Source organism: Galbibacter sp. (assembly GCF_048266365.1).
Classification (GTDB): Bacteria; Bacteroidota; Bacteroidia; order Flavobacteriales; family Flavobacteriaceae; genus Galbibacter.
This window is the reverse complement of record NZ_JBLWZP010000003.1, coordinates 1-230,686: the sequence shown is the minus strand read 5'-3', so window position 1 is coordinate 230,686 and position 230,686 is coordinate 1. Positions and strand designations below refer to the sequence as shown.

Here is a 230,686-nt window from a genome sequence, read left to right as displayed (position 1 = left end):
AAATGTACTCATTGAATATTCCACCCTCAATAGTGGGGATGATTGCTTTACGATGAAAGCTGGAAGAGGGTTAGATGGTATACGTGTAAATCAACCTACAGAAAATGTAGTGATACGTTATTGTCTGGCGCAACAGGGCCATGGGGGGATGACTATAGGCAGTGAAACTGCCGGAGAAATCCGAAATATTTATATGCGCGATTGCGTTTTTGACAATACTACTGTGGGCATTCGTTTCAAAACCCGAAGACCACGGGGGGGTGGCGGTGAAAATTTCTATTATGAGCGGATTCGGATGAATTTAAAGGGGACAGCTTTTAAATGGGATATGTTGGGACAGGAAATCTATGTGGGAGCGCTGGCGAGTAGATTGCCGGTTCGGGCGGTGGATAAGCTTACTCCCAAGTTTAAAAAGGTGTATATGGATTCAATCTTGGTGGAGAAGGCGGAAACCTTCGTAAAGATTTATGGAATTCCGGAGTCTCCCCTCGAAGATGTGACTTTTGAAAACATTCAGGTAGATCAAACAAATTCATTTTTTACGGCTTCTGATGCGCATGCGCTTCGTTTTAAAAACGTAAGTGTTCAGAGCAGAGATTCAGTATTGTTCTTACAGCAAATACAGGATGTGGTTTTTGAAAATGTAGATTTTAGGGTTGGAAAGGGTAGCGTTTATGTAGAGGTTAAGGGAGATTCGGTTAATAATATCAGCTTTAAGCATTCAAGACCGGCGAAACCCATAAATTGGTCTGACAATCACTATAAGCTGCCGTAATGAGCAAACTTTTATTATTATTTGTTGCACTTTTTTTTGGAATACAAGGTATTGCTCAACAAAAGCCACTTATCGATTATCCACTACCAGATCCCTTAGAAACTCCCAAAGGTGATAGGATTACCAGTGTAAAGGAGTGGGAAGACGAGCAACGACCATGGCTTCTGTCACAGCTCGAAAAATTAATGTATGGCTATAGTCCTGAGGCTCCTAAAAATTTAAAATTTGTGGTATTTGAGCAGGATAGCATGGCATTAGACGGAACTGCTGTTCGAAAACAAGTGGCCATTTATTTGGAAAATGATCAGCATTTGCTTGATCTTCTAATTTACCTTCCTAGGGAATCTAAAAAACCCGCACCCGTATTTCTAGGGCTTAATTTTGAAGGGAATCATACCATACATAATGATCCTGCAATACGGTTGTCCGCAGAGTGGGTGTGGATAGGTGCAGCCGGTTCACTTAAGAATCACCCCACAGAACATTCAAGAGGGACACAATCGAGTCGCTGGCCTGTTGAACTCATTTTAGCAAACGGTTTTGGAGTGGCTACGGTTTATGCAGGAGATTTGGATCCTGATTATCACGATGATTTTAAAAATGGAATTCACCGTCTGTATCCGGAACTGCAGGGAAGAGGAGATAATTTCAGTACAATGGGAGCTTGGGCTTGGGGACTGAGCAGATGCATGGATTATTTTGTAACAGATCCCGGTATTGATGCTGAACAAATAGCTGTAATTGGTTTTTCCAGAATGGGAAAGGCAGCGATATGGGCTGGTGTTAAGGACAAGCGTTTTGCCATGGTAGTGAGCAACGAATCCGGTGGTGGTGGCGCTGCATTATCCAAAAGAATGGTAGGGGAGACGATCGCCAAACTTAACAATGGGAATCCACATTGGTTTTGTGAAAATTTCAAAAGATTTAATGAAAATGAAATAGCTCTTCCATTTGATCAGCATACGGTACTTTCACTTATCGCTCCCAGACTTATATATGTTGCAAGTGCAGAAGAAGATCTCGGTGCCGACCCTCTGGGGGAGTTCTTGGGACTTAAATACACCTCTGATGTATTTGCGCTTTATGGGAAAGAGGGGCTTTTAGATCAGGAATTTCCAAAGATCAATCAACCGATTACAACTGGGGTAATGGGATATCATATTCGTTTCGGAAATCATGATATTACCGAATTTGATTGGCAACAGTATTTAAATTTTGCTCGGGAGAATTTAAAATAAAGGCTTGGATCTTATTTTGCGATAATATTGCCTTAAGAATTCTGAATAGTTTTATTTTTTTAACTTTTTTTTTAGGATATGCGGAGTATATAAAATCTTTTTTATAAAGATAATAATCTATAATAGAATAGTCGTTTAAGATGGACAGTGATTATAGGATTTTGATTCCGAATTCAATTCTTGTAATAGATACTTATCAGGGGATTTAAAATGGCTTAATGTTGTTTTATGCTCTCTAAATAGTGTAGTTGTATTTAATGTTTTTTACACACTTATTTCAATTCTTTTTGGCTATTATCTTGTAGATTATAATTAGAACGTTTGGAACGCTCTAGTCAAAATATTAAATAAATAGCAGCATAGTACAGGACACTTAGAGTATTGTTTCTTAATAAGTTTGTTAAAGTTATGTTATAAAATAGGCTTGGAGCCGAAGGATTTGTGGGTGCGACCGTTTTTGTACTACAACGATTGCGTTGATCTGATTTATAACATGGATTATTAAACTAGACTAATTTATAAATCAAAAACTAAAATTTAAATGAATCAATTAACTTCAAAAAAATGGACTGTACTGTTTTTGGTATTACTCTATGCGGCTATTGGATATTCGCAAGAGGATTACAAGACAGTAACAGGAACTATAATCGATGAAAACGGTATTGGGATTCCCGGCGTTAACGTGATTATAAAAGAAAAGAGCCGAGGTGTGGTTACAGATTTTGACGGTAATTATACTGTAGAAGTTCGCCCGGGTGAAGTACTCCATTTCTCATTTATCGGAATGGAAACCAGGGAAATCACCTTCAACGGATCTAATGTAGTTGTAGATGTTACTTTAAATCAGACTAGCGAAAGACTCGATGATGTAGTGGTCATAGGTTACGGGAGTCAGATAAGGGAAGATTTAACGGGGGCAATCGCCACTATTGATCTTGATGACATTCAAGACTTACCCGTGTCTAATTTATCCGCTTCTTTGGTCGGTCAGATTCCAGGTCTATCTGTCTCTGATGGTTCAGGGCGCCCTGGAGATGGTGGAGCTATTAAAATTCGTCAAACCTTTGGTTTTTCCAAGGATGGCAATACCACACTTCCGCTTATAGTAATTGATGATATGATTCAGGTGGATCCTATAACTGGATTGCCAACCCTAGATACATTTAATCAATTAGATCCTTCCGAAATAGAAAGTATAACAGTTTTAAAAGATGCCTCAGCAGCCATTTATGGTGCCCGTGCCTCTCAAGGGGCGGTTGTTGTAAAGACCAAACGAGGGAAGCCGGGGAAAATGAAATTCACCTATTACAATCAATCTTCTATTAACGATGCTATTAGCCATAGTAAAACCTTAGATGCATATGAGTTTGGGGTGTGGCATAATAGATTTTTAAAAGCTGATAATAGGGATAATGACGGAGCCAACTTGTTTTCTACCGATGAATTACAAGAGATGAGAAGTCTCGATTATAATTGGTTGGATAATGCCTGGCATGTTGCGGTTCAGCAGCGACATTCTCTTAATGTGAGTGGAGGAAGTGATAATGTGACTTATTTCGCAGGGGCTACTTATTTTACACAAGGCGCCAACCTCGGTGATCAGGATTATAACAAATGGAACTTTCGAACTGGGGTTAATGCAAAAATTGCTGATGCTTTTGACTTGTCTGTTTCATTATCAGGTATCTCAGGGGAAGTTGAGAAGTCATTTACCAAAGCAGCTGCTAATATTAATGATAGCAGTTATGGTTCTAAGGCTAAAAGCTCTGGAGAACAAGCCGATTACGGTTATTTATTGCATATGCCCAGATATATCCCATGGCAGACTACTGTAGGTGATCAGCAGTATTGGATGTCACCATTCCCTCGAACGGACCGTAATTTACAAAGTGCAAATTCTAATCGTACAATTGCAGGTTGGAACTATTTTGCTACTCTAAATAACGGGTCTAAACAAATTGAGGAAGAGAACTCCTTTAATGTGAATGCGTCTTTGAATTATAATGTGCCGTTTGTTAAAGGCTTGTCTATAAAAGGAACCTTTTCTAGAAATGAAGCAAATTCCTATACAGAACAAATTCAGCTGCCTTATGAACTCGCTCGAATCAAAAACTATAACAGCGAAGGACGCCATCTTGCGAGTGCCGCAGAGGACTCTGATTACAAGATAGAGATGAATCGACGAAACTCAAGGGTGTATTACAGTAACTTTAAAAGTAAGAGTACACAAGCCAATCTCTTTGCTGTTTATTCCAATACTTTTGGCGATCACGACATTGATGCAATGGCCTCAGTAGAGCGTTCAGAATCTAGTTACAAAAGTACGCGATTAGCCTATGAGAACACCTCAGAAGATTATTTAGGGACTAATCAAACTGCCGGAGAGTTATCTGATAATTCTACGGCTTATAAGGGAGAGTCTGGAACGCTTTCGTATTTAGGAAGGGTAAGTTACAGCTATAAATCAAAGTATTTACTACAACTTTTGTTTCGTAGCGACGCCTCTACAAAGTTCGCTCCTGAAAACTATTGGGGCTTTTTTCCTTCGCTCCAATTGGGTTGGATAGTGACCAAAGAGGATTGGTTTAATTCTTCTTGGTTAGATTTCTTAAAGATCCGTTATTCCGTTGGTAAAACCGGAAAAGATAACATCCAGCCTTGGCGTTGGGTACAATACTATGATATTTATACCGATAAAGGGTTTCAGTTTGGAGAAAACGGAGGTGAACTCGGCGGTGGTTTATCACCTAAGGTAAATCCCAATAGAAATGTGGGATGGGATACTACTATTAAATACAATACCGGTATAGATCTGGCTGTATTAGACAGCAGGCTTCAATTGACTACAGATTTTTATTATGACAGCACAACGGACATGTTGACCAATATGGCCAGTACTGTTGATGTGCCGATTTCTGTTGGAGGTGGATTTGCGGAAGAAAATTATGCTTCTATTGATGCTTGGGGAGCAGAATTTAGTGTGAATTGGAGAGATAATATAAAAGATGGCTTTAGTTATAACGTAGGCGTAAACTTTGGTTTTTCGGATAATAAAGTTAAAAAATATCCAGAGCAAGAACTCAAACATCCATCTTATAATATTACCCAGCAAGGTTCTTCCTTGATATTCCCAGCTTGGGGATTTGAAACCTGGAAAGGAACCTCTTCCGGCGATGGCATTCTTCGTACGGATAGTGACCTTCAAAACTATTGGAATTATTTAAGTGATCGTGCGGCTCAGGCAGGTGTTGAGCCGATGTATTTTGATATCAATTCTATTGACGGACTGCAGAAAGGAATGTTGGCTTACAATGACGTGGGCGGTCAATTTGATAGTGAAACAGGAGATCAGGCAGGGCCGGACGGTCAAATTGCTGAAAATTTGGATTATGTAAAATTAGTGGACAGAAACAAATCTTATGGTTTTACCACTAATTTGGGAATGAATTACAAGGGGGTTTATTTTAAAACTCAAATCTCATCTTCTTGGGGTGGAGTGCGAATGATTGATATTGTTAAACAAGGAACTTCTTCTTCTCACAATATGTGGTCACATGAAAGTTATTGGTCTGACATGTATGACCCTGATGATAATGTAGATGGTAGATACCCGAATCTGGCCTATTATGATCAAATTGGCAGGCCATCAGATTTTTGGATGTTGGATACTTTTCGCGCTTCAGTCAAAAGTATGTCCATCGGCTATAGCTTTTCTGATGAGGTTTTATCTCAGTTGAACATTCAAAATGCATCGATAGGTATCACGGGATATAATCTTTGGGATTTTTATAACCCTTATCCTGATCAATACCGAAACATGTATGATAATTCTTATGTGGGCTATCCTACACTTAGAAGTTGGTCAATTAATTTAAATGTATCATTCTAACTTAAATTCAATGTCGATTATGAAAATGAGGTTTAACATATTTTACGGAATTCTAGTGCTATTGGGTATTAGTGTTTCCTGTAGCGATGACTTTTTAGAAGAAAAAACAAACTATGGCCAGTATGATGATACGTTTTATCAAAGCGAGGAACGTGTTGACTGGTATTTAAATAATTTATATTACGATTACTTCCAAGGATATACTTCTCCTTTGTCTAATTTAGTCGGAAACTATACCAGCGACTATTCAAGGATGACTCAAGAAATCGGGGGTATGACAGATTTAATCAATCCTACGCTTAATTTGGTAAATGCCGAAGATGCTTCCGGTTATTACGGTACCAAACTCGAAAATAAGATTAAAAACGAGCCCTATGGAAGAATTAGAGATTGTAATTCTTTGATTGAAGAAATCGATGTGAAGGGAGCGGAACTTGATGAGGAGTACAGAAATCACGCCAAAGGTCAGGCTTACTATTTACGCGCAATTCAATATTTTGATTTGATGCGCGTCTACGGAGGTGTTCCCTTGGTAACTGAGATTCAGAAACCATCTCTTGAAGATGAATCTATTCGATTGCCTCGAGCAAGTGTTTCTGAGGTTGTGAATCAGATCGTTGAGGATTTGGATATGGCGGCAAGTTTATTACCCGGGAATTGGGAGGGCCAATACGGTCGTTTTACAAGAGGAGCTGCACTTGCTCAAAAAGCAAGGGTTCTATTGACCTATGCAAGCCCACTGTTTAATAAGAGTTGGGAGAGTAATGAGCGCTGGCAGCTAGCCTTGCAAGCAGGGTTAGAAGCAGAAAATCAATTGATGGTTGATGGTTACGGCTTGTATGGAAATTCTGCGAGTGACTGGGAAGAAATGTTTACCATTGATAACTCATTTTGCTCTGAGGCCATTACTGTTCAACTTTTAGGAGATGGAGATACCGGGAGTTATTTGCATAATTCGTGGGAAGGAAATATACGTTTAAGCAGCCAGAACGGCGGAGGGGGACAAGAAGCTCCTAAAGAGATGATTGATTTATTTCCGATGGCTGATGGTTCAAGACCTACGGCTGCAAACGGCTATGATGATTTTCTATTCTTTCTAAATCGCGATCCTCGCTTTTACAGAACATTTGCATTTTCCGGCAGCCATTGGGGCTATAGTGAAGATCCGGAGTCTACTGTTTGGACTTACCGTTGGTTGGATAGCAGCGGTGAAATCCAATACAGTGACAACAATCAGGTATCAAGCCCTGCCTTTGTTCGTAAGATGACAAATACTGAAATCACTAGTGAAAGTAGTTACGAATATTCAGGCACCGATATTTTTGAATACCGATATGCAGAGTTATTGTTGACTATCGCGGAAGCCTATGCAGGTGTAGGGGATATTTCAAGCTGTCAAGCTTATATCGGTAAAGTGAGAAGTAGGGTAGGGATACCATCAGCAAATAATTATGGTGTAGGCACCCTGTCTGATAAATTTGATGCTTTTGAGGCATGTTTGTATGAGCGTAGTGTTGAATTGGCTTATGAAGGAAAACGTTTTTGGGACATTCAACGTTGGATGCTTTTTAATGATGATCCTGCTCAAGGAAATACGACATGTGCGAAACTTGGTTTAACTCCTCTTAATGGGACTCAACGTACCGGGCATTACTTACAATATACCGAGGTAGTGGATAGTGAGGATCCGTTGGCGGATAGTCGCGAAGGAATCGTTGTTGATCCGGATAGAGATGATTTTCAAACGCAATTACAGAGCTTAGCGGCACTTTATAGTTCTAATTTTGAATTGGAAGAATTGCCAACGCCTATGGATAACGTTAATGGGGAACCCGCTCAAATTGATTGGAAACAGCATTATTATATTATGGGCTTAAATGCTAGTGTTTTAACTCAGAACACTTGGTTAAAACAAACCATTGGATGGTTAGATGCCAGTGGAGGCCAAGGTACTTTTGATTATCGAGAATAATTGAATTACGAATTCAGAATATGCTTAACACCTGCTCTTAGATTTTCTAATTGTGGGTGTTTGTTTTGTGTTGTCAGTGTGCGTATAAATGCTCGTTACCGAAGTTTAAAATACTACCCCTTTATGTTGTAGTTAGCTTGGTAAGACCTGCTTTAATGTTTATAAAATGTGGAATTTTAAAATATTTTTTTGACTTGACAATGCTCATTTAAAGCTTTGAATTAAAGATGTGTCTCCCAATGATTTGATTACGAGTTGGGTATGGGCTTAAAGGCCTTTTAGGCCTTTAGTTTTCTTTCTTTTTTCTATAACTTTCATTAGCATCCAAGTAAGTACAGGACGGCGGTAATGGGAAGTTGCATTAAATTGCACTACAAGTAAAACAGTTTGTAATTGCTTTGATATGATACGCTTAATTTCTAAACTAAAATGAAAATTATACCATACTATATTCTGCAGATTTCCCTTGTGGTTTTATTGGCTTGTTGCGCTAAAACACCAGATAAGAAACAGCTAGTTAAGCGAGATATTACCCCCGAGGTTATGGAAGAAATTTATCAGGAAATTAAAACGCCTCATAAATATGGGTTGGTTATGGTTCCGGAGGACAACTCTTACAAATTAGATTGCCCAAGTGTTTTTAAACACGGTGATAGCTGGTATATGACCTATTTGATTTTTGATGGTAGGGGATATGAAACTTGGTTAGCCAAAAGTTCTAATCTATTGGATTGGGAATATTTAGGAAAGTTAATGTCTTTTTCAGAGGATAGCACGCTTTGGGATCGAAATCAAAAGGCAGGTTATATTGCATTGCAAGATCCCACCTGGGGTGGTAGTTATGAGTGGACTACTTATGATAATAAGTATTGGATGAGTTATTTTGGGGGTGATAGCAAAGGCTATGAAGCCGGGGTACTTTCAATAGGGATGGCATATTCGGATAGTTTGCCGATCTATCCTCATGAGCTTGTGCGTTTGGATAAACCTGTGTTAACGCCCAAGGATGATGATGTGGCATGGTATGATAATAGTACCATGTATAAAGAAACGGTGATTCGAGATTTTCAAGGCGAAACAGGTCATGAATTTATTATGTATTACAATGCAAGAGGGGACAGTATTAACCCTGGTCGCGGAGCAGAGCGTATCGCCATGGCGGTATCTGATGATATGAAAAATTGGAAGCGTTATGGCGATGATGCTTTATTAAATCACCATACCGGCATTACCGGGGATCCTTATATTCAGCGTATTAATGATACCTGGGTTATGTTTTATTTTGGGGCATTCTGGAAAGATGGAGCTTTTAACCGATTTGCAGTATCGAATGATTTAATTCATTGGACGGATTGGGAAGGTGAAGATTTGATTGCACCTTCTGAGCCCTATGATGAAGTATTTGCACATAAGTCTTTTGTGGTGAAACACGATGGTGTGGTTTATCATTTTTACTGTGCTGTTAATGAGGAGTTCCAAAGAGGGATTGCCGTGGCCACTTCTAAGGATCTCGGTAAAAGTAAATTAGATTTTGTAGCACCCGATGAAAAGAAAGAAGAGAATTGATTTTTTATTGTTAGTTTTAGTAGGTTGTTGTTTAAGTATGCCAATAAGCGGGCAAACCGTTACCGGGGAGCCTGCCGGCATACCTAAACTACCAGAAATCTACCAGGCTAACCCTTGGGAAGATCCCTTGGTAAATAGTATAAATAGAGAGCCTGCAAGGGTGACCTCGTATTCCTACAAAAACATTGAAGATGCCCTGGAAGGGGATCGTTCCAAAAGCCGTATTAAAATGCTTAACGGCCAATGGGATTTTAAGTATAGCGTGAACTTAAGTTCGGCTCCAAAAAATTTCTTTAAACAAGCGGTTAAAAACTGGGATAAAATTGAAGTACCTTCCAATTGGGAATTAAAGGGCTATGATATTCCGATTTATAAAAGCGCAGTATACCCTTTTAGACCTGTCAATCCTCCCCTAGTGCCAAAAGATACTAACGGTGTGGGTTCGTATCAACGAAAATTTGAAGTTCCAAAGGACTGGGACAATCAGATTGTAACCTTGCATTTTGGAGCGGTAAGCTCGGCTTTTAAAGTGTGGTTGAATGGTGAGTTCTTAGGCTATAGTGAAGATAGTTATCTTCCGGCTGAATTTAATATTACACCATATTTAAAGCCAGGTGAAAATTTACTTTCTGTGCAAGTGATGCGTTGGAGTGATGGTTCTTATTTGGAAGATCAGGATCAATGGAGGCTCAGCGGTATTCAGCGTGAGGTTTTTATAATGGCAGAGCCCAAACTTCATATTGAAGATTACTTCTATCAAGCCAAATTAGATGACAAGTATAAAGATGCGTTGTTTCAGCTTCGACCGGAGGTGGAAAACCTCACCGGTGATACCATAAGTGGTTATCAGTTGGAGGTACAGCTGTACGATAAATACAACAAACCTTTGTTTGAGAAAGCCATGGACACCGCAGTTGCGGAGATTATTAACGAGGATTATCCCAGATTGGATAATGTGCGTTTCGGGTTTTTTGAAAAAGACATTTCCAATCCTGAAAAATGGAGTGCGGAAACGCCTAATCTATATACAATGGTGTTGGTACTCAAAGATCCTCAAGGTGACATTACCGAGGTGAAATCTTCCAAAATTGGTTTTCGGAATATTGAGTTTTCCAAAGAGAATGGAAAACTGTTAATTAACGGTAAAGAGACCTATGTCTATGGGGTGAACAGACATGATCATCATCCAAGAAAAGGAAAAGCTTTAAGTAGAGCGGATATAGAGGAAGATGTAAAAACCATAAAAAAATTTAATTTCAATTTAATACGTACGAGTCATTATCCTAATGATCCTTATTTTTATGAGCTTTGTGATCAGTACGGACTCATGGTCATGGATGAGGCCAATCTCGAAACGCATGGTTTGGGAGGTAAACTAGCAAATGATTCCAGATGGGTTCATGCGCATATGCAGCGTTTTACGCGAATGATTGAGCGCGATAAGAATCACCCTAGTATTGTGTTTTGGAGTATGGGCAATGAGGCTGGAAATGGTCCTGCATTTGCCGCTATGGCAGGTTGGGGACATCGTTTTGATATTACACGACCTATTCATTATGAACCTGCACAGGGGAATCCGAGGTTGGATGGATATTTAGATCCATTAGACAAGGGTTATCCAAAGACTGTAGATCATGCGCACCGTTTTGAAAATCCACAAGACGAACCTTATGTCGATATGGTGAGTCGGTTTTATCCCGGGGTATTTACTCCTAAATTTTTAGTGGATCAAAAAGCCGATACCAGACCCATTATTTTTGTGGAATATTCCCATTCTATGGGGAACTCTACTGGAAACCTCAAGGAGCTCTGGGATGAGTTCAGGAGTTTAGATCGCGTTATAGGTGGTTGTATCTGGGATTTTAAGGATCAGGCATTCTATAAAACGGACCTTAAAACCGGACAGGAGTTTTTGGCTTATGGCGGTGATTTTGGAGAGAAACGACATGATGGCAATTTTAGTATAAATGGAATAGTGGCTGCCGATGGCAGACCTAAATCAGCCATCTATGAGAATAAATGGGTGTATCAACCGGCATTAAGTACATTGATTTCCGGTGAACGACTGCAGATTAAAAACCGAAATAGTGTACAATCCTTGGCAGTCTATGATGCGTTTTTGGTCTTGTTAGAAGATGGAATAGTGGTCAAGGAAAAAAAGATAGCACCTGTGGAGGTTGCTCCGGGAGCGGAAACAGAGATTTCTTTTTCATCTTTTTTACCTAAATTTAAATCAGATGCTGAATATCTTTTAAATATTGAATTTAGACTCTCAGAAGATAAACCATGGGCTAAAAAGGCTTATGTGATAGCCATGGATCAGTTTGTGTTGCAGCAAAAACCCCAAATCATTCACGATGCAGCTAAATCTAAAGATCTGAAGTTGGAAAAAACCAATCAAGCTCTGGTGGTTCACGGAAAAGATTTTGAAGTTTCTTTTGATCAAAAAAGCGGGGTGTTGATCTCGTATAAATTTAAAGGCGACGAACAAATATTTGCGCCTCTAAAACTTAATTTTACCAGGCCTCTAACCGATAATGACCAAAAGGGTTGGAAGCCTCATGAAAAATTAAAGCCGTGGTATACTGCTGATCCTAAGTTGTTGAATTTTAAGCACATTCAAACCCCGAAAGGAATTGAGATTACCTCCAGCTATGAAGTGATTAAAGACAGTGCAACGGTGGATGTGAATTATCGTATTTATTCGGATGCCGTTGTTCAGGTTAATTATAGCCTTGTCGCTGATAAAGGACTTCCCAATATTCCAAAAGTCGGTATGCAATTGGGGGTTAATGAGCAGTATGACTATATCAATTGGTATGGAAAGGGACTTTTAGAGAACTATGTGGATAAAAATCATGGTTTCCCTATTGGGACGTATTCTTTAGCCATCCAAGATTTTATAGAGCCTTATGCCATGCCTCAGGAAAACGGGAACCGTACCCAGGTACGGTGGATGGCCTTGACAGATCAGAAGAAGGCTAATGGGTTAGCGGTGGTAAGTGCTCAAAAACCGCTCAGTATGAGTGCCTGGCCATATACTGAAGAAAACCTGAATCAGGCCAAGCATACTTATGATTTAAAGAATCCAGGTTTTATTACCTTGAATATTGATCTAATTCAAATGGGTGTTGGCGGAAACGATAGCTGGTCTGATGTGAGCCAACCTTTAGAAAAATATCAAATTCCTGCAGGGGATTATAATTATAGTTTTTACTTGATCCCCTATTTAAAGACGGATCTTCAAAAGACGCTTAAAAAAATTGGTTATTGATGTTTAAAAAGGTGTTGCAGTTATTCATAATAACCCTGATGTTGGGTTCCCAGTGCTTGTTTTCTCAACAGACAGAGTCCGAGGCTTATGAAAATTCTAAACCATGGGTGTACTGGTATTGGATGCATTCCGCGTATTCTAAAGAGGGCATTACTGCTGATTTGGAGGCCATGAAAAAAGTAGGTATTGCGGGTGCGTATCTCATGTCCGTAAAAGGACCGACGGATCCACCGCTGATTGATCCTCCAATTCTCCAACTCAGTGATCAGTGGTGGGAACTGGTGGATTTTGCTATTGCAGAAGCTGATCGATTAGGACTGAAAATTGCCATGCATGCCGCAGATGGTTTTGCAGTGGCAGGAGGTCCCTGGATTAAGCCTGAACAATCCATGCAAAAGTTAGTGTGGTCAGATACGCTGGTTGAGGGTGGAGCGTCATTAAAAATGCCCCTTGTTCAACCTGAAAGTTTGGAGGGCTATTACAAAGATATTGCGGTATTTGCCATTCCACAAAAAAATATGGAACTGACGACCCAGAACAAAACACCCATAGTAACAACTTCAAAAGATACTATTGATGCCTCCTTTTTGGCAGGCGCAAATCATGATGATGAATTTAAATTATCAGAAAAGGGTTGGGTTCAGTATGAATTCCGGGAGCCATTTCTGTGTAAATCGATTTCAATAGCGTCCAAAGGCGTTAACTACCAGGCACAGCGACTGCGAATTTTGGTCAGCGATGATGGGAAGAATTTTAAAGACCTTGGTCGTCTGACAGCACCTCGACATGGTTGGCAGGACTCAGGAATTGCTTATGCTCATAGTATGACGCCTGTTCGTGCTAAATTTTTTCGTTTTGAATATGATCCCGAGGGAAGTGAACCCGGTGCTGAGGATTTGGATGCGGCTAAATGGAAGCAGTCTTTAAAGGTAAGTAACATTATACTTTCCAATCAGGCCATTATTGATAACTACCAGGGCAAATCCGGTAGAGTATGGCGGATTAGTCCACAGACTTCCGGTATAGTGCCGCAGGATATTATTTCAAAGGAGTCAATAGTGAATCTTAGTTCGTTTATGGATCAAAATGGTGTTTTGCATTGGAATGCTCCTAATGGGAATTGGAGAATCATGCGCTTTGGACATACCTCAACCGGACAGGAAAATGAAACCGGCGGTGGGGGAAAGGGATTAGAGGTGGATAAGTTTGATCCTGAACTGGTAAAATACCAGTTTGAACAGTGGTTTGGAAAATCTGTAGAGGTGGCTGGAGCTAACCGCGTACCGGAAGTACTTCGCATTCTTCATATCGACAGCTGGGAGGCTGGTAGCCAAAATTGGAGCTCGGTATTCCCTTTAGAATTTAAAAATAGAAGAGGCTATGATCTCATAGACTACTTGCCCGTAATGGCAGGAGTTCCGCTGGAGAGTGTAAAGGCATCTGAGCAAATTTTGCACGATGTGCGCCAAACGATCTCTGAATTAATCGTGGACAATTTTTTTGGTACCATGGCAGCGGAGGCTGGTAAGCTCGGGGTGAAATTTAGTTCTGAAAATGTGGCGCCTACAATGGTTAGTGATGCGCTTATGCATTTTAAATATGTTGATTTTCCGGGTGGTGAATTTTGGTTTCGAAGTCCTACCCATGATAAACCAAACGATATGTTGGACGCCATCTCCGGCGGACATATTTACGGAAAAAATATAATTCAGGCGGAGGCCTTTACAGCACTTCGAATGGATTGGGATGAAGATCCGGAATTGCTGAAACCCATGGCGGACAGAAATTACGCCTTGGGTATTAATCGATTCTTTTACCACGTATTTGTTCACAATCCATGGCTGGATCGAAAACCAGGCATGACCCTGGATGGTATAGGAACCTATTTTCAACGAGATCAAACCTGGTGGGAGCCAGGGGAGGCCTGGGTGGAATACGGTAGAAGAGTACAGGAGCAATTGCAACGCGGAAACCCGGTGATTGATTTGGCTGTTTTTAGTGGAGAAGAAGTACCTTCCAGATCTGTTTTGCCAGATCGTTTACTGCCCTTTATTCCCAATGTTTTCGGGGAGGTGCGTATCGCATCAGAAAAAAAACGCCTGGAAAATAGTGGACAACCTACCGCTAGAATGCCAAAGGAAGTGCGGTATTCCAAAAACCTAACAGATTTAAATCATTGGATCAACAGCTTAAACGGTTATAAATATGATTCTTTCAACACTGATGTTTTGCTCGATCATGCTAAAGTTGTAGATGGTGCTGTTGAATTTAAAGGTAATATCCGTTATAAGGCGTTGTTGTTTCCCGGGAGTCGTAAAATGTCTCCCAATGCCATGGTATCCACTGAGGTAGCGCAGAAGATGTTAGAGCTTATAAAAGACGGTGCTACAGTTTTTGTAGCGGAAAAACCCAGTAGAAGCACTGGTTTTACAATTGCTGAGGATAAGAGACAATGGCAAAATATCATAGATGAAATTTGGAAAGGTTATTCAGCCAATACTCATTCTAGGAATTCAAATTCCTGGACTATTGGGAAGGGAAGCGTAATTCAGCTGCCCTATATGAAGGAGAGCTTCAGGGAAATAGGAATTCAACCGGATGTATTGTTTCCAGAACTGGATCGCCAGGGCGCAGAAGAATTTGCTTGGACACATCGGACCAGTGGTGAAGAAGATATTTATTTTATCAGCAATCAAAGTAATGAAGAACAAGTGATTGAGGTATCGCTGAGAATCAGTGAAAAGCAGCCTTATTTGTACAATCCTGTTACCGATGAATTTTTCAGTGTAAAACAATGGAAAGTCAAAGATAATCGACTTCAAATTCCATTGAAGTTTGCTAAAAATCAGGCACTGTTTATCATCTTAAAAGGAACTATTCAATATACAAAGGGTACCTCCGGGAATAACTGGCTTTCTTATACATCAGAAAAAGTCTTGGATTCTCATTGGGAACTTCAATTTGATCCCGAATTTAAGGGACCCAAGGAAACTTTTAAAATTAATGCTCTTTTTGATTGGAGTATTCACAAGGATGATCGTATTAAATATTATTCCGGAACGGCGACCTATGCAAAGACCTTTAAACATCGTGGGAGCACACGGGGGGTATGGTTGAACTTAGGGGACTTTTCTGATATTGCTGAGGTGTTTTTAAATGGTGAAAAAGTTGGTGTGGTGTGGACTTTTCCGCATAGGATCAATATCACTAAGGCCTTGAAAAGAGGTAAAAACACTTTGGAGATTAAAATCACAAACACCTGGAGAAATCGACTTATTGGGGATCAAAAGTTACCTGAGGAAGAAAGATCTACCTGGACGACGGCTCCTTATCGATTGGAGGGCGAAGAATTGTTACCCGCAGGTCTTTTAGGACCCGTTGTATTAGAAAAAGCAGAGTAGTCCATGCAAGAGCAGGATAGCTTTTATGTACTAATGCTTGAACTTCGCATCAGAAGCCTAAATATTTTGCTATGGAGAGAATTATTGCACATTACCTGATCGAAACGCCATACGATCTTGACAAAGCTACAGCCATATTGGCTGGTGAACAATCTAGTGGAACTTTTGTTGACATTCCAGGGGAAACCCAAGCACTGAAAGATCGTTTTTCGGCCAGGGTTGAAAATATAGAACTTCTTGAACAAGCCCAGCAACCGAGTTTGCCTGGAGATTCCAGTCCACATGCCTCCTACAAAAGAGCTAGAGTGAGTGTGTCTTGGTCTGTGGAGAACTTTCAGGATAATATTCCTACCTTAATAGCCACTTTACAAGGCAATTTATATGAATTAAGACAATTTACAGGATTAAAATTGGACGATTTCGATCTTCCCGATTATTACAAGTCTAAATTTAAGGGACCTGTTTTTGGGGCTAAAGCCACTAAGGAATTAGCGGGCGTCATCCCTCAAAAACCTATGATCGGGACCATTATCAAACCTAGTATTGGCTTTACGCCGCAGCAAACGGCCGACTTAGTCAAGGTTTTAGTAGAAGGCGGTATCGATTTTATCAAGGATGATGAACTCATGGCATCTAGTGCTAATTCACCTTTTGAGGAAAGAGTTTGCCAGGTGATGAAAGTGATTAAGAACCATCAACAAAAAACCGGTAAAAAGGTCATGTATGCCTTTAATATCTCTGGTGATTTGGAAACCATGAAACGAAATTATGATGTGGTGGTTCAGCATGGAGGAAGTTGCGCAATGTTAAGTATCAATAGTGTAGGATGGGTTGGTGTAAAGGCGATAGCAGATCTGGGCGGCTTATCCATTCATGGGCACAGAAATGGTTGGGGGATGTTAAACCGCCATCCATTGCTTGGGATTAACTTCCCTGCATATGCGAAGTTATGGCGATTGGCAGGTGTTGATCAATTGCATGTCAATGGAATACGAAATAAATTTTGGGAATCTGATGCCTCTGTCATCCGTTCCATAAAGGCCTGTAGCGAGCCATTTTTGGGAATCAGAAAATTACTTCCGGTAGTTTCTTCCGGACAGTGGGGAGCTCAGGCATTTGACACCTATAAACACACCAAAACCACCGAACTTTTATATATGGCCGGTGGAGGAATTATGTCGCATCCCTTTGGTCCTGCTGCCGGTGTTCGAGCTTTGCAACAAGCATGGTCAGGTGCGGTACAGGGTAAAACCATTGAGGAAACGGAACATGAATGTGCCGAATTTGCAGCCCTGGTTGCTAAATTTGGAAAGCTAAAAACAAGTTAGAGCGGTTTATGGAACCAAAGTTGGTATTCTACGGAGATGATTTTACAGGAGCAACAGATGCCTTGGAGTTTATGACTCGGGCTGGAGCCAAGACTGTGCTCTTTCTAGAAGCACCTACTCCCGAGGCCTTGGAGGCTTTTGGAGTTCTTGATGCTATTGGAATCGCGGGTAAGACAAGAGCGATGCCACCTGAGGAAATGCAGCAAACTCTGGAAAAAGATTTTGCTAAAATAGCTGCTATACGTCCAAAGCATATACACTATAAGGTGTGTTCAACCTTTGACAGCTCTCCGGAGATCGGTAATATTGGCGTTGCCATAACAGAAGGGCTTAAGAAATTTGAAAATAGCTTTGTCCCTATAGTAGTGGCAGCACCTGATCTGGGACGCTATGTGATCTTTGGGCAACTTTTTGCCCAAATGGGTATTGGGAGCAAAGGTGATGTATATCGCATTGATCAGCATCCCTCTATGTCCAAACATCCGGTAACGCCTGCTAAGGAAGCCGATTTAAGAAATCACCTGGCTTTACAAGCGGATTTTTCAATGGGACTTATTGATATTCGTGATCTTGAAGATTCATTGCCTGAGCTTCTAAATAAGCTTCAGGAGCTATCTAAGGAAAGTGAGGTTGTTTTTTTTGATGGCATATATTCCTGGCAAATGAAGAAAATAGGGGCTGTATTGGAAAATTGTATGGATGGTAAAAAGCCATTGTTTTCAGTAGGATCTTCTGGAGTGGAACAGGCATTGGGAGATTATTGGCAGAAAGAAAATATACTAGGGGAAACCCCAATTTGGTCTGTAGTGCAGCAAGCTAAGCCCATGTTGGTGCTTTGTGGTAGCGTCAGTCCCATTACGGCCGGACAGATCGATTATGCCCTTGAACAAGGATTTGAAGAAGTGGCTATTGCCCCTGAATTTTTGTCGGATGATCTTTTGGCTTCGGCCTTAAGTTATGCGGGCAAAGTCCTCAAGTTTCTAGAACTAGGCAAAAGTGTGATTGTTCATACCGCTCGCGGTCCGGAGGATCCAAGGCTCGAACAGATTCAGCTCATCACCCAAAATTTAGGCTGGGATGCTGTACGATGTAAAAGCGAACTTCCAAAAAGGTTTGGACAGTTGTTAGGACAGACCGCTGATGAGGTGCTCAGGCAAATGCCTTTAAAACGTTTGATTATAGCGGGAGGGGATACCTCTAGCTATACGGCCAGGGCTCTGGGTATTCAGGCAGTTCAAATGATAGCACCTTTGGTCAAGGGCGCTCCACTCTGCAGGGTTTATGCAAAAGGCGCTGCTGTAGATGGAATGGAAATAAATCTCAAAGGAGGGCAGCTTGGCGAAAAGGATTATTTCGTGGCGCTCCAACAAGGAATTTTAAGTAAATAGTAAATACATATCGTATGCGAACAAAATTAGGATTAATCCATACCTCAGCAACATTGGTACCCATTTTTCAAGAATTGGTAACGAGGTATTTAGGGGATAAGGATATTGAAATTTTTAATATCGTAGATGACAGTTTGATTAAAAATACAATTAAACAAAATAAATTAACCCCTGATACGGCAAGAAGAGTATCTGATTATATCGGTTCTGCAGAACAGGCCGGTGCAGACTTTATCATGGTCACCTGTTCTTCTATAGGACCTGCGGTGGAGGCCTCAGAATTATTGACTTCCATACCGGTACTCCGAGTGGATCGACCGATGGCGGATAAGGCGGTTAAAATAGGTACAAAGATAGGGGTTATTGCAACCTTGGAAACGACCCTTGAACCTACCAGTGACTTGGTGTCTCGTCGTGCTAAGGCAGTGGGGAAAGACATTGAGATTTTCTCTGTATGTTGCCAGGGCGCCTTTGAGGCTTTGATGGGAGGAGATGCTGCTATTCATGATCAGATTGTGGCTGAAGCCTTGAAGGGTTTGTCCGATAAGGTAGATGTTATTCTTCTGGCTCAGGCTTCCATGGCAAGGGTCGTAGACCAGTTGGGAGCAAGTGATAAAAGGGTGCCAATCCTGGCGAGCCCACCCATAGCTATGGAGTACCTTGCTGAAATCTTATAGTATGGGAAAGGGCTATCGGATTATTTTATACTTAGGGATCACTACGCTACTGATCACAGTGGTTTGTTGGCTTGTTGGCTTTAACGAGTTCTTAGCGTCGCTTTCTGTTTTGTGCGCTGTATGTATCGCTCTTGGTTTGGGGGGCGTACCCTCGCTAAAAACCTTTGCGTATACGGCTTGGATCATTGTTGCAATTGTTTGCGGAATGCTTTATCCTAAAGCTTTTTTACAATGGGGAGAGCTTGATCTTCAAAGTCCCTGGTTGATTTTAATCGTTGTACAAATCGTCATGTTTGGAATGGGTACTCAAATGAGTATTCAGGATTTTAAGAGAATTCGAAGCCTAGGAAAAGGTGTTGTTGTCGGAATCTTGTGTCAATTTACCCTGATGCCGATTTTTGGATATCTGTTGACGGTTTTCTTTTCTTTTACTCCAGAGATTGCAGCAGGGGTTGTGCTTATCGGTTCGTGCTCCAGCGGTCTGGCATCCAATGTGATGTCCTATCTGGCAAAGGCAAATTTAACCCTTTCCATTACCCTTACCGCAGTAGCTACTTTGTTTGCCCCTATAATGACTCCGTTCTGGATGAAAATGTTAGCGGGAACCTACGTGGAAATTGATTTTATGGCCATGTGTATTCAGATTATAAAAATTGTCATAGTTCCCATTGGAGCCGCATTGTTGTTTGACGCCTTGAATAAGGGGTCCATTGGATTTAGAAATGGTATGAAATTTATAGCCCTTGGAGCGACAGTTTGGTTGTTTGGTGCCAGTTGGTTTTGGAGTTTTCTATCCTTAAGTTTAGCGGAGACTCCATTAGAACTGCTCGTTCTTGCTAATTTTCTTGTAGGCGCAGTACTGTTTGGTTATTTGTTTTATCACCTTAACAAATGGTTGCCGACCGTATTGAAATGGATGCCTTTCATGTCTATGGTGGGCATTGTTTACTTTACAGTGGTGACAACGGCGGCTAGCCGAGATAACCTTATGAATATTGGAATTTTCTTGCTGGCGGCTGCAATACTCCACAATACCCTGGGGTATACTTTTGGATATTGGATTAGTCGTTTGCTTGGATTGGATAAGAACTCATCCAGGACAGTTGCTTTGGAGGTTGGAATGCAAAATGGAGGTATGGCCTCGGGATTAGCAGGAGTGATGGGCAAACTGTCCACTCTTGGTTTGGCCGCAGCAGTCTTTAGCCCATGGATGAACATCTCAGGTTCTATCTTAGCAAATTATTGGCGAAAGCGACCGATGAAACCAAATAAAAATTAAAGCCGGCTGGAAGGTGCAGGATGGAAGCCGAAAACCATATAGATATCTTTAATGCCAACAAATTTAAAATTTATGAAGTTATTCAAACGGATACTTTTCTTACTGACTTTTGTTTTTAGTATCACACTAAATGCCCAGTTAAAGCTACCTGCCTTATTTTCAGATCATATGGTGCTTCAACAAAATATTCAGGCTCCTGTTTGGGGTTGGGGTGATCCTAATTCAGAACTTCAGTTGACCACTTCATGGGACGGTAAAGTCTATAGGGTCAAGTCAGATCGATCTGGAAAATGGCAACTTAAAGTGAGTACTCCGGTTGCTGGAGGACCCTATAATATTTCCATTGTTCAGAACAATCAAAAACTTCTTGTGGAGAACGTACTTGTGGGCGAGGTTTGGCTATGTTCGGGTCAATCGAATATGGAAATGCCCTTAAAAGGATTTCCGGGTCAGCCGGTAGCCGGGGGTAACGAGACTATTGTAGTTTCTAAAAATGATCAAATCAGATTAATCACCATCCCTAGAGATGCTAGGGTAAAGCCTAATGATGATTTTCAGGGGCAGTGGAAAGAGGCTGTACCTGAGGTGACCTCGAACTTTAGTGCCACGGCATGGTATTTTGGAAGTTTACTTCAGGAGGTACTCGATATACCGGTCGGATTGATTCATGTTTCTTATGGAGGGTCTAACGTAGAGGCTTGGATGAGCGCTGAAATGCTACAGGATTTTAAAAAAATTGAAGTACCTAAAAAACAAAAGGATATCGGTGAACCTAATCGCACGGCTACTGCCTTGTACAATGGGATGTTGGCGCCGGTTATCGGTTATGGAATAAAAGGCGCAATTTGGTACCAGGGAGAATCGAATTACGATCGTCCTTTTCAATACCTTGATTTGTTTAAAACTATGGTTACTCAGTGGAGAAGCGAGTGGGAACTTGGTGAATTTCCTTTTTATTTTGCGCAAATTGCACCTTTTGATTACCGTGTATTTACACCGGATACCGTTGTGGAAAAATACAATTCCGCTTACCTGAGGGAAGCACAATTAAAGGCTTCACACGAGATTCCAAATTCAGGTATTGCAGTGCTGATGGATATTGGAGAGCAATACAATATACATCCCAAACAAAAGAAAGTGGGTGGACAGCGTTTGGGGTATTTAGCATTGGCAAAAACGTATGGTATAATGGGCTTTGAATTTCAGAGTCCTGAATTTAAAGCAATGGAGGTGAAAGGGAGTTCATTGACGCTATCTTTCGATAATGTGCCTAATGGCTTAATTTCAACGGTGGAAAATATCAAAGGTTTTGAAATTGCGGGGGAAAACCAGGTGTTTTATCCCGCCAATGCTTTTTTAAGACGTAAGTCTGTAATACTATCCTCACCTAGAGTGGAGAAACCGGTAGCGGTGCGGTACTTGTTTAAAGATTTTGTAAAAGCTGAACTGTTCAGCACAGGAGGATTACCGCTTTCTTCCTTTAGAACAGATAATTGGTAATTAAAATAATGTTGAAAACACTTCTTTTTGCCATAGTATTTTTGATAGGTAATCTTATGCATGGGCAATTGCCAGGCTTGAAAGATTACAATCAGCAATGGACAACTCAGAGTAAAAACAGTGGGGAATCCATGCCTGTTGGCGGCGGCGATATCGGTATGAATGTATGGGTGGAAGAAGGCAATGTTTATGCTTATTTTTCTAAAAGTGGGACTTTTGATGAACACAATACCTTTTTGAAATTAGGACGGTTAAAGTTGGAATTGAGCCCTAATCCGTTTGTAGGTAATGATGGATTTAAGCAGGAATTGGTTCTGGAAGACGGCTATATAAAAATCAAGCAAAATGGGGTGCAGGTCAATGTTTGGGTAGATGTATTTCATCCGGTAATTCATGTTGAAGTATCGAGTAAAGAAAAAATAGAAGCTAAGTTTTCTTATGAAAATTGGCGTTATAAAGATAAACAGGTCAAGGGGCGAGCAAACAATGCGAATTCTTATAAATGGGCACCACAGGGCGATATTATCAGCTATGCGGATACCATTAAGTTTGAAAAGGACGGAATTCTGTTCTATCACCGCAACCGAGATCATACCGTATTTGATGTAGTTGTTAAACAACAAGGGTTAGAAGCTTATAAGGATACTATGCTGAATCCTTTAAAACAGCTAACCTTCGGAGGCTATATTCACGCATCTAATTTTTCTCCATCGGGATCCTATACAGGTGTCTATAGGGATACTGATTTTAAAGGGTATTCTCTGGAGAGTAAAAAACCTTCTAAGTCACATAAGATTAATGTCCGGCTCTATACCAGCCAGCCTGAGGAGTTGCTTAGTTGGAAGCATGATTTAATGGCTGAAGTAAAAGAATATAATGGATCCTCTGAAGACAATCAGAAAAAGTCGGTGGATTGGTGGAATTCTTTTTGGAACCGCAGTTTCATTTACACTAAAAAAACGGGGTCTAACGTTAAAGATACTATATATCAGTTGGGACAAAATTATCAGCTATTTCGTTATATGCTGGGTGCAAATGCTTATGGGGAGTATCCGACCAAGTTTAATGGGGGGCTTTTTACCTATGATCCTTACTATGTAGATTCCACCTATACTTTCACCCCTGATTTTCGGAATTGGGGTGGGGGAACTATGACCGCTCAGAATCAGCGTTTGGTGTATTATCCTATGCTTAAGAGCGGAGATTTTGATATGATGAAATCTCAGTTTAAGTTTTATATGCGGATGCTTGAAACCGCAGAATTACGTTCCAAAGTATATTGGGGTCACCAAGGGGCTTCATTTACAGAACAAATTGAAAATTACGGATTGCCCAATCCTTCAGAATACAGTTGGGATCGTCCAAAGGATTACGATCGGGGGATGCAACATAATGCCTGGTTGGAATACCAATGGGATACTGTGTTGGAGTTTTGTAAAATGATGTTGGATCAATATTATTACGCTGGGCAAGACGTACAAGACTATATCGATTTTGTCATGAGTTCGTTGCGTTTCTTTGATGAGCATTACCAATATCTTGCTAATAAAAGGGGGGCTAGAACCTTCGATGCGCAGAAAAACCTAGTTCTTTATCCCGGTTCTGCAGCGGAAACTTATAAAATGACAACCAATGCCAATGCGACTATTGCTGCTCTTGATGTGATTATTCAAAAGGTATTGGATCTTCCAAAACAGATGGTTTCTGAGGAAAAACGGACATATTTATTGGAATTTAAAGATCGAATACCTCCGCTGAGTTACCGTCAAATTAAAGGGCATAAGGTACTCTCACCCGCGAAGAGTTGGGAGCGGATCAATAATACAGAAGTCCCACAACTTTATCCCGTGTATCCCTGGGGGATATACGGACTGGGAAAACCTGATCTTGAAATTGCACAGAACACGTGGAAGTATGATCCGGATGCACAGAAATTTAGAAGTCATGTAGGCTGGAAACAGTCTAATATTTTCGCCGCCAGAATGGGAATGACCGAGCAGGCTGCCAAATATGTAAAGTTAAAATTAGCGAATTCCAATCGCCGTTTTCCCAGCTTTTGGGGACCTGGTTTTGACTGGGTTCCGGATCACAACTGGGGCGGATCGGGAATGATTGGTTTACAGGAGATGCTATTGCAGGAGTCTGGTGGAAAGCTACTAATATTTCCGGCCTGGCCCAAAGATTGGGATGTGCATTTTAAGCTTCATGCCAAGGCAAATACAGTAGTGGAGGTTAAAGTTGAAAATGGAAAAGTTAAGATGCTTAGGGTTGAGCCTAAGCATAGAAAAGGTGATATAATTAATCTTCTTGATATGTCGATGGAAGATAAACTGGAATTAAATTTTGAAAAATGAACTTTAAAGTTGTATTGAATTATTTAACAATTGGAGTCGGACTGCTATTTTTGCTGTCTGCCACCGGGTGTAAATCACCTGAATCCGAACCTCAGTTTGAAACCCTTAAGGTTGATCTTGATTTTTCCGGTAGGCGTATGGCAGAGGTTAATGATCCTCTGTATACTTCTTGGGTCGCTGAACAGGGAGATAAATTGGAAAAATCCTTTGACGACATCACTATTGGGTTTGCGGGAACCATTGAGTCTGGATGGTATAAGACCGGCGTACAGGCACCGTTTTATGCAAGGCTTGTCAATGATGGTTTGATTAGTCAAGGACCATTGCAGATGACAATATCCGGTTTGAAGCCCGGAAAGCACAGCCTTCTGACCTTCCACAATACCTTTGATAACCCGGAGACAAAATCGTTCGCTCCTGTGGCAATATATGTAAATGATGCGAAGGTTAAAACCGTGGAACCTTCTAATAGAACGGATGCTACTATTAATTCAGCCATGGCTTATTTTAAGTTCGAGGTAGAGCAAGGTGATGAAGTTCAAATTCGATTTGAAGCGGATCCGTCAAGCGGAATCTCTAATAGCAAAGTGGTTTTAAACGGTTTTGAATTGGATGGTGAAAATATGTTAAACCAGGCGCATAGCCCGCAACCCGAAAATGGGGATGAGCACGTGGTAATCGAAGATAATTATATGCTCCGTTGGGAATCAACGAAGAACATGAAAGAACAATATTTGTATTTCGGTACTGATAAATCTGATGTTGCTGCTGCTGATAAGACGTCTGATATTTTTAAAGGAATGCAACAAGGAAATCAATTCGAGGTTTCTGATTTGTATTCGGGCAGTACGTACTATTGGAGGGTAGATCAGGTGGACCAATCGGGAGAACTCACCAGAGGTAAAGTTTGGTCGTTTAAGCCTGCACAATTGGCTTTTCCCGGGGCAGAAGGTTACGGGAGATTTGCTATTGGAGGCCGAGGTGGCCGGGTGGTGGAAGTAACCAATTTAAAAGATAGTGGTCCCGGGAGTCTTCGCTATGCTGTAGAGCAGGTCAAAGGGCCGCGTACTATTGTATTTAATGTTTCCGGAAATATTGATTTAAAATCCAGACTTGTAGTGGGTGATAAATATGTGACTATTGCCGGTCAAACAGCCCCCGGAAAAGGAATTACGGTATCGCGTGCTCCGATTGGACTTACCGGTGATGATGGAATTATTCGGTTTTTAAGGGTTCGTATTGGTGCCGGCAGAACCTATGATGGTATGGGACTAACCGGTGCGAATTACAGTATTATTGATCACTGTTCTATCAGCTGGACCATTGATGAATCCTTTAGCTCCAGAGGAGCTCACCATATTACCCTGCAAAATACTTTGATTTCCGAGGCGCTCAATGTGGCAGGTCATACAAAGTATCAGGATGGTAAAATGCATGGGTATGCCGCTACCATTGGTGGGGATATCGGAAGCTTTCATCATAACTTATTGGCACATAATTTTGGTAGAAACTGGAGCATGGGCGGAGGATTAAACGGCAATGGTTATTATACCGGAAAGTTGGATATTCGAAATAATGTAGTCTACAACTGGGGACATCGCGCCACCGACGGTGGAGCAAATCAGGTTAATTTTGTCAATAATTATTACAAACCCGGTGCAGCGACCACCTTCTTCTATGCATTAAATGCACAACACGAAGGAGTGGGACTTGGGAAACAACAGTATTATTTTCACGGTAATGTTATGGGCGGTTATTTTGATCAGACCAATCAACAGGATGGTAGAAAAAGAACCATTTCCAATAATGAAAAGGTCGATTATGAAACCTTTGTGGATCAGCCATTTTTTCCTTCTCATATTCAAACACAATCTGCCAGGGAAGCCTATAAAAGGGTACTTTCAAATGTGGGTTCCAATCGGCCACTTGATGAGCATGATCAAAGGATTATTCAGGAAACTTTAGATAGCACCTTTACCTATACTGGAAAACTTAGTAAACTTGGGGGTATGATTGATACCGAAAAGGATGTCGGTGGTTGGGAAGAATATCCTGAAGAGCATCGCGCTGAAGACTGGGATACTGATCACGATGGCCTTCCGAATTGGTGGGAAGAAGCCAAAGGGTTTAATGTGAATTCTAAATCAGGTGATTTCTCGGATTCCAATGCTGATAAGGACAAAGATGGGTTCACTGCCCTGGAGGATTATCTGAACTGGTTGGCTGAGCCTCATTATATTTTGAGGGTTGGTGATCGGCTAAACATCCCTGCTGAGGAGCTCTTTAAGGGCTTTACCCAGGATGTGAGCTATCAAATCGAAAAAGGACAAGCGGTTCTCAGTCAGGAAAATTTTGAATTTAAAGCGATCGAAAAAGGTTTTCATTCCTTTGAGGTTAGTGTAAAGGACGGCGAGGATGACAGTATGAAGCGCTTGGTTAATATTTATGTATACGAATAAAATTATAAAGAATATGGCAAGGTATAAATTGGGTGTTTTACTGTTTATTGGATGCACCACTTTGGGTTTAGCACAGGATGAAGGATTAGTTGGCAACGCGAACAGTCCCTATTCGAAGTTGCGTAGTTTAGCTTTGGATGATGTGCGGTGGACAGCTGGGTTTTGGTATACTCAGTTTGAAGTTGAGAAGCAAACTACGCTGCCATTTATGTGGGGGCTTTATCACGATGCGGAGGTGACTCATGCCTATCGCAATTTTGAAATTGCGGCCGGAAATATGAAGGGGACTCATGATGGACCTTCATTTCACGATGGGGATTTTTATAAAATAATGGAGGGCATGGCCTCGGTGTATGCGACCACCAAAGATAAAAAGCTGGATAAACAGATGGATGAAGCTATTGCAATGATAGCCAAAACACAAAGAGATGACGGTTATATCCATACACCTGTTTTGATAGAGGAACGTTGGGGAACATTAGGTCCAGAGGAACTTAAAAAGCAATTGGGGTTTGAAAAATACAACATGGGTCATCTGATGACTGCTGCAAGTATTCACCACAGAGCCACGGCTAAGGATAACTTTTTAAACGTCGCTATTGGAGTGGCGGATTATCTATACGATTTTTACCAAAAGGCTTCTCCGGATCTGGCCAGAAACGCGATTTGCCCCTCACATTACATGGGAGTAGTGGAGATGTACAGAACTACCGGGGATCCTAAGTATTTGGAACTTGCAAATCATTTAATTGATATCAGAGGAACTACTGCTGACGGAACCGATGACAATCAGGATCGAATCCCTTTTCGCGATCAAACCACCGCCATGGGACATGCCGTACGTGCAAATTACCTCTATGCCGGTATAGCAGATCTTTATGCGGAAACTGGAGAGGATAAGTTGCTCCAGAATTTAGAATCGATTTGGGAAGATGTGGTTTATCGTAAAATGTATATCACCGGTGGGTGTGGATCGCTCTATGACGGGGTTTCCCCGGATGGTACTTCCTATGATCCTTCGGTAGTGCAAAAAATTCATCAGGCCTATGGAAGACCTTATCAACTTCCCAATGCCACTGCGCACACGGAAACCTGTGCCAATATTGGAAATGTTCTTTGGAACTGGAGAATGTTGCAAATCTCCGGCGATGCCAAATATGCTGATGTCTTAGAATTAACCCTATACAATAGTGTACTCTCCGGAATGAATTTAGAAGGAAATAAGTTTTTGTACAACAACCCCCTGAACGTATCGGAATATTTACCTTTTGAGCAGCGATGGGGGCATCAAAGAAAAGGCTATATCGCCTTGTCAAATTGTTGTCCGCCGAATGTTACTCGTACCCTGGCGCAGGTTCAAAATTATGCCTACAGCCTTTCAGATGATGGTTTATATGTGAACCTTTACGGAAGCAATGCCCTGGAAACAAAAATGGCTGACGGCAAAACCATAAAGCTTCATCAAGTAAGCAATTATCCTTGGGACGGAGCTGTTAAGATAATTATCGACAAGGCGCCAAAGAATACCTTTGAGATGTTTCTAAGAATACCTGGTTGGAGTCAAAGTTCAAGTGTTTCGGTCAATGGTAAGCAGGTTAGTACCTCGGGTAAGCCAGGCACCTACCTAGCTCTGGAGCGCTTATGGAAAAAGGGTGATGTGATAACCTTGGATCTTCCAATGCCAGTTGAACTTATGCAAGCCAATCCCTTGGTTGAGGCAACGAAAAATCAGGTTACCGTAAAACGCGGTCCGCTGGTGTATTGTTTGGAGTCGGAATCTTTACCTGAAGATGTGAGTATCAATGAGGTGGTTTTAGATGTGGAAGCCGGTTTTACACCAGAAACCCTCACCATCAAAGGTAGAACACTCACTGCACTAAGGGCAAATGTTAAAGTTAAAAATAGTTCCTCATGGGAGCATCAATTATACCGACCGCTAAACACAGGCTCAACAAAGAACTACCAGGTTGATCTTATCCCTTATTTTGCCTGGGGTAACAGGGATGCCAAAGAAATGTCAGTTTGGTTATCCTTTTAGGATTTACATAAAAAATCTCTAAAATATCGCATCAATTATTGTTTTCTTAACTTAAAATTAAACAAAGTGGTATAGTACAGGATAGAAGCATTATTGGATATAGATATATTTGGCCTGATACCTATTTGAACATAGCGAACAATTTAATTTGCTGGGTAAACTAATGATTTCATGGAATGGCGTTTCTTTTTAACGAAATCGATTGAAATAAGGGGTTTGCAAGTTATTGGGTATCAATGAATCAAAATGAAATGAACTAATTATTAATTAAAGTCAAAATACCTATGAGAACAATTAAAAAGGTATGTACATTATTTTTGGCTGTATTTGTATCAGTTACAACTTATGCACAAGACCTCACGGATCAAAGAACGATCACTGGGGTAGTAGTTGATGAGCAGGGGATACCAATTCCGGGAGTTAATGTGATTGTGAAAGGAAGTAACAACGGGGTAGCCACTGATTTAGAAGGAAGGTATTCTATCAGAGCTTATGGAAAAGATACCCTGGTGCTGTCCTTTATTGGTTTTAAGACTGAGGAACGTTATGTAGGCGGTGAGTCTAATATTGACCTTACCTTGGTGATGGATAGCCAACAGTTAGAGGATGTAGTGGTTGTAGGCTATGGAACACAAAAACGAGAGCATCTTACTGCAGCGGTGGAAACCGTAGATATGGAAGAGATTGACCAGTTGCCGGTAGGTGATTTGGGGACGGCTATGGCCGGGAGAGTTTTGGGGTTGAATGTCTCTGGTGGTAACACCAGACCGGGCTCTAAAGCACAATTGACCATTCGTAACCCCATGACACTATCAAAAGATGGGGGAAACCTTCAGCCACTCTACGTTATAGACGGTGTGGTTCAGTTGGATGCTCAAGGTAAAAATGACAGTCAATATTTTAACAGTCTTGACGCCTCTGAGGTTAAAAGCATTTCTATCTTAAAAGATGCTGCTGCTGCCATTTACGGTTCCAGAGCATCTAACGGTGTGGTTGTGGTAACCACCAAAAGAGGTAGGGTCGGTAAACCAGTATTCAGGTTTTCCGGAACCTCAGGTATAAATGATGAGCAGTATCGCGTTGAAATGATGGATGCTTTTGAGTATGCACAATACTACAACATCATGAACGGTCCCAATGGTTATAGGGAAGACATTAGTGACAAAGAACGATTCTTTTCGCAGGATGAGTTAAATTATTTTAGAAATAACTCCTATGACTGGTTAGATCAGGCATGGTCAAGTTCGACCACACAGCGTTATACCTTAAATGTCAGTGGAGGTACAGATCGTGTCACCTATTTTAGTGGGGTGTCCTATTATACACAAGATGGAAACCTTGGGCCTATAGATTATGATAAATTCACCTTTAGAGCAGGTACAGACGTGGAAGTTGCAAAAGGACTTAAAGTAGGTTTGCAACTCTCGGGTAACTTCACCGAGCAAGATAAGGTGTTTAGTAAAATTGGTGGGGAAAATGAAGAAAATGATTATAAAAAATTACTCATGGCTCCACCGTACCTCCCTCCATATGTGGATGGATATCCGGTCAAGCTTCCAAATGCCGGAAACAACCAGGCCTACCATTTCTTTGAAATCCAACGTTTAGCCAATAAATCCAGCACACGGTCTAACGATATGCGAGTCAATATTAATACTGAATACGAACTGCCTTTTGTTAAGGGCTTAAAATTAAGCGGAAGTTATGCGCGTAGTATGGGGCATTCCAGAAATCACCGTTTAGGAACTTTTTACGACTTGTATAATATTATCAACAGAGGCGGTGATAATGAACACATTTATGCCGAGGGAACTGTAGGAGAGCCGCGCAGCTTTGAAAATGGGAATGAGATTAGAAAATCAAATGTTACCTCGATGCTGCAGCAGCTCAATGGAACCATGTCATACTCAAATCAATTTGGGAAGCATGGTGTGAGTGCACTTTTTACGGTTGAAAAATCGGAATCGGAAAGTTTTCAGGAAGATGCTGCCGTTGATGATCCATTACAGGATTCTAACGGTACCTTCAGAACAGCATTTGGAGAAGCCAGCGTAAGGGATTTTACTAATGAAGCCGGTTCTTTGTCCTATGTAGGTCGTATGAACTACCATTATGATGATAAGTATCTTTTTGAATTTTTATACCGTTCAGATGCTTCAACTAAATTTGCCCCTGAAAATTATTGGGGAGATTTCTATTCCTTCTCCGCTGGTTGGGTAGTTTCAAAAGAAAATTTCTTTAATGCCGACTGGATAGACTTTTTGAAAATTCGTTATTCCCTAGGATTATTAGGTAAGGATGATACTAGGCCATGGCTGTGGAGACAGCGCTATACGTATCAATACGGTAATGGAGTGGTCTTTGGAGGAAATGCGCCTGTATCCATTGGGGTTAAGGCGGAATCTTCTCCTAACAGAGCGGCGACCTGGAGTGATGATTTTAAAAACAACCTGGGTATTGATGCTCGGTTTTTGAATGATCGCCTATCCACAACCGTGGAAGGTTTCTATAACAAAGGGACTGGCATTTTGTTGGAGCGTATAGGTAATGTACCCTTTACAGTTGGTGGGACTTTGGCTGCGGAAAACTTTGCAGAAATAGACTTCTTCGGTTATGAGGTTGCTGTTGGATGGAATGACAATATCGGGAAGGATTTTAGCTATGGAATCGATGCCCGTTTCTCCTGGTATGATAACAAGGTCAAAGTTTCTAACTTTAACGATGAAGATATCTTAAAGCCATGGTTTGCAAAACCTGGAGGATCCAGCGATTTTGGAGTTTATGGTTATGATTATATGGGAATGTTTAAGTCTCAGGAAGATATTAATAATTACGTTGAACAATACAATATCCAACAGGTATTTGGTACTCCGGTTGATGAATTACGACCAGGGACATTATACTATCGCGATGTGCGTGGTGAGTATCTCGGAAATGGTGAATTTGCTGCTCCGGATGGAATTATTGATGAGAATGACCAAATTCAACTTGCCGATAAAGAGGCCAATCACTATGGTTTTGGAACGACCTTGAAATTTGGTTGGAAAGGATTGAGTTTTAGTGCCGTAATCGCAGGTTCTTTTGGAGGATGGAGTGAATACTCTGCTAAATACGACTTGGATGGGAATATCGCTAGTAATTTTGAAAACTTACCCCGCGATTGGAATGATATCTATGAGCCGACAATTAACCCTGGTGGCAGTATGCCAAACCCGGCTTTTGGTGATATCAATTTTGTAAGATCGAAATACTGGGAACAGAATTCCTTTAGTATGGCAGTTCGTAACTTTACCCTAGCGTATAGTTTACCTAGTGAGGTCAGTGAAAAAATTGGTTTTGAAAACCTCAATTTGACATTTACAGGTGTAAATCCGTTGAATCTTTACAATCCTAATGATTACATAAATTCATTGGGTGCCTGGGATGCTTATCCGGTATTGAGAACCTTCTCTTTAGGTCTAAATGTTACTTTTTAATTCAAAAAAACAGAACATGAAAATAATTGTAAGAACGAAAATTGTTTTATGTGCAGTACTCTCACTCGCGGTACTTAGCTGTAGTGACGATTTTCTCGAAGAAAAGAAGGATTTTTCCGGAATGAATGAAGAAACCTTTGAAAATATGCAAACAGCCCAGGCATACGTAGATTATATCTACCGCCAGTTTTTCCCGGGTGGGGGAAATGCTCCTGCCTGGTGGGATCTTGCCAGAGCTAATGATCTCGTGAAGACTAGTGATGAGGCTCCTGGAAGAACCCGATGGAACCAGGAGTGGGCGCAAATTTCTCCCACTCAAAATCACGCTATGGAGTATATTGGAGAACGATTGAGTACCAGTAATAGAAATTATACATATACCCGCCTAAAGTCCATCAATATGTTCTTGGAGAATATTGAACTGCATGATGGAATCAGTGATCAGGACAAAGCACTTCTTAAAGGACAGATGTTTTTTTGGAGAGGTTGGCAGTATATGGATCTTATGCGTTTTTACGGTGGGGTTCCAATTGCTCTAAAGGCGTTGAATCCTATTGTGGGAGGAACCGATACTCAGATTCCAAGAAGTACTTCTGCGGAGACTTTGGCTCAGGCATTGTCTGATTTTGATAAGGCCATAGAACTTTTACCGGGGCGTTGGCCGGATGATCAGTGGGGACGAGTTACCAGTGGAGCTGCTGCAGCCTTTAAAGGCCAGGCACTTCTGTTGTGGGCGAGTCCGCAATTTAATCGCAGTGATGATCAGGCTCGTTGGCAATTGGCCTATGATGCGAACGTAGAGGCTAGAGAAATTTTAGAACAAAACGGATTTGGAATGTGGACAGGTCCATGGGATGAAATGTGGCTTACAGAGGTCGGAAATCCTGAGGCTGTTTTTGTCTACGGTTATAACTCAGTAACTACTGAGGATTTGGATTTTTATAATGGTATGGAGCCAAACTCTCGATCTGCGGATGCAGGTGGAAGTCCAAACTTAATACCGACCAAAAATACCATGGATTTATTTCCAATGGCCGATGGTAAACCAATAGGAGAGTCTACCACCTACGATTATGATTTACAAACTTTTTACAAAAACAGAGATCCTAGATTTTATGCCACCTTTGTGTACAATGGTGCTAAATGGCCTTTTGCTGAGGACGAAGATTTTGTACAATGGGAGTACAGATGGTATTCCGACGCTGGAAATACCGGTGCGAATATCCCTGAAGAAGTTACAGGTGAAAATAATAAGCCTGCAGGGATTTATATTAAGAAATGGACAGATCCAAATGCTTCCAGCGATGATAATTTTTCCAGAAGCGGTACGGATTGGATGGAGCTTAGATTTACTGAGGTTCTGATGAATATTGCGGAAGCTGCCACAGGAATTGGTCAAATGGGAGAAGCCAAGCAAATTTTGATTCAAATTCGCGAAAGAGCCGGTGTTGAAAACACGGATGGTAGTTATGGTCTTGGGGATGTCAATGGAAGGGATGCCATGTTTGGGGCCATTCTAAATGAAAGAGCTGTGGAGTTCGCCTATGAAGGAAAACGCCATGATGATCTTAGACGATGGATGTTGTTTAACGATGATTACGGTACAGTGAGTCGCCTTGGATTGGAACCTATAAGCGGGACACGAAGACAGGGAATTGTTTATGTGGCCTTAGACGAAACAGGCCAACCTTATGTCGGTGATCAAGACCCTTTTTTGAATAGCGGCGAACAAGCACCAATTATTGATAGAGAACCAGAAACCTATCCCGAAGGTATTACTACCCATGAGGAGTACGTAGATTACCTTTATGAAAACTATTTTGAAATCAGAGTTAAAGATGATTTGGATCCTGAAGATTTTCAGTTTCAATGGTATAATGAGTACTATTTCTACGGGTTCCCACAAGATGTTATGGATAGTGCACCATATTTAGAACAAACCGAAGGTTGGGGTGGAAGTTATAACCCGTTATCCGGAGAACTAGATTATAATAATTAACGCAAATGGTGAGCTGTGATCTTTTATAGTCTACGGCTCATTTAAATTTTTTAACGTATAGTACAATGAATCATAAAGTATTAATATTTTTTATTTTAACACTAGTAAGTGTTCATTCTTACGGACAGTACCCGAAGCTTACAGATGCCGATAAGGCAAAAGAAAAGGCTATAATCCAGGGTGCTGAAAGGCATTCAGACAGCGTATGGCAGCATGCCGTAAAGATTGTTCGCAAAGAGGCAAGAGAAGGAAAACCTTATGTGCCATGGGCTTTTAGACCCATAGATTTACCTCAAGCTGAAATTCCATCTTTTCCCGGTGCTCAGGGTGGCGGTATGTATAGCTTTGGCGGTCGTGGCGGTAAAGTAATTACGGTGACCAGCTTGGCAGATAAAGGACCCGGAACCCTAAGAGAGGCACTAGAAACAGGCGGAGCCAGAATTGTTGTTTTCAACGTTGCCGGAAAAATAGAATTGAAATCTCCGCTGATTATCAGAGCACCTTATGTAACTATTGCGGGGCAAACTGCACCTGGTGATGGTGTTGTCGTAGGTGGTGAAACCGTATGGATCAACACCCATGATGTGGTGATTCGTCATATGCGTTTTCGAAGAGGAGAGACATTTGTAGGAAGACGGGATGATGCTATTGGAGGAAACCCGGTTGGAAACATCATGATTGACCACGTCTCAGCCAGTTGGGGTTTGGATGAAAATATGTCGATTTACCGACATATGTACAGCCCCGGTGGTGATTATAAAGAAGAAAAATTAGGAACGGTTAATGTTACCATTCAAAATAGTATTTTTTCTGAGGATTTGGATACCTATAACCACTCTTTAGGAAGTACACTGGGTGGCGAAAATTGTTCCTTTATGAGGAATCTGTGGGCTAGTAATGCCGGACGTAATCCATCCATTGGATGGAATGGCATTTTCAACTTTGCCAATAATGTTGTCTTTAACTGGAGTCATAGAACCACTGATGGTGGAGATTATAAGGCGAAGTTTAATATAATCAACAATTATTACAAACCCGGACCAATTACTTCCAAAGATCGACCGGTAGCTCATCGTATTTTAAAGCCGGAGGCCGGGCTTAGCGATTTAGATACTTTAATTTTTGGAAGGGCTTACGTAAAGGGAAATATTGTTGAAGGATTTCCGAAAGTAAGCTCAGATAACTGGAATGGAGGTGTTCAGATTGAAGGTAAGGATGGCGAACTTATGACCTATGAAGAGGCTAAAGTTTATTTTCCGTATATCAAAGCAACTGATGAATTTCCAAGACCTTGGTTTAAAATCATGCCAACAAAACAGGCCTATAATTTTGTGTTGGAAAACGCTGGCGCAACACTCCCAAAGAGAGACCCTGTTGATGTTAGAATTATTAAAACAGTGAAAACGGGAAAAGCTATTTATGAAAAAGGACTGGATCCGGATTCTTTTTACCAATTTAAACACAGACGTCTAGCACCTGATTCATATAAGCGCGGTATTATCACCGACATTTCTCAGGTGGGCGGATATCCGGAGTATAAAGGAAAACCTTATACAGATTCTGATGGTGATGGTATGCCAGATGGTTATGAGAAGAAATTCAACCTCGACCCTAACGATCCAACAGATGCACATTCTTACCCTCACGGTAAGGATGGTTATACTCAAATTGAGTATTACATCAATGGTATAGATCCGAATAAGAAAGTCGACTGGAGCGATTTGAAAAACAATGAAGATACCTTGGCTAAACAGTCAAAGGGTTTGAATACGTATAAAAAATAAGAAAAAGTTATTTTCAAATTCTGGACTTTTGAGCAATCAAGAGCCGGAATTTGGATTTTTAAAATAAATAACAATGAGAATAATTAAAAATATGTTGTTACTACTCTCTATAGTAGCTGTAGGTTGTGGAAGTGCAACTAAAAGTTTTGATCCCGAATATGTAAAAGTTACCAACGAGAGAGCACAAAAAATAGTCAATGATTTAAATATCGCAGACGCTGATAAGCAACTCACGGTTCGCGATATTATCGCTGAGCAGTATCGCAATCTAAGTTGGGTTCAGGATGGAAGAGATGCGAAAATAGATGCGCTTGATCAGATGAATCTCTCAGAGACGGAAAAGGATAAAGTGATTGAAAAAATAGAAACCAAGGCTCAAAAAGATATCGACAAACTCCATAAGAAGTATATTAATAGACTTGAGGATCAACTTAATGAACAGCAAGTTGTTCAGGTTAAAGATGGCATGACTTATGGGGTTGTTCCCCTTACCTATAATGGGTATTTGGATATGTTGCCTGAACTTACAGAGCCACAAAAAGAGGTGATTTATGAGCATTTGGTGGAGGCAAGAGAATATGCTATGGATGCAGGATCTTCTGATCAAAAACATTGGTGGTTTGGAAAGTATAAAGGAAAAATAAACAATTACCTTTCTTCTCAAGGTTATGACTTAGGCAAGGCCAGTAAGGAGTGGCAAGCGAGGCTCAAAGCAGAGAAGAATCAGTAGAACCGGTATTAGGAAAAAGAAAGTTCAAAATTTATTCACCTATGATGTTTGAAGTATTAAAAAGAAGCATTTTTGTAGCGGTAATCATTAGTAGCAGCTGTGCATACAGTCAATATCCTGAGATTCCGCCGGAGCTTCAAGCCAAAACGGACGATCGAATGGCAAAGGAGGAGGCCCGATTGGAAGACCTTTGGGATTCTAAGGTCTATCCTATTGTACAAAAGCAAGCTGAAGAAGGTCGTCCCTATATCCCATGGGGATCAAATCCCGGTGATTTTATGCAGGCTGATATTCCTGCCTTTCCGGGTGCAGAAGGCGGAGGAGCCTTTACCCCCGGAGGTAGGGGCGGAAAGGTTTATGTGGTCAGTAGTTTGGCTGACAGTGGCCCCGGTACCCTAAGGGCTGCGTGCGAGGCCGGAGGCGCCAGAATTATTGTTTTTAATGTAGCCGGAATTATAAAGCTTAAGACTCCTATTAGTATTCGCGCGCCTTATGTGACTATAGCAGGACAGACCGCTCCTGGAGATGGTGTATGTGTGGCAGGGGAAAGTTTTAAGGTGGACACCCATGATGTGATCATACGTCATATGCGTTTTCGCAGGGGAGCGACGGATGTCACCAGAAGGGATGACGCCTTAGGCGGATCACCTATGGGGAATGTGATTATTGATCATGTTTCTGCGAGCTGGGGTCTTGATGAAAACATGTCTTTATACCGTAATATGTTTAAGGAGCATGATAAGGCGGATGTGCGTAAATTACCCACCTCTAATTTAACGATTCAAAATAGTATTTCTTCTGAAGGACTTGACACTTACAATCATGCATTCGGGAGTACTATAGGGGGATTGAACAGTACATTTGTCAGAAATTTATGGGCCAATAATATCTCCAGAAACCCTTCTGTGGGTATGTATGGCAGCTTTAACTTTATCAATAATGTAATCTTTAACTGGTGGAATCGATCCATAGACGGTGGGGATTATCGCTCGATGTTTAATATTGTGAATAATTATTTTAAACCGGGACCAATAACTCCTAAGGATAAACCTATTCGTTACAGAATTCTAAAGCCGGAATCGGGTTATTTACAGCCTAAAACTTTTGGAAGAGCATATGTCACCGGGAACTTCATAGCCGGTAATCCCCAGGTGAGTAACGATAACTGGAATGGCGGAGTGCAGCTGGAAGATTTTTCTGAAGAGGTGACTGATAAACACCTAAGGTATATTCAACAATCAAAGATGTTCCCTATTGAAAATGTGGAAATTAAACCTGCCCAGGAAGCCTATGAGTTTGTGCTTGAAAATGCAGGAGCAACACTTCCAAAACGCGATGATGTTGATAAGCGTATTGTAAAACAAGTGCGCAGCGGTAAAATCAATTACCCCGACGGTTTAGAATCTTCTATAGGTTCTGAATTTATCAACCGAAGATTGCCCGCGGACTCTTACAAAAAAGGAATAATAACCAGTATTGAACAAGTCGGAGGTTATCCGGAGTATTCAGGAAAACCTTATCAGGATTCGGACAAGGACGGTATGCCGGATAAGTGGGAGCGCAAATACAATCTTAATCCGAATGATCCTTCTGATGCCAATGGCGATTTGAATGGTGATGGGTATACCAATATCGAAAAGTATATCAACGGAATTGACCCGACTAAAAAAATGAACTGGAAAGATTTGGCGAATAATCATGATACACTGGCTAGGTTAAAAAATGGGCTGAATCCATATACCAAATAATTCTAAAGCCTGTATCTAATCAATATTGACAATTTTAACACGTAGGCACAGGATGCTTTATGGCTACCTTATTGCTAAACTGCGGCGTAATTAAAAAAGTTTTCAAACGTAACTTTAATGTAATGAACAAAGCTGTACTACCTATTGCCGGTTTTCTTGTGATACTATTGGGTATTCAAGATATTCGGGCACAGTATCCAACAATAACCAAGGAGGTGAAAGCTGACACGGATCAGTTTATGGAAAGGGTAAAAGAACGATCAGATGAGGCCTGGGCTCGTGCATTACCCATTATTAATGCCGAGGCTGCAAAAGGAAAACCATATATTCCCTGGGCATCTTACCCGGAGGATCTTCCTCAGGCTAAAATTCCTGCATTTCCTGGAGCAGAGGGTGGTGGAATGTATAGTTTTGGTGGAAGAGCAGGACAAGTCTTTGTAGTTGACAATCTTGAAGACAGTGGGCCTGGTAGCCTGAGAGAGGCCTGTACGGCTGGTGGTGCCCGCATTATCGTGTTTAACGTGGCAGGTATTATCCGTTTGAAAACCCCTATTATCTTAAGGGCTCCATATGTAACCATCGCAGGACAAACTGCTCCTGGAGATGGGATTTGTATAGCAGGGGAATCTTTCTTAATTGATACCCACGATGTGGTGATTAGACATATGCGTTTTCGAAGAGGAGAAACTTATGTCGGAAGGAGAGATGATGCTATAGGCGGAAATCCAATCGGAAATATCATGATTGATCACGTATCTGCAAGCTGGGGACTGGATGAGAATATGTCTATGTACCGACACATGTACATTCATCCAAATGGTAGGATGGAAAAATTACCAACGGTAAATATTACCATTCAAAATTCCATTTTTTCAGAGGGTCTGAACACCTATAATCATGCCTTTGGAAGTACTATTGGGGGAATAAATAGTACCTTTATGAGAAATTTATGGGCACATAATATTTCTAGAAATGCATCGGTTGGTATGTATGGTGATTTCGGTTTTGTGAACAATGTAATCTTCAATTGGTATAATAGGAGTATAGACGGTGGAGATCATCGTTCCAGATATAATATTATAAATAATTATTACAAGCCCGGACCCATTACACCATTGGATAAACCGATAGCCTATCGCATTATTAAACCAGAAGGTCATCGTGGGGAAAAGGACAGTCTTATCTTAGGCCGCGCTTTCGTGGACGGAAATATTGTTGACGGATTTCCAAAGGTGACTATGGATAATTGGAATGGAGGCGTTCAAGTGGACGGAGATCCTGAGGCAACAAAGGCGTACTGGCCGAATCTTAGAATGGAGGCACCGTTTCCCTTAGCACCGATCACCATACTTCCGGCACAAGAAGCTTATGCATTTGTGCTTGAAAATGCGGGAGCTACCCTACCAGTAAGGGATGCAGTAGATAAACGTATCGTAAAAGAAGTTAAAACCGGTAAGCTGGAAGATCGCCCAAGTGGCGAGACTGCTGAAGGAGAAAAGTACAATACCAATAAGATTCTTGGAGATGATTCTTATAAAAAAGGAATTATAACTCATATTAGTCAAGTCGGTGGTTATCCTGAATACAAAGGAAAACCATATAAGGATACCGATAAAGATGGTATGCCGGATAAATGGGAGCGCACATACAATCTCAATCCAAATGATCCATCGGATGCCAATGGTGATTTGAACGGTGACGGGTATACCAATATTGAAAAGTATATCAATGGAATCGATCCTACCAAAAAAGTGAACTGGGAAGATGTATCCAATAACAAAAACACCTTGACAAGAGCTTTACTGCAATAAAAATAAATACCGCATATAATGCCATTTTGTATAAAAAGAAGTTTTTTACTTTATACCACTTTACTGATTTTTTCAGCGGGTTACAGTCAGATTGCATATCCCGACTTGGAGAAAAATAAGGATGGACAAATTGTATATATTCCTGATGCTATGGGGAACACCATCCCGGATTTTTCCTATAGTGGTTATGAATTATCGGCTAAGGTTATCCCTGATGTACCTGCTAAAATCAAAGTTTCTCCAGTACATGGAGATGCTACCGCTCGTATTCAACAGGCCATAGATTATGTTTGCGGTTTAAAACCGGATGCTAACGGATTTAGGGGAGCGGTATTACTAGAAAAGGGAGTTTTTAAACTTCAGGGAAGCTTGTATTTAAAGAAATCAGGAGTAGTACTCAGAGGTTCAGGTTCCACTGATGACGGAACAGTACTATTAGGTACGGGTATTCGTCGGGAAGCAATTATTCGCATACTGGGAACTGACGATAGAGCAGTTGAGGATACAATTCAAATTGCAGATCATTATATTGCTTTGGGAAGTTCTACAATCAGCCTCAGAGGAAAAAAAACAGAAAATGGCGATCAGCTTATTCTACGTAAATATTTAACCCAGGGGTGGTTGGACTCCTTAAAAATGAACAACTTTGGTGGAGATACGGGTTGGATTGGTTGGAAAACAGTAGATTGGACCATTGATTGGGACAGAGAGGTGGTGGGAGTTTCCTCTAATGGGATTACACTGGATGCTCCTTTGACCATGGGGCTTTCACCAAAAAAAGACAGTCTTCAACTTCTGCGCTATACATGGCCGGGAAGAATTGAGCAGTTGGGGATTGAGCAGTTAAAAATTAGCTCTACTTACCAAAAGGATAATCCCAAAGATGAACTTCATCGTTGGCTTGGGGTTTCTGTAGAAAATGCCAAAAATATTTGGGTGCGGCAGGTAAATTTTGAGCATTTGGCCGGAGGCGCTGTACATATTCAAAAAACAGCTAGTCAGGTTACTGTAGAAGATTGTATCTCCTTAAACCCTGTTTCTGAAGTTGCTGCATTTCGAAGACACAGTTTTTATACTGAAGGTCAAAAGAATTTATTTCAACGTTGTTATTCCGAATATGGCTATCATGATTTTGCTGTCGGAGGCTATGGGACTACAGGACCCAATGCCTTTGTGCAATGTAAGGCCTTTATGCCTCATAGTTTTAGTGGTGCCATTGGTAGTTGGGCCACAGGGATACTTTTAGATATTGTCAACATTGACGGTCAGGCATTAAGTCTTCGCAATCAGGGGCAGTTATCCAGAGGTTCAGGTTGGACCGCAGCCAATAGTGTGGTTTGGGAAAGTTCTGCTTCCATGATGGAAGTATCCAGTCCACCCACGGCACAAAATTGGGCATTTGGTGTTTGGGGGCAATTTTCCGGGAATGGTCACTGGAAGGAAGTGAGCAGTCATATCAGTCCGCGAAGCCTTTTTTATGCACAGCTTCAAAAAAGATTGAACAAATTGGAAATTGATCCGCAAATTCTCGATATAGGATCAGAACCGTCCTCTAGTCCAACCTTGGAAGTTGCACAGCAGCTCACCCAAGAGGCCAGTGTACCCATGAAAGGGTTAAAGCAGTGGATTCTAGAGGCTCCAATCAGAAATCCAATCGCTGTAAATTCTAAGGAAGTTCCTACAATGGAAAAACGCATCAAGAGTAGTACCAAAGCAAAAACAAAACTACAATACGATAAGATTGAATTGCAGAATGGAAAACTGCAGTATAAAAATACACTCTTAAGCGGTAAACGTTCCAATGTAATGTGGTGGAGAGGGAGTCTGAGAGATCGTGATATCCATAGGGCAACACCTCATGTAACCCGTTTTGTGCCCGGACAAAGAGGGCTGGGTCGTACGGATAATCTTCCAGAGGTAGTTGCGTATTTTAAAAAGGAAAATATTATCAGTTTAAATCATAACTACGGTCTGTGGTATGACAGACGTATGGATGATCATCAAAGGGTGCGAAGGATTGATTCTGATACCTGGCCTCCCTTTTATGAACAACCCTTCGCCAGAAGCGGAAAGGGGTTAGCTTGGGATCATTTGAGTAAGTATGATTTGACAAAATACAACAGCTGGTACTGGACCAGACTTTTAGAATTTTCTCAACTGGCTGAACCTCATGGACAGCTGCTATTGCATCAGCAATACTTTCAACATAATATCTTAGAGGCCGGAGCGCACTGGTCGAGTTCACCTTGGAGGTCGATTAATAATATCAATAGTAGTGATTTTCCGGAACCGCCTCCATATGCTGGAGATAAACGAATTTTCATGGCTGAACAATTTTATGATATTACACATACAGCAAGAAAAAAACTACACACCTCTTATATTCAAAAATCACTGGACAATTTTAAAGACCAATCTAATGTCATTCAATTTACCAGTGAGGAGTTTACAGGTCCACTACACTTTATGGAGTTCTGGGTAGATGTGATAATGGATTGGGAGAGAACCCATGAAAATCAGGCGCTAATTGGACTTTCGGCTACAAAGGATGTTCAGGATGCCATACTTGCCAATACACAGCGAAGTGAGGTCATTGATGTGATTGATATTAAATATTGGTATTACAAGGAAAATGGCCAGACTTATGCGCCTGAAGGTGGTAAAAATCTAGCTCCGCGTCAGCATGCACGAAAAATGAAAACGGGAAAGGAGTCCGGTCGTTCTGTCTATAGGGCGGTAAAAGAGTATCGCGTGCGTTTTCCGCAAAAAGCGGTACTTTATTCTACTCACGGTGCTCCTCGATTTGGATGGGCGCAGCTTATGGGAGGTGCTTCCTTACCAATGATTCCAAAAGTAAATCTAGAGGCATTTTACATGGCACTACCCAAGATGTCCTATGGTGAAAAAGAGGACTTTGAAAGTTCTGTTTGGAGTCTTCAAAATACGGGAAATAGTTACCTGTTTTACCTGAATATTGTTGAAGACTTTCAGCTTGATTTGAGTACGTTTAGAGGAAGATTCCAGGTGTATAGTATCGACCCTGAGACAGGTGAAGCCAGTCCTCGAAATAAAATCCGTGGAGGATCAATAGTTACAATAAAACCCTTAGAAAACGATAGAATTTTCTTTATTGAAAAATTATAATTATGAAAATGAAAACCTTTCTTATCAACTCAAGTTTTGCCCTTTTGGCAAGTTGCTTATTGGGTTGCAAGCAAAACAATAAAAAGACAACAGAATCAGAAAATACAGTAATATCAGCTCCCGACACAGGATTGAGCCGTCTGGAGATTTCTGAGAATCATCGGTATTTTGTCCATGAGAACGGGGATCCATTTTTTTGGCTTGGTGACACAGGTTGGCTTATGTTTAACCGTTTGGACCGAAATGAAATTAAGGCGTATATAGAGGATAGAGAATCTAAAGGGTTTAATGTTATACAGGCGATGGTGTTGCATTCTCTTGATGCCGTCAATGTTTACAAGGATACTGCTTTGGTTGCTCAGAATGTTTCTAAACCTATAGCTACTGAAGGGGCCAAAGTAAGCGACTCTGCGCAGTATGATTTTTGGGATCATATCGATTATGCTGTAAAAACAGCAGAAGAGCACGGGATCTATATGGCGCTAGTTCCGGTGTGGGGAAACAATGTTAAAGATGGCAAAGTTACCGCAGAGCAAGGAAAAGCCTATGCTAAGTTTTTAGCCCAAAGATATAAAGATACCAAGAACATTATCTGGCTTAATGGCGGCGATACTTTTGGAAATGAATATACCGACGTTTGGCAGGCTATTGGAGAAACATTGGATCAGTATAATCCACAAACCCTTATCACCTTTCATCCCCGAGGCAGACATGATTCCTCGGATTGGTTTCACAATGAAAACTGGTTGGATTTCAATATGTTTCAATCGGGACACAGACGCTACGATCAGGATGATACCGATAGGGCTTATGGTGAAGATAATTGGCGTTTCGTTCAAGCGGATTATGCGTTGAAACCTACAAAACCTACCCTGGATGGTGAACCGTCGTATGAGGGTATCCCACAAGGTTTACACGACACACTTCAACCTTTTTGGAAAGCCAAAGATGTTAGGAGATATGCGTATTGGTCCGTTTTCCAAGGAGCGGCTGGTTTTACCTACGGACATAGTGCAGTGATGCAGATGCATCCGGAGGGTCCGGAAACCGGTGCTTACGGGAATAAAATGCCATGGGATGTCGCACTCGATGATCCGGGAGCCAAGCAGATGCAGCATTTGAAAAAACTACTGACGTCCTACCCATTTTTAAGCGGACAGCCTGATAGTACCTTGGTAATCAACCAAGGGGAACGTTATCAGTACATGCCGGCAACTGTTGGCCAAGGCTACGTCATGGTGTATACCTATGACGGTCGAACTATTGAAATTAAGGCGGATGCCCTTGCTTTTGACTCCTTTACAGCGAGTTGGTATAATCCTAGAAACGGGGAGAAGTCTGCATTGGAGTTATCGGATAAAAAAGGAGATCGATATAGTTTTCAGCCCCCCGGAGAACAAGCTGATGGAAATGATTGGGTACTCATTATTGAAGCAAAATAAAATTCAAGAAAAAATAGAATACCAGAACAAATACAAACGAAATAAGAACTGAATAAGAACCAATAATGATATCTAAATTTTACAACTTTCGCTGGGCACTTGCCGGACTACTTTTTATGTTACCGCTTTTGATGCACTCTCAAAATCAATGGATTAACATAGGGGAACTAAAAAAAGGAGGTGCGGATGAGTTGCTTACCAAGACGATTCAACAAGCCATTGATCAGGCAGCCGAAAAAGGGGGAGGAACGATATATTTCCCTGCAGGGGATTATTTAACCGGAGCCATTCATTTTAAAACTAACATCACCCTGCATCTTGATGCGGGAGCCGTGTTGCGGTTTTCGGACGATTTTGATAATTATCTGCCCTTTGTTCAGACGCGATGGGAAGGCACAGTGATGAATAATTTTTCACCGCTGATCTACGCAAAGAATGTGAAAAATATTGCCATCACCGGTAGGGGAGTTATCGATGGTCAAGGAAAAAAATGGTGGAATGCCATGTATGATATTGAATTGGCCAAAGAAAAGCGGCCATTAAATAAATACCAAAAAATGTGGCAAGAGGCTAATCCAAATTTGGAAACATCCGATTACTACCAACGTACGATGAATTTGAAATTTTTCAGACCGCCATTGTTTCAGGCATTTCAATCGGAGAATATTCTAATCGAAGGGGTGACCATTAAAAACAGCCCTTTCTGGACTATTAATCCTGCTTTTTGTAATAATATTAGAATCACGGGGGTTACCATCTATAATCCACCGTCCCCCAATACCGATGGTATCAATCCGACTTCCTGTAAAAATGTACATATTTCTGATTGCCATATTAGTGTTGGTGATGATTGTATTACCATTAAATCCGGTCGTGATGCCGATGGACGTAAATGGGCTACACCAACAGAAAATGTAACCATTACCAATTGCACAATGCTTAACGGGCATGGCGGAGTGGTCATTGGAAGCGAGGTTTCCGGAGGGATAAAAAAAGTAACTATTTCCAACTGTGTCTTTGATGGCACAGATCGTGGAATTCGGTTGAAGACCGCTAGAGGTAGAGGTGGTTATGTGGAAGATATTCGTGTATCCAACGTTGTGATGAACAACATCCAAAAGGAAGCCATTATGATGAATATGTATTATGATAAAAATACCAAGGTGGCTCCCGTAACGGAAGAAACGCCTGTATTTAAAAATATTCATTTCTCCGGTATCACCGGTAGGAACATCAATACGGCGACCAAAGTTTTAGGTATCGAAGAAATGCCGGTTTCCAATATTCGATTTTCTGATATTCAGATGGATGCCAAAGAAGGTTTTTATATTTCAAAAGCTTCCGGAGTTGAATTGCATGATGTTACGGTGACCACAGAACTAGGTGCTTCCTTTGAATTGATCGATTCTGATATGGTGGTACTGGATAATATCAAAACATTGAAACCATTAGAGAATACCCCAGTGGTGAAACTAGAAAATGTTCAGCAATTGCTGCTTTCCAATACTTCATTATTTTCGCCTATGGATCAATTCTTATCGGTTTCCGGGGAGAAAAATAAGGAAATTTACCTATTGAATAATTTGACGCCTCATGCTGAAAAGCCACTTGTAAAAAGTGATCAGGTAAAGAAAAACGCAATCATTCAAAAATAATACAAATGCAAAAGGGATTGTTATTTTTAATTTTGATGCTCTCAATTTCCTGTAAAGATAAATCCGTTGAGCAATCAAAGGATGGAATAGATCCATCTTCGGATCGTATAGCGCAAAAGGCCAATGATTCACTTTATTTGTTCACAAGCTTTAGAGAGCCTGCCGATAAAGGTTTATTTCTGGCTTATAGTTCGGATGGTTATCAGTGGGAGGATTTAAAAGGGCCATATCTGGAGCCTAAAGTGGGTAAAAGTGGTATTATGAGAGATCCTTCTGTAGTTAAGGGACCTGACGGCACCTACCATATGGTGTGGACTACGGATTGGCGAGGCGGAAACGGTTTTGGTTATGCCAGTACAAAGGATTTTATTCATTGGACTCAGCAACGTTTTATACCGGTGATGGAACATGAGCCGGAGGTGGTCAATGTTTGGGCTCCCGAACTATTTTATGATCAGGATCGTGATCGGTTCATCATCATTTGGGCATCTACCATTCCTTTTCGTTTTGAAAAGGGAGAAGAAGAGGAAAAGAATAATCACCGTATGTATTTTACGACCACTTCAGATTTTGAGGAATTCACTTCCACAGAATTGTTGATGGATGCCGGGTTTAGTATGATTGATTGTGTGATTGTCAAAAGAGCAAAGGATGATTACGTGCTTGTTATGAAGGATAATACACGTCCTAACAGGCATCTTTTAGCCGGATTTGCATCCGATCCTTTGGGGCCTTATACGCATTTTACCAAACCTTTCAGCGGGTTTTTATCCGAAGGGCCAACGGTGATAGAAGAGGATGGGAAATTCATCATATATTACGATAATTACGGTGAGAAAAATTATGCCGCCGTAGCAACTGAAGACTTTCATGAGTTTGAAGATATCAGTGATCAAATAAAATTACCTGAGGGACATAAACACGGTACCATTACCAAAATTTCAAAAGCAGCACTTCAGGGATTAGTAACCAAAAGCAAAATGTTTCAATAGCAGTTGTTGATTAATACTTTACTTATGCGAATACTTTCAAAGAATTTACCCAAACTTGTCTTAGGCCTGTGCCTAGGGTTGTTTTGTAATACAGCTGCTAGTCAGCAAGCGGATACTGCACGTTATGTGGGGTCTACACTTTCCAATATCGATTATCACCACGGCCAGTTAAGACCTGCAGTGGGAACCCACGCTACGCAAATAATGCGAGCTAGCAGGGAACATCCCGAGTTGGCTGATGATATGGGATGGACTTATAATCATGCCCCCAATATAGCCTATTGGAACGATACCTTTTTTGTTCAATATTTGAATGACTCCATCAGCGAACATGTACCGCCGAGTACAACCTTGTTGATTACCTCAAAAGATGGCTCCAATTGGTCCAAACCCGAGGTTATTTTTCCCAGGTATAAAATTCCGGATGGATGGACAAAAGAGGGCGTGGAAGGCGTAGCCAAAGATATTACAGCGGTGATGCACCAACGTATGGGATTTTATGTGGCCACTAATGGCCGTATGCTGACGCTGGCCTATTACGGAATTGCTTTAAACGAAAAGGATGACCCCAACGATGGTAAAGGAATCGGTCGGGTGGTCAGAGAAATATATAAGGATGGAAGCTTAGGGCCTATTTATTTTATTCGGTACAATAAAACCTGGGACAAGTCGCTATCTGAATTTCCATTTTATAAAAAGAGTAAAGATCGCGGATTCAAAAAGGCATGTGAAGAATTACTGGACACGCCACTGATGATGCAACAATGGGTGGAGGAACAAGACAGAGATGATCCGCTGATTCCCTTAAAAGATCAATTTAAAGCATTCAGTTATTACCATTTGGAAGATGGAAGAGTAGTCGGCTGGTGGAAACATGCCTTGACCTCCATGAGTCTTGACCATGGCAAAACCTGGGAATACCACCCACTAAGAGCACCAGGATTTGTGAATAGCAATGCTAAAATTTGGGGACAAAGAACATCAGATGGAAATTATGCAACGGTGTACAATCCCTCTGAGTATAGATGGCCACTGGCGATTTCTACCAGTGAAGATGGCCTGAACTATACTAACTTATTCTTGGTTCATGGGGAGATCAGTCCGATGCGCTATGGCGGAAATTACAAATCATACGGTCCTCAGTATGTAAGAGGTATTCTGGAAGGTAACGGTGCTCCTGATTCCGGTGATCTGTGGGTTACCTATAGTGTGAACAAAGAAGATATATGGGTAGCCAAAATTCCAGTGCCTGTAACAGCCACTGCGGATTCACATGCCAATGAGGTGTTCAATGAACTTCCTGACGGGAAGGAACTTGATAAATGGAACTACTACGATTTAAAATGGGCAACGGTGGATATTGAACATTTAAACGGTGAGAAATATCTGGCATTAAAAGATAAAGATGCTTTTGATTACGCGCTTGCACAACGCATCATTCCTACTACTGAAAATTTACATGCCAATTTCACAGTGGTGCCCGAACAAAATGATCACGGTATCTTGCAAATTGAGTTTCAAAACGCCAAAGGTTCTCCGGCGGCAAGGCTCATTTTCAACGACAATGGTGAATTGATCGCAAAAGCAGGTGCTCGTTATAAAAAAATACTGGACTATACGGCCGGTGAGGCTTACGAAATTGATATCAAGCTGGAAAGCAGTACACGTTCCTATACATTAACCGTCAATGGAGAAAACGAAATGTATAGAATCCTTTATGCCCCAGTACATGAATTTGAACGAATTATGTTCCGAACCGGCGAGCAGCGCTATTTTCCAAACCCGGATACCCCTGCGGATAATTATAGCGATTTAAAGGATACCGGAAAACAAATACCACAGGCGGCTTATTATATTAAATCTCTAAAAACCAATAGCTTTTAGACATATGCGGTTTACTCACTATTTTTTATTCGTTTTCGGAATTCTATTGCTTTGTTCCTGTCAAGGTGAATCTTCTCAGACAAAGGGAGCCGTTTCGGTTACAAATATGCAACTGGGCTTTAACAATCAGGCTGTAGGCGTGGCAACATCAGATGTGAAATTCGGATGGCAACTGCTATCTTCACTTTCTGATGTCCGACAGCAGGCATATCAAATTGTAATCTCCGAATCTGAGGATTTTGAAAAGGATAAACTATGGGACAGCGGTAAAATAGATTCTGATCAAAGCAGACTAGTGGCATACAAGGGTCCGGAATTAGTGAATGCAAATGACTACTACTGGAGAGTCAAGGTTTGGACCTCAAAGACACCGGAAGGTCATTGGAGCGAGTCTGCTCATTTTTATACTGCTCCTAATACCAAGCAATTAAATGGGCAATGGATTGGAGCCATTCGTAGGGAGCACAGTCATTTGCCTAAAGGGCGAAAAATGCACACAGCAACCTTTAAAAAATCAAAAAGAGATTCAATTGTCGCTGCGGTAGATCCTCTGGCTTGGCGAAGTATTATGCTGCGCAAAGAATTTAAATCAGAAAAGAAACTTACATCTGCTAAAGTTTATGTTTCCGGACTTGGGCATTATAAACTAAGCATAAATAGCGAGCCTATAGGACAAAGTGAATTTGCACCCTTATGGTCAGATTACGACAAAACTGTATACTATAATATATATGATGTTACCCGGCAGTTAAAACAGGGTGATAATGCCATTGGGGTGTTGCTTGGCAATGGAATGTATAATGTCATAGGAGGAAGATATTCTAAGTTTTTTGTAAGCTTCGGGCCACCGACTCTGTATTTCCAATTGGAATTGCAATATGAAGACGGAAGCACCCAAACTATTCATTCTGACAGCAGTTGGAAGTATGCGAAAAGCCCTATTGTGTTTAATACCCTTTTTGGGGGTGAGGACTACGATGCCCGCTTGGAACAAAGCGGATGGGATGCTCCCGGTTTTGACCAGATGCAATGGAATGAAGTGGTGGTTCAAGATGCGCCAAAAGGAAAACTGACAGCGCAATCGGCTCCTTCGGTAAAGGTTATTGATACCTTTGGGGTAAAGGAAGTTAAAACGATTAATGATTCAACATATGTGTTGGATATGGGGCAAAATCTTTCTGGTTTTCCTGAGTTTAAGGCTAAGGGTAAAAAAGGTCAAAAGATACGGATCTGGGCTGGTGAAAAGTTAAAAGACGATGGTCAAATTTCACAAGGAGGATCCGGAAAACCGTATTATTTTGAATACACATTTAAAGGAGATAGTGTAGTGTATTGGAAGCCGAATTTTAGTTATTACGGATACCAGTATTTACAAATAGAAAATGCTAATTACAAGGAAGATAAAATTAAGGATCTGCCTACAGTGTTGGAGATTAATTCTTTATTTGTCAGTAACAGTACAGCGGTAGCCGGAACTTTTTCTTGTTCCAATGAAATCTTCAACAAGGCACATCATCTTATCAATGCAGCGGTAAAAAGCAATTTTCATGCTGTTTTTACGGATTGTCCGCATCGTGAGAAATTAGGCTGGCTGGAAGAAACGCACCTGAACGGACCCGGACTTGTTTACAATTACCATTTGGAAGGATTTATCCCCAAAGTGATGAAAGATATTTCAGATGCCCAACGAGACAGTGGACTTATTCCAAACATTGCTCCGGAATACATTAGTTTCGGCGGAGATTTTACTGATTCGCCTGAATGGGGAATGGCAGGGGTGATGCTACCTTGGATGTATTACAACAATTACGGGGATAGTTCTCTTATAACCCAATACTATTCGGTGATGAAGGATTATGTAGATTACCTTTCCACCACAGCTGAGGATAACATTGTTTCTCATGGTTTGGGTGATTGGTATGATTATGGAGAACATGCGGCCGGATATTCTAAGAACAGCCCCATTGCACTCTCTGCCACCAGTCATTATTTTTATGGTGTAACCTTGGTTGCCAGGGCGGCTAAATTGTTAGAAAAGTCTGAAGATGCACAAAAATATGAAAAGCTTGCAGAACAAATACGGACTTCATTTAATAAAAAGTTTTACCATTCAGATAAGGGGTTCTATGGTACCGGAAGTCAATTTAGTAATGCTGTGCCTTTATTTATGGACATTGTAGAGCCACAAGAAAAAGAACGGGTTCTGCAAAGTTTAATTGATACCATCGCAGGTAATAATTACCGTCTTACGACTGGAGACGTTGGGAATCGTTATTTATTTCAGGCCTTGGCACAAAATGGAAAAAATGAGGTGATGTATAAAATGCAAAATCATTATGATACTCCCGGTTATGGTTTTCAGATTCAATTTGGATTGACCACTTTAACCGAGCAATGGGATCCTCGTAAAGGGAATTCCCTCAATCATTTTATGATGGGACAAATAGAGGAATGGTTTTATAAAAGCCTGGCAGGGATTACTTATGATCCCGAAAATCCAGGATATAAGCATTTCTTTTTACAACCTGAATTAGTAGGAGATATGGAGTTTGTCAATGCCTCATATGAGTCCATTTACGGCACCATTGTCTCGAGCTGGCAGCGCAATGATAATCGGGTGATTTTTGAATTCAGCATTCCTGCCAATAGTAGTGCCACTGTTAAACTACCGCTTGTTAATTTTTCTAAACTCAAGGTGAATGACAAACAATGGACGCGTTATAAAGCTGATGAAGCCAAAACGATTTTGGAATTAGGATCGGGAAATTACAAGGTGGAGGTAACGCTTTAATATAATCACAAATGAAGATTTTTAAAATTAAATATTGTACAAATGTTGCTTTCTCTCTGGTGCTTTTGTGCTGCGCAAGTCAAATGAGTGCTCAAAATTCGGATACCAAATATCGCGTGCCCATAAAGCAAAGCATGGAAAAGATTGAACGTATTTACGGTGTAGAAATTCTTGATAAGGATCAACTCTTGGATGGAAAGTCTCTGAATTATGGGGATTGGCGCATCTCAAAATATCAACTGGAGGTTTCGCTTACGGCCTTACTTTCTCCCTTCGATTTGATGTATTGGAAGGTTTCAGATTCTGTTTATGAGATCAAAAAATTTGATTATCCCAGAAGAACACCGGATATAGGGGCGCAGCGCCTGGAATACCTCAAGGGGCTGTATACCAATAGCGCAGAATGGGAGCAAAGAAAAGGTGTATTAAAAAGTTGTATGGTGGAAGCCTTGTGGTTAAATAAGACACCTGAGCTGGATAAGCCCAAACTTATTTTAACTGATAAAAGAATTTATAAAAGGCAGGGGTATAGCGTTGAAAACATTGCTTTGGAAGTGTTGCCCGGGGTATATACCACGGGTTCTATATACAAGCCTTATCCTTTGAAAAAAAATCACGCGGTAATCTTATCTCCCAATGGACACTTTGGAGACGGTCGCTATAGAGAGAGTGAGCAAATTCGTTGTGCCAACCTTGCTAAAATGGGAGCTGTTACAGTGAGCTATGATCTGTTTGGATGGGGGGAATCTGCACTTCAGTTTCCATCGAACTACCACCGGACCAGTATAGCGCAAACCATGCAAGTTTTAAACGGCATAAAATTATTGGACTACCTTCTCGGACTTCCCTTTGTGGATCCCTCTAGGGTAGGTATTACCGGAGGTTCCGGAGGGGGGTCTCAAAGTCTGTTTCTCACGGCAATAGATGATCGTATTCAGGTATCAGTACCTGTGGTAATGGTCTCTTCATATTTCTCCGGAGGCTGTCCCTGTGAGAGTGGACAACCCATTCACCTGTGTGGTGATGGAACCAATAATGCGGAAATTGCTGCAATGGCAGCTCCGCGGCCACAATTGATTATTTCAGACGGTGGGGATTGGACGCAGCATGTTCCGGACTTAGAATTTCCATTTATCCAATCTGTCTATGGGTTTTACCATACTAAGGACAGGGTGGAGAACAGCCACTTCGCCGATGAAGGTCATGACTACAAGATTTCTAAACGAATGGCCATGTATCCATTTATGGCAAAGTATCTCAAACTTGATTTACAGATTATCCAAGACAAAAAAGGAAGTATTGAGGAGAAAATACACCTGGAGACGGAACAACAAATGAAGGTGTTCGGTGCTAAAGGTGAAAAACTGCCAAAGGATGCTTTGAAAGAAATTGATAAGCTCTACAGCTTTTTTGGACGAACCCATTCATAAAACACAAACCGATGAATAAATCTATAATCTCCATATATCTATTACTGCTGTTTACGATAGTATTTCAAGCGGAGGCACAACAACAAAGTGATTTAAAACTATGGTACGATGCCCCATCGGAAAATTGGAACCAGGCACTTCCCATAGGTAATGGAAGACTAGGGGCTATGGTTTTTGGAAATCCTGCTGTTGAAAGATTGCAAATTAATGAAGAAACTATTTGGGCAGGATCGCCAAATAGTATTGCTCATGAAAAGGCCTTGGTGGCCTTGCCAAAGGTGAGACAGCTCATATTTGAAGGAAAATATAAAGAGGCACAGGATCTTGCCACTTCTGATATTCGGTCTCAGACTAACAATGGAATGCCTTACCAGACCTTTGGTGATGTATTTATAAATTTTCCGGGTCACGGAGTTTATAGCGATTATTACAGAGATTTAGATATTCAAAAGGCCACTGCTTCGGTAGCCTATACCGTGGATGGGGTGCGTTATAAAAGGGAGATCATTACAGCTTTTAAAGACGATGTTATTGCGGTACTATTAACGGCAGACAGTCCTGGGAGTATCAATTGTAACATCGCTATGAGCAGTCCTTTCGATAAGACAGATGCCGTAAGTAGAGGTGATATCATTATGTTAAATGGCACCTCGAGCAATCATGAAGGACTTCGCGGGGAAGTGGATTTTGAAGGAAGACTTGGAGTCCGTACTCAAGGGGGAACTGCTATTTCAGAAAATGGTTATATCACCATTAAGGATGCTGATCAGGTGACGATCTATATCTCAGTTGCTACTAATTTTGTAAATTATAAAGATCTTTCTGCTGATCCCAGAAAGATAGCAACGGATAAGCTACAGAACGTATTAAAAAGAGATTTTGATGCCGTAAAAAAAGACCATATTTCATATTATGAACAATTCTTTAATCGGGTGAGTCTTGATCTGGGATCCACAAAAGCAGCTGATGCTCCTACAGATAGTCGTATTCGGAATTTTTCAAAACAAAAAGACCCACAGCTTTTGGAGTTGTATTTCCAATTTGGGAGGTATTTGCTAATTTCAAGTTCTCAGCCCGGGGGTCAACCGGCCAACTTGCAAGGGATATGGAATGATATGTTATTCCCACCATGGGAAAGTAAATACACCATGAATATCAATGCGGAGATGAATTATTGGCCGGCAGAGCTTACCAATCTGTCTGAAATGCATGAACCCTTTATACAACTGGCTAAGGAGGTAAGTGAAACAGGAGCTGAAACGGCCAGAATCATGTATGATGCCGATGGTTGGGTGCTTCATCATAACACCGACATTTGGAGAATTACAGGCCCTATTGACAATGCTCATTCAGGAATGTGGCCTGCTGGAGGTGCTTGGTTAATGCAAGATCTATGGGAGGCCTACTTGTATCGTGGGGATAAGGAGTATCTGGCGGATATTTATCCACTTATGAAAGGATCAGCGGAATTTTTCCTCGATTTTATGATTCCCCATCCTGAATTTGGCTGGATGGTAGTGGTTCCTTCAAATTCTCCTGAAAATTCTCATGGGGGAGGTGAAGGTAATGCATCAATAACTGCTGGAGCTACCATGGAGAATCAACTGTTATTTGATTTATTCAGCAATACTGCAAAGGCAGCTGAACTGCTCTTTAAAGATGCAGTCTTTGTGGAAAAACTTCGACAAGCAAAAGAAAAATTGGCGCCGATGCAAATAGGGCGTTACGGACAATTACAAGAATGGTTAAAAGACTGGGACGATCCCAATGATCATCACCGTCATGTTTCTCATTTATACGGACTTTTTCCGAGTAATCAAATTTCACCTTTTCGAAATCCTGGGCTTTTTGAAGCTTCTAAGGTTGTATTGGCACATCGTGGTGATGAGTCTACCGGATGGTCCATGGGGTGGAAGGTGAATTTATGGGCTCGGCTTCTCGATGGCAACAGAGCTTATGATCTGCTCAATGAGCAACTTAGTTTGGTTACTGAAAAGAAAGATGGTGGGGGAAGTTATCCCAATATGTTGGATGCCCATCCGCCCTTTCAGATCGACGGTAATTTTGGAGTAACGGCGGGTATAGCCGAATTGCTTATGCAGAGTCATGAAGCTGCCATTCATTTGTTACCAGCATTGCCGGATGCCTTGGATGAAGGTCAAGTAAAAGGGATTAAAGCTCGAGGAGGATTCACCATTGATGAATTGCTCTGGAAGAATAATGCTTTGGTACGGGTAACCATTACCTCTAATTTAGGTGGTGCTTTAAGACTTAGAACCGCAACCAAACTTCAGACAACGAACTTGAAAAAAGCCAAAGGAGAAAATCCAAATCACTTTTATGCGATAAACCCGATTAAGGAGCCGTTGGTTGCAGATGGGGTTAAACTTAAAAAACCGGATTTACCAAAATACTATGAATATGATATTAATACTGAAAAGGGTATAACATATACATTTTATGCAAAATAAAATCAATTTTTCAACGCTTTATTCTCGGATAATTCCAAGTGCCGTTATGGCTTTTTTGGTAATGAGTTCATGTACCACAGTGGAGAATTCAAAAGAAGATTCCACGGTTTTAAAAGCAGAGGACTTTCGCTTCCATGTGGATAAATTTAATGCCATGGAAGACGAGAATATAATTCAGGCCATACCTAATGATAGTTCATGGAGCTGGATGAAGGAGAATATACCGCTTTTTGAAAGTTCGCAAAAGAATTTTGAAGAGATGTATTATTACCGCTGGTGGACCGCAAGAAAACATATTAAGGAAACGCCTCAAGGCTATGGAATTACTGAATTCTTGGTGGAACGTTCCTATGCTGATAAATACAATCTTATTAGTTGTGCACTCGGCCATCATATCCATGAATTTCGATGGTTACACGACAAGGAATATATCAATCAAAATGTGCATTTGTGGTTTCGGGGCAACGATGGCGAGCCGATGGAAAAGCTCAGAAAATTTAGCAGCTGGACCGCATCGAGTTTGTATCAAAAATATTTAGTGGATTCGGATAAGGAGTACCTATTGGACATGCTACCCGATCTTGTGAAAGAATATAAAGCATGGGAGGGTGATCGAAAAAGAGCAGATGGCCTTTTTTGGCAATACGATGTCAAAGATGGTATGGAGGAATCCCTCAGTGGTGGACGACATGTCCAAAATGCAAGGCCTACCATTAATAGCTATATGTATGCCAATGCCGTTGCCATTGCTAAAATAGCCAATGTCAAGGGAGATAGTGAGCTCGCAAAAACCTTTAAAGCAAAGGCCGATACGCTCAAAGAATTAATTGAAGAAAAATTGTGGAATTCTAAAGATCAATTTTTTGAAACCTTTACAGAAAAAGATACCTCGTCCAATGTTCGTGAAGCCATTGGTTTTATACCCTGGTATTTTAACCTTCCACAGGATAACGCTAAATACAATGCTGCCTGGAATCAACTTATGAATGAGGAAAGCTTTTTAGCGCCATTTGGATTAACCACAGCGGAGCGCAGCGATCCTCTCTTTCGTTCTCATGGCACAGGAACCTGTGAATGGGACGGTGCTGTATGGCCATTTGCAAGTTCGCAAACCATGACCGCGATGGCTAATTTTATGAACAATTACCGACAGGATGTAGTGGACAAAAAAGATTACTATCAGTTAATGAATCTTTATGTGGAATCTCAACACCATAGAGGTCGACCTTATATTGGGGAATATCTTGACGAAACTACGGGGTATTGGCTTATGGGAGATCGCGAGCGAAGTAGATATTACAATCACTCTACTTTTAACGATCTGATTATTACAGGTCTTGTGGGGCTTCGCCCAAGGGCAGATGACAAGATAGAGGTAAACCCTTTACTGCCAGAGGAGGAGTGGGACTACTTTTGTTTGGATAATCTCTTATACCATGGTGATATTATTACAATTCTCTGGGATAAAACAGGTGAAAAATACGGGAAGGGGAAAGGGCTAAAAATCTTTAGAAACGGCAAGCAGGTTGCAGCCTCAGGGAATCTTGGACATTTAATTTCCGAAGACTGATCGGAATGATCCGGTATCGGCTAATTGAACACATGGCCATTATTATAAAAACCACGATGGAAATCGATTGTTGAATCGAAGGGTTTAGGGACAGCACAGGACGCTAATTTTTAAGATTCAGCTTAATTTTCCCCTTGGTTATAAACTAATAAATCAGGAATATGAAAGCTGACTTTTCCCCTATCAATCACAGAAGAAATTTTATCAAGAAAACTGCTCTGGGGTCTCTGGGGGTATATCTGGGATCTTCCTTTGTTACTGCCAATGCCTTGGAATTGGCATCCCTAAGAGCAAACCGCTATAAAATTGCTGTTTGCGATTGGATGATACTCAAAAGACAAAAGCTTAGTGCTTTTGAATTTGCCGAACAAATTAATGCCGACGGTATTGAAATGGATATGGGCGGACTTGGAGATCGTATAACCTTTGACAGCAAACTTGGGGATCCGGAAATAAGAGGAGCATTTCTTCAAAAATCTAAAGAAACTGGTGTCGAAATTAGTTCGGTGGCCATGTCAGGTTTTTATGCCCAATCTTTTGCCACGCGTCCAACGGTGCATTTAATGGTTAAGGATTGTATTGACGTAATGGAGCAGATGAAGGTTAAAAACGCTTTTTTACCTCTTGGTGTTCAGGGGGATATGGTTAAAAATCCGGAACTTCGCCCCGAAATCGTTAAGCGTTTAAAATGGGCTGGTGAAGAAGTGGGTGAGATCGGCGGTGTGATCGCTGTGGAGACCTCCTTTGATGCTGCGGCTGAAAAGGAATTTTTGGAGGAGATCGGCTCTCCACATATTAAAAGCTCATTTAACTTTGCCAATGCTATAAGCAACGGTAAGGATATATCTTCAGAATTGGAAATCCTTGGTAGAAAACATATCGCACAAATTCATGCCAGTAATACCGATGGAGAATTGATTGAAAACGACCCTGCTTTGGATATGCCAAAAATCAAAAAGACGTTGGATAAAATGAATTGGAAGGGTTGGCTAATTGTTGAGCGCTCTCGAGATACAGACGATGTTCATAATCGCAAAGCAAACTACGGAGGTAATGTAGCTTATCTGAAGTCAATTTTTCAACAATAGTAAAGGGGATTTATGATTCACTTAAAATCAATTTTGGCTATTTTTAGCTGTTCAGTGTTTATGATAGCCTGTAACTCTAAAGATAACAGTAAGGAATATACCACGGTCGGAGAAATTACAAAGCCCAGGGATTCAGTGCAATTAAATACGCGGTGGAAAACCGCTCTTGAAGGATCAGATATGCTTTCTGATACTACCGGGATTGTCGGGGATGATTTTGATGATTCAAGATGGCAACAGATTGATGTGCCGCATAATTGGGATCAGTACTACGGGTATCGAAGAAACAAACATGGTAATCTTCACGGCACCGCCTGGTACAGTAAGCGTATCGAAATTACTTCAGAAAACAGTTCTAAGCGACATTTTCTTTTTTTTGAAGGAGTAGGCTCTTATGCTACAGTTTGGGTTAATGGAAACCGGGTAGGTCAGCACAAAGGTGGACGAACTACCTTTACATTGGATATCACGGATGCCATAGCTTTTGACCGTCCTAATCGTATTGTAGTTAAGTCTGAACATCCACCGTTTATTGCAGATCTGCCATGGGTATGTGGGGGATGTTCAGGGGAATGGGGATTTTCTGAAGGATCTCAGCCTTTGGGTATTTTCAGGCCTGTTTCTTTAATTGTAACCAATGCTATTAAAATTGAACCTTTTGGTGTGCATATATGGAATACAGCGGCTATTTCAGAACAAAAGGCGAAGCTTTCTGTAGAAACAGCATTACAAAATTACAGCGAATCCGGTGAGGAAGTTGTGGTGCAAAATACCTTATTAGACAGTTTAGGGAATAGTGTAGCCACTGTTAAAAGTAAGCTTGTATTACAAAACACTGCCGGCAGTACAAAAGTGAAGCAGGAACTTCCTATAGTGAATAATCCAAAATTGTGGTCTCCGGAGAATCCTTATCGGTATACGCTTCAAACGCTTATAAAAAAGGATGGAGAAATTATAGACCAGGTTGAAACTCCTTATGGGATCCGATGGATTAGTTATGCCATGCACCGAGATGATGGAGATCCTCGTTTTTATCTCAACGGAAAGCCTTATTTTATAAACGGAACCTGTGAATATGAGCATTCCATGGGTCGAAGTCATTCCTTTACAAGCACCATGATTGGCGCCAGAGCTGATCAAATTATCGCAGGCGGATTTAATGCCTTTAGAGAGGCACATCAGCCTCATAACCTAAGGTATCAGGAACATTGGGATCGGGAAGGAATCTTGTTTTGGAGCCAGTTTTCTGCTCATATTTGGTATGATACCCCTGAATTTAAAAAGAATTTTAAAACACTGTTGCGTCAGTGGATCAAAGAGCGTAGAAATAGTCCTTCTGTCATTATGTGGGGGCTGCAGAACGAAAGTACCATACCAAAGGCTTTTGCTGTGGAAGCTCTTGAAATTATCAAAGAAATGGACCCGACTGCGTCCTCCCAGCGATTGGTTACCACCTGTAATGGTGGTGAAGGTACCGATTGGAATGTCATACAAAATTGGTCAGGAACTTATGGAGGAAATCCTTATAATTATGCCAATGAACTTAAAAAAGATTTGTTGAATGGAGAATATGGAGCCTGGCGAACTGCGGATCTCCATACCGAGGGTGATTTTGATCAACAAGGTTCTTATAGTGAGGAGCGATTTACGCAACTCATGGAAATTAAGGTCCGGGAAGCCGAAAAAGTAAGAGACAGCGTTGTTGGTCAATACCAATGGTTGTTTAACTCCCATGAGAATCCTGGAAGGATTCAAAACGGCGAAGGTTATCGCGATATTGATAGAGTAGGACCGGTGAATTACAAAGGGCTATTTACTGCCTGGGGTGAACCTTTAGACGCCTATTATATGTACCGAGCCAACTACAGTTCTAAAGAGACGGATCCAATGGTGTATATCGTTTCTCACAGTTGGCCATATCGCTGGGAGAATACAGGATCCAAAAATGGGATTGTGGTGTATTCCAATTGCGATACGGTAGAGTTATTCAATGATGTGGATGGAACTTCGCTGGGCGTTAAAAGTAACCCAGGAATTGGAGAGCATTTTCAATGGGATAATGTACAAATAGATTACAATGTTTTAAGAGCAGTAGGTTATGTGGACGGCAAACAGGTAGCCTCGGATATCATACTGGTTCATTCACTTGAAGAATCTCCTAATTTTGATCAGCTAATTACAACATCTAAAGAGGTGCTAAAACCTCAGGAGGATGCGAATTATATTTATAGAGTGAATGCCGGAGGACCTTCATTTACGGATAGTTTCGGGAATGTTTGGGATGCCGATGTTCACAAAACACAGCAAAACAGTTGGGGCTCCTTGTCCTGGACGGATCAGTTTGAGGATTTGCCTGCCTTTTATGGAAGTCAGCGTAGGATCTGGGATCCTATCGAGCATACAGAAAACTGGGAACTGTTTCAAACCTTTAGGTATGGGATCGATCAGCTGGCTTTTGAGTTCCCCGTGGAAAACGGGAATTACGAGGTAGAGCTTTATTTTGTGGAACCTTGGTATGGAACTGGTGGCGGACTTAACTGTACGAATTGGAGAAATTTTGATGTCGCCATTAATGGTAAGGTGGAGCTGGATAATTTGGATATTTGGAAAGAAGTCGGACATGATGTCGCCCTTAAAAAAAGCGTGAATGTGGAGGTAGAGGATGGTATGATTCGGATTGATTTTCCTGAAGTAGCTTCTTCTCAGGCGGTGATTTCCGCTATTGCAATTAAAGGAAAAGAACAAGAGCCGGCAATAGCTTCCCCCGGTACTATAATCGATCTAAAATCTTCTAACAGTGCCATAGCACATTGGATGGATATTGGACAAAAACAATACAGCGATGTCATTAGCGAAGTTCGTTGGCGTAAATTACCGTATCAGCTTTTTGGAGCGGATTGGATTAGTTTTCACGAGAATAGGGAGGTTTCTGGGAGCTTTGCAGTGAATAAGAAATCGTTTGTGTATGTATTGAGTACAGCCGACTCCCTTGATAGACCAAGTTGGATGGCTGATTTTACTAAAATCAAAGGTACTGCTTCAAATACTAAAAATATGAACTATCATGTTTATCTGGATACTTTAAGTCAGGGAGATAAACTTGAGTTTGGTAATATTTCTTCATCTGAAGCCAGTATTGCAGTTGTCCCTTATTATGAAATGGGAGAAGGCGAAGCCAGTAGACCCTCCGTTTTATTTGAGGCCGAGCAGACCACCTATGAGGCCGAGAAAACTGCATTTTTCAGAAAGGAAACCTATGTGGATTTTGGAAGTACAAGTCCAGCTAATATTCAGTGGGAAGTCAGTACGGGTCTTGCAGGAATTCACCTACTTCGATTTAAATATATGAATGTTTCAAATAAGCCTATAAAGGTTAACTTTGAAATTATTGCGGACAATGGGAATAGCATCAGATCGGATCAATTGACCTTTCCGATAAAGAATGAAAAATGGAAAATCCTTAATACCACTACCGGAGGGTTTATCAATGCAGGAACGTATACTATAAAAATATCCGGAAATGATTTACAAGGACTGCGATTAGAATCTTTTGAATTTCAATAAACTATGAAAATTAACTATTTAAATACAGCATATTTTTGTTTTGCTTTGGTTTCTTTTGTCATGATCTTAGGTTGTGAACCAGAAGTCCAAGTAAAACAGGCCAGAATCGTTCAAAATTTTAATAAAGATTGGAAGTTTAAATTAGGAGATCATCCGGAGGCTATAAATCACTCTGTCGATCTCTCTGATTGGCGTAGCTTGGAACTACCTCACGATTGGAGTATAGAGGGGGAATTTGATGAAAGTCACCCGACTAAACCAGAAGGTGGAGCACTTCCGGCAGGGATAGGTTGGTATCAAAAATCTTTTGAGATTCCGGCAGACTGGAACGAGCGCAAAGTATTTATTTCCTTTGATGGGGTGTATAGAAACTCTGAGGTATGGATCAACGGAAATTACCTGGGTATTCGCCCATTTGGCTATATTTCATTTCAATACGATTTGACACCATATTTGAAGTTTGGGCAAGAAAACAGCATAGCGGTTAAGGTAGATAATTCTCCACAACCAAATTCCAGATGGTATACAGGTTCCGGGATTTACAGAAATGTAAAATTAATTGCCACGAATACCGTCTATGTTGATCATTGGGGAACGTTTGTGACAACCCCTGTTGTATCTGAAAAAACTGCGGAGGTTGATTTGGCCATAGTGTTAAAAAATGAAGCTGCTGATCTCGACCAAATTAAGGTGGTCAGTAGTATTGTCAATGCCGATAATCAACCCGTGGAAACCAAGGAACAGCTGCTGAAGCTCGCAGGACAAAAGAATGTGAATGTAAAAATGAATTTTAGCCTGGAGTCTCCAAAATTATGGAGTCCGGAGCGTCCTAATATGTATAGTATACAAACAAAGATTTATCAGGGCTCAAGACTATTAGATACTTATGAAACCCCTTTGGGGATACGTAAGTTTCGTTTTGATGCTCAAGAGGGCTTCTTTCTCAATGGAGAGCATATGAAACTTTACGGCGTTTGTCTTCATCATGATTTAGGTGCACTGGGTGCTGCGATTAACATCCATGCCATAGAGCGACGCTTAAGGATTTTAAAAGAGATGGGAGTCAATGCGATTAGAACCGCGCATAATCCACCATCTCCCGAGCTATTGCAATTAACAGATCGTATGGGCTTTATTGTACAGGATGAAGCCTTTGATGTGTGGAAAAAGAAAAAAGTTGAATACGATTACCATTTGAATTGGGACCAGTGGCATGAGCGGGATTTAAGCGATATGATTTTAAGAGATAGAAATCATCCTTCGATAATGATGTGGAGCATCGGGAATGAAATTAGAGAACAATTTGACAGTACAGGCATCGCCATGACTAAAGAATTGGTGGCACTAGTGAAAGAGCTCGATACCACAAGACCGGTAACTATTGCCCTTACCGAGAATATTCCGGAGAAAAATTATATTTATCAATCAGGGGTCTTGGATGTTCTCGGGTTTAATTATAAACACGAGGCTTACAAGGATTTTCCGGAGCGATTTAAAGGAGAAAAAGTACTTTCTTCTGAAAGTATATCCGGCTTGATGACAAGGGGGCATTACGACATGCCTTCAGACAGCCTTATGTACTGGCCACCTTCTCATAAAGGCGAATTTGACGGGAACGAGGATTTAACAGTCTCTGCTTATGATCATATTTCTGCCTATTGGGGTTCTACTCATGAACAGACCTGGAAAGAGGTTAAAAGACTTGATTTTATGGCAGGAATGTTCGTTTGGACAGGTTTTGATTATTTAGGAGAACCAATTCCTTATCCGTATCCGGCAAGAAGCTCCTATTTCGGAATTATTGATTTAGCAGGTTTTCCAAAGGATATTTATTATATGTATCAAAGTGAGTGGACCAAGGAAGATGTATTGCATATTTTTCCACATTGGAATTGGTCCAAAGGAGCCATGGTAGATGTGTGGGCGTATTATAATAATGCTGATGAGGTGGAATTGTTTTTAAATGGAAAATCTTTAGGAATAAAATCCAAGCAAGGAGATGATTTGCATATTTCCTGGAAGGTACCTTTTGAACCAGGGAAACTAAAAGCGGTTTCTCGAAAGGACGGGGAAATTGTTTTACAGCGAGAGATAGTAACCGCAGCTGCTCCTGCAAAAATTGAATTAATTGGTGATAAGGAAGCAGTAAAAGCTGATGGTAATGATCTTATATTTGTCACTGTAAATATACAGGATGACAATGGGGTGCTTGCTCCAAGAGCTGATAATTTGGTGAAATTTGACATCTCAGGCGGTGGCAAAATTGTCGGAGTGGATAATGGATATCAGGCGAGCTTAGAGCCTTTTAAGGCAAACCAGCGCAAGGCTTTTAATGGTAAATGCCTGGTGATCATCCAATCTAATTACAAAAATGAACCTATAACTTTAAAGGCAAGCTCTGAAGGATTGACCTCTGAGACGTTGACCATTACGATAGCCAAATAAAGTATTTCGAATGATTGTTCAAAAAAATTGAATTTACGATAACAATAAATACCGAATCAATGAAGTATATAGTGTGCCAAGAACCTACTAATTTTGAGATAAAAGAAAAAGAGGTTCCTGTTAAAAACCATGGGGAGGCTTTGCTCAAGATTCACAGAGTTGGTATTTGTGGAACGGATTTACATGCTTATGCAGGGAATCAGGCTTTTTTTAAATACCCCAGAATTCTTGGACATGAATTGGCAGCAGAGATTCTCGACATTGACCGGAATGACCAAGGCTTAAAGACGGGGGATATGGTAATTGTAATGCCTTATGTCAGTTGTGGTAGTTGCATTGCGTGTAAGAGGGGCAAAACCAATTGCTGTGCTAATATTCAGGTGCTGGGTGTTCACGCCGATGGAGGCATGCAAGAAGTGATTTCAGTTCGTACGGATTTACTGCTGCCAGCAAATGATCTGAGCTATAATGAAATGGCTATTGTTGAACCTTTAGCCATTGGTGCTCATGCTCTTAGAAGATCTAACATTCAACCGGGAGATTATATTGTAGTTATCGGTTGTGGCCCAATCGGCATAGGCTTGATGAAACTTGCTCAAATAACCGGGGCAAATGTAATTGCCCTGGATGTTAATAAAGATCGTTTGCATTACGTTCAAGACCAGATTGGCGTACAATATGCGTTTAATGTCCTGGAAGATCCTGTGAGCAAAATATCCCGACTCACCAATACAGATATGGCAACAGCAGTTTTCGACGCTACAGGGAGTAAAAAAGCTCTGGAAAGCGGAATTGATTATATGGCACATGGGGGCGAATTTATTCTAGTTGGACTTTCTAAGGAGGAATTGTGTTATTCGCATCCTAAAATTCATGCGAAAGAAACTACCCTAAAATGCAGCCGAAATGCAACCTTGGAAGATTTTCAGTTTGTGATAAGGCATATAAAAGAATTTCCGACGAAATCATTTGTAACGCATCAAGTTCATTTTACGGATATGATTTCACATTTTGATTCTTGGTTAATTCCTAAAACGGGGGTGATCAAGGCTATGGTTAATTTTGATTGAATGCGGGTAAAACTTTATTGGGTTGCCGCTAAATTATCTTTTATTATGGTAATAAACTTACGAAAGTTAAAAAGCAAAAAAATCTAAAAATGAAAAAATTAGGACTCTGTATTTTAGTAGTGTTTTTTATAGGGGTGATGACTGCCCAGGAAATGACAATGGAAGAAGTATATGAAGGTGTGGAATTTGATATGCCCAAAGTACCGGAGCCTCAATTTCCAAATTATTCGGTAAGTATCATTGACTTTGGAGCAGAAGACGGCGGCCTTACCAAGAACACAGAAGCCATATCAGCTGCTATTGCAGCGGTTCACGAGAAGGGAGGCGGGAAAGTGATTATTCCTCGAGGAATTTGGTTAACAGGACCTATTGAGCTAAAGAGCAATATAAATCTCCATCTCGAATTAGGAGCACTGTTGCTTTTTAGTCGTGATTTTGATGATTACAAGCTTGTTAAAACGAGCTTTGAAGGCTTGAATACCATTAGAAATCAATCTCCGATTTCTATAAAGGGGGTGGAAAACGTTGCTATTACCGGTAAAGGAACCATAGACGGAAACGGTGACGCCTGGAGACCCGTTAAAAGAGGAAAAATGACCTCCAGTCAGTGGAATAATCTTATGAAATCAGGTGGGGTACTTTCCGATGACGATAAAATGTGGTTTCCGTCAGAAAAATCTAAATTGGGTTATAACAGCAGTAGTAATTTCAACGTTCCGGATTTAATTGACGAAGATCAATTGGCTAGGGTAAAGGATTTTTTGCGGCCTGTAATGGTCAGCATTCTGAAAAGTAAAACAGTACTTTTGGATGGACCGACTTTTCAAAATTCACCGGCCTGGAATATTCATCCTTTAATGAGTGAAAATATTATCATTCGAAACCTGGATGTAAAGAATCCGTGGTATTCTCAAAATGGGGATGGCCTTGATTTAGAGTCTTGTAAAAATGTCTTGATATACAACAATACTTTTGATGTTGGAGACGATGCGATTTGCTTTAAATCCGGAAAAAATAAGGATGGACGCGACCGTGGTATGCCGACAGAGAATGTCATTGTAAAAAATAATATTGTTTATCACGGTCATGGCGGTTTTGTTATAGGGAGTGAGATGTCAGGTGGCGTTAAAAATATACATGTCTCTAAATGCACCTTTATCGGGACTGATGTCGGTTTGCGTTTTAAAAGCACTCGTGGTCGTGGTGGAATTGTTGAAAATATTTACATAAGTGACATTGATATGATCAATATTCCTACAGAGACCATACGCTTTAATTTATTCTACGGTGGAAATTCACCAATTTTAGAAGAAGATCAAAGTGCTGAGGATGAGTCCAGAGATGAAAAGCCTCAACCCGTAACGGAAGAAACTCCTTCTTTTAAGAATATTTCGATAAAAAATATACGTGCGATTGCTTCGAAAAAAGCAGCATTTTTTATGGGTTTGCCTGAAATGAACCTAAAAAACGTTAGTCTTGAAAATGCGGTATTTCAAACTCAGCAAGGTATTACGGCGATTGATGCCGATGGCTTAACCCTAGTCAATGTAAAGGTGATTTCACAAGATGAGGCTCTTACCTTATATAATTGTAAAAATGTAAATGTAAAGGGTTTAAGCTTTAAAGAAACCAATAGTGCTGCTATTCGCATACTGGGAAGTGGGTCAAAGAATTTGAACTTCAGTAAAAATGATTTTACGGATATTAAAAATCAGGTCAGACAGGGTAAGACAGTCTCTAAATCTTCGGTTAAAATTAGGTAAGAGTAGACGATATTGTTAATCTAGTGAATATAGATAGGGTCGGTTTTGTAAGTTTTTTCATCAAATTATCCAGCGGATTCTCGCCTACATGGTTAAATCACAATGACCTTTGTCAGTATACCTCGAAAAAAAATGAGATATTTTCTTATAATTTTAATCTGTATTGTCTATAGTTAGTATATAAATTATTTCATTTCCTCTTTTTAAAGGTAGAGGTGCTTTTATACTGGAGTAATCACGTATTGCTGACTTTAGTCAGTTTTAAAAACCTATGGCAATCTTTTTAAATGCTCATCATTTTGATAGACGAGATTATTAGAAAATCCTGTATAAGCTCGTTTTTATTCATTGTAAGAATATCGTTATTTCCCCCTTATATTTTCCTTCAAAAAATAAAAAACCCTGTAAATCAACTGATTACAGGGTTTGTGATATGGATTGTTGTCCAAAAAGTGGAGTCGGGGAGAATCGAACTCCCGTCCAAACAAGCAATTAAAATGCTTTCTACATGCTTAGTCCTCGTTTAATTGTCGACTATTAGCTGACCGAAAACCGCCCACTAATAGCTTAGCTTCTTTAGTTTTGAAACTTTGTCGAAGCTACAAAGTCTCTATGTTGACTTTTATGGTGCCTCATGATGAGCCGCCATCAACAAGGGCTGCTCAGAGACATCTCGCCTTTCCGCCTTGCGGAAACATGGCCAAATCCTACTATGAATTCAGATTAGGCAGCAAGAGCGTAGTTATTCTCGCCATTTAAAAAGGTTGAAATATGATATTTAAGAGCTGTATCTCAGCGCTCTGCATGCTTACAAGTCAATTAGACTCGCTGTCAAAACCAGTCGACCCCAATATGTTGTTAAAGAACGTTGCTCTTTAGAATTCGTATTCTGATTAATTCTAAAAGGGTTGCAAATGTAATACATTTTATCGGAAACTTGCACATCTACAACCAAGCATGTATTTTAGAACAAATTTTATACCAAGTTATTTATGAAGATTGGAATTATAAGAGAACGCAAGAATCCGCCGGATCGCAGGGTGGTATTGGGTCCGAAGGCCTGTCAAATTGTCAAAGAAAAATTTCCTGAAGCAGAAATTTTAATAGAACCTTCACCAATACGGGTATTTAGTGATCAAGCATACGTAGATGCGGGATTTGAGCTTACTGATAACATGCAGCAATGTGACGTATTGTTAGGGGTAAAAGAAGTGCCTATTGAAGCTTTAATTCCGAATAAAAAATATTTTTTCTTCTCTCATACCATTAAAAAACAATCTTATAATCGTAAGCTTCTTCAAGCAGTGCTAGATTTGAATATTGAACTGTACGATCATGAAGTAATTACAAATAAGGAAGGGCAGCGCCTGGTAGCCTTTGGTCGCTACGCCGGAATAGTAGGAGCTTATAATGGTATCCGTACCTATGGATTAAAGTTTGATCTTTTTGATTTGCCAAAAGCAGAGACCTTATCTGGTATAGATGGTTTGATTAGTGAACTACAGTATATAAAACTTCCAAATATAAAGATCGTCGTCAGTGGTAAAGGACGCGTTAGTGGTGGTGTAAAAGAAATTTTAGATGCCATGGGGATAATAGAAGTCGAAGTCTCCGATTACATTAATAAGTCCTTCGATCAATCCGTGTACTGTCAAATCGAAGTTTTGGACTACAATAAAAGAATCGATGGGGAAGAACCGAGTATTCCTGATTTTTATAAAAATCCGCAGTATTATCAGTCCGATTTTATGCGCTTCGCACAATGCAGTGATATGTATATTGCAGGGCATTTTTATGGTGATGGAGCACCATACTTGTACACTAGAGAGGATGTAAAGTCAGCTGATTTTAATGTTAAAGTAGTTGCGGACATCAGTTGTGATATCGACGGACCTGTAGCCACGACCATTCGGCCATCAACCATAGCAGATCCTATTTATGGATATGATCCTACCACAGCGCGGGAGACAGATTTTAAAAACCCGGAAGCTATAGCAGTTATGGCCGTAGATAACTTACCGTGCGAAATCCCTGCGGATGCTAGTGAAGAATTTGGAGCGAGCTTTATTAACCACGTAATTCCTGCATTGTTTAACAAGGATAACGACGGGGTACTCCAACGCGCAAAAATGACCTCTGGTGGAAAATTAACCGAACTGTATAACTATCTACAAGATTATGTAGAAGAAAAGTAGTGTTTTAAAGGTTTTGGTATTTAACTATATGTTAATTATATGTAACTTGCAGGGCTGATTTGTTTAATTTTCGCAACTAAATAGATTCTATTTTTAAATTATTAAAGCACACAATACATGTACAATTCAAAAATTTCAGGATTAGGCTATTATGTGCCTTCACATGTGGTATCCAATGATGATTTATCCAAGGTGATGGATACTAATGATGCTTGGATTCAAGAAAGAACAGGAATAAAAGAACGTCGTCACGTTGTTAATGGTGATGGGGATACGACTACCAGTATGGGAGTTAAAGCGGCTGAAATTGCCATCGAGCGTTCTGGCTTGCAAAAAGATGAAATTGATTTTGTGGTCTTTGCCACACTAAGTCCGGACTATTATTTTCCAGGTCCCGGAGTCTTGGTACAACGCGATTTAGGATTACGTACCGTAGGTGCATTGGATGTAAGAAACCAGTGTTCTGGTTTTGTTTATGCACTCTCAGTAGCCGATCAATATATTAAAACCGGAATGTATAAAAACATTCTAGTTATAGGCTCTGAACTTCATTCAAAAGGATTGGATATGACTACTCGAGGGAGAGGTGTTTCCGTGATCTTTGGGGATGGCGCAGGAGCCGCTGTATTGTGTAGGGAAGAAGATACCTCCAAAGGTATACTTTCCACACACTTGCACTCAGAAGGAGAACATGCTGAGCAACTTGCTCTTACTGCTCCGGGAATGGGGAAACGTTGGGTGACCGACATATTGGAAGAAGAAGATTCTGAGAATCCATCTTATTATCCATACATGAACGGACAATTTGTGTTTAAACACGCAGTAGCACGTTTTAGCGAGGTAATTACAGAAGGTTTGGAGGCTAACAACCTCACTAAAGAAGATATAGACCTATTAGTGCCTCATCAAGCCAACCTTAGAATTTCTCAATTTATACAGCACAAGTTTAAGCTTTCCGATGACAAGGTGTATAACAATATCATGAAGTACGGTAATACAACAGCTGCATCTATTCCGATTGCCTTGACTGAAGCTTGGGAATTAGGGAAGGTCAAGGAAGGCGACACCGTGGTTCTAGCAGCTTTTGGTAGTGGATTTACTTGGGCAAGTGCTATTATCAAATGGTAGACAAAAGCCTTTAAAAAATTCGGGTGCCCCCAATATTTAAACATATATAAAGCAATGATCCATCAGTTAAATGAGGTTCATCGCTTTTTTCTTTTATTATTATTAGGTATTAAATCCTTTATGGAGTCGCAAGTTGGTCATCCTTTTTAGTGCGTATAAGGATTAAGAAAACTATGGTGATCAGTGCGTTTATAAAGATATTCATAAAGCCGAGATCAAATTTAAAATAATAAAGCAATAGCTCGCTTGTAGCGTAGGTTAAAATTGGAGCCAATATACAAATGATAGGCGTGAATTTGTCCTTGATGTTAATTTTTGAGAAAATTCCTAGAAGGAAAAGACCAAGGAGAGGCCCATAAGTATAACCTGCGACTTTGAAAATACTTGTGATGATATCTCCTGTACTATTTGAAAACCCTATCATGATAGCAAATACAACCACATTAAATCCAAATAAAACAATGTTTTTGGTTTTTCTCTTTTCTTCTGGCGATTTATTTTCCATATCTAAGAAGTCATATGAGAACGAGGTCGTCAGTGCAGTTAGGGAAGAATCCACACTGGAAAATGCCGCTGCTGTGATTCCCAAAATAAAGGTGATCGCTGCCGCCATTCCAAATTTATTTAGTGCGAGCATTGGAAAAAGATCGTCCGTATTGAGGAAGTTACCATTTTCGTCAACGGCTAGAGATATTCCGTTGTTCTCCGCATAGATATAAAGTAAGACACCTAAACATAGAAATAGGAACTGTGTAAGAGCCAAAATAAAACTAAATACCAAGGCGTTTTTTTGTGCGTCAGCCGGGGACTTACAGGTGAGTGTCTTCTGCATCATATTTTGATCCAATCCCATCATGGCGATCGCAATGAGAACACCTGAGATGATCTGTTTAAAGAAATTGTTTCCTGATTTAGGATCCCAATCAAAAACTTGAAAGTACTTATGGGAAGTCATGGTGTCAATGGTCTGTGATAGACTTAGATCCATGGCATCCTGAATCGCAAATATGGAAACAAACGCGGCAGAAATTAAAAATGTGGTTTGTAAGGCATCTGTCCATACAATGGTTTTTATACCTGATTTATTGGTGTAAAGCCAAATGATGATAAGAACGATAATAACCGCTATAGGAAACGGAATTCCCAAAGGATCAAAAAGTGCATAATCTAAAACCTTTGCCGCTAAAAGTAATCTTAAAGCAGCACCAAAGGATTGAGAAATGATAAAGAAAAGTGAGCCTGTCTTATAAGAATAGAATCCAAACCTATTGGATAGATAGGTGTAAATGGATACCAATTTTAGCTTGTAGTAAATAGGGATTAAAACAAAAACGATAAAACTATACCCAATCATATTTCCTAAGACAAATTGAAAGTAATACAGAAAGTTGTTCGAAACCATTCCCGGTATAGAAATAAAAGTAACCCCTGACATGGCCGCCCCAATCATTCCGTAAGCCACTAGGGGCCATGGTGATTCACGATCACCTGTATAGTAAGCATCTGTTCCTGATTTTCTGGAAACTAAGCGAGAGATTCCTGCAAGAACTAAGAAATAGGCTATAAATACGGCTAGAAATAAGGTGGTATTCATGAAAAATGTCGTTTTATTAGAGTTCAAAGTGCACTGGCCCATTGGGCGTAAAACCTCATGGTTTGAAATTAATTCAGCCTAATATTGCGAGGGTAAGATACATTTATTTCATTAATCTGTCATCTAAAATGATTAAAAATGCAATATTTATGCATTAATAAATAAAAAAATGCCTTAATTTTACGTGTTAACGGAATCGAATATTGGATTTTAAGTAAAATTACCGAAAACATGCAAAAGAGAGATAGACAAGATATCATTGTGGAAGAGGTGCGGATTAACCGTAATGTATCTTCAAATTTTTTAGCGAGAAAATTAAAGGTTTCAGAGGATACCATACGCAGGGATCTCAATGAGCTCGATAAAAAAGGGCTGATTTTGAAAGTTCATGGAGGTGCGGTGTCTACCATTCAGAAACTGTATCATTATAATGAAGACATGATTTTCAATAGGGATGCGAAAAATGCCATTTCTAAAAAAGCTGCTAAGCTGATGAAAGACGGTATGGTGATCATCATTAGCGGTGGAACGACCAATCTCATGCTTGCCAAGCAATTTCCAAAAGATTTAAATGCTACGGTCTATACCTATAGTTTGCCTATTGCAATGCAACTTTCAGAACACCCTTCTATTGAAGTGATATTCATCGGTGGAAAGATCAATAAAAAGTCTATGGTAACGGTAGGAATAGATGTGGTCCAACTGCTCTCCGGTATCGCTGCAGATATATGTTTTATCGGGGTCAGTAGTATCAATATTACCAATGGGATCACCGATGAGGGCTATGAGGTTTCTCTAGTTAAAAAAGCAATGATTGCAGCTTCGGATAGAACAATAGCTTTAGCCGATTCTAATAAGCTGAATGTTCGTCAAAATTATGGCGTTTGTGGCCTGAGTGAAATAGACACCTTAATCACTGAATTGGATCCTAAAGATCATAAGCTACGTACTTATCGATCAAAAGATCTGGAGACTTTGTAATATACTGTTAGGATAGTGCTAACTTTTCAATTAAGGTTGTTAGTTGTTCAAGAATGTCATAACTTTAGTAAAATAGCTTTAACATATACTGTTTATGGAACACTTAATTGAGAATAAATCAATAGCATACGAGAAAGCGGGATCGCATGAAGACAACCGTTACGAGAAAATTCACAATGTCGTTTTTGAAAGTTCTTCAGAGGCTTCTCTTTTGGTAGCTAAAGAAATTGCTGAACTGATTGTTGAGAAGAATGAAAAAGGAGAAACCTGTGTTTTAGGGCTCGCCACCGGTTCTTCTCCAATTCGGGTTTATGATGAACTGGTGAAAATGCATAGGGAGGGAGGCTTGAGTTTTAAAAATGTGGTGAGTTTTAATTTGGATGAGTACTTTCCGATGAATCCTGAGAGTATCCACAGTTACCACCATTTTATGAATGAGCATCTGTTCAATCACATTGATATTCCCAAAGAAAATATTAACATTCCTGATGGCACAATTGCCCAAGAAGATATTAAAGAATATTGTCAAGAATATGAGAAAAGAATAAAATCTTATGGCGGTATTGATTTCCAATTATTAGGTATTGGTAGAACAGGACATATTGGATTTAACGAACCTGGTTCTCACTACAATTCCATTACAAGAAGTATTACTCTAGATCAATTAACTAGAGAAGATGCCTCATCAGGTTTCCACGGTATTGAAAACGTGCCTAAAAAGGCAATTACAATGGGTGTGGGTACGGTGTTCTTATCAAAGCGAATCGTACTACTGGCCTGGGGGCATAAAAAGGCTGAAGTAGTCAAAGAAACTATTGAGGGAGAAATTCTACCTCAGATTCCTGCGACCTATTTGCAGGAACATCTCAATACAACCATGGTACTTAATACAGAAGCTGCTTCGATGTTAACGCGATACGAATCACCATGGCTGGTAGGTGAGGTGCAATGGACTGAACCCTTGATGAAGCGAGCAGTCGTTTGGCTGTGTAGTAAGGTAGAGAAGTCAATTCTTAGATTAACCGATAAGGATTATAACGAAAACGGTTTGGCTTCGCTAATCGCGGAAAAAGGCTCCAGTTATCAGTTAAACATTGATATGTTTAATAAATTACAACATACGATTTCTGGTTGGCCGGGAGGCAAACCAAATGCCGATGATAGCAACCGACCAGAGCGAAAATCTCCGGAGCGAAAACGTGTTATTATATTCAGTCCGCATCCTGATGATGATGTCATCTCCATGGGAGGAACATTTGATCGGCTTGTAGAACAAGGACATGAGGTGCACATTGCATATCAGACCTCAGGAAATATTGCGGTTTCCAATGCTGACGCACTTAAATTTGCTGAAGTAGCCATGGATTTCTTGCCAAATGGTGGGGGTGTGGATAAATTACTAAAAGCAGCTCAGGGAATTAGGAATCAACAAGAGAATGAAATTGATCCTATTGAAGTCCGTGAATTAAAAGGATTAATTAGAAAAAGAGAATCTATAGCTGCAACACGTTATCTGGAGGTGCCAGACGCTCAAGTTCATTTTTTAACTCTTCCTTTTTACGAAACGGGTACCATTAAAAAGAACCCCTTATCCAAAGAGGATATTTTAATTGTCAAAAATTTAATTAGTGAAATCAAGCCTCATCAGGTATATGCTGCCGGGGATCTGGCAGATCCTCACGGTACCCATAAGGTGTGTTTAGACGCTGTGTTTAAAGCCTTGGCGGAACTGAAATCTCAACCTTATATGAAGGATTGTTGGTTGTGGCTCTACAGGGGAGCTTGGCATGAGTGGGATATCCACGAAATAGATATGGCTGTACCAATGAGCCCGGATCAAGTGCTCAGAAAACGAAGAGCAATTTTCTTCCATCAAAGTCAAAAAGACGGCGTGTTGTTTCAAGGAGAGGATCTAAGGGAATTTTGGGTTCGCGCTGAGGAGCGCAATAAAGAAACCGCACAACGCTACCGAGAACTAGGACTGGCAGATTATGCAGCCATTGAGGCCTTCAAGCGTTTTGATTATTAAATTTTAATATGTGATAGCTATAAAATTTAAAACCCGGGGGAAGTCCCGGGTTTTATGTTTACAGCAAATAACACTAACCATCAACTTTAATGAGAAAATTGCAGTAAACATTCTTTTACATAAAACCACCGCTGGATTGCTTGGTGTTGGATTCTCGTGATTTGCGATCCACTCTTCTGTTTTTACCACCACCAAATCTATAGGTGAGGCCAGCATATATGGTTCTACTTTCCCAATGGAAAGATCCGTTTTGTTTGTATGGACGTTCGCCTTCAAAACTAAATTTCATCGTATTGAACACATCGTTAAAATTTAAACTGAAACTTCCTTTTCCTCCGGCGAAGCTATAGCGTGCACCCGTGTTAACGAAATACATAGGTTCTGAAGTCAGCTGCAAGCTTTCGTTTTCGCCTCTATAGAAGCCAAATAGGGATAAGCTGAGGTTTTTAGTGATGGTGAAATTATTATTCAATCTTGCATTGAATGCGACATTATCTACTTCCACTTCTTGGGTTATGATATCATCAACGCTGAGGTCATTGTCACTAGGTCTTAAGATCTCAGTCAGACCACGTTGTGTCTGGGTATACATGTCAACACTGGCGTTGATGTTCCACCAACTTAGTGGTTTGTAATTGGATGAGATCTCAAATCCGTAAGCGTTGGTATTGTCAAAATTGTCAAAAGTGAGTATCTGCTTAGTTAGGTCTATTCGGTCCACATAGAGAACTTGGTTGATTTCATCTTCTATGGTTCTGTAGTACAGCCCGAAGGTGAGGCTTCCATGCTCCAATCTTCTAGTATAATTGAGCTCATAGGAGTTGGTGAATTGTGGTAAAAGTTCATCATTACCATAGGAGGATATTTTAGGGGTACTCCACTCTCTAATTGGATTCACTTGACCTAGACCGGGACGGTCAACCCTACGGCTGAAGCTTAATTGAAATTGATTTTTTTCACTAAGTGAATAAGTAACAAATGCGGAAGGGTAAATTTGTAAATAATCATCGGTGAAGCTCCGCACAGTGTTGGTGTCTGCAGTAACCCCTACATCTTCCATGCGCGCTCCTACTTGATAGCTCCATTTCTCAAAGCTTTGGCTAAAAGTCGCATAGGCAGAATAGATATCCATGGCGTAGATGAAATCAGTGTCCGGGGTTGGAATTAAGTCACCTTGTTCATTAAAACTAAAGCCGGTTGAGCTATAATCTACATCCGTCTCATAGGTGCGGTATTCGAGACCAAGTTCTACTTTGGCTGTCTCTGAAAGTGGATTGACATAATCTAAATTTGCAACGGTTTGTTGTCTTTTAGTGTCTACAAAATCCAGATAATCAGGTTGACTTGAAGTCCCCAAAAATCTAAAATCAGCATCTTCGTTATTTTCATAATTACTATAATCGATCTCGAATTCTATATTATGACCGTCCTTTTCAAAATCTCTTTTATAATCAAAATTGTATTGTTCATTGTGATTATTGCTTTTTTGTATAAATACCTGTTTCATATCTGAGACACTGGGGTCCATATTTATAATATCCGTTTGACCGTCAAACTTACCGTCGTATAAATTTTGATTGGTGAAAACAGAAACAGTATTTTTTTCATTGATGTAATAATCAACACCAAGTTTATAAAGATGGGATTTGCTATTGTCAAGGAAGTCCAGTAGCTGTAATTGGTTTTCATTGAACTCTGTCGATCCGGGATCATCAAATCTTTCAATCTTACCACCATTGGCCCCCTTCCTGATGGTATTTCCATAACTTCCATAGAAGTTGAACTTTCCACTTCGGTAATTCAGATCTATAGCACTATTGAATTTAGCCTCATCCTGATAGGCTAGTCCAAGACTTAAGTTCCCATTAAAACCGTTCATAGCATTTTTACGAAGGATAATGTTGATAATACCACTCATTCCTTCTGGATTATATTTTGCAGAAGGGTTGGTGATCAATTCAATTTGTTTGATTGAAGTTGATGGTATTTGTTTTAAAAGCTGAGCCACAGGTACGTTAGAAAGCTTTCCGTCCACCATAACCCTTACATTGGAGTTTCCACGCATACTCAATTCACCAGTTTGTTGATCCACATTAACCGATGGTAGGTTATTCATGATGTCTGATGCTGATGCGCCTTGAGTAGTCAGATCCTTACCGACATTAATCACTTTTCGATCAATTTTTTGTTCGATAGTTGATCGCTCGGCTACGACATCTACGCCTTCGAGCTCAGTGATATTTTCAGCTAAACTAATTGTGCCGATATCGACTTTAGGGTTTTTGGCTGTGATGTCAAAGGTTTTGTGGTAGGTTTGATATCCTATAAACTGGACTTCAAGTGTGTAGGTGCCCTGGCCGATATTACTAAGTTGAAAACTTCCATCTTCTTTTGTAATACTCCCTTGGATGACAACCTGATTTGATTTTATGGTCACTGTGGCGTACGGGATCGGTTGATTTAGGGATTGGTCGATTACTATTCCGTTAATTGTTCCTATTTTTGGTAAAACATCGGATTGGGCGTTGTTTTGTCCAAATGAAAAAAAGGAAATTAATAACGTGCAGAATAAGATTGCATGTTTCATTGATTGATCGTTTTTTGATTGTTAATTGATATTAACTAATGGACGACCGATTTTTAAAACTGTTACAATATTTAACGAATTTTAACATGAAAAAAACTTTAGTCATAGGTGCATCTCTTAATCCAAGTCGCTACAGTTATCTTGCTCTTAAGCGCTTATCAGCCAACAGTATAGAGACCGTTGCTATTGGTCTGAAAGCGGGAAATGTGTCTGGGATTTCGATATCAACCGAGCGGGAAGATTTTAAAAACATTGACACCGTCAGCCTATACCTGAACCCTAAAAGGCAGGAGGACTATTATCAATATATTGTTGGTTTACAGCCCAGACGTGTACTTTTTAATCCAGGAACTGAAAATCCTCAATTTTACGAGATTTTAAAATCCGCAGGGATAACGGTAGAAGAAGCCTGTACTTTGGTGTTACTTTCTACCGGGCAGTACTGATTCGTATTTTTTGCCAGACTTGAAATCACTAAAAATTAAAAGTCCGAGAAAGGTCAATGTGCCATTTAGGATCAGCACAAAAAAGCCGAAATCAAATCCAAACCAACGATTGGTGTACAGGCTAATGAAATAAGCAAGTACGGGAGAACACACTGCAATATATGGGATGAGTTTGTCTTTGGTCATCAGTGAAGTGAATAATCCAAAACTATACATGCCCAGCAATGGGCCGTAAGTATAACCGGTAAAGACAAATAGTTTGGCAATGACACTTTCATCTTTGATGAGGTATTTAAAGCTTATAATTACAAAAATTAAAAGCAATGAGAATAGGATATGTACCCGTTTTCGGATCCTCACCTGATCTTGAGTAGGATGCTTTTTGTCAATCTCCAATATGTCAACGCTAAAGCTGGTCGTTAAGGAAGTTAACGCACTGTCTGCACTACTGTATGCGGCTGCGATGAGTCCGATAATAAAGGATAGAAATACTATAGGGCCTAAATAGTTTTTAGCCAATATGGGGAACAATTCGTCTTTGTGTGCATCAATACCATGTTGTCGCGCATATAGCGTTAATAGTACTCCTAGGCACATAAATGCTAGGTTTACCACAGTTAGAATTATCGTGAACCAAAACATATTTTTTTGAGAATCCTTAAGGGTGCGGCAACTCAGGTTTTTCTGCATCATATCTTGATCTAGTCCTGTCATTACGACGGCAATGAAGGCGCCGGATAAAAATTGTTTCCAGAAGTAATCTACACTATTGATGTCATCAAAAAAGAATGTTTTTGAAAGTGAACTGTCAGAGATGTAGGCAACAATGCCTTGGGTAATATTCATTTCATTATAGAGGGTAACCACAGTTACGCCTAAGGCGATTAACATAAAGAGCGTCTGCAGGGTATCTGTCCAAACAACAGTCTTTATGCCGCTTTTAAAGGTGTATAACCAAATAAGTATAATGGTAATAGTGACGGTTAACCAGTAAGGGATACCCATGGCGTCAAAGGCAAGGGTCTGTAAGACATTAGCAACAAGGAATAACCGAAAACTAGAACCTACTACCCTTGAGAGTATGAAAAAAGAAGCTCCGGTTTTATAGCTGTATTTGCCGAATCGCTGCTCCAAATAGGTGTATATGGAAGTGAGGTTTAACCGGTAATATAGTGGGAGTAAAATTGTACCTATGATCACATATCCCAAGAGGTAGCCCAAGACGACCTGCATATAGCTAAATTGTGAAGCTTCTACCCAGCCGGGAACTGAAATAAAGGTCACCCCACTAAGCGAAGCGCCTATCATGCCGAAGGCAACCACAAACCACGGGGATTGTCTTTTAGCCTTGAAGAAGTTTTCGTTGTCTTCTTCTTTGTCGCTGGTTATTAGAGAAATAACCATCAGCACTATAAAATATAAAGCTAGAATTAATAGGATATAGGTAGGTTTCATCACCAAATTTTCAATATCGAACTGCAAATCTATTGGATATTATTCAGATTTGTGCCTTAAAATCGTAATTTCGCAGCAATGGAATTTTCATCGAAATTATTGGAAAACGCAGTGAATGAAGTTTCACAATTGCCGGGTATCGGAAAACGTACCGCGTTGCGATTGGTATTGCATTTGCTCAGACAACCCGAGCAACATACTTTGGAATTAGCCGAGGCTTTACAGATGTTGCGAACTCGCGTGAGTTACTGTAAAAATTGCAACAATATCTCAGATCGAGACCTGTGCGAGATATGTTCGAGCACAAAAAGGGATAAAAGCTTGGTTTGTGTAGTAGAGGACATTCGAGATGTAATGGCCATTGAAAACACAGGTCAGTACATGGGGGTGTATCACGTTCTAGGAGGGAAGATTTCTCCTATGGATGGTGTTGGCCCCTCTGATTTGAACATCGTAAGTTTAGTAGAAAAAGTAAAATTGGGGGAGATTGAAGAAATTATCTTCGCCTTAAGTTCGACCATGGAGGGAGATACAACCAATTTTTATATCTTTAAACAGTTGGAGCAGTATTCCATAAAAACCTCTACCATTGCTAGAGGTATTGCAGTGGGAGATGAATTGGAATATGCGGACGAGGTCACCTTGGGAAGAAGTATTCTAAATCGAATTCCATTTGAGAATTCGTTGAAGGATCAATAAGCGAATATTTTAAGTTTTAATAAATTATAGTGAGTAAAAAAGCTTATTTTTTATTATTTTCGCAATTATAACATCATTTAAAAGCGTTAGATTATTGATATGGCAAAAATAGAATTAAAACTTCCTCAAATGGGGGAAAGTGTTGCGGAAGCGACAATAACTTCTTGGTTAAAAGAAGTTGGCGATACCATTGAAGCTGATGAAGCCGTTCTGGAAATTGCAACCGATAAGGTTGATTCCGAGGTTCCAAGTGAGGTGGATGGAGTTTTGGTTGAGAAATTCTTTAATGTTGATGATGTAGCCAATGTAGGAGATGTTTTGGCAATCATAGAAACTGATGGTGATCATGTAGTAATTGAGGTGGAGGAATCAGCATCACAGGAGCCACAAGAAGCACAAGAGGCCTACGCCAAGGATTTGGAGGCAGAGATAAATGTTATTAAACAAGGTTTAGAACCCGTCCCGGACTTTACGACTTCTGAGCGTTTTTATTCGCCCTTGGTTAAAAATATTGCAAAGCAAGAAAACATTACACTTCAAGAGTTAGAAGGTATAAAAGGGACTGGTAAAGATGGGCGTGTCACTAAAAATGACATTCTCCAGTACCTGGATGGTAAAGATACATCACCACCGAAAAAATCGGTAGAAGCAGTACAAAAGGTGCAACAACCTGAGGTAAAATCAGCAGTTGTTGAGGCTAAAAGTGCTCCGGTGTCAGTCAACGGCCAAGACGAAATTATTGAAATGAGTCGTATGGGTAAATTAATTGCCCAACACATGACTGATAGCATTAAAACATCTGCACATGTTCAGAGTTTTATCGAGGTGGACGTGACCAATGTGTGGAATTGGAGAAATAAGGTTAAGGACGAATTTTTAAAGCGCGAAGGAGAGAAGTTAACCTTTACGCCAATCTTTATGCAAATCGTAGCCAAGACCATTAAAGATTTCCCAATGATCAACATTTCTGTTCAAGGGGATAAAGTTATCAAGAAAAAAGACATTAACTTGGGAATGGCAGCTGCTCTGGATGACGGAAATTTAATTGTCCCTGTAATTAAAAATGCAGACCAATTGAATTTAGTCGGTATGGCTAAGCGCGTGAACGACCTAGCTTCTAGAGCGAGAGCTAATAAGCTTAAACCGGACGAAATCACACAAGGCACCTATACCGTAACCAATGTAGGAGCATTTGGAAGTGTGATGGGAACTCCAATTATCAATCAACCCCAAGTGGCTATCCTAGCTTTGGGTGCGATTCGAAAAGTCCCAGCAGTAATAGAAACCCCGGAGGGTGACTTTATCGGAATTCGTCACAAGATGTTCCTGTCACACAGTTATGACCATCGCGTGGTTAACGGAGCTCTCGGAGGCCAATTTATCCAAAGAATGGCTCAGTATCTCGAGGCATGGGATCTCAATAAAAAAATATAATCACAAAATTAAAACCCTGAATTCAACAGGGTTTTAATTTGTTTTGTCCTAAATTTAGGGTTTGAATCATAAGTACATGGAATTAAAATTAACAAGACCCATTTGTTTTTTTGACCTCGAAACAACTGGAATCGATGTTGCCAAAGATCGCGTTGTGGAGATCTCAATTTTGAAAGTATTTCCAAACGGAAACAAAGAAAGTAAGACCTGGCTGGTCAATCCTCAGATGCCAATACCAGCAGAATCCTCAGCGATTCACGGTATCACAGACGAAAGGGTTAAAGACGAACCGACCTTTAAAGAGCTCTCCAAAACCATTTATACGATGATTAAGGATAGTGATTTGGCAGGCTTTAACTCAGATCGTTTTGATATCCCTGTTCTTGCAGAGGAGATGCTTCGATCTGATATTGACTTTGATATGGGAAGCAGAGTAAGTGTGGATGTGCAAACCATTTTTCACAAAATGGAACAGCGTACCCTTTCGGCTGCTTACAAATTCTATTGTGGTAAAAGCTTGGTAGATGCGCACAGCGCTGCAGCAGATACCAACGCTACCTATGAGGTGTTGAAGTCCCAATTGGATCGTTATGATGAACTTGAGAATGATATGAAATCTCTAGCTGAATTTACTACTCGAAGAGTAACAGCAGATTTTGCGGGCTTTATTGCCTTTGATGACGATGGTGTTGAGGTTTTTGCCTTTGGTAAACATAAGGGGAAGAAAGTAGAGGACGTTTTGGAGCAAGAGCCGGGTTATTTTGGTTGGATATTGAATGCAGACTTTCCAAGATACACTAAAAAGGTGCTTACCGCGATTAAACTTAGGAAACTGAATACCAAACTCGGTTAATGCTTAAGCGCGCCCAAGTCATAATCTGTACAGGGGTTTTTATAGTCGGTGGGTTTTGTCAGGCTCAAAAGTCAATATTGATAGGAGACTTAAAGGACAAGCAAACAACACAGCCGATTCCATATGCTCATATTATTTTTACAGGAACAAAATACGGAACCACAGCCAATGATAAGGGGAGGTTTTTGTTAGAGGTAGACAGCACACTCTTAGATGAGAATGTTCGCATTTCCTGTATAGGGTATCAAAGTAAGGTGTTGCCTTCCAACGAGCTTTCGAATAGCGTTATTTACCTCACCCCTATGGTGGAGAAATTAGAACAGGTGGTGCTTTATGATCATAAAGATAAAGAGCATAGCCGTACCTTGAATCCATTTAGCGGTAAACAATGGGTTGGCCTAGGAAACTTTAGTGGTGGTGCATATCCTTCTGTGTTGGCCAGATATTATCCCAATGACTTTAAAACCGATGAAAATGTCTATTTGGATGAGGTGACTGTTTATCTCAATGCCCCATATAAATGGGAAACAAAGTTTAAATTGAGAGTTTTTAGTGCGAATAATGATTTAAGTCCTGCTGAGGATTTATTGCGTAGTAATTTGGTTATTCAGACTCATAAATCACAGAGAAAAATCAAGATTTCTTTGGCTGAATACGGCATAAAAGTCCCGGAAAACGGTTTTTTTATTGCCGTAGAGCATTTGTTTATTTTAGAAAATCAATATGAGGAACAGCTAGATCTTCGGGTAGGGGATAGCTTGTATCATGATGTTAAAACCATGCGATATGGGCCTATTTTTAGAGGAGTCCAAGAAAAACCGGATGCTTCAAATGCTTATTATCGATCTAACCAGGGCTGGAAATCTATGAACAAGCTCAAGCTCTCCGGTCAGGGGAATACCTTTAAAAATGGAAAATCAGTATCGCCGGCCTTTAAAGTGAAAGTTGTTTACTAATTTGCAATTATAAAAAATTAAATTACCATGAAGATTATCTGTGTAGGCAGAAATTATACAGAACATATTGCTGAGCTTCAGAATGAAAAACCTGATGCTCCTGTTATTTTTATGAAACCTGATACGGCGTTATTAAAAAATGGTTTAGACTTCTATCTTCCTGAATTTTCATCAGAAATCCATCACGAGGTAGAGCTGGTTGTGAAAATAAGTAAAGTTGGAAAATACATCGCGGAGAAGTTTGCACCCAATTATTACGAACAACTCACTTTGGGGATCGATTTCACGGCTAGAGATATACAACGCTCATTGAAAGAAAAGGGTTTGCCTTGGGAGAAAGCGAAAGCTTTTGATAATTCTGCCTATGTAGGGCAGTGGGTGTCCAAAAAATCTTTAGGAGATCTGAACGATATTCATTTCAGTCTGAATAAGAATCAAGAAAAGGTGCAGCTTGGACATAGTGCAAAAATGTTGTGGAAAATTGATGAATTAATTGCCTATGTTTCCAAATTCTTTACCTTGAAGACCGGAGATTTAATTTTTACAGGAACGCCTGCCGGGGTTTCTGAAATACAACGAGGTGACTTTTTAGAAGGTCACATCAATAATCAAGAAATATTTAACCTATCAATCAAATAACACCTAAAACTATGAAGTACAATTTAGATAAACTCAACGAATTATCTGGAGGGGATAAGGAGTTTAATCAAACCATAATATCCACGTTTTTACAAGAAACTCCTGAGGACTTTAAAGGGCTGGAAAGCGCTGTTGTGGCTCAAGATTTCAGTGCTATTTATCAATATGCACATAAAATAAAACCCAATGCTGATTTATTGGGGATTGACAAATTGAAAGATCAGATGTTGACCATTGAGAGTCATGCGAGAGGGGATATGGATATCGAATCTATAAGAGCATTGTCCTCAGGGGCTACTACTGAATTAGAAGAAGCGTACAAAGAATTAAACAATTATATAAAATAGCTGCAATGTTAGCAGAGATTATTACTATTGGGGATGAAATTCTCATAGGTCAAGTCGTAGATACGAATTCTGCGTTTATTGCAAAGAGACTTAATTCTATTGGTATTTCAGTGTTTCAGATGAGTTCAGTTCAAGATGAACGAAATCATATTTTGAAAGCCATGGAGGAGGCAGAATCCAGAGTTGATATTGTGATCATCACCGGGGGTCTTGGGCCGACCAAAGATGATATTACCAAACACACGATTTGCACTTATTTTGAGGACAAGCTGGTTGAAAATAAGGCAGTGCTACAAAATATAGAAAGATTATTTAAAAACTATTCCAATAGTCCGATTTCTGATTTAAATAAGTGGCAGGCATTAGTGCCCTCAAAGGCAGAGGTGTTGATGAACCAATTTGGTACGGCGCCTGGTATGTGGCTCGAAAAAAACGGAAAGGTGTTTATCTCCCTTCCTGGAGTTCCATTTGAAATGGAAGCGCTAATTGTCGATTCAATACTTCCGAAGCTGCAAAAGCAGTTTAAACACCCTTATATTATTCATAAAACCATACTTACCTATGGGCTTGGGGAGAGTGCTTTGGCAGAACGTCTTGAGTACTGGGAGGATCACCTTCCGGCATCCATAAAACTGGCATACCTGCCCAATCTGGGGAAAGTGCGATTAAGACTAACGGCTAAGGGAGATGATAAGCAGGTGTTGGAGCGTGAAATCCAGGAGCAGATGGAGGGTCTTATGCCACTTATACAAGATTTGTATTTTGGACTAGAGGAGGAAAACGCATTAGAAGTGACCTTAGCTAAATTGTTGACAGGTAGTAAGCAAAGTCTTTCGGTTGCCGAAAGTTGTACTGGAGGGAAACTTGCGGAAATCTTTACAGCTATTCCTGGGGCATCTGCCTTTTTTAATGGAGGTGTAGTGAGTTATGCTACTCAAGCGAAAGTAGATGTTCTAAACATTGAAGAATCTTTAATAAAAGCGCACAGTGTTGTAAGTGCTGCTGTTGCAGAAGCCATGGCATTGTCCGCTAAAAAGTTATTTAAAACTGATTTTGCGTTATCTACAACAGGAAATGCAGGGCCTTTAAAAGGAGATTCTGATGCAGAAATTGGGACAGTATTTATCGCATTAGCGACTCCAAATGGTGTTTTTTCTCAGCAATTTAACTTGGGAAATCACCGGGACAAGGTCGTTAACAAGGCGGTAAATAAAGCTTTAGAAATGCTTTTCAAAGAATTTTCAAAAAAATGATTCTTTTATCTTGCTATTAAGGCTAATAATTCGTTATTTTGCACCCTGTTTTTAAATAATACTAAAGTATAGAAGCATGTCAAGAGTTTGTGAACTTACAGGAAAGAAGGCAATGGTGGGAAATAACGTTTCTCACGCTATGAATAGAACAAAGCGTAAATTTGACGCTAACCTAATTAAAAAACGTTTCTTTATTCCAGAAGAAGATCGTTGGGTTACGCTTAAAATTTCTACCGCTGCATTAAAAACTATTAATAAAAAAGGGATTACTGCAGTATTAAAAGAAGCAAAAGCAAAAGGATTTATTAAGTAATTGGTAATCCGATAAATAAGGAATAAAATGGCAAAGAAAGGTAATAGAATACAGGTGATATTAGAGTGTACCGAACACAAAGAATCTGGGCAGCCAGGAACTTCTCGTTACATCACTACAAAAAATAAAAAGAACACTCCGGATCGTATGGAGTTGAAGAAATTCAACCCTATCCTTAAGAAAATGACTGTTCATAAAGAAATAAAATAATTTAGCCATGGCAAAGAAATCAGTAGCATCGTTACAGACGAATTCAAAGAGATTAACCAAAGCGATAAAAATGGTCAGATCTCCTAAATCAGGCGCGTATACTTTTGTTGAAGCTGTAATGGCTCCAGAATTAGTTAACGACTGGATGAATAAAAAATAAAAGTTCACAACTTTTTGATCGCTAAGAGCTACTTTCTATCCGGGAAGTGGCTTTTTTGATTTAGTTAACTTTGGAAAGTTGTAAGTTTAGAAATACCTAAGCGTCCAAATAGTATCACAACTGTTAATTTAGTTGTATGTTTGTATGGTCTGATTCCTGCTTATAGAGTGTCGGTTGTTGAATAAAACACAGAACTTAGACTTGATAAGTATAATCGACTTTAATAACCGATCTTATCGCTAAATAGTGATGAGAGCACCAATGATTTAATCGTAGCAGATGAGTTTTTTTAAAAAAATATTTTCCTCAGAAAAGAAACAAACTTTAGACAAAGGGCTTGAAAAGTCAAAGACTAGTTTTTTTGGCAAACTTAGTAAAGCGGTAGCCGGTAAATCTAAAGTTGACGATCAAGTACTTGATGATCTCGAAGAGGTGTTGGTCAGTAGTGATGTAGGAGTTGATACTACCTTAAAAATTATTCAGCGTATAGAGGCTAGGGTATCCAAGGATAAGTATTTAGGAACCGATGAACTGAATGGTATTTTAAGAGAAGAAATCGCTGCCTTGCTATCAGAGACCAACACTGGTGAACAGGCAGACTTTGTTATACCTACGGATAAAAAGCCCTATGTTTTAATGGTTGTTGGAGTTAATGGTGTTGGGAAAACAACTACCATTGGAAAGCTTGCTTATCAATTTAAAAAGCAAGGTAAGAAGGTTGTATTGGGAGCAGCTGATACCTTTAGGGCTGCTGCTATTGATCAGCTTCAGGTGTGGGCGGATCGTGTTGGTGTGCCTATTGTCAAGCAACAAATGGGAAGTGATCCTGCCTCAGTCGCTTTTGATTCTTTAAAATCTGCAGTGTCTCAGGACGCAGATGTGGTCATCATTGATACCGCCGGAAGACTACACAATAAGGTTAATTTAATGAATGAGCTTACTAAAGTTAAACGTGTAATGCAGAAAGTAGTCCCGGATGCTCCACATGAGGTATTGTTAGTTTTGGATGGCTCTACAGGGCAGAATGCCTTCGAACAAGCTAAACAATTTACCAAAGCCACGGAAGTAAGTTCCTTAGCGGTAACCAAATTGGATGGTACAGCAAAAGGCGGAGTGGTTATCGGTATATCGGACCAGTTTAAGATTCCTGTGAAGTACATTGGTGTTGGTGAGGCTATAGAGGATTTACAGGTATTCAATAAATATGAATTTGTCGACTCCTTCTTCAACTAATGAGTAGTTCAAAATTTCTTGTAACTCTGACGCGAGTACTGGCGTACTTCAGCTTGTTCTATGCTATTTTGAAAGGCATAGCGATCTTTGGTAAACACTTCTTTTGGCCAAACCTTATTCTCGGACTTCTCGGGGCTATCGTAGCCTTTTTACTTTTTAGGGTTATTAAAAATGAGAGCTATAATTGGATTTACGTAATTATCTGTGTGCTTTTATTTTCTGCTATCCGGTATTACGAAGAGCGATTGATGGTTTATTTGGATAATTTCTTTGTATAGGCTCTAAAATCCTTTTTTATTCTCGTTTTATACACTTCCAAGTTGTAATTTTGCCTGTTGATTAATGTAGTCAGTGGGATCACTTTTATGGACTCAAGAATTTGAGCTTATGAAGTTAATATTTATATATAAGGTATGAGAACCAAGTCATTGAAAAAGAATAAAATTAATGTAGTTACCTTAGGGTGTTCAAAAAACGTTTATGACAGTGAGGTGCTTATGGGGCAACTCAAAGCCAGTGGTAAAGAAGTCGTTCATGAGCAAGAAGGTAATGTGGTTGTTATCAATACCTGCGGGTTTATCAACAATGCCAAGGAGGAAAGCGTAAATACCATCTTAGAGTATCTGCAAAAGAAAGAAGAAGGAGAGGTCGATAAGGTTTTTGTAACCGGATGCCTTAGTGAACGCTACAAACCGGATCTTGAAAAAGAAATTCCTGATGTTGATCAGTACTTTGGCACCACAGAATTACCAAGTCTGTTAAAAGCTTTGGGTGCAGATTATCGGCATGAATTAATAGGGGAACGACTCACTACAACTCCTAAGAATTATGCATATCTTAAGATTGCTGAAGGTTGTGATCGTCCTTGTAGTTTTTGTGCCATACCTCTAATGCGTGGTAAGCACAAGAGTACACCGATCGAAGCCTTGGTGATCGAAGCGGAAAAACTTGCCGCCAATGGCGTTAAAGAATTGATTTTAATTGCTCAAGATCTTACTTATTATGGTCTTGATATTTATAAAAAGAGAGCATTAGCTGAACTGTTAAAAGAACTTGTCAAAGTAGATGGAGTAGAATGGATTCGATTGCATTATGCCTTCCCAACTGGTTTCCCGATGGATGTGTTGGAGGTGATCAAACAAGAACCTAAAATCTGTAATTATATCGATATCCCACTGCAACATATCTCTGACTCAATTCTAAAATCAATGCGTCGAGGTACGACTTATGATAAAACAACTCAACTTTTAAAAGATTTTAGAGCAGCTGTTCCTCAAATGGCCATTCGAACCACCCTTATTGTTGGGTATCCCGGTGAGACAGAAGCAGATTTTAACCTCCTAAAGGAATGGGTGAAAGAAATGCGTTTTGAACGTTTAGGCTGTTTTACCTATAGTCATGAGGAAAATACCCATGCTTATCAATTGGAAGATGATGTTCCGGAGGAAGTGAAACAACAACGTGCATCAGAGATTATGGATCTTCAATCCCAAATTTCTTGGGAGCTAAACCAAGAAAAAGTAGGGAAGACGTTTCGTTGTGTAATTGATCGTAAGGAAGGAAACTACTTTATTGGAAGGACAGAGTTTGATTCTCCGGATGTGGATAACGAAGTTCTTATAGACGCTAGTAAGCACTACCTTAAAACCGGCGAATTTGCCACAATTAAAATTTTCGAGGCAGCAGATTTTGACCTTTACGGAGAACCTGTTGTATAACTCTCGCTATCATATATAGACCGGTACAATGGTCTAAAAAAAATGCCATCTAAAATCATTTTAGATGGCATTTTACTTACCAATAATGGGAGGAGTTGGTTTTACTCAATCGTATAGTCGATTTCCATAAAATCCACAACTTCTTTTTCCCAAACATTTTTTACGAATTCCACGTGATCTGGATGGTTGGAATACGTATCATAATCTGCTTGATTTTTAAACTGCATGGTAAGTCCCCAGTCAAAATCATTTTTCTTTCCGATTTCAGTAACTTGGGTCATGTTCATAACGGTATTAATTGATTTTAAAGCCACGGCTTGAGCTAAAAATTCTTTTTCTGCTTCACTGCCTTTTGGGTGCTTTAGTTTAAAGAATACCGTATGGGTAATAATTCCCTTTTCGGCTGAACTGGTGGATGATCCACAAGAGGTCATCGCAAACATTGCTACAGTAACAAGTAGGATAATTGGTCGATAAAATTTCATAGTTGTCTTTATTTGCAACGAATATAGTGATTTCCACCTTAATTCGAAACGAATTTCAGTCCTACAACAGACATGATCAGCGTTGTGATAAAGAAGATTCTCCAAAACGTCGCCGGTTCGTTAAATAATAAAATTCCTACCAGAGCGGTTCCAACGGCACCTATGCCGGTCCACACGGCATATGCAGTACCTACAGGCAGGGTTTGGGTAGCCTTAATTAGAAGCAACATGCTAATGGTCAAACAGACTAAAAAACCTGCATACCACAATATAGCATCATTTCCGGAGGCAGATTTTGCCTTACCAAGACAGCTTGCAAATCCGACTTCAAACAGCCCTGCTATAACTAATATTACCCAATTCATAAATCATTAATTTTGGCCGTAAAGATACAGTAGATTCTTTTACCTAATCTACCGAAATGGTTGTGAAATTGGATGTGCATTAGTTTGGGGTGGCAGTGTACTTATTGTTTTTCTGGACTGCTTAGCAGGTTTTTATACACCAGTCCTGCAATAATTGCTCCTATAATTGGAGCAATCCAAAACAACCAAAGTTGACCTAGAGCCCAATCACCCACAAAAAGTGCTTGACTGGTGCTACGTGCAGGGTTAACAGAGGTGTTGGTCACAGGAATACTGATTAAGTGAATCAAAGTGAGCGTCAATCCAATTGCAATACCGGCAAAGCCTTTTGGTGCATTTTTATGCGTTGAACCCAGGATTACGATTAAAAACATAAAGGTCATTACAATCTCTGAGACTAAAGCAGCTGTCATGTTGTAGCCTCCCGGAGAGTGTTCACCAAAACCATTGGCGGCAAAACTTCCGATACTAGCCCCAGCCTTACCTATTGCGATTAAATAGAGTATACCTGCTCCTGCAATACCTCCTAAAACTTGGGCAATGATATAAGGAATTAAATCCTTAGCATCAAAACGTCCGCCAATCCAAAGTCCGATGGATACTGCGGGATTCAGGTGACAACCTGAAATGTGACCGATAGCGTAAACCATAGTGAGAACACTTAACCCAAAAGCTAAGGCTACACCTAAAAAGCCAATACCAAGTTCTGGAAATCCAGCTGCGAGAACAGCGCTACCACATCCACCAAGTACCAACCATAGGGTGCCGATAAATTCTGCAATTAATTTTTTCATTTTTTTAAGGTTTGATTAGTAAATTCTATAGGTTTGTAATGGGGGTACTGTTAAATGTAGTGAAAAAAATCAAATATTTTGAATTAGTCATCTATTTAATAGCGTATTGACTCAGTTGGGAGATTAAAAACCATCACATTCAAAATCGTCTTCAAATAGTATAGCAAGCCGTGAGGATATGATATATTTGCACTAAACTATTTTAATGATGCAAGAATTGCACACTTTTATTCGGGAAGTCAAAGATTTTCCAAAGCCCGGTGTAGTATTTAAAGATATCACCCCACTTTTAGCAGATCATAATGCTCGTGAAAAAGCCTTACAAGGATTGATGTCTAAGATAGCAGGACAACATATTGATGTTGTGGTTGGAGTGGAAAGCCGCGGCTTTTTCTTTGGGACTTTATTGGCCGCTGCCATAAAGTGCAGTTTCGTTCCAGTTCGCAAACCTGGGAAATTGCCTTTTGATTCCTTGACTCAAGTGTATGATTTAGAATATGGACAAGACAGTCTTCAGATCCATAAAGATGCTATTAAAAAAGGTGATAAAGTGCTCATTCACGATGACGTGTTGGCTACCGGAGGTACTGCCAAGGCTGTATGTGAATTGGTGGAGGCTCTCGGAGGTGAAGTGGTACAGTGTAATTTTCTAATGGAACTTTCTTACTTGAATGGCAGGGATAGGCTTAAAGGATTCAATACCGAGGTCGTAGTGACTTATTAGGAGGTCTGTTCAGAGGCAGTATTTTTGGTCACATACGCTCTCCAGCCAATGATGGCTAACTGTAATTTACTAGCCTTTGCCAAGTCAAGACCTTGCTTGGAGTACGAGGGAAGAATTGCTTTATTTAGTTTTGCTAACAGCTTAAAGATTTGTTTTTTCATTTGGGTTATTTTACGGTAAATATAATAATAATCTCCTATATTCCACGATATTAACTTCTAGAGTGTTCAACTTGCCTAACTATAGAAACCTCTACTCTTATCGATAATTGTCATAATGTAATTCTCTATGTTGATGTATAGTGAAAAAAGGGGCAGATATTTAGCAATTGATAATGTAATTAACTCTTCATTATTCCTTTTTAATTTTTCCTTAATCCTAAGAAACTCGACATAGTTTTATATTTGAACCTCTAGTAGATAAAACTTCTTGAGTATGAGAATTATGACACGTATATCCTTAGGTCGATTTTATATTATCTTACTATTTCTGCTATCCATTAATTACATAAATGCACAAGGATGCGTTGCTATCAGGCATTTTTCCTGTAGCAGCGGGAATAATTTAGAGAGCAATTTACTCGGTAAAGGGAGTTTCCAGTTAGGGATGAAATATCGTTACTTTAAATCTTTTCGACATTTTCGGGGAACTGAGCAGGAGAAAGACCGTGTTTCCAACAATACGGAGGTTATTAATCATTCTCATGCCTGGGATATCAACTTGAATTATGGAATCACCGATAGACTTTTTGCTGGTATTACCATACCCACAGTTATCAATTCCAGATCATCCTTGTATGAACACGGAAGAGAAGAGCGGCATTTGTCGTTTTCTCGTGGTTTGGCAGATATTCGAGTAGGTGTTGGATATTGGCTCTTTGATCCTATTAAAAATCCTAGTGGAAATATGTCTGTCGGTATAGGCTTTAAATTACCAACCGGAAAATACAATGCTTCTGATATTTTTTATAATGTAGGTCCTGATGGAACTCCACAGGTTCGACCAGTGGACCAATCCATACAGCCAGGTGATGGTGGCTTTGGAATTACAGTTGATTTACAATTCTATAGGAGCATTACAGAAAACCTTTTCGTTTATGGAGGTGGATTTTACTTGTTTAACCCTAAGGAAACCAATGAAATCCGTACTTTTCGAGAAACTTTGAGCCCTATCTTGGAGAATGAATCCATTACCTCTGTTCCAGATCAATTTGCAGTACGAGCTGGTATGGGTCTTAGTTTTACTTCAATATTTTCAGCCTCACTTGGGGCCAGATATGAAGGAGTTCCGGTAGAAGATGTTATAGGAGGCAGTTCTGGTTTTAGAAGACCTGGAACAGTGTTATCCATTGATCCTGGAGTCGGTATGAGTCTTAGTAACTTCTCCTTCAATGTTAACGTTCCATTTGCAGTAAGAAGGGAACGACCTCAAAGTGTTACTGATCTTGAAACCCAAGCAATCACCGGGGAATATAGGCATGGTGATGCTGCATTTGCAGATTATTTAATTAATGTAGGGATATCCTATACCTTTAATAATAAACCAGTGGTTCGTGTTAAAGAAGAACATAAGGCCATTTTTGATTAACCTACCTAGCCAACCACTAATTTAAATACGGTTTATGTTTTTTAAAAAGGAACATGCCGTATTTTTTTTGTAAAAGCAATACAGCTATGGAGTTGGCCATAGCCGTATTTTTAAGTTATGATCATCCCGGCTTTTGATCCTTTTACTTTTCTTGAGTTTTGGTAGTTATGATTAAAACACCACCTATGGCTTTTACGCCATAATTTTCAACAGCTTTTTTGCCTTTGAATACTTTCACGGAATCAATCTCATTAGGATCGATAGTGTTATAATCAAAGTCGGTTGGCATCTCCTTACCATCTATATATATTAAAGGATTTTCTTTTGAACCGACTACTGAGAATGTATTAGGCTCTTTGGTCTGAACCGCTCTGAAGGTAGCCTTATTCTTGAGTTCTATGATGATGACTCCATTTTTCCCTTTTTCTCCATATATTTTTTCGCCCGATTGGTCCTTAAGGATATTGATACTTTTAATGTTATCCGTCTGGATGCTGCTTATTTGAAAATCGGGAGCTTGCTGCTTGCCGTTCACAATATATAATGGAGGTAATGTGTCTTGAAGCACTTTACCGCGGGGGTCATTGGCTTCTACTGAAGTTGGTGCTTCAATGGTGGTTGTGTTGCTCGGTAGATAATTAACCTGGGTTTTAAAGCCGAATAACAACATAAAACCTGCTAAAAATGGAAGTACTAAGGCGTATTTCCAACTACTTCTTTTTTGTGATCTTTGTTTTTGTAACATGAGAATTCGTTTTTTGATTAATGAATTAAAAAATGGATTGATGATGGAATTCGAGATTCCGGATAATTGATTGAGTAATAAATATTGATAGTCTTTTTCGGAGGTGCCGGGTTGAGCACAACTTTCAAAATCTGCAATATATTCTAGGTTTTGAGCCAGCCCTTTTTTGTACATCCAGCTGATCGGATTGAACCAAAGTACAATTTTAGTGATGCTGGCCAATATCATATCTAAGGAGTGCTTTTGTGAAATATGAACATGCTCATGCATTAGTATGGTGTCCATTTCATTTCGATCGAGTACCTCCGGATTGTAAACTATGGTGTTGAAGAATGAAAACGGACTTGTTTCTTGTTTGACTTCAATATAGCTAACCCTATCAATCTGTTTGATGAGTTTACCGCTTCGAATAATTCTATGTACCGATAGTAGCTCTATGATAAATTGAATTGCAAAACCGGCACTACCTATTATATAGATGTAGAATAGAAACAACCACCAATCTGTTTGTTCTGCAACTATCGCATCCAATGTTGATCCCTGAACAGCGGTAGCGGGCGTGTCGGGTATTTGCAAATAAACGATGTGATGGAACTCTACTAGAGGTAATAATATTGCGGTTAACATACCGAGTATTAAAAACCAGCGATTGATGTTAAAAAAAGTTTCCCTTTTTAGGAAAAGGGTATAGATACCCCAAAAGATACTCAATAGGAGTGCAGATTTAAACGCATAAGTCAGATAGGCTTCCATTATTACTTGTCTTCAATTTGATTTATGATTTCTTTCAATTCTTCCACGCTGATTTTTTCTTCCTTGGCGAAATAACTCACTAGATTTTTATAGGAGTTGTTAAAGTACTCTCCCATGGCTTTGGTAACAAAGTGGCTGCGATAGCTTTCTTTTTTTACGATGGGATAATACTGATGGGTGTTTCCAAAGGCAGTGTGACCGACGTATCCTTTATCTTCTAAATTTCTAATAATGGTGGACAGGGTGTTGTAGTGTGGTTTCTCTTCTTTGAGTTCGGCCATCACCTCTTTGACAAATGCTTTATCGAGGCGCCATAAAATCTTCATGATCTCTTCCTCTTTGTTGGTTAACTTTTGCATACTGTTTGATTTTGATTTTTGAATGAGTATCAAACCTACAACTAATTTTATAGTTATGCAACTATTTTTGTAGTTTAACAACTAAATTTATAGTAGTCTTAAGTTTAAACCAAAAAAAAGAGGCCGCAAAACGCAGCCTCTAAGGTAATGGTGATGTAGGAGTTTACTGTGCTTCCACAGCTATTTTTACTGTGTTCACGGTTTTTATTATTCTAGATGCTACTTTATATGGATCCGCATTAGATGCAGGTCTTCTATCTTCCAGCCAACCTTTGTATCCTTTTTCTACAGTGATAATAGGAATACGAATAGAGGCTCCCCTGTCAGAAACACCATAACTAAAGTCATTAATAGAAGCAGTCTCGTGTTTACCTGTTAATCTTTCATCATTAAACTCACCGTAAACTTCGATGTGTTCTTTGGTTACTGGTCTAAATGCTTCACATACTTGTTCGTATATTTTTTTTGACCCACAAGTTCTCAGTAGTGTATTGGAAAAGTTTGCGTGCATACCAGAACCATTCCAGTCACCTTTAACTGGTTTTGGATGGTATTCTATATAGTAGTCATATTCTTCACATAAACGATCAAGTAAATACCTGGCTATCCATATTTGATCTCCAGCATTTTTACCTCCCTTAGCGAAGATTTGAAATTCCCATTGACCACAGGCAACTTCTTGATTTATTCCTTCAAAATTAATACCAGCCTCGATACAAAGGTCAGCATGGCGTTCTACAATCTCTCTTCCATGAGTGTTTTTACCTCCGACTGAACAATAGTACAATCCTTGCGGTCCAGGATAGCCACCTACAGGAAAACCAAGAGGCAATTCTGTTTTGGTATCCATGATAAAATACTCCTGTTCAAATCCAAACCAAAAATCTTCGTCATTCTCATCATCAATAGTAGCTCTTGAATTGGTAGGGTGTACTGATCCGTCTGAGTTCAATACCTCCGCCATGACTAAATATCCATTTGTTCTAGCTGGATCAGGGTAAATCGCAACAGGTTTTAGCAAGCAGTCAGAAAAACCACCTAATGCTTGTTTGGTCGAGGAACCATCAAAAGACCATATAGGGCAGTCTTCTAATTTTCCACTAAAATTGTCTTCAACTTTAGTTTTACTTCTCATATTTTGGGTGGGAAAATAGCCATCCAACCAAATGTATTCAAGTTTTGCTTTACTCATTTTTTTATAGTTTTAATTGAACTTTACAGGGACAAAAGTAGTTTTTTTGAAAATACCATGATAAAATGAGGGGTATTTTTTTAAATATATGCTTGATTTTTATTGATGCCCTATTTTTTTGGGGGGTATTTTTTTAATTGAACAATTTGAGCGAATTTTGTTGACAAATAATTAAAAAATATTGTCTGAATATTTCCTACAATGTGAAATAATTAGGTAATTTGTTAATTCGTAATAAGAACTGAAGTAATAATTCATTTTATACCAATAATGTGTATGTCCACAATTAGATTTGAAGCATTAAAGCAAACCTTTGAGCGCGTTCCCGTTCATGTAGAAACTCCTGAACATCGTTCTGATCTTTTCGGTACCAATGTCTTTAATGCGGTTGTCATGAGACAGGTAATGTCCAGAGAAGCCTATAATAGTGTCATGGATGCAATAGAAGGCGGAGGAAAGATAAATAGAAAATTGGCCGACGAGATCGCTACCTATATGAAGATATGGGCTATATCTAAGGGAGCTACGCATTATACTCACTGGTTTCAACCTCTAACCGGAACTACTGCGGAGAAGCACGATGCGTTTTTTGAACCCATTAGTACTACTGATGCAGTAGATAGATTTGGTGGTGCGCAATTGGTCCAGCAAGAACCTGATGCTTCAAGTTTTCCTAATGGGGGTATTCGAAATACTTTCGAAGCCAGAGGATACACGGCTTGGGATCCAACCTCTCCGGCATTCATTCATGGGACAACACTTTGTATTCCTACCGTTTTTGTGTCCTATACAGGAGAATCACTGGACAATAAAGCACCTTTACTAAGATCATTACTAGCTATGGATCAGGCTGCGACAGAGGTTGCACGGTACTTTGATAAAAGTGTTACTAAGGTCAATGTTTCTTTAGGTTGGGAACAAGAATATTTTTTAATTGATAAAGCCCTTATGCTTTCAAGACCTGACCTCTTATTGGCAGGGAGAACCTTACTAGGGCATTCACCGGCAAAAGGACAGCAGCTGGACGATCATTATTTTGGATCAATTCCGGATCGCGTGCTAAATTATATGAGAGAATTGGAGAATGAGTGTGTTCGACTTGGGATTCCTGTAAAGACCAGACATAATGAGGTTGCTCCTAATCAATTTGAATTGGCTCCTATTTATGAGGAAGCGAATCTAGCGGTGGATCACAATTCATTATTGATGGACTTGATGGATAAAATGGCGGATAAGCATAATTTTAAAGTGCTATTTCACGAAAAGCCATTTGCCGGGATCAACGGTTCGGGTAAACACAATAACTGGTCATTGGCAACTAACACTGGTGTAAACTTGCTAAGTCCAGGTAGTACGCCGACAAAGAACCTACAATTCTTAACATTTTTCATAAATACAATTAAGGCTGTTCATGACAATGAAGAGTTACTTCGTGCCTCGGTTGCCTCTGCGACAAATGATCATAGGCTTGGAGCTAATGAGGCACCTCCGGCGATTGTATCCGTATTTATAGGTAGCCAACTCAACAAGGTTTTGGATGAATTGGAAGATGTGTCTAAAGGGAAGTTGTCTCCAGAGGAGAAAACGGATCTAAAACTCAATGTCGTTGGTAAGATTCCTGAAATCTTATTAGATAACACCGATAGAAATCGTACTTCTAGTTTTGCGTTCACCGGAAACAAATTTGAATTTAGAGCGGTAGGTTCTAAAGCAAATTGTGCCAAACCGATGATGATTTTGAATACTATCGTTGCTAAACAACTCCAGGCATTCAAAGTAGAGGTGGACGCTTTAATTGACAAAAAGGGGCTTAAAAAGGATGAGGCCATATTTAATGTGCTTAGAGAGTATATTAAGGCATCAAAGAAAATCAGGTTTGAAGGTGATGGCTATAGTCCGGAGTGGGAAAAAGAAGCTGTTAAACGCGGATTGAGTAATAACAAAAACACTCCACAGGCGCTTAAAGTCTACTTGAAGAAAAATACCATTGATTTGTTTGAGCAAATGAATGTAATGAGTGAAACCGAGATTAGAGCTCGACACGAAATAGAATTGGAGGAATATGTACACAAGGTACAAATAGAGAGTAGGGTATTAGGTGATATTGCAAGAAACCATGTCATTCCGACCGCAATTCGGTATCAAAATGTTTTGATCACCAATGTCAAAGGAATCAAAGATGTCTTTGGTAGCGATTTTAAAAAGCTGGCTCCCGAACAATTGGATTTGATCGAAGAAATCTCAAATCATATTTCTGAGATTAATTCTAATGTTAGTAAGATGATTGATGCCAGAAAATACGCAAATAAATTGGATAAGCCTCAGCTTAAAGCAGAAGCTTATTGTGAGCGTGTATTACCGTTTTTTGATGATATTCGTTACCATTGTGATAAATTGGAAATAATGGTTGAAGATAATTTATGGCCATTGACCAAATATAGAGAACTGTTGTTTACAAAATAAACCGTTCAGATTCAAGATCCTTATTTGTTCTTAGACCGATTTATGATGGGCTTTGTCGAAAAAAGCTAAGTATCTCTAAGTTAGGGGGTTTTTCCTGTTTTTTCGATGAAATGTTTCCTTATATTTGGTATGCTATTAATCAATTTAATGATGTAGTTCTTTAGTTTTTGTAATAAAAGCTTTAGAATTACTGAAGGATAGAAGGATACAACCAACCTTCTAAAGTACAAGCACACAAACTTTTGTTTGTGTGCTTTTTATTTATGGCTATTTTTGTCTAAAATTTCATACGATGAGTTCTCAGATTAGTAAAAGATATTCGCAAAGAGGAGTTTCAGCTTCCAAAGAAGATGTGCATGCCGCAATTAAAAATGTGGACAAGGGTTTATTTCCAAAAGCGTTTTGTAAAATTATTCCGGATCATTTGACCGGTAGCGAGGATCATTGTCTGATCATGCATGCCGATGGCGCGGGAACAAAATCGTCTTTAGCTTATATGTATTGGAAAGAGACCGGGGATGTCTCTGTATGGAAAGGTATTGCACAGGATGCCTTAATTATGAATATCGATGATCTTCTTTGTGTTGGTGCTACGAGTAATATCTTGTTATCCTCTACCATAGGAAGAAACAAAAATCTGATAACAGCTGAGGTGATTGCTGCTATTATCAACGGAACAGAAGAGCTGATTGCTGAGATGAAACAGTACGGAGTGAACATCCATTCTACAGGAGGTGAAACTGCAGATGTAGGTGATTTGGTGCGTACAATTATTGTGGATTCCACGGTTACTGCTCGAATCAAACGCTCTGATGTTATTGACAATGCTAATATTAAAGCCGGAAATGTCATTGTAGGATTGGCCTCTTATGGACAAGCCTCTTATGAAAAGCAATACAATGGAGGGATGGGTAGTAATGGATTGACCTCTGCCCGACATGATGTGTTTGGAAAATACTTAGCTGAAAAATACCCGGAAAGTTTTGATCACAGCGTACCCGACGAATTGGTATACTCGGGAGGTACTAATCTTACCGATGCAGTTGAGGGATCTCCTTTGGATGCAGGTCAATTAGTATTATCTCCGACAAGAACTTATGCGCCAATTATTCAAGAAATCCTACAGAAAATAGGAGCGTCCAAGATTGATGGTATGATCCATTGTAGTGGTGGGGCACAGACCAAAATCTTGCATTTTATAGATAATTTGCACATTGTCAAAGACAATATGTTTGAAGTGCCACCACTATTTAAACTTATTCAAGAGCAGTCTAAAACCTCTTGGAAAGAAATGTACCAGGTATTTAACTGTGGACACCGTATGGAGTTGTATGTGGATCCAAGCATCGCTGAAGATATTATTGCAATTTCAAAATCATTTGATGTGGACGCTCAAATCGTTGGTAGAGTCGAGGCTTCAAAAACGAAGAAACTCAGTATTGTTTCTGATAAAGGAACTTTTGAATATCAATAAAGTCACTACCCACAACTAAGGACATTTTTAAGGGAGTGGATTGAAGTGTGTTTATGACAATCGACTGCCCCTTATCGACCTAAAGCGGATAGCTCAGCAGGAGCGTACCGCCTAAAAAGGATACAAAATTCACATGGGATAGTTATACTAAGGCTGGCAAATATCATATTCCATCAAAATAATCGTAAATTTGCCCAGCCAATATTAAGTAGTTATGTTAGATAAATTAAATGTAGTTAAGCAACGCTTTGATGAGATTTCAGATTTGATCATTCAACCGGATGTCATAGCTGATCAGAAGCGTTATGTGCAACTTAATAAAGAATATAAAGAACTCAAAGATCTTGTAGACAAGAGAGTTGAGTACAAGGAGGTTTTGGATAATATCGCAGAGGCCGAAGAAATCATTGCTGATGCTAGTGATGCGGAGATGGTCGAGATGGCAAAGATGCAGTTGGATGAAGCCAAGGATAAACTTCCTGGATTGGAGGAGCAAATTAAATTTTTGCTGATCCCTAAAGATCCGGAAGATGCCAAGAATGTTATGATGGAAATCAGGGCAGGAACCGGAGGAGATGAAGCCAGTATTTTCGCTGGGGACCTACAACGTATGTATACCAAATATTGCGAGAGTAAAGGATGGAAGGTCGGTGTAGTCGACTTTAACGAAGGGACCTCCGGTGGTTATAAAGAAATTATTTTTGAAGTCAGTGGTAATAATGTTTATGGAACTTTAAAGTTTGAAGCCGGTGTGCACCGAGTACAACGTGTTCCACAGACAGAAACTCAAGGACGCGTGCATACTTCAGCAGCCACGGTAATGGTTTTACCTGAGGCTGAGGAGTTTGATGTTGAACTTGATATGGGAGATGTAAAGATTATAAGGACGACCTCTACTGGTCCCGGAGGACAATCGGTAAATACCACTTACTCTGCAATTCAATTGCAACACATTCCAACAGGAATTGAAGTGCGTTGTCAGGATGAGAAATCCCAACATAAGAACTTAGAAAAAGCAATCAAGGTACTACGTTCAAGATTGTACGAAAGAGAATTGGCGAAGAAACAGGAGGCTGACGCTGCCAGACGTAAAAGTATGGTGTCCAGCGGGGACCGAAGTGCTAAAATTAGAACCTATAATTATCCTCAGGGAAGGGTAACTGATCACCGTATTGGTCTTACGCTTTACGACCTTTCTAATATTGTGAACGGGGATATAGATAAAATTATAGAGGAGCTGAAATTGGCGGAAAATACGGAGAAACTTAAAGAGGCCAGCGAAATCATATAATCCAACTCAACATGGATAGTAGCGGCTTATAAAGCAAATGCAATCAACACTATGGAATTAACCCGGCTGGTAGAGCAGATACGAAAGAAAAAATCATTTTTGTGCATTGGTTTGGATGTCGATTTAGAAAAGATTCCGACCCATTTATTAAAGGATGACGATCCCGTTTTTGCTTTTAACAAGGCAATTATTGATGCTACGAATCATTTGGCAGTTGCTTTAAAACCCAATATAGCATTTTACGAGGCCCTTGGGATTAAAGGGTGGGAGAGTTTGAAAAAAACCATTGAGTACATAAATGAAAACTATCCGGAGTTATTTACCATCGCTGACGCCAAAAGAGGCGATATTGGAAATACCGCAAGCATGTATGCCAAGGCGTTTTTCGAAGATCTAAACTTTGATGCAGTAACAGTAGCGCCTTATATGGGAAAAGATTCTGTGGAACCATTTTTAGCCTTTAAGGAAAAGCATACTATTTTGTTGGCGCTTACTTCAAATCCCGGGGCGTTCGATTTTCAGACCAAGGAATTAGAAGGTAAACCGCTTTATCAAAATGTATTGGAAACTTCAAAGACCTATGTGAATTCTGAAAATTTGATGTATGTCATAGGAGCGACTAAAGCAGAGTACCTCAAGGATATCAGGGAGATAATTCCGGAATCATTCTTGTTAGTCCCTGGAGTAGGAGCGCAAGGTGGGAGTCTTGAAGAGGTATGTAAATATGGTATGAATGACAATGTTGGACTTTTGGTAAACTCCTCTAGAGGGATTCTATATGCATCTAAAGGAGAAGATTTTGCACAAAAGGCAGCAGAGAAAGCTTTTGAACTCCAATCACAAATGACCAAATTCCTTTAATTTTCTTGATTGATCAGCTAGGAAGACATATAGATACGACTGCTGCTTTTAAACGGATAGTTTGTCTTGTCCCTTCCCAAACGGAACTCTTATGCGATCTGGGTTTGCAAGATTCATTAGTTGGCATTACGAAGTTTTGCGTTCACCCGAACAATCTCAACAAGACAGTTACTTTGGTGGGAGGAACCAAGAATGTACATTGGGAGACTCTAAAGTCTCTTAAGGCTGATATTGTACTTTGCAATAAGGAAGAAAATAGTTTGGAAATAGTTCAAGAGTTAGAAACCTTTACCCAAGTCCATGTTGCGGATATTTATACCTTAGAAGATTGCTATCAGTTAATGGAGGATTATGGCACACTCTTTAAGGTAACGGAGCAAAGTCATAACATCATTGAGCAAATCCAAAGGCAGGCCAAGAGTTATGCTAATTTCATGATTGGTCGCCCACGTCCAAAAGTAGCCTATTTGATTTGGAAAAAACCGTGGATGTTGGCCGCAGGAGACACTTTTGTCAATCATTTGTTGGAGGTCGCGGGTTATGACAATGCATTTAAGCATCTTCTTCGATATCCTCAGGTTGAATTGTCGGATTTGAAAAACGCGGCAATAGACATACTGTTCTTGTCCTCAGAACCTTATCCGTTCTCTGAAAAGCATAAGAAAGAATTGGAAACACTACTCCCGGGTATTCAAATCGTACTTGTGGATGGTGAATTTTTCTCTTGGTATGGCTCTAGACTGCGTCTGGCCTTCAATTATTTTAGAGCGCTTAGCTTAAGTTTATAGCCAAAAAAAGCCGAGAGATATCGGCTTTTAAAACTAAACTAACTAACTAATCTGTCTTGCTAACTCAAAACATTTCAAATTCTTCAAATGCTCTTTTGATACTTCAAAGATCAGCATATAGAAGCTAGTTCGTGTTAAGGGTAAATTACCAAACTATTAAATCGAAGTTTTGCAGTCAAATAAATATGACCAAGCTCCAATAATGGCGCCTTAATGGATGCTAATACAAAAAGTTTTCATTTTCCAATCTGCATGCTTTTTTAAAAGACCTTATCGCTGTTTTTGTAGTTTTTAGTATTGGTGACAATTTTGAAGTAAGGGTTGGTTTGGATGCTTACTTGAGTATTATACTTCTTCGGATAGTGATTCTTGTGCGAAAAAAATAGCTTATAGTGTTTTGAATAGCTTTTGGTTAGGTCACTTTTGAGTTTTTTTCAGCTAAATATAATGGTCTTATTATTATACACCATTGTCTTTCTGTCAACATGCAGTTTGATGCCTCTGGCAAGAACGATTTTCTCGAGGTCCCTTCCTTTTGCAACCATATCTTCGATGGAGTGTGCGTGGGTTACTCGGGTGACATCTTGTTCAATGATCGGGCCGGCATCTAACTCCTCAGTGACGTAATGACTTGTCGCACCAATAATTTTCACCCCTCTTTTATAGGCCGAATGATATGGTTTTGCACCGACAAAGGCTGGTAAGAACGAATGGTGAATATTGATGATTTTATTTTGATAGCGTTCGATGAGTGTATTTGGTACAATCTGCATATATCTAGCAAGTACTATAAAATCGATTTGGTGTTCTTCTAATAGTTCCAGTTGCTTTTTCTGTGCCGCTTCACTTATTTCTTTGGTATAAGCAATGTGATGGAAAGGGATTTTAAATGCATCAGCAATGGGTTTTAAATCCGGGTGGTTACTTAGAATAAAAGGAATGTCCACCTTTAATTCACCTGAATTGTATCTTCCTAATATATCGTATAAGCAGTGGTCGTATTTAGAAACGAAGATTGCCATTTTTGGACGATAATCATCCGAGTGCATATGCCACTTCATTTTATAGATCTGGGCAATACTACTTTTAAATTCAGACTTGAATTTGACGAGTTCAAAATTGTCCCCTGAGAATTCACTTTCGGATCTCATGAAAAATATGCCGTTTTGCCGGTCCACATGTTGGTCAATATAAACGATATTCCCATGGTTTTTATGAATGAAGCTCGTTACCGAAGCGATGATTCCTGAAGTATCCTTACAATGAATAAGGGTGGTTATTTTGGTCATATGAATTGTTGTTTTCAATCATAAAATTACGGTATTTTGATGATCAAAAAAGTTTACTTTGTTGAAATTGTAAATATTTAACAGCGGTATTTTAAAACAAAATTCCTTATTGATTGCAAATTCTTTAAATTGCAGCTATCAAAATCACATATTTTTAAAAATGAATCAAACAAAACCATATATTCCTAAGAATAAAATAAGAATTGTCACTGCGGCATCTCTTTTTGATGGTCATGATGCAGCCATCAATATTATGCGTAGAATTATTCAATCTTCGGGTGTTGAGGTCATACATTTAGGCCATGACAGAAGTGTGGATGAGGTCGTAAATACGGCTATTGAAGAAGATGTCAACGCTATAGCAATGACTTCTTATCAAGGTGGGCACAATGAGTATTTTAAATATATGTATGATTTGCTGAAGCAACGAGGAGCAACACATATAAAGGTTTTCGGTGGTGGGGGCGGTGTTATACTGCCTGAAGAAATCAAGGAATTGATGGATTACGGGATTACCAAGATTTATTCGCCTGATGATGGTAGAGCGATGGGGCTTCAAGGTATGATAAATCATCTAGTGGAGCTTTCGGATTTTGCGATTGATGCTATAGATCGTACTACCATTGCATCCGGTCTCGCTGAAAAAGACAGTGGTGTTATTGCCAGGTTAATTAGCTTGACTGAGAACCAGCACGATTTGTTTCAGGAGATTTATTCTAAAATAAATAAGTCGAATTCTGCTAAAGTCCCGGTTCTGGGTATTACGGGTACCGGTGGTTCGGGTAAGAGTAGTTTGGTCGATGAGATTGTGAGGCGGTTTTTAACTGATTTTGAAGATAAAACACTGGGGATTATTTCTGTGGACCCTTCAAAGCGGAAAACCGGAGGTGCTTTACTTGGGGATAGGATTCGAATGAATGCCATTAATGATCCCAGGGTATATATGAGAAGTCTCGCCACTCGTCAGTCTAATTTAGCGCTTTCAAAAAACGTTGCTGAGGCTGTTGCGGTGTTAAAAGCGGCTAACTTTGATTTGATAATACTAGAGACCTCCGGAATTGGTCAGAGCGATACAGAAATTTTGGATCACTCTAACGTATCCTTATATGTAATGACCCCTGAGTTTGGAGCTGCCACCCAATTGGAAAAAATTGACATGTTGGATTTTGCGGATCTGGTAGCCATTAATAAGTTTGACAAAAGAGGAGCCTTGGATGCCCTTAGGGATGTAAAGAAACAATATCAGCGCAATCACTTATTGTGGGATGTAGATCCGGAGGAAATGCCTGTTTACGGCACCATTGCCTCACAGTTTAACGATCCTGGTATGAATCGCCTTTATATGGCGATAATGGAGGTTTTAAAGCAGAAGACCGATTCGTCACTCAATTCTCAGTTTCATGTGACAATGGAGAAAAGTGAGAAAACTTATGTGATACCTCCAAATAGGACACGGTACCTTTCTGAAATCTCTGAAAATAACCGTAATTATGACTCTAGAGTTGAACAACAGGTTGAAATTGCTCAGAATCTTTACGGAATTTTCAGATCGCTTATTAGTCTGATCACTGTCGGTAAAAAAAATATTGAAACCACTTATTTAACTCCATTTGGACTTGATGAATCGTTGATTTTGGATTCAGTTGCGGATGAAAATAATTTGTCATTAGTTCAATTATTACTTGATCAGTTCAACCGCGTTAAAAAAGACTTAGATCCGCACCACTGGGATATACTTATTCAGTGGGAAGACAAAAAGGCGCTTTATAAGAATCCCGTATATGAGTTTAAAGTACGTGATAAACAAATACGTATTCCAACTCATTCAACCACCTTATCAAAAAGTGAGATTCCAAAGGTAGCATTACCTAAATACAAAGCGTGGGGTGATCTACTGCGTTGGGTGTTACAAGAAAATGTTCCAGGTGAATTTCCTTTTACTTCAGGATTATATCCTTTTAAACGTACCGAAGAAGACCCGACTAGAATGTTTGCAGGAGAAGGAGGACCCGAGCGTACCAATAGAAGATTTCATTACGTAAGTTTAGGCATGGAAGCTAAGCGTCTATCCACTGCATTTGATTCCGTAACCCTATATGGAAACGATCCGGACTTAAGGCCCGACATCTACGGTAAGATTGGTAATGCAGGGGTGTCGATTTGTTGTTTGGACGACGCCAAAAAACTCTATAGTGGATTCAATCTTGCCAGTCCTATGACTTCGGTTAGTATGACCATTAATGGGCCGGCTCCCATGTTATTAGGTTTCTTTATGAATGCTGCCATAGATCAACAATGCGAGATCTATATCAAAGAAAATGGTCTAGAAAAGGCGGTGTCGGCTAAAATTGAGGCTATTTATAAAGAAAGAGGTCAAAATCCTCCACGATATCACGGATTTTCAGTAGATGGCCATAAGAATGCAGACAGCCAGTTACCTGAGGGTAATGACGGGCTGGGGCTGATGCTCCTCGGTGTAACCGGGGATATGGTATTGGATCCGAAGGTTTACAACGACATTAAGGCTAAAACTATGACGCAAGTGCGCGGAACGGTTCAGGCAGATATATTAAAAGAAGATCAAGCACAAAATACCTGTATATTTTCAACAGAATTTGCTTTAAAATTGATGGGGGATGTCCAAGGGTATTTTATAGCCAATGAAGTTCGAAACTTTTATTCTGTTTCAATTTCAGGATATCATATCGCTGAGGCAGGGGCCAACCCTATTACGCAGTTAGCTTTTACCTTAGCAAATGGATTTACCTATGTGGAGTACTATTTGAGTAGGGGTATGGATATCAATAAATTTGGTCCAAACCTTTCCTTTTTCTTCTCCAATGGTGTGGATGCGGAATATGCAGTCATTGGGCGTGTAGCCCGAAAAATATGGGCTAAAGCCATGCGAGATAAATACGGTGCAAACCCACGATCTCAGATGTTGAAATATCACATTCAAACCTCCGGAAGATCCTTACATGCTCAAGAAATAGACTTTAATGATATCCGTACTACCTTACAGGCACTTTATGCCATATACGATAATTGTAATTCATTGCATACCAATGCTTATGATGAAGCCATTACCACTCCCACTGAAGAGTCTGTTCGTCGGGCCATGGCCATTCAGCTTATTATTAATAAAGAACTGGGTCTTGCTAAAAATGAAAACCCCATTCAAGGTAGTTTTATCATAGAAGAACTAACGGATTTGGTTGAACAAGCCGTTCTTTTAGAATTCGATAGAATTACAGAGCGTGGAGGAGTACTAGGGGCTATGGAAACTATGTATCAGCGATCAAAAATTCAGGAAGAAAGCCTGTATTACGAAACCCTTAAACACAAAGGAGAATATCCGATTATAGGAGTTAATACGTTTCTCAGCAGCAAAGGTTCTTTGACTGTTATTCCAAAAGAAGTCATTCGGGCAACCGAAGCTGAAAAACAACTGCAATTAACAACCTTATCTACTTTGCATAAAGCCTATGCAAAGGAAGCTGAGCAGGCTTTGCAGGAGGTTAAACAAGCTGCTATTGAAAACAGCAATATATTCGAAGCCCTCATGGAGGCGAGTAAGTACTGTTCGCTAGGACAAATTACTACAGCCTTGTTTGAGGTAGGAGGTCAGTATAGAAGAAATATGTAACTCTTAGGACCAACATAATTGCTGTTGGTCTTAAGATTTTTGATTACTTTCGATTCTTATTAGAATATAGTGCAATATGGTTTCTGATTACCCAATGGTGAGCCTTGAAAAGGCCTCACTTTCATATAAAAATACCCCGGTATTAAAGGATATTACATTTCAACTTAAGGCTGGAAAATCATTAGCCATTATTGGATCCTCCGGCAGTGGAAAGACTTCACTGGCCAAGCTCATCTGTAAGGAAGTACACCCTACATCCGGCGAGGTTGAAAATTCCTTTCGTACAATTTTTGTTTCTCAACAAGATCACTTTAGTGAAATAGCAGGATTAGGGAGTACCTACTATAGTAAGCGTTATGAGTTTCATGATTACGAAAATCCAATGACTGTTCCCGAGTTCCTACAACAGTTGTTTAAGCGGTTGGGTCGAGAAGATCTGACAATAGAGGATTTGGAGCTGTTGGACACCTTTAAGATACGATACTTATTGGATAGAAATCTTATGCAACTCAGCAATGGGGAGCGCAAGCGACTGCAATTAATAGGTGCTATTTTAGAGCAACCGGAACTTCTGATAATGGATCAGCCTTTTACAGGGTTGGATGTACAAGCCAGGGCACAGTTAGCAGAGTTACTTGAAAAGTTGACCATCCAGGGGCTTAGTTTTGTGTTGATTTGCGGAAAAAGTGAAATTCCTGACTTTGTTGAAAATGTATTGGTGTTAAAAGAAGGGCAAATAACCTTTCAAGGATCTCCGCAGCATATTGGAACACAAGAGTATAGTGGATCAATCATAAATACCGAGGTTAAAGTCGATACACTATTAAGTCGAGATACAGAACAATTCGAGACTATCATCAAAATGAAGCATGTTAATGTGCAAATGAAGGGTAAACCAATTCTTGTTGACATTAATTGGGAAGTTAAGCAGGGAGAATGTTGGGCGCTATTAGGACATAATGGTGCCGGAAAGTCGACCCTTCTAAGTATGGTGACTGCAGACAACCCTCAAGGGTATACCAATGATTTGATCCTTTTTGATCTAAAAAGAGGTAGTGGTGAAAGTATTTGGGATATTAAAAATCGCATTGGTTTCCTATCCCCGGAACTCCATTTGTATTTTATGAGGGGAAATGGTGTACTCAGTAGTGTGCCGGGTATAAGCAGCGATGCTAAACCATATAGTACTTTGAGTTGTACCGATGTAATTATTTCAGGATATCGCGATGAAATAGGGACAGCGTCTCCGGTAACACCGCATCAGCGAACGATTGCTCATTCATGGCTGGAACTTGTAAACCTGACAAAACTTGCAGATACGCTTTTTCTAAATGCCTCTCTTGGAGAACAACGTGTGATTTTGTTGCTTAGAGCTCTTGTCAAGGCTCCTGCACTACTAATATTAGATGAACCCTGCCAGGGCATGGATGCTGATCAAATCCAATACTTTAAAAGCTTATTGGATCACATATGTACCTCTAGACATATAACCATGGTCTATGTGTCTCACCACAAAAATGAAATACCGGATAGTGTTCAAAAGGTATTGGTTCTTGAAAAAGGAAAGGTTATTGAAAACGGCTCGAGAACTGATAATTAGTTTTGGTTGTGTATTGAGATGGCCCATTTATCGTGTAAGTGTCCAAATTTAGTAACCTCTGTACGCAGTAAGCTCAAAAACTCACTACTGTGTTTATGAGAACTTTCTAGTTTTTCACAGTAATGCAAAATTGCAGCGGTGGTACGTTCAATTGAAGAAATGGATGCATGCTTAACTGTAGGATCCGGAGAACTTTCAGCTATGGCAATCTTTGGTGCTAAACCAAGAGTAGCCAAGATGAGTTTCTCGGAAAACTGATCCGAAGTACAGCTGGATCGGTGTAAATCTAAGATTGATTTATCACCACGAAGAAAATCCACAACTTGACGGCTGAGCTTAAAAATATGCAGTGCCTTCCGGTATACCGGTAACTTGGTGACATGACGTCTTTTATAATATGAATAGTGTTTCTTCATCACATTGCTTTATATCCCAAAAATACTACAGATTTACCGATTATTAGTTTTGATTTTAAAGTGAAATAGTTAATTTGCATTAACTATTAAGGTAAAACACGAAATTTCATTTAAAATGAAAAATGACGATTTAAACTGGTCTATTCTAAGACTTTTACAGGAGAATGCACGCTACACCAATGCTGAAATTGGACGTAAAGTTGGACTGTCTTCACCGGCGGTTGCAGAGCGGATAAAAAAAATGGAGGATTTTGGGATTATTACCGGATATAAGGTAGCCTTAAATCATATTCAATCGGGTTATCAGCTGAAGGCTTTTGTTACTCTGAAAGCGTTTATGGGAAAACTTAAACCATTTATGGAACAAGTGAAAACATACACGGAGGTTCGCAATTGTTATCGTATCACGGGTAATGAAAACTTATTGATGGAGGTGGTCCTGTCTGATCAATTCCATTTGGAAGAATTTATTGATCGTTTGATTACCTATGGTGAGGTACGTACTTCTATTGTGCTCTCTAAAGTCGTTGAAAGTAATCCTATTGGACACAATCGCAGGTCAACTGGATTATTCGGCAAAGTACGATGAGTATACTTATTTCATAATCTTATAGATTATTAATTTTAAGGTAACCAATGTGGAGTTCATCTTCCAATTGCTCTGAAGATTTTGTATAACTTAGTTGGTACATTTGTTTCACAGATGTCGGTAGGATCTCTTCTATTGTATAAATGTCATCTACATCCACACCATACTTATCATCAATATGGGAGGGCGCACCTTCAAAGCCGCAGTGTTTGTAAAATGCTGATTCCTTAGAATTTTTGATCGCATCTGCCTTTGATTTCGTGACAGTCAGAATTTTGTAATGGTATTCCTCAAATTCATTTTCCTTGTACCCGCCAAGATTGATAAAAAACAACTGATGTGGATCAGGCACATGTCGGCGTTCTTCAATTGTTATTGAATAGCCATCAACATGACGTACTTCTCTCCAAGCATCAATGTGAATTTGCCCCTTGGCTTCAGGCCAAAATTCATTCATTTGAGGTAAGAGCTCTTTGAGGGACTCACCGATACCAAAAAAAATATCATGCTGTTCTGTGTACCTTCCTTCGGGTTTACAGCCCAACATAACCATAAATAATTTTAAATCCTTTGCCATAATAGTTTTGCCAAAACACAAAGGTATTGTATTTTAACATCAGATATAGCGTAGTTATCTATATTTTGAAGTTACGCCAACCCCTATAGTTATTAAAGATGAAAAAAATAACGCTGATCCTGTGTTTGTTAGGAGCCTATTTCGCAAATGCACAAATTTTGGAAGCTTTAACCATACCGAATTCCGATGATACCTACACTGTTTATCTTCCTGAGCAGTATAGAGAAGATAAAAAATGGCCGGTAATCATGGTGTTTTCTCCAACTGGAGATGGGGCAGAAGCGGTTGAGACTTTTGAAGAGTCAGCAGATCGTTATGGTTATGTAATTGCTGCATCCAATGGAATCAAAAACGGAAACTATCAGGAGAATTTACGTAGATCAAGAACATTTTACACAGAGGTGATAAACCGTTTTTCAATTGATAAAAATGCCATTTATATGGCGGGTTTTTCCGGTGGAGCTCGTTTAGCTATGAGCATCGCAGTGATGTCCTCACAAATAAAAGGTGTTATTGCATGCGGTGCATCTTTTTCTAATGTACCTGCTTACATTCCTACAGAAAACAAGTTTTTTTACATCGGTATAGTCGGTGATCAGGATTTCAACTACAACGAAATGCTACAAGCAATGAATTATCTTGAACAAAAGAAGTTTGATGCTAATTTATTGGTGTTTTCAGGGGGTCACCAGTGGCCACCAAGCCAATATATTGATAAGGCAGTCCGATTGGTTACTGTGAAATCGATCAATAAAAATACACGTCCTGAGGCACAAGATAAAATAGGGGAATATTTTAAAATGGATCTAGCATTTAATCAAGATCTAATCGCGGATAATTTAGTTTATAGAGCTTATAATGACATGAATGTTAATGTGTCTAACTACAGATTTACCATCGACAAGGATAGTTTAAAATCCTTGCAAAAAGAAATTCGAAAAAATAAAGATTATCGCAAACAAAGAAATGCATGGAACGAAGTCCGAAGAATCGAAACTTATAAATACATTGATTATTTAACCTTTTTACCACAGGATGTAGCTAGGGCTGATTTAGAATCAATGACGTATTGGCAACAACAAGTCGATAGTATAAAAAACAATTTTCTATCTTCTCCGATAAGGGAAAAGAAGAATTTGGGAGCTCGATTGCTTGGTTTCTTGGATGTTGCAGCCAGTGAGCTGACATCCTCATACAGTGGAACAGACCAACTTGATAATAAATTGTATATAGCTATTTTGCAAACCTTGATAGATGCGAAAAATTATGATGCATACCTAAAGGTGCTAAGTTATACCGTTCAAAAGAGCGAGTACGGAATGGCACTATACTATCTGGATAAAATGCTTAAAAATGGATTCAAGGACACCCAATTGTTAGATAAACAACAAGGCATTGCATTGTTGAGAATCCAGCCCGAATACAATGAACTTTTAGAGTCCTACGGACTGGAAGCACGCTATTGAATTATTCCTTAAATCAGAAGTTTAGTTGTAACTTTGGGGCTAAATTTCAATATTATGAGAGTTTGGATAGTTTGTATTTCGATTCTAATGGTGAGTTACGGATGCAAGGATGGTAAAAAGTACCATGACGAGAAAACCGATACACAGGAAAAAATAGAAGCTGCTGTGACGGCTGACAACCCATTTGATCAGGCTGTACTGTTCCAAAAAAAAATGAATCAGGAATTCTCTGATCCAAAGAGTTCTCCGCTAAAGAAAAAGGATCTTGCCAGCTTTAAAGAACTGGACTTTTTTCCAATAGACACAAGCTTTAGCGTTACAGCTGAATTTAGACGTACCCCTAATGAGCAGCCTTTTTTTATGCCAACAACTACAGAAAGAATGAGTCAAGAAGTACTCTTTGGAGTTGTTAGTTTCGAGCTCCACGGAGAAAGATTTGAACTTAATGTATATCAAAACCTGCAATTAAGGGAGACAGAAGAATTTGAGAACTATTTGTTTTTACCTTTTTCTGATCTGACAAATGGAGAGGAAACTTATGGAGGAGGACGGTATCTTGATTTGTCTATTCCAAAGGGTGATAGTATTGTCATCAACTTCAATAAAGCCTACAACCCTTATTGCGCTTATAACGAGATATTTTCTTGTCCAATCGTTCCAAAGGAAAATAACTTGGACTATGCCATTAAAGCCGGTGTAAAAAAGTTTGACGAGCCAAAAGCGTAATTGCTACAATACAAAACACCCTCCATGAGTTCTTTGCCTATGGAGGGTGTTTCTATATAACTTGATTCTATTATTGACAACTACAACCCGGGGCTGTAAAGCTGTGAGTACTTTGGTGCCATGGGAATGCAGCATTGCTCTTTGAGTTTTCCCAGTAAAACTCACCTCTTTCTTTGGGGTGATTACCAAGTTCATTCATGTTTTCTGCATCATACAACCTACCGTTGACCATAGTATATATGATGGTGTTTGAATTTGAGATATCCTCCAGTGGATCTTTATCTAATACTAGAAGATCGGCAAGTTTACCTTTTTCTAAGGAACCTATTTCTTCACCCATTCCTATATACTCGGCACCATTTATAGTAGCCGCCTGAAGGGCTTCAAAATTACTCAAACCTCCCATTTGCAAGAGCCACAATTCCCAGTGTGCACCTAAACCATGTAATTGACCATGGGCACCCAAGTTTACTTTTACTCCTGCATCTGATAGTTTCTTAACGGTTTTAGAAACTAAAACAGGACCATTTTCATACTCTTCATCTGGAATTTTAGTACGATGTCTCGATCTAGAGTCTATCAGTTCTCTTGGTGTGAAAGTTAACAGTTTTTCATCTTCCCATACATTGGTCTTGTCATACCAATAATTCTCTCCGTTAATACCGCCGTAATTTACAATAAGGGTTGGCGTATACCCGGTGTTGCTTTCGCTCCATAAGGTTAATACATCCTTGTATACTGGCGCTACTGGAATATTATGCTCTATTCCGGTGTGACCATCCATGATCATGGTCATGTTGTGATAGAAAGTACTTCCTCCTTCAGGAACCACATTGATTCCATATTCCTTGGCAGCCTGCATGATTTGCTGACGTTGCTCTCTTCGAGGTTGATTATAGCTTTTAACAGAAGTGGCTCCAAATGCCTTGGTTCTGCGTATGGCAGATTTAGCATCTTCAAGGCTGTTGACTTCAGCTTTGAAATCGCCTTCTGCGCCATAAAGTATAATACCGGTTGAAAATATACGTGGCCCTACCATATCACCGCTCTTAACCAATTCAGCCATGCTAAAAATAGTTTCACTTAAAGCAGAAGGATCATGTACCGTAGTTACTCCATATGCTAGATTGGCCAGTGAAGGCCAGTGTTGTTGTGGTGTAAGTCCGTATCTAAATGCTCCAATATGCGCATGCGCATCTACCATACCCGGCATGATGGTTTTACCTTGCACATCGTATACCTTGGCATCCGTTGGTAGAGTTACTTCAGCCGAAGGACCTATTTGTTCAATTTTATTTTCGCGAATAACAATCGTTCCATTGTCAATTATTTTGTCACCATCCATGGTGATAATATGTGCATTAGTAAATGCAATCGCTCCGCTAGGAACATCTGTGGTTACTTTAAGATCTATGGTAATACCTTTTTCTGTAATAGGACCGACGGTCTTTGGTGAATCTTTCAAGAAGGTAAAGCGTTGTGATACTTCATTGGTATAGTACTTATCTCCCAAGGTCCAATGAATGTTTTGGCTGTTATTTGACCAATGCAAATTCAGTCCTGCATCTTTTGTGATTTGAGAAACGGGAACGGCTTTTGTGTTTGGGTCTATTACGATAGTTTTGCCCGTGGTAACAAGAGGAGCAATGTATGCTTTGTGTAAATTAGTAAAAGCAATCCATTTGTTGTCTGGGCTAGGCACTAATCGGTTAGCGTATTTTGAACTCACAAGGACACGCTCATCTTCTCCATGAAGATCTATACTCTTCAAGGTCTTTGTTAAACCGCCCATCATGGATCCACCGGTTTGAATAAAAATGCGACTATCATCAACATTGAAGATTGGGAAATCTCCTTGATTGTATATCCTTCTGATTTTATCTCCAGAGGCAGTCATCAAATAAATTCCTGATTCTTTACTAAAACTGTGGCCCAAATCATTGTTTCCGCTCTTTTTAGCGAAGACGATCATTTTACCATCATTGGAAAATGAAGGGTTTCTGTAGATCCCTTTTTCAGTAGTTAATTGTGTGACCGAACCATTAGCCAAGGATATCTTGCGTATAGAAGACATGTTTTTATCACTCCAGGTGACATAAACAACCTGCTGTCCGTCAGGAGAAAATTTAGGTTCAAATTCAAATTCTTCACCTTGGGTTAGCCGTACAGGTTTACCCTTAGGAAGGTTTTTCTTCCACAGATATCCCACAGCGTTAAATACAAGTGTTTTTCCATCAGGTGAGGTCGTTGCGTTTCTGATGACTTTAGCTTTGAAGCTGTCTTCGAAAACAGGGTGTTGGACTAATTGGGTCTCAGCAATTTTTATGGTATTCTCTATTTCGAATGGAATGTCATTAACGCTTAAATCGTCAATGTTAACTTTTTTAATTTTTCCTTCGCTCCAAAAAACGAGATCTTTATTGTTAGGCATCCAGTCAAATCCCGGGTACACTCCAAAAATAGCCCAAGCTTCTTGTTGATCTTTACTAAGTTGATCGTAAACAGGCCACTCTTCTCCGGTATCTAAATTATGGATGAACAATACAGATTTGGTTCTTACACGCTTAACAAAGGCGAGAAGATTTCCGTCAGGAGAAACCTGAGGTCTTGCTGCTCCACCTGGCCCACCGGTTACGGTTATCGTTTTTCCTGTTTTGAAGTCATAACGTTTGATGACATAAATTTGTTTGTTAGGGTCTTTGTTGTATTGGAAATAGCCACCGGGATACATGTCTTCACTGTAGTACAAATAACGTCCATCACTAGAAGTACTTGGTTCATTCACATCCTGTTGATCGTTTTTCCTTTCGGTCAGTTGAAAACCACCTTCACCGGCAATATGATACTGCCACATCTCACCCGCACCTAATGAACGTGTGGAGGTAAAGTGCTTACGAGCGATGATCGAATTTCCATCTGCTGTCCATACTGCGTTGTTCAGTAATCTGAATTTCTCTTTGGTCAGTTGCTCGGCTTGGCTGCCATCTGCATTCATGATCCATATATTATCTCCCCCGCCAGCATCACTTGTGAAAGCTATTGTTTTTCCATCAGGACTAAATCTGGGTTGTATTTCAAAAGCCATACCTGAGCGTAAAGCTTTGGCCTTACCTCCAGTTATAGGCATTTTATAAATATCACCTAGAAGGTCAAAAACGATGAATTTTCCATCAGGACTAACGTCGAGGTTCATCCAGGTGCCCTCATCGGTTTTAAGTGGAACTTCTTTTATATTCCATTGATCTGTATAGGGATCGGAAACATTCCATTGCTCTTCTTTTTGCTTTTTATCTTGAGCAATAAGATACATGGGAGCTGTGCACACTAGCAGCATCCAGAGAAATTTTCTTAGCATAATGTATGATTTAAAACCACCAAATATACAGCTTCTTTCTCTGGGATAAAAAGTACTTTTAAACACAAAACGATATTTAATTGGAATTTTCTTAGAACAAGCGTTAATTGGATAAACCAATTATTGAATACTAAGAAAGAACAGCTGATTTAAGCTTGTTCTATATCTTTTTCCGATAGTTCTTTTAGGTTGGGTAAAAAGTAGGCAACAAGACCTAAAAGTAGCATGAATGAACAAAGGTAATAGACAAAGTAGATGTCCTTATAATCCGCTAATACTCCTAATAAAGCAGCCATGATTCCACCAATACCAAAGGACAAGCCATAGAACAACCCTGAAATCATTCCGATTTTACCAGGCATAAGTTCCTGTGCATAAACAATAATTGCCGGGAATGCTGAAGATAGTATAAAACCAATAATAATGCTGAAGACAGACGTCAAGAATAGACTATCAAGATAAGGCATTAATAAGGCAAATGGTGCCGCTCCCAATATTGAGAACCAAATGACATACTTTCTTCCATATTTATCACCTAAAGGCCCACCGAAGAAGGTTCCTACTGCTGCAGCTGCAAGAAACCCAAATAAAAACAATTGGGAGTTTGCTACAGATACATCAAATTTATCAATTAAATAGAAGGTGAAATAACTGGTTATACTGGCCATATAAATATACTTGGAAAATATAAGGATAAATAGAACCCCCACTGACCTGTAGACCATCTTCTTGGATAGGTGCGTATTGAAGTCTTCCGAAAGTGTGTTTTTCTTTGAATTTTTGAATTCTGCTAATCTGTTCTTTGTCCATCTTCCCGTATAAATAAGAACTACAATAGCAAGCACTGCAAAGATGGCGAAATAAGCTGCGTAATTTCTTCCGTAAGCTACCACGATTGCTGCTGCAATGATTGGGCCTATGGCGCTTCCTGTATTTCCGCCGACCTGAAAAATAGATTGGGCCAGGCCTCGTTTACCTCCTGAGGCCATGTTTGCTAATTTAGAAGATTCAGGGTGGAAAACAGATGAACCGGCACCTATGAGTGCAGAAGAAACTAGTATTCCGGTATAATCTGTTGCGAAAGCTATATACACCAAACCTGTGAGTGATAAAAACATCCCAAAGGCAATGGAGTAGGGCTGTGGGTGTTTATCGGTATAAGCTCCCACAAAAGGCTGTAGGATACTAGCTGTAAATTGAAAAGTGAGTTGAATCAGACCAATCTGAGCAAATGAAAGTGTAAATTCATCCTTTAAAAGTGGATAGATGGCGGGTATTAAAGATTGTATAGAATCGTTGAGTAGGTGGGCAAAACTGATACCTATTAATATTCCGTACGCCGTTACCTGATTTGCTTGTTTTTGGACCTTCATAAGAACTAGAAAAAGGTTAAATAAAAACAACAAAATTAAGCCATGTAATCGAATAAATGGAATAGAATTGGCAGTTTGTTTTTAAGAAAATAATAAACTCCCGAAGATCTGAGAATACTAAGTATGTTATAATCCTGGTTTTAAAAGCCTTTGAATATGGAGTATTTGGAATACTGCCATTGATTGAACTCAAAAGTTTTAGATAAAAAACTTTCTCCGCCCCCAGCACCTAGTATGTAAAAGCCCTTTTGAAATATACAAGTGAACTATATAGCTTGTTCTAATTAGAAACTCGTCGCTAGATTTTATTCTGGAATTTTATCGTTTTGTTATTAATTTATTCTTTATTGTCTAAGTGTCATTGTATAGGTTTTTTTTCATAAAAAAATCCATGTTAAATTTCTTAACGTATATTAAGTGTAATGTAAATCTTTTAAGACTATGATAACAAAACAAGTAGCGGTAGTGCTAACGGCAATTACTTTGTCATTAGTAACCATATCATGTAAAGATGATAAAAAGGAACAACAAATTTTAGATCAAAAAATAGAAGCCATTGAGGCCACCGAAGCCGTAATAGATTCTACAGTTCAACAGGTCGACGAAAAAGCCGATGAAGTTGAAGCTATTTTAAAGGATATAGATAGTTTATAAACCTAAAAAGAACAATACGATGAAAACAGTATTTCAATTTATAGTGGCTGCAATGCTTACCTTTGCTTTTGTACCCAATGTCCAGGCTCAGGGTAAATCCCAAGAGAAAATGAATGCCAAGGATAAAATAGAAAAGGTGAATAAGGCCAATGAAAAAGCCGAAAATCAGCTAGAAGATATTCAAGATAAAGCTGATCAGACTAAAGATCAGGTTAAAGATAAGGCTAAAGATAAGGCTGATCAAATGAAGGATAAAGCCAAAGAGGTTAAAGAAAAAGGAAAGGAAGCCTCTGAAGATATTGAAAAACGCGCCCATAAAAAGATGGAAGACGCCAAACAAAGCCGTGACAAAGCTACCAAAGGAGCTGCTTACGGAAGAAATAAAGGCGACATGACCGCTAAAGAATTTGGTCAATATAGAGCGTCTATGGCAAAGGATAAACTGAAGGAATCCAAAGATAAATTGGATGAGAATCAAAGAACACTGGAAAGAGGAAGACGTTCAGTGAGCGAGGCTAAAGATCGTTTGGAGACAGCTAAAGAAGAAAAAACTTTGGAAGAAGAGGTCATCTTAGAAAGAGAAAGACGAATTAATAGAGCTTCAGAGAAATTAGACGAATTGGATACCTCGATAAGACGAGGTCACGAAGTCTTAAATAATAAAGCTGAAGAAATTAGAAATTTAGGGAAGTTAGAGGTAGAAGAATAGAAACTTACTATCTCTTCTTAATACCTTAAAATGACACTATCCCAAAAACTGTGTAGAGGGTGTTTTTTGAACTCTGTCTGAGAATTTTTATATTAATCTCAAACAGAAATTACAATGACACAAGAAGAATTAGACAACATTGAACAGAAAGCCTTAGAACAATTTACTACCGGAAAAAACCTTTTTGGCAAAGGAGGAGCCTTCGCCCCTTTACTTCAACGCTTTTTAAATAAAGCCCTTGAAGCTGAAATGGAAGCTCATTTAGATGACTCACAGCGCTTAAACGGGAATAAGCGCAATGGTAAAGGCAGTAAACGAGTTAAGACCTCAATTGGCAGCTTTGATATAGAAACACCACAGGATCGGCAAAGTAGCTTTGAGCCTGAAATTATAAAGAAACGTCAGACTATTTTAGCGGATACCCTCTCGGAGAAGATCATAGGCCTCTATGGGCTTGGAATGAGTTATAGAGACATCTGTAGCCACATCAAACAGATGTACGACACAGAGATCTCTCCTAGCGTGTTAACGGAGATTACAGACCGTATCATCCCTGACATAAAAGCATGGCAAAGTCGTCCCTTAGACCCTCTTTACACCATTGTGTGGCTTGATGCTATGTTCTATAAGGTTAGGGTTGACGGACAAATCAAAAATAGAGCTCTTTACAATGTGCTGGGTATTAACAAAGATGGCCTTAAAGATCACTTAGGAATGTATATCTCAGAGAGTGAAGGATCTAAATTCTGGCTACAAGTACTTACCGATCTTCAGAATAGAGGAGTAAAGGATATTCTAATTGCTTGCACTGATGCTCTTCCAGGGTTTACAGAAGCTATACTGAGTATTTATCCGAAAACTGAGGTTCAGTTATGCGTAGTACATCAAATACGCAACTCATTGAAATATATAGCTTCTAAGGATCAGAAGGAGTTTATGCAAGATTTAAGGCTGGTATATAAAGCCACGAGTAAAGCGATTGCGGAAGAAGAACTGTCAAACTTAGAAAAGAAATGGGGTGAAAAATATCTTGTTGTTATTCAAAGCTGGAGGCGCAACTGGGAGAACTTATCACAGTACTTTAGTTATACTCCAGCCATACGTACACTCATTTATACCACTAATGCAGTTGAAGGTTACAATAGACAAGTGCGCAAAGTAACCAAGACTAAAGGTGCATTCCCTAATGATATGGCACTGCTTAAGCTGGTATACTTGGCCACTATGAATATCCAGAAAAAATGGACAACCCCACTCCATAATTGGAGCTTGAATATTCAACAATTATATATTAGATTTGGAGACCGGGTTAAGCTCGATTTGGCGACCACCCCTTCGGGGGTACCCCCGAAGGGGTGAAACAGCGGACAGAGTTTAAAATACACTCCCGCTGTGAAACTAAAATATCGAGGGTTGGATTCTTATTTAGATTCTGACCCTTTTTTCATAGATCGTCAGGAACTGATTTAAAGGGAGTATCCCGTTTCATTAATTCTGAGAATTGAAAAGTCAGCCATTTCCAGTTCTCATTTAATTAAGTTAGCAAAAGGTAATACATCAAATTGTTTTATGTATTGGCTCAATAATTGTTTTTCAATATCTCGGGGGTCGTTATTTGGGGTGGGCTTCCAACAAAAAATTAACTCGCTGTGATTTTTAAGTTGCCAAATTAATCTACCGCCCCAATGTCCAACATTTTTGGTTTCTCCAAACCTCAAATATTGGCCAAGTCTTGAGTTTAACGTAGCTTTCCCATTAAGATTTCCTGCCTTTCCAATGTAAACTACTTGTGAATTATCCACGTGGTTGGTTTTAAGATCCTCTATTGATAAATTTGGATCCTTTCCTTTGAAAAATCCACCTACTCCTGGATTAATAAATTCAGTTTTTTTAAAAGTTGGATTTATTACAATATAAACTCCTTTAGTTTTAGGAATACTAGATCGGTCAGTCCATAGTTCACTAACTAGTTTAAAGCCTGTAAATCCGTTTTTCTTTATGTCATCAAGGTTATTGAAATTGATGGTCATCTTTTTTAATTTTCTGACTTGTTAAGCAAGGGATTGGTGTGATTGTCTGTATATTTCAATAAATGAGCCCTAGGATTTTACATATGGTTCTTATGGAACTATGCATACGATTTGTCCCAGCTGCCATGTCTTGTTTCCCCTATTTTATGGGAAAATATTGTCCTACGGATAATTTAGAAAGTTCGTACAGTCTGCTAATCAAATTACCGCCAAAATAAGATCAATAATCTAAAATTGAAAGGGGAAAACCGTAAAGTGATTAATTAAATAGGGAATTCAATATAGGATAAATTTTATGGAAGCTTTACGCCTTTGTAAACCTCTACCAATAACCTTCCTTGATCCTCATGAATATCTAGAGAGTTAGAGAAATCAACCACAACTAAACTACTCCACATTTATATGCCAGTTTAAATAAATATATATCTAAATTATCTATGATGCAATTCTTTTAGTTTTTAACTCTATTGAATGACTTTCAAGTGGGGATATTCCGTCGACTTCGCCTTAGTATTGCTTTGAGAATTATTCAATATCCCTCTAAGTCTGTTCATGTCCGTACTGATTTTCTTTTCTACGACCCTGGCGTACCTCTGCGTTGTGGATAATTTGGTGTGTCCTAATAATTTGGAGACCGTTTCCAACGGAACATTGTTGAGTAGTGTTATAGTTGTGGCGAATGTGTGCCGGGCAACATGAAAGGTCAAATGTTTTTTGATTTGTTTTTAGTTTCACTTCCGAATTGATATGTTATTGATGATTTCATGATAAACTGGTTTTGATTTACTTCCCATAGAGCCGTATAGCTGTTATCCTTTTTTGATGCTTACACGATTTTCAATATTTTGGATTGAAAAGGACTTATAAAAAGTGCGACGTAGGAGCCTGGTTATGCAGTCCGGTCAAGTCTAAAATGTTGGTGTTTTGCGGTCAAAAAAAGAATAACAGTTACGGCGGGGAGGATATAAAAACCCTATTATGAAGAATCGGTAACTATCAGGAAGGGAACTAATACATATGAATTCAAAGTATTGAGAATTGTTTCGAAATAAGTTTTGTCCCTATTATTCCACATATTGGAAACTGAATTAGTCTCTCAAATAGTTGCATATCGCATATCGCAATATGAAATGCAATTAAATAAAATATTGTTTTACAACATTTTAATTCTTAATATTGCATATCGCAATATGAAATATCATGCTAAAAACTAAAAATAATTTAAAGCCTCAAGACATTGTAATACTCCTGAAAATAATAGCTTTAGGTAAGCAATCATGGTTTCATCATACAGTCGCCGAAGAATTAGGAATAAGCCAATCGGAAGTAAGCCAATCATTAAATCGTTCCAAATATGCAGGATTGATTGATGCTACAAGAAAAAAAGTAAATAAATTGGCATTTAAAGAATTCTTGATACATGGTGTAGCCTATGCATTTCCACAACAACCAGGCCCCATTGTAAGAGGCATGTTAACAGCACATTCAGCAGAGCCATTAAATAATATAATCCACGCCAATGACAAATATGTTTGGCCCTATGCTAAAGGTCAAGAAAGAGGTCAGGCAATAGAACCATTATACAACACTGTTGTTGAAGCTTCATTGAAGGATAAAGAGCTTTATGAATTACTAACATTGGTAGATGCTATTAGAGTGGGAAGAGTTAGAGAAAAAGAAATAGCAAAAAAAGAACTGGAAAAAAGAATACAAAATGCATAATAAAGTCATCAATCTTGCATTAGTAGCTCAAGTTGCGAAAGGGCTAGAAGAATTGAACGAAAAAATGGTTTTTATTGGTGGAGCAGTCATCAGTTTATATACCGATGACCCAGCAGCTGAGGAAATTCGTCCAACTACTGACATTGACATGACCATCAATTTGGCAAATTATTCTGAATGGGCTCAAATGCAAGAAAGACTTTCTGAACTTGGGTTTTCTCCTGACCCAGAGGGTCACTCCATTTGCTCCTATAAATTCCAAGACATTGCCATTGACATCATGCCAGCAGAAGACAGTAGTATTGGTGTTTCAAATATATGGTACAAACCAGGTTTCAAATTTACACAACAAGTAGAATTACCAGACGGAATAACCATAAGTATACTGCCCTCACCTTATTTCCTAGCTACCAAATTGGAAGCCTTTAAAGACCGGGGTAAAAATGATTTTTATGGCAGCCACGATTTCGAGGACATAATCTATTTATTGGATAACAGAACTACAATCGTGGAGGAAATACTAGCAAGTGAAGAAAACGTACAACTGTACATTAAAGAGGAATTAAAAACTATTAAAAACCATCCACAGGCAGATGAAATTTTAGCCATGCACATCCATCCATTAATTCGCGAAGAACGCTTTAAAATGTTGATGGAGAAAATAGATATTATTATTAATTAAACAAATCTTTATGTCGGTAGGAAGTAGGTCATGCAATTATTTATTCTACCATGAATCGGTGTAAACTAAAATTTCAGGATTGTTCATAACATAAATTATGGAAATTAAATCAAAGATTCCTTCAAAAAGATTACTACAATTAGTTGACCAATAAATAAAAGTTGATAACTTAGTTCATTAGCCTCCTTTCAAAAAGAAATTAATTATCGATATTTGTAGGAATTAAAAGCAGATTTATGTCCGAAACCATATTACAGACTTACCTTGACAACCAATTCATCAAAACTGCTGATTCAGGGAACATTGATAGTCTTAAAAAAGCCGTCACAGAAGTAGTTAAAAGGCTAAACAAAAAGAAAGAAAAAATTATTCCTTTTACACTTGTTGCTATTGATCCTTTCATTTCAGAAAATGACCCTGTTGTTTCCGAGGTTGAAAGAATTATTATAAGTAAATGGCCTGCCTTTAAAAACAGTGTTACTGCTACAAACGATAAGAGCATAACTTATATACGAGCTGTAATTCTTCAGGCACTGAGTCAAATTGCTAAAGACGAAAAATCTGCCGCAATTATATGGTTATCTGCACGTAACTCTATCCGATACTACAAATTATCTAACCAAGAAAATACTGTTCTTTCGGGATTCTTATTGGAATTAGGGAATAAGATAGAAATATCCGCTCAAAAATCTTGGAGTAGCATTATTGACGTTAAATTACCTGATTTTTCATTACCTGAACGTAAAGTAACTAGCAAAATCCTTAATTCGGATAACTTAGTCCAAAGGCTTAGGGCAGCGGCAGGAGCATCTACCGTAGACAATGACGGAGTGAATCGCAGTTTGGAAGACTCCAATAGATACTGGCCGAATAGCAATCAAAATTGGACATCTGATTTTGGCAAAATTGCTGGTAAAGCAATTGCATCTGCCATTAATAATGTCCTAACTCATCAAACGAAATCAATAGAAGAAATACAGAGGTCTATCAATGAAAATATGCAATTGATTGCTGCTTATATCGAAAATATAGGTAGCGAGGTTTCCTCTGGGATAGCTGCCTCTAATCTAAGAAGCAAACTACTTTGGTGGAAGGAGTCTTTATTCTCCAATAGCATTAAAACCTCATATAGGGAATTGAGTCCAGTTTCTGCAGCGATTATTATGGCTATCGATTTAGCCAAAATGGTGAATCCTATATATCCAATCAGTGTAGATTACCTACTAAAAGAAACACTCAAAGGTCTTTATCCTGATGAAGTGGATAAAGAAGTGGATTTAGATAAATTTATTAAGGAGTCCAAACAAATTCCCAACGCTTTCATGTGGTTATTAACCAAATTAAACAACGACACAGATAAGCGAAAACAATTGCTTGTTGGTATCTCCAATAATGTTTCAAATGATTCTTATGATATTTATTCAGAAACTGGCCTGAGTAAGGATAACAAAATTAATCTAGGCGATTTTGCTGTATGGCTTTTACACGATCTACAAGCTATTAAAATAGCCAATGCGAAATAACGTGATATGCAAAATAGATGTTCAAATAAAGAATGTACTGCACCTAAAGGCCTTTGTGCCAATCATGGCACTTTAGAGTATGATAGTTGTTCTAACTGGAAACAAACTAACAATCAAAGTTCAACCGATAATAAAAAAAAGACAATTTCAAAGTCTAAGACATTATCTTGGTCTGGATTAGAACTTCATCCCGAAAATCTCGTTATAGTTTCACACAGGGGAGAACCTTCAATAATAGGTATAATCGGAGCTGCAAATGCTGGAAAGACATCCTACTTAGGAATGCTGTACACACTTTTGTATAATGGAAAAAGATTTAAAAACTGGAATTTTGTTGGAAGCTATACTCTTGTTGGATGGGAAAAGCTTGCAATGTACTTACGTTTAAAATCTGATGGCACAGTTGATTTTCCTGAGCCAACGCCAAGTAACCCAGATTTTTATAGTCTTTTGCACTTAGCCCTACGAAAAGAAAACCATTTTTATGATTTGATCTTTGCTGACTCTTCGGGCGAAGTATTTACCCAGTGGTCAACAAATGTGAATGATAGTAATGTCAAAAATGCTCGATGGATTTATGAAAACTCTGTTGCTTTCATTTTTTTCATTGATTGTGAGGCACTTATTAAAAAAAGAGGTAGAGAAAAACAGCGAATAGCACAATTAGCTGCTCAGGTTGCCGCAAACTTAAATGGAAGACCAATAACAATAGTATGGTCTAAATCAGATCTCATTGACAATATTCGCGAGAATATTAAACAAGCTGTAGAAAAGTCACTCAAAGAGTCATTTCCAGATGCCAATATTATAGAGATTAGTAATTATTCTAAAAAAGACCCTGACAAGCTTTGTCATGAGAATAATCTACAGGTAACAGAATATTTATTAGACAAACTAAACACTCCGAAAAAGTTCACTTTAACTCCTGAAATAGGAGATACTGAAGACTATTTTTTTAAATATACGGGCAGCTATGGAAACCAGTAACTCAATCCTAATTATAGGGCCTCCTAAATCTGGAAAAACTACATTTCAAGCACAATTATGGGCTAGGTTTCTAGACAAGTCTGGAAAGGTTAAATTACGGAAAATGCCTGATAACATTACTGGGATAAAAAACGCATACGACCGATTAGCATCAGGAGAAGAGACAAATGCTACTCCTGCTGAAGAAAATCTAAGTGTAGTGATTCCTGTTATACTTGATGACAAAGAATTTGACCTAGAATTCAAGGATTATGGTGGTGAGCAAGTTCGCAGAATAACTCAATTGATGGAGTTTGATAAGAATTGGGCAGATAGAGCAAAATCTAATGATCGTTGGATATTGTTTATTCGACCAGGGGAGATTTATCCCATTTATGATCTAAGTCAGGCTGGCTCTCCAAATATTGATAGCTCACCGAACAGAGATAATGTTGATACAAAGTTATCCGAGCAATATCATTTTATTGAGTTATTACAAGCATTATTGCACGCCAGAAACACTGGTGTTAAATCTAGAATTAGCACACCTAAACTACTAGTTGTCATGACATGTTGGGATGAATTAAATACTGATCTTTCTCCGCTTGAAATTCTCAAAGAGAAGGTGCCTCTATTTAACCACTTTGTAGAATCCATATGGGATAATGAAAGTTATAAAATCATTGGTCTTTCGGCTCAAGAATTCCCTCTAGACAATCAAGAAGCTAAGGACAAATACTTAGATGAAATGCCAGAATCATTTGGCTACATTGTTCTTGATGACAACCCTAGACAACCCGATTTAACACGATTAATTGAAATAGCATTAGATTTATGATTGAAATACATCAGGTGATATGTGGTGATGACAACGGCTCATATTCTTTATTAAAATCTTCTTATACTGATGCAACAACTCCAATTCGTTTTGCTAGTTCTACAGATTTAATTGATCGTCCGCCTAATGGTGAACTCGAAAATCCAATAATAAGAGGGTTTTGGAAAGACAACCATTTTATACTAATAAAAACATTTCCAGACACATCGAAAGGGGTGAGAAAAGGTCGTGTTTTTTCTCATGCTCTTATAATTAAAGAGAAAGACTTATTGCTAATAAAGGACATAACTCAAATTTTAAAACACCATTTAACCTCAATTGATAAATCTATTGCTCTAAATCCCATCAATTTTAAAAATAATGACGGTGATGACATATCTAAAAAAGAAGACAACCGTATGTCCTATGCTATAAATAACGTCATTGAACATCATTCCAGTAATAATACTATTGTTTGGATAGGCAAAGAGGGATACCTAAATTGGATTAGTAATATCTGGCCAGCTATCCCTAAGGAAATTAAAAAAAGTATTAAAATTGGTGCTGCATTCGACCCTCAAAAAATAGATAAAAACCTTCTAAATTTAGTCTACATACCAGATAGCATAAAACCAAACTGGACAAATACAGATTTTAAGCTAATAGACTATAACGATTCAGCGAGTTTGAAAACTCAAACGGCTCATTATCTAGCTGGTTATACTTTTAAAGCGAAGGAATTATCACAGCTACTTTCAGATTTCTCAATTGTCCCAAAGGATATAGACGATATATCTCAATTTGAAAAAATGATTCCTACATACAAAGGAATCGAAACTGATGTTACCTTAAAGAAACTAATCATATTTGCTGATCTAGTCTCTAAGTACACCACTAAAACTCAATCTTCATTACAACCCAAGGAAAAATTGTTTAATGTGATATTAAACAAATTGCCTACAGCGGGCATTGCAGAAATTAATATAATCACAAATGCCGATTGGTCTGGTTTTGAAAACGCCGAAAAAAGGATTGTTGAACCACTAAACACTTGGCTAGAGAAAAATATTTTTGAGGAAAAAAGTAGCAAAACTATTCCTGCTCTAATCAATAAAGCATTTGAAGATACTAAATCTGCTTGGTGGAGCAATCCTGTGAAAAAGTATATCTCGGTTGGTTTGAAAAGATGGAAAAAAAATTATGCTGAACTATTCTGGGATTGGATTAAGGTAGAACCAAAACTTATTGAAAAACTTGGCTCTTTATTACCAAAAAATGCGGAAAAGGACATTGTATCATCCATTCCAAGGCTCAAAAAAGAAGTCGAAAAAAAGATATTACAATTCGCATATGAAAATAGATGGATATTTCTGCATAGCACTATAGTATTAATAAATCACTCTATTAATGATGCCCTAAAAAAACAATTAAGTATCGACAATACTCCAAATGAATTTGGAGCATTAAGAATAATGGCTAAAAAAACACTTCCCGAAAAATTTCTATTATCTTCTCTGAATTTTGATGATGAAAGGCTTTATGTATTATCTGGAGAGATTTGCAGCAAAAATCCGAAATTACTTAGTAAGAATATCGTACTCGATAGCTCAGGGTGGCATAAAATATGGCTAGAGTTTACTAATCAAGGAAATAATGTCTGGGATGGTTTTAGTCACCCTAATAAAATCTTAAACGAAATATTAGATAACTTGATTGATGGTAAGTTATTTGATGATTATCTGTTAGAAAAAATAAGCTCTTCTTCAAATGATGATTTAAGTAATTACCCACGCAGAAAAGACATTTGGTTAATATTATCTGGTCAAACTAAAAACAACTTTCTAAAGAAAACGGCTCATACCTGCCTTATATCAATAGCTAAAGGAACATTATCACTTGCTGAATTAGAACCAACATTAAGACAAGAAATACAAAAAGATGAAACCATAAATGGCTTTATCATAAGTCCAACGGTCGATACAACTTCCAAAATTAAGATATTGGAAGTATTTCCAAATATTGATAAGAAACTTGTTATATCCTTAATTGATAACAATAGATTTTCAAATTCTGAAGCTATAATTCTTGGTGAAAGAATAAGAAATAGACAATGGAAATCAATAGCTTCACACATCAGTAGTGTTATATCGTGGCGATCAGATTTAAAGCTAGCTATTCAGCAATGTGAAGAGTTATTTAATGTATTTCAGCGCTTTTCACTATCATTTTCTGGAGTTCTCTCCAGCACTATTAGTACTGACGATTGGTGGGAAATTTTCACAAACCAAGCAATTAAATTATACCCTAAAGGTGCTGACCAAAATGGTATCTGGAGTAATGCTGGTGGACATGATAGTGATTTACCCCTAAAAATAACTGGTAGGGAAATCTGGAATCATGCCGTTTATATTATGAGAAATGGCGGTGATCCAAAAGTGTTACTTCTAATAAATAAGATGTTAGAAGAATTTCCGAACGATGAAATATTAAAAAAATTAAGACAAACAATATGAAATACCCGATAGTAATACTTACAGCTCTTGAAGTAGAACGTAAAGCAGTTGAATTACATCTAAAAAATAAAACAGTTGAAACACACCCTAATACAGGAACCGACTACGTTAAAGGGACTTTTTCTAAGGGTGATATTGAAATTGACATAATTGTAGGTCGAACTGACCAAACTAATGTAAATGCTGCGTTGGAAACAGAAAGAGCATTAGAATATTTTAATCCAGAATATGTTTTTTATGTTGGTGTTGCAGGTGGTTTAAAGGATGTTTCGGTAGGAGACATTGTCATTGGCACAGACGTTATTGGATACGAGCGCGGCAAAGCAGAAGGGCTAAATTTCAAACCTAGACCACAGTTTGGAGCATCATCCTATGATTTAGAAAGACTAGCTAGCACTTATTCAAATTCTATTAACTGGAAAAACATTCTTCAAGAATTAACAGAATCCAAATTTTCTTCAGAAATTAAAACTTTTACTGGGACAATTGCTTCTGGCGAAAAAGTAGATTCTTCATATCAATCAGATTTGCACAAACATATTAAACAAAACGCAAGTCATGCATTAGCCATTGAAATGGAAGGGTTAGGCTTTTTAAGAGTTTGCCAAACTAGACCGTCTGTAAAAAGCTTACTATTACGAGGTATTTCAGATTTGGTTAATGACAAAGGGGAAATGGATAATATTGGATCTCAACCCTATGCTTCTAAAAATGTCTCTGCTTTTCTTTTCGGTATAATTAACCAATTAGAATTCAATACGCAAAGTTCTAACATCCAAACACTTGAAAATAAATTGTTTGAAATTCTTTGTAAACTTTATCCAAGGGGCATAGAAGATAAAGGAATCTGGTTACGTGCAGGAGGGGACTTGTCACTTGTTCCTAATGGTATAACTGGAAAAGGTCAATGGATTGAAGCAACTCGCTTACTCCAATTAGGAGGAGGGGGGATGATTACTAAAGATTCTTTAAAACAAAGTATTTTAGAGGACTTTCCAAATAACAAAGACGTAGCAAAAATATAGTCTATTGAATATATTTAGTTAACTTATTTTGACTGTATAATTTGAATTTCTTAAAACAGTGGTGATGGTTATAGAATATATGCAGGAATAGGTATTGATCCTGATATTGATAATAAAGTTAGAGCCTATCCACTTATAATGATGGATTTAAGTATTTCATCAATAATATTTCTTGCAACAAAATAATAGTATTTGTAATCAAGAGAAATGTCAAAACAAAAAATATAACGATTCTGTACTTACTCTGTATTATGTGATATAAAAAAGGCTCCACAATTCTGTAAAATCTTGTCTTTACTAGTAGCGGGAACTGGCCTCGAACCAGAAACCTTAGGGCTATGAGCTTAAACTATTACTTTTTCTTTGAATTTGGAGTTTGGTTTTTAATGCTTTCATATCCTCACTAACCTTTCGTTCTAAGACCTTTGCATAGATTTGTGTAGTGGATATTTTAGAGTGACCCAACAACTTTGAAACCGTTTCAATGGGGATACCATTACTTAGTGTAACCGTTGTTGCAAAGGTATGCCTGGCTATATGAAAGGTCAGATTTTTTTTGATGCCACATACATCGGCAATTTCCTTTAAATAGGAATTCAATTTCTGGTTTGATATTTTAGGGAATATGCTTCCTTGGGCTTTCGATTTGTGGTTGTTTTTATATATCTCCATAATTTGCTCAGCTTTCGGTAATAAGGGAATTCTAATGGCCTTGGTTGTTTTTTCCCTTCTATAATGGATCCACAATTCACCGTCAATTCCAATATTGATATTGTCTTCTGTTAAATTAATCACATCAATATAGCTTAAACTAGTATAACAACTGAATACAAATAAATCCTTTACCAGTTGCAACCGCTCAATTGTAAATTGTTTCTCCTCTATCGTATTCAATTCATCTGAACTCAAAAAACCCCTTTCAGTTTTTATAATACGGGCCTTAAAGTTTATAAACGGGTCTTTTTCAATCCATCCCAATTTCAGCGCTAGATTAATAAGTTTTCGAAACCGTTCTATGTGTTTCATCACAGTATTATTACCCATTTTCCTTTGGTGATCCGTTGGAACATATCCCCTTAGGTATTTCTCAAACTTGAGTATGAAATTATAATCGAGTTCACGTAAATACATATCGGTCGTCTTAAAACGCTTCAATAGAAATTTTGATAGATACTTTTCCGTAGTGTAGTAGTTTTTTTGAGTGCCCCACTTAAGTTTGCCCTCCATATCCTCGTGATGGTACCTGATAATGTCCATAATGGAATGGTTCTCTTCATCCTCCCCAAGATATCTTGCCTTGATGGCTTTAGAGGTTATTAGCTTACGTTCTGCCTTCAATTCTTGGTAACACGTAAAAAGGTCGCTATTAACCTGTTCTAGATAGTTATTAAGCTTCCTGACTTTTTGGTTTGTTCCACGTGCCCGGCCCCTATGGGCATCCCAATCTGATACGGAAACTTTATGTTTTAAACTCAGCGTTGCTCGTTTACCATTCACCGTAATTCTTGCATAAATGGAGGCTTGATTGTCTTTAGTTCTGTTCAAATCTGCCCAGAGCAGAATACCTAAAGTGTTTGAGGATCTCATGATTTTCGTCTTTTGTTAATACTTTTTTATTACCAGACGAAAGCCAAATCACTTTAAAGATACATTTATTATTCCAATCAACCGTTGGGTTTTAACAATTCGGTCAACACGATTCAAAAATCAATTTTGTTATCCGATTTGTTGACTTTTTTAACAGGATTGTTTATGTTTTTTTAATATGTCAAAAAACACAAAAACCTGTAAATCATACGATTAACAGGTTTTTGATTTAGATTGATATACTTATTTGTCGGGATGACTGGATTCGAACCAGCGACCACACGCACCCCATGCGTGTACGCTACCAGACTGCGCCACATCCCGTGAAATGTGTTTGCAAAAATATAAAGTTTAGTGGATTATTGAAGTAAAAAGGTGAAAATATTATACACTGCTAAATTGTCTGACAGCATTAAGAGTTAAGAGTTTAAAAATGAGTGATTTGTTTTTGAGTTATCAAAGCTCGCCATTGTGGAGTCTTTAATTCAAAGGAACTGAAGTTATGTTTTTAATCAGTAACTTTCCCTATAAAACCACAATTATGAAAATGAAACTATTTCTACCGATAACTTTTATATTTCTAGCGGCTTTATCTTGTTCTTCTCAAGATTCATCCCCAATAAAAAAGGGTGCAAGCCTAGAATTGGTTGCAGATGGATTTAAATTTACAGAAGGACCTGCTGAAGATAAATACGGAAATGTATATTTCACAGATCAACCCAATAATAAGATCCTAAAATGGGATCACAAGCAGGATACTGTGGTTGTCTATATGGATGATGCTGGTCGCTCGAATGGACTATTTGTAGGAAATGACGAAGCATTATATGCATGTGCTGATGAGAGTTTTCAACTTTGGAAAATTGAATCACCCGATAAAATCACGGTTTTAGCTGATGGGTTTGACAGTACAAACTTTAATGGACCGAATGATCTATGGATCGATGAAAAAGGTGGCATCTATTTTACAGACCCTTATTATCAACGTCCTTACTGGGATCGTAAAGCACCTGAAATGGACACTGCTAGGGTTTATTACCTCTCTCCAGATTATAAAACACTAAAACCTGTAGCAGAAGGTTTTGGCCATCCCAATGGATTAATTGGTTCAATTGAAGACAAGATTCTTTATGTTACTGATGCAAGTGGCTCAAAAACTTTTGTTTATGACATTATGGAAAACGGAGACCTAGCCAATCGAAGACTATTTGTAGAAATGGGATCAGACGGAATGACATTGGATAATCAAGGTAATGTTTACCTTACTGGCAATGGCGTTCATATCTACGATAAGGACGCAAATTTACTGGATCATATAGTTATTGATAAAGGTTGGACATCCAACATTACTTTTGCAGGTGAGGATTTCAAATGGTTGTTTATAACTGCATTAGATGCGGTGTATAAAATAGAAATGAAAACGCAAGGAATTCGTAACTGGGAGTAGGTACCTACTTGATCAGTAGGTACCTAGAGCTTTATTTTTTTGGTAAGGATACTACCTATGGATTAGTGCCTAAATTATAGATTGCCGGAAGTTGTTTAGTGCGAGAATCTTCACCACTAGGATACTCGAAAACTTCCAATGAAAACAGAGGAACAACGGCAAACAAATGGTCAAAAATATCTCCTTTCTGAGGTTCTATATCCATAAAATTAACATATTTCGAGAAGGCATAGACTTCTAGTGGAATACCTTGTGGTGTTGAAGGTAGTTGTCTACAGATAAGTATGAAGTTTTCTTGATGTACATCTGTTCTTTGTTTAAGATAAAGGTTGATATACGTACGGTAAACACCAATGTTAGTTAGATTTCTCTCATTGGCAAAAAAGGATTTTTTTGAAGCATCCTCGACTCTTTTTTTACCGACATTTTCTTTCCATTGCTGAATGTACTCCCTAAGGATTGTTATTTTTTCAAGCTCGTCAATTTCCTCAGTAGTTAAAAAGCGAACCGTCGAAGCTCTAATATATACTGCTCTTTTTATCCTACGACCTCCAGAATCTTCCATTCCTCTCCAGTTTGTAAATGGCTCTGTATTAAGGTAATATGTCGGTATTGAAGTGATCGTTTTATCCCAGTTTTGGACCAATACTGTATTTAAATTGATCTTTTGAACAAAACCATCTGTATTGAACTTTTGCATTGTTATCCAATCTCCAATACGAATAGTGTCATTGGCTGCAACTTGAATGCTTGCAACAAAACCTAAGATAGAATCTTTAAAGACCAGAAGTATAATTGCCGAAAGTGCACCTAACGCGGTTAAAAATTCCCACGGTGTTTCTCCTGTTAGGATAGAAAAAATAAGGACAAATCCAATGATCCAGGTAATTATCATAAACACTTGGATATAGCTATCTATTGGTTTGTCTTTATAACTTTCAACCGTTTTTAAGTAGCTATTAATAGTTCTAAATAGACTACGTATCGTCCGGATGGTAACTACTATGATTAGGATGTCCATAAAAGTTTCCATATTTGGAAAATAATCAGAGAAGCTTATAAAAATTACAGGAATAAAAACCTTGATTACAAACAGGAGTAGGAGGTATGATAAATTAGCAAAGAAATTGTGCTTCAGTAAGTAATCATCAAATTGAGTTTTAGTGCGTTTAGATATTGCTCTCAGCGAATTTATAAGGACCAAACGAAATAATTTACTTAATGCGTAAGTTACTATTAGCAAGATCGTTAAGCTTATAACAAGGTGAAGGGATATTGCCAGACCATCGTTCATTCCCATTCCCTTGAAGTAATCATAAAAATAATTTGTAATATTTTTTGTTATCATAAGAAATTGAAAATAGCGTTTATATTATTCGTATTTGCACAAAAATAAGGCTATTAACTAAGGCTTTCAAACCTATTAGTGGCTATTTTCCCTTTCTTATATGATACTTCCAATGAGTATGAGTGAAAAATCAATCTTACTGCATTTAGGCATTGAAATTTTCAGATATCATTACGTGCAGGACTTATAAATATTCGGTTCTGGGGATGCTTGCCTTTAGAGAAAATGCGCTGAACTTTTTTGTTTCATAGCTTATTCAAGAAATCTTACAAATCAAATTTATAAATCTACAACAGTTGGTAGGTTAATTATGGCCAACTTTGTAACTGTTTATTAATGCAATTGAACTATGGCAACAAATAAAGAAATAATTTATCTTCCTCTTGAAGATGTGGATAGCGAGCACTGTGCGTTAATTGTTGAAAAAGGGCTTTCACAGGTTAAGGGTATTGAAAGTAATAATGTAGAGACCAATAATCGTAGAGCGGCTATCACTGTTAGAGATAACGAAGCGGTAACCGAAGCAGTGAAAACAGTAAGGGATCTTGGATATGGTGTAACCACCGCCAATGGAACCTTCCCTGTACTGGAGATGACTTGTGCCTCATGCGCCGGAAGTGCTGAAAGTATTGTAAAACTCCAACCAGGTGTGGTAAGTGCCTCTGTAAACTACGGTACCGGAAATCTTGTTGTCGAATACCTTCCTAATATGACGGATCCTTATAAGCTGCAAAAAGCTGTACAGGGTGCGGGTTACGACTTGTTGATTGAGGAGGAAAGTACACAATATGAAACTCTAGAAGAGATTCATGAAAAGAAATTTAAAAAATTAAAATTCAAAACCACCTGGGCTGTGATATTATCGCTTCCTGTGTTTTTGATTGGGATGTTCTTTATGGACATACCTTTCGGTAATGAAATTATGTGGGCATTCTCGACACCTGTAGTATTGTGGCTAGGAAGAGACTTTTTTATTAATGCATGGAAGCAAGCAAAACATCGATCTGCTAACATGGACACATTGGTCGCTTTAAGTACAGGTATTGCCTATATTTTTAGTGTGTTCAATATGTTATTCGCTGATTTCTGGATCCAAAGAGGGCTTGAAGCACACGTGTACTTTGAAGCTGCTTCCGTTATTATTGCCTTTATTTTATTGGGGAAATTACTGGAAGAAAAGGCTAAAGGAAACACCTCTAGTGCAATAAAAAAATTAATGGGTTTGCAGCCAAAGACTGTAATGGTACTCCAAGCTGACGGATCTGAGTTACAAACCTCTATTGATGATGTACGTGTAGGAGATGTAGTTCTGGTAAAGCCGGGTGAAAAGATAGCTGTAGATGGAATGGTGATTTCTGGAAATTCTTATGTGGACGAAAGTATGTTAAGCGGTGAGCCGGTACCTGTATTGAAGAAGGAGAATGAAAAAGTTTATGCCGGAACCATTAACCAAAAAGGAGGCTTTCAGTTTAAGGCTGAAAGGGTCGGTAAAGAAACCATGCTTGCCCAGATCATTAAGATGGTTCAGGATGCCCAGGGAAGTAAAGCTCCTGTTCAGAAGCTCGTGGACAAAATCGCGGGTATTTTCGTGCCAATAGTAATAGGTATTGCTATTCTTACGCTTATATTTTGGATCATATTGGGTGGTGAAAGCGGTCTTGTTCATGGATTGTTGGCTGCGGTTACGGTACTGGTTATTGCATGTCCTTGTGCCTTAGGATTGGCTACACCAACCGCTATCATGGTTGGGGTTGGTAAGGGAGCCGAGAATGGAATTTTAATTAAAGATGCTGAAAGCTTGGAATTGGCCAAAAATGTCGATGCCATTATATTGGATAAAACAGGTACCATTACCCAGGGAAGGCCAGAAGTTACGGGCATACAATGGCTCAATGATGATGATACAGCAAGCAGTATCTTAATGAGTATTGAGAAGCAATCAGAACATCCATTGGCAGATGCAGTGGTAAAACACCTTGCAGATATTTCTACAACGAAGTTGTCAAATTTTGTAAGTATTACAGGTAAAGGTGTACAAGCGGAACATAATAATGAAACCTATTACATCGGAAACAAAAAACTGTTAGCTGAAAATAATATTAACATTGCTGAAGCATTGCAACAGCACGCTGAACAGTGGAGTAAGCTGTCCAAAACCGTGATTTGGTTTTCAAATAGTAAGCACGCACTAGCTGTGGTAGCGATCTCTGATCAGATTAAAGAAACTTCGGTACAGGCGATAAAAGATCTACAAGAAATGAATATAGATTTATATATGCTTACAGGAGATAATGAAGCCACGGCCAAAGCCATTGCCAATCAAACAGGGATCAAGCATTACAAAGCAGAAGTTTTACCGCAACAAAAGGCTGAATTTGTTAAAGAATTGCAAAGCCAAGGGAAGGTAGTTGCCATGGTGGGAGACGGTATTAATGATAGTACGGCACTCGCTACTGCTGATGTAAGTATAGCCATGGGTAAAGGCAGTGATATTGCAATGGATGTGGCTAAAATGACCATTATTTCATCGGACTTGACCAAGATTGGGCAGGCCATCCGTTTATCTAAACAGACCGTGTCTACCATTAAGCAAAACCTGTTCTGGGCATTTATTTATAATGTGATAGGTATTCCAATTGCTGCAGGTATTTTGTACCCGATCAACGGATTCTTACTGAATCCAATGATTGCCGGAGCTGCGATGGCACTGAGTAGTGTGAGCGTGGTAAGTAACAGTTTAAGATTGAAGTGGAGAAAATAAAGATAGAGTTCCGGCCTTACTGACAATAAATCTAGAAATTGTATAACCTTGCATAAGTAAGTTATGCTGAAGTATATAACCATTAAGAATAATTAAAAATTAATATCATGGAAAATAAAGAGCTTAAATTCAAAACAACCCTTAATTGTGGTGGATGTGTATCAAAAGTCGAGTCGGATTTAGATAACTCGCTAGGGATCTCCAAATGGAATGTGGATACAGACAATCCTGATAAAATACTAACCGTAAACTCTAAGGGGATTACGGAGGATGAAGTAATGGCTATCATTAAAAGCAAAGGTTTTAAGGCAGAGCCTGTCGAATAAAGAATGAATTAAAAATATCGGAGTAGTGATGTTATAATTATTATGCGCTGCTTCGATATTTTTAATTTTTAGGAATGATGGAAGTGAAGATTAAGCCTGAGTTTCTACTGTACTTGATATGTACTTATGGATGATTGGAGTTTTAAGAGAATTCGCCGAAGTGTACATTTTTGATGAAGCATTGCACATCCAATTGAACGCCTTTTATATGATTTTAAATGAAATCAAACAAATGCATATAAACAAAAAACACTGAAAATCATACGATTAACAGTGTTTTGATGTGACGTATTTATAATGATCAATTTATTCACAAAATCTTAATTCGTGTTTGTGACCAATTTTTGGTAATGCTCATTTCAACCTATGGTTGTTGACGAAATAATCGATATAGGCAGGAAGTTGCGTGCCCAAATAATAGGGAAGGTTCATCAGTAAATACGGGGTGCCTTCTAGGGTCGTCAAATTTTCTATCTTGAATTCCCCAGCATACATCCTTATCGCATACTGGTGGTTTGTTTTGTCCATAAACAGGTGTAGGGATCTTAACGTGCCCGTTGCACCCGATTTTATCTCAATAGGAACTACCTTATCACCAAAGGTATATACCATATCTACTTCTGAGGAGGACTGTTTCTTTTCACGGATCCAAAAATAAGGTTTAGTATTCGTTATGGTATTTAGCGATATTACTTCTTGGGTTATCAGATGTGGTATCATTGCTCCTTTAAAGGCATTGCTCAAATCGTCCATGCCCAATAACTGGGCCTGTATCCCCAAGGTATAATTTATCAGTCCGGTATCCAGAAACTGTAATCTTGGCGATTTTTTGATATCCGGCTTGATGGGTGGATCTATATCTGTAGTAGGGTAGATGAGCTGTATGATCTTAGCAGCGTCCAAATTGCGCATGGCCTCACCTACCTCTCTGGATCTATAATTGGAATTTCCGAAATTTTGAAATTTAATACGCTGGTCCATATAGAGCGGGGCCGTGTCCATGATGTGTTTGATGACCCTCCTTTCAGTGGAATTGGAAGTATATTTTTCCACATCCTCTTTATAGGTGGCCCAGATGCTTTCATATACTTTGGGAAGATTGGCCAGGTTTTCGCCTTCAATGTCCCTTTTGACCACTTCGGGCATTCCCCCAATGATGGCATACCGATGAAAGAGTTCCAGTAATATTTTATGAGCTACGGGATTCATTGGTATTTTGGTCAGTTGGTTTATGGCGGTACTATGGCCAATAGCTTGGAGATATTCCGCAAAATTCAAGGGGTATAGATAAAGAAACTCGACCCTGCCCACGGGAAAACTTTCTACCTCTTTCATTGCAAATTCGAGCAAGGACCCGGCAGCGATTACATGAAGTTTGGGAACCTCCTCAAAAAAATACCGCAACAATTGTATGGCTTTGGGCAATTCTTGGATCTCGTCTATAAAGAGTAAGGTATTCTCCTGTTGGTCGGGGGTGAGATTATTTGACAGGAATAACGACTCTACAATGGTATTCACGTCGTCGTAGACATCAAAAAAGGCCTTGTCCGCAGCTTTTTCAAGATTCAATGAAATAAAAAAGTCATACGTTTTAGCAAATTCGTTCACAAGGGTAGTCTTACCCACCTGCCTAGCGCCACGCAGTATCAATGGTTTCCTATGTTTACTGGCTTTCCAGTCCACCAAATAAGCAGTTACATGTCGTTCAAAATTCATACTTCTATATCTATTGTAACAAAGTAAGGGTAAATTTATCAAAATTATGTAACAAAGTAAGGGTAAATTTTTGGGATTATTTGTGACAGAGTAAAGGTAAATCTCCTAATTTCGATAAATTTTGCTCCTATGAGTGCATCCACTTCAGTTTAACGGCAAGGTTTATTATTTTTTTAAACCGTTCCAAGTGCTTCATAACGCCATTGTTGCCTAACATGAGTTGTTTCTTGGAGTTACTGTAATTACGAAGATAATGTTCAAAATCGGTCACAAATTCGTAGTTCAATTGTTTTAGGTAGATGTCCCTTAACCTTCTTTAGTTCCCGCAAGGTCTTACTGTTATCGTCTTCTCCCAGATATCTTCCCCCAAGAGTTCCCCTAATTGCACACCTTTTATATGGTTTTAAATGAAATCAAACAAATGCATAAAAAACAAAAAAACACTGAAAATCAAAAGATTAACAGTGTTTTTTGTTGACCTATTTCTAGGTTAGTCGGGGTGGCAGGATTCGAACCTGCGACCTCCGCGTCCCAAACGCGGCGCGATAACCGGGCTACGCTACACCCCGAATGTAAAAGTTCAATATGTTCCTATTATGGGAATAGGTTTTGCTATTAAGCGGGCACAAAAGTATTATTCTTTTTTTAAATAAACCAACATTCGGAGAAGCATTTTTTAGGTTTTTTTAATTTAACATATTTTTAAGATGCCACTTCTCTTAGTTGTGGTAAATTTTAGTCTAATTTACCGTCTTTAAATCAAAAAAAAATAAATAATGAAAAAGTATTTCGCCTTACTCGTGCTGGTTGCAGCGCAAGCGTCTTGTGCACAGGATGATAAGACAATAAAAACTCCAGATAAAATCACTTATGATGTCGAGACCGTAGTAGAAGGGATTAATATTCCATGGGGCATGGCATTTTTACCCAGCGGAGATTTACTGGTTACTGAGAAGTCCGGGAAACTATACTTAGTTCATGAAGGAAAAAAAACAGAGATTTTCATGGACTTGCAAATCTACAACAGGGGGCAAGGTGGTCTTATGGATGTCAAATTGCACCCCAACTATAAAGAAAATGGATGGATCTATTTTTCTTACGCCAGTGATGAGGGAGAAGGAGAAGGGGGACACACTGCAATAGCTAGGGCTAAACTCAATGGTAATAGTTTGACAGATACACAACAACTCTACAAAGCATCACCTAACTCAACAAAAGGACAGCACTTTGGGTCTCGTATAGCCTTTGATAATGAAGGTTTCCTGTATTTCTCAATAGGAGAACGTGGTGAGAGAGATGTGAATCCGCAAGATATAACCAGAGATGGTGGAAAGGTTTATCGTTTATACGACGATGGTCGTGTACCGCAGTCCAATCCATTCTATAATACTCCTAACGCTGTTAAGGCTATTTATTCCTACGGACATAGAAACCCTCAAGGGATGTTGAAGCATTACAAAACAGGTGAAATCTGGGTTCATGAGCACGGCCCTCAAGGTGGGGATGAAATTAACAAAGTTAAAAAGGGTGCTAATTATGGGTGGCCAGTTATTAGCTACGGAGAGAATTATGATGGTACTACTTTAACAGAAACCACCAAAAAAGAAGGAATGGAGCAGCCATTATACTATTGGGTACCTTCTATAGCCCCTAGTGGGATGACCTTTGTTACTTCCGATGTCTATCCAAATTGGAAAGGAAGCCTTATGGTAGGGTCTTTAAAATTTGGTTATGTGGAAAGACTTGTGATTGAAAACAACAAAGTGACACAACGAGAAAAATTAGTAGAAGGTCTGGGCAGAATCCGAAGTGTAATACAAGGTCCTGATGGCTATATCTATGTTGGTGTGGAGGGTACCGGAGTTGTAAAGTTGGTGCCTAAATCTGAATAATACTTAATCCTTGTTTTTTAGATTAGAATAGAAGCGTTTGTTTTGGTTATAATTTCACATAAACTTGACAATTAAGCACAAGTGTTTGCAATATATTTGACGTATTTTTGCCCATTGAAATTTTGGGAAATATATGACAATTACAAACAAAAAAGCATTATTAGCTCTAGCCATTGGAGGATTTGGTATTGGGATGACCGAATTTGTCATCATGGGTATCCTTCCGGATGTTGCCGGAGCACTTGGCATAAGTATTCCACAAGCTGGGCACTTTATATCTGCTTATGCTCTTGGGGTTGTTGTAGGAGCGCCGTTATTGACCGTCATAGGAAATAAAATAGCTCCGCATAAAATGCTGTTGTATTTAATGGTTTGGTTCACCATATTTAACACTTTATCGGCCTTTGCAAACAATTATAGTTTATTGCTAGTAGCTCGATTTTTGTCCGGATTACCACACGGAGCATTTTTCGGAATAGGTGCTGTTGTAGCCGGGAAATTAGCCAGAGAAGGGAAGTCAGCTAAGGCCATAGCCACGATGTTCACAGGATTAACACTTGCCAATGTTATTGGGGTTCCAATCGGAACTTATGTAGGTCATCATTTTCATTGGAGTATTTCATTTTTGATTGTTGGTGTAATTGGGATCTTGACCATGTTGAGCATTCATTTTTGGATGCCCGCTATGGAGAGAAGTAAAAATCAAAATATCAAAAGTGAATTTAAGGTCTTTAAAAATTTAGATTTTTTGGGAATCGTACTTCTAACAACCGTTGGGACAGGTGGTTTCTTTGCTTGGTATAGTTATATTGCACCGTTAATCACAGAAGAAGCAGGTTTAAGCCCAAATATGGTTAGTTACGGTATGATCATCGCAGGTACCGGCATGGTGATCGGTAATTTTATTGGAGCGAAGCTAGCAGAGGTGTTTTCTCCTTTAAAAGCAGTTATTATTAGCTTGGTTATCATGGTATTAATGTTGTTACTTAATGTAGTTATAGCCCCAACAGGTGTGGCAGTTTTAGTCATGACTTTTATTGTTGGAATGATTGCATTTACAGTATCAACACCGATACAGATGGCGGTCATCAACAGTGCTAAAGGTTCAGAAATGTTAGGTTCATCTGCCAATCAAAGTGCCTTTAATATGGGAAATGCATCAGGAGCCTATCTTGCAGGTTTACCCATTGCATTTGGGTATGGATTTACTTCGGCGAGTGTAGTCGGTGCTGGACTTGCAGCTTCTGGGGTTATACTTGCACTTGTAATTCTGTACTTCAGAAACCAAAAAGTAGCTAAACAAAAAATGGTCCTTCAGGACTGTAAATAATAATTAGAACAGAACCGATCCATGGAGTCGTAATTTACTTCAATTTTAGTTACCTTCGCTTTCAAAGAAATGTAATAGTGGAAAGGAAGCGAATTTTAATTACTGGTGCAGCTGGATTTTTAGGTTCACACTTATGTGATCGGTTTATTAAAGAAGGCATGTACGTTATCGGGATGGATAATCTTATCACCGGTAGTTTAAAAAATATTGAACATCTTAGATCAAATGAGAACTTTGAATTTAGGCATCATGATGTGACTACTTTTGTAGATATCTCCGGTCCTCTAGATTATGTTTTACACTTTGCTTCACCGGCAAGCCCAATTGATTATTTAAAGATTCCAATTCAAACCCTTAAAGTGGGTGCCATCGGTACTCATAATTTACTGGGTTTGTCTAAGGATAAAAACGCTCGAATTCTCGTAGCCTCTACTTCTGAGGTGTACGGAGATCCGTTGGTACACCCGCAAACCGAAGAATACTACGGAAACGTTAGCCCTGTTGGGCCTAGAGGAGTTTATGATGAAGCCAAACGCTTTATGGAGTCCATTACCATGGCGTATCACAGATTTCATCAACTAGATACTCGTATTGCCCGTATATTCAACACCTATGGTCCCAGAATGCGTCTTAACGATGGACGTGTTATTCCTGCTTTTATTGGACAAGCACTCAGAGGAGAGGATTTGACCGTCTTTGGAGATGGAAGTCAAACACGATCCTTCTGTTATGTAGATGACCAAGTCGAAGGAATCTACCGTTTATTAATGAGTGATTATCACTATCCGATTAATATTGGTAACCCTACTGAAATTTCAATAAAAGATTTTGCGGAAGAAATCGTGAAATTAACAGGTGCTGATCAAAAAATAGTCTACAAACCTTTACCTAAGGATGATCCACAACAAAGAAGGCCGGATATTTCTAAGGCAAAAGAAATTTTGCAATGGGAACCCAAAGTGGGTAGAAAAATTGGAATGCGTCTAACGTACGAGTATTTCAAAAGCTTACCGACAGACGAATTGTATAAAAAAGAGCATCGCGATTTTACGGATCACAACAAAAAGTAGTCTAAGGGTGTTTTAACACTATGTGAATTAGATTTTAAAGGTAAATCCGTCTTCTACTTTTTTATGATACTTCTCCTTGTCAAATTCATACAAGAATGAACCTTTTCTAGAAGAGGACATATCCTTTTCGTCTAGTTTGATTAAGATATCGAGGTTGTTGATTTTATTGATAAAATTACGCTTATCTAATTTTTCGTCTAAAATAGCCTCATAGAGCTTTTGAAGTTGTCTCATGGTAAATTTCTCAGGAAGGAGCTCAAATCCTATAGGTTTGGTTGAGGTTCTGTACTGAAGTCGTCTAATGGCATGATTTACCATGTCATTATGGTCAAAGATCAATTCAGGAGCCTCTTTTATATTAAACCAACGTGCTGAGTATTTTTCAATGAGCTCTTCATTGTGATCTTCAATATTAATCAGTGCATAATAGGCAACAGAAATTGTACGTTCCACCGGATCCCGATCAACTTTACTGAACCCGTAAAGTTGCTCCATGTAAATATTGTTGATACCGGTAAGTGTCTGAAGTATCCTATTCCCCGCATCATCTAAGGTTTCAGCTCGTTGCAAGAAACCGCCCATAAGTGACCATTTTCCTTTCTCCGGCTCAAAATCCCTCTTAATTAAAAGTATCTTGAGTTCTTCTTTGTCAAAGCCGAAAATGATACAATCAACTGCTAATAAAACTTTATCCTCTTTACTGTAACTGTTTAACATGTGGGTAGATTTAATCAAAACAGGTGTAAAATTACGTTTTTTTTTGACAAGCTCAACTTCTTTATTTTTATTCAAACCAGTGGCAATCGGAGCTCATTGCGTTATAAGTAGTTATATAACAATATTTTAATGAATCACTTAATATTTTATTTGTTTTTGTGAATAATTATTAATTAATTTGGAAATGTAAAAACAACACTTATAATTTAAACTAGCTAATCATGATTTTAAGTAAACATTTAAAGTATCGTATCGGTACTTTATTTATGGGAGGGATTCCGTATTTAGTTGCCGCAATGATGTTTTTGCCGTTTGGGCTTTGCGCTCAGGGTAAGACCATCACTGGAACAGTAGTAGCTGCTCAAGGGGGAGAACCACTTCCCGGAGTTAATGTTCTTGTCAAAGGGACAAACACTGGTGTGGCTACTGATTTTTATGGGAATTACAGTATTGAAGCTTCTACCTCGGATGTACTGGTATTTTCTTATATCGGGTTTAAAAGCCAAGAAATTACCGTAGGGGGCGGTAGCACTATCAACGCTTCGCTCGAACTTGATAATACTTCCCTAGAAGAGGTTGTGGTTATTGGTTACGGTACCCAGAAAAAAGCAGATCTTACAGGTTCTGTTTCCGTAATTCAGGCAAGTGAAGCTCAAAAGGTATCCAACAGTGATATCTCTCAGCTACTTCAAGGACGTGCTGCCGGGGTGATGGTTACCTCTGATGGGCAACCGGGTGCCTCACCTAATATCCGTATTCGCGGTGTAGGAACTTTTGGGAACAACCAGCCTTTATATATTGTGGATGGTGTCCCGGTAGGGACATCAATTCGGGATTTTAATCCAAATGACATCGCAACAGTTCAGGTGCTAAAAGATGCCTCTGCTGGCGCTATTTACGGTTCGAGAGCTGCGAATGGGGTGGTTATTATCACAACTAAAAAAGGGAGAAACAACACACCTTTAAAAATTCAGTACAGTGGTTATTATGGGATTGATCAGGTGAATCAAATCATGCCTGTACTTAAGCGTGAGGATTATCAGATGATCGTCAACGAAAAACGAGTTAATGCAGGAATGCCATTGATTGCCGGTAACGATCCTAATTCACCGTTATTTATTGATAATATTGATACAGACTGGCAAAAAGCCGGTATTAAAAGTGGTAGCAGGGTGAATCACAATTTTAATTTTTCAGGTGGTGGAGAATCCGTTACCTATAACGCCTCAGTTGACTATTATAGCAACGAAGGTTTTTTAGTCGGAAAGGGTCCCACTTATGAACGCTATTCCGGTAGAATTAATACCACCCTGGAAAAAGGAATATTTAAAATTTCACCGTCCTTGTATTATTCGCATTCCTTTGAGAACTCTTTAACCTTCAGAGGAGACGTGCTTACCGGTGGTAGACCTCCATTAATTAATGATTTGGTGATTGCCATTCCAACGATGGGCGTATATGATTCTAATAATAAAGGAGGCTTTGCAGGAACTAGTTCAGAGTTACATCAGACCATAGCGTTAAATGTTCCTGGAATTAATAGTTTGTTCACCAACTGGGTAGAGGTGGATCGCACATTTGCCATTATTAATCCGGAACTTAAACTATGGAATAAAGGAGGGAATGAGCTTACATATAAAATGAACTTAAGTTATGATAAAACCCAAGCTAGAGACTTCTCTTTTGTTCCTGCTTTTGAAATGGGTTATTTCTTCAATTCAGGAAAATCACTCTTGGATGACAATTCCAGAATATACACAGTGAGTTTGGTTGAAAACACATTGAATTATAAAAAGACTTTTGGAAAGCATACCTTAGACTTGCTACTTGGACAAACCTTTCAAAAGAACGAAGCAGTGACGCGTACAGGTCACTCGGAAAACCTTCCTGAGCCGTATCTTCCCGTACTTTCTAATGGAGAAAATCATACCTCTGGAGGAGGAGAATCAACTAGTACGTTGGCTTCAATTTTCGGTAGAGTGAATTATAATTTTGACGACCGTTATCTGATAACCGGTACCATACGTAGGGATGGCTCATCAAGATTTTCATCCAGCAATATGTATGGAACCTACCCTTCCGTGGCAGTAGGTTGGAGAATTTCCAATGAAGACTTCTTTAAGATACCAAAAGCGATTATCAGCGATTTAAAATTTCGTGCAAGTTATGGCGAACTCGGGAATCAAAACATTGGCGATTATTTATACCAACCCGTCGTCAACCGAAATATTTTATACAACTTTGGAGGACAGACCGTCATCGGAGGACTGCAAGCTAATATCGTAGCAGAGGATATCAAATGGGAAACCTCTTCTTCACTGAATATTGGAATGGATGCTTCGTTATTTAATAATGCTCTGGATCTTACCGTGGAGTATTATAACAAAGAAACAACAGATGTCCTAGTTGGAGTGCCGATTCCAGCCTCTGTAGGTTCTATCAATAAAAGACCTATCGTGAATGCGGGGAGTTTGAAAAATACCGGTGTGGATGTTGCTTTGACGTATCATTACACAAACGGTAGTGACTTTAACTTCGATATCTCTGCTAACCTCAGTACCCTCAAAAATGAAGTTTTAGCTTTAGGGGGAAACGATGAGCCCGTTTATGGTGTTGGATCAAAGACACAAGTTGGAGGTGAAGTCGGAGCACATTTTGGCTATGTTTACGATGGGATTTTTCAAACGACAGATGAAATTACTTCGCATGCATTTCAGACTTCTGCAACTTCTCCAGGAGACGTGAAATTTAAAGACTTAAATGATGACGGAGTCATCAATGCTGATGATAGAACGTTTTTAGGTAGTGCAATTCCCGGCATTACCTATGGCTTGAATTTTTCAGCTAACTACAAAAACTTTGATTTTACCGTATTTGCTTCTGGGGCTGCTGATTATTATATCAACAGTAGAATATACAGAACCCTGATGTGGTCTACAGACTATATAAATTCTCATGAGGATATTTTAAATCGATGGACTCCTGAGAATACCGACACGACAATACCAAGGGTAGTGGCCAATGACCCTAATGGTAATGCACGCGACTCTGACCGACCAGGTTGGTTGCAAAAAGGAGATTATTTGAGGTTGAACACCATTTCTGTGGGATATAAAATTCCGGAAAGTGCTCTGGGAACACTTTTAAGCTCTGCAAGAGTATATGGGACGCTACAGAATGTGTACACTTTTCAATCCTATAAAGGCTACAATCCTGATTTTAATTCGGGCGTTTTTGAACCTGGTTTTGATAATGGAACTTATCCAAGACCAAGAACCTATATGTTAGGGGTGCAATTAACTTTTTAACGACCACAATAGAATCGACATGAAAACATATAAATATATATTACTGACACTCACAATCCTAGTCTTGGGAAGTTGTGAAAAAGATCTGAATTTATTAAATCCTAATAGTCAGACCACTGATACCTATTGGTTGACTGAACAGCACGCTCTAGAGGGGGTGAATGCCATATACAATTCCTTTTTAATTGACGGGTACTATATGCGTATGACACCAGGACTTACCGATGGTCGTGGAGATGATTTCACCGGTGATAGTCCTTGGCTGGACTTGGTACAAGTTGGACAATTTGTTTTGATGCCCACATCAGGACCTATTGAATGGGCATGGTCCGCTTACTATCAGGCCGTGTATCGTTCTAATCAGGTTTTGGCAAGGGTTCCGGAAATTGAAATGGATTCTAAGGTAAAGGAACGATGCCTAGGGCAGGCTGCATTTTTAAGAGCCATTGCGTACTTTCATTTAAAGACTAACTTTCAGAAGGTTCCGCTTGTTTTAACTCCTGCTCAAACTCAGGAAGATTATTATGCGCCAACCGCTACGGAGCAAGAAATATGGGATCAAATCGTTGCAGATTTGAAATTTGCTCAAAGTAATCTCCCCGTGGATTACAACAATGTGAGCGGAGCTGATCAAGGACAAGTAGGGAGAGCAACCAAAGGTGCAGCTACTGCATTCTTAGGTAAAGCATATCTGTATATGAAGCAGTGGGATTTATCGGCTACAGAATTTAAAAAGCTAATTGATGGTCCTTTGAGCGGGTATAGTTTAATGGCAAATTATAGAGATAACTTTAGTCCCCACACCGAGAACAATGCTGAATCTATCTTTGAAGTGCAATTTGCTACTCCGGATGAGGTTGGTGGAACAGTTAAAAATTACGGTGGAGAGCCTTCTTCTGCATGGATGCAAGTATCTTCCGTTGGACACACTTATGCAATGGACGGTTTTGGATATTCTGACTTTTTACCTACCCGTTGGATTTACGAGGAATACAAGGAAGAAAAAACGGTTGATGGCGGATTAGATCCAAGACTCTTGGCTACTATTGCTTCATACGAGCCTACGGAAAATTCAACTACAGTTTATGCAGGGGTGCCATGGCCCCATGCAGAAACTGCCATATATCCAAGAAAGTATACCCATGACGGTTTAGGTTTTGAATCTGAAAGTCAGGGGTCGGTAGAGCTATCTGAAATAAACTATCGTTTAATGCGATATGCTGATGTATTATTAATGTATGCAGAGGCTCTAAATGAACTTGACAGAACCCAAGAGGCTTATCCTTATATTCAAATGGTTCGTGATCGTGCTAAATTGCCGGATTTAGCCGATGTAAAGCCCAATATGAACAAACAACAAATGCGAGATCAATTGGGGCATGAAAGGGCACTTGAATTCGCTATTGAAAGTATCCGAATTCACGATATCGTACGGTGGGGTTGGCTATATGATGATGCAAAATTGAGTATATTGAAGTCTCACGATCCGGATTTCAATACCTGGACACCTGGGAAGGAATATCTACCAATACCGCAGACAGAGTTGGATGTCAATCCAAATTTAGAACCCAACTCAGCAAATTAAATCTAACTATAAATTATACAATCATGAAATTTAAAAATTTAATGCTGGCAGGCGCCCTAGTTGTTAGTGGTTTCGCTACCGCTCAATCCACGGTCTTGGTGCAAGAAGAAGAGGATGCGCCACTAATTAGCAGACACATTTACGGGCATTTTGCCGAACACCTTGGAAGATGTATTTACGGAGGTTTTTACGTGGGTGAGGACAGTGAGATTCCCAATACTGCAGGAGTTCGTACTGATATTATAGAAGCTTTGAAAGACATGAAGATTCCAAATCTTCGTTGGCCAGGTGGATGTTTTGCGGACACCTATCACTGGAAGGACGGTATTGGACCAAAACAAGACAGACCTACAATCGTCAATCAATGGTGGGGGGGCGTTACTGAAGATAACAGCTTTGGAACCCATGATTTTCTTGATCTTTGTGAGACTTTGGGAGCGGAACCATATTTAGCTGCCAATATTGGTAGTGGAACTGTACGAGAATTTACAGACTGGATTCAATATGTCAATCACGATGGTGAAAGTCCAATGGCTAATCTTAGACGTGAAAACGGAAAAGAAAAATCTTGGGGTGTAAAATATTGGGGAGTCGGAAATGAAATGTGGGGATGTGGAGGAAACATGACTCCTGAATACTATGCTAACTTATACCGTCAGTACGCAACTTTTATGAGTAGCTGGGATAATGATAAAGGAATTTACAGAATTGCCTCTGGTGCTAATGTAGATGATTATCACTGGACTGAGGTATTGATGAGAGATGTTCCAAAACAACTTATCGAAGGGGTTGCACTACATTCTTATTCATTCGTAGAATGGGAATCTAAAGGGCCTGCTGTTGACTTTAATGAGCTTCAATATTTCAAAACTATTGAACGTGCATTAAATATGGAAACTTTGATTGTCAACCATACTGCTATTATGGATAAGTATGATCCTGAAGGGAAAATCGATTTGATCGTTGACGAATGGGGCGGTTGGTATAATGTTGAAGAAGGGACAAATCCAGGCTTCCTATATCAACAAAACACCATGAGAGATGCTATGATTGCCGGTGCAACGCTCAATATTTTCAATAATCACAGTGATCGTGTAAAAATGGCAAATCTTGCACAGACAGTAAACGTGCTTCAAGCCGTGATCCTTACTGATGATGAAAAAATGATATTAACACCAACCTATCATGTAATGAAGATGTATGCTGCGCATCAAGATGCTACTCGTTTAGATCTAGATTTAAATACGGAATCTTATGAGTACGAAGGGAAAAAAGTTCCGGCAATTTCAGTATCCGCCTCTAAAGATGCTCAAGGGAAGGTTCATATATCAGTGGTCAATGTGGATATGAATAAAGCGCATGATTTAGAGTTGGATCTTGCGAGTTTGAATTTGAAAAAAGCAGCTGCAAGTATCTTGGCATCTGATGATGTACATGATCACAATAGCTTTGAAAACCCTGATAAAATTAAGGTTAATGAATTCAAAGATTTTAAATTTAAAAAAGGAAAATTAACTGTGGAAATGGCACCATTTTCCGTAGTGATGTTTGAATTGAATTAGGATGAAAATATTAGCAGCACTAATTTTTATTTGGGGTATCAATGGCCTGAGGGCACAGGATATTATAGTTCATGATCCTGTGGCTATAGAGCATGATGGGCAGTATTATTTGTTCTCTACAGGTCATGGTATTTCATGGTTTAGTTCTAAGGACATGAAGAATTGGAAAAAAGAAGAGCCTGTTTTTAAACAGGCTCCTTTATGGACAAACACTGTGGTTCCGGGATTTAAGAATCATATTTGGGCTCCGGATATTTCCTTTCACAATGGAATGTATTATTTGTATTATTCAGTCTCTAGTTTTGGTAAGAACACTTCTGCCATAGGATTGGTGACCAACAAAACACTTGATTCAGCCTCAGAAGATTTTCAATGGGAGGATCAAGGAATTGTCATTCAATCTGTCCCAAATAGGGACCTTTGGAATGCGATTGATCCCAATTTAATTTTCGATGATCAAAATACACCTTGGCTTGCCTTTGGCTCTTTCTGGAATGGCCTAAAGTTAGTCCAGCTTAATTCCGATTTAAAGACACTCGCGCAGCCTGAACGTTGGCATACTATTGCCAGGCGCAAGCGGGATTTTAAGTACCCTGATTCAGATGCAGGAAATGCTGCTCTTGAGGCGCCATTTATCTTTAAGAAAAATGGATATTATTATTTGTTTCTGTCCTGGGATTATTGCTGTAGGGCGGAAGAAAGTACTTATAAAATAGTCGTCGGAAGATCCAAAACAGTTTCTGGACCCTATTTAGACAAGCAAGGGAAAGCCTTGTTTGATGGTGGAGGAACCGTATTACTTGAGGGTAATGCGAACTGGTATGGTTTAGGCCATAATAGTGTTTACACTTTTGACCAGAAAGACTATATGTTTTTTCATGCCTATGATGCCCATGATGGTGGCAAACCAAAGCTTGGGATTCTTACTTTAGACTGGGATTCAGAAAAATGGCCCATTTTTTTAAAGAAGGAATTGAATAAATTATAACAGGAAGTTGTTTTTTAATTTTTAAAATGTAAATTGCACACTTATTTAATTAATCTGCCAAAACTCGATAAGATGAAACGTTTGAATCAAAAGCTGTATTTTTTTGCAGTACCGGTATTATGTCTCTTGCTATTTCTAATAGGATGTAATTCTAAGCCTACTGCTGAGGTCGCTACAGCGGAATCAGAGATCAATCAGGGATACCCTATTGAAGCTGTGGATATAAAACACGTAAAGTTAAAGGATGAATTTTGGCTTCCTGTAATTGAGCGAGTTCAAAATAAAACCATAGAATTTGCCTTGGAAAAATGTGAGGAAGAAGGACGATTTGAAAACTTTTTGATCGCAGGGGGAGAGATGGAAGGAAAAGCCCGAGGAGTGATGCCTTTTGATGATACTGATGTTTATAAAATCATAGAAGGTGCTTCTTATTCGCTAATCAGCGCACCCAATCCTCAGTTAGAGCAGTTGTTAGATTCACTTATAGGTATCGTAAAAACTGGGCAAGAAAAGGATGGTTATTTAACTACTTGGAGGACTATTGATCCCGATAATCCAACTGCAAATTGGGTAAATGTCATTGATGGTAAACGCTGGGAATCAATCGAGGCGAGCCATGAACTATACAATGCCGGGCATCTTTACGAAGCTGCAGCGGCACATTATAGAGCTACCGGAAAGAAAAACTTCCTAAATATTGCTTTAAAAAATGCAGACCTTTTGGTGAAAACCTTTGGTCGTGGGGAAGGAAAACTTGAAAAAGTTCCTGGGCACCAAATTGTTGAAACTGGACTTGTAAAGTTATATAGAATTACAAAAAACGAAGATTATTTGGATTTGGCACGATTCTTTTTAGATGAAAGGGGTCATCATGAGAACAGACCAAATCTTGGAGAATACTCGCAAGATCATGTCCCCATTACCCAGCAAGATGAAGTTGTAGGACACGCAGTTAGAGCGGTCTATATGTATGCCGGCATGACCGATATCGCTGCAATAGATAAGGACACTTCTTATCTTGATGCGGTGAACAATCTTTGGGAAAATATGGTGAATAAAAAAATGTACATCACTGGGGGGATAGGAGCAAAACACGATGGGGAGGCTTTTGGAGTCAACTATGAACTTCCTAATCTAACCGCATACAGCGAAACCTGTGCTGCCATCGGCGATGTGCATTGGAATCACAGACTACACAACCTAACTGGAGATGTGAAATACATGGATGTTTTGGAACGTAGCCTATATAACGGTCTACTTTCGGGAATCTCATTAAGTGGAACTGAGTTCTTCTATCCTAACGCTTTGGAATCAGACGGCACTTATAAGTTTAACAGAGGTGCATGTACACGACAAGAATGGTTTGATTGTTCTTGTTGTCCTACAAATATGATTCGTTTTTTACCTTCTTTACCAGGCTTGGTATACTCTAAATCTGATAATACGGTTTATGTAAATCTTTATGTGGCTAACCAAGCTCAAATAGATTTACCGGCTACTAGTTTGGCAATTGAGCAACAAACAAATTACCCATGGAGCGGGCAGGTAAACTTTACAGTAACTCCAGAAAAGGAAGCTAATTTTACTTTAAAATTAAGAATACCGGGTTGGCTAAGAAACGAAGTGCTTCCAGGAACACTTTACCAATATAAAGATGAAGTTAGTTCAGCTATTGAACTAAAAGTTAATGGTGAAGTAGTCGATGCTCAAGTAACTGACGGTTATGTTACTATTACTAAAGAGTGGAAAAAAGGAGAGACTTTGAGCTTGAATTTACCAATGGAAACTAGAATGGTGATTACAAACGATAAAGTAGAAGATAACCGAGGTAAACTGGCATTAGAATACGGTCCTATTGTATATGCCATAGAAGAGGCCGACAATAAAGAAAATTTCGATTCCATTGCATTAGAGGTGGATGATGAATTTCATGTGGAATGGAAGCCTGAATTACTTCAAGGTGTAAACGTCATTCAAAATGAAAATCTAACAGCCATTCCTTACTATGCCTGGTCAAACAGAGGCATTGGTAAAATGAAAGTTTGGATACCTAGCAAATAGCACTATTAAAATAAACTAACAAATGAAAACATTGAAATCTAGTCGAATTAAAACTACCCTGCTTAGCGGAATGTTCTGCTGTTTTAGCGGATTTATAACGGCGCAATCTTCAACTACATTAGAGGTAGACGCCTCGAAAACTGTGGCAGAAATAGCGCCCACCATGTACGGGATATTTTTTGAGGATATTAATTTTGCTGCAGATGGTGGTTTGTACGCTGAACTTATAAAAAACAGATCTTTTGAATTTGACAATCCTTTAATGGGTTGGGACCAGCCAAATAGCGATCGCCATTCTTATAACAAAGAATCGGGAATAGCCGTTCCGGTTAAATATTCAAAACAACAGAATAATCATAACTTTATTAGGGTCGAAGTAAAAGACGCTAATGGATATAAGTTGATCAATAAAGGTTATAGAGGAATAGGTATACATAAAGATGAACATTACAGACTTTCATTTTTAGCATCCAAGAAATCAGGAGAAATTAGTCAGATTCACTTTAAACTCCTAGATGAGGCCGGAAAATTAATAGGATCCAGTTCTGTGAGTTTGTCTTCTGGCAATTGGAAAAAGTACCAAACTAAACTTACAGCTAGTACTACTGTAGAAAAAGCGGGTTTAGAAATTACCTTTAGTGGTCAAGGCGAAATCGATTTGGATATGATCTCTATGTTTCCAGAAAATACCTGGAATAACAGAGAAAATGGAATGCGAGAAGATTTGGTTCAACTTTTAGCGGATATGAATCCTGGTTTCTTAAGATTTCCGGGGGGATGTATCGTAGAGGGTAGGACCCTTGCAGAGCGATATCAGTGGAAGAAAACAGTAGGTCCGGTAGTTGGTCGTGAAATACTTATCAATAGATGGAATACCGAGTTTTCACACCGATTAACTCCAGATTATTATCAAAGCTTTGGCATTGGCTTTTTTGAATACTTTCGACTGGCCGAGGATATAGGTGCAACTCCGCTTCCTATACTAAGTTGTGGAATTGCTTGTCAATTTAATACAGGAGAGTTAGTACCTATGGATCAATTAGATCCTTATGTACAAGACGCCCTTGATTTGATTGAATTTGCCAATGGTTCTGTGGATACACCATGGGGAAAAGTGAGAGCTGACATGGGACATCCGGAGTCATTTGATTTAAAATATATTGGTGTTGGAAACGAACAATGGGGACCAGATTACATTGAACGTTACAAAGTATTCAACGATGCCATTAAAAAACAATATCCTGATATTATTATTGTATCAGGTTCCGGACCATTCCCGGAGGGTGATTATTTCGAATATGGAATGGAGCAACTCAATAAACTTGGCGCAGAAATAATTGATGAGCACTATTACAAAAGCCCAGAGTGGTTTAGAGAAAATGCGGATCGCTATGATAGCTATAATAGAAACGGGCCTAAGATATTTGCTGGTGAATATGCAGCACAAAGTGTAGCAATTGCCAGCCCGCAAAATGAAAATAATTGGGAGTGCGCCTTATCTGAAGCTGCATTTATGACTGGCCTGGAACGCAATGCTGATGTGGTACAGCTTACTTCCTATGCACCACTTATGGCGCATACCGAGGCTTGGCAATGGACTCCGGATTTAATTTGGTTTGACAACCTTAGTTCCTATGGAACTCCGAATTATTATGTTCAGAAAATGTTTGCCACAAATCGTGGATCCGATTTGCTGAAAGTAAGTGCAAATGGGGAAAAACTCATTGGTCAAAATGAGTTATATGCCTCTGCAGTTAAAGAAGCTTCTACTTCTGAAATAATTGTAAAGGTTGTCAATACAGCTTCGATTGCTAAAACCATTAATTTTAATATTAAAGGTGTGAACATTGGAAAGAAAGCTGATCAAATTGTATTAACAAGTGATGATTTGGGTGCTGTAAATTCTATTGACAAGCCAAAAAACATCGCTCCAGTAACTAAAAATATTAGTGTGAATAAAGGTGTTGAACTTGCTCCTTATTCTGTGAACGTGATTAAACTGAGAATTGAAAAATAAAATTTTATATTGAAAATGAAAAAATCCTATGTCATCGGACTTGATTACGGTACGGATTCCGTAAGGGCTGTATTGTTAGACGCCCACAGTGGAGAGGAGATTGCAACTGACGTTTCTTATTATGCAAGATGGAAGCAACGGCTCTATTGCGAAGCCACTAAAAATCAATTTCGACAGCATCCTTTGGATCATATTGAAGGATTGGAAAAGACCATCAAAGCGGTGGTCTCTCAAAGTGGCGTAGGTGCTGATGCCATCAAAGGAATATGTATAGACACCACAGGTTCTTCACCATTACCCTTGGATAGTCAAGGAACTCCTATAGCGCTTTTGGATGAATTCAAACAGAACCCTAATGCTATGATGGTTTTGTGGAAAGATCATACCGCTATAAAAGAGGCCAATGAAATTAATGAACTCGCTCGTAATTGGGGTGGAGAGGACTTTACTTCTTTCGAGGGAGGAATCTATTCTTCAGAATGGTTTTGGGCTAAAATACTACATATTGTCAGAGAGGATGAAAAAGTAAAATCTGCAGCCTACACATGGATGGAGCACTGTGATTACATGACATATATGTTGTGTGAAGATCAAGATTTAGATCGTTTTAAACGCAGTAGATGTGCCGCCGGTCATAAGGCAATGTGGCATGAAAGCTGGGGAGGACTTCCGGCAGATGAGTTTTTAGAACAATTGGATCCCTATTTAAAGAAACTAAAAGGTCAATTGTATAGTGAAACCTTTACTTCGGATACCATTGCAGGGAAATTGAATAGCCATTGGGCAGAGAAGTTAGGGCTGAGTACTCAGACCGTTATTGCCGTTGGGACATTTGATGCCCATGCTGGTGCAGTAGGTGCAAAAATTGAAAAACACACCTTGGTTCGCGTGATGGGAACTTCTACCTGTGATATTATGGTGGCTGATAAGGACGTACTCCAAGAACGTATGGTCAAAGGAATTTGTGGCCAAGTTGATGGTTCTGTTATACCTGATATGATTGGACTTGAGGCTGGTCAGTCTGCCTTTGGAGATGTACTAGCTTGGTTTAAAGATGTATTGAATTGGCCTTTACAAAATTTGGTTTATACGGCTAAAAGTCTTGATGAGAAGCAGATTGAAATCCTTAAAAAAGAAGTGGAAGAGGCATTTATTCTTAAATTGTCTGAAGCTGCACAAGGTATTCCAATGGAAGAGAGTATTCCTACAGCCTTGGATTGGGTTAATGGAAGACGAACTCCAGATGCAAACCAAGAACTGAAGGCCGCAGTGATGGGACTTAACTTGGGTAGTAAAGCCCCTCATATTTTTAAAGCTTTAGTAAATGCTATTTGCTTTGGGGCTAAAAAGATAGTGGAGCGTTTTGAAGAGCAGGGTGTTAGGATTGATACTGTTATAGGAATAGGTGGGGTGGCAAGAAAATCTCCACTGATTATGCAAACCTTAGCTAATGTATTAAATAAACCCATTAAAATAGCGGCATCCGATCAGGCGCCGGCCTTGGGTGCGGCAATTTACGCTGCTGTGGCAGCAGGAATATATCCAGATGTTATTAGTGCTAGTAAAGAATTGGGAAGTCCCTTTGAAGCCGAATATCATCCTGAGCCAAATCAAATTCAGTATTATCAAGCACATATGGAATCCTATTCCCAGCTTGCTGAATTTATAGAACATAAAGTTACAACGAAATAAACTAGATCTTATGGATTCTAAATATCGAGATTTAAAACAAGAATGTTACCAGGCCAATATGGAATTAAACGCATTGAATCTGGTGATCTATACCTTCGGAAATGTGAGTGCCGTGGACAGGGGAAATGGTGTTTTTGCGATCAAACCTAGTGGTGTCCCTTATGAGACTCTTAAACCAGAGGATATTGTTATTGTAGATTTTGACAATACTATAGTTGAAGGAAACATGAGGCCTTCTTCTGATACCAAAACCCACGCGTATCTATACAAACACTGGACAGATATAGGAGGAATTGCGCATACCCATGCAACCTATTCTGTGGCTTGGGCGCAAGCCCAAAAGGATATTCCGATTTTTGGAACGACTCATGCGGACCACTTGGTAGCAGATATTCCTTGTGCAGCTCCAATGCACGATGATTTAATTCAAGGAAATTACGAGCACAACACCGGTATTCAGATATTAGATTGTTTCAAGGAAAAGGGTTTGAGCCACCAGGAAGTTCAAATGGTTTTATTAGGAAATCACGGTCCGTTTAGTTGGGGGCCAACGGCAGCAAAGGCTGTGTACAATAGTAAAGTATTGGAAGAGATTGCTAGAATGGCCTTTTTAACCTTGCAAATCAACCCCAATGCACCTAGATTAAAAAATTCATTGATTAAAAAACACTACCAACGTAAGCATGGAAAGGATGCTTATTATGGACAAGAATAAAATAATATATATAATGATTTTAACTGAAAAAGAAATTTGGTTTGTTACAGGAAGTCAACACTTATACGGCCCTGAAACTTTAAAACAAGTAGCGAATAACGCCAAAACTATTGCCACTGAGCTGGGTGCATCTGCACGTATAAATGTTCGGATTGTCTATAAAGACATTGTTACTACATCTGAAGAAATTACGGCACTGTGTATAGCGGCTAATAGTTCTAGAAACTGTATTGGAATCCTTAGCTGGATGCATACTTTTTCACCAGCCAAAATGTGGATTGCCGGCTTAAATCTTTTAAAGAAGCCACTTTGCCATTTACACACACAATTTAACGCTGAAATTCCTTGGAATGCTATTGATATGGATTTTATGAATCTCAATCAATCTGCCCATGGAGATCGTGAATTTGGTTTCATGATGTCCAGGATGCGCAAAAAGAGAAAGGTAGTTGTAGGACACTGGAGATCACAACATGTGCAATCTCAGATAGGCGTATGGTCGCGGGTTGTTCTGGGATGGGACGAACTACAGCACTTGCGTGTTGCCAGGATTGGAGATAATATGAGACAGGTGGCCGTTACCGATGGAGACAAGGTAGAAGCTCAAATCCGTTTTGGTTTCGAAGTGAATGGTTATGACTCCTCTGATGTTGTACAACACATAGAGGCTGTTAGCGATGCAGACCTGAATGAACTCCTTGAAGTCTACGAGCACTCCTATAACCTCACAGAGTCGCTTAGATCCGGAGGAGAACAGCGACAATCGCTTGTTGATGCTGCAAAGATAGAATTGGGACTTCGTCAGTTTTTAGACCAGGGCGGATTCAAAGCATTTACAGACACCTTTGAAAATTTAGGTGCTCTTAAACAACTTCCTGGTCTAGCTGTTCAAAGGTTGATGGCTGACGGTTATGGCTTTGGTGGTGAAGGAGATTGGAAAACCGCTGCCATGCTACGCAGCATGAAAGTGATGGCTTCAGGGCTTGAAGGTGGAACCTCATTTATGGAAGATTACACCTATCACTTCACGGAACAAAAATCCTATGTTTTAGGCTCACATATGCTTGAAATATGTCCATCGATTGCACAAGGAAAACCTTCTTGTGAGGTGCATCCACTTGGAATTGGGGGTAAAGAGGATCCTGTGCGATTGGTTTTTAATTCTCCCGCTGGACCAGCGATTAACGCCTCCTTAGTGGATATGGGAAATCGTTTCCGTTTGGTGGTCAATGAAGTTGAGGCGATTAAGCCTATGGCGGATTTACCTAAGCTTCCGGTAGCAAGAGTACTTTGGGATTGTAAGCCTAATCTGGAAACCGCAACAACAGCATGGATATTAGCCGGTGGTGCACATCATACCGTATATTCTCAGGCATTGCATACAGAATATATGGAGGACTTTGCCGATATTGCGGGTATTGAACTACTGGTAATCGACTCAGATACTCGAATCAGAAGCTTTAAAGACACCTTGAATGCAAATGAGGCTTATTACCATATTTTTCAACATGGAATGTAACCGACAAAACTTAACATTATGAAAACATTAAAAAGCAGCATGAAATTTTTACTGGTTTTTTCAGTGGTATTCTTAACCGTTCAGTGTAAGAATAAAGCCGGAAAAGAAGATGCAAAACAAACAGACAATGCAATGGAAAGTCAAAAAGATAGTCTTGCAATTTTGCAAGAAGATTTCGGACAATTACCCAGTGGTGAATCCATTCAAAAATACACTATGACTAATGCCAACGGAATGGCGATCTCTGTGATCAATTATGGTGGAATTATTACCAACCTTGAAGTTCCGGATAAAGACGGTAAGATTGCCGATGTGGTTTTAGGGTTTAATTCTTTAGAGGGTTATCTGACACCGCCACCGTATTTTGGTGCTATAATTGGTCGATTTGGCAACAGAATCGCCAAAGGAAAATTCAGTCTTGATGGTACAGAATATACACTGGCACAGAATGATGGTCAAAATCACCTGCACGGAGGAAATAAAGGTTTTGACAAAGTGGTTTGGGAGGTTACAAAAATAACCAATGCAGAGAGTGTTGCACTACAATTGCATTATTTGAGTAAGGATATGGAAGAAGGCTATCCTGGAAATTTGAATACTACGGTGACCTACACCTTAACCAATGATAACACCTTAAAGGTTAATTATAAGGCTAATACAGATAAAAAGACTGTTGTGAACCTTACCCAACACTCTTACTTTAATTTGTCCGGTGATTTTTCTAAAGATATATTGGGCCAACAAATCGCAATTAACGCGGATACCTTTTTACCGGTAGATGCAACTTTAATTCCAACAGGAGAATTTAAACCTGTAGCAGGAACACCTTTTGATTTTAAACAGTCCAAAACTATTGGAAAGGAAATCAATCAAGACACGGAGCAGTTGAAACGTGGCCTAGGCTATGATCACTGTTGGGTACTCAATAGAAACTCAGATGGTTTAAGCCTTGCAGCAACTGCTTATGATCCAGGTAGTGGGCGTTTTATGGAAGTGTATACTACAGAACCTGGCATTCAATTTTACTCCGGTAACTTCCTTGACGGCACCCTGAAATCAAAATCAGGAGGTACCTATGCAAAGCGTTCAGGTTTTTGTCTTGAAACTCAACACTATCCAGATTCTCCAAATCAAGAGAATTTTCCATCGGTGGTTCTAAATCCAGAACAGACCTATACAAGCGAAACGACCTTTAAGTTTTCAGTGAAATAAAGCAAACAAAAACAACCTAACAGAATATTTTTATAAGATGAAGACATTAGATACACTGGATTGGATTTGTATCGGACTATACTTTTTGGTATTAGCGGGTATAGCCATATGGATTATTAGAAAAAAACAAAACAACACTGAAGATTACTTTTTGGCTGGACGTAACATCGGCTGGTTTGTAGTAGGTACTTCCATATTTGCATCCAATATCGGTTCTGAGCATGTGGTCGGACTGGCCGGGGCAGGTGCTGGAGATAAACTACCAATGTTAATATATGAAATACAGGCATGGGTAGTCCTAATGCTTGGTTGGATCTTTTTACCGTTTTATGCGCGAAGTGGTGTTTTTACCATGCCGGAATTCCTAGAAAAACGATTTGATTCCCGTTCAAGGTGGGTCTTATCTATATTTTCAATCATCGCTTATGTGCTTACAAAAATCTCCGTGACCATTTACGCTGGAGGAATTGTGGTATCGGCACTTTTAGGAATTGATTTTTGGACAGGCGCATTGTCCACTGTAATTCTGACTGGTATTTATACTGTGATTGGAGGAATGCGGGCCGTGATATATACGGAAGCTCTCCAGGCCATTGTATTGGTATTGGGTGCGGCAGTATTGACTTTTCTTGGACTACAGGAAGTGGGAGGATGGGAAAGTATGAAGGAAACGGTGACTCCGGAATACCTTAATATGTGGCGTTCTGCCTCTGATCCTGAATTTCCGTGGCCTACCTTATTGATAACAAGTACTATTGTTGGTATATGGTATTGGTGTACGGATCAGTATATCGTTCAACGTACCCTTACAGCTAGAAACATAAAAGAAGGTAGAAGAGGAACCATTTTTGGTGCGCTCTTGAAATTATTACCGGTTTTCCTATTCCTAATTCCAGGAGTTATTGCACTTACTTTGAAAATGCGAGGAGAGTTACATTGGGATTCACCAGATGAAGCCTTCCCTGTATTAATGAGTAACTTATTACCATCCGGTTTAAGAGGTTTGGTTGCTGCTGGATTATTAGCAGCGCTTATGAGTTCATTGGCCTCTGTATTTAATTCATGTTCTACATTATTTACTGTAGATATCTACAAGAAACTCAGACCAAATACTCCTGAGAAGAAACTAGTAAGAACAGGTCAGATGGCAACCGTTATAGTTGTTATTATCGGTATCATTTGGATTCCAATTATGGCTAATATCTCTGGTGTATTGTATGAATACCTACAAAAAGTTCAATCCTATATTTCACCTCCAATTACTGCGGTTTTTCTCTTGGGAATTTTCCACAAGCGAATCAATGCCCATGGTGCGTTTGTGACGTTGGTTACCGGGTTTGTGGTAGGAGCCTTTAGAATTATTCTTGAATTGGTTAAAGATAGTCTGGATCCTGACGGATTTTTGTTCGCCCTTGGTGATATGAACTTCTTAACCTTTGGAGCTTGGTTCTTCCTGTTCTGTATCTTACTAGCGATTGTAGTGAGTTTACTTACTAAAAACCCATCAGAAGAAAAGGTTAAAAACCTTACTTTTAGTACGATTACGGAAGAAGAAAAAGAAAAAAATAAAAGTAGTTATAGCTGGGTAGATGTTGCTGTTTCGATCCTAATTATAGTGATCGTAATTGGTGTGATGATACTGTTTAACGGTAAATAAGTCACCACTAATTATTGTTTATAATTTTGAAATCACAAATGGGGCTTGGATAATTAAATTCAGGCCTTGTTTGATTCAAATTGGTTGGGATTGTAGTAACAATTCGTCATAGAGTAACAACAATTTAAAAAAGGGGATGGTATAAAATGTTAACTTTTTTTATAATTTAGCCCCTCCCAAAGAAATAACTCCCTATATTTCATGGCATTCGTAATTACTGATAGCTTAATAATGAGAAAAAAAAGAGTATCTATAAAAGATATTGCAGCGGATTTAAACATCTCTGTGACTACTGTTTCTTTTGTCTTGAATGGTAAAGCAGAAGAAAAGCATATTTCAAAGCAGCTTACAAAGAAGGTGCTTGAATATGTAGAAAAGGTCAATTATAAACCTAACCAGGTGGCACAAAGTCTGCGGACAGGTGAGTCCAAAATCCTTGTATTTATGGTGGAGGATATTGCCAACTCTTTTTTCGCCAAACTTGCCCGACTTATTGAAGATCTAGCGTATAAGAAGGGATATAAGGTGTTGTTTTGTAGTAATGATAACGATGATAATAAGTCAATGGAATTGATTCATTTATTTAAGAATCGACAGGTTGATGGTTTTATTATCGTGCCGTCTCCAAATATTCAAAGCACCATAAAGAATTTGATAGAGGAGCATATCCCTGTGTTATTATTCGACCGCTATTATCCTGATTTGGATACCAACTATGTGGTGACTAATAATGCCGAGGCAACTCAAAAAGCCATTGAGCACCTTGTGGGTAATGGTTTTGAAAACATAGCCTATATTACTCTTGACACCCAACAGTCCCAGATGGCGGATCGGTTAAATGGGTATCTGGATACCATTTCTAAACATGGCCTTAAAGAAATTTCTCTGAGACTACCATTCTCAAAAACAATTAGTGATCAGGGCGATAAGGAAATCAAGGCTTTTTTAAAAAAGCATCCAGAAATTGATGCCATACTTTTTGCTACGAACTACCTCACAGAAACTGGTCTGGAAGTTATTAAACGCGAATTCCCCGGCTTAATTGATCGAATAGGGTTTATCACCTTTGATGATAGTCATTTATTTAAAACCTACAGTCCTAGCATTACAGCGGTAGCCCAGCCAACTGCAAACATGGCTAAGCAGGCTATGGACACTCTATTGAAATTAATCAAATCTGATAAAGATATTCCCAATAAACAAGTCGTATTGGAATCCTCATTGATTGTTAGAGACTCTTCTAGAAAGCGCTTTTAAGATATAAAATCTGTGAATAACACCATTTAATAAAAGAAAAAGAATAATATATTTGCTAAAACGATTTAGTAATGTATATTTGAAATTATAATTAAATTAATGGACGAACAACCAGAACAGCAATTATTATGAAACGAAGAACTTTTATTCAAAACGCTACTATGGCTTCAAGCCTTGCATTTATAAACCCAATGGAGCTTACGGCTTCTACTAGACTTGATTTCCCAACAGTAAGAACTCCCGAAGGCGAGCGGAATTTCAAAAGTAAAGTAATTGAAAAGGCCATAAAGGAATTCTCCAAAAAGGTCAAAGACCCAAAATTGGTATGGTTGTTTAATAATTGTTTTCCAAATACACTGGACACTACTGTTACATATAAGGAGATAGACGGCAAGCCTGATACCTACGTAATTACTGGAGATATCGATGCCATGTGGCTGCGCGATAGCTCGGCTCAGGTCTGGCCTTATATGGCATTTACAGATCAGGATAAGGATTTAAAAAACTTAATTGCCGGGGTTATCAATCGACAAACGAAATATATAATTAAGGATCCTTATGCTAATGCATTTTATGACGATCCTACTAAAGAAGGGGAGTGGGCTAGTGATTTGACTCAAATGCAACCTGGAGTCCATGAACGAAAATATGAAATAGATTCACTTTGTTACCCGATTCGATTGGCGTATCACTATTGGAAAAATACAGGAGATACCTCGCCTTTTGATCAACAATGGAAAAGTGCTATAGCTTTAATTTTACAGACCTTTATAGACCAACAACAAAAGGATGGTCCAGGTCCATATTCCTTTATGAGGACAACGCCTCATGCTACTGATACAAGGGCGTTAAAAGGTTATGGCTACCCAGTTAAACCAGTCGGACTAATCAGTTCCGCTTTTCGACCAAGCGATGATGCTACGGTGTTTTCATTTTTAATTCCTTCTAATTTCTTTGCAGTTATAAGCCTTAAACAGGCGGCGGAGATGGTTGAAGAGTTACACAATGATACCGCCTTGGCAAAACAACTTTTGGATCTTAGTAAAGAGGTGGCTCTAGCTTTAGAAAAACATGCTATCGTTGAGCACCCTAATTATGGTCCTATATACGCATTTGAAATCGATGGCTATGGAAATCATCTTCTGATGGACGATGCCAATGTGCCAAGTTTGTTATCCTTACCATACCTTGGTGCTGTAGAAGCTGAAGATCCTATTTATAAAAATACCCGAAATTTTGTGTGGTCACTTGATAATCCATTCTTCTTTAAAGGAAAAGCAGGTCAAGGGATCGGTGGACCTCATGTGGGAATGGATATGATATGGCCGATGTCTTTAAGTATTAAGGCACTCACTAGTTCAGATCCAGAAGAAATAAAAGCCTGCATAACAAGTCTTAAAAACACGGATGGTAATACAGGATTTATGCACGAATCTTTTCATAAGGATGATCCTACACAATTTAGTAGATCATGGTTTGCTTGGGCAAACACCTTATTTGGGGAATTGCTTTGGAAAACCTATAACGAAAACCCAAAATTACTATAATGAAATTAGCCTTTACTGCCTTTACGTCAACTACCGTTGTCAACTATTTGTCCAAAATATGTGGAACAATCGGTTTATTTAGTGTGCTCTTAGGTCAATTTAGCTGTCAAGAGCAGCCTAAGTCAGTTACACAAACACCCGAAACAAATGTTTCATACACCGAGTATGTGAATCCATTCATAGGGACGGCTCCCTTAACGGATCCTGAGCAAATAGGATATACACCTCCAAAGGACTGGCGCGTATGGGCAGGTCTAGTTTATCCTGGTTCATCCTTGCCAAATGCAATGGTACAACTGAGTCCAATAACAGCCTATAGTACAGGAGCAGGGTATCAATATGAGGATACTGAAATTCTTGGATTTACACACACTAACAAAGGGCACTGGAATTTTTGTAATATTCCTATACTTCCCATTTCTGGTGAAAAGGCTTCTTATCCCTATAAGTCCTCTTTTAAGCATTCCAATGAAAAGGCTTCAGCGGCATATTATCAAGTTTATCTTGAGGATTATAAGGTGAATGTGGAACTCAGTTCTACACTCAGAGCAGGAATTCATAAATATACCTTTGAAGCTCAAGACAAGCCTAAGATCCTATTTGATTTAGGAACTGCCAACAATCATGTTGATCGTTGGGAACTTGAAAAAATTGGAGATAGTGCTGTGGCTGGTTTTCAGCAAATGGGAAGAGAGCGCATTTATTTTTATGCGAATTTGAATACTCCTATTACAAGCCTTCAGAAAAATAATGAAGGCAAAAGTAAAGGCTATACCCTATTAAATATAGGGGAGTCTACCACCACTGTTGTACTTCGTATCGGCTTATCTTTTGTGAGTATTGAAAATGCTAAAGAAAACTTAGCCAAGGAAATTGGGACACGCACCCTAGAAGAGGTTCGAGAAAGCGGGGAATCCGTATGGAACGATCTACTATCTAAAATCGCCGTTAAGGGAGGATCTAAAAAAGAGAAAACACTTTTTTATACCTCACTTTACAGAACCTTTTTATGGCCTGCATTACGTAGCGATTCTAACGGAGATTTCCGTAATGAAAAAGATTCCATTGTCAATAAAGGACATCGGTATTATACCAATCCTTCCTTTTGGGATACCTATCGCAACAAATTAGTGTTGTTAGAGATTTTGGATCCTGAACTTTGTAACGATATTATCAAGTCTCTGGTGGATCGAGGTAGTCATAGTGGGTTCATACCAACGTTTTTCCACGGAGATCATGCGGCGCCATTTATCAGTGGATCCTATCTTAGGGGAATCAAGGATTTTGATGTTGACAAGGCCTATCAACTATTGCTTAACAATGCCTATAAAGAGGGGGGAACAAGACCATTTATTGAAGAATATATCAGTGAAGGATTTATTGCTGACCCAGATATTGAAAACCCTCATGTAGAGACCAAAGGAAAAGCCGGTGTTTCTAAAACCTTGGAATACGCTTATGATGATTACGCATTGGCTCTACTTGCAAAAGAATTAAAGGACACTACACATTACCAGGATCTAATGAAAAGGTCAAAAAACTATAAAAATGTTTTTGATACAAAGACCAATTTTATGCGAGGGAAATTGGAAGATGGTTCTTGGATAACACCTTTTAATCCTCAATATCCATATTATGAATATATGTACAGGGAGGCCAATGCTTGGCAGTTATCCTTTTATGTTCCACATGATATGGAAGGTTTGAAATCGTTGTATGGTAGTGATCAGAGCTTTGAGGCCAAATTGGACTCCTTGTTTAGTTTGAAATGGAATCCTGACCACATCGCCAGAAATGTATCCAGCTTCATAGGCCAATACTGCCATGGAAATCAGCCGGATCACGAGGCTCCATTTGCCTATTACTTTGTGGATAAGCCTGAAAAGTCTCAAAAAATTATAGATACTATTCTAAGTGATTTTTATGGTATAGGCACTGAAGGATTGGCACTTAGTGGAATGGATGATGCAGGTGAAATGTCAAGCTGGTATGTTTGTAGTGCCATGGGATTGTATCCATTCTCACCGGCGGATACGGAGTATTTAGTAAGCGTTCCAATTTTCGATCAAATTATAGTGCATAAAGGGCAAGAACAAGAGTTGAAGATTTCTAATGATATGAAGTCTAGATCCTTAAAGGGCATACTGGTAAACGATGCGCCCATTGATGGGTACTTTATCCCACATAGCTTGTTTGTAGAAGGCGGTTCAATTTCTATAGAAACAAAATAGATAAAGCAGAAATTAAATCAAACAATAAGCTGTTGTAATACTACAGCAATTCTAAAATTAAGAATAGCATGCCAATAGCCATTGGAGTAGATATAGGAGGAAGTCACATTTCGTGTGCGGCAGTTGAATTAACCACTAGCGAGATTATAGAACAAACGTATTGTCAACAAAGCGTCAATTCTAAAGCAGAAAAGCAGGTCATACTTCAGTGTTGGGCAGACTGTATTAACAAGACACTAAGTCTACTAGAAGACAAAGAGCCTGTTGGGATCGGATTTGCCATGCCAGGACCATTTCGTTACAAAGAGGGGATCGCAATGTTCGAGGTAAACGATAAGTTTGAATCCTTGTATGGTATATCAGTTGTAGCCGAATTACCAAAGTATTTACATGATAAGAATTTACAATTGCGATTCTTCAATGATGCTTCGTCATTTGGAATCGGCAGTATGTTAACTGGAGGATTTGACACCAAAAGCAAGGTTTTAGCACTTACTCTAGGAACAGGTTTTGGTGCCGCATTTTTTGAGGATGAATACCCTTTAATCCACGCGAATCATGTTCCTGAGAACGGTTGTTTATGGGATAAAAAATTTAAAGACAGCATTGCTGATGATTACTTTTCTACACGCTGGTTTATTCAAGAATTTGAAAATGAATTTGGTCAAAGCATCTCGGGCGGCGTCAAAGACTTAGTAGAACTCAACGGACCAGAGGTACAGTGGTTGTTTGACAAATTTACAGAGAATTTTGTAGCCTTTACAACTCCATATTTAAAAGCATTTGATCCCGATCTTTTAATAATTGGTGGAAGTATCGCAAAATCCTCGCAATTGTTTTTGGAAAATCTTGAACATAAATTAGTCGACAATGGTTTGCACATACAGATTAAAATTATAGATCATACGGATCAAGCGAACATTATTGGTGCCAGCCATACTTTTAACCCCAATTTTTGGAATAAGATCAAAGATAAATTACCTAATATTTAATGCATACAATAGATGAACACCAACTTTAAAATACCAGTAGTCGAGAAGAAATTAATAGTCCCCTTTATCTTGATTACATCTTTATTTGCGCTTTGGGGCTTTGCCAATGCTGTGACTGACCCTATGGTTCAGGCTTTTAAAAAAGTTTTGGAACTCACCAATTCACAGGCAGCCTGGGTACAAATGGCCTTCTATGGAGGGTATTTTTGTATGGCCTTACCAGCGGCCTTATTCGTTCGAAAATACAACTATAAATATGGAATCATAGTTGGACTTTCACTTTATGCCTTCGGAGCTTTATTATTTTATCCGGCGACTGTGACTGAAGAATTTTGGTTTTTCTGTTTGGGACTTTATGTGTTGACCTTTGGGTTGGCTTTTCTTGAAACCACGGCTAATCCCTATATTTTGGCTATGGGTCATCCTAAGACTGCAATACGCCGCCTAAATTTGGCCCAAGCTTTTAATCCAGTAGGATTAGTTGTAGGATTGTTAGTTGCTAAGTTCTTTGTCCTAGATCAGCTACAATCGGATGATTACGAGAATTTCGGTGCCTTGGATGAGGCCAAAAAAGTACTAATCCGTACTTCGGATTTGATGGTTATCAGGGATCCTTATGTGATCCTTGGGTTAGTAGTATTGGCAGTGCTTGTGGTTATCTTCATTAGCAAAATGCCCCAAGCAAGAGATCAAGATGGTATTGTGAGTTTGAAAAGTACCTTTGCCTCATTGATAAAAAATAAACGTTATGCCTATGGCGTACTTTCTTTAGTGATGTATATGGGAGCTCAGATCATGAGCTGGACCTATATTTATCAGTATGCGGAAGGTATAGGGATTTCTGCTAGTATCGCTGCAAATTATCAACTATTGGCCTTTATACTTTTCACCATTGGAAGAATTATAGGAACTTATTTATTAAAATTTATGAGCTCTACGAAATTGCTGATGTATTTTGCAATTGCAGGGATGTTATGTGCTTTGGTTACCGTCTTTGTTGCAGGAGTACCAGGATTGTATGCCTTGGTGTGTATTTCATTATTCCTGTCCATTATGTTCCCAACCATTTATGGTATTGCCCTTGATGGATTAAAGGAGGAGGAAGCTAAAATTGGTGCAGCAGGACTTGTCATGGCTATTGTTGGAGGAGCATTACTTCCTCAATTTCAAGGTATGATTATAGATTTGGGGGGTGTCGGCGTTGCTGATATAAAAATTCTTGGTGTTTCTGAGGTGAACTTTTCGTTTGTATTACCTGCGCTGTGCTTCTTAGTGGTGGTCATTTATGCGTGGAATATGGCTAAAGGAATTACTTTGGTTGAAAATCATTCCGAATAATTTTAAAACTTAAGTAAGGCTAAGATTAATTCCTTCAAAAAATCTAACCTTTGGGTATAATGTGATCAAAATTGTTCATAATGGCTGTAAAGGCTGTGTATATTGTGATTTTGAATGATAAAATCGAAACATTGAAACAAAAGGATTGCTACTCTTTAATGTTATTTATTCTCTTTGGAGTTGATATTTGAAAAGGGGCGTCGGTTTTAAGGATAGAATTTGTCATTAATTGATTTCCCGATTTACTAAAATTTAATGCTTTAAATATGATACAGCACACACACCTAAAGAAGTTTGGTGTCATTGTCACAATGCTTCTTACAACCTTGAGTTTTAACGCCCAAAATTGGAAACCTGTAGGGGATAAAATTAAAACCAAATGGGCGGAACAAATTGATGTTAATTCTGTTTTACCAGAGTATCCCAGACCAATCATAGAAAGGGAGCAGTGGAAGAATTTGAACGGGCTTTGGGACTATTCAATACAAGCAGTTGGGCAACAAAAGCCTTCAAAATCGGATGGAAAAATATTAGTGCCTTTTGCTGTGGAATCAAGCTTGTCCGGAGTAGGCAAACGCGTTGGACATGAAAATGAACTTTGGTATGAAACTAATTTTGAGGTACCGGCAGATTGGGATGGAAAGCAAATCATACTGCATTTTGGTGCGGTAGATTGGAAGTCCGAAATTTGGATCAATGATATTAAGGTAGGTTCTCATACCGGGGGATATACACCATTTTCATTTGACATCACTCCTTTCCTGGGAGAGTCCAATCAAAATCTTGTAGTAAAAGTTTGGGATCCAACTAGCGAAGGACCGCAACCTAGAGGAAAACAAGTTAAAAATCCTGAAGGTATTTGGTATACGCCCGTTACTGGCATATGGCAAACTGTTTGGCTAGAACCAGTAAGTGAAAAGCATATCCAAAATCTTAGAACAACTCCAAATATAGATAAGAACTTGGTAACCGTTGATCCTATCTTGGAAAATACCACCTATGGTGATATCGTTGAGGTTACTGTTAAGGATGGTGACAAGGTTATTTCTGTTTCAAAATCAAATGCAACACAGGCATTGGAAATTCCAATAGCTAACCAGAAGCTATGGAGTCCTGAATCACCATTCTTATATCGTATGACTGTTAAACTGATAAGTGAAGGCGTAACGGTAGATCAGGTGGAAAGTTATTTTGCAATGCGTAAAATATCAAAGAAACGTGATGAGCATGGAATCGTTAGAATGCAGTTAAACAATAAAGATTACTTTCAATTTGGTCCTTTAGATCAAGGATGGTGGCCTGATGGCTTATATACAGCTCCAACGGATGAAGCTTTGAAATATGATATTGTAAAAACTAAAGAACTTGGATTTAATATGATCCGTAAACACGTAAAAGTTGAACCTGCTAGATGGTATACTCATTGTGATGAGCTCGGAATTTTAGTATGGCAGGATATGCCTAATGGTGATGATGCTCCAATCTGGCAGATGAGAAAATATTTTGATGCTAACGAGTTAAAAAGATCCGCTGAGTCAGAGGCCATTTATAGAAAGGAATGGAAGGATATTATGGATTATTTATATTCCTATCCTAGTATTGTAGTTTGGGTGCCGTTTAACGAAGCTTGGGGTCAATTTAAGACTGTAGAAATCACCGAGTGGACTCAGAATTACGATCCGTCCAGACTGATCAACTCAGCCAGTGGTGGGAATCATTTCCAGACCGGTGATATTTTAGATCTTCATAATTATCCAGGACCTGAATTGTATTTGTACGATGCCAATCGCGTGAACGTCCTAGGAGAATATGGTGGAATAGGATTACCATTAAAGGGGCATCTTTGGAATACAGAAAATAACTGGGGATATGTGAAGTTCAAAAATTCCAAACAGACCACAGATCAATACATTGCTTATGCCAAAGAATTAATAGAACTTGTAAAATCTGGTTTCTCTGGAGCTATTTACACTCAAACTACCGATGTTGAAGGAGAGGTTAATGGATTTATGACCTATGACAGAAAGGTTGACAAAATGGATATAGAAAAAGTTAGAAGTATTAATCAAAAGGTAATAAATACCATTCAAGATTAATTGACAATTAAAAATATAGATTATAAAAGAGCTCTCAGTTTTGGGAGCTTTTTTTTGGTTCTAGAAGTATTTCTCTTAAAGATATAAGTAGTGATTATTTAAGTGTAGTTAAAGTTTGCCCTTTCATCTCAGCCCTTGAAATCGGACTTTAATTTTTAATCTATACGGGGTAATTACGTTAAATACCTTTAACTTCGGTATAAAAAAAGACATGAAAACATACGTTATTTTGGGAGGTACCGGTAAAACTGGAAAATCCCTTGGTTTGAAATTATTAGAAAGCGGTAATAAAGTTAGAATTGTTTGCCGTGAAGCAGAGAAAGCAGAGGAATTAAAACAAAAAGGTGGAGACATTTTTATAGGGGATAACCTTGATGAGAATTTCTTAAAAGGCGTATTTTCGGGAGCCGATGCGGCCTATGTACTTTTGCCTATAGATTTACAAGCTGAGGATTATACGGCCACTCAAGTTGCCCATGCCACTGCGATCAGGAATGCTATTGTAAGCCAAGGTATTAAATATGCCGTTACACTAAGTAGCGTTGGGGCACATTTAGACAAAGGAACAGGCGTTGTTTTAGGGTTGCATAAAATGGAGGCGCTTTTTAATGCAGTTCCAAATATTAATGTAAGACACCTTAGAGCCACCTATTTCATGGAAAATACCTTGACTCAAATACATTCTATAAAGAACAATGGCTTCATGGCAGGCCCTGAAAATGGTGAAATAAAGTTCGCCATTATAGCAGCCCGAGATATTATAGCTGCTGCATTTAAAAATTTGACATCACTGGATTTTGAAGGAAAAAGCGTGGAATATGTTCTAGGGCAAAGGGATCTATCCTATAATGAGATCGCTGAGGTGTACGGCCAAGCTCTTGAGATTTCTAATTTGAAATACCTACAAATTTCGGAAGATGATTTTATTTCTGGGATGACTCAAACGGGAGTAAGCCCTAGTGCAGCGGGAAAACTCTATGATTTTACTAAATTGATTAACCAAGGAGAAGTTTCGAGCTTCTACACTCGAAACCATGAAAACACCACGCCAACTTCTATAGAAGAATTTGCTGGTGTTTTCAAAAGGATTTATGAGGCACAGTAATTTGTTCTCATGATTCACATAAAAACATTACAAAATTTTATTTCGATTACATTAACTGTGGAGTTGTTCCCAATCCTTCCAAACGGGTTCAATTCCATTGTTTCTGAGCATTTGGGCAATAGTTTCGGTATTGCGCTCATCAGAAATTTCAAATTGTTCAAGAGACTGTGGGTCTACAGCATATCCACCTGGATTTGTTTTAGATTCAGCACTCATCGAGGTGATACCCAAATGTGTGATATGATCTCTAAATCTTGCGTGTTCTCTGGTGGATATTGACAGTTCGACATCCTCAAATACTATTCTATAAGCACAGATCAGTTGTAGAAGATCAGCATCAGTCATCTCAACTTTTGGCTCTAAGCCACCACTAAAAGGCCGTAACCTTGGAAAGGAGATGGAATACCTGGTTTTCCAATAAGTTTTTTGGAGATAATTCAGATGTAGCGCAGTGAAAAAACTGTCGGCTCTCCAATCTTCCAAACCTAACAATGCGCCAATGCCTATCTTATGAATACCTGCTTTTGCAAGTCGATCTGGTGTTTCAAGACGGTAGTCAAAATTTGATTTCTTTCCTTTGGGATGATGTACTTTATAGGTTTCTCGATGGTAGGTTTCCTGATAAACTAGCGTAGCATACAATCCTTTTTGTATCAGCAACTCATAAGCGTCTTGATCCAAGGGCTGAACTTCCATGGAAATGTTTGCAAAGTGGGGTTGAAGTAGCCCAATGGCGTTTTCTAAGTAATTTACACCTACTGTTTGGTTTGCTTCACCAGTTACTAGTAAGATGTGTTGATAACCCTTTCTCTTTAAAAATGCTGCCTCCTTAAGTATTTCTTGATCAATTAATGTTCTCCTTGGTATATTATTGGTTAGACTAAAACCGCAGTAGGTACAGATGTTCTGGCATTCATTGCTGAGGTACAAGGGGGCGTACATCTGCATGGTATTACCAAAGCGATTTCGAGTGAGTACTCTACTTTTTTGAGCCATGGGTTCTAAGTATGCTTTTGCCTTTGGAGAGATTAAGGCTTTAAAATCTTCAAGATCCGGATGTTTTGCATCAAGAGCAGTTTCCACATCTAAAGTGGTCTTTTGCTGAATGCTGTTCCATTGATCATCCCAATGATAAGTATCGAGTACTTTTTTGAAATTACTCATAAAGAAATTGTGTTAGAGGACTACTTCCTTGCGGTGTGTCCGTTATTTTTGCTAGTCTAGCCTGATAAGCCATACGACCCGCCGCTACAGCGATTCTAAAGGCCTTAGCCATTTGTACAGGGTTTTTTGAAACCGCAATAGCGGTATTAACTAAGACGGCATCTGCACCAATTTCCATAGCCCAACAGGCATGTGAAGGGCTGCCAATTCCAGCATCTACAATGACAGGCACCTTACTTTGTTGGATGATGATTTCAAGAAAGTCAAGTGTCTTTAATCCTTTGTTCGTCCCAATTGGAGCTCCCAAAGGCATGACACATTGCGCGCCGACATCTTCTAATCGTTTACAAAGAACTGGATCAGCATGGATATATGGCATTACAACAAAACCTAGTTTGACAAGAGCCTCACATGCCTTTAGGGTTTCAATAGGATCGGGTAATAAGTATTTTGGATCTGGATGTATTTCTACTTTTACCCAATTGGTTCCTAATGCCTCTCGAGCCATTTGTGCTGCGAAGACGGCTTCTTCAGCATCTCGAACCCCGGAGGTGTTTGGTAATAGTGAAATTTGGTCGTGTTGTAAACTTCGTAAAATTGAATCCTGGTCATTATGAATATCAACCCTTTTCAGAGCAACGGTCACGAGTTCACTTTTGCTGGCTAGAATAGCTTCTTCCATTATTTTCGTTGAGGAAAATTTGCCGGTACCCGTTAATAAGCGTGAACCGAAAGTTTTTCCTGCAATGGTCAATTCAGTATTCATATGATTGAGCTGATTTAAAAGTTTCTTGAATGGTTTGAATGGCGTGATGGATGTTGTTCTGTCGGTGTAGACAACCCGAAAGGGCGATACCCCAAACCCCTGCATCTCGCAAATGGACAATATCTTTAAGGGTGACACCGCCAATGGCAACGATCGGAATAGGGTTGGCCTGTTGTTGCATTTTTTCCACTATGGTGTAATAGGACTCAAGACCAAGGACAGGACTTAAGTTTTTCTTAGTTGTGGTGTATCGAAACGGACCAAGTCCAATATAATCTACCTTTTTATCAATGAGCGCTTTGCAGTCCTCCCAAGTGTTTGCTGTTCCACCAATTACCATTGTCGGGTTTAGAATTTTTCTGGCAACAATTGGACTTTGGTCATCTTTGCCTAAATGGACTCCCGCTGCATTCACTGCTTTTGCGATTTCTGCATCGTCATTGATAATTAACTTGACTTGGCTTTTTCGACAATACTCACTGGCGTTAAGGGCTACTTGAATCCATAGGTTTTTTGGTGTATTTTTTAGTCGCAGTTGTACCCAGTCTGCACCTGCATCCACCATTTTTTTTATATGCTCTAGGTGCTGCTCAGCTGTGGATCCTTGGCTAATGTAATATACAACAGGTTGTTTCATTTTATTTTATTTGAATGTTTCCCTAAAAGGGTGTTGTTAGAAGCTAAAAACTTTTCTGTATAAAGCTTTGCCAAACGGCAACTCTCTTCCCAATCTTCACTAAAGGCATAATAGGCGGCAATAGCAGAAGACAGGACACAACCGCTTCCGTGTTTTTCACTACAATTATCATAAGTAGGGTAGTACACTTTTTTTTGTTTATTAGGCTGATACAATTCATCCATGCCCAATTCTTTTCTGTGTCCACCCTTTAAGTAGACGCTACAATGTTTACTTAGATAAGTTAAGGCCTCGTTAAGATCATGGGTTGCTGAAAAGTGTTTAACCTCAAGAAAGTTTGGAGTGATTAAATCGATCATTTTTAGCATAGGTACAGTTGTTTCAAAAAAATGATTTTGATCGTGAAAGTCAAAGCCGCTTGAGGATCGGACTACTGGATCCCAAATAATTTTTGCCATAGGTAGCTTTGTTTTTAAAACGCCCAAAAGAGTTCCTAAAAAAGCATTGCTTTTAATCACTCCAATTTTAATAGTTTTGGGTGTAAAACTGTGGAGTAAAACTTCAAGTTGTTCCCAAAAGACAGTCTCCTCAGTCCAATAGCATTTTTGAAATGCTGTAGTGCTTTGGACGGTATTACAACTTTGTACAAAAACACTTTGTACACCTATAGTTTCTATGGTTTTGGCGTCTGCAATAATACCTGCCCCACCACTGGGGTCAAAACCTGCTATTACTAAAACTGTTGGATTATCCATATACATTTTGGTACGTTTTTTCAATGGTTCTAAATGCATCAATAGGGTTCTCATTATGCCATATACTTCCCAAAACAGCTACTCCTTGAAAACCAAGGTTACGGGCTATCTTCATGTTTTCCGCATCCACTCCTCCCAAAGCTATAATTGGCTTTTTCGAATTTTGAACATTAAATTTTTTACCCTTTACGTTTGCTTTGGAAATCGAATCAAAAACTGGACTTAGTACACTATAATCATAGCAACTTTGTCGCTGAGCCTCAACTGCATTATGATAAGCTGCAGACAAAGTTATTTTAGGCTCCTTAGGCAGGCTTATATCACTATTCTTATGAGACTCCTTAAGATGAATTCCTCTTATGGGAAAATCTGCATGCAATTGGTGATGTTGGTGCAACATCATTTTTTGCGTGGTTTTAATTGAAAATTGATCCAACCATTTCTTCATTCGGCTCAAGGAGTAATGCGGCTTTCGCACATGAATAATGCAAGAATCAAATGATGCAATTTGTTGAATGATTTTCGCTTCATCTTTTACATTGTATTGATTTGTGATTAGCAACAACAAAGGTGACTTAAATTATATTTGGTGTTTAATGATTTTATCTTTTTCCATTAGAGATAAACCTCACCACCTTGTGCTTTGAATTCTTCTGATTTTTCTTGCATACCTTGGATAATTGCCTGCTCACTATCCATACCATTTTCTTTTGCATACTGTCGTACATCCTGTGTGATTTTCATCGAACAGAAATTGGGACCGCACATCGAACAGAAGTGCGCTACCTTGGCGTTTTCAGAAGGCAAAGTTTCATCGTGATATGCTCTTGCGGTATCAGGATCTAAAGCTAAATTGAATTGGTCATTCCATCGAAACTCAAATCGAGCTTTACTCATGGCATTATCCCTATGTTGTGCTCCTGGATGACCTTTGGCTAAATCAGCAGCATGTGCTGCAATTTTATATGTAATTACACCTTGTTTTACATCCTCTCTGTTGGGTAAGCCTAGGTGTTCTTTGGGTGTTACATAGCACAACATAGCACAGCCATACCAGCCTATCATCGCAGCACCGATACCACTAGTAATATGATCGTAACCGGGGGCTATATCCGTAGTGAGTGGTCCCAAGGTATAAAAGGGAGCCTCATCACACTCCTTAAGCTGCTTTTCCATATTTTCTTTAATCATGTGCATAGGGATGTGACCTGGTCCTTCAATGATGCATTGTACATCGTGTTTTGAAGCAATTTTAGTGAGCTCTCCTAGAGTTTCTAGTTCGGCAAACTGAGCATAATCATTAGCATCAGCAATACTCCCGGGTCGTAATCCGTCCCCTAGAGAGAATGCTACATCATATGCTTTCATGATTTCACAAATGTCTTCAAAATGGGTATATAAAAAGTTTTCTTGATGATGAGCCAAGCACCATTTTGCCATAATAGAACCACCTCTGGAGACTATTCCAGTGAGTCTTTGGGCGGTATGAGGAACATATTTTAAACGAACACCCGCATGTATGGTGAAGTAATCAACACCCTGTTCAGCTTGTTCAATTAAAGTATCTCTAAATATTTCCCAACTCAGGTTTTCTGCTTTGCCATTAACTTTTTCTAAGGCTTGGTAAATAGGCACGGTACCAATTGGAACTGGAGCGTTTCTAAGAATCCATTCACGTGTTTCATGAATATTCTTACCCGTAGAGAGATCCATTATAGTATCTGCACCCCAACGACAGGCCCACACCGCTTTTTCAACTTCTTCTTCAATAGAGGAACTCACAGCAGAATTTCCGATGTTGGCATTGATTTTTACCAGGAAATTTCTTCCGATAATCATGGGTTCACTCTCAGGATGGTTGATATTACTTGGAATCACTGCACGACCCCTTGCAACTTCATCTCTAACGAATTCGGGAGTGATCTGCTTAGGGATGCTTGCACCAAAATCCTCACCAGGGTGTTGTTTGCGAATTTCTTGTAAGTCTTGAATTTTTTGATTTTCACGAATAGCAATAAATTCCATTTCAGCGGTTATAATCCCTTTTCGGGCATAATGTAGTTGGGTAACATTTTCACCAGGCTTAGCCTTTAATGGTTTGCGAATGTTTTGGAATCTAAGGTTGTCCAATTTTTCATTTTCTGCGCGCTCTCTACCATATTCAGATGATAAGCTGCCCAATAGTTGGACATCTTCCCGAGCCGAAATCCAGGATTGGCGGATCGGGTCTAATCCTCGATGAATATCGATTTCATGCGTTGGATCTGTGTAAGGACCACTGGTATCATACACTAGTACTGGCTCATTGGGTGTACGTGAGTTGTTAAAATGATCAACGCTGTCATCTAAACTTATTTCTCGCATAGGCACTCTGATTCCTTTATGAAGTTGTCCTTGGATGTAAACCTTTTGTGAGTTCGGAAATGGTTCTCTGCTGATTCCTTGCGAAGAGGGTGTTAGTTGTTCTTTCATAATAATGATTATTTTGAATTAGTTTTTAGTTGTGAAACCAACAAAAGGTATCATCCTCCTTGTGCAGCCTGAATGATTAAGACATTATTTCCATTTATAAGTGGAGTTGTGGCCCATAGGGTTTTGGAAATAACTTGATTGTCTATAGCTACAGCAATCCCAGAATTCTTTATGCCGAGTTGCTCAAGTAGTTCTAGCAGCTTTACAGGTTCACTAAAGGAGTGATTTTGATTGTTTACATTCACAGTTATCATATCGTTTTGATTTTAATAGCTGTAAACACAAGGGATGAATCCCGAAGAAAAGTTTATCATATTGGATTTAGCGATAGTTTTACACTAAATCCAAATATGAATTATCGAACTTTTTCCTTCGCAGGTACTAGCCTGAATCAGGTTCAAAGGGTAATTTCTCAGCCAAATTGGATTGGCACCCCTAAAGTCTACGGGTCAAATGTAGTTTTAAATTAATCGATAACCAAATCCTCTGGCCATTGGAGTTGTGATTTTGCCTTCAAAAGTTGAAAATAATTCAAGTGCCTGGTATTCAATTTGTTTCATGTGTATACAAAATGTACTAAAACGTATTAGTATTTAACGAAACTTTAGAATTTGCAACGTTTGGATGAAATATTGAAACAAAATGTACGCCAATAAAAGTATTTAATTGACCTAATTTGATAATAGCAAATCATCATTTTTCACGGGGTATTTTTTTTGATTTTACATTGCTTGTCTTAAAGCGTTGATAAAGTCATAAATCAACCTCTCTTTTTTGCAAAATTTAATTAAAGTGGTTTTTACTTTTATTTAATCACTGGCAAGTATTCATAAGATGATTTGTTGCTATTTAACACTAACTAAACTTTAAAACTTTCAAAAATGAGATTCGATGAAAACAAAATTTAAAAAATGTTTGAGACAAATGACCCTTACAGCAGTATGCTTTCTCATGGGTATGGTCTATGGTTTTGGCCAAGATCCGCATGTTATTAGTGGTACTGTTAAGGGAAAAAAGGACGGTGTTCCTATTCCTTATGTAACCGTTTTGGTTAAAGGGACACAACAAGGAGCTACTACTGATTTTGATGGGAAGTACACCATTGAAGCCACCTCTGATGCCATTCTGGTTTTTAGTTCTATAGGATTCAAATCCGAAGAGGTTGCAACCAATGGGCGTGTCGTACTAGATGTTGAGCTTCTTGAAGATGTCGCCGCCTTGGATGAAGTAATTGTAGTAGGGTATTCTTCTATTGAAAAAAAGGATTTAACTGCTGCAATTTCCACTATTACCAGTAGTGATTTAGAAAAAGTCCATGGAGGTAGTACGGTAAGTACTGGACTTGCAGGTAAACTACCTGGTGTTAGTTTTAGAATGCCGGATGGTCGTCCTGGTGCCTCTGCAAATATTGAGATCAGGAATATGGGTAATCCATTATATGTTATCGACGGTGTACAACAGGATGCCGGACAGTTTAACAACCTTTCACCTAATGATATAGAAAGTATTAGTGTTCTAAAGGATGGTTCAGCTGCGATCTATGGTTCTCGCGCCGCTAACGGTGTTGTGGTGGTTACCACCAAGAAGGGGAGGAAAGGTGCACGTAGTACAGTGAATATTGACGCCTATACGGGTTGGCAAAATTGGACTCGTTTTCCTGAAGCGGTAAATGATTCCTATCAGTGGATGCTTGGTAAGGCGGAGGCTGAGGTAAATGAATTTGGATCAACATCGATAACGCCTGAAGAATTAGAAAAATATAAAATCGGCGAAGAGTATGGTTATCAGTCTTTTAATTGGAGAGATTTCATTGTGAAGAAAAATGCTCCGGTGTCAAATGTTAACATTAACGCAACAGGGGGATCTGAAAAGATCAATTATTATTTGTCGTTTACCAAATTGAATCAAGAAGCTGTGTTTGGCGATGAATTTACCTTTGATAGAACAAACATTCAGAGTAATGTCGATGCTCAGATTACGGATAACCTTAAAGTAGGAGTTCAATTAAATGGTAGAATCGAGAAACGTAAAAACCCTGGTATCCCTGGTGCTGATGACTATTGGTTGCCAAGGTTTGCCATCTTGAGAAACCGACCATTTGAGCGTCCCTATGCAAATGATAATCCAGAATATTTGAACGATATAGGCCATAATGAAACCAACTGGGGACTTCATAATTTTAAAATAGGAGGGTACAGTGAGGACATATGGAGAGTGTTACAGTCAAATTTTAATGCTGAATACGATTTAGGATTCATACCAGGTTTAAAGTTAAAAGGGATGTATTCTTATTATATTGCTGACCAAGTGATGAATGGTCACGAGTACACCTATGAAGCCTACACATATCGTCCGGAGGAGGATACTTATACCGTTACAGGTGGTAGTACAAACCCTTGGAGAGAACGAAGAACACATAAGAAAATTCAAAATGTTTTCCAAGGTTCAGCCAACTATCAAACAACGATTGATGAGGATCACAAGATAACCGCAATGTTCTTAATTGAACGTATGGAAATCAATGAACAAACCCAATGGGTACATTCTGTTCCTAAAACTAATGTACTCCCTCTTATCTATTTTCCTGATATGGATACCTATGATGATAGTAATTATGAAGAGGCACGTATTGGGTATGTCGGAAACTTCACTTATAATTATAAAGATAAATATTACCTAAACTCTTCTGTTCGAAGGGATGCATCTTGGAAATTTGCACCCAATAAACGTATAGGTATATTCCCTTCAATATCAGGTGGATGGCGTATTACCGAGGAGCCTTTTATGCAAAATTGGCTCGGTGATAATTTTGTACTGAATGATTTTAAAATTAGAGCCTCTTATGGTGTTTTAGGTGATGACAATGTGGGGATCGGTCCCTTTGATTATATTCCGGGTTACCTCTATGATCCAAACGGCGGAACTCCTGTTATTATAGACGGAGAAGCCATTATTCCAAGTAGGGATAAAGGACAGCCTATCAATAATATCAGTTGGTTTGAAAGTGCTATTACCGATATTGGATTTGATTTTGGACTGTTTGACAATAGACTAACGGGGTCTTTCGATTATTTCTATAGAAAACGAACCGGACTCAGAGGGCGAAAATATGATATTTTGGTACCCAATGAGCTGGGATATTCACTTCCTGATGAAAATGTGAATAGTGATGCGGTGTACGGCTCAGAATTCATGTTGTCTTACTATGGGAACATAGGCGAATTGAGCATTATGGTTTCAGGAAATGCTTCCTATACCAAAACAAAATTCTTGGAAAGTTATAAACCTCGTTTTGGAAACTCTTATGATCAGTACAGGAGCTCTTCAGAAGGAAGATATAATAATATATTTTGGGGATACACTCAAATCGGGCAATTTGAATCCCGAGAACAAATTGATAATTACCCTGTGGATATCGACGGGCGTGGTAACGAGACAATGAACCCTGGAGATCTCATTTACCAAGATATTAATGGTGATGGAAAAATTGATGGATATGATGTAACTCCAATAGGTTATAACAATAGGCAACCATTAATAAATTATGGATTGAGTCTTTCTTTAGGATATAAGAACTTTGATTTCACGGCTGACTTTTCTGGTTCATCCGGTTATTCTTGGAATCAGAATTGGGAAGGTAGGAAACCTTATCAAAATGAAGGTGCACTCAATGAAATATTCTTAGACCGTTGGCATAGGGTTGATCCATTTGACGCCAACAGTCAATGGGTTCCTGGAAAATACCCAGGATTGCGTTATAACAATGGAAGTCATCCAAATAATTGGAATTCAACATTCTGGTTACACAATATTACTTCCTTCAGAATTCGAACTCTAGAGCTCGGATATTCTTTGCCACAGGTTGTATTGGATAAGATTAAACTTCAAAAGGTTCGGTTTTATATCAATGCTTATAATTACTTCTCATTTGATAATCTAAAAGATTATGGGGTGGACCCAGAGGTGGTTGATGACAATACGCTGCAATATCCGCAGAATAAGGTATTGAATATTGGTATTAATCTTTCGATTTAATTTTAAAACTAACAACGATGAAAAAGTATATTATAGTAGCAATTACCACAACTTTATTGTTTGTGAGTTGTGCTAAAGATGAAGATTATCTAAATCGAACCCCCACAGATATATTAACCGAGGAACAGGTTTTTTCAGATCCTCAGGTTGTACTCTCTGTGATTGCGGATTTATATGATCGTTATTATGATTTCGCATGGATACAGGATTGGTCATCTATGTCTCAGTTTAATATTGCATTTTGGTCTGAACAAGGACGTTATGGATCATTCCAAAATAGCGATTATGGTTACGGTGATTGGGGAACTTGGGATTATGGTTATGTACGTGATATCAATTTATTTATAGAGCGTTGCGAGGCCGCAACACAACTAAGCGACCAGGATAAGCAGCGATTTTTGGCTGAAGCTAGATTTTTAAGAGCTTCTTACTATTTTGAATTGGTTAAACGTATGGGAGGAGTACCTCTTATACTAGAGGCAGAGGAATATGATTTTAGTGGAGATGCTACCTATTTAAGACACCCAAGAGAAACAGAAGCCGGGATATATGATTTTGTAATTAGTGAGGCTGAGGCTATAAAGGATTTGCTTCCTTCAGATGTAGAAACCAAATCTCGAGCTACTAAGGCAGCGGTACTTGCAATGGAGAGCCGTGCAGCATTGTATGCGGCTTCAATAGCCAAATATGGTGCTACTACGCCTCAGGTGTCACTTCCTGCAGGAGAAGTAGGTATTGCCTCTTCCAAGGCAAATGCATACTATCATAAGGCCTTAACAGCGGCTCAAGAGATCATTGACGGTGAGGCGGGTAATTATTCATTGTATGAGAAAAAACCAGACTTGGCCGATAATTTTGCAAGTATCTTCTATGATAAGATCGGTAATAATGAAGTCATTTTTGTTGAAGATTACAAACTTCAGAGTGGGAAGGTTCATGGGTTTACCATATCCAACCAGCCACGATATGGTGCTGAAGAAGAAGAAGGCGGTCGTACCAATCCATCTCTTAATTTTGTACAATCCTTCGAAACCTTGGCAGGGGAATTTAAACCTTTACCAACCACAGATGCCTCAGGAGCCCCTATCTATTACGATAACATAGGTGATATTTTTGAAAACAGAGATGCACGCCTTGCGGGTAGTGTAATATTACCAGGCTCGTCTTTTAAAGGAAGAGAAGTAGATATCTGGGCCGGTTATCAACTGGGAGATGGTTCGATTATCAGTGGAGATTCTAGAGGGCAGCAAAAAGAAGTTGGAGATATGGGTACAGTTCAGGTAGTTGGTTTTGATGGACCAATTGATGGATTGGAATTTACTGCTCAGACTGGATTTTATATTCGGAAATTTCAAGATCCAAAGGCCGCATCTGGACAAAGGGGAGTTCAAAGTGACATTTGGCAGATACGCTACCGTTATGCAGAAGTATTATTGAATGCTGCGGAAGCTGCGTTCGAACTTTCTCAGAACGATTTGGCGGCGAACTACTTGAACCAAGTAAGGAACAGGGCGGGACTTTTGACACCTCTAACTGCAGGAGATGTTACCTTTGACAGGATTGTACATGAACGCTATGTCGAACTTGCCTTTGAAGGCCATTTCTTCTTTGATATGAAACGCTGGAGAATTGCTCATAAAGTGCTAGACGGTGTTAATATTTCTGCCGATGATTTTACAGAAAATATTGGCAATGCTCTTAAGCGCAAAACCCAACCCTATGGACTCTGGCCATACAAAGTTTATGATCCAGGTAGTGTTGACAATGGAAAATTTCTATTTAAAATTGTAAAACCAAGTAGGGTTACTGCAGCTGATCGATTTAGATTTGGTAATTATTATTCTAAAATCGGAGATGATGTGATTAATAATAATCCAAAAATCACTAGAAATCCTAATCAGTAACCAACAAAAATTAGAAACGATGAATTTTAATATAAGATACAGCATAGCTTTACTTGGAATTGCAGCATTACTGCATTCTTGTAACGAAATAGACAATTTTGATGAGCCGGACACCTTGTTGACAGGCCATGTAGGTTATCAGGGTGATTCCATTTATTTGGGAAATAATGAAGTGGAATTTCAATTGTGGCAATCTGGTTTCGGAAAATTAACGCCATTGGGAGTGCGATTAGATCAAGATGGTTCTTTTAGTGCACGCTTGTTTAATGGCCATTACAAATTAGTCTTTGTCAAAGGACAGGGGCCATTTAGAACTAATAGTGTCAACGACCAACAATTGGATACAATCTCCTTTGATTTAAAAGGCGATCAACAAATGGCCATTGAAGTTTCACCTTATTTTATGGTAAGAAACACTAGTTTTCAAAAGACAACAAATAGTATTGGTGGAAGCTGTTCACTAGAACAAATCATAACTGATGCAGATGCCAAAGCTGTTGAAAGAGTTACCATGTATGTCAACGAAACTCAATTTGTATCAGATAATGGGAATTTTAATGATGCACGAGCAGATGCCGATATTAGTGATTTAAACAGTCTTAATATGACGGTAGAGCTTCCCGAACATTTGATTTCAAAACCTTATGTGTTTGCTAGAATTGGAGTAAAAATTTCCGGGATTGAAGATATGATATATTCAAGAGTAGAAAAGATCAATTTTTAATGATATTAATGCACACTATAAATAAGTTCATAGTTGTTGTTTGTTAATTGTTAGCTGAGAGTGCTTGCTGTAATTGGCGAGCACTTCTTTTTAATATAATCAAATTTAAACGTAGTTTCATGTTAAAAAAATCTTGTTTGGCATTGGTTGTTTTGTATGTATTAAGTGCATGCAACAGTGCAGAAAAAAAAGAAATTAGTCAGTCACCAACGCCATCGCTTAATGAACAGCGTCAGGCTCCTGCATATCCATTGATAACTCACGATCCATACTTCAGTATTTGGTCGTTTTCAGATCAAATTAATGACACCCCAACCACTCACTGGACCGGAATAAACCAATCTTTAATTGGTTTAGTGAAGGTTGACGGGCAGCTCTATCGGTTTTTAGGAGGCGAAGTTCCAATTTATGATGAGATTCTTCCAACAGCAGAAGATAAAACTTATAATGCAAAAATCGTATTGGAGCAGCCCTCAGATGGTTGGGAAACTTCTAACTTTGATGACTCAAAATGGGAAATTTCTAAAGCACCATATGGTGACGCAAGTGATGCCAAAACATCATGGACGACTAATGATTTGTGGCTAAGACGTCAATTTGATGTAAATCGATTGAATTTTAATGAACTTTTCTTAAAAATGCGTCATGATGACAATGTGGTAGTATATATCAATGGGATAGAAATATACAGCTGTGAATGCTGGAATAATGAATATCAATACTATAAAATATCTGAACAAGCCGTAAAAAGCCTAAAAGAATCAGGCAATATTTTGGCAATTCATATCAAAAACACTGGTGGAGGTCAACAGCTGGATGCTGGGATTGTCGATAAATTAAAACCAACCACCGCTGTAAAATTAGCTAAACAAACGGCATTAAATTTTACAGCAACACAAACCAGCTACACACTTGAATGTGGTAATGTGGAGCTTGATTTGAGTTTTACCTCACCGCTGTTATTAGATGATTTGGATCTTTTAGCCAGACCGGTTTCTTATGTTTCTATGCAAACGAAGTCCACTGATGGGGAGGCTCACAAAGTACAATTGTACTTTGGTGCCAGTTCTGCGATTGCCTCCAATGTACCTAGTCAACTCATGGAGGCTAACAGTGGCAGCACCCAAGAGCTCAATTTTCTCAAAGCGGGTACAACACAACAACCCATTTTAGAAAAAAAAGGAGATAACCTGAGAATTGATTGGGGGTATATGTATGTAGCGGTGCCAAAAGTTGCTCAGGTAAATCAATACGTAAGCTCCTATACCCAGGCAAAAGAAAATTTTGTTAAAGGAACCATAGGTACCTCTATTGAAAAAGGAAAAGAGCTCATGCTTAATACTATTTTTCCAGAAGAAATAGTAGGGGAGCAAGCAGTGAACCACACCGTGCTATTGGCTTATGATGATTTGTATTCTATACAATATTTCAACGAAAATCTCCGACCATGGTGGAATAAAGATAATACCAATAGTATTGAAAGGGAACTGGATAAAGCTATGCTTTCTTACCAAGATGTAATTAGCAGGTGTGAAGCCTTTGATAAAGCGTTATACAATAAAGCCGAGGCTGCAGGAGGTGTTGGTTATGCGAACCTTTGCGAGATTAGTTATCGACAGAGCATAGCTGCACATAAACTTGTACAAAGTCCACAGGGTGAACTTTTATTTTTATCCAAAGAGAACTTTAGTAATGGATGTATCAATACCGTTGATTTGACCTATCCTTCATCGCCACTTTATTTACTTTATAATCCTGAGCTACTTAAAGGGATGCTCAATGGCATATTTTATTACTCGGAGAGCGGAAAACATTCAGAACCTTTCGCCGCACACGATTTAGGAACTTATCCTATTGCCAATGGACAGGTCTATGGTGAGCCCATGCCTGTAGAGGAATCTGGAAATATGATTATTTCTACAGCGGCTATTACTATGGCAGAAAATGACGCTTCCTATGCTCAAAAACACTGGGAAACATTGACAACTTGGGCTGAGTATTTGGCAAATAATGGATTTGATCCAGGAAACCAATTGTGCACCGATGACTTTGCAGGACATCTTGCAAGAAATGCAAATCTTTCCGTTAAAGCAATTGTAGCCATTAGGAGTTATGGTTATATGGCTGAAAAATTGGGTAAAAAAGATGTGGCTGAAAAGTACATTACTATGGCCGAGGATATGGCTGTAAAATGGCAAGAATTGGCCGATGCCGGTGATCATTATGCATTGACATTTGATGACATGAATACCTGGAGCCAGAAATACAATCTTGTTTGGGATAAGGTGATGCGATTTAATGTTTTTCCGAAATCTGTGTACGATAAAGAAATTGACTTTTATCTTGGAAAACAAAACACTTACGGGCTGCCATTAGACAGTAGGGCGGATTATACAAAATCTGATTGGATAATATGGACTGCCACCTTAGGTGATACTGATAGTACATTTGAAAAACTGAGCATGCCTGTTTATAAATTCGCTCTTGATACTAAAGATCGTGTTCCCTTAAGTGATTGGTATTTCACATCTAGTGGCGATCAGCGAGGGTTCCAGGCTCGTAGCGTTATTGGTGGCCATTTCATGAAAATTTTAAAGGAGCAATGGAATCCTGATAATTAACACACTTTTTTTGGTTTACTTAAAAAGAAAGGGATTTGCTTTGCAAGTCCCTTTTTTAACTAAAAATCGCGAAATTCTCCCTCTATAATCTATAATTTAGAGGGAGTAGTTCGCCTTGCAATTATCAGAAGTAAACGCAATACTATGTTGCTTAACTCACCTTTGTATTGAGATATTCCGTTGGAGTCATGTGAAATTGTTTTTGAAAGTTTCTTCCAAAACTAGTTTGAGAATTATAACCAACCATTTCGGATACCTCATAGATTTTATAATCCCCGGTAGAGAGTAGTTCTGCTGCTTTTTTCAATCTTGTGATATTGATAAGTTCATTGGGACTAAGATCTGAAATATCCTTTATTTTTCGATATAGGGTAGAGCGGCTCATATGCATGATCTCAGCCAATATCTCTACACTTAAGTGATGGTCTGATATATTTTGATCAATTACATTATCCAGTGTTTTTATAAAATTCTCATCGGTTTTAGAGTGTGCTATACTTCGTATATGAGCCAGAGGAGAACTGGAATAATGTTTCATGATATGCTTGCGATTTTCTAGTAAATTTTTAACCTGGACATGGAGGTATTCCATTGAAAAAGGCTTTTCAATATAGGCATCTGCCCCGGATTCTAATCCTTCTACTTTTGCCGTTATCGCAGTTTTGGATGTTAGCATAATCACCGGAATGTGACTGGTTTTAAGGGTTGTTTTAATGTGTTTACATAATTCAAAACCACTGATCCCAGGCATCATTACATCACTAATGACCACTCCTATTTTTTCTGATTCTAAGATCTCTAAAGCATATTCAGCAGAAGTAGCAGTTAGGACGTTGTAACTTTCACTTAAGTCCTTTGCAATGAAGTCCAGTAGGTCTACATTATCTTCTACTAGTAAAACTTGTGTACTTTGAACGGTTGGATCTGTACCGGTCTCTGTTTTATTTGGTTCACTTTTTATATCCGGAATAATTTCCTTTTCCTCATTGTGGTATAATGTAAATACGGTTTCTTGATATAACGGAATCTCAAGAATAAAGCAATTCATAGCTGGATCCGAAAAGCTCAATTCAAGAGTACCTTTATGAAGTTCGGTTAACGAATGCGCCAGGGATAATCCAATGCCTGTTCCTGTTTTGTGCTCAGCTTCAGGTAGCCTATAAAAGGGCTCAAAGATCTTATCTTTTAATTGTACAGGGATGAGGTCTCCATCATTTTTTATTATAAGCTGGAAGTTTTCCTGATTATTTTTAAGTGTTATACTGATGTTTTTATGAGCATATTTGATGGCATTATTGATCAAATTACTCATAATTTTTTTAAACGCCTCTGCATCGATATTCGCATAGAGTTCCTCTTTTGGATGCTGCAGGCAAACCTCCAGGGATCGCTCTTGAATGGCCTGTGAGAATCGTGAGAGGGTATGATTTAATAAGGGTATTAAATCAGTCTTTACAAAGCTTAGTTTTATTTCTTCAATTTCTGTTCTTCTGAAATCAAGGAGCTGATTAACAAGATCCAGTAGTCTGGAGGTGTTTTTAGACATGATAGCCAGGTTCTCCTTTATTAAATTCGATTGATCATTAGATTTTAATATCTTTTCCAAAGGACTTTTAATCAAGGTAAGTGGTGTCCTGATTTCGTGTGCCACATTGGTAAAGAATTCTATTTTGGCCTGATATACTTCTTTTTCTTTTTTATTGTTGAGCTGTCGAATTTTTTGACGGTTCTTCTCAGCGGTTTGCCTGTGGTAATTCCTGATACTAAAAAAGAGTAGTGCAGCACCAACTATGAAATAAAGAATATAAGCCGTGGTGCTTGCCCAATAGGGAGGTGTGATTTTAATTTTCAGATCTTTACCGTAGCTCCAGGTTCCATTGTTGTTAAGCGCCTTGTATTTTAATGTATAATCTCCAGGAGCTAGTTTGGTAAAATAAGCTGTTTGACTATTGCTGAGTTCTAACCAAGTGTCGCCTAATCCTTCAAGCTTGTACCAATAGGTGGTCATTTGAGGAGCATAATAGCTTAGTGCAGCAAATGAAATACTAAATGACGACTGTTTATAATCCATCTTTAGCTGATCCGAATAGGAAATGGAGGTACTTAAAGGGCTGTTTTTTTGACTTACCTCTACGGTTTTATTATTCATTTTTAACTCGGTAAGAACTAAAGGCGGTGTGTAAATGTTATTCACAAAGTCATTTGGATTGAAGGAGATCATTCCATCGACGCAACCAAAGTACATCGTACCGTTGGTATCTTTGTAAGCAGACTTGTAGTTAAATTGATCCGTGGATAATCCGTTGGCCTGAGTAAAGACCTTTGTTTTTAGTGTGCTTGGATTAAATCGAATTAATCCATTGGAGGAACTAATCCATAAGTTCCCTTTTTCATCCTCTAAGATAGAATATACCACATTGCAGGGGAAAGCGTTTTTTAAATTAAACCGCTTGAAATCATTGCTCTCTGGTCTGTATAAATTCAGTCCATTTTCAGTAGTTATCCAAATACGCCCTTTGCTATCCTTAAAGATGTCATTGATCGCATTACTACTTATGCTCTGTGGATCCTTACTATCGTATTTAAAATTGTGCTTCTCATTTTTGGCGGTATTGTAATAAAACACCCCATTTCGGTAACTTCCAACCCAAAATTGTTCTTTGGTTAACTCTAAAACTGAATTGTAGAAGAGGTGATCCGCTACCTTAGGATATGGAACGAATTGATCTTTTTCCTTGTTGTACATTTGAATACCGTCTGTTGTTACAGCAAGGATATCACCATCGATATTTTTGTGTATGTCAAATACAAAATTACTATTTAAACCACCATTGTTACCTGTTCCAAAATGTTTGATCAGTTTGCCACTATTGATATCAATGACATCTAGACCATGTTCAAATGTACCCACCCACAACTGTTCACCATCGGGAAGTAGTCCATGAATATTATGATAGGATAATTCACAGGATTTGTTTTTTAATGGGTTAAAATTGGTGATTTCTCCGGTTTTTAGGTTTAGCTTGTTTAGACCTGCATCTTCCGTACCTATCCAAAGATTGCCATTTTGATCTTTAGCTAATTCTCTAACAATGTTACCACTAATAGAGTTCACGTTGAATTTTGGGACGTATTTCTTAAAGGGAGTATATTGTTTTGGGTAGTAATTTATGCCCCTAAAGTAGGTGCCCATCCAAACTCCTTGTTCGTTATCCACGGTAATTGTATACACCGCATTGTCAGAAAGGGAATAATGGTTTGAATATTGCTTTTGGAGGTGGTCGTATTGCCCTGTTTGTAGATTGTAAACATAGACTCCGTTTTCCGATGCGATCCAAAGTTCATGAGCGCCTTTGAGAGCAAAATTACGGACATAAATTGGCGCTTTTTCTTTAGTGAGTAGTTGTTTTTGTTCACCATTAGCACTATTAAAGGATAGCACTCCATGGTTTTGCGTTCCTAGTAGAATTTTATGCTGATTCAATGAAAATATGGTAGAAATGACAAAAGGAAATCCATCGTCCACGGCCTGAATATTCATAGGGGTAAATGAATGTGAATTTGGCTGATATTTATAGATCTGATTAAATGAGGCAACCCATAGATCTCCATTTTCGTCTTTTGTAATACTGACAGCTTGAAAAAAATCTGCAGTATCAAAAACGGTATACTTATTTTGTACGCTATTATAGCTGTATAATGTTCCACCTGCAATAAACCATAAATTCCCATTATGATCTGTTTCGATATCCCGAATCGATTTGTTTAGGGTAATATCCATGAGGGTGAAAGTTTCTCGAACCTGGTCAAAATGGTACAGTCCATTATCAGTTCCAACCCATAGGGCTTGTTTATCTTGAATAATAGCTTGAATATAATTACTCCCGATACTTGTGGTGTCCATCGGGTCATTATGGTATAGTTTAAAAGTATAACCATCGAATCGGTTCAATCCGTTTTTGGTTCCAAACCACAGAAATCCATTAGTATCTTGAATCGAAGTGATCACGGAGTTATGCGATAAGCCCTTGTCAACCTGATAATGTTTTAGATAATATTCTTGAGTAAAACCGAGGTAGCTTAATGCAAATGTAACGGCTATGAGTAATTTTGTTTTCAAGGTTTTTTAATTTTGGTAAAAAATACTAATATTCCTTATACATTTTGTTTCAGTGCTAATCAATTTGGTTCAGTATCCATAAAAATACGGACAGATTTCAAAGTTTGGATAATTATTACGAATAATTGACACGAACACCCGTCAAATTTTAATCAGAAATGATCTAATTTGAAGAGAGTTATCGAAGCGTTATAGTAACGTTTTATTTTTAGATATTCATAAATTGCTATTGTCTATTTTAAGGCAAATTTTGAAAAATGACATAGCTTAAGTTACCAAACGATGAAGTACACCCTATTTACAAACAGAGGTAATGTATTCTTATTAGTGTATATCTGCACTACTTTAATGCAGGTTAAGGCTCAGACTTTTACCAATCCAATACTTCCCTCCGGAGCAGACCCATATAGTGTTTTTGTTGATGGTTATTATTATTATACGCATACTCGAGGTAATCGAATTGATCTTTGGAAAACAAAAGAGTTGTCCTTGCTCGCAACAGCTGAGCATAGAACCATATGGACCCCTCCAAAAAACGGGATGTACTCAAAAAATATTTGGGCTCCGGAGATTCATTATCTGGAAGGCAAGTGGTATATCTACTTCGCAGCCGATGACGGGAATAACAAAAACCACCGCATGTATGTTATTGAAAATAGTGATTCAAATCCTTTTTCTGACCATTGGGAATTTAAAACCAAACTAACAACACCCTCAGATAAATGGGCAATTGATGGTAACGTTTTTCAATTTAAAGAACAGTATTTTATGGTTTGGTCAGGTTGGGAGGGGGATACAAATGGAATGCAAAATATTTATATCGCTAGGATGAAGAGCCCTACGGAACTCAAAGGTAAACGATATAAAATTGCTTCTCCAACGTATCAGTGGGAACGTAATGGTAAATTAAATGATGCAAATAACCCTTCTGAGGTGTTTGTCAATGAGGGCCCCCAATTTTTGCAGCACCAAGGACGCATATTTATTGTATTCTCTGCCAGTGGCTGTTGGACAGATCAGTATAATCTTGGAGTGTTAGAATTTACAGCTGAAGATGATTTATTAAATCCTTTACATTGGAAAAAACATAAAAAGCCACTATTGACTCAATCTATAAAAAACCAAGTTTATGGTACAGGACATAATTCATTTTTCAAATCTCCTGATGGAAAAGAAGATTGGATTCTATATCATGCAAATTCTGAGCCCGGCCAGGGCTGTGGAGGTTTTCGCTCTCCCCGAATGCAACCCTTACACTGGGATGAAAACGGATTTCCGGTTGTAGGTGAAGCGGTATCTCAGTCTACTATTTTAAACACACCATCCCGATGAATATTTCTAAAACGCAGTTAAAGGCTATTCTTTATTTAAATGTTGTCCTTTTATGTTACTCCTGTAGTCAAGAGCCACCAAAATCAGATAAAAACCCCATTATTGACACTCCGTTTACGGAGAGAATATATAAAGAGGTACCTCTAGGAGAAATCCAACCTAAGGGTTGGCTAGGGAACCAATTAGAAATTATGCGTGATCATTCCACAGGACATTTGGATGAGGTTTACGACAAGATTAGAATTGATAATGGCTGGTTAGGTGGACAAGGAGACGCATGGGAAGAGACACCGTATTGGCTTGATGGAGCTGTACCCTTAGCCTATCTTTTGGATGATGAAGTTCTTAAAGAGAAAGTCCAAAAATATATCGATTGGAGTATCGAGAATCAAAGACCCTCCGGCTATTTTGGCCCAATCACCAATTGGGAAAGAGAGAGTGGTCTGCAGGTGGATGTGGAACATTGTGAGCAGGGTGCCGACTGGTGGCCGAGAATGTTAATGTTAAAGGTCATCCAACAATATTATACTGCAACCCAAGACAAACGAGTGTTACCGTTTATGCAACGCTACTTTGATTATCAGCTTGCGACTTTGGATAGGTGTCCAATAGGGAAGTGGACAGAGTGGGCGGCCTCTAGAGGGGTAGAGAATATGCGCGTTGTACAATGGTTGTACACTATTACGGGAGATGACCAATTGCTTAAACTGTCACAGAAAATTAAAGACCAATCTTTTGATTGGAGTAATTGGTTAGGAAATCGTGATTGGGTGATTGATGCCGCTTCACATCCAAATGGCGAAAATTGGATGCGTCGTCATGGCGTAAATGTTGCCATGGCGATTAAGGAACCTGGGATTAATTTTCAAAGGACTGGAGACAGTAGTTATCTAAAAACAGCAAAGACGGGGTTTAAGGATCTTATGCTTTTGCATGGTCTACCCAATGGAATCTTTTCCGCAGATGAGGATTTACATGGTAATGCACCAATTCAAGGCACAGAGCTCTGCGCCATAGTGGAAACTATGTTTTCCATGGAAGAGCTCATAGGGATCAGCGGAGATCCATTTTATATGGATGCCTTGGAGCGGATGACTTTTAACGCCTTACCGACACAGACCACGGATGATTTTAACGCGAAGCAATACTTTCAAATGGCTAATCAGATTGTCATAGACAGGGGAGTGTTTGCCTTTACACTGCCTTTTAATCATCAAATGAATAATGTTTTAGGAGCAAAAAGTGGGTATAGTTGTTGTTATGCCAATATGCATCAAGGATGGACAAAATATGCCCAACATTTATGGTATAAAACTCAAACCGGGGGGCTTGCGGCACTAGTTTATGGACCTAACACGCTATTGACTACAATAAACGATTTGCCTGTAACCATTGAAGAACATACGAATTATCCTTTTGAAGATGAGATTCGTTTTGAAGTTTTTATGGAACAATCCTCTAGGTTTACTATGGATTTTAGAATTCCCGTATGGTGTGATTCAGCAGCTATTACCGTTAATGGAACTCCTGTCGAATTTAATGTTGATCAAAGATTGGTGCATCTTGACAGAGTATGGAAGGATGGTGACCAAGTTGTATTGAATTTCCCTATGGAAATCAAAGCAACGGAGTGGGCAGAAAACTCTAGAGCTGTGGAACGGGGGCCTTTGGTATACGGCTTAAAACTCAATGAAATTTGGGATCAAGATACCCATAAGCAAGAAGGAAAGTATTTTACAGTACATACTGATAGTCCATGGAATTATGGCTTGTTGCAACAACAGCTGCCACAACTCAACAAACATACTAAGCTTACGATTTCTCCTGTGGCGGAGGATTTTGTATGGAATTTGGCAAATGCTCCTCTGGAAATTAAAATTCAAGCCAAGCAAATTCCAGACTGGAAGGCCATTAACGGTCTGGCTTATTTGCCAGTTACCGGCAGGGAAGGGTTTTATAAAGGAGAGGTATCCAAAAATATAGATAACGTTAGTTTGGTTCCGGTAGGATTTACAAAACTGCGTATTATAGCTTTCCCGATAGTGCGCTAATATTTTTAATTAATTAAAGAATACGACTTCATGAAAAAATTATGTTTACTCGTTGTTTTACTAGGCTTTAGTAATTCAATAATGGCTCAGCAGGTCATCTTGAAAGAAAATAAATGGTCTGTTGAAAAGGCCACAAAGTGGTATGAATCCCATCAGTGGATCAGTGGTGCAAATTTCATACCAAGCACCGCGATAAATCAATTGGAAATGTGGCAAGAGAAAACTTTTGATCCTAAAACTATCGACAGGGAACTAAGTTATGCTCAGGGCATTGGTTTTAATACCATGCGAGTTTACTTGCATAGCTTAGCCTATAAATCGGATCCCAACGGATTTAAAAAAAGAATTCATCATTATCTTAAGATTGCAGATAGCCATGGCATCAAGACCATATTTGTATTTTTTGACGATGTTTGGGACGCCAATCCTAAAATAGGAAAACAACCAAAGCCAAAACCAGGAACTCACAATTCAGGTTGGGTTCAAGATCCCGGATATCCAGCATCTAAAAATCCTTCCACATTTGCTGCCTTAGAAGTTTACGTCAAGGATATCTTATCAAGCTTTAAAGAAGATGAACGTATATTATTATGGGATCTTTATAATGAGCCAGGGAATAATGGCAAGAGCACGTCTTCCTTAGCTCTGCTAACCCAAATATTTACGTGGGCCAGAGAAATTAACCCATCACAGCCTTTGAGTGTTGGACTATGGAAGTGGGATGAGATTGAACTAAACAGATTTCAGTTGGCAAATTCCGATATAATTACCTATCATGATTACGAGGCCCCAGAGTGGCACTTGAGAGTAGTTCAGCTCCTTGAGGCTAGCGGAAGGCCGATGATTTGTACCGAGTATATGGCGCGAACAAGAAACAGTACTTTTACAAATACACTAGCGATGTTAAAAGAGCATCATGTAGGTGCCATTAATTGGGGCTTAGTTCGTGGGAAAACCAATACCATTTATGCTTGGGATACTCCAATTAAATCCGGCGCAGAACCTGAATTGTGGTTTCATGATGTTTTTAGAGAAGACGGGACACCTTATCGCTTAGAAGAAGTAGAATTAATTAAAAAGCTAAATCGTAACTGATGAAATACTTTAAACTTATTGGAGTGACTTTAATGGTAGGGTTTCTCACTTTTTCTTGTAAAAAAGACAATAAAAAAAACCTAACTTCAACAAAAGAGACGGTAGAGATTATTAATAAAGATACGATTTCTACACTTTTAAATTCTAAAGATTTCGATACCTTAATAAACGGTAAACAGGTGAAATTATACTGGATACAAAACAAGCATATAAAAGTAGCCTTTACAAATTATGGTGGGCGTATAATCGGTTTATGGGTTCCAGATAAAAATGGAAGAATGACGGATGTTGTTGTAGGAATGGATAATGTTCAGGCGTTTATATCTTCTACCGAACCCTATTTTGGAGCTACTATTGGTAGGGTTGGAAATCGCATCGCAAAAGGGAAATTTACCCTTAACGGTAAATCATATCAAATTCCAACCAATAATGGAATTAATGCATTGCATGGCGGTAAAAGCGGATTTCAAGATAAAGTTTGGGAAGCTGAAAAATTAAATGCATCTACACTAGAATTACGCTATCATTCTCTTGATGGAGAACAGGGTTTTCCAGGGAATTTAGATGTCAAGGTGACCTATAGCGTTACAGAAAACAACAGTCTAAGAATAGAATATAATGCGGTGACCGATGCGCCAACCGTGGTCAATTTAACCAATCATGCTTTTTTTAATTTAAATGGAGAGGGGAGTGGAAGTATACTTGATCACAGGGTACAAATCTATGCTGAACAGTTTACTCCGGTGGATCAAACGCTCATTCCAACCGGAGAAATAAGGGCAGTTAAAAACACACCATTTGATTTCACGACTCCGCATACTATAGGGGAACGTATAGAGGTCAAGAATATACAACTTAAAAATGGAAGCGGATATGATCACAATTTTATCCTTTCCGGGAGTCAAAAATCAGGGATGAATCATGTTGCAACCATTGTTGGTGATAAGTCAAAAATAGTAATGGATGTTACCAGTCAAGAACCAGGTGTACAATTTTATAGTGGAAATTTTATGGAGGGTAAAAATCAATTTAAATCAGCAGTAGTGGATAGTTTCAGAACTGCTTTTGCATTGGAAACTCAACATTTCCCGGATGCACCAAACCAACCTAATTTTCCATCGATTGAATTGAATCCAGGGGAGGAATACCACACTATCTCTGTTTACACTTTTTCTATCAAACAGTAATAAGGATGGTAATAGATTAGTGGGCCTCACCAGGATCTAAACCCTAGTGAGGTCCCTCTATAGACCTTAAGTTTTAACGCATAACTTTCTTTAAAATCCCCATAACTCCTCTGATAAAAGTCGCTGAGGTAAGCACCTTGACCACCGGGTTCATTCGAGTGCTACTTCTTGTGGAAGACCTTCTTTGCTTGCTTTGTTCTTCTCTAGCTTGCTGTTGAACTTCCTCGTGTTGCGAGATTTCAATTTTCTTATTTAAAATTTCATAAGCACTTTCACGATCAACGGTCTGATTGTATTTTGAACTCAGTTGTGATTTGGCTAATAGTTCTTTTAGTTCTTGATCACTGAGAATATCCATTCTACTCATTGGAGCGCGTAACATCGTGGCTGCCAGGGGTGTGGGGCGTCCTTTTTCATCCAGAGCAGTGATTAGTGCTTCACCTATTCCTAAGGATGTTAGCACCTTAGCAGTATCGTAGTAATCTGATAATGGGTAATTCTCCGCTGTCAACTTTATGGCTTTTCTATCCTTGGCTGTAAAGGCACGAAGGGCATGTTGGATTTTTAAACCCAACTGCGAAAGTACTGCATTTGGAATGTCTGTTGGATTTTGAGTTACAAAATAAACCCCAATACCTTTTGAACGAATTAATTTGATAATACTTTCGATTTGATCTAACAAAGCGTCAGTTGCTTCATTAAAAATCAAATGTGCCTCATCAATAAAAAGGACAAGTTCCGGTCGATCACTATCTCCTTGTTCCGGGAAGGTATCATAGACTTCCGCCAACAAACTCATCATAAATGTAGAGAATAGCTTTGGTCTGTCCTGAATATCGGTTAGACGTATAACGTTTATGATTCCTTTGCCATCTTTGTCAATTCTAGTGAGATCATTCACATCAAATGATGTTTCTCCAAAAAACAGATCAGCTCCTTGCTGTTCCAGTTGAATTATTTTGCGCAAGATTGCTCCGGTAGAGGCTGTTGAAACTCTGCCATAGGATTCCTGAAACTCGTCTTTTCCTTCATTAGTTGCGTATTGAAGAATTTTTTTGAAGTCTTTTAAATCCAATAAAGGGAGTTGGTTGTCATCACAGTATTTGAAAATGACTGCAACGATTCCTTGCTGTGTATCTGTTAAATCCAAAATACGCGATAGCAGTATAGGGCCAAACTCCGAAACGGTAGCTCTAAGTCGGACTCCTTCTTGTTCTGAAAGAGTAAGTATTTCTATAGGAAATTTTTTAGCCTGATATGGAAAACCAATTTTGGCATGACGCTCATCAATTCCAGCATTTTGTTCCCCTGGTTGAGCCAAGCCACTTAAATCCCCCTTAAGGTCCATCAATAGAACTGGAATTCCTTTGTCAGAAAGGTTTTCTGCTACTATCTGAAGTGTTTTAGTTTTCCCTGTTCCGGTTGCCCCGGCGATTAGACCATGTCGGTTTAAGGTTTTGAGTGGGATTTTTACATGTGCATTGGGAAGCGTTTCTCCGTTGAGCATGGCACTACCCATTGTAATATAATCTCCTTTTGTCTTGTATCCGGTTTCTATAGAATTGAAAAAATCGTCTTTCTCAGCCATTGTATTTATAAGTTTACACTAAAATAGCTGAAAAACTCTAAGTAATAAAGAATTTACATTTTTAATATTTTATAGCCGTTTGCCAAGCAAGCCATTATACTATACTCTGTAATAGATACTCTCTTGATCCAAGTTTGATTTTAGATCGAATTTGGTTGGAGATTTTTAGGGATATTATAGAATTCTATGCGTTGTGCTTTGGAATTTAATTAAATATTCAAATAGAGGATCTAAAATGTAGTGTAATGACCGTATCAAATTAAAAATGGAAAACGTATCTTTGCAACATGATAGAAGAAGGGATATTAGCCAAGGTAAATGCAGGGGAAATGCTTCCATTAATGGAAGAGTTTTACACCATTCAAGGAGAGGGATTCCATAAAGGTACAGCCGCTTACTTTATACGAGTAGGTGGTTGTGATGTAGGTTGTCACTGGTGTGATGTTAAGGAAAGCTGGAACGCAGCGACGCATCCGCCTACGGATGTCATGCAGATTGCAGATAATGCCGCTAAATATTCGGATACTATCGTTATTACAGGTGGTGAACCATTAACCTGGGATATGACTTTTATTACCTCTGAATTGAAAAAGAGAGGGCTGAAAATACATATAGAGACCTCAGGGGCTTACCCGTTAACAGGACAGTGGGATTGGATTTGTTTATCTCCTAAAAAGCTAAAGCTTCCTACTGAAGAGATCTATAATAAAGCACACGAATTAAAAGTGATTGTATTCAATCAACACGATCTAAAATTTGCAGAAGAGCAGGCCGCAAAGGTCAATGATGATTGTATATTATATCTACAGCCTGAATGGAGTAAACGTGATAAAGTAATTCCGATGATTGTAGACTATGTTATGGAACATCCACAATGGAAGGTGTCACTTCAAACGCATAAATACCTTAACATCCCTTAGGGTATCATTGGACAAGTGGATTGCGTTTAAGTTCTTAGCCACTACGGTACAGTAGAGCTATGACTCCTTATTGCCCCTTTCAATGTTCCCCTTTTTGAATATATATCCATTTAAAGGGAATAGGAATATTAAAAAGAATATAACTCCGAATGCAAGTTCATAGACTTCCCATTTTCTACTTGGAGGTATCACAGCAACGATCAAAGTTGATATTATAAAAGCAGCAGTTTGATGCCATTTTACAACGGGTACTGCAAAGGTTTGCATCAATTTTTTGATACTGTCCATCTTACGATATAAGATTGGAATGACAATTAAGTATATCACCATAGCCACCATCAGCAGCTGACTGAAAACAATTTTGTTCACCTTTTTACCGCTGACAACTAAGTTGTGTAGGTTGGTTTCTTGTTGTGCATTATTCTCCAAAAAGAAGGCGCTGGATTCAATATTAAAAAGGCGCTGCCCCCAAGATATTTCTTCACCCGCACCAAAAAAGAAAATTATGGCAAATACGAAAGCACCTAACTTCCAAGTGATGGATTTACCTTTAGAGATGGTAAATAATCGTGCAAAGCATAGGATGCTTATACATAGTAACATAATCGCTGTAATCCATTCTACAGCGTTATCTTCTGCAGCAAATACATCGTCGAAAAAGGCTGGATCTGTAAATCCAAAATAAAGGCTTATAGCGAAAACAACCGCTAAGAATAAATATCCTAATTTTTCAGTTTTGTTGATAGTCATGGTTACTTTGTTTTTTTATCCAGAATAAAATAATTAGTCATTAAACGATCTTTATGTCCTGACTTTTCAGGGCTTGCCGTATAATTTAAATCAAAGATGTCTAACTGCTCTATGTGATACTCACCAGCAAATATACGTTTAAATTCAGAGGTATTATCAGGGGTGGTTAAAATTCCAAATCTATCTTCTTTGGGAATCACAAGTTGTTTTCCAAAGTTAACATCTGGTGCGGATTGCCCTAAATGCCACACAGCCTCAGGTGAAATTTCACCGAAGGAATACAACTTAACATCTGTCTTTAGCGTATCAATATTGTTATAATCCGGGTTGGTATATAGAGTTTTTGCCAGGGGAAAACCGACAGCTAATATGGTCCAAGTAAATGCAATAGTAAGTAGAAATACATTTCTAATTTGCTGCTTTTTGAGGAAAATAAAAATAAATAAACCAATTAAGAACAACATCAGGGCACAAAGAATAAAGTTGCCATAGAAACCTTGTAGTTTACCTTCCAAAAATAGATAGCCGCCAATGGGAAACAGCACTCCAATTAATGCAATGAGACCAAAATTAAAATATACCGGAAGTTTTTCATTCCGTTTTAAACCTTTAAAGTTATTGATAAGGTATTCAATGTAAAATGCTGTATTAAAAGCCATAGGAATTAATACCGGGAGTAAGTATCTCGATTTTTTCTCTGGGATCACTGATAAAAGTACCACGGCCGCAATGGTCCAAACAAATGAAAAGGTATAGGCTTTTTTATCACTTACTTTATCTTTTAGATAAGGGTAGAGAAGTGCTATAAACGAGGGTATGGTCCAAATACCACTTTGGGTAAAGAAACTCCAATAGTAATAAAAAGGACGTACGTTATAACTTGTCCAGTTTCCAGTCTCTTCTTCTGCAATTTTTAAAAAACTTGCTGGATCCTCATATCTGACGTAAACATACCAAGAAAGACCAACTCCTAAGCCTACAATAAGTAATAGTACAAAGGGGATTAGCTGTCTTTTGTGAAGTTGGCTTTTATAACTTACCACCAATGCAATAATAAATGGAAGCCATAAGGCATATAAGGAAACAGGGCCTTTACTTAAAAATGCACATCCAAAAAACAAAGCACTTAATGCTGAATAAAGCCATTGCTTGCTTGGGGTATATAGCATTTTAAATAAAAAGTAAATACTGATTACCATAAAGCTGTGAGTGAATATATCCCATTGTCCATTCCTACCGGAGAAGATGATATAAAAAGAGCTAGCAAGTATTAATGCGGTGTAAAGTGAAAGTTTTTTATTTTGGAAGAATTCCGATATAAGTTTATAATAAGTCACTATTAAAACAAGAGTCATCAGGGCGGCAGGTAATCGTAGAGCAACAAGATTATGAACACCAAATAGCATTGCGCTTATAGCGGTCAGCCATGTTGGTAATGGTGGTTTCTCATAACGTGGAGCCTCGTTTAGTGTCGTCAATAGCCAGTTGCCATTTTGGATCATTTCCCGAGCAGAGATGAAGTTTCTAGCTTCCATAATATTGACGTAAATCACATCTAAATTAGCGAAGAAGATTCCTAAGCATACTAGAACTATCAGCAATACGGGATATTTTTCGATAAATTTAAGCATCTTGATTTTTTAGAATAAGTAAGTTTCTCATATAAATAATACTCCCTAAGGAGTGTCCGACAAATAGGACAGGGTCTTCACGGAAAATGGCGTAAGTTAAAATCAATATGGCACCGGCTAAACTTAACAACCAAAATCCTTTAGGAAAATAGGATTCTTTCTTGCGCTCAGAATAAATCCATTGGTATATAAACCGAAATGTAAATGTTACTTGAGCCACGATCCCCAAAATTAATAACCACCAAGGGATACTTTCGTTTTTAAATAAAGCATTTAAATCGTAGGTGTTATTATTGTATCCGTAAATAATTATGATGATGGGGAACACAATCAAAAACCAACGTAGTAATCTTGGAGAGCTCTGCCACTTTCCTTGTAATTGCAGGTTTCTAATGTATATAAAATATGTTAGGGTTTGCCCTAACATAATTGCGAAGTCATCTCTTAACCAACCGTAAATAAAAAGTAGAAAAGAGGCTACTAAACTCAGTATCCAAAATAGCGGAGGTGAGCTCACTTTTTTGACTTTCTCAGATCTTATCCACTGATGTAGTAAACGAGCAGAGAATAGGATTTGAGCCAAAAAACCTATGGAATATATAATCCAATCACTGATCATCCTTTCTTAACAATGGTATAGTTAATATATTTTCTTTTCATCCAAAGGTATGCGAAACAATCAGTAAATGGGCCGACAAGACGATTCCACAATCCAAAATTAGCTTTACCAGCTATTCTTGGGTAATGGCGAACTGGTACTTGGATAATCTTTCCTTCTTGAAGCAATATCATTGCTGGTAAAAACCGATGCAGGCCTTTAAACATTGGAATTCTTTTGGCGTAATCAGTGTGTATTACTTTTAAAGGACAACCTGTATCTTCCATACCATCATGTGTGAAAGAGCGGCGTATGCCATTGGCGACCTTTGACATTAGGTTTTTGAAAAACGAATCTTTTCGATCTGATCTAACTCCAGTAATAAGATGGAACTCATCCCTATACTCCAATAATTTATTAAAATCTTCCGGATTGGTTTGTAAGTCAGCATCTATATAACCCAAAAGAGGTGTTTCCACGGTATCAAATCCTGCTTTTATGGCTGCGCTTAAACCCTTGTTTTCTTTAAATGAAATAAATCCAAAACGAGGAGATCTATTACAGATCTCTTCTATGATTTTCTGGCTATTATCTTTTGAACCATCATTGACAAATAATACTTTAGTAGAAAGCGCTGTGGTTTCAAAATACGTTGCAAATGTCGATTCTATACGCTCCAGGTTGTCTTGTTCGTTGTATACTGGAACGATAATCGTAAACTCAAAATCCATATTGAACTGTAGTTGTCATTCTTAAAAGATACCATTATTGATACCTATTTAAGCGGTTTAGTGTCGCGCAAAAGTAATGAAATTAAATATTGTGCAGCTGCAAAAGGTGTGATTTTATGATCTTCAACAGCCTTTAATTGTGCCTGTAATTCGGCCTGGATCTCAGGTCTCTGATAAAAACTATCCTTTAAATGCTCGTCAATCGACTGAAATAGCCAAAATTTATTTTGTTGCTGGCGCTTTTGTTCAAAATTCGAGTTTTCTTTTGAACTTTTGATGTAATAATCAATTAAATCCCGCACCTCTACAATGCCTTTGTTTTCTATAGCCGAGGTAAGTAATACTTTAGGTCTCCAACCCATTTCTTTGGGCGGGTAAAGTTTCAAGGCTCTACTGAAATCAGCCTTGGCAATTTTTGCCCTTTGCAAGTTATCACCATCAGCCTTGTTGATGACAATAGAATCCGCAAGTTCTATGATACCTCTTTTGATACCTTGTAGTTCATCTCCGGCTCCAGAGAGTTTTAGGACTAGGAAAAAGTCAACCATGCTATGTACTACAGTTTCACTTTGTCCCACACCTACGGTTTCAATAATGATGGTTTGGAATCCGAATGCTTCACAAAGCAGAATGGTTTCCCGTGTTTTTCGAGCAACACCTCCCAGGGTACTTCCTGCAGCTGATGGGCGAATATAAACATCTGGATGTTTAGACAATTCTTGCATTCGAGTTTTATCTCCTAAAACACTACCCATTGATATGGAGCTACTTGGGTCAACAGCCAAGACCGCAACCTTATTAGTTTTACTTGCCATTAAACATCCTAAGGCTTCAATAAAGCTGCTTTTTCCAACACCAGGCACTCCTGTGATCCCAATCCTAACAGATTTATTGCTGTAAGGTAGACACTTTTGCAATACCTGATGAGCCAACGGCCGATGTTCTGCTTTGGTACTTTCGATCAGGGTAATGGCTTTACTAAGGGCAGTAATATTTCCGGCTAAAAGAGAATCACATAATGCATCCACATCAAATTCAGATTTTCGCCTGGACTTAAATTGTGCTACCACCGATGATTTTGTCCTTGAGGTTAAGGGTTTTTCTGGTGTATTGTCTTTAAATGAATCCTGTGAATTGTTTGTTGCCAAAGCAAATATTTATTACAAATTTAATATTTAATAGCATACATTTTGAAGGAATAAAGGTAACTTACATGAAATAATCAAATACAATTTAAAAATGAAGGCATTATATCAAGCAGTAGCCACGACAACTGGTGGTAGAGCTGGACACGTGAAAAGCGATGACGGGATCATCGATATGAAACTGGAACTCCCTAAGGGCCTAGGTGGAAAGGGCGGGGAATTTACCAATCCAGAACAATTGTTTGCTGCGGGTTATTCCGCTTGTTTTGGCAGCGCACTGCAATTTGTCGCTAAGGAGAACAATGTTGAACTCAGTGATGACTTCCAAGTTCAAGCAACCGTTGGTATTGGAAAACACCCAGATCTAGGAGGGTTTCTTTTAGAAGTGACACTCGACGTTACCTTGCCAGGGGTGGATGATGACATGGGAGAGAAGCTCATCAATGAGGCTCATGAAGTATGTCCTTATTCCAGAGCAACTTCGGAAAATATAGACGTTACTTTAAATTTAATGGTTTAACCAAAGTTTAAAAGTCAACATAATATAATAAACAAAACCTTATGGTAATCTAACGCATAAGGTTTTGTTTATTATTACTTAAAGACTATTTTTTTATTATTTGATGCTGAATTCAAAAACACTTTCGTTAGAATACAAATCACCACTTTTTAGTAACGCAGAAGGAAATTGAGCGTGATTTGGTGCATCAGGGAAATTTTGAGTTTCAAAACATATGGCTGGATACTCAGAAACCGGTTGATTGAGTAGTAACTGCTCATCCAATGTAGGCGGGGTATAAATCACTACTGCAGGTTGATTGGAGCTTATTTTCATCTGTATTCCAGTTTTCGGTGCATACAATACAGCTAGAGGCTTATTCTGATTTACGACATAAGTATCATCAATTCCGGCAATCTCTAATTGCTTTTTAATAATGGTAGTGGCCCTAAAATCGTAATGAGTCTGCTTGACCTCCTTAAAACTTCCGGAGGGAACTGCTGTTAGGCTTTTCTCTAATATTCTATCGGCATGTAAACGCAGCTCATGATCCATGATACTACCATTACCGTTTAAATTGTAGTAATTATGATTGGTTAGATTAACCACGGTGTCTTTGTCAGATTTAGCCGTATAAGAGATTAACAGCTGGTTATCCTTTAAAGTGTATGTGCAAAAAACCTCTAAGGCTCCAGGATAGCCTTCCTCCATATCTTCGCTAAAATAGGAGTATGTGATATGAGGGTTTTCTCCTTGAGTAATTTCTTCAAGTTTCCAGGTTTTAAAAGAAAAGCCTTCTCTTCCTCCATGCAAGTGTGCCTGATTATCGGTATAAAGAGCATAGTGCTGCCCATTTATAGAAAAGCCATTTGGATTAAGACGTCCAGCATAGCGTCCAACAGAGGCGCCTAGGTATGGTGCATTATGGATATAGCTATCTAAGTCCTTATAGCTTTGAACCACATTGATATCATTTCCATTTTGATCCTTGAAAATTAATTGATGGACGGTTGCTCCATAATCTATAGTGGTAAGTTTTAGATATTTATTTGAAATCGAATGTGTCTCCATTGTTTAATGTACTTGTTGAAAATTTACAAACAACGAAAATACAAAATACCTGTAGAGAAAATTTCAAATGGGCTTATAAAGTTCAAATTCAAAGGAGTTATCCATCCATTGAATTTGAACTTTCTTCCCATTGATTTGTCTTAATAAGAGTGGTTGTGGCTTAGCATCAATCCTTTAATTTCTTAGAGATATTGAATCCTGTTAGTAATCCAATTCCAGAGATGAGAAATATACTGCCAGGGTAGGCAATGGAGCGATCAATATTTAATATCCTGTCCATGATTCCAGCCATAAAAACACCGAGTCCAATTCCAATTAACACTAGTGATAAGTTCACTAGAATTATTTTCCAAATTGGAACACTTCTTTTGTGAGGTGAATAGAATATGGAGGCATCTGCTCCTTTTTCTATCAGTGATAAACGTTCTTTGTTCCGTGCTGATATGCACAAATACACTATCCCTAAAATTGTTCCAAAAATAATTGCTACTACAATAACGGCTTCCATAATTGTGTTTTTTAATTGATTGTTTGCACATATGACGTCAATGTTTCAAAATGGGTTACAAAAATTTTATAAAATTATAATTGAATAGTCACTGTAATATCTAACTTCACATGTAACCTTTCACAAAAGATTGGCGTCTTACAATAGAATGACTAACCAGAAAGAACATATTTATCTCAATAGGATATTAAGTGGAGATGTTGAAGCATTCTCGTATTTTGTGGATACCTACCAGCATATGGCATATACCATAGCGGTGCGTATTGTACAAAATAGGGAAGACGCTGAGGATATTGTGCAGGAGGCATTCATCAAGTGCTATGATCGTCTGCCCACTTTTAAAGGTGATTCGAAGTTCTCCACCTGGCTGTATCGCATTGTATATCACAGTGCTCTGGATGCTATTAGAAGTCAAAAGAGATCTCTGGATACCCAAACTATGGAGGTTCGAGATTTTAAAGGAATATCAGATATAACTGGTATTTTGGATCAGTTAATGGAAGAGGATACAAGTAAATTGATAAAAAGAGCGATTCAAACTCTAAATCCGAAGCAACAGACAATTATAACGTTGTATTATTATGAGAGTCAATCTTTAAAGGAGATCGCTGAGATCGTAGCAATAAATATAAGTGCAGTTAAGGTAAACCTATTTCGAGCACGAAAAAGTCTTTACCTATTATTAAAAGATCATGTTGAATTTGAAAATAGAAAAGGATGAGTGAACACCAGGAACATGAGTTGGATAAACTCAGTGATATAGTCATTCGTAAAGCTGGATTGGAAACCCCACCAGAGCGTTTGAAGCAAAATATAATGCATGCCATTTTGGCTAAGAATACCTACAGGCCAGTGAAAGGACTTTTAACCAAAAAATCAAAACTAGCCATTGGAGTGTTTGTATTAGGTTTTTGCATAGCAATTGGACTGTTACCGCTGGCAAAAGGAGTATGGGAGTTTTCAGGAGTACTAGCTGATTTTACAGGCTACATGGATCATATTTCCAGTCGTATACCCAAGACATTTTTATATGGGATTATGGCCTTTGGATTGCTAGTCCTAGTGCAGGTTGCTTATTTGAAACACCAAATCAATCGTCTTTAAATTTCTTTGAACTTCACTAAAAAAGTAGTGCCATTTTTGCTATCTGCTAATTTTAAAGTTCCTCGGAGTTGCCGCGCTAATTTCTCAATAAGTTTTACGCCCATGGTTTGCGATTCACTTTGAATAGTGGCTGTATCCATTCCTATTCCGGTGTCAGAGTAGGTGAGCAAGAAATAAACAGGGTCAGTCTTTTCTATACTTATTTTGATGATACCCTTATCGGTATTTGGAAATGCATGTTTTAGGGAATTGGTAATCAATTCGCTAATCAATAGACTCAGCGGAACAGCAGTCTCGATATTGAGCTTAATACTTTTGATGTTGATGTTGTATTGTATATCCTCATCGGATTTTTTGAAAGATCCAATCTGGAAATTACAGAGTTGTTCTACATAATTCTGGTAATCGATCTTCGAGAGGTCCTCATGAGCATATAGCATTTCATGAACCATCGCCATGGAAAAGACACGGTTGTGATTACTGTGTAAGATCGATTTTATTTCCTGGTTATCTGTAGCTCTAGCCTGCATGTTCAGTAAACTAGAAATGGTTTGAAGATTGTTTTTTACCCTGTGATGAATCTCTTTGAGCAACAATTCTTTTTCATGATTTTTCTTTTCTATCTCACGTTTGGAGTGGTATAGTTTATTATAATTTCCAAGTAACATGCGTCCAAAAATGTCTCCGGATATATAAAGACAAAACAGGATGACTAATAAACTGAATTCTGACCTTGAGTCTTTTGGAACCATGACAGGAAAATCTATGCCGATATATGGACTGATGTAAATTGCAAGAATCACCACTAAAATTAAATACAAATGAAACTTGCCATAGTTCCTTGTGGATACATATCCTGAAAAAACAATAAGTACCAAGATAAAGATAAACGGACTTCGAATTCCTCCACTATATAAGCTTACTAGAATGGCTCCGATAATACCTAGAGTTGTACTGATCAGATAAGAGGCATGTAAGTTTTTGTGCTTGGCAAATAGAAGACTATTAGCCACGTTCAAGATACCGTAAGTAATAAGTATGTGAGGTATTACTTTTTTGATGTCTAAGAAAAAATAAAACACCAAAGCAAAACTAATCATTGTCACTGAGGCGAAATAATTCATTTTTACGATAAGATCGATTTTCTCTTTATGTCTTTCAGAATAAAATTGAGGTCTTTTGTTCATAAATATACTGCGGAAACCCATTCATCTTTGGTGGATGGGAGGGAAGCAGCGTTCCCTTTGTTAATAGCTTTCTTTTTTTGTTCTGTAATCATAAATCAACCTTTTGCCTACCGATCAGCAGTCCACATTGTACTTTCAAACCAAGATGGAAGCTAGCCACTTTGATGATTCATGCTATAGCTAATCTTGGACGCGCTGTAAGGCGCGTCAGAAAATCGAATGCTGTGTGTTGCACAATTGCTTATGTTTATTCAGTTTTAATACCCATTCCATCGCTAAGTATGGTTGGGTAGTTTATCAGATTACCGAGCAGACTACAGTGAAGTGTATCTTAACTTGTAATTTGATGCTAACTAAGGTTTGGGAGGGAGGGGAATTTTGAGATAATTATTCAAAAACAAAGTTGGTTAACTTCAAGATCTACTATTATATATGGTTGATGTATTCATAAGTTAAAGTTATCCATTTTTTTCAAAAAAAAAAGCAGTAGACGTTAATTTATCTACTGCTTCTGCTGATATTCTTAATTTGTGGATTAATCTTCAACCAACACCCATTCTCCTTTAGTGAGTAGGGGTTCTGCTTGTTTGAATTTCATGCTTTTATTTTCACCGGTAACTACGTTTTTAAGTGTAACCCGATCATTTCTATTGATTTTTGGACGCTCTCTTACGATGGTCTCAGTAATTTGAGCTCGCTGTTGATTTTGTCCAGCTGCTCTGTTTTGAGCTGCCAATTCGTCGCTGTTGGGAATTTCTTCCTTAGAGGTTTGGTAATTTTCTTTTTTCTTAACCTCTTGAGCTTCTTGGATATTTTCAGTGTCCTCAGTTGGCAATTCTCCCTTGTATAAGAAAGAGATAACTTCTCTGTTGACATTGTCTATCATTGTTTTGAAAAGCTCAAAGGCCTCAAATTTATAGATTAGTAATGGATCCTTTTGTTCGTGAACAGCAAGCTGAACTGACTGTTTCAATTCATCCATTTTTCTCAGGTGCGTTTTCCAAGCCTCATCAATGATTGCAAGGGTAATGTTTTTCTCAAAATCAGCTACCAATTTTTTACCTTCAGACTCATAAGCATCTTTAAGGTTGGTCACAACTTTTAAGGTCTTAATACCATCGGTAAAAGGAACTACAATTCTCTCGAAACGATTATTTTGATTTTCATAAACATTTTTGATTACCGGAAAGGCAGTTTTTGCATTGCGTTCTACCTTATTCTGGTAGTATTCTAGTGCTGCTTTATATACGATGTCTGTAATGTCCTTGGCAGATTTATTTTTAAAATCATCCTCTGAAACCGGAGAGGTTATTGAGAAGAATTTGATAAGTTCAAATTCAAAGTTTTTATAATCACCTGCTAACTTATTGGTCTCAACGATGGCCTCAGTGGTATCATAAACCATATTGGCAATATCAACTTTAAGTCTTTCACCTTGTAGGGCGTGCCTTCTTCGCTTGTAAACAACCTCCCTTTGTGCATTCATGACATCATCGTATTCTAACAGACGCTTACGAACACCAAAGTTATTTTCTTCTACTTTTTTCTGAGCACGCTCGATGGACTTGGTCATCATAGAATGTTGGATAACCTCTCCATCTTCAAGTCCCATACGGTCCATCATTTTAGCTACTCTATCAGAGCCGAACAAACGCATAAGGTTATCTTCCAAGGAAACATAGAACTGAGAGCTTCCCGGATCCCCTTGACGACCGGAACGACCTCTTAACTGCCTGTCCACACGTCTAGAATCGTGTCTTTCTGTTCCGATAATAGCCAATCCGCCGGCATCTTTAACGGCCTTAATCAACTTAATGTCAGTACCCCTACCAGCCATATTGGTAGCAATGGTAACCACACCTGGATTTCCAGCCTCTGCCACAACATCTGCCTCTTTCTTGTGCATTTTAGCATTGAGGACATTGTGTGGGATTTTGTTAAAGGTGAGCATTTTGGAAAGTAGCTCAGAAATTTCAACGGAAGTTGTACCAACTAGGACAGGCCTTCCTTCTCCAACGAGTTTAACGACATCCGCTATAACCGCATTGTATTTTTCTCTCTTAGTTTTGTAAATAAGATCTTGTTTGTCATCACGAGCAATAGGTCTGTTTGTTGGAATTTCAACAACATCTAATTTATAGATTTCCCAAAACTCTCCAGCCTCTGTAATTGCAGTACCAGTCATACCAGAAAGCTTTTTGTACATTCTGAAGTAATTCTGAAGGGTTACCGATGCAAAGGTTTGTGTGGCAGCTTCAATCTTAACGTTTTCCTTAGCTTCAATAGCCTGGTGTAATCCGTCAGAGTAACGACGACCATCCATGATACGGCCTGTCTGCTCATCAACAATCATTACTTTGTTTTCCATGACCACGTACTCTACATCTTTTTCAAAAAGAGTATAAGCCTTGAGCAATTGATTCATGGTGTGAATACGCTCGCTCTTTATAGAGAAGTCTTTGAATAGTACTTCTTTAAGTTCAGCTTCTTCTTCTACCGGTAGTCCTTTTTTCTCAATCTGTGCAATTTCTGTTCCGATATCAGGCATTACAAAGAATTCTGGATCTGCGTCTCCTGAAAGGTATTCAATACCTCTGTCGGTTAATTCAATCTGATTGTTTTTTTCGTCGATAACAAACCATAATTCGTGGTCAATAACTGGCATCTCACGATTGTTATCTTGCATATAATGATTTTCAGTTTTCTGGAGAAGTTGTTTGATTCCTTCCTCACTTAAAAACTTAATCAATGCTTTATTTTTAGGTAATCCTCTGTGTACACGTAGTAGTTGGATTCCCCCCTCTTTGGTGTTGCCTTCAGCAATGAGCTTTTTGGCCTCTGCCAAAACACCATTAAGATAGTGTCTTTGTTTGGCAACTATATCGCTGACCTTAGGTTTTAGCTCATTAAATTCATGACGATCTCCTTGTGGAACCGGACCAGAAATAATAAGTGGAGTACGAGCGTCATCCACAAGTACGGAATCCACCTCATCCACGATAGCGTAGTTATGTTCGCGTTGTACTAAGTCGTCTGGAGTGTGTGACATATTATCTCTAAGGTAGTCAAATCCATACTCGTTATTAGTACCGTAAGTGATGTCTGCTTGATAGGCCTTACTTCTGCCTACAGATCCTGGTTTGTGATTATCGATACAATCGATAGACAAACCGTGGAATTCAAATAGAGGCCCCATCCAAGCACTATCACGACGTGCAAGATAGTCGTTCACCGTTACAAGGTGAACACCATTACCAGTTAAGGCGTTAAGGTATACAGGTAAGGTTGCAACCAATGTTTTACCTTCACCTGTATGCATCTCTGCAATTTTACCTTGGTGAAGTGCGATACCTCCTACGAGCTGAACATCGTAATGGACCATGTCCCATGTTACTTCTTTACCAGCGGCATCCCAAGAATTTTTCCATACTGCATTGTCGCCTTCTAAAGTCACATAATCTTTAGATGCAGATAAGGTTCTGTCGAATTCGCTTGCCGTTACCGTTATAGTCGTATTATTTGTAAAGCGTTTTGCTGTTTCTTTTACTACCGCAAAGGCTTCAGGCAGAATTTCCGAGAGTATTTTTTCAGTAACCTCGTATCCTTTTACCTTAAGGCTGTCTACCTCGGTATAAATATCTTCATTTCTGTCGATATCGTTAGAAGCTTCTGCTTCTGCTTTTAATTCTGTAATTCTCTGGTCAATATCTGCTCTTGAAGCTTTTATTTTGTCTTTGAATTCTAGTGTTTTATTACGCAGTTCGTCGTGTGATAAGGTAGAAAGTGCGGCTTCGAAGGTGTGAATTTCATCCACTAGGGGACGTAACTCTTTCACATCCTTCTTCGCTTTATCACCGACAAAAGCTTTTAATACGGAATTGAGTAAACTCATTTTTATCTGATTTGTATTATCAAAATTAAGCAAAAAAAAAGCCCCTGAAGAGACTTTTTTACTTTATAATGTTAATGTGTTTGTTAATATTCATCCTCATTCCAGAGATAATCCTCTTCAGTGGGATAATCTGGCCAAATTTCTTCAATAGATTCATACATATCTCCCTCGTCCTCCATGGCTTGTAGATTCTCCACAACCTCTAATGGGGCTCCGGTTCTAATAGCATAATCAATTAACTCATCTTTTGTGGCTGGCCAAGGTGCATCGTCTAAATAAGATGCGAGTTCTAATGTCCAATACATTTGCTATTGATTTTAGTTTTGTGCAAAAATAAATTTTTAAAGTAAAAAGTCAAGTAAAATTTGTGTTATTTACATATTATTTCTAAGAACGTACTAATTCTGATGTTTTGATGAATTATTAGTAACGAAAACTAGTAATAATTCATCTTTCCTTATCAGGAGCCCATAATATTTGATCGGCTTCAAGCTCAAAAGACAACTTCCGTGCCAATACAAACAAATAATCGGACAAACGATTCAAATACTGCAACACAAATGGATCAATAGCTTCATTTTCATTTAAATGGCTCACATTTCGTTCAGCACGACGGCATACAGTTCTTGCAATATGACAATATGACACGGTGGTATGACCACCTGGCAATACAAAATGTGTCATTGGCGGAAGGCCTTGGTCCATGAGATCTATATCATGTTCTAGAAATTCGATATGTTGTTGCTCAATCCATTGTATATTCAAGCGTTTTTTGCCGTTTTTCAAGAATAATTTCTCTTTAGGGGTTGCCAAAATAGAACCAAGAGTGAACAGGTGTTCTTGAATTTTGATAAGGTTGCTCTTGTAGCGTTGATCAATGTTTTGATCCCGTATCAAACCCAGCCATGAATTTAATTCATCCGTAGTGCCATAAGCATCAATACGGATATGGTGTTTGGCAACTCTATTTCCTCCGAATAAGGAGGTACTCCCTTTGTCTCCGGTTTTAGTATATATTTTCAAAATAGCTTAGTTGTTTCTTTTGTTGCGATATCCTTTGTGAAAATCGTGTTTGCTCCGACGTCTTAGTTTTTTCATGTTCCGTTTATGGTTTAACCACACCAAAACAAAAAGAACGGCTATGACAATAATCCATATGACGCTTGTTTCCATAATTCTTGACTTTAGTAAAAGATACAGTATTATATTCTAATTTTAAAATTTTCTTTATGCTGTCCTGGTTTATAAAACAAAAATCCAATAGTGTAGAAATCTATACTCAACGTTACATTGGGGCTGTGACATATTTTCTGCCATTTCTCATGCTGCTTGTCTATATGATCCACTATGACAAACGGATGGCTGATCAGCTTATGCAGAATCTCTACATGAGATTGCTCCATTAAGTTTATATATAAGGTTCGATCTGCGGTGTAACCTCCAGTATGCGCATTGCTAAAAGAAGCATCATTTAAATAGGCCAGCGCGCGATTTATGATTTTTATTTTTCTTGGATTGCGAATATTGTGTTTCCTCTGCCATTGTAGGAACAACTCAGACTCAGGACTCTTTGTATTTCGGTATAGCGCATTTGTCAGTAATTGATAGACAAAAGGGGAGTGCACGCCATGTTGGTTGCTTGATGTCCACAAATAATTAAGATATGAAAGGCTAAACCGCATTTAAAAAAACTGAAATTCATTCTTCCATTTTCATGGACAATTCAAACCAACTTGCCGTATTCTTATCAATATCATTGATGACCTGCTGCAATTTGATGGAATATTCATCCACTTGTTCCCCAGTAAGTTGTTCATTAGCAAAAACAGCTTCAATCTCTTTTTTCTCCTCTTCTAATTTAGCAATTGATCTCTCTAGACGTTTATACTCTTTTTGCTCATCGTAACTTAGGGTGCTATTGGCTTCTTTTTTCCACGATTTTTTGCTGTTTTCACCAGTATTAGTTTTAGGTTCTTTATCTGAAACTATACTGTTGTCATAACTCCTGTAATCTGAATAGTTTCCTGGGAAATCTTCAATTTCCGCATCCCCTTTAAAAATAAATAGGTGATCTACAATTTTATCCATGAAATAACGGTCGTGTGATACCACAATTAAACAACCTGGGAAGTCTAATAAAAAAGACTCCAATACGTTCAAGGTGACAATATCAAGGTCGTTTGTAGGTTCATCCAGAATTAAAAAGTTTGGATTCTTGATCAAGACGGTACATAAGTATAAGCGCTTAAGTTCACCACCACTTAATTTTTCTACAAAATCATATTGCTTCTTACGATCAAATAGAAAACGTTCAAGTAGTTGTGCAGCTGAGATCTGTCTCCCTTTTGTTAGGGGGATGAATTCTCCATAATCCTTTATAACGTCGATCACCTTTTGACCTTCCTTGGATTGAATGCCATTTTGTGTATAGTAACCGAACTTGACGGTTTCACCTATGACAACCTTTCCGCCATCTGGTTTTAATTTGGAGGTTAGAACATTTAAAAAACTTGATTTTCCTGATCCGTTCTTTCCAATAATACCAACGCGTTCACCTCTTTTAAACGAATAATCAAACTTGTTTAAAATAGGTTTGTCACCAAAGGATAAGGAAACATTATGGAACTCAACAATCTTGCTCCCTAAACGTTCCATGTTTATTTCCAATTGTACCTTGTGTTCTTGTCTTCGCTGGTTTGCCTTCTCCTTGATGACGAAAAAGTCATCAATTCGAGACTTGGATTTGGTGGTACGTGCTTTGGGTTGCCTTCGCATCCAATCCAATTCCTTTGAATATAAATTCTTTGCCTTGTCTACGGAGGCTTGCTCTGCCTGAACTCGGGCTTCTTTCTTTTCTAAATAATAAGAGTAGCTACCTTTGTATTGGTAGATCTGGCCATTTTCAAGTTCTACGATCTCGTTGCAGACTCGTTCTAAAAAGTAACGGTCGTGGGTGACCATGAACAGTGTTATGTTTTCCTTTGCAAAGTACTGTTCCAACCATTCTATCATTTCTAAATCAAGGTGGTTGGTCGGCTCATCGAGAACCAACAGGTCAGGGGTATTTAACAATATGGTGGCCAAGGCCAAACGTTTCTTTTGTCCCCCGGATAGGTTTTTAACCCTTTGATGAAGGTCGTCTAACTTTAATTGCGATAATATGAGCTTGTATTGTGTTTCAAAATCCCAAGCATTTTTAATTTCCATCTGCTCAAAAGCCTTTTGATATGCATCGGCATCTTCAGGGTTTTCAAGTGCATGCTCGTATTGTTGTATCGTTTTTAAGATATTGTTATCCGAAGCAAAGATGGTTTCTTCTACGCTTAGATTCTCATTAAGATCAGGTACCTGCGGAAGGTATGATATACGGATACCGTTTCGAGAAACTACCTGTCCACTGTCAGGAGTGTCTCCGCCGGTAATGATATTCAATAGTGATGTTTTGCCAGTTCCATTTTTGGCAATAAAAGCAATTTTTTGATCTTTATTGATCCCGAATGATATGTCGGAAAATAAAATGCGCTCGCCATAGGATTTGGCGACATTCTCAACGGATAAATAATTCACAGACTTTAGTTTTTGCAAAGTAAAGCAATTTATAGCTCACTATGCATATACCGTTGGCGAATTAAAAGTTTACTTTTCTTCCTTATTGTGATACTCTTTTTTTAGTTTTTCGAGTAGTTTATGATTGAAATCATCCTCAAGTTTTTTGAGATATAATATTTTTGTTGAAGGCATGAAGTTAGAAAGGTCATCAAAGAGTCTTTTCTCCAACTCTAGACTGTTTTTTTTAATGGTGATCAATCTATCGAGGGTCTTGGAGGCTTGCGCATTCGATACTTCTCCAAATTCTTTATCTCTTAACAAGTGTTTTATTTCTTTGTACTCTTTGTACACTTGTGTGTATCTGTTATCCTCGTAATTGTTATATACGGGCCAGAACTTTTGAGCCTCATCTGTGGTTAGATTGAGGTTGTCAGTTATAAAGGCAATCTTGAGAGATTTAATATAATCTCTTTTATTTTTCTTTTGAGCCAAACCATGCCCAAAAGCAAAAATGAATAATAGCAGTATAAGGATATATTTTTTCATGGTGTATTGTGTTCTTTTTATCGAGCTATATTTTTTATGAATTGGCGTTTCCTAATTGAGTCTATCGCCTGTAGTTAGTTTAATTTTATTCAACTGTCAGGGTGTAATTATCAATATTATTTTGATTTAAATACTCAATAATTTCTTCCCTAGGGATAGGATCCGTCATCTCGATGTCCTCTAAAGAAACGCCTTCGAAAGTCTCGATGAGATCATAGGTGTTTAGATTTATAAATCCTTCCTCAATATAGGAGTTGATATCAAAAGTGGATAGTTCTTCCCCTTGGTCAGTGGGAAATGAATTCTTCGGCTTCATAAGAATAAAACCTAGGATTAGCATTGCTGCAATAGAACTCATGGCGTAGAGTAATCGAACTTTGGCGGTTCTATCGGACGATTTCTTTTGTTTGATTTTGTCCCACAAACGGTTTTCAAATTCATCCAAATATCCATCAGGAATCGTAAATCCAGTGGCTTTTGGAATGGCCTCCGAAATGCCTATTCTATTTTCTAATCGCTTATTCAAGTTAGCAAAATAGTTATCAGGTACCGAAAAATCCTTTTCGTTTTTTGATGCTTTCCTTTCCATTATTAGCTTACAATTTTGTTAATTGCATTTCTATTTTCTTTACCGCATGGTGATATGATGCCTTTAAAGCGCCTACAGAGGTCTCTAATATTGAGGACATATCTTCGTATTTCAATTCTTCAAAGTATTTCATATTAAATACTAACCGTTGTTTTTCAGGTAGTGTTGCTATAGCTTCTTGTAATTTCATTTGAATCTCATCCCCATCAAAATAGGCGTCTGCTTTCAAATTTTCTATCATTTTCATCTGTAACTCATCGCTGGTAGCATCGTAAAACTTCGCTCTTTTTTGCAAAAAGCTAAGCGCCTCATTAGTAGCAATGCGATACATCCAAGTGTAAATCGCACTATCCTCCTTAAAGGATTGTATATTCCTATAGACCTTTATGAACGTATTTTGCAACACATCATCGGCATCATCATGATCAAGCACCATTCTACGAATATGCCAATACAACCGTTCCTTGTATTTTTCCACAAGGTCCCTAAAAGCTTTTTCTTGAGTTGTACTACTCTTCAGCTCTTTTATGACGATATTATCCTGCAATTGCGTTGATTTGTAAATTAGACTCTAATTTAAGCAAAAGGTTTAATACATAGTAGATTGATAAGAGAATATTCCCAAATGACAGAAATTGATCTAAACTAAAATCCACAAAACTGATTTGTTCTTGTGTGTTGAAAGGACGTCCTAATTGTTTTTTGGAATACAAAATGCTGGAAAATCGAAAAGTTTAGCTCTGACTACTACGCTATCACAAAGGAGGCTAGGGTTGTTTTTTATGTAAATAAATTATGTTTTTGTAATTGCTCTAGGTAACTTTGGCAGCACAAAATAAAATTATCAAAAATTGAACTTGATGAATATACTGATTATTGGTTCCGGAGGACGGGAACACACGCTTGCCTGGAAGATGGCCCAAAGTGAATTGTTGAGTACTCTATATGTTGCTCCTGGAAATGCAGGGACTGCTAGTTTTGCAGTTAATGTTCCAATCTCGGTAAATGATTTTCAAAACATCAAGGAACTTGTAACTACTAAGGATATTTCTCTGGTGGTAGTTGGACCAGAAGATCCGCTTGTCAATGGCATCCATGATTTCTTCTTACAGGATGAGGCCTTAAAAGATATTCCCGTTATTGGCCCTCAGAAAGCAGGTGCGATTTTGGAAGGAAGCAAGGAGTTTGCCAAAGACTTCATGGATCGTCATCAGATTCCTACTGCCGCGTACAAGAGTTTTACCGCTAATGAGCTCGAGCAAGGTTATGCCTTTTTAGAGACTTTACAACCGCCTTATGTTTTGAAAGCTGACGGATTGGCTGCAGGTAAAGGTGTGCTTATCCTCCCAGACTTAGAGGAGGCCAAAACTGAATTAAAAAATATGTTGGTAGATGCCAAATTTGGCCAAGCTAGCAACAAGGTTGTGATTGAGGAGTTTTTAAGTGGTATTGAGTTGAGCGTATTCGTATTAACTGATGGGAAAAACTACTTAACTCTGCCAACGGCAAAGGATTACAAGCGCATCGGAGAAGGGGATACTGGTTTAAATACCGGAGGTATGGGCGCTATTTCACCAGTGCCATTTGCCGATGACGTTTTTATGCAAAAGGTAGAAGACCGAATTATAAAACCAACCATTGATGGATTTGTGAAAGATAACATTCCTTATAAAGGATTCGTTTTTATAGGATTGATTAAGGTATCGGAGGAGCCCTTTGTTATAGAATACAATGTACGTATGGGTGACCCGGAAACCGAGGTTGTTATTCCTAGAATAAAAAATGACTTGGTAAGCTTATTTAAAGCCGTTGGAAATGGTACCCTAGACACTGTCACCTTGGAACTGGATGAGCGCTCTGCTACTACAGTGGTAGGTGTTTCAGGAGGATACCCTGAGGCTTACGAAAATGGTAAAGTCATCACAGGCTTGGATACTATTGAAGGTTCAGTAGTATTTCACGCCGGAACACAGCTACGCGATCAGGAGGTGGTAAGTGCAGGAGGTAGGGTGCTAGCAGTTACATCTTATGGAGAGGACTTCAGAGAAGCACTGAAAACGACATACAAAAATCTTGAGAAAATTAGCTTTCAGGGAATGTATTACAGAAAAGATATAGGATTTGATTTAGAAAATCAATAGGATGCATAACATTGAATCAAATACAAGAAAAGGAGGAGTCTTAAGATTAGGATGCCTCTTTTTTTTGTTGTTTTTGTATGTGCCTTCCCTCTGGGCATCTTATATTTTAATTCCGATGGATTCGGAAGGACAGAAGGATCATTTGAAGGCCTATGGCATCACCTATTGGGTTTTATCAAAAAACGAAAAGGTCAAATGGCTTCTTAACTACAGGGGTGGATCTTTCTTAATCCAAGACAATGAACAAATCCAAAAGGAATGTAAAATACGTGGTGTATCCTTTGAATTGTTGAGTGATTCAGCAGCAGAGGAGCTTCTTCAAGGAATTAGTAGTCCGTCCAAAAATCAAGATGCAGTTATCCTGGAAAAGGCGCCAAAGATTGCTGTCTACTCACCAAAAAGTAATCGTCCTTGGGATGATGCCGTTACCATGGTATTGACCTATGCAGAGATTCCGTATGAGGTAGTGTACGACAGAGAAGTATTAGGGGACCAACTGCTTCAGTATGATTGGTTACACCTGCATCACGAAGATTTTACCGGTCAATATGGTAAGTTTTATGGAGCTTACCGTGCCACTCCTTGGTACATTGAAGAAAAAAAAGAAGCAGAAGCACTGGCAAAGGAGCTGGGTTACCAGAAGGTATCAGAGGAAAAGTTAGCTGTAGCTTTAAAGATTAGGGATTATGTTGTCGGTGGAGGGTTTATGTTTGCTATGTGCTCTGCTACCGATAGTTTTGATATCGCGCTGGCAGCAGAAGGGGTGGATATCTGTGAGGCCATGTTTGACGGGGATCCCTCTGAACCAAATTATCAAGCCAAACTAGACTATAATAATACCTTTGCTTTTAAAGACTTTGTGCTGAGTAGGGATCCATTAGAATATGAGTTTTCTACTATCGATATGACATCTAAAAGAAGAACAGTTAGAAGGGATACTGATTATTTTACATTGATGGAGTTCTCTGCTAAATGGGACCCTGTTCCTACCATGTTATGTCAAAACCATACCGTATTAGTCAAAGGGTTTATGGGGCAGACAACATCTTATGATCCGTCCACCATTAAACCAACGGTTCTGGTTATGGCGGAAAATCAGGTTAATGGTGAAGCTCGATATATCCACGGAGTAAAGGGAAGTGGTTTTTTTACCTTCTATGGTGGGCATGACCCGGAGGATTACCAACATAGAGTAGGGGATCCCAAGACAGCTTTAGAATTACATCCTAATTCACCGGGGTACCGATTGATATTAAACAATGTTTTATTTCCAGCTGCCAGGAAGAAAAAACAAAAAACCTAAATTTAAACCGAGATTCTTTGTGAAAATAGTACAGAAAGAAATACAGCTTAAGCCACGAAAACGAGGGTTCCATATCATCACCGAGGAAATTATGAACAATTGCACGGAGCTTAGAACAATTAATATTGGTCAATTACAGGTGTTCATTAAGCATACTTCGGCAAGTCTAACTATAAACGAAAATGCGGATCCAAGCGTAAGGGTGGATTTTGAAAGTCATTTCAATAAAATGATACCCGAGAATGCGCCTTATTATATACACACCTACGAAGGTCCAGACGATATGCCAGCACATATCAAAAGCTCTGTTTTAGGAAGTTCAGTTAACGTTCCAATTACTAATGGAAAATTAAACCTCGGAATATGGCAGGGTATTTATCTGTGTGAGCATCGCGATTACGGTGGTTCCCGATCAGTCGTGCTTACAGCTTTTGGTATTTAGTAGTTTCTAAGGCTTCAACCAGTTGTTCTAATATATGCTCAACCCCATTTTCATCGTTGCTTTTTGTAGTGTAGTTTGCAACTTTCTTTACATTGGGATGCGCGTTCTCCATAGCAAAGCTAAAATCCGCCAAACCTAGCATTTCTAGATCGTTATTATAGTCTCCGAAAACCATGGTTTGACTTGGTGTAAGTCCGAGTTTGTTCTGTAGCAATTGTAAGGCATATCCCTTGTTAGCGTTTGGATGAGAAATATCCAACCAATTTTGACCGGATACCTTTACTTGAAGTTTATCCTCGAGGTGTTTTACTGAAGGGTATATGGAATCCTCTGAGCTCTCGAAATGGTACACCGCAATTTTTATAAAATCATCATCACCTACCTTTGTCAAATCATCTACTTGTTGATATGTTGCATAGTATTCATTGAATAGTTCAATGAAAGCTTCATTTTTGGTTTCTATATAAGATGATTTCTTACCGCAAAGAACGATATAGGTATCTTTAATTGTCCTAAGTAAGTTGATGAGTTTTAGAATACTTTGGTTATCCATGTGGGTTACAAGTAACTCCTTTGCTCCTCGTCTAGCAATACCACCATTTTCTGCGACGATAGTAATGTCCTCCACTATAGGTGATAACTTTTTAACAATGCTGTAATACTGTCTGCCGCTGGCAGCTACGAAGTGAATATCATTGGCTTTAAGTTGTTCAAATAAGGAATAGAACTGGTTGCTCACCTCACCTTGGCTGTTAAGTAAAGTACCATCCATATCCGTAACCACTAGTTTAACTTGTGCTAAATTCATATTCATCTATTTTTTGACTTGCAAAAGTAATAAATCTTTAATTAAAATTAGTTAAGCCTATGTTATGATTACAAGACATATATAGATTATTTAAATCTCTTTGAAAAGAATTGATTTATAAGAAGAACAGGGGGACGGAACTGGTAGCAAACCTGAATGTCCAAAGGAGTAAAAAGGGCATTGTTATGGATGCAAATTAACAAAAAAAATCCAGCTGTTAAGCTGGATTTTAATAAGCGGATATATTGTTAAACGTTTATTTTACTTTATTGACAATTGCCTTAAAAGCTTCTGGGTTATTCATCGCTAAATCGGCTAATACCTTACGGTTTAGTTCGATGTTATTAGCTCTTACTTTTCCCATAAACTGTGAATAAGACAATCCGTGTAAGCGGGCACCTGCATTGATACGGGTTATCCACAAAGCGCGGAAAGTTCTTTTCTTGTTTCTACGGTCTCTGTACGAATATAACATCGCTTTTTCAACCGCATTTTTGGCAACCGTCCAAACGTTTTTACGTCTTCCGAAGAAGCCTTTTGCTTGCTTCATCACTTTTTTTCTTCGTGCTCTTGAAGCTACTGAATTTACTGATCTTGGCATAATTTTAATTTTTTGTAGCAGGCGATTTTATAACGTATCTAAAAATGACTTTCATTTCTGGTTGTATAAAATTCTTTTATGGGCCTGACTCCAGGGTTAAACAATATTAATTGAACCGAAAGAACGACTACTTTAAGCGTAATTGTTCTTTAATGCTCGACTCATCTGCTTTATCAACTAAAGTAGAATGAGTAAGGGCAAGCTTACGCTTTTTAGATTTTTTCGTCAAAATGTGACTCTTAAAAGCATGCTTTCTTTTAATTTTACCTGAACCGGTAAGCTTGAAACGCTTCTTGGCACTGGATTTTGTTTTCATTTTAGGCATAATTCCTAATATTTATTTATATATATCGCGCTTATTATCTTCTGCTTGGATTCTTTTGCAAGAACCCAAGTAACTTCTTGTGTATTGCTAATTTATTTTACCTTCTTAGGGGCGATAAACATAGTCATACGTTTACCCTCTAGCTTAGGCATTTGCTCAACTTTACCGAGATCTTCTAGCTCGGAAGCCAAACGCAACAAGAGGATTTCTCCCTGATCCTTATAGACGATCGAACGACCTTTAAAGAAAACATATGCCTTTAATTTAGCTCCTTCTTTAAGGAATTTTTCAGCATGTTTCTTTTTGAACTCGTAATCATGATCATCAGTATTTGGACCGAAACGTATTTCTTTTACCACAACCTTAGAGGCTTTAGCCTTTAAAGCTTTGTCGCGCTTCTTCTGTTCATAAAGGAATTTTTTATAATCCATTATTTTACAAACAGGAGGTTTTGCATTTGGTGAAATCTCAACGAGATCAAGACCCAACTCCTCAGCCTTACTCAAGGCTGCTTTTGTCGGGTAAACATCCATCTCAACATTATCGCCAACCAATCTCACTTCTGGTATACGAATTTCGCCGTTGATTCTATGAGGGTTTTTCTCTTCTCTTCTTCGAGCGTTTCTGTTAAATCTTTTAATTGCTATGGTTACTAAATTTTAATTAAACTTAATTTTCAAACTTCTTTAATGTACGATTGATTTCTGAATTAATCAAATTCGTGAAATCTTCAATACTGATAGTACCTAAGTCGCCTTCTCCATGTTTTCTTACAGAAATAGTATTGTCTTTTTCTTCCTGCTCGCCAACAATGATCATATAAGGAACCTTATTAACTTCTGCATCACGAATTTTCTTGCCGATCGTTTCATTTCTATGATCTGCGAGGGCGCGAATTTCGTTATTTTCTAATGAATTTAAAACTTTTTCAGCATATTTTTCATATTTCTCGCTGATTGACAATATTATAGCCTGTTCCGGCATTAGCCACAATGGGAAATTTCCTGCTGTATGTTCTAATAGGATAGCCACGAACCTTTCGATAGAACCAAAAGGTGCACGGTGTATCATAACCGGGCGATGTAATTTATCATCACTTCCTTTATAGGTTAACTCAAAACGCTCAGGAAGATTATAGTCCACCTGAATGGTTCCTAACTGCCACTTTCTCCCTAAAGCATCCTTAACCATGAAGTCTAATTTTGGACCGTAAAAAGCTGCCTCGCCGGTCTCGACTACATAATTGAGATTTTTCTCTTTTGCAGCATTTAATATCGCTTGCTCAGCTTTTTTCCAATTCTCGTCACTTCCAATATACTTCTCAGGTTTTTCAGGATCTCTTAAAGAAACCTGGGCAGTGAAGTTTTCGAATCCTAAAGTTCCGAAAACATACAATACCAAATCAATCACCTTTTTGAATTCCTCATCTAACTGATCTGGAGTACAGAAGATATGTGCGTCATCTTGTGTAAATCCACGTACTCGAGTTAAACCGTGTAGTTCACCGCTTTGTTCGTAACGGTATACTGTTCCGAACTCAGCAAAACGCTTTGGAAGGTCTTTGTAGCTCCAAGGTTTCGAATTGTATATTTCACAGTGATGAGGACAGTTCATTGGTTTCAATAAAAATTCTTCATCCTGCTTAGGAGTGTGTATAGGCTGAAAGCTATCTTCTCCATATTTAGCATAGTGGCCGGAGGTTACATAAAGCTCTTTCTGGCCGATATGAGGAGTGACAACTTGTTCATAACCCGCTTTCTGTTGTGCTTTCTTTAAGAATTCTTCAAGACGTGCTCTTAAAGCTGCGCCTTTAGGAAGCCATAATGGTAAGCCTTGACCTACCTTACTGGAAAAGGTGAACAGTTCTAATTCCTTTCCAAGTTTTCTGTGGTCCCGCTTTTTAGCTTCTTCAAGTAACTCTAGGTATTCTTTTAATTCCTTCTGTTTTGGGAAGGAGATCCCATATATACGAGTTAGCTGTGGTTTGTTCTCATCACCTCTCCAGTATGCACCTGCTACAGATAGTAATTTAATGGCTTTGACAATTCCAGTATTTGGAATATGTCCGCCACGACATAAATCTGTAAAGGTATCATGATCACAGAATGTAATAGTTCCGTCCTCGAGATTCTCTATAAGTTCAACCTTGAATGGGTTGTTTTGTTTCTTGTAAAATTCCAATGCTTCAGCTTTGCTTGCTGATCTCATCTTGAATTCATGTTTTCCACGAGCGATTTCCATCATTTTGGCTTCAATCGCTGGAAAATCTTTATCTGAGAGTACGCGATCTCCTAAATCGATGTCATAGTAGAAACCATTTTCAATAGATGGTCCGATGGTTAACTTTACTCCAGGATATAGCTCTTCAAGAGCCTGAGCCATGATGTGCGAGCTGGAATGCCAGAAGGCTTGTTTACCTTGGTCATCATTCCATGTATATAAAATAAGATCCCCATCGGTGGTTAGTGGAGTGGTCGTCTCTACTTTTTGACCATTAAAGCTCGCAGAAATTACGTTGCGCGCTAATCCCTCACTAATGCTTCGTGCCACATCCATCGGAGTGCTGTTGTTTTCGAACTCCTTAACCGATCCGTCGGGTAAAGTAATCTTAATCATATTCGTATAATCATTTAATTTCAGGGGGCAAAGATAAGTCGAAGACTTTACGCATACAACTATTAATATAGGTTAAGGGAGTAAATACATAAACTTTTTTTAATATAACGTACTTGGATTAAGAAATACCACATTGGTCTGGACTTTAATCTTTGGCTCTGATTGCTTTTTGATGTGATCTTCTTGTGTTATATAATATGATTCAGGAGAGCTGGTTTTGGTTAATTGTTGAGTTTTAGTTGTTATTCTCTCTTTATATTAAAGAGCAGGCAAAGTTGGATTGTGTGAGTGCTAATGATCTAGTATAAGGTTTGGTGTTATTCGACTCCAGTATATCGAGATGTATATGTACAGTGGCAAAGACTCTTTAATGTTTCGGTTACTTGTTCTATCATCAATATAGTATGTAAACCAGTTATAGTTCAGTGGCGTGGTTAGTAGTGTGGGAAATGAATCACTCTTCTTATTATATATAAAGATAGAATTGGGTAGTCTATATATAGAACGGAGTAGTGTATAGCGTTAAGGAGGTTTGAAACTGGTGGTATACGGAGTAGTGAGTTGGTGAGCCAGGCTATTTTCATCTTTTTTCGAATTATTTTGAGTTGTAATAGATTGGTTTACAAGCGTATTAAAAATACTTTAAAAATAAAGGCAAAAAAGATTTGGAATAGAGTAGAAATAGTTTCTATATTTGCACCCGCTTTAAGGGACAACATTGGTTGTTAAGAGGAGCGGGAAGTTCTTTAAGATAGGGTGATTTGGGAAGTTTTGATCGGATGAAAATCGGTTCAAAAATTTTTTTAAAAAAAAGCTTGCCGAATAGAAAAAGAAGTTTTACTTTTGCACCCGCTTTGAAAACGTAAGTTGATCAAAGCAATTAAGAAAAGAAGACAAGTTCATTGACATATTGTTGACAGCATGATTTTTGAAATGGGAATTGGGATTTCGGTTTCATTTTCAGGACAAGAATCAACCTAGTAAGAAATTAAGTAAAATCATTTTGAGTAAAATTTTTCGGTATTGTAGATTAAGGCACAACGTCATAAAGACACAACAATGAAGAGTTTGATCCTGGCTCAGGATGAACGCTAGCGGCAGGCCTAACACATGCAAGTCGAGGGGTATAGAGTAGCTTGCTACTTTAGAGACCGGCGCACGGGTGAGTAACGCGTATGCAACCTACCTTTCACAAAGGGATAGCCCGGAGAAATTCGGATTAATACCTTATAGTATTACGATATAGCATTGTATTGTAATTAAAGTTTTAATGGTGAAAGATGGGCATGCGTCTTATTAGTTAGATGGTGTGGTAACGGCACACCATGACTACGATAAGTAGGGGTCCTGAGAGGGAGATCCCCCACACTGGAACTGAGACACGGACCAGACTCCTACGGGAGGCAGCAGTGAGGAATATTGGACAATGGTCGCAAGACTGATCCAGCCATGCCGCGTGCAGGAAGACTGCCCTATGGGTTGTAAACTGCTTTTATATGGGAAGAATAAGAGCTACGTGTAGTTTGATGACGGTACCATATGAATAAGCATCGGCTAACTCCGTGCCAGCAGCCGCGGTAATACGGAGGATGCAAGCGTTATCCGGAATCATTGGGTTTAAAGGGTCCGTAGGCGGACCAATAAGTCAGGGGTGAAAGTCTGCGGCTCAACCGTAGAATTGCCTTTGATACTGTTGGTCTTGAATGTGTAGGAAGTGGCTGGAATGAGTAGTGTAGCGGTGAAATGCATAGATATTACTCAGAACACCAATTGCGAAGGCAGGTCACTACTACACCATTGACGCTGATGGACGAAAGCGTGGGGAGCGAACAGGATTAGATACCCTGGTAGTCCACGCCGTAAACGATGGATACTAGCTGTCCGGCCTGCATTGGTAGGCTGGGTGGCCAAGCGAAAGTGATAAGTATCCCACCTGGGGAGTACGTTCGCAAGAATGAAACTCAAAGGAATTGACGGGGGCCCGCACAAGCGGTGGAGCATGTGGTTTAATTCGATGATACGCGAGGAACCTTACCAGGGCTTAAATGGGAGTCGACAGGGGTGGAAACACCTTTTCCTTCGGGCGACTTTCAAGGTGCTGCATGGTTGTCGTCAGCTCGTGCCGTGAGGTGTCAGGTTAAGTCCTATAACGAGCGCAACCCCTGCCGTTAGTTACCAGCATGTTATGATGGGGACTCTAACGGGACTGCCGGTGCAAACCGAGAGGAAGGTGGGGATGACGTCAAATCATCACGGCCCTTACGTCCTGGGCCACACACGTGCTACAATGGCCGGTACAGAGAGCAGCCAGTGGGTGACCACGAGCGAATCTATAAAACCGGTCACAGTTCGGATCGGAGTCTGCAACTCGACTCCGTGAAGCTGGAATCGCTAGTAATCGGATATCAGCCATGATCCG

Annotated in this window: 165 protein-coding genes, 2 tRNA genes, 1 rRNA gene, 1 other RNA gene, 1 pseudogene and 1 riboswitch (1 of these 171 cut by a window edge); of the genes and pseudogenes, 115 read left to right on the top strand and 55 right to left on the bottom strand. The window is 38.8% G+C overall.

Annotation, left to right across the window (positions count from 1 at the left end; translation table 11 throughout):
* The 35 genes from ACN0TV_RS06465 to ACN0TV_RS06295 form a co-directional block, all read left to right on the top strand.
* Window positions 1–775 carry the 3' end of a glycoside hydrolase family 28 protein gene (locus ACN0TV_RS06465; protein ID WP_417361267.1) on the top strand. The gene continues 851 nt to the left of window position 1, outside the view, so the window shows 775 of its 1,626 coding nt (coding positions 852–1,626); its start codon lies off the left edge, out of view; its stop codon occupies window positions 773–775.
* Window positions 775–2,013, top strand: coding sequence for an alpha/beta hydrolase family protein (locus tag ACN0TV_RS06460; protein ID WP_417361265.1), 1,239 nt, complete (start codon window positions 775–777; stop codon window positions 2,011–2,013). Before ACN0TV_RS06465 ends, ACN0TV_RS06460 begins: the two co-directional genes overlap by 1 nt.
* 541 nt (window positions 2,014–2,554) lie before the next feature.
* Window positions 2,555–5,902, top strand: a complete 3,348-nt coding sequence (locus ACN0TV_RS06455) for a SusC/RagA family TonB-linked outer membrane protein (protein ID WP_417361263.1) — start codon at window positions 2,555–2,557, stop codon at window positions 5,900–5,902.
* A 19-nt stretch (window positions 5,903–5,921) separates the two neighbouring features.
* A complete protein-coding gene (locus tag ACN0TV_RS06450) occupies window positions 5,922–7,874 on the top strand; it encodes a RagB/SusD family nutrient uptake outer membrane protein (RefSeq protein ID WP_417361261.1) in 1,953 nt (650 codons plus the stop codon).
* Window positions 7,875–8,303: 429 nt separating this feature from the next.
* A complete protein-coding gene (locus tag ACN0TV_RS06445) occupies window positions 8,304–9,440 on the top strand; it encodes a glycosylase (RefSeq protein WP_417361259.1) in 1,137 nt (378 codons plus the stop codon).
* Window positions 9,418–12,714: a glycoside hydrolase family 2 TIM barrel-domain containing protein gene (locus ACN0TV_RS06440; RefSeq protein WP_417361257.1), complete on the top strand. Its 3,297-nt coding sequence runs from the start codon at window positions 9,418–9,420 to the stop codon at window positions 12,712–12,714. The genes ACN0TV_RS06445 and ACN0TV_RS06440 overlap by 23 nt, the downstream gene beginning before the upstream one ends.
* Entirely contained in the window at window positions 12,714–16,115 is a 3,402-nt protein-coding gene (locus tag ACN0TV_RS06435) for a glycosyl hydrolase (protein ID WP_417361255.1), read from the top strand. The genes ACN0TV_RS06440 and ACN0TV_RS06435 overlap by 1 nt, the downstream gene beginning before the upstream one ends.
* A gap of 71 nt (window positions 16,116–16,186) precedes the next feature.
* Window positions 16,187–17,443, top strand: a complete 1,257-nt coding sequence (locus ACN0TV_RS06430; protein WP_417361254.1) for a ribulose-bisphosphate carboxylase large subunit family protein — start codon at window positions 16,187–16,189, stop codon at window positions 17,441–17,443.
* A gap of 8 nt (window positions 17,444–17,451) precedes the next feature.
* Window positions 17,452–18,831: a four-carbon acid sugar kinase family protein gene (locus tag ACN0TV_RS06425; RefSeq protein WP_417361252.1), complete on the top strand. Its 1,380-nt coding sequence runs from the start codon at window positions 17,452–17,454 to the stop codon at window positions 18,829–18,831.
* 14 nt (window positions 18,832–18,845) lie between these two features.
* A complete protein-coding gene (locus ACN0TV_RS06420) occupies window positions 18,846–19,508 on the top strand; it encodes an aspartate/glutamate racemase family protein (RefSeq protein WP_417361250.1) in 663 nt (220 codons plus the stop codon).
* A gap of 1 nt (window position 19,509) precedes the next feature.
* Entirely contained in the window at window positions 19,510–20,787 is a 1,278-nt protein-coding gene (locus ACN0TV_RS06415) for a bile acid:sodium symporter family protein (RefSeq protein ID WP_417361248.1), read from the top strand.
* Window positions 20,788–20,859: 72 nt separating this feature from the next.
* Window positions 20,860–22,287 (top strand): sialate O-acetylesterase, encoded by a 1,428-nt coding sequence (locus ACN0TV_RS06410; RefSeq protein WP_417361246.1) that lies wholly within the window; start codon window positions 20,860–20,862, stop codon window positions 22,285–22,287.
* An 8-nt stretch (window positions 22,288–22,295) separates the two neighbouring features.
* The gene (locus ACN0TV_RS06405) at window positions 22,296–24,641 is read left to right on the top strand and encodes a DUF5703 domain-containing protein (RefSeq protein WP_417361245.1); all 2,346 of its coding nucleotides are present in this window, start codon (window positions 22,296–22,298) and stop codon (window positions 24,639–24,641) included.
* A complete protein-coding gene (locus tag ACN0TV_RS06400; protein ID WP_417361243.1) occupies window positions 24,638–27,100 on the top strand; it encodes a pectate lyase family protein in 2,463 nt (820 codons plus the stop codon). The genes ACN0TV_RS06405 and ACN0TV_RS06400 overlap by 4 nt, the downstream gene beginning before the upstream one ends.
* A 13-nt stretch (window positions 27,101–27,113) precedes the next feature.
* The gene (locus ACN0TV_RS06395; protein WP_417361241.1) at window positions 27,114–29,138 is read left to right on the top strand and encodes a glycoside hydrolase family 127 protein; all 2,025 of its coding nucleotides are present in this window, start codon (window positions 27,114–27,116) and stop codon (window positions 29,136–29,138) included.
* Window positions 29,139–29,422: 284 nt separating this feature from the next.
* Window positions 29,423–32,614: a SusC/RagA family TonB-linked outer membrane protein gene (locus ACN0TV_RS06390; protein ID WP_417361239.1), complete on the top strand. Its 3,192-nt coding sequence runs from the start codon at window positions 29,423–29,425 to the stop codon at window positions 32,612–32,614.
* A 16-nt stretch (window positions 32,615–32,630) separates the two neighbouring features.
* Window positions 32,631–34,613: a RagB/SusD family nutrient uptake outer membrane protein gene (locus ACN0TV_RS06385; RefSeq protein WP_417361237.1), complete on the top strand. Its 1,983-nt coding sequence runs from the start codon at window positions 32,631–32,633 to the stop codon at window positions 34,611–34,613.
* A gap of 65 nt (window positions 34,614–34,678) precedes the next feature.
* Window positions 34,679–36,397: a polysaccharide lyase gene (locus tag ACN0TV_RS06380; protein WP_417361235.1), complete on the top strand. Its 1,719-nt coding sequence runs from the start codon at window positions 34,679–34,681 to the stop codon at window positions 36,395–36,397.
* A 73-nt stretch (window positions 36,398–36,470) separates the two neighbouring features.
* A complete protein-coding gene (locus tag ACN0TV_RS06375) occupies window positions 36,471–37,127 on the top strand; it encodes a DUF3826 domain-containing protein (RefSeq protein WP_417361233.1) in 657 nt (218 codons plus the stop codon).
* Between the two features lie 41 nt (window positions 37,128–37,168).
* A complete protein-coding gene (locus ACN0TV_RS06370) occupies window positions 37,169–38,875 on the top strand; it encodes a pectate lyase family protein (protein ID WP_417361231.1) in 1,707 nt (568 codons plus the stop codon).
* A gap of 122 nt (window positions 38,876–38,997) precedes the next feature.
* Window positions 38,998–40,686: a polysaccharide lyase gene (locus tag ACN0TV_RS06365; protein ID WP_417361229.1), complete on the top strand. Its 1,689-nt coding sequence runs from the start codon at window positions 38,998–39,000 to the stop codon at window positions 40,684–40,686.
* Window positions 40,687–40,704: 18 nt separating this feature from the next.
* Window positions 40,705–43,830, top strand: coding sequence for a DUF6298 domain-containing protein (locus tag ACN0TV_RS06360; RefSeq protein WP_417361227.1), 3,126 nt, complete (start codon window positions 40,705–40,707; stop codon window positions 43,828–43,830).
* Between the two features lie 2 nt (window positions 43,831–43,832).
* Window positions 43,833–45,272, top strand: a complete 1,440-nt coding sequence (locus ACN0TV_RS06355; RefSeq protein ID WP_417361225.1) for a glycoside hydrolase family 140 protein — start codon at window positions 43,833–43,835, stop codon at window positions 45,270–45,272.
* A gap of 65 nt (window positions 45,273–45,337) precedes the next feature.
* A complete protein-coding gene (locus ACN0TV_RS06350) occupies window positions 45,338–46,927 on the top strand; it encodes a glycoside hydrolase family 28 protein (protein ID WP_417361223.1) in 1,590 nt (529 codons plus the stop codon).
* A 5-nt stretch (window positions 46,928–46,932) separates the two neighbouring features.
* The gene (locus tag ACN0TV_RS06345) at window positions 46,933–47,919 is read left to right on the top strand and encodes a glycoside hydrolase family 43 protein (RefSeq protein ID WP_417361221.1); all 987 of its coding nucleotides are present in this window, start codon (window positions 46,933–46,935) and stop codon (window positions 47,917–47,919) included.
* Window positions 47,920–47,943: 24 nt separating this feature from the next.
* Window positions 47,944–49,803: a six-hairpin glycosidase gene (locus ACN0TV_RS06340; protein ID WP_417361219.1), complete on the top strand. Its 1,860-nt coding sequence runs from the start codon at window positions 47,944–47,946 to the stop codon at window positions 49,801–49,803.
* Window positions 49,804–49,807: 4 nt separating this feature from the next.
* Window positions 49,808–52,594: a glycoside hydrolase family 78 protein gene (locus ACN0TV_RS06335; protein WP_417361217.1), complete on the top strand. Its 2,787-nt coding sequence runs from the start codon at window positions 49,808–49,810 to the stop codon at window positions 52,592–52,594.
* An 11-nt stretch (window positions 52,595–52,605) separates the two neighbouring features.
* The gene (locus tag ACN0TV_RS06330; RefSeq protein WP_417361216.1) at window positions 52,606–54,024 is read left to right on the top strand and encodes an alpha/beta hydrolase family protein; all 1,419 of its coding nucleotides are present in this window, start codon (window positions 52,606–52,608) and stop codon (window positions 54,022–54,024) included.
* 11 nt (window positions 54,025–54,035) lie between these two features.
* Window positions 54,036–56,495: a glycosyl hydrolase family 95 catalytic domain-containing protein gene (locus tag ACN0TV_RS06325; protein ID WP_417361214.1), complete on the top strand. Its 2,460-nt coding sequence runs from the start codon at window positions 54,036–54,038 to the stop codon at window positions 56,493–56,495.
* Window positions 56,485–58,065, top strand: coding sequence for an MGH1-like glycoside hydrolase domain-containing protein (locus ACN0TV_RS06320; protein ID WP_417361212.1), 1,581 nt, complete (start codon window positions 56,485–56,487; stop codon window positions 58,063–58,065). The genes ACN0TV_RS06325 and ACN0TV_RS06320 overlap by 11 nt, the downstream gene beginning before the upstream one ends.
* Before the next feature lie 161 nt (window positions 58,066–58,226).
* The gene (locus ACN0TV_RS06315; RefSeq protein ID WP_417361210.1) at window positions 58,227–59,153 is read left to right on the top strand and encodes a sugar phosphate isomerase/epimerase family protein; all 927 of its coding nucleotides are present in this window, start codon (window positions 58,227–58,229) and stop codon (window positions 59,151–59,153) included.
* A gap of 12 nt (window positions 59,154–59,165) precedes the next feature.
* Window positions 59,166–62,717, top strand: a complete 3,552-nt coding sequence (locus ACN0TV_RS06310; RefSeq protein ID WP_417361208.1) for a malectin domain-containing carbohydrate-binding protein — start codon at window positions 59,166–59,168, stop codon at window positions 62,715–62,717.
* A 3-nt stretch (window positions 62,718–62,720) separates the two neighbouring features.
* Window positions 62,721–65,162, top strand: a complete 2,442-nt coding sequence (galB, locus tag ACN0TV_RS06305) for a beta-galactosidase GalB (protein WP_417361206.1) — start codon at window positions 62,721–62,723, stop codon at window positions 65,160–65,162.
* Window positions 65,163–65,221: 59 nt separating this feature from the next.
* Entirely contained in the window at window positions 65,222–66,232 is a 1,011-nt protein-coding gene (locus ACN0TV_RS06300) for a zinc-binding alcohol dehydrogenase family protein (protein WP_417361204.1), read from the top strand.
* 89 nt (window positions 66,233–66,321) lie between these two features.
* Entirely contained in the window at window positions 66,322–67,995 is a 1,674-nt protein-coding gene (locus ACN0TV_RS06295; RefSeq protein ID WP_417361202.1) for a glycoside hydrolase family 28 protein, read from the top strand.
* A 450-nt stretch (window positions 67,996–68,445) separates the two neighbouring features.
* Here ACN0TV_RS06295 and ssrA read toward each other — a convergent pair.
* Window positions 68,446–68,844: a transfer-messenger RNA gene (gene ssrA, locus ACN0TV_RS06290) on the bottom strand.
* Between the two features lie 143 nt (window positions 68,845–68,987).
* Here ssrA and ACN0TV_RS06285 point away from each other — a divergent pair.
* Together ACN0TV_RS06285 and ACN0TV_RS06280 are read left to right on the top strand one after the other, a co-directional pair.
* Window positions 68,988–70,190 (top strand): NAD(P)-dependent oxidoreductase, encoded by a 1,203-nt coding sequence (locus tag ACN0TV_RS06285; RefSeq protein WP_417361200.1) that lies wholly within the window; start codon window positions 68,988–68,990, stop codon window positions 70,188–70,190.
* A gap of 117 nt (window positions 70,191–70,307) precedes the next feature.
* Entirely contained in the window at window positions 70,308–71,318 is a 1,011-nt protein-coding gene (locus ACN0TV_RS06280) for a 3-oxoacyl-ACP synthase III family protein (protein WP_417361198.1), read from the top strand.
* Between the two features lie 118 nt (window positions 71,319–71,436).
* Here ACN0TV_RS06280 and ACN0TV_RS06275 read toward each other — a convergent pair whose 3' ends face one another.
* Window positions 71,437–72,912, bottom strand: coding sequence for a sodium:solute symporter (locus tag ACN0TV_RS06275; protein WP_417361196.1), 1,476 nt, complete (start codon window positions 72,910–72,912; stop codon window positions 71,437–71,439).
* Between the two features lie 231 nt (window positions 72,913–73,143).
* Here ACN0TV_RS06275 and ACN0TV_RS06270 point away from each other — a divergent pair, with 231 nt between their 5' ends.
* Together ACN0TV_RS06270 and nagB are read left to right on the top strand one after the other, a co-directional pair.
* The gene (locus ACN0TV_RS06270) at window positions 73,144–73,893 is read left to right on the top strand and encodes a DeoR/GlpR family DNA-binding transcription regulator (RefSeq protein ID WP_417361194.1); all 750 of its coding nucleotides are present in this window, start codon (window positions 73,144–73,146) and stop codon (window positions 73,891–73,893) included.
* Window positions 73,894–73,987: 94 nt separating this feature from the next.
* The gene (gene nagB, locus ACN0TV_RS06265) at window positions 73,988–75,922 is read left to right on the top strand and encodes a glucosamine-6-phosphate deaminase (RefSeq protein ID WP_417361192.1); all 1,935 of its coding nucleotides are present in this window, start codon (window positions 73,988–73,990) and stop codon (window positions 75,920–75,922) included.
* Window positions 75,923–76,037: 115 nt separating this feature from the next.
* Here nagB and ACN0TV_RS06260 read toward each other — a convergent pair whose 3' ends face one another.
* Window positions 76,038–78,509 (bottom strand): TonB-dependent receptor domain-containing protein, encoded by a 2,472-nt coding sequence (locus ACN0TV_RS06260; RefSeq protein ID WP_417361191.1) that lies wholly within the window; start codon window positions 78,507–78,509, stop codon window positions 76,038–76,040.
* Window positions 78,510–78,595: 86 nt separating this feature from the next.
* On the opposite strand from ACN0TV_RS06260, the gene ACN0TV_RS06255 reads away from it, so the two are divergent.
* Window positions 78,596–78,955, top strand: a complete 360-nt coding sequence (locus ACN0TV_RS06255; RefSeq protein ID WP_417361189.1) for a CoA-binding protein — start codon at window positions 78,596–78,598, stop codon at window positions 78,953–78,955.
* Here ACN0TV_RS06255 and ACN0TV_RS06250 read toward each other — a convergent pair.
* Complete coding sequence (locus ACN0TV_RS06250) at window positions 78,932–80,410, bottom strand: sodium:solute symporter (RefSeq protein WP_417361187.1); 1,479 nt, start codon at window positions 80,408–80,410, stop codon at window positions 78,932–78,934. The two genes, ACN0TV_RS06255 and ACN0TV_RS06250, sit on opposite strands and share 24 nt — an antisense overlap.
* Window positions 80,411–80,488: 78 nt before the next feature.
* On the opposite strand from ACN0TV_RS06250, the gene recR reads away from it, so the two are divergent.
* From recR to rimO, 13 genes are all read left to right on the top strand, one after another.
* The gene (recR, locus tag ACN0TV_RS06245; RefSeq protein WP_417361185.1) at window positions 80,489–81,109 is read left to right on the top strand and encodes a recombination mediator RecR; all 621 of its coding nucleotides are present in this window, start codon (window positions 80,489–80,491) and stop codon (window positions 81,107–81,109) included.
* A 99-nt stretch (window positions 81,110–81,208) separates the two neighbouring features.
* Entirely contained in the window at window positions 81,209–82,543 is a 1,335-nt protein-coding gene (locus ACN0TV_RS06240) for a dihydrolipoamide acetyltransferase family protein (RefSeq protein WP_417361183.1), read from the top strand.
* 76 nt (window positions 82,544–82,619) lie between these two features.
* The gene (locus ACN0TV_RS06235; RefSeq protein WP_417361181.1) at window positions 82,620–83,396 is read left to right on the top strand and encodes an exonuclease domain-containing protein; all 777 of its coding nucleotides are present in this window, start codon (window positions 82,620–82,622) and stop codon (window positions 83,394–83,396) included.
* On the top strand, window positions 83,396–84,352 hold the full coding sequence (locus ACN0TV_RS06230; protein ID WP_417361179.1) for a carboxypeptidase-like regulatory domain-containing protein: 957 nt from the start codon (window positions 83,396–83,398) through the stop codon (window positions 84,350–84,352). The genes ACN0TV_RS06235 and ACN0TV_RS06230 overlap by 1 nt, the downstream gene beginning before the upstream one ends.
* Window positions 84,353–84,379: 27 nt before the next feature.
* Entirely contained in the window at window positions 84,380–84,991 is a 612-nt protein-coding gene (locus ACN0TV_RS06225; protein ID WP_417361177.1) for a fumarylacetoacetate hydrolase family protein, read from the top strand.
* Between the two features lie 11 nt (window positions 84,992–85,002).
* Window positions 85,003–85,338, top strand: a complete 336-nt coding sequence (locus ACN0TV_RS06220) for an Hpt domain-containing protein (RefSeq protein ID WP_417361175.1) — start codon at window positions 85,003–85,005, stop codon at window positions 85,336–85,338.
* 5 nt (window positions 85,339–85,343) lie between these two features.
* Complete coding sequence (locus tag ACN0TV_RS06215; protein ID WP_417361173.1) at window positions 85,344–86,591, top strand: competence/damage-inducible protein A; 1,248 nt, start codon at window positions 85,344–85,346, stop codon at window positions 86,589–86,591.
* Window positions 86,592–86,667: 76 nt separating this feature from the next.
* A complete protein-coding gene (gene rpmB, locus ACN0TV_RS06210) occupies window positions 86,668–86,904 on the top strand; it encodes a 50S ribosomal protein L28 (RefSeq protein ID WP_417361171.1) in 237 nt (78 codons plus the stop codon).
* Between the two features lie 27 nt (window positions 86,905–86,931).
* The gene (gene rpmG, locus ACN0TV_RS06205) at window positions 86,932–87,114 is read left to right on the top strand and encodes a 50S ribosomal protein L33 (protein ID WP_008992117.1); all 183 of its coding nucleotides are present in this window, start codon (window positions 86,932–86,934) and stop codon (window positions 87,112–87,114) included.
* Window positions 87,115–87,121: 7 nt separating this feature from the next.
* A complete protein-coding gene (locus tag ACN0TV_RS06200) occupies window positions 87,122–87,274 on the top strand; it encodes a DUF4295 domain-containing protein (protein WP_417361169.1) in 153 nt (50 codons plus the stop codon).
* Window positions 87,275–87,553: 279 nt separating this feature from the next.
* A complete protein-coding gene (ftsY, locus tag ACN0TV_RS06195; RefSeq protein WP_417361167.1) occupies window positions 87,554–88,507 on the top strand; it encodes a signal recognition particle-docking protein FtsY in 954 nt (317 codons plus the stop codon).
* Window positions 88,507–88,785, top strand: coding sequence for a hypothetical protein (locus ACN0TV_RS06190; RefSeq protein ID WP_417361165.1), 279 nt, complete (start codon window positions 88,507–88,509; stop codon window positions 88,783–88,785). The genes ftsY and ACN0TV_RS06190 overlap by 1 nt, the downstream gene beginning before the upstream one ends.
* A gap of 135 nt (window positions 88,786–88,920) precedes the next feature.
* Entirely contained in the window at window positions 88,921–90,225 is a 1,305-nt protein-coding gene (gene rimO / locus ACN0TV_RS06185; protein WP_417361163.1) for a 30S ribosomal protein S12 methylthiotransferase RimO, read from the top strand.
* A 101-nt stretch (window positions 90,226–90,326) separates the two neighbouring features.
* Here rimO and ACN0TV_RS06180 read toward each other — a convergent pair whose 3' ends face one another.
* The 3 genes from ACN0TV_RS06180 to aqpZ all read right to left on the bottom strand — a co-directional run bounded on the left by ACN0TV_RS06180 (window position 90,327) and on the right by aqpZ (window position 91,869).
* Window positions 90,327–90,710, bottom strand: a complete 384-nt coding sequence (locus ACN0TV_RS06180; protein WP_417361161.1) for a Dabb family protein — start codon at window positions 90,708–90,710, stop codon at window positions 90,327–90,329.
* A gap of 38 nt (window positions 90,711–90,748) precedes the next feature.
* Entirely contained in the window at window positions 90,749–91,075 is a 327-nt protein-coding gene (locus ACN0TV_RS06175) for a DMT family transporter (protein ID WP_417361159.1), read from the bottom strand.
* A gap of 101 nt (window positions 91,076–91,176) precedes the next feature.
* Window positions 91,177–91,869, bottom strand: a complete 693-nt coding sequence (aqpZ, locus tag ACN0TV_RS06170) for an aquaporin Z (protein ID WP_417361157.1) — start codon at window positions 91,867–91,869, stop codon at window positions 91,177–91,179.
* Window positions 91,870–92,077: 208 nt separating this feature from the next.
* Here aqpZ and ACN0TV_RS06165 point away from each other — a divergent pair, with 208 nt between their 5' ends.
* The gene (locus tag ACN0TV_RS06165) at window positions 92,078–92,593 is read left to right on the top strand and encodes an adenine phosphoribosyltransferase (protein WP_417361562.1); all 516 of its coding nucleotides are present in this window, start codon (window positions 92,078–92,080) and stop codon (window positions 92,591–92,593) included.
* Here the strand turns inward: ACN0TV_RS06165 and ACN0TV_RS06160 are convergent.
* Complete coding sequence (locus tag ACN0TV_RS06160; RefSeq protein WP_417361155.1) at window positions 92,590–92,754, bottom strand: SsrA-binding protein; 165 nt, start codon at window positions 92,752–92,754, stop codon at window positions 92,590–92,592. The genes ACN0TV_RS06165 and ACN0TV_RS06160 overlap by 4 nt on opposite strands.
* 274 nt (window positions 92,755–93,028) lie before the next feature.
* Between ACN0TV_RS06160 and ACN0TV_RS06155 the strand changes: the two genes are divergently transcribed.
* Window positions 93,029–94,180: a hypothetical protein gene (locus ACN0TV_RS06155; protein WP_417361153.1), complete on the top strand. Its 1,152-nt coding sequence runs from the start codon at window positions 93,029–93,031 to the stop codon at window positions 94,178–94,180.
* Window positions 94,181–94,322: 142 nt separating this feature from the next.
* Here the strand turns inward: ACN0TV_RS06155 and ACN0TV_RS06150 are convergent, their stop codons facing one another.
* From ACN0TV_RS06150 to ACN0TV_RS06140, 3 genes are all read right to left on the bottom strand, one after another.
* Window positions 94,323–95,678, bottom strand: coding sequence for a TonB-dependent receptor plug domain-containing protein (locus ACN0TV_RS06150; RefSeq protein WP_417361151.1), 1,356 nt, complete (start codon window positions 95,676–95,678; stop codon window positions 94,323–94,325).
* A gap of 2 nt (window positions 95,679–95,680) precedes the next feature.
* Window positions 95,681–96,037, bottom strand: coding sequence for a BlaI/MecI/CopY family transcriptional regulator (locus ACN0TV_RS06145; RefSeq protein WP_417361149.1), 357 nt, complete (start codon window positions 96,035–96,037; stop codon window positions 95,681–95,683).
* A 163-nt stretch (window positions 96,038–96,200) separates the two neighbouring features.
* On the bottom strand, window positions 96,201–97,229 hold the full coding sequence (locus ACN0TV_RS06140) for a glutamine synthetase beta-grasp domain-containing protein (RefSeq protein WP_417361147.1): 1,029 nt from the start codon (window positions 97,227–97,229) through the stop codon (window positions 96,201–96,203).
* 276 nt (window positions 97,230–97,505) lie between these two features.
* On the opposite strand from ACN0TV_RS06140, the gene ACN0TV_RS06135 reads away from it, so the two are divergent.
* The 5 genes from ACN0TV_RS06135 to ACN0TV_RS06115 all read left to right on the top strand — a co-directional run bounded on the left by ACN0TV_RS06135 (window position 97,506) and on the right by ACN0TV_RS06115 (window position 104,106).
* Window positions 97,506–99,692, top strand: a complete 2,187-nt coding sequence (locus tag ACN0TV_RS06135; protein ID WP_417361146.1) for a glutamine synthetase III — start codon at window positions 97,506–97,508, stop codon at window positions 99,690–99,692.
* 292 nt (window positions 99,693–99,984) lie between these two features.
* A complete protein-coding gene (locus ACN0TV_RS06130) occupies window positions 99,985–101,166 on the top strand; it encodes an AIR synthase related protein (protein ID WP_417361144.1) in 1,182 nt (393 codons plus the stop codon).
* A gap of 214 nt (window positions 101,167–101,380) precedes the next feature.
* A complete protein-coding gene (gene prfA, locus ACN0TV_RS06125; protein ID WP_417361142.1) occupies window positions 101,381–102,457 on the top strand; it encodes a peptide chain release factor 1 in 1,077 nt (358 codons plus the stop codon).
* Window positions 102,458–102,508: 51 nt separating this feature from the next.
* Complete coding sequence (gene pyrF, locus ACN0TV_RS06120) at window positions 102,509–103,318, top strand: orotidine-5'-phosphate decarboxylase (protein ID WP_417361140.1); 810 nt, start codon at window positions 102,509–102,511, stop codon at window positions 103,316–103,318.
* A 5-nt stretch (window positions 103,319–103,323) separates the two neighbouring features.
* Window positions 103,324–104,106: a helical backbone metal receptor gene (locus ACN0TV_RS06115; RefSeq protein ID WP_417361138.1), complete on the top strand. Its 783-nt coding sequence runs from the start codon at window positions 103,324–103,326 to the stop codon at window positions 104,104–104,106.
* A gap of 434 nt (window positions 104,107–104,540) precedes the next feature.
* On the opposite strand, the gene purU is transcribed toward ACN0TV_RS06115, so the two are convergent.
* On the bottom strand, window positions 104,541–105,395 hold the full coding sequence (gene purU / locus ACN0TV_RS06110) for a formyltetrahydrofolate deformylase (protein ID WP_417361136.1): 855 nt from the start codon (window positions 105,393–105,395) through the stop codon (window positions 104,541–104,543).
* Window positions 105,396–105,555: 160 nt separating this feature from the next.
* Between purU and ACN0TV_RS06105 the strand changes: the two genes are divergently transcribed.
* Window positions 105,556–109,041, top strand: a complete 3,486-nt coding sequence (locus tag ACN0TV_RS06105) for a methylmalonyl-CoA mutase family protein (protein ID WP_417361134.1) — start codon at window positions 105,556–105,558, stop codon at window positions 109,039–109,041.
* A 76-nt stretch (window positions 109,042–109,117) separates the two neighbouring features.
* Entirely contained in the window at window positions 109,118–110,641 is a 1,524-nt protein-coding gene (locus ACN0TV_RS06100) for an ATP-binding cassette domain-containing protein (RefSeq protein ID WP_417361132.1), read from the top strand.
* Here the strand turns inward: ACN0TV_RS06100 and ACN0TV_RS06095 are convergent.
* Window positions 110,638–111,057: a hypothetical protein gene (locus tag ACN0TV_RS06095; protein WP_417361130.1), complete on the bottom strand. Its 420-nt coding sequence runs from the start codon at window positions 111,055–111,057 to the stop codon at window positions 110,638–110,640. The two genes, ACN0TV_RS06100 and ACN0TV_RS06095, sit on opposite strands and share 4 nt — an antisense overlap.
* Before the next feature lie 115 nt (window positions 111,058–111,172).
* Here ACN0TV_RS06095 and ACN0TV_RS06090 point away from each other — a divergent pair, with 115 nt between their 5' ends.
* Window positions 111,173–111,646, top strand: a complete 474-nt coding sequence (locus ACN0TV_RS06090) for an Lrp/AsnC family transcriptional regulator (protein ID WP_417361129.1) — start codon at window positions 111,173–111,175, stop codon at window positions 111,644–111,646.
* Between the two features lie 19 nt (window positions 111,647–111,665).
* On the opposite strand, the gene ACN0TV_RS06085 is transcribed toward ACN0TV_RS06090, so the two are convergent.
* The gene (locus ACN0TV_RS06085; RefSeq protein ID WP_417361127.1) at window positions 111,666–112,223 is read right to left on the bottom strand and encodes a DUF1543 domain-containing protein; all 558 of its coding nucleotides are present in this window, start codon (window positions 112,221–112,223) and stop codon (window positions 111,666–111,668) included.
* Window positions 112,224–112,321: 98 nt separating this feature from the next.
* Here ACN0TV_RS06085 and ACN0TV_RS06080 point away from each other — a divergent pair, with 98 nt between their 5' ends.
* Together ACN0TV_RS06080 and ACN0TV_RS06075 are read left to right on the top strand one after the other, a co-directional pair.
* Window positions 112,322–113,689 (top strand): alpha/beta hydrolase, encoded by a 1,368-nt coding sequence (locus ACN0TV_RS06080; protein WP_417361125.1) that lies wholly within the window; start codon window positions 112,322–112,324, stop codon window positions 113,687–113,689.
* Window positions 113,690–113,743: 54 nt separating this feature from the next.
* The gene (locus ACN0TV_RS06075) at window positions 113,744–114,415 is read left to right on the top strand and encodes a DUF1684 domain-containing protein (RefSeq protein WP_417361123.1); all 672 of its coding nucleotides are present in this window, start codon (window positions 113,744–113,746) and stop codon (window positions 114,413–114,415) included.
* Between the two features lie 70 nt (window positions 114,416–114,485).
* Here the strand turns inward: ACN0TV_RS06075 and ACN0TV_RS06070 are convergent, their stop codons facing one another.
* Together ACN0TV_RS06070 and ACN0TV_RS06065 are read right to left on the bottom strand one after the other, a co-directional pair.
* Window positions 114,486–117,770, bottom strand: a complete 3,285-nt coding sequence (locus ACN0TV_RS06070; RefSeq protein WP_417361121.1) for an amidohydrolase family protein — start codon at window positions 117,768–117,770, stop codon at window positions 114,486–114,488.
* Between the two features lie 149 nt (window positions 117,771–117,919).
* Window positions 117,920–119,143: an MFS transporter gene (locus tag ACN0TV_RS06065; protein WP_417361119.1), complete on the bottom strand. Its 1,224-nt coding sequence runs from the start codon at window positions 119,141–119,143 to the stop codon at window positions 117,920–117,922.
* A gap of 441 nt (window positions 119,144–119,584) precedes the next feature.
* On the opposite strand from ACN0TV_RS06065, the gene ACN0TV_RS06060 reads away from it, so the two are divergent.
* From ACN0TV_RS06060 to ACN0TV_RS06050, 3 genes are all read left to right on the top strand, one after another.
* Window positions 119,585–119,797: a hypothetical protein gene (locus ACN0TV_RS06060; RefSeq protein WP_417361117.1), complete on the top strand. Its 213-nt coding sequence runs from the start codon at window positions 119,585–119,587 to the stop codon at window positions 119,795–119,797.
* Between the two features lie 19 nt (window positions 119,798–119,816).
* Entirely contained in the window at window positions 119,817–120,506 is a 690-nt protein-coding gene (locus tag ACN0TV_RS06055) for a hypothetical protein (RefSeq protein WP_417361116.1), read from the top strand.
* 114 nt (window positions 120,507–120,620) lie between these two features.
* The gene (locus ACN0TV_RS06050) at window positions 120,621–121,865 is read left to right on the top strand and encodes an IS256 family transposase (RefSeq protein ID WP_417361114.1); all 1,245 of its coding nucleotides are present in this window, start codon (window positions 120,621–120,623) and stop codon (window positions 121,863–121,865) included.
* 167 nt (window positions 121,866–122,032) lie between these two features.
* Here ACN0TV_RS06050 and ACN0TV_RS06045 read toward each other — a convergent pair whose 3' ends face one another.
* Both ACN0TV_RS06045 and ACN0TV_RS06040 read right to left on the bottom strand, forming a co-directional pair.
* Window positions 122,033–122,536 carry a hypothetical protein gene (locus ACN0TV_RS06045; protein WP_417361112.1) on the bottom strand — a complete coding sequence of 168 codons (504 nt, stop codon included), beginning with the start codon at window positions 122,534–122,536 and terminating at the stop codon, window positions 122,033–122,035.
* 464 nt (window positions 122,537–123,000) lie between these two features.
* Window positions 123,001–123,258 (bottom strand): annotated as a pseudogene (locus ACN0TV_RS06040) (tyrosine-type recombinase/integrase); the annotation flags it as partial.
* Window positions 123,259–123,736: 478 nt separating this feature from the next.
* Here ACN0TV_RS06040 and ACN0TV_RS06035 point away from each other — a divergent pair.
* The 7 genes from ACN0TV_RS06035 (at window position 123,737) to ACN0TV_RS06005 (ending at window position 131,784) form a co-directional block, all read left to right on the top strand.
* Window positions 123,737–124,258: a hypothetical protein gene (locus ACN0TV_RS06035; RefSeq protein ID WP_417361110.1), complete on the top strand. Its 522-nt coding sequence runs from the start codon at window positions 123,737–123,739 to the stop codon at window positions 124,256–124,258.
* Window positions 124,251–124,940, top strand: coding sequence for a nucleotidyl transferase AbiEii/AbiGii toxin family protein (locus ACN0TV_RS06030; protein WP_417361108.1), 690 nt, complete (start codon window positions 124,251–124,253; stop codon window positions 124,938–124,940). The genes ACN0TV_RS06035 and ACN0TV_RS06030 overlap by 8 nt, the downstream gene beginning before the upstream one ends.
* A 236-nt stretch (window positions 124,941–125,176) precedes the next feature.
* Entirely contained in the window at window positions 125,177–126,463 is a 1,287-nt protein-coding gene (locus tag ACN0TV_RS06025; protein ID WP_417361106.1) for a GTPase-associated system all-helical protein GASH, read from the top strand.
* Between the two features lie 6 nt (window positions 126,464–126,469).
* On the top strand, window positions 126,470–127,450 hold the full coding sequence (locus ACN0TV_RS06020) for a TRAFAC clade GTPase domain-containing protein (protein WP_417361104.1): 981 nt from the start codon (window positions 126,470–126,472) through the stop codon (window positions 127,448–127,450).
* Window positions 127,437–128,267, top strand: a complete 831-nt coding sequence (locus ACN0TV_RS06015; RefSeq protein ID WP_417361102.1) for a hypothetical protein — start codon at window positions 127,437–127,439, stop codon at window positions 128,265–128,267. Before ACN0TV_RS06020 ends, ACN0TV_RS06015 begins: the two co-directional genes overlap by 14 nt.
* On the top strand, window positions 128,264–130,759 hold the full coding sequence (locus ACN0TV_RS06010; RefSeq protein ID WP_417361101.1) for a hypothetical protein: 2,496 nt from the start codon (window positions 128,264–128,266) through the stop codon (window positions 130,757–130,759). The genes ACN0TV_RS06015 and ACN0TV_RS06010 overlap by 4 nt, the downstream gene beginning before the upstream one ends.
* Window positions 130,756–131,784 (top strand): hypothetical protein, encoded by a 1,029-nt coding sequence (locus ACN0TV_RS06005; protein WP_417361099.1) that lies wholly within the window; start codon window positions 130,756–130,758, stop codon window positions 131,782–131,784. Before ACN0TV_RS06010 ends, ACN0TV_RS06005 begins: the two co-directional genes overlap by 4 nt.
* 336 nt (window positions 131,785–132,120) lie before the next feature.
* Here the strand turns inward: ACN0TV_RS06005 and ACN0TV_RS06000 are convergent, their stop codons facing one another.
* Together ACN0TV_RS06000 and ACN0TV_RS05995 are read right to left on the bottom strand one after the other, a co-directional pair.
* The gene (locus tag ACN0TV_RS06000) at window positions 132,121–133,371 is read right to left on the bottom strand and encodes a site-specific integrase (protein ID WP_417361097.1); all 1,251 of its coding nucleotides are present in this window, start codon (window positions 133,369–133,371) and stop codon (window positions 132,121–132,123) included.
* Window positions 133,372–133,621: 250 nt separating this feature from the next.
* Window positions 133,622–133,695: transfer RNA gene (locus tag ACN0TV_RS05995), tRNA-Pro, on the bottom strand.
* A 217-nt stretch (window positions 133,696–133,912) separates the two neighbouring features.
* On the opposite strand from ACN0TV_RS05995, the gene ACN0TV_RS05990 reads away from it, so the two are divergent.
* Entirely contained in the window at window positions 133,913–134,818 is a 906-nt protein-coding gene (locus ACN0TV_RS05990; protein WP_417361095.1) for an SMP-30/gluconolactonase/LRE family protein, read from the top strand.
* A 55-nt stretch (window positions 134,819–134,873) separates the two neighbouring features.
* Here the strand turns inward: ACN0TV_RS05990 and ACN0TV_RS05985 are convergent, their stop codons facing one another.
* The gene (locus ACN0TV_RS05985) at window positions 134,874–135,839 is read right to left on the bottom strand and encodes a mechanosensitive ion channel family protein (RefSeq protein ID WP_417361093.1); all 966 of its coding nucleotides are present in this window, start codon (window positions 135,837–135,839) and stop codon (window positions 134,874–134,876) included.
* A gap of 676 nt (window positions 135,840–136,515) precedes the next feature.
* Here ACN0TV_RS05985 and ACN0TV_RS05980 point away from each other — a divergent pair.
* Both ACN0TV_RS05980 and ACN0TV_RS05975 read left to right on the top strand, forming a co-directional pair.
* On the top strand, window positions 136,516–138,927 hold the full coding sequence (locus tag ACN0TV_RS05980) for a heavy metal translocating P-type ATPase (RefSeq protein ID WP_417361091.1): 2,412 nt from the start codon (window positions 136,516–136,518) through the stop codon (window positions 138,925–138,927).
* A gap of 107 nt (window positions 138,928–139,034) precedes the next feature.
* On the top strand, window positions 139,035–139,253 hold the full coding sequence (locus tag ACN0TV_RS05975; RefSeq protein ID WP_417361089.1) for a heavy-metal-associated domain-containing protein: 219 nt from the start codon (window positions 139,035–139,037) through the stop codon (window positions 139,251–139,253).
* Between the two features lie 354 nt (window positions 139,254–139,607).
* On the opposite strand, the gene ACN0TV_RS05970 is transcribed toward ACN0TV_RS05975, so the two are convergent.
* From ACN0TV_RS05970 to ACN0TV_RS05960, 3 genes are all read right to left on the bottom strand, one after another.
* Window positions 139,608–140,969, bottom strand: coding sequence for an ATP-binding protein (locus tag ACN0TV_RS05970; RefSeq protein WP_417361087.1), 1,362 nt, complete (start codon window positions 140,967–140,969; stop codon window positions 139,608–139,610).
* A 127-nt stretch (window positions 140,970–141,096) separates the two neighbouring features.
* On the bottom strand, window positions 141,097–141,240 hold the full coding sequence (locus ACN0TV_RS05965) for a phage integrase SAM-like domain-containing protein (RefSeq protein WP_417361560.1): 144 nt from the start codon (window positions 141,238–141,240) through the stop codon (window positions 141,097–141,099).
* Window positions 141,241–141,463: 223 nt separating this feature from the next.
* Window positions 141,464–141,538, bottom strand: a tRNA-Pro gene (locus tag ACN0TV_RS05960).
* A gap of 207 nt (window positions 141,539–141,745) precedes the next feature.
* On the opposite strand from ACN0TV_RS05960, the gene ACN0TV_RS05955 reads away from it, so the two are divergent.
* The 3 genes from ACN0TV_RS05955 (at window position 141,746) to ACN0TV_RS05945 (ending at window position 145,261) form a co-directional block, all read left to right on the top strand.
* Window positions 141,746–142,861, top strand: a complete 1,116-nt coding sequence (locus ACN0TV_RS05955; RefSeq protein ID WP_417361085.1) for a PQQ-dependent sugar dehydrogenase — start codon at window positions 141,746–141,748, stop codon at window positions 142,859–142,861.
* Between the two features lie 133 nt (window positions 142,862–142,994).
* Window positions 142,995–144,191, top strand: a complete 1,197-nt coding sequence (locus ACN0TV_RS05950; RefSeq protein ID WP_417361083.1) for an MFS transporter — start codon at window positions 142,995–142,997, stop codon at window positions 144,189–144,191.
* A gap of 77 nt (window positions 144,192–144,268) precedes the next feature.
* The gene (locus ACN0TV_RS05945) at window positions 144,269–145,261 is read left to right on the top strand and encodes a UDP-glucuronic acid decarboxylase family protein (protein WP_417361082.1); all 993 of its coding nucleotides are present in this window, start codon (window positions 144,269–144,271) and stop codon (window positions 145,259–145,261) included.
* A gap of 27 nt (window positions 145,262–145,288) precedes the next feature.
* Here the strand turns inward: ACN0TV_RS05945 and ACN0TV_RS05940 are convergent, their stop codons facing one another.
* Window positions 145,289–145,978 carry an NUDIX hydrolase gene (locus ACN0TV_RS05940; RefSeq protein WP_417361080.1) on the bottom strand — a complete coding sequence of 230 codons (690 nt, stop codon included), beginning with the start codon at window positions 145,976–145,978 and terminating at the stop codon, window positions 145,289–145,291.
* 221 nt (window positions 145,979–146,199) lie between these two features.
* On the opposite strand from ACN0TV_RS05940, the gene ACN0TV_RS05935 reads away from it, so the two are divergent.
* The 18 genes from ACN0TV_RS05935 to ACN0TV_RS05850 all read left to right on the top strand — a co-directional run bounded on the left by ACN0TV_RS05935 (window position 146,200) and on the right by ACN0TV_RS05850 (window position 174,860).
* Window positions 146,200–149,286: a SusC/RagA family TonB-linked outer membrane protein gene (locus tag ACN0TV_RS05935; protein ID WP_417361078.1), complete on the top strand. Its 3,087-nt coding sequence runs from the start codon at window positions 146,200–146,202 to the stop codon at window positions 149,284–149,286.
* Between the two features lie 19 nt (window positions 149,287–149,305).
* Complete coding sequence (locus tag ACN0TV_RS05930; RefSeq protein ID WP_417361076.1) at window positions 149,306–150,871, top strand: RagB/SusD family nutrient uptake outer membrane protein; 1,566 nt, start codon at window positions 149,306–149,308, stop codon at window positions 150,869–150,871.
* 23 nt (window positions 150,872–150,894) lie between these two features.
* Window positions 150,895–152,433 (top strand): alpha-N-arabinofuranosidase, encoded by a 1,539-nt coding sequence (locus tag ACN0TV_RS05925; RefSeq protein WP_417361074.1) that lies wholly within the window; start codon window positions 150,895–150,897, stop codon window positions 152,431–152,433.
* A 1-nt stretch (window position 152,434) separates the two neighbouring features.
* Window positions 152,435–153,421, top strand: a complete 987-nt coding sequence (locus tag ACN0TV_RS05920; protein ID WP_417361072.1) for an arabinan endo-1,5-alpha-L-arabinosidase — start codon at window positions 152,435–152,437, stop codon at window positions 153,419–153,421.
* Between the two features lie 72 nt (window positions 153,422–153,493).
* A complete protein-coding gene (locus ACN0TV_RS05915) occupies window positions 153,494–155,482 on the top strand; it encodes a glycoside hydrolase family 127 protein (RefSeq protein ID WP_417361070.1) in 1,989 nt (662 codons plus the stop codon).
* Between the two features lie 22 nt (window positions 155,483–155,504).
* Window positions 155,505–157,499, top strand: coding sequence for an alpha-L-arabinofuranosidase C-terminal domain-containing protein (locus ACN0TV_RS05910; protein WP_417361068.1), 1,995 nt, complete (start codon window positions 155,505–155,507; stop codon window positions 157,497–157,499).
* A gap of 15 nt (window positions 157,500–157,514) precedes the next feature.
* Window positions 157,515–159,191 carry a ribulokinase gene (locus ACN0TV_RS05905; protein WP_417361066.1) on the top strand — a complete coding sequence of 559 codons (1,677 nt, stop codon included), beginning with the start codon at window positions 157,515–157,517 and terminating at the stop codon, window positions 159,189–159,191.
* Window positions 159,192–159,201: 10 nt separating this feature from the next.
* Window positions 159,202–159,906, top strand: coding sequence for an L-ribulose-5-phosphate 4-epimerase (locus ACN0TV_RS05900; RefSeq protein ID WP_417361064.1), 705 nt, complete (start codon window positions 159,202–159,204; stop codon window positions 159,904–159,906).
* Between the two features lie 13 nt (window positions 159,907–159,919).
* Window positions 159,920–161,425 (top strand): L-arabinose isomerase, encoded by a 1,506-nt coding sequence (gene araA / locus ACN0TV_RS05895; protein WP_417361062.1) that lies wholly within the window; start codon window positions 159,920–159,922, stop codon window positions 161,423–161,425.
* A gap of 18 nt (window positions 161,426–161,443) precedes the next feature.
* Complete coding sequence (locus ACN0TV_RS05890; RefSeq protein WP_417361060.1) at window positions 161,444–162,637, top strand: aldose epimerase family protein; 1,194 nt, start codon at window positions 161,444–161,446, stop codon at window positions 162,635–162,637.
* Window positions 162,638–162,674: 37 nt separating this feature from the next.
* A complete protein-coding gene (locus ACN0TV_RS05885; protein ID WP_417361058.1) occupies window positions 162,675–164,294 on the top strand; it encodes a sodium:solute symporter in 1,620 nt (539 codons plus the stop codon).
* 231 nt (window positions 164,295–164,525) lie between these two features.
* Window positions 164,526–165,551: a LacI family DNA-binding transcriptional regulator gene (locus ACN0TV_RS05880; RefSeq protein WP_417361056.1), complete on the top strand. Its 1,026-nt coding sequence runs from the start codon at window positions 164,526–164,528 to the stop codon at window positions 165,549–165,551.
* A 128-nt stretch (window positions 165,552–165,679) separates the two neighbouring features.
* Window positions 165,680–167,098 carry a glycoside hydrolase family 125 protein gene (locus tag ACN0TV_RS05875; protein WP_417361054.1) on the top strand — a complete coding sequence of 473 codons (1,419 nt, stop codon included), beginning with the start codon at window positions 165,680–165,682 and terminating at the stop codon, window positions 167,096–167,098.
* On the top strand, window positions 167,098–169,329 hold the full coding sequence (locus tag ACN0TV_RS05870; RefSeq protein WP_417361052.1) for a GH92 family glycosyl hydrolase: 2,232 nt from the start codon (window positions 167,098–167,100) through the stop codon (window positions 169,327–169,329). The genes ACN0TV_RS05875 and ACN0TV_RS05870 overlap by 1 nt, the downstream gene beginning before the upstream one ends.
* Before the next feature lie 68 nt (window positions 169,330–169,397).
* Complete coding sequence (locus ACN0TV_RS05865) at window positions 169,398–170,321, top strand: ROK family protein (RefSeq protein WP_417361050.1); 924 nt, start codon at window positions 169,398–169,400, stop codon at window positions 170,319–170,321.
* Window positions 170,322–170,333: 12 nt separating this feature from the next.
* On the top strand, window positions 170,334–171,659 hold the full coding sequence (gene fucP / locus ACN0TV_RS05860) for an L-fucose:H+ symporter permease (RefSeq protein WP_417361048.1): 1,326 nt from the start codon (window positions 170,334–170,336) through the stop codon (window positions 171,657–171,659).
* A 266-nt stretch (window positions 171,660–171,925) separates the two neighbouring features.
* Window positions 171,926–173,755 carry a glycoside hydrolase family 2 protein gene (locus ACN0TV_RS05855; RefSeq protein WP_417361047.1) on the top strand — a complete coding sequence of 610 codons (1,830 nt, stop codon included), beginning with the start codon at window positions 171,926–171,928 and terminating at the stop codon, window positions 173,753–173,755.
* Between the two features lie 211 nt (window positions 173,756–173,966).
* Window positions 173,967–174,860 (top strand): NmrA family NAD(P)-binding protein, encoded by an 894-nt coding sequence (locus ACN0TV_RS05850; protein WP_417361045.1) that lies wholly within the window; start codon window positions 173,967–173,969, stop codon window positions 174,858–174,860.
* 51 nt (window positions 174,861–174,911) lie between these two features.
* Here the strand turns inward: ACN0TV_RS05850 and thiH are convergent, their stop codons facing one another.
* From thiH to thiS, 7 genes are read right to left on the bottom strand one after another with little or no spacing between them, the layout of a single operon-like run.
* Window positions 174,912–176,024 (bottom strand): 2-iminoacetate synthase ThiH, encoded by a 1,113-nt coding sequence (gene thiH, locus ACN0TV_RS05845; RefSeq protein ID WP_417361043.1) that lies wholly within the window; start codon window positions 176,022–176,024, stop codon window positions 174,912–174,914.
* On the bottom strand, window positions 176,017–176,790 hold the full coding sequence (locus tag ACN0TV_RS05840; RefSeq protein ID WP_417361041.1) for a thiazole synthase: 774 nt from the start codon (window positions 176,788–176,790) through the stop codon (window positions 176,017–176,019). The genes thiH and ACN0TV_RS05840 overlap by 8 nt, the downstream gene beginning before the upstream one ends.
* Complete coding sequence (gene thiE / locus ACN0TV_RS05835) at window positions 176,780–177,427, bottom strand: thiamine phosphate synthase (RefSeq protein ID WP_417361039.1); 648 nt, start codon at window positions 177,425–177,427, stop codon at window positions 176,780–176,782. Before thiE ends, ACN0TV_RS05840 begins: the two co-directional genes overlap by 11 nt.
* Window positions 177,424–178,182 (bottom strand): bifunctional hydroxymethylpyrimidine kinase/phosphomethylpyrimidine kinase, encoded by a 759-nt coding sequence (locus ACN0TV_RS05830; RefSeq protein WP_417361037.1) that lies wholly within the window; start codon window positions 178,180–178,182, stop codon window positions 177,424–177,426. Before ACN0TV_RS05830 ends, thiE begins: the two co-directional genes overlap by 4 nt.
* Entirely contained in the window at window positions 178,175–178,747 is a 573-nt protein-coding gene (locus tag ACN0TV_RS05825) for a thiamine phosphate synthase (protein ID WP_417361035.1), read from the bottom strand. Before ACN0TV_RS05825 ends, ACN0TV_RS05830 begins: the two co-directional genes overlap by 8 nt.
* 50 nt (window positions 178,748–178,797) lie before the next feature.
* Window positions 178,798–180,654, bottom strand: a complete 1,857-nt coding sequence (gene thiC, locus ACN0TV_RS05820; RefSeq protein ID WP_417361033.1) for a phosphomethylpyrimidine synthase ThiC — start codon at window positions 180,652–180,654, stop codon at window positions 178,798–178,800.
* A gap of 50 nt (window positions 180,655–180,704) precedes the next feature.
* Entirely contained in the window at window positions 180,705–180,908 is a 204-nt protein-coding gene (gene thiS, locus ACN0TV_RS05815; protein ID WP_417361031.1) for a sulfur carrier protein ThiS, read from the bottom strand.
* 96 nt (window positions 180,909–181,004) lie between these two features.
* A riboswitch (TPP riboswitch) is annotated at window positions 181,005–181,101 on the bottom strand.
* Window positions 181,102–181,545: 444 nt separating this feature from the next.
* Here thiS and ACN0TV_RS05810 point away from each other — a divergent pair.
* The 4 genes from ACN0TV_RS05810 to ACN0TV_RS05795 all read left to right on the top strand — a co-directional run bounded on the left by ACN0TV_RS05810 (window position 181,546) and on the right by ACN0TV_RS05795 (window position 189,938).
* Entirely contained in the window at window positions 181,546–184,689 is a 3,144-nt protein-coding gene (locus ACN0TV_RS05810; RefSeq protein WP_417361029.1) for a SusC/RagA family TonB-linked outer membrane protein, read from the top strand.
* A 17-nt stretch (window positions 184,690–184,706) separates the two neighbouring features.
* On the top strand, window positions 184,707–186,593 hold the full coding sequence (locus ACN0TV_RS05805; protein ID WP_417361028.1) for a RagB/SusD family nutrient uptake outer membrane protein: 1,887 nt from the start codon (window positions 184,707–184,709) through the stop codon (window positions 186,591–186,593).
* Between the two features lie 19 nt (window positions 186,594–186,612).
* Entirely contained in the window at window positions 186,613–187,317 is a 705-nt protein-coding gene (locus ACN0TV_RS05800) for a DUF3823 domain-containing protein (RefSeq protein WP_417361026.1), read from the top strand.
* 119 nt (window positions 187,318–187,436) lie between these two features.
* Window positions 187,437–189,938 carry a glutaminase domain-containing protein gene (locus ACN0TV_RS05795; RefSeq protein WP_417361024.1) on the top strand — a complete coding sequence of 834 codons (2,502 nt, stop codon included), beginning with the start codon at window positions 187,437–187,439 and terminating at the stop codon, window positions 189,936–189,938.
* 151 nt (window positions 189,939–190,089) lie between these two features.
* Here the strand turns inward: ACN0TV_RS05795 and ACN0TV_RS05790 are convergent, their stop codons facing one another.
* Window positions 190,090–194,058, bottom strand: a complete 3,969-nt coding sequence (locus ACN0TV_RS05790) for a hybrid sensor histidine kinase/response regulator transcription factor (protein ID WP_417361022.1) — start codon at window positions 194,056–194,058, stop codon at window positions 190,090–190,092.
* A gap of 282 nt (window positions 194,059–194,340) precedes the next feature.
* Here ACN0TV_RS05790 and ACN0TV_RS05785 point away from each other — a divergent pair, with 282 nt between their 5' ends.
* From ACN0TV_RS05785 to ACN0TV_RS05770, 4 genes are read left to right on the top strand one after another with little or no spacing between them, the layout of a single operon-like run.
* Window positions 194,341–195,390, top strand: coding sequence for a family 43 glycosylhydrolase (locus ACN0TV_RS05785; protein WP_417361020.1), 1,050 nt, complete (start codon window positions 194,341–194,343; stop codon window positions 195,388–195,390).
* Window positions 195,387–197,441: a beta-L-arabinofuranosidase domain-containing protein gene (locus tag ACN0TV_RS05780; protein ID WP_417361018.1), complete on the top strand. Its 2,055-nt coding sequence runs from the start codon at window positions 195,387–195,389 to the stop codon at window positions 197,439–197,441. Before ACN0TV_RS05785 ends, ACN0TV_RS05780 begins: the two co-directional genes overlap by 4 nt.
* A gap of 30 nt (window positions 197,442–197,471) precedes the next feature.
* Window positions 197,472–198,536 carry a cellulase family glycosylhydrolase gene (locus ACN0TV_RS05775; RefSeq protein WP_417361016.1) on the top strand — a complete coding sequence of 355 codons (1,065 nt, stop codon included), beginning with the start codon at window positions 197,472–197,474 and terminating at the stop codon, window positions 198,534–198,536.
* Complete coding sequence (locus ACN0TV_RS05770; RefSeq protein ID WP_417361014.1) at window positions 198,536–199,723, top strand: aldose epimerase family protein; 1,188 nt, start codon at window positions 198,536–198,538, stop codon at window positions 199,721–199,723. Before ACN0TV_RS05775 ends, ACN0TV_RS05770 begins: the two co-directional genes overlap by 1 nt.
* Before the next feature lie 73 nt (window positions 199,724–199,796).
* Here ACN0TV_RS05770 and ACN0TV_RS05765 read toward each other — a convergent pair whose 3' ends face one another.
* On the bottom strand, window positions 199,797–201,311 hold the full coding sequence (locus ACN0TV_RS05765; RefSeq protein WP_417361012.1) for a helicase HerA-like domain-containing protein: 1,515 nt from the start codon (window positions 201,309–201,311) through the stop codon (window positions 199,797–199,799).
* A 287-nt stretch (window positions 201,312–201,598) separates the two neighbouring features.
* On the opposite strand from ACN0TV_RS05765, the gene ACN0TV_RS05760 reads away from it, so the two are divergent.
* The gene (locus ACN0TV_RS05760) at window positions 201,599–202,231 is read left to right on the top strand and encodes a 7-carboxy-7-deazaguanine synthase QueE (RefSeq protein ID WP_417361010.1); all 633 of its coding nucleotides are present in this window, start codon (window positions 201,599–201,601) and stop codon (window positions 202,229–202,231) included.
* A 57-nt stretch (window positions 202,232–202,288) separates the two neighbouring features.
* Here the strand turns inward: ACN0TV_RS05760 and ACN0TV_RS05755 are convergent, their stop codons facing one another.
* The 5 genes from ACN0TV_RS05755 to meaB are packed head-to-tail and all read right to left on the bottom strand — an operon-like array spanning window position 202,289 to window position 207,089.
* Entirely contained in the window at window positions 202,289–202,981 is a 693-nt protein-coding gene (locus ACN0TV_RS05755; RefSeq protein WP_417361008.1) for a hypothetical protein, read from the bottom strand.
* A gap of 2 nt (window positions 202,982–202,983) precedes the next feature.
* On the bottom strand, window positions 202,984–204,612 hold the full coding sequence (locus ACN0TV_RS05750) for an ArnT family glycosyltransferase (protein WP_417361006.1): 1,629 nt from the start codon (window positions 204,610–204,612) through the stop codon (window positions 202,984–202,986).
* Window positions 204,605–205,228 carry a lipid-A-disaccharide synthase N-terminal domain-containing protein gene (locus ACN0TV_RS05745; protein WP_417361558.1) on the bottom strand — a complete coding sequence of 208 codons (624 nt, stop codon included), beginning with the start codon at window positions 205,226–205,228 and terminating at the stop codon, window positions 204,605–204,607. Before ACN0TV_RS05745 ends, ACN0TV_RS05750 begins: the two co-directional genes overlap by 8 nt.
* On the bottom strand, window positions 205,228–205,941 hold the full coding sequence (locus tag ACN0TV_RS05740; RefSeq protein ID WP_417361004.1) for a glycosyltransferase family 2 protein: 714 nt from the start codon (window positions 205,939–205,941) through the stop codon (window positions 205,228–205,230). The genes ACN0TV_RS05745 and ACN0TV_RS05740 overlap by 1 nt, the downstream gene beginning before the upstream one ends.
* 44 nt (window positions 205,942–205,985) lie before the next feature.
* On the bottom strand, window positions 205,986–207,089 hold the full coding sequence (meaB, locus tag ACN0TV_RS05735; protein WP_417361002.1) for a methylmalonyl Co-A mutase-associated GTPase MeaB: 1,104 nt from the start codon (window positions 207,087–207,089) through the stop codon (window positions 205,986–205,988).
* Between the two features lie 91 nt (window positions 207,090–207,180).
* Between meaB and ACN0TV_RS05730 the strand changes: the two genes are divergently transcribed.
* Window positions 207,181–207,606: an organic hydroperoxide resistance protein gene (locus tag ACN0TV_RS05730; protein ID WP_417361000.1), complete on the top strand. Its 426-nt coding sequence runs from the start codon at window positions 207,181–207,183 to the stop codon at window positions 207,604–207,606.
* 96 nt (window positions 207,607–207,702) lie between these two features.
* On the opposite strand, the gene ACN0TV_RS05725 is transcribed toward ACN0TV_RS05730, so the two are convergent.
* Both ACN0TV_RS05725 and ACN0TV_RS05720 read right to left on the bottom strand, forming a co-directional pair.
* Window positions 207,703–208,656, bottom strand: a complete 954-nt coding sequence (locus ACN0TV_RS05725; protein WP_417360998.1) for an aldose epimerase family protein — start codon at window positions 208,654–208,656, stop codon at window positions 207,703–207,705.
* A gap of 166 nt (window positions 208,657–208,822) precedes the next feature.
* The gene (locus ACN0TV_RS05720; RefSeq protein WP_417360996.1) at window positions 208,823–209,164 is read right to left on the bottom strand and encodes a DUF6249 domain-containing protein; all 342 of its coding nucleotides are present in this window, start codon (window positions 209,162–209,164) and stop codon (window positions 208,823–208,825) included.
* 148 nt (window positions 209,165–209,312) lie between these two features.
* Here ACN0TV_RS05720 and ACN0TV_RS05715 point away from each other — a divergent pair, with 148 nt between their 5' ends.
* Complete coding sequence (locus ACN0TV_RS05715; protein WP_417360994.1) at window positions 209,313–209,885, top strand: RNA polymerase sigma factor; 573 nt, start codon at window positions 209,313–209,315, stop codon at window positions 209,883–209,885.
* Window positions 209,882–210,268, top strand: a complete 387-nt coding sequence (locus tag ACN0TV_RS05710; protein ID WP_417360992.1) for a hypothetical protein — start codon at window positions 209,882–209,884, stop codon at window positions 210,266–210,268. The genes ACN0TV_RS05715 and ACN0TV_RS05710 overlap by 4 nt, the downstream gene beginning before the upstream one ends.
* Here the strand turns inward: ACN0TV_RS05710 and ACN0TV_RS05705 are convergent.
* The 9 genes from ACN0TV_RS05705 to ACN0TV_RS05665 form a co-directional block, all read right to left on the bottom strand.
* On the bottom strand, window positions 210,265–211,455 hold the full coding sequence (locus ACN0TV_RS05705) for a sensor histidine kinase (protein WP_417360990.1): 1,191 nt from the start codon (window positions 211,453–211,455) through the stop codon (window positions 210,265–210,267). The genes ACN0TV_RS05710 and ACN0TV_RS05705 overlap by 4 nt on opposite strands.
* A gap of 535 nt (window positions 211,456–211,990) precedes the next feature.
* On the bottom strand, window positions 211,991–215,347 hold the full coding sequence (gene secA, locus ACN0TV_RS05700; protein WP_417360988.1) for a preprotein translocase subunit SecA: 3,357 nt from the start codon (window positions 215,345–215,347) through the stop codon (window positions 211,991–211,993).
* A gap of 83 nt (window positions 215,348–215,430) precedes the next feature.
* Window positions 215,431–215,652, bottom strand: coding sequence for a DUF2795 domain-containing protein (locus ACN0TV_RS05695; RefSeq protein ID WP_008612884.1), 222 nt, complete (start codon window positions 215,650–215,652; stop codon window positions 215,431–215,433).
* A gap of 142 nt (window positions 215,653–215,794) precedes the next feature.
* A complete protein-coding gene (locus tag ACN0TV_RS05690; protein ID WP_417360986.1) occupies window positions 215,795–216,370 on the bottom strand; it encodes a cob(I)yrinic acid a,c-diamide adenosyltransferase in 576 nt (191 codons plus the stop codon).
* A gap of 179 nt (window positions 216,371–216,549) precedes the next feature.
* Entirely contained in the window at window positions 216,550–216,999 is a 450-nt protein-coding gene (locus ACN0TV_RS05685; RefSeq protein WP_417360984.1) for a hypothetical protein, read from the bottom strand.
* A gap of 46 nt (window positions 217,000–217,045) precedes the next feature.
* Window positions 217,046–218,914, bottom strand: coding sequence for an ABC-F family ATP-binding cassette domain-containing protein (locus ACN0TV_RS05680; RefSeq protein ID WP_417360982.1), 1,869 nt, complete (start codon window positions 218,912–218,914; stop codon window positions 217,046–217,048).
* Between the two features lie 69 nt (window positions 218,915–218,983).
* A complete protein-coding gene (locus ACN0TV_RS05675; protein ID WP_417360980.1) occupies window positions 218,984–219,442 on the bottom strand; it encodes a hypothetical protein in 459 nt (152 codons plus the stop codon).
* 85 nt (window positions 219,443–219,527) lie between these two features.
* The gene (locus ACN0TV_RS05670) at window positions 219,528–220,031 is read right to left on the bottom strand and encodes a hypothetical protein (protein ID WP_417360978.1); all 504 of its coding nucleotides are present in this window, start codon (window positions 220,029–220,031) and stop codon (window positions 219,528–219,530) included.
* A 7-nt stretch (window positions 220,032–220,038) separates the two neighbouring features.
* Window positions 220,039–220,578: an RNA polymerase sigma factor gene (locus ACN0TV_RS05665; RefSeq protein WP_417360976.1), complete on the bottom strand. Its 540-nt coding sequence runs from the start codon at window positions 220,576–220,578 to the stop codon at window positions 220,039–220,041.
* Between the two features lie 313 nt (window positions 220,579–220,891).
* Between ACN0TV_RS05665 and purD the strand changes: the two genes are divergently transcribed.
* From purD to ACN0TV_RS05650, 3 genes are read left to right on the top strand one after another with little or no spacing between them, the layout of a single operon-like run.
* The gene (gene purD, locus ACN0TV_RS05660; RefSeq protein WP_417360974.1) at window positions 220,892–222,172 is read left to right on the top strand and encodes a phosphoribosylamine--glycine ligase; all 1,281 of its coding nucleotides are present in this window, start codon (window positions 220,892–220,894) and stop codon (window positions 222,170–222,172) included.
* Between the two features lies 1 nt (window position 222,173).
* On the top strand, window positions 222,174–223,475 hold the full coding sequence (locus ACN0TV_RS05655; RefSeq protein WP_417360972.1) for an asparagine synthetase B: 1,302 nt from the start codon (window positions 222,174–222,176) through the stop codon (window positions 223,473–223,475).
* Window positions 223,476–223,494: 19 nt separating this feature from the next.
* Complete coding sequence (locus ACN0TV_RS05650) at window positions 223,495–223,917, top strand: secondary thiamine-phosphate synthase enzyme YjbQ (RefSeq protein WP_417360970.1); 423 nt, start codon at window positions 223,495–223,497, stop codon at window positions 223,915–223,917.
* On the opposite strand, the gene ACN0TV_RS05645 is transcribed toward ACN0TV_RS05650, so the two are convergent.
* The 5 genes from ACN0TV_RS05645 to thrS all read right to left on the bottom strand — a co-directional run bounded on the left by ACN0TV_RS05645 (window position 223,898) and on the right by thrS (window position 228,267).
* The gene (locus ACN0TV_RS05645; RefSeq protein WP_417360968.1) at window positions 223,898–224,725 is read right to left on the bottom strand and encodes an HAD family hydrolase; all 828 of its coding nucleotides are present in this window, start codon (window positions 224,723–224,725) and stop codon (window positions 223,898–223,900) included. The two genes, ACN0TV_RS05650 and ACN0TV_RS05645, sit on opposite strands and share 20 nt — an antisense overlap.
* A 256-nt stretch (window positions 224,726–224,981) precedes the next feature.
* Entirely contained in the window at window positions 224,982–225,326 is a 345-nt protein-coding gene (gene rplT, locus ACN0TV_RS05640) for a 50S ribosomal protein L20 (RefSeq protein ID WP_417360966.1), read from the bottom strand.
* Window positions 225,327–225,453: 127 nt separating this feature from the next.
* The gene (rpmI, locus tag ACN0TV_RS05635; RefSeq protein ID WP_324301371.1) at window positions 225,454–225,651 is read right to left on the bottom strand and encodes a 50S ribosomal protein L35; all 198 of its coding nucleotides are present in this window, start codon (window positions 225,649–225,651) and stop codon (window positions 225,454–225,456) included.
* A 92-nt stretch (window positions 225,652–225,743) separates the two neighbouring features.
* On the bottom strand, window positions 225,744–226,292 hold the full coding sequence (gene infC, locus ACN0TV_RS05630; protein WP_417361557.1) for a translation initiation factor IF-3: 549 nt from the start codon (window positions 226,290–226,292) through the stop codon (window positions 225,744–225,746).
* A 28-nt stretch (window positions 226,293–226,320) separates the two neighbouring features.
* Entirely contained in the window at window positions 226,321–228,267 is a 1,947-nt protein-coding gene (gene thrS / locus ACN0TV_RS05625; protein WP_417360964.1) for a threonine--tRNA ligase, read from the bottom strand.
* A gap of 1,056 nt (window positions 228,268–229,323) precedes the next feature.
* On the opposite strand from thrS, the gene ACN0TV_RS05620 reads away from it, so the two are divergent.
* Window positions 229,324–230,686, top strand: a 16S ribosomal RNA gene (locus ACN0TV_RS05620); the annotation flags it as partial.

Excerpts from the sequence above, each read along its gene's own strand:
- ACN0TV_RS06180 (WP_417361161.1), bottom strand. The coding sequence starts at position 90,710 with ATGAAATTTTATCGACCAATTATCCTACTTGTTACTGTAGCAATGTTT.
- ACN0TV_RS06275 (WP_417361196.1), bottom strand. The coding sequence starts at position 72,912 with ATGAATACCACCTTATTTCTAGCCGTATTTATAGCCTATTTCTTAGTT.
- ACN0TV_RS05850 (WP_417361045.1), top strand. The coding sequence starts at position 173,967 with ATGAAAACATACGTTATTTTGGGAGGTACCGGTAAAACTGGAAAATCC.
- ACN0TV_RS06295 (WP_417361202.1), top strand. The coding sequence starts at position 66,322 with ATGAAAAAATTAGGACTCTGTATTTTAGTAGTGTTTTTTATAGGGGTG.
- ACN0TV_RS05980 (WP_417361091.1), top strand. The coding sequence starts at position 136,516 with ATGGCAACAAATAAAGAAATAATTTATCTTCCTCTTGAAGATGTGGAT.
- ACN0TV_RS06415 (WP_417361248.1), top strand. The coding sequence starts at position 19,510 with ATGGGAAAGGGCTATCGGATTATTTTATACTTAGGGATCACTACGCTA.
- ACN0TV_RS06085 (WP_417361127.1), bottom strand. The coding sequence starts at position 112,223 with ATGGCAAAGGATTTAAAATTATTTATGGTTATGTTGGGCTGTAAACCC.
- ACN0TV_RS06255 (WP_417361189.1), top strand. The coding sequence starts at position 78,596 with ATGAAAAAAACTTTAGTCATAGGTGCATCTCTTAATCCAAGTCGCTAC.
- araA (WP_417361062.1), top strand. The coding sequence starts at position 159,920 with ATGATTTTAACTGAAAAAGAAATTTGGTTTGTTACAGGAAGTCAACAC.
- ACN0TV_RS05875 (WP_417361054.1), top strand. The coding sequence starts at position 165,680 with ATGAAACGAAGAACTTTTATTCAAAACGCTACTATGGCTTCAAGCCTT.
- ACN0TV_RS05740 (WP_417361004.1), bottom strand. The coding sequence starts at position 205,941 with ATGGATTTTGAGTTTACGATTATCGTTCCAGTATACAACGAACAAGAC.
- ACN0TV_RS06350 (WP_417361223.1), top strand. The coding sequence starts at position 45,338 with ATGATATCTAAATTTTACAACTTTCGCTGGGCACTTGCCGGACTACTT.
- ACN0TV_RS05715 (WP_417360994.1), top strand. The coding sequence starts at position 209,313 with ATGACTAACCAGAAAGAACATATTTATCTCAATAGGATATTAAGTGGA.
- thiE (WP_417361039.1), bottom strand. The coding sequence starts at position 177,427 with ATGAAACAACCTGTTGTATATTACATTAGCCAAGGATCCACAGCTGAG.
- ACN0TV_RS05720 (WP_417360996.1), bottom strand. The coding sequence starts at position 209,164 with ATGGAAGCCGTTATTGTAGTAGCAATTATTTTTGGAACAATTTTAGGG.
- ACN0TV_RS05725 (WP_417360998.1), bottom strand. The coding sequence starts at position 208,656 with ATGGAGACACATTCGATTTCAAATAAATATCTAAAACTTACCACTATA.
- ACN0TV_RS05880 (WP_417361056.1), top strand. The coding sequence starts at position 164,526 with ATGAGAAAAAAAAGAGTATCTATAAAAGATATTGCAGCGGATTTAAAC.
- thrS (WP_417360964.1), bottom strand. The coding sequence starts at position 228,267 with ATGATTAAGATTACTTTACCCGACGGATCGGTTAAGGAGTTCGAAAAC.
- ACN0TV_RS06155 (WP_417361153.1), top strand. The coding sequence starts at position 93,029 with ATGAGAATTATGACACGTATATCCTTAGGTCGATTTTATATTATCTTA.
- ACN0TV_RS06235 (WP_417361181.1), top strand. The coding sequence starts at position 82,620 with ATGGAATTAAAATTAACAAGACCCATTTGTTTTTTTGACCTCGAAACA.
- ACN0TV_RS06450 (WP_417361261.1), top strand. The coding sequence starts at position 5,922 with ATGAAAATGAGGTTTAACATATTTTACGGAATTCTAGTGCTATTGGGT.
- ACN0TV_RS06375 (WP_417361233.1), top strand. The coding sequence starts at position 36,471 with ATGAGAATAATTAAAAATATGTTGTTACTACTCTCTATAGTAGCTGTA.
- ACN0TV_RS06045 (WP_417361112.1), bottom strand. The coding sequence starts at position 122,536 with ATGACCATCAATTTCAATAACCTTGATGACATAAAGAAAAACGGATTT.
- ACN0TV_RS06355 (WP_417361225.1), top strand. The coding sequence starts at position 43,833 with ATGAAAATGAAAACCTTTCTTATCAACTCAAGTTTTGCCCTTTTGGCA.
- ACN0TV_RS06310 (WP_417361208.1), top strand. The coding sequence starts at position 59,166 with ATGATTCACTTAAAATCAATTTTGGCTATTTTTAGCTGTTCAGTGTTT.
- ACN0TV_RS06160 (WP_417361155.1), bottom strand. The coding sequence starts at position 92,754 with ATGAAAAAACAAATCTTTAAGCTGTTAGCAAAACTAAATAAAGCAATT.
- ACN0TV_RS05830 (WP_417361037.1), bottom strand. The coding sequence starts at position 178,182 with ATGGATAATCCAACAGTTTTAGTAATAGCAGGTTTTGACCCCAGTGGT.
- ACN0TV_RS06365 (WP_417361229.1), top strand. The coding sequence starts at position 38,998 with ATGAACAAAGCTGTACTACCTATTGCCGGTTTTCTTGTGATACTATTG.
- ACN0TV_RS05975 (WP_417361089.1), top strand. The coding sequence starts at position 139,035 with ATGGAAAATAAAGAGCTTAAATTCAAAACAACCCTTAATTGTGGTGGA.
- ACN0TV_RS06320 (WP_417361212.1), top strand. The coding sequence starts at position 56,485 with ATGCAAAATAAAATCAATTTTTCAACGCTTTATTCTCGGATAATTCCA.
- ACN0TV_RS06410 (WP_417361246.1), top strand. The coding sequence starts at position 20,860 with ATGAAGTTATTCAAACGGATACTTTTCTTACTGACTTTTGTTTTTAGT.
- ACN0TV_RS06055 (WP_417361116.1), top strand. The coding sequence starts at position 119,817 with ATGAAAACAGTATTTCAATTTATAGTGGCTGCAATGCTTACCTTTGCT.
- rpmI (WP_324301371.1), bottom strand. The coding sequence starts at position 225,651 with ATGCCTAAAATGAAAACAAAATCCAGTGCCAAGAAGCGTTTCAAGCTT.
- ACN0TV_RS05955 (WP_417361085.1), top strand. The coding sequence starts at position 141,746 with ATGAAAAAGTATTTCGCCTTACTCGTGCTGGTTGCAGCGCAAGCGTCT.
- ACN0TV_RS06095 (WP_417361130.1), bottom strand. The coding sequence starts at position 111,057 with ATGAAGAAACACTATTCATATTATAAAAGACGTCATGTCACCAAGTTA.
- ACN0TV_RS05870 (WP_417361052.1), top strand. The coding sequence starts at position 167,098 with ATGAAATTAGCCTTTACTGCCTTTACGTCAACTACCGTTGTCAACTAT.
- ACN0TV_RS06380 (WP_417361235.1), top strand. The coding sequence starts at position 34,679 with ATGAATCATAAAGTATTAATATTTTTTATTTTAACACTAGTAAGTGTT.
- ACN0TV_RS05755 (WP_417361008.1), bottom strand. The coding sequence starts at position 202,981 with ATGACTATCAACAAAACTGAAAAATTAGGATATTTATTCTTAGCGGTT.
- ACN0TV_RS05705 (WP_417360990.1), bottom strand. The coding sequence starts at position 211,455 with ATGAACAAAAGACCTCAATTTTATTCTGAAAGACATAAAGAGAAAATC.
- ACN0TV_RS06070 (WP_417361121.1), bottom strand. The coding sequence starts at position 117,770 with ATGCTAAGAAAATTTCTCTGGATGCTGCTAGTGTGCACAGCTCCCATG.
- thiH (WP_417361043.1), bottom strand. The coding sequence starts at position 176,024 with ATGAGTAATTTCAAAAAAGTACTCGATACTTATCATTGGGATGATCAA.
- ACN0TV_RS06300 (WP_417361204.1), top strand. The coding sequence starts at position 65,222 with ATGAAGTATATAGTGTGCCAAGAACCTACTAATTTTGAGATAAAAGAA.
- ACN0TV_RS06440 (WP_417361257.1), top strand. The coding sequence starts at position 9,418 with ATGAAAAGAAAGAAGAGAATTGATTTTTTATTGTTAGTTTTAGTAGGT.
- rplT (WP_417360966.1), bottom strand. The coding sequence starts at position 225,326 with ATGCCAAGATCAGTAAATTCAGTAGCTTCAAGAGCACGAAGAAAAAAA.
- purD (WP_417360974.1), top strand. The coding sequence starts at position 220,892 with ATGAATATACTGATTATTGGTTCCGGAGGACGGGAACACACGCTTGCC.
- ACN0TV_RS06025 (WP_417361106.1), top strand. The coding sequence starts at position 125,177 with ATGTCCGAAACCATATTACAGACTTACCTTGACAACCAATTCATCAAA.
- ACN0TV_RS05770 (WP_417361014.1), top strand. The coding sequence starts at position 198,536 with ATGAAATACTTTAAACTTATTGGAGTGACTTTAATGGTAGGGTTTCTC.
- aqpZ (WP_417361157.1), bottom strand. The coding sequence starts at position 91,869 with ATGAAAAAATTAATTGCAGAATTTATCGGCACCCTATGGTTGGTACTT.
- ACN0TV_RS06005 (WP_417361099.1), top strand. The coding sequence starts at position 130,756 with ATGAAATACCCGATAGTAATACTTACAGCTCTTGAAGTAGAACGTAAA.
- ACN0TV_RS05775 (WP_417361016.1), top strand. The coding sequence starts at position 197,472 with ATGAAAAAATTATGTTTACTCGTTGTTTTACTAGGCTTTAGTAATTCA.
- ACN0TV_RS06435 (WP_417361255.1), top strand. The coding sequence starts at position 12,714 with ATGTTTAAAAAGGTGTTGCAGTTATTCATAATAACCCTGATGTTGGGT.
- ACN0TV_RS05910 (WP_417361068.1), top strand. The coding sequence starts at position 155,505 with ATGAAAACATTGAAATCTAGTCGAATTAAAACTACCCTGCTTAGCGGA.
- ACN0TV_RS06010 (WP_417361101.1), top strand. The coding sequence starts at position 128,264 with ATGATTGAAATACATCAGGTGATATGTGGTGATGACAACGGCTCATAT.
- ACN0TV_RS06190 (WP_417361165.1), top strand. The coding sequence starts at position 88,507 with ATGAGTAGTTCAAAATTTCTTGTAACTCTGACGCGAGTACTGGCGTAC.
- ACN0TV_RS06390 (WP_417361239.1), top strand. The coding sequence starts at position 29,423 with ATGAGAACAATTAAAAAGGTATGTACATTATTTTTGGCTGTATTTGTA.
- ACN0TV_RS06430 (WP_417361254.1), top strand. The coding sequence starts at position 16,187 with ATGGAGAGAATTATTGCACATTACCTGATCGAAACGCCATACGATCTT.
- ACN0TV_RS05985 (WP_417361093.1), bottom strand. The coding sequence starts at position 135,839 with ATGGACATCCTAATCATAGTAGTTACCATCCGGACGATACGTAGTCTA.
- ACN0TV_RS05890 (WP_417361060.1), top strand. The coding sequence starts at position 161,444 with ATGAAAACATTAAAAAGCAGCATGAAATTTTTACTGGTTTTTTCAGTG.
- ACN0TV_RS06405 (WP_417361245.1), top strand. The coding sequence starts at position 22,296 with ATGTTGAAAACACTTCTTTTTGCCATAGTATTTTTGATAGGTAATCTT.
- ACN0TV_RS06175 (WP_417361159.1), bottom strand. The coding sequence starts at position 91,075 with ATGAATTGGGTAATATTAGTTATAGCAGGGCTGTTTGAAGTCGGATTT.
- ACN0TV_RS05780 (WP_417361018.1), top strand. The coding sequence starts at position 195,387 with ATGAATATTTCTAAAACGCAGTTAAAGGCTATTCTTTATTTAAATGTT.
- ACN0TV_RS06425 (WP_417361252.1), top strand. The coding sequence starts at position 17,452 with ATGGAACCAAAGTTGGTATTCTACGGAGATGATTTTACAGGAGCAACA.
- ACN0TV_RS05675 (WP_417360980.1), bottom strand. The coding sequence starts at position 219,442 with ATGAAAAAATATATCCTTATACTGCTATTATTCATTTTTGCTTTTGGG.
- ACN0TV_RS06080 (WP_417361125.1), top strand. The coding sequence starts at position 112,322 with ATGAAAAAAATAACGCTGATCCTGTGTTTGTTAGGAGCCTATTTCGCA.
- recR (WP_417361185.1), top strand. The coding sequence starts at position 80,489 with ATGGAATTTTCATCGAAATTATTGGAAAACGCAGTGAATGAAGTTTCA.
- ACN0TV_RS06325 (WP_417361214.1), top strand. The coding sequence starts at position 54,036 with ATGAATAAATCTATAATCTCCATATATCTATTACTGCTGTTTACGATA.
- thiC (WP_417361033.1), bottom strand. The coding sequence starts at position 180,654 with ATGAAAGAACAACTAACACCCTCTTCGCAAGGAATCAGCAGAGAACCA.
- ACN0TV_RS05925 (WP_417361074.1), top strand. The coding sequence starts at position 150,895 with ATGAAATTTAAAAATTTAATGCTGGCAGGCGCCCTAGTTGTTAGTGGT.
- ACN0TV_RS05990 (WP_417361095.1), top strand. The coding sequence starts at position 133,913 with ATGAAAATGAAACTATTTCTACCGATAACTTTTATATTTCTAGCGGCT.
- ACN0TV_RS06455 (WP_417361263.1), top strand. The coding sequence starts at position 2,555 with ATGAATCAATTAACTTCAAAAAAATGGACTGTACTGTTTTTGGTATTA.
- ACN0TV_RS05655 (WP_417360972.1), top strand. The coding sequence starts at position 222,174 with ATGCATAACATTGAATCAAATACAAGAAAAGGAGGAGTCTTAAGATTA.
- ACN0TV_RS05900 (WP_417361064.1), top strand. The coding sequence starts at position 159,202 with ATGGATTCTAAATATCGAGATTTAAAACAAGAATGTTACCAGGCCAAT.
- ACN0TV_RS06385 (WP_417361237.1), top strand. The coding sequence starts at position 32,631 with ATGAAAATAATTGTAAGAACGAAAATTGTTTTATGTGCAGTACTCTCA.
- ACN0TV_RS05670 (WP_417360978.1), bottom strand. The coding sequence starts at position 220,031 with ATGGAAAGGAAAGCATCAAAAAACGAAAAGGATTTTTCGGTACCTGAT.
- galB (WP_417361206.1), top strand. The coding sequence starts at position 62,721 with ATGAAAATTAACTATTTAAATACAGCATATTTTTGTTTTGCTTTGGTT.
- ACN0TV_RS05795 (WP_417361024.1), top strand. The coding sequence starts at position 187,437 with ATGTTAAAAAAATCTTGTTTGGCATTGGTTGTTTTGTATGTATTAAGT.
- ACN0TV_RS06335 (WP_417361217.1), top strand. The coding sequence starts at position 49,808 with ATGCGGTTTACTCACTATTTTTTATTCGTTTTCGGAATTCTATTGCTT.
- ACN0TV_RS05785 (WP_417361020.1), top strand. The coding sequence starts at position 194,341 with ATGAAGTACACCCTATTTACAAACAGAGGTAATGTATTCTTATTAGTG.
- ACN0TV_RS06395 (WP_417361241.1), top strand. The coding sequence starts at position 27,114 with ATGGCAAGGTATAAATTGGGTGTTTTACTGTTTATTGGATGCACCACT.
- ACN0TV_RS05855 (WP_417361047.1), top strand. The coding sequence starts at position 171,926 with ATGATACAGCACACACACCTAAAGAAGTTTGGTGTCATTGTCACAATG.
- ACN0TV_RS05760 (WP_417361010.1), top strand. The coding sequence starts at position 201,599 with ATGATAGAAGAAGGGATATTAGCCAAGGTAAATGCAGGGGAAATGCTT.
- ACN0TV_RS05970 (WP_417361087.1), bottom strand. The coding sequence starts at position 140,969 with ATGAATTTTGAACGACATGTAACTGCTTATTTGGTGGACTGGAAAGCC.
- ACN0TV_RS05765 (WP_417361012.1), bottom strand. The coding sequence starts at position 201,311 with ATGGCTGAGAAAGACGATTTTTTCAATTCTATAGAAACCGGATACAAG.
- ACN0TV_RS06230 (WP_417361179.1), top strand. The coding sequence starts at position 83,396 with ATGCTTAAGCGCGCCCAAGTCATAATCTGTACAGGGGTTTTTATAGTC.
- ACN0TV_RS06165 (WP_417361562.1), top strand. The coding sequence starts at position 92,078 with ATGCAAGAATTGCACACTTTTATTCGGGAAGTCAAAGATTTTCCAAAG.
- ACN0TV_RS06020 (WP_417361104.1), top strand. The coding sequence starts at position 126,470 with ATGCAAAATAGATGTTCAAATAAAGAATGTACTGCACCTAAAGGCCTT.
- ACN0TV_RS05710 (WP_417360992.1), top strand. The coding sequence starts at position 209,882 with ATGAGTGAACACCAGGAACATGAGTTGGATAAACTCAGTGATATAGTC.
- ACN0TV_RS06030 (WP_417361108.1), top strand. The coding sequence starts at position 124,251 with ATGCATAATAAAGTCATCAATCTTGCATTAGTAGCTCAAGTTGCGAAA.
- ACN0TV_RS06135 (WP_417361146.1), top strand. The coding sequence starts at position 97,506 with ATGTCCACAATTAGATTTGAAGCATTAAAGCAAACCTTTGAGCGCGTT.
- ACN0TV_RS06000 (WP_417361097.1), bottom strand. The coding sequence starts at position 133,371 with ATGAGATCCTCAAACACTTTAGGTATTCTGCTCTGGGCAGATTTGAAC.
- ACN0TV_RS06215 (WP_417361173.1), top strand. The coding sequence starts at position 85,344 with ATGTTAGCAGAGATTATTACTATTGGGGATGAAATTCTCATAGGTCAA.
- pyrF (WP_417361140.1), top strand. The coding sequence starts at position 102,509 with ATGGAATTAACCCGGCTGGTAGAGCAGATACGAAAGAAAAAATCATTT.
- ACN0TV_RS05800 (WP_417361026.1), top strand. The coding sequence starts at position 186,613 with ATGAATTTTAATATAAGATACAGCATAGCTTTACTTGGAATTGCAGCA.
- ACN0TV_RS06340 (WP_417361219.1), top strand. The coding sequence starts at position 47,944 with ATGCGAATACTTTCAAAGAATTTACCCAAACTTGTCTTAGGCCTGTGC.
- ACN0TV_RS06060 (WP_417361117.1), top strand. The coding sequence starts at position 119,585 with ATGATAACAAAACAAGTAGCGGTAGTGCTAACGGCAATTACTTTGTCA.
- ACN0TV_RS06370 (WP_417361231.1), top strand. The coding sequence starts at position 37,169 with ATGATGTTTGAAGTATTAAAAAGAAGCATTTTTGTAGCGGTAATCATT.
- secA (WP_417360988.1), bottom strand. The coding sequence starts at position 215,347 with ATGAGTTTACTCAATTCCGTATTAAAAGCTTTTGTCGGTGATAAAGCG.
- ACN0TV_RS06345 (WP_417361221.1), top strand. The coding sequence starts at position 46,933 with ATGCAAAAGGGATTGTTATTTTTAATTTTGATGCTCTCAATTTCCTGT.
- ACN0TV_RS06225 (WP_417361177.1), top strand. The coding sequence starts at position 84,380 with ATGAAGATTATCTGTGTAGGCAGAAATTATACAGAACATATTGCTGAG.
- ACN0TV_RS06285 (WP_417361200.1), top strand. The coding sequence starts at position 68,988 with ATGAAGATTGGAATTATAAGAGAACGCAAGAATCCGCCGGATCGCAGG.
- ACN0TV_RS06270 (WP_417361194.1), top strand. The coding sequence starts at position 73,144 with ATGCAAAAGAGAGATAGACAAGATATCATTGTGGAAGAGGTGCGGATT.
- ACN0TV_RS06035 (WP_417361110.1), top strand. The coding sequence starts at position 123,737 with ATGCTAAAAACTAAAAATAATTTAAAGCCTCAAGACATTGTAATACTC.
- ACN0TV_RS05840 (WP_417361041.1), bottom strand. The coding sequence starts at position 176,790 with ATGAATACTGAATTGACCATTGCAGGAAAAACTTTCGGTTCACGCTTA.
- ACN0TV_RS05730 (WP_417361000.1), top strand. The coding sequence starts at position 207,181 with ATGAAGGCATTATATCAAGCAGTAGCCACGACAACTGGTGGTAGAGCT.
- ACN0TV_RS06260 (WP_417361191.1), bottom strand. The coding sequence starts at position 78,509 with ATGAAACATGCAATCTTATTCTGCACGTTATTAATTTCCTTTTTTTCA.
- rimO (WP_417361163.1), top strand. The coding sequence starts at position 88,921 with ATGAGAACCAAGTCATTGAAAAAGAATAAAATTAATGTAGTTACCTTA.
- ACN0TV_RS06090 (WP_417361129.1), top strand. The coding sequence starts at position 111,173 with ATGAAAAATGACGATTTAAACTGGTCTATTCTAAGACTTTTACAGGAG.
- ACN0TV_RS05940 (WP_417361080.1), bottom strand. The coding sequence starts at position 145,978 with ATGTTAAACAGTTACAGTAAAGAGGATAAAGTTTTATTAGCAGTTGAT.
- rpmB (WP_417361171.1), top strand. The coding sequence starts at position 86,668 with ATGTCAAGAGTTTGTGAACTTACAGGAAAGAAGGCAATGGTGGGAAAT.
- ACN0TV_RS06050 (WP_417361114.1), top strand. The coding sequence starts at position 120,621 with ATGACACAAGAAGAATTAGACAACATTGAACAGAAAGCCTTAGAACAA.
- prfA (WP_417361142.1), top strand. The coding sequence starts at position 101,381 with ATGTTAGATAAATTAAATGTAGTTAAGCAACGCTTTGATGAGATTTCA.
- ACN0TV_RS06065 (WP_417361119.1), bottom strand. The coding sequence starts at position 119,143 with ATGAAGGTCCAAAAACAAGCAAATCAGGTAACGGCGTACGGAATATTA.
- ACN0TV_RS06360 (WP_417361227.1), top strand. The coding sequence starts at position 40,705 with ATGCCATTTTGTATAAAAAGAAGTTTTTTACTTTATACCACTTTACTG.
- ACN0TV_RS06460 (WP_417361265.1), top strand. The coding sequence starts at position 775 with ATGAGCAAACTTTTATTATTATTTGTTGCACTTTTTTTTGGAATACAA.
- ACN0TV_RS06140 (WP_417361147.1), bottom strand. The coding sequence starts at position 97,229 with ATGAGTAAAGCAAAACTTGAATACATTTGGTTGGATGGCTATTTTCCC.
- ACN0TV_RS05905 (WP_417361066.1), top strand. The coding sequence starts at position 157,515 with ATGAAAAAATCCTATGTCATCGGACTTGATTACGGTACGGATTCCGTA.
- ACN0TV_RS06315 (WP_417361210.1), top strand. The coding sequence starts at position 58,227 with ATGAAAGCTGACTTTTCCCCTATCAATCACAGAAGAAATTTTATCAAG.
- ACN0TV_RS06150 (WP_417361151.1), bottom strand. The coding sequence starts at position 95,678 with ATGGAAGCCTATCTGACTTATGCGTTTAAATCTGCACTCCTATTGAGT.
- ACN0TV_RS06400 (WP_417361243.1), top strand. The coding sequence starts at position 24,638 with ATGAACTTTAAAGTTGTATTGAATTATTTAACAATTGGAGTCGGACTG.
- fucP (WP_417361048.1), top strand. The coding sequence starts at position 170,334 with ATGAACACCAACTTTAAAATACCAGTAGTCGAGAAGAAATTAATAGTC.
- ACN0TV_RS06445 (WP_417361259.1), top strand. The coding sequence starts at position 8,304 with ATGAAAATTATACCATACTATATTCTGCAGATTTCCCTTGTGGTTTTA.
- ACN0TV_RS06075 (WP_417361123.1), top strand. The coding sequence starts at position 113,744 with ATGAGAGTTTGGATAGTTTGTATTTCGATTCTAATGGTGAGTTACGGA.
- ACN0TV_RS06130 (WP_417361144.1), top strand. The coding sequence starts at position 99,985 with ATGAGTTCTCAGATTAGTAAAAGATATTCGCAAAGAGGAGTTTCAGCT.
- ACN0TV_RS06015 (WP_417361102.1), top strand. The coding sequence starts at position 127,437 with ATGGAAACCAGTAACTCAATCCTAATTATAGGGCCTCCTAAATCTGGA.
- ACN0TV_RS05750 (WP_417361006.1), bottom strand. The coding sequence starts at position 204,612 with ATGCTTAAATTTATCGAAAAATATCCCGTATTGCTGATAGTTCTAGTA.
- ACN0TV_RS06100 (WP_417361132.1), top strand. The coding sequence starts at position 109,118 with ATGGTTTCTGATTACCCAATGGTGAGCCTTGAAAAGGCCTCACTTTCA.
- rpmG (WP_008992117.1), top strand. The coding sequence starts at position 86,932 with ATGGCAAAGAAAGGTAATAGAATACAGGTGATATTAGAGTGTACCGAA.
- ACN0TV_RS06420 (WP_417361250.1), top strand. The coding sequence starts at position 18,846 with ATGCGAACAAAATTAGGATTAATCCATACCTCAGCAACATTGGTACCC.
- ACN0TV_RS05935 (WP_417361078.1), top strand. The coding sequence starts at position 146,200 with ATGATTTTAAGTAAACATTTAAAGTATCGTATCGGTACTTTATTTATG.
- ACN0TV_RS06250 (WP_417361187.1), bottom strand. The coding sequence starts at position 80,410 with ATGAAACCTACCTATATCCTATTAATTCTAGCTTTATATTTTATAGTG.
- ACN0TV_RS06280 (WP_417361198.1), top strand. The coding sequence starts at position 70,308 with ATGTACAATTCAAAAATTTCAGGATTAGGCTATTATGTGCCTTCACAT.
- ACN0TV_RS06145 (WP_417361149.1), bottom strand. The coding sequence starts at position 96,037 with ATGCAAAAGTTAACCAACAAAGAGGAAGAGATCATGAAGATTTTATGG.
- ACN0TV_RS06240 (WP_417361183.1), top strand. The coding sequence starts at position 81,209 with ATGGCAAAAATAGAATTAAAACTTCCTCAAATGGGGGAAAGTGTTGCG.
- ACN0TV_RS05950 (WP_417361083.1), top strand. The coding sequence starts at position 142,995 with ATGACAATTACAAACAAAAAAGCATTATTAGCTCTAGCCATTGGAGGA.
- ACN0TV_RS06330 (WP_417361216.1), top strand. The coding sequence starts at position 52,606 with ATGAAGATTTTTAAAATTAAATATTGTACAAATGTTGCTTTCTCTCTG.
- ftsY (WP_417361167.1), top strand. The coding sequence starts at position 87,554 with ATGAGTTTTTTTAAAAAAATATTTTCCTCAGAAAAGAAACAAACTTTA.
- ACN0TV_RS05645 (WP_417360968.1), bottom strand. The coding sequence starts at position 224,725 with ATGAATTTAGCACAAGTTAAACTAGTGGTTACGGATATGGATGGTACT.
- thiS (WP_417361031.1), bottom strand. The coding sequence starts at position 180,908 with ATGATAACTGTGAATGTAAACAATCAAAATCACTCCTTTAGTGAACCT.
- ACN0TV_RS06220 (WP_417361175.1), top strand. The coding sequence starts at position 85,003 with ATGAAGTACAATTTAGATAAACTCAACGAATTATCTGGAGGGGATAAG.
- ACN0TV_RS05865 (WP_417361050.1), top strand. The coding sequence starts at position 169,398 with ATGCCAATAGCCATTGGAGTAGATATAGGAGGAAGTCACATTTCGTGT.
- ACN0TV_RS05695 (WP_008612884.1), bottom strand. The coding sequence starts at position 215,652 with ATGTATTGGACATTAGAACTCGCATCTTATTTAGACGATGCACCTTGG.
- nagB (WP_417361192.1), top strand. The coding sequence starts at position 73,988 with ATGGAACACTTAATTGAGAATAAATCAATAGCATACGAGAAAGCGGGA.
- ACN0TV_RS05920 (WP_417361072.1), top strand. The coding sequence starts at position 152,435 with ATGAAAATATTAGCAGCACTAATTTTTATTTGGGGTATCAATGGCCTG.
- ACN0TV_RS05810 (WP_417361029.1), top strand. The coding sequence starts at position 181,546 with ATGAAAACAAAATTTAAAAAATGTTTGAGACAAATGACCCTTACAGCA.
- ACN0TV_RS06200 (WP_417361169.1), top strand. The coding sequence starts at position 87,122 with ATGGCAAAGAAATCAGTAGCATCGTTACAGACGAATTCAAAGAGATTA.
- ACN0TV_RS05805 (WP_417361028.1), top strand. The coding sequence starts at position 184,707 with ATGAAAAAGTATATTATAGTAGCAATTACCACAACTTTATTGTTTGTG.
- ACN0TV_RS06105 (WP_417361134.1), top strand. The coding sequence starts at position 105,556 with ATGAATCAAACAAAACCATATATTCCTAAGAATAAAATAAGAATTGTC.
- ACN0TV_RS05915 (WP_417361070.1), top strand. The coding sequence starts at position 153,494 with ATGAAACGTTTGAATCAAAAGCTGTATTTTTTTGCAGTACCGGTATTA.
- purU (WP_417361136.1), bottom strand. The coding sequence starts at position 105,395 with ATGACCAAAATAACCACCCTTATTCATTGTAAGGATACTTCAGGAATC.
- ACN0TV_RS05930 (WP_417361076.1), top strand. The coding sequence starts at position 149,306 with ATGAAAACATATAAATATATATTACTGACACTCACAATCCTAGTCTTG.
- ACN0TV_RS05885 (WP_417361058.1), top strand. The coding sequence starts at position 162,675 with ATGAAGACATTAGATACACTGGATTGGATTTGTATCGGACTATACTTT.